General features: G+C 73.9%; 165 protein-coding genes, 3 pseudogenes and 1 riboswitch. Of the genes and pseudogenes, 87 read left to right on the top strand and 81 right to left on the bottom strand.

All coding sequences use genetic code 11. The features are described 5' to 3' along the window. Positions 1–95: 95 nt before the first annotated feature. Positions 96–1,037 carry a response regulator transcription factor gene (locus tag AB0O82_RS09730; protein WP_363581893.1) on the bottom strand — a complete coding sequence of 314 codons (942 nt, stop codon included), beginning with the start codon at positions 1,035–1,037 and terminating at the stop codon, positions 96–98. Positions 1,038–1,779: 742 nt separating this feature from the next. On the opposite strand from AB0O82_RS09730, the gene AB0O82_RS09725 reads away from it, so the two are divergent. The 7 genes from AB0O82_RS09725 to AB0O82_RS09695 all read left to right on the top strand — a co-directional run bounded on the left by AB0O82_RS09725 (position 1,780) and on the right by AB0O82_RS09695 (position 9,244). Beyond that, complete coding sequence (locus AB0O82_RS09725) at positions 1,780–2,724, top strand: ABC transporter permease (RefSeq protein ID WP_350880832.1); 945 nt, start codon at positions 1,780–1,782, stop codon at positions 2,722–2,724. A 1-nt stretch (position 2,725) separates the two neighbouring features. After that, on the top strand, positions 2,726–3,661 hold the full coding sequence (locus AB0O82_RS09720) for an ABC transporter permease (protein WP_363581890.1): 936 nt from the start codon (positions 2,726–2,728) through the stop codon (positions 3,659–3,661). Next, complete coding sequence (locus AB0O82_RS09715) at positions 3,658–4,440, top strand: ABC transporter ATP-binding protein (protein WP_363581888.1); 783 nt, start codon at positions 3,658–3,660, stop codon at positions 4,438–4,440. The genes AB0O82_RS09720 and AB0O82_RS09715 overlap by 4 nt, the downstream gene beginning before the upstream one ends. Next, entirely contained in the window at positions 4,437–5,234 is a 798-nt protein-coding gene (locus tag AB0O82_RS09710) for an ABC transporter ATP-binding protein (RefSeq protein WP_363581886.1), read from the top strand. Before AB0O82_RS09715 ends, AB0O82_RS09710 begins: the two co-directional genes overlap by 4 nt. Positions 5,235–5,342: 108 nt before the next feature. Beyond that, on the top strand, positions 5,343–6,962 hold the full coding sequence (locus AB0O82_RS09705) for an ABC transporter substrate-binding protein (protein WP_363581884.1): 1,620 nt from the start codon (positions 5,343–5,345) through the stop codon (positions 6,960–6,962). Between the two features lie 67 nt (positions 6,963–7,029). Then, a complete protein-coding gene (locus AB0O82_RS09700) occupies positions 7,030–8,091 on the top strand; it encodes an LLM class F420-dependent oxidoreductase (RefSeq protein WP_363581882.1) in 1,062 nt (353 codons plus the stop codon). A gap of 64 nt (positions 8,092–8,155) precedes the next feature. Further along, on the top strand, positions 8,156–9,244 hold the full coding sequence (locus AB0O82_RS09695; protein WP_363581880.1) for an LLM class flavin-dependent oxidoreductase: 1,089 nt from the start codon (positions 8,156–8,158) through the stop codon (positions 9,242–9,244). A gap of 82 nt (positions 9,245–9,326) precedes the next feature. Here AB0O82_RS09695 and AB0O82_RS09690 read toward each other — a convergent pair whose 3' ends face one another. Further along, positions 9,327–9,899 (bottom strand): RICIN domain-containing protein, encoded by a 573-nt coding sequence (locus AB0O82_RS09690; protein ID WP_363581878.1) that lies wholly within the window; start codon positions 9,897–9,899, stop codon positions 9,327–9,329. Positions 9,900–10,102: 203 nt separating this feature from the next. Here AB0O82_RS09690 and AB0O82_RS09685 point away from each other — a divergent pair, with 203 nt between their 5' ends. Further along, positions 10,103–10,459, top strand: a complete 357-nt coding sequence (locus AB0O82_RS09685) for a hypothetical protein (protein WP_363581876.1) — start codon at positions 10,103–10,105, stop codon at positions 10,457–10,459. 7 nt (positions 10,460–10,466) lie between these two features. On the opposite strand, the gene AB0O82_RS09680 is transcribed toward AB0O82_RS09685, so the two are convergent. Beyond that, positions 10,467–11,225, bottom strand: coding sequence for a helix-turn-helix domain-containing protein (locus AB0O82_RS09680; protein WP_363581874.1), 759 nt, complete (start codon positions 11,223–11,225; stop codon positions 10,467–10,469). Between the two features lie 281 nt (positions 11,226–11,506). Here AB0O82_RS09680 and AB0O82_RS09675 point away from each other — a divergent pair, with 281 nt between their 5' ends. Both AB0O82_RS09675 and AB0O82_RS09670 read left to right on the top strand, forming a co-directional pair. Then, the gene (locus AB0O82_RS09675; protein ID WP_363581872.1) at positions 11,507–12,310 is read left to right on the top strand and encodes an alpha/beta hydrolase; all 804 of its coding nucleotides are present in this window, start codon (positions 11,507–11,509) and stop codon (positions 12,308–12,310) included. A 305-nt stretch (positions 12,311–12,615) separates the two neighbouring features. Continuing rightward, complete coding sequence (locus AB0O82_RS09670) at positions 12,616–13,356, top strand: class I SAM-dependent methyltransferase (RefSeq protein WP_363581870.1); 741 nt, start codon at positions 12,616–12,618, stop codon at positions 13,354–13,356. A 51-nt stretch (positions 13,357–13,407) separates the two neighbouring features. Here AB0O82_RS09670 and AB0O82_RS09665 read toward each other — a convergent pair whose 3' ends face one another. Together AB0O82_RS09665 and AB0O82_RS09660 are read right to left on the bottom strand one after the other, a co-directional pair. Next, positions 13,408–14,511: a hypothetical protein gene (locus AB0O82_RS09665; protein WP_363581868.1), complete on the bottom strand. Its 1,104-nt coding sequence runs from the start codon at positions 14,509–14,511 to the stop codon at positions 13,408–13,410. A 149-nt stretch (positions 14,512–14,660) separates the two neighbouring features. Then, on the bottom strand, positions 14,661–15,602 hold the full coding sequence (locus tag AB0O82_RS09660; RefSeq protein WP_363581866.1) for a helix-turn-helix transcriptional regulator: 942 nt from the start codon (positions 15,600–15,602) through the stop codon (positions 14,661–14,663). 198 nt (positions 15,603–15,800) lie between these two features. Here AB0O82_RS09660 and AB0O82_RS09655 point away from each other — a divergent pair, with 198 nt between their 5' ends. From AB0O82_RS09655 to AB0O82_RS09645, 3 genes are all read left to right on the top strand, one after another. Then, positions 15,801–16,181, top strand: coding sequence for a nuclear transport factor 2 family protein (locus AB0O82_RS09655; protein WP_363581864.1), 381 nt, complete (start codon positions 15,801–15,803; stop codon positions 16,179–16,181). Between the two features lie 188 nt (positions 16,182–16,369). After that, the gene (locus AB0O82_RS09650) at positions 16,370–18,241 is read left to right on the top strand and encodes an ABC transporter ATP-binding protein (protein WP_363581862.1); all 1,872 of its coding nucleotides are present in this window, start codon (positions 16,370–16,372) and stop codon (positions 18,239–18,241) included. Next, positions 18,238–20,025: an ABC transporter ATP-binding protein gene (locus tag AB0O82_RS09645; protein ID WP_363581860.1), complete on the top strand. Its 1,788-nt coding sequence runs from the start codon at positions 18,238–18,240 to the stop codon at positions 20,023–20,025. The genes AB0O82_RS09650 and AB0O82_RS09645 overlap by 4 nt, the downstream gene beginning before the upstream one ends. A gap of 37 nt (positions 20,026–20,062) precedes the next feature. Here AB0O82_RS09645 and AB0O82_RS09640 read toward each other — a convergent pair whose 3' ends face one another. Beyond that, a complete protein-coding gene (locus tag AB0O82_RS09640; RefSeq protein ID WP_363581858.1) occupies positions 20,063–20,476 on the bottom strand; it encodes a cupin in 414 nt (137 codons plus the stop codon). A 92-nt stretch (positions 20,477–20,568) separates the two neighbouring features. On the opposite strand from AB0O82_RS09640, the gene AB0O82_RS09635 reads away from it, so the two are divergent. Then, a complete protein-coding gene (locus tag AB0O82_RS09635; protein WP_363581856.1) occupies positions 20,569–21,231 on the top strand; it encodes a TetR/AcrR family transcriptional regulator in 663 nt (220 codons plus the stop codon). Positions 21,232–21,259: 28 nt separating this feature from the next. Here AB0O82_RS09635 and AB0O82_RS09630 read toward each other — a convergent pair whose 3' ends face one another. The 8 genes from AB0O82_RS09630 to AB0O82_RS09595 all read right to left on the bottom strand — a co-directional run bounded on the left by AB0O82_RS09630 (position 21,260) and on the right by AB0O82_RS09595 (position 30,450). Then, entirely contained in the window at positions 21,260–22,447 is a 1,188-nt protein-coding gene (locus tag AB0O82_RS09630; protein WP_363581854.1) for an SPFH domain-containing protein, read from the bottom strand. Positions 22,448–22,484: 37 nt separating this feature from the next. Continuing rightward, the gene (locus AB0O82_RS09625; protein WP_350880803.1) at positions 22,485–22,721 is read right to left on the bottom strand and encodes a hypothetical protein; all 237 of its coding nucleotides are present in this window, start codon (positions 22,719–22,721) and stop codon (positions 22,485–22,487) included. 249 nt (positions 22,722–22,970) lie between these two features. Continuing rightward, complete coding sequence (locus tag AB0O82_RS09620) at positions 22,971–23,651, bottom strand: hypothetical protein (RefSeq protein ID WP_208869047.1); 681 nt, start codon at positions 23,649–23,651, stop codon at positions 22,971–22,973. A gap of 179 nt (positions 23,652–23,830) precedes the next feature. Beyond that, positions 23,831–24,463 (bottom strand): LysE family transporter, encoded by a 633-nt coding sequence (locus AB0O82_RS09615; protein WP_363581852.1) that lies wholly within the window; start codon positions 24,461–24,463, stop codon positions 23,831–23,833. A gap of 180 nt (positions 24,464–24,643) precedes the next feature. Continuing rightward, a complete protein-coding gene (locus tag AB0O82_RS09610) occupies positions 24,644–25,942 on the bottom strand; it encodes a coproporphyrinogen-III oxidase family protein (RefSeq protein WP_363581850.1) in 1,299 nt (432 codons plus the stop codon). A gap of 65 nt (positions 25,943–26,007) precedes the next feature. Next, a complete protein-coding gene (locus tag AB0O82_RS09605) occupies positions 26,008–27,513 on the bottom strand; it encodes a radical SAM protein (protein ID WP_363581848.1) in 1,506 nt (501 codons plus the stop codon). 35 nt (positions 27,514–27,548) lie between these two features. Continuing rightward, positions 27,549–28,985 carry an AmmeMemoRadiSam system radical SAM enzyme gene (gene amrS, locus AB0O82_RS09600; protein WP_363581846.1) on the bottom strand — a complete coding sequence of 479 codons (1,437 nt, stop codon included), beginning with the start codon at positions 28,983–28,985 and terminating at the stop codon, positions 27,549–27,551. A gap of 826 nt (positions 28,986–29,811) precedes the next feature. Then, on the bottom strand, positions 29,812–30,450 hold the full coding sequence (locus AB0O82_RS09595; RefSeq protein ID WP_363581844.1) for a TetR/AcrR family transcriptional regulator C-terminal domain-containing protein: 639 nt from the start codon (positions 30,448–30,450) through the stop codon (positions 29,812–29,814). Between the two features lie 55 nt (positions 30,451–30,505). Between AB0O82_RS09595 and AB0O82_RS09590 the strand changes: the two genes are divergently transcribed. The 6 genes from AB0O82_RS09590 (at position 30,506) to AB0O82_RS09565 (ending at position 39,612) form a co-directional block, all read left to right on the top strand. Beyond that, positions 30,506–32,020 carry an FAD-dependent monooxygenase gene (locus AB0O82_RS09590; protein ID WP_363581842.1) on the top strand — a complete coding sequence of 505 codons (1,515 nt, stop codon included), beginning with the start codon at positions 30,506–30,508 and terminating at the stop codon, positions 32,018–32,020. Positions 32,021–32,167: 147 nt separating this feature from the next. Beyond that, positions 32,168–33,046 carry a BadF/BadG/BcrA/BcrD ATPase family protein gene (locus AB0O82_RS09585; protein WP_363581840.1) on the top strand — a complete coding sequence of 293 codons (879 nt, stop codon included), beginning with the start codon at positions 32,168–32,170 and terminating at the stop codon, positions 33,044–33,046. A 193-nt stretch (positions 33,047–33,239) separates the two neighbouring features. Further along, positions 33,240–35,972, top strand: coding sequence for a penicillin acylase family protein (locus AB0O82_RS09580; protein ID WP_363581919.1), 2,733 nt, complete (start codon positions 33,240–33,242; stop codon positions 35,970–35,972). A gap of 201 nt (positions 35,973–36,173) precedes the next feature. Beyond that, positions 36,174–36,728, top strand: coding sequence for a YceI family protein (locus AB0O82_RS09575; RefSeq protein WP_350880788.1), 555 nt, complete (start codon positions 36,174–36,176; stop codon positions 36,726–36,728). Between the two features lie 111 nt (positions 36,729–36,839). Further along, complete coding sequence (locus tag AB0O82_RS09570; protein WP_363581838.1) at positions 36,840–38,078, top strand: pyridoxal-phosphate dependent enzyme; 1,239 nt, start codon at positions 36,840–36,842, stop codon at positions 38,076–38,078. Positions 38,079–38,256: 178 nt separating this feature from the next. Next, positions 38,257–39,612 carry a hypothetical protein gene (locus AB0O82_RS09565; RefSeq protein ID WP_363581917.1) on the top strand — a complete coding sequence of 452 codons (1,356 nt, stop codon included), beginning with the start codon at positions 38,257–38,259 and terminating at the stop codon, positions 39,610–39,612. Between the two features lie 65 nt (positions 39,613–39,677). Here AB0O82_RS09565 and AB0O82_RS09560 read toward each other — a convergent pair whose 3' ends face one another. From AB0O82_RS09560 to AB0O82_RS09535, 6 genes are all read right to left on the bottom strand, one after another. Next, a complete protein-coding gene (locus AB0O82_RS09560) occupies positions 39,678–40,733 on the bottom strand; it encodes an NADP-dependent oxidoreductase (protein WP_363581836.1) in 1,056 nt (351 codons plus the stop codon). Further along, a complete protein-coding gene (locus AB0O82_RS09555; RefSeq protein WP_363581915.1) occupies positions 40,730–42,394 on the bottom strand; it encodes an NAD(P)/FAD-dependent oxidoreductase in 1,665 nt (554 codons plus the stop codon). The genes AB0O82_RS09560 and AB0O82_RS09555 overlap by 4 nt, the downstream gene beginning before the upstream one ends. A 26-nt stretch (positions 42,395–42,420) precedes the next feature. Then, positions 42,421–44,100, bottom strand: coding sequence for an NAD(P)/FAD-dependent oxidoreductase (locus AB0O82_RS09550; protein ID WP_363581834.1), 1,680 nt, complete (start codon positions 44,098–44,100; stop codon positions 42,421–42,423). Continuing rightward, on the bottom strand, positions 44,087–53,329 hold the full coding sequence (locus tag AB0O82_RS09545; RefSeq protein WP_363581832.1) for an amino acid adenylation domain-containing protein: 9,243 nt from the start codon (positions 53,327–53,329) through the stop codon (positions 44,087–44,089). The genes AB0O82_RS09550 and AB0O82_RS09545 overlap by 14 nt, the downstream gene beginning before the upstream one ends. Before the next feature lie 69 nt (positions 53,330–53,398). Further along, positions 53,399–54,217, bottom strand: a complete 819-nt coding sequence (locus tag AB0O82_RS09540; protein ID WP_363581913.1) for a sterol desaturase family protein — start codon at positions 54,215–54,217, stop codon at positions 53,399–53,401. A 391-nt stretch (positions 54,218–54,608) separates the two neighbouring features. Beyond that, positions 54,609–56,057 (bottom strand): helix-turn-helix transcriptional regulator, encoded by a 1,449-nt coding sequence (locus AB0O82_RS09535; RefSeq protein WP_363581830.1) that lies wholly within the window; start codon positions 56,055–56,057, stop codon positions 54,609–54,611. Positions 56,058–56,425: 368 nt separating this feature from the next. On the opposite strand from AB0O82_RS09535, the gene AB0O82_RS09530 reads away from it, so the two are divergent. Both AB0O82_RS09530 and AB0O82_RS09525 read left to right on the top strand, forming a co-directional pair. After that, positions 56,426–59,566 carry a M28 family peptidase gene (locus AB0O82_RS09530; RefSeq protein ID WP_363581911.1) on the top strand — a complete coding sequence of 1,047 codons (3,141 nt, stop codon included), beginning with the start codon at positions 56,426–56,428 and terminating at the stop codon, positions 59,564–59,566. Positions 59,567–59,758: 192 nt separating this feature from the next. Next, positions 59,759–60,997, top strand: a complete 1,239-nt coding sequence (locus AB0O82_RS09525) for a cytochrome P450 (RefSeq protein WP_363581828.1) — start codon at positions 59,759–59,761, stop codon at positions 60,995–60,997. Here the strand turns inward: AB0O82_RS09525 and AB0O82_RS09520 are convergent. Continuing rightward, positions 60,946–61,458 carry a MerR family transcriptional regulator gene (locus tag AB0O82_RS09520; protein ID WP_363581826.1) on the bottom strand — a complete coding sequence of 171 codons (513 nt, stop codon included), beginning with the start codon at positions 61,456–61,458 and terminating at the stop codon, positions 60,946–60,948. The two genes, AB0O82_RS09525 and AB0O82_RS09520, sit on opposite strands and share 52 nt — an antisense overlap. 100 nt (positions 61,459–61,558) lie before the next feature. Between AB0O82_RS09520 and AB0O82_RS09515 the strand changes: the two genes are divergently transcribed. The 4 genes from AB0O82_RS09515 (at position 61,559) to AB0O82_RS09500 (ending at position 64,936) form a co-directional block, all read left to right on the top strand. Continuing rightward, on the top strand, positions 61,559–62,752 hold the full coding sequence (locus AB0O82_RS09515; RefSeq protein WP_363581824.1) for an MFS transporter: 1,194 nt from the start codon (positions 61,559–61,561) through the stop codon (positions 62,750–62,752). 71 nt (positions 62,753–62,823) lie between these two features. Next, entirely contained in the window at positions 62,824–63,126 is a 303-nt protein-coding gene (locus tag AB0O82_RS09510) for a muconolactone Delta-isomerase family protein (protein ID WP_363581822.1), read from the top strand. Next, positions 63,123–63,482 (top strand): nuclear transport factor 2 family protein, encoded by a 360-nt coding sequence (locus AB0O82_RS09505; protein ID WP_363581820.1) that lies wholly within the window; start codon positions 63,123–63,125, stop codon positions 63,480–63,482. The genes AB0O82_RS09510 and AB0O82_RS09505 overlap by 4 nt, the downstream gene beginning before the upstream one ends. Positions 63,483–63,748: 266 nt before the next feature. Then, complete coding sequence (locus tag AB0O82_RS09500; RefSeq protein ID WP_363581818.1) at positions 63,749–64,936, top strand: DUF4157 domain-containing protein; 1,188 nt, start codon at positions 63,749–63,751, stop codon at positions 64,934–64,936. A 59-nt stretch (positions 64,937–64,995) separates the two neighbouring features. Here AB0O82_RS09500 and AB0O82_RS09495 read toward each other — a convergent pair whose 3' ends face one another. The 4 genes from AB0O82_RS09495 to AB0O82_RS09480 form a co-directional block, all read right to left on the bottom strand. Further along, a complete protein-coding gene (locus AB0O82_RS09495) occupies positions 64,996–65,691 on the bottom strand; it encodes a hypothetical protein (protein ID WP_363581816.1) in 696 nt (231 codons plus the stop codon). Beyond that, positions 65,688–69,908, bottom strand: coding sequence for an NEW3 domain-containing protein (locus AB0O82_RS09490; RefSeq protein WP_363581814.1), 4,221 nt, complete (start codon positions 69,906–69,908; stop codon positions 65,688–65,690). Before AB0O82_RS09490 ends, AB0O82_RS09495 begins: the two co-directional genes overlap by 4 nt. A gap of 82 nt (positions 69,909–69,990) precedes the next feature. Continuing rightward, positions 69,991–72,435 carry a discoidin domain-containing protein gene (locus tag AB0O82_RS09485; protein WP_363581812.1) on the bottom strand — a complete coding sequence of 815 codons (2,445 nt, stop codon included), beginning with the start codon at positions 72,433–72,435 and terminating at the stop codon, positions 69,991–69,993. 215 nt (positions 72,436–72,650) lie between these two features. Then, positions 72,651–73,727, bottom strand: a complete 1,077-nt coding sequence (locus tag AB0O82_RS09480) for a LacI family DNA-binding transcriptional regulator (RefSeq protein WP_363581810.1) — start codon at positions 73,725–73,727, stop codon at positions 72,651–72,653. 170 nt (positions 73,728–73,897) lie between these two features. Here AB0O82_RS09480 and AB0O82_RS09475 point away from each other — a divergent pair, with 170 nt between their 5' ends. The 7 genes from AB0O82_RS09475 to manA all read left to right on the top strand — a co-directional run bounded on the left by AB0O82_RS09475 (position 73,898) and on the right by manA (position 83,965). Then, positions 73,898–75,187, top strand: coding sequence for a sugar ABC transporter substrate-binding protein (locus AB0O82_RS09475; RefSeq protein ID WP_363581808.1), 1,290 nt, complete (start codon positions 73,898–73,900; stop codon positions 75,185–75,187). A 97-nt stretch (positions 75,188–75,284) separates the two neighbouring features. Further along, positions 75,285–76,157, top strand: coding sequence for a sugar ABC transporter permease (locus tag AB0O82_RS09470; protein ID WP_363581806.1), 873 nt, complete (start codon positions 75,285–75,287; stop codon positions 76,155–76,157). A 5-nt stretch (positions 76,158–76,162) separates the two neighbouring features. Then, on the top strand, positions 76,163–77,071 hold the full coding sequence (locus tag AB0O82_RS09465; RefSeq protein WP_363581804.1) for a carbohydrate ABC transporter permease: 909 nt from the start codon (positions 76,163–76,165) through the stop codon (positions 77,069–77,071). 76 nt (positions 77,072–77,147) lie between these two features. Continuing rightward, entirely contained in the window at positions 77,148–78,416 is a 1,269-nt protein-coding gene (locus AB0O82_RS09460; protein ID WP_363581802.1) for a glycosyl hydrolase, read from the top strand. Between the two features lie 49 nt (positions 78,417–78,465). Beyond that, positions 78,466–81,507 (top strand): glycoside hydrolase family 38 C-terminal domain-containing protein, encoded by a 3,042-nt coding sequence (locus AB0O82_RS09455; protein ID WP_363581799.1) that lies wholly within the window; start codon positions 78,466–78,468, stop codon positions 81,505–81,507. Between the two features lie 223 nt (positions 81,508–81,730). Beyond that, a complete protein-coding gene (locus tag AB0O82_RS09450) occupies positions 81,731–82,681 on the top strand; it encodes an ROK family protein (protein WP_363581797.1) in 951 nt (316 codons plus the stop codon). A 24-nt stretch (positions 82,682–82,705) separates the two neighbouring features. After that, positions 82,706–83,965, top strand: coding sequence for a mannose-6-phosphate isomerase, class I (gene manA / locus AB0O82_RS09445; RefSeq protein ID WP_363581796.1), 1,260 nt, complete (start codon positions 82,706–82,708; stop codon positions 83,963–83,965). Here the strand turns inward: manA and AB0O82_RS09440 are convergent. The 6 genes and pseudogenes from AB0O82_RS09440 to AB0O82_RS09415 all read right to left on the bottom strand — a co-directional run. Further along, positions 83,848–84,324, bottom strand: a complete 477-nt coding sequence (locus tag AB0O82_RS09440; protein WP_079135401.1) for a DUF2267 domain-containing protein — start codon at positions 84,322–84,324, stop codon at positions 83,848–83,850. The genes manA and AB0O82_RS09440 overlap by 118 nt on opposite strands. A 350-nt stretch (positions 84,325–84,674) precedes the next feature. After that, complete coding sequence (locus AB0O82_RS09435) at positions 84,675–85,340, bottom strand: thioesterase family protein (protein ID WP_363581795.1); 666 nt, start codon at positions 85,338–85,340, stop codon at positions 84,675–84,677. Beyond that, complete coding sequence (locus tag AB0O82_RS09430; RefSeq protein WP_363581794.1) at positions 85,337–85,672, bottom strand: hypothetical protein; 336 nt, start codon at positions 85,670–85,672, stop codon at positions 85,337–85,339. The genes AB0O82_RS09435 and AB0O82_RS09430 overlap by 4 nt, the downstream gene beginning before the upstream one ends. Before the next feature lie 252 nt (positions 85,673–85,924). Continuing rightward, positions 85,925–86,893 carry a DUF6528 family protein gene (locus tag AB0O82_RS09425; RefSeq protein ID WP_363581792.1) on the bottom strand — a complete coding sequence of 323 codons (969 nt, stop codon included), beginning with the start codon at positions 86,891–86,893 and terminating at the stop codon, positions 85,925–85,927. 193 nt (positions 86,894–87,086) lie between these two features. Then, positions 87,087–88,475, bottom strand: a complete 1,389-nt coding sequence (locus AB0O82_RS09420; RefSeq protein WP_363581909.1) for an FAD-binding oxidoreductase — start codon at positions 88,473–88,475, stop codon at positions 87,087–87,089. Between the two features lie 163 nt (positions 88,476–88,638). Next, a pseudogene (locus tag AB0O82_RS09415) lies at positions 88,639–89,055 on the bottom strand (flavoprotein); the annotation flags it as partial. A 354-nt stretch (positions 89,056–89,409) separates the two neighbouring features. On the opposite strand from AB0O82_RS09415, the gene AB0O82_RS09410 reads away from it, so the two are divergent. Both AB0O82_RS09410 and AB0O82_RS09405 read left to right on the top strand, forming a co-directional pair. Then, positions 89,410–89,766, top strand: coding sequence for a hypothetical protein (locus tag AB0O82_RS09410; RefSeq protein WP_363581790.1), 357 nt, complete (start codon positions 89,410–89,412; stop codon positions 89,764–89,766). Between the two features lie 207 nt (positions 89,767–89,973). Continuing rightward, a complete protein-coding gene (locus AB0O82_RS09405; RefSeq protein ID WP_363581788.1) occupies positions 89,974–91,131 on the top strand; it encodes a serine hydrolase domain-containing protein in 1,158 nt (385 codons plus the stop codon). A gap of 101 nt (positions 91,132–91,232) precedes the next feature. Here AB0O82_RS09405 and AB0O82_RS09400 read toward each other — a convergent pair whose 3' ends face one another. After that, positions 91,233–91,718, bottom strand: coding sequence for a cysteine/serine endopeptidase inhibitor (locus tag AB0O82_RS09400; protein ID WP_363581786.1), 486 nt, complete (start codon positions 91,716–91,718; stop codon positions 91,233–91,235). 261 nt (positions 91,719–91,979) lie between these two features. Between AB0O82_RS09400 and AB0O82_RS09395 the strand changes: the two genes are divergently transcribed. After that, positions 91,980–92,189, top strand: a complete 210-nt coding sequence (locus tag AB0O82_RS09395; RefSeq protein ID WP_363581784.1) for a hypothetical protein — start codon at positions 91,980–91,982, stop codon at positions 92,187–92,189. A gap of 57 nt (positions 92,190–92,246) precedes the next feature. Here AB0O82_RS09395 and AB0O82_RS09390 read toward each other — a convergent pair whose 3' ends face one another. Both AB0O82_RS09390 and AB0O82_RS09385 read right to left on the bottom strand, forming a co-directional pair. Next, positions 92,247–93,056 carry an SMP-30/gluconolactonase/LRE family protein gene (locus AB0O82_RS09390; protein ID WP_363581782.1) on the bottom strand — a complete coding sequence of 270 codons (810 nt, stop codon included), beginning with the start codon at positions 93,054–93,056 and terminating at the stop codon, positions 92,247–92,249. 25 nt (positions 93,057–93,081) lie between these two features. Further along, complete coding sequence (locus AB0O82_RS09385) at positions 93,082–93,405, bottom strand: SDR family oxidoreductase (RefSeq protein ID WP_363581780.1); 324 nt, start codon at positions 93,403–93,405, stop codon at positions 93,082–93,084. Between the two features lie 582 nt (positions 93,406–93,987). On the opposite strand from AB0O82_RS09385, the gene AB0O82_RS09380 reads away from it, so the two are divergent. The 5 genes and pseudogenes from AB0O82_RS09380 (at position 93,988) to AB0O82_RS09360 (ending at position 98,018) form a co-directional block, all read left to right on the top strand. Beyond that, complete coding sequence (locus AB0O82_RS09380; protein ID WP_363581778.1) at positions 93,988–94,938, top strand: TauD/TfdA family dioxygenase; 951 nt, start codon at positions 93,988–93,990, stop codon at positions 94,936–94,938. A 115-nt stretch (positions 94,939–95,053) separates the two neighbouring features. Next, on the top strand, positions 95,054–96,325 hold the full coding sequence (locus tag AB0O82_RS09375; RefSeq protein WP_363581776.1) for an ROK family transcriptional regulator: 1,272 nt from the start codon (positions 95,054–95,056) through the stop codon (positions 96,323–96,325). Positions 96,326–96,435: 110 nt separating this feature from the next. Next, a pseudogene (locus AB0O82_RS09370) lies at positions 96,436–96,755 on the top strand (hypothetical protein); the annotation flags it as partial. A gap of 184 nt (positions 96,756–96,939) precedes the next feature. Beyond that, a complete protein-coding gene (locus AB0O82_RS09365; protein WP_363581774.1) occupies positions 96,940–97,593 on the top strand; it encodes a 4'-phosphopantetheinyl transferase superfamily protein in 654 nt (217 codons plus the stop codon). Positions 97,594–97,634: 41 nt separating this feature from the next. Further along, positions 97,635–98,018 carry a barstar family protein gene (locus AB0O82_RS09360; protein WP_063346419.1) on the top strand — a complete coding sequence of 128 codons (384 nt, stop codon included), beginning with the start codon at positions 97,635–97,637 and terminating at the stop codon, positions 98,016–98,018. 49 nt (positions 98,019–98,067) lie between these two features. On the opposite strand, the gene AB0O82_RS09355 is transcribed toward AB0O82_RS09360, so the two are convergent. After that, a complete protein-coding gene (locus AB0O82_RS09355; protein ID WP_363581772.1) occupies positions 98,068–99,009 on the bottom strand; it encodes a polysaccharide deacetylase family protein in 942 nt (313 codons plus the stop codon). 200 nt (positions 99,010–99,209) lie between these two features. On the opposite strand from AB0O82_RS09355, the gene AB0O82_RS09350 reads away from it, so the two are divergent. Then, positions 99,210–100,796 (top strand): CehA/McbA family metallohydrolase, encoded by a 1,587-nt coding sequence (locus AB0O82_RS09350; protein ID WP_363581770.1) that lies wholly within the window; start codon positions 99,210–99,212, stop codon positions 100,794–100,796. Positions 100,797–100,979: 183 nt separating this feature from the next. Continuing rightward, complete coding sequence (locus tag AB0O82_RS09345) at positions 100,980–101,474, top strand: hypothetical protein (protein WP_350883659.1); 495 nt, start codon at positions 100,980–100,982, stop codon at positions 101,472–101,474. 44 nt (positions 101,475–101,518) lie between these two features. On the opposite strand, the gene AB0O82_RS09340 is transcribed toward AB0O82_RS09345, so the two are convergent. Then, positions 101,519–103,570, bottom strand: a complete 2,052-nt coding sequence (locus tag AB0O82_RS09340) for a hypothetical protein (protein WP_363581768.1) — start codon at positions 103,568–103,570, stop codon at positions 101,519–101,521. 406 nt (positions 103,571–103,976) lie between these two features. On the opposite strand from AB0O82_RS09340, the gene AB0O82_RS09335 reads away from it, so the two are divergent. Then, positions 103,977–104,819, top strand: a complete 843-nt coding sequence (locus tag AB0O82_RS09335) for a methyltransferase domain-containing protein (RefSeq protein ID WP_363581766.1) — start codon at positions 103,977–103,979, stop codon at positions 104,817–104,819. A 132-nt stretch (positions 104,820–104,951) separates the two neighbouring features. On the opposite strand, the gene AB0O82_RS09330 is transcribed toward AB0O82_RS09335, so the two are convergent. Then, the gene (locus AB0O82_RS09330) at positions 104,952–106,226 is read right to left on the bottom strand and encodes an MFS transporter (RefSeq protein WP_363581764.1); all 1,275 of its coding nucleotides are present in this window, start codon (positions 106,224–106,226) and stop codon (positions 104,952–104,954) included. 238 nt (positions 106,227–106,464) lie between these two features. Here AB0O82_RS09330 and AB0O82_RS09325 point away from each other — a divergent pair, with 238 nt between their 5' ends. The 3 genes from AB0O82_RS09325 to AB0O82_RS09315 all read left to right on the top strand — a co-directional run bounded on the left by AB0O82_RS09325 (position 106,465) and on the right by AB0O82_RS09315 (position 109,888). Then, complete coding sequence (locus AB0O82_RS09325; protein ID WP_363581762.1) at positions 106,465–107,817, top strand: condensation domain-containing protein; 1,353 nt, start codon at positions 106,465–106,467, stop codon at positions 107,815–107,817. Between the two features lie 93 nt (positions 107,818–107,910). Continuing rightward, on the top strand, positions 107,911–108,885 hold the full coding sequence (locus tag AB0O82_RS09320) for an NAD-dependent epimerase/dehydratase family protein (protein WP_363581760.1): 975 nt from the start codon (positions 107,911–107,913) through the stop codon (positions 108,883–108,885). Positions 108,886–109,027: 142 nt separating this feature from the next. Continuing rightward, the gene (locus AB0O82_RS09315) at positions 109,028–109,888 is read left to right on the top strand and encodes an AAC(3) family N-acetyltransferase (RefSeq protein ID WP_363581758.1); all 861 of its coding nucleotides are present in this window, start codon (positions 109,028–109,030) and stop codon (positions 109,886–109,888) included. A gap of 109 nt (positions 109,889–109,997) precedes the next feature. Here AB0O82_RS09315 and AB0O82_RS09310 read toward each other — a convergent pair whose 3' ends face one another. The 4 genes from AB0O82_RS09310 to AB0O82_RS09295 form a co-directional block, all read right to left on the bottom strand. Beyond that, entirely contained in the window at positions 109,998–111,524 is a 1,527-nt protein-coding gene (locus AB0O82_RS09310) for a M1 family metallopeptidase (protein ID WP_363581756.1), read from the bottom strand. Between the two features lie 256 nt (positions 111,525–111,780). Further along, entirely contained in the window at positions 111,781–112,653 is an 873-nt protein-coding gene (locus AB0O82_RS09305; RefSeq protein ID WP_363581754.1) for a sulfurtransferase, read from the bottom strand. Positions 112,654–112,792: 139 nt separating this feature from the next. Then, positions 112,793–113,119, bottom strand: a complete 327-nt coding sequence (locus AB0O82_RS09300) for a hypothetical protein (RefSeq protein ID WP_363581752.1) — start codon at positions 113,117–113,119, stop codon at positions 112,793–112,795. 178 nt (positions 113,120–113,297) lie between these two features. Then, complete coding sequence (locus AB0O82_RS09295; RefSeq protein WP_363581750.1) at positions 113,298–114,158, bottom strand: polysaccharide deacetylase family protein; 861 nt, start codon at positions 114,156–114,158, stop codon at positions 113,298–113,300. A 228-nt stretch (positions 114,159–114,386) separates the two neighbouring features. Between AB0O82_RS09295 and AB0O82_RS09290 the strand changes: the two genes are divergently transcribed. Next, positions 114,387–115,247 carry an SAM-dependent methyltransferase gene (locus AB0O82_RS09290; protein ID WP_079135406.1) on the top strand — a complete coding sequence of 287 codons (861 nt, stop codon included), beginning with the start codon at positions 114,387–114,389 and terminating at the stop codon, positions 115,245–115,247. Between the two features lie 87 nt (positions 115,248–115,334). Here AB0O82_RS09290 and AB0O82_RS09285 read toward each other — a convergent pair whose 3' ends face one another. Beyond that, positions 115,335–116,204 carry a DNA-formamidopyrimidine glycosylase family protein gene (locus tag AB0O82_RS09285; RefSeq protein WP_363581748.1) on the bottom strand — a complete coding sequence of 290 codons (870 nt, stop codon included), beginning with the start codon at positions 116,202–116,204 and terminating at the stop codon, positions 115,335–115,337. A gap of 135 nt (positions 116,205–116,339) precedes the next feature. Between AB0O82_RS09285 and AB0O82_RS09280 the strand changes: the two genes are divergently transcribed. The 4 genes from AB0O82_RS09280 to AB0O82_RS09265 all read left to right on the top strand — a co-directional run bounded on the left by AB0O82_RS09280 (position 116,340) and on the right by AB0O82_RS09265 (position 119,128). Continuing rightward, on the top strand, positions 116,340–116,792 hold the full coding sequence (locus AB0O82_RS09280; protein ID WP_363581746.1) for an SRPBCC family protein: 453 nt from the start codon (positions 116,340–116,342) through the stop codon (positions 116,790–116,792). Between the two features lie 166 nt (positions 116,793–116,958). Further along, entirely contained in the window at positions 116,959–117,618 is a 660-nt protein-coding gene (locus AB0O82_RS09275; protein WP_363581744.1) for a hypothetical protein, read from the top strand. Between the two features lie 98 nt (positions 117,619–117,716). Then, the gene (locus tag AB0O82_RS09270) at positions 117,717–118,514 is read left to right on the top strand and encodes a thioredoxin domain-containing protein (protein WP_363581742.1); all 798 of its coding nucleotides are present in this window, start codon (positions 117,717–117,719) and stop codon (positions 118,512–118,514) included. Further along, positions 118,511–119,128 (top strand): vitamin K epoxide reductase family protein, encoded by a 618-nt coding sequence (locus tag AB0O82_RS09265; RefSeq protein WP_363581740.1) that lies wholly within the window; start codon positions 118,511–118,513, stop codon positions 119,126–119,128. The genes AB0O82_RS09270 and AB0O82_RS09265 overlap by 4 nt, the downstream gene beginning before the upstream one ends. Positions 119,129–119,203: 75 nt before the next feature. On the opposite strand, the gene AB0O82_RS09260 is transcribed toward AB0O82_RS09265, so the two are convergent. Next, positions 119,204–120,187 carry an adenosine deaminase gene (locus AB0O82_RS09260; RefSeq protein ID WP_363581738.1) on the bottom strand — a complete coding sequence of 328 codons (984 nt, stop codon included), beginning with the start codon at positions 120,185–120,187 and terminating at the stop codon, positions 119,204–119,206. 173 nt (positions 120,188–120,360) lie between these two features. On the opposite strand from AB0O82_RS09260, the gene AB0O82_RS09255 reads away from it, so the two are divergent. Both AB0O82_RS09255 and AB0O82_RS09250 read left to right on the top strand, forming a co-directional pair. After that, positions 120,361–120,642 carry a DUF6158 family protein gene (locus tag AB0O82_RS09255; protein WP_350883625.1) on the top strand — a complete coding sequence of 94 codons (282 nt, stop codon included), beginning with the start codon at positions 120,361–120,363 and terminating at the stop codon, positions 120,640–120,642. A gap of 123 nt (positions 120,643–120,765) precedes the next feature. Continuing rightward, on the top strand, positions 120,766–122,154 hold the full coding sequence (locus AB0O82_RS09250; RefSeq protein ID WP_363581736.1) for an NADP-dependent succinic semialdehyde dehydrogenase: 1,389 nt from the start codon (positions 120,766–120,768) through the stop codon (positions 122,152–122,154). A 57-nt stretch (positions 122,155–122,211) separates the two neighbouring features. Here the strand turns inward: AB0O82_RS09250 and AB0O82_RS09245 are convergent, their stop codons facing one another. Beyond that, entirely contained in the window at positions 122,212–122,502 is a 291-nt protein-coding gene (locus AB0O82_RS09245; RefSeq protein WP_363581734.1) for a hypothetical protein, read from the bottom strand. 44 nt (positions 122,503–122,546) lie between these two features. Further along, the gene (locus AB0O82_RS09240; protein ID WP_363581732.1) at positions 122,547–123,587 is read right to left on the bottom strand and encodes a Ku protein; all 1,041 of its coding nucleotides are present in this window, start codon (positions 123,585–123,587) and stop codon (positions 122,547–122,549) included. A 162-nt stretch (positions 123,588–123,749) separates the two neighbouring features. Here AB0O82_RS09240 and AB0O82_RS09235 point away from each other — a divergent pair, with 162 nt between their 5' ends. The 3 genes from AB0O82_RS09235 to AB0O82_RS09225 all read left to right on the top strand — a co-directional run bounded on the left by AB0O82_RS09235 (position 123,750) and on the right by AB0O82_RS09225 (position 127,018). Then, positions 123,750–123,977 carry a hypothetical protein gene (locus tag AB0O82_RS09235; protein ID WP_363581730.1) on the top strand — a complete coding sequence of 76 codons (228 nt, stop codon included), beginning with the start codon at positions 123,750–123,752 and terminating at the stop codon, positions 123,975–123,977. A gap of 245 nt (positions 123,978–124,222) precedes the next feature. Beyond that, positions 124,223–125,662, top strand: a complete 1,440-nt coding sequence (locus tag AB0O82_RS09230; RefSeq protein WP_350883615.1) for an amino acid permease — start codon at positions 124,223–124,225, stop codon at positions 125,660–125,662. A 165-nt stretch (positions 125,663–125,827) separates the two neighbouring features. Next, entirely contained in the window at positions 125,828–127,018 is a 1,191-nt protein-coding gene (locus tag AB0O82_RS09225; RefSeq protein ID WP_363581728.1) for a helix-turn-helix transcriptional regulator, read from the top strand. Positions 127,019–127,163: 145 nt separating this feature from the next. Here AB0O82_RS09225 and AB0O82_RS09220 read toward each other — a convergent pair whose 3' ends face one another. Next, entirely contained in the window at positions 127,164–127,961 is a 798-nt protein-coding gene (locus AB0O82_RS09220) for a serine protease (RefSeq protein WP_363581726.1), read from the bottom strand. A 143-nt stretch (positions 127,962–128,104) separates the two neighbouring features. Between AB0O82_RS09220 and AB0O82_RS09215 the strand changes: the two genes are divergently transcribed. The 4 genes from AB0O82_RS09215 to AB0O82_RS09200 all read left to right on the top strand — a co-directional run bounded on the left by AB0O82_RS09215 (position 128,105) and on the right by AB0O82_RS09200 (position 134,457). Further along, the gene (locus AB0O82_RS09215) at positions 128,105–128,926 is read left to right on the top strand and encodes an EI24 domain-containing protein (RefSeq protein WP_363581724.1); all 822 of its coding nucleotides are present in this window, start codon (positions 128,105–128,107) and stop codon (positions 128,924–128,926) included. Between the two features lie 539 nt (positions 128,927–129,465). Then, the gene (locus AB0O82_RS09210) at positions 129,466–130,155 is read left to right on the top strand and encodes a lytic transglycosylase domain-containing protein (RefSeq protein WP_363581722.1); all 690 of its coding nucleotides are present in this window, start codon (positions 129,466–129,468) and stop codon (positions 130,153–130,155) included. 201 nt (positions 130,156–130,356) lie between these two features. Then, positions 130,357–131,361: a glycosyltransferase family 2 protein gene (locus AB0O82_RS09205; RefSeq protein WP_363581720.1), complete on the top strand. Its 1,005-nt coding sequence runs from the start codon at positions 130,357–130,359 to the stop codon at positions 131,359–131,361. 174 nt (positions 131,362–131,535) lie between these two features. Next, a complete protein-coding gene (locus AB0O82_RS09200; protein ID WP_363581718.1) occupies positions 131,536–134,457 on the top strand; it encodes an FAD-binding and (Fe-S)-binding domain-containing protein in 2,922 nt (973 codons plus the stop codon). Here the strand turns inward: AB0O82_RS09200 and AB0O82_RS09195 are convergent. Continuing rightward, entirely contained in the window at positions 134,454–134,804 is a 351-nt protein-coding gene (locus tag AB0O82_RS09195) for a hypothetical protein (protein ID WP_363581907.1), read from the bottom strand. The two genes, AB0O82_RS09200 and AB0O82_RS09195, sit on opposite strands and share 4 nt — an antisense overlap. On the opposite strand from AB0O82_RS09195, the gene AB0O82_RS09190 reads away from it, so the two are divergent. Continuing rightward, entirely contained in the window at positions 134,733–134,897 is a 165-nt protein-coding gene (locus tag AB0O82_RS09190; protein ID WP_363581905.1) for a TetR family transcriptional regulator C-terminal domain-containing protein, read from the top strand. The genes AB0O82_RS09195 and AB0O82_RS09190 overlap by 72 nt on opposite strands. 105 nt (positions 134,898–135,002) lie before the next feature. On the opposite strand, the gene AB0O82_RS09185 is transcribed toward AB0O82_RS09190, so the two are convergent. Beyond that, positions 135,003–135,476, bottom strand: coding sequence for a CBS domain-containing protein (locus tag AB0O82_RS09185; RefSeq protein ID WP_363581716.1), 474 nt, complete (start codon positions 135,474–135,476; stop codon positions 135,003–135,005). 77 nt (positions 135,477–135,553) lie between these two features. Further along, positions 135,554–136,525, bottom strand: a complete 972-nt coding sequence (locus AB0O82_RS09180) for an SPFH domain-containing protein (RefSeq protein WP_363581714.1) — start codon at positions 136,523–136,525, stop codon at positions 135,554–135,556. A 171-nt stretch (positions 136,526–136,696) separates the two neighbouring features. On the opposite strand from AB0O82_RS09180, the gene AB0O82_RS09175 reads away from it, so the two are divergent. Next, positions 136,697–137,476: a uracil-DNA glycosylase gene (locus tag AB0O82_RS09175; protein WP_363581712.1), complete on the top strand. Its 780-nt coding sequence runs from the start codon at positions 136,697–136,699 to the stop codon at positions 137,474–137,476. A 78-nt stretch (positions 137,477–137,554) separates the two neighbouring features. Here the strand turns inward: AB0O82_RS09175 and AB0O82_RS09170 are convergent, their stop codons facing one another. Then, positions 137,555–138,328 carry an SDR family oxidoreductase gene (locus tag AB0O82_RS09170; protein WP_363581710.1) on the bottom strand — a complete coding sequence of 258 codons (774 nt, stop codon included), beginning with the start codon at positions 138,326–138,328 and terminating at the stop codon, positions 137,555–137,557. A gap of 147 nt (positions 138,329–138,475) precedes the next feature. Between AB0O82_RS09170 and AB0O82_RS09165 the strand changes: the two genes are divergently transcribed. After that, positions 138,476–139,327: a helix-turn-helix transcriptional regulator gene (locus AB0O82_RS09165; protein WP_363581708.1), complete on the top strand. Its 852-nt coding sequence runs from the start codon at positions 138,476–138,478 to the stop codon at positions 139,325–139,327. Positions 139,328–139,334: 7 nt separating this feature from the next. Here the strand turns inward: AB0O82_RS09165 and AB0O82_RS09160 are convergent, their stop codons facing one another. Continuing rightward, positions 139,335–140,222 (bottom strand): CHAD domain-containing protein, encoded by an 888-nt coding sequence (locus AB0O82_RS09160; RefSeq protein WP_363581706.1) that lies wholly within the window; start codon positions 140,220–140,222, stop codon positions 139,335–139,337. Positions 140,223–140,526: 304 nt separating this feature from the next. Here AB0O82_RS09160 and AB0O82_RS09155 point away from each other — a divergent pair, with 304 nt between their 5' ends. The 3 genes from AB0O82_RS09155 (at position 140,527) to AB0O82_RS09145 (ending at position 142,891) form a co-directional block, all read left to right on the top strand. Continuing rightward, entirely contained in the window at positions 140,527–141,201 is a 675-nt protein-coding gene (locus tag AB0O82_RS09155) for a hypothetical protein (protein WP_350883589.1), read from the top strand. Between the two features lie 149 nt (positions 141,202–141,350). Then, positions 141,351–142,172 (top strand): thioredoxin domain-containing protein, encoded by an 822-nt coding sequence (locus AB0O82_RS09150; RefSeq protein WP_363581704.1) that lies wholly within the window; start codon positions 141,351–141,353, stop codon positions 142,170–142,172. A 68-nt stretch (positions 142,173–142,240) separates the two neighbouring features. Beyond that, entirely contained in the window at positions 142,241–142,891 is a 651-nt protein-coding gene (locus tag AB0O82_RS09145; RefSeq protein WP_363581702.1) for a vitamin K epoxide reductase family protein, read from the top strand. A gap of 33 nt (positions 142,892–142,924) precedes the next feature. On the opposite strand, the gene AB0O82_RS09140 is transcribed toward AB0O82_RS09145, so the two are convergent. The 4 genes from AB0O82_RS09140 to AB0O82_RS09125 form a co-directional block, all read right to left on the bottom strand. Further along, entirely contained in the window at positions 142,925–143,422 is a 498-nt protein-coding gene (locus tag AB0O82_RS09140; protein ID WP_363581700.1) for an NUDIX hydrolase, read from the bottom strand. 170 nt (positions 143,423–143,592) lie between these two features. Next, on the bottom strand, positions 143,593–144,666 hold the full coding sequence (locus AB0O82_RS09135) for a serine hydrolase domain-containing protein (protein WP_363581698.1): 1,074 nt from the start codon (positions 144,664–144,666) through the stop codon (positions 143,593–143,595). Between the two features lie 124 nt (positions 144,667–144,790). Continuing rightward, the gene (locus AB0O82_RS09130; RefSeq protein ID WP_363581696.1) at positions 144,791–145,303 is read right to left on the bottom strand and encodes a GNAT family N-acetyltransferase; all 513 of its coding nucleotides are present in this window, start codon (positions 145,301–145,303) and stop codon (positions 144,791–144,793) included. A 23-nt stretch (positions 145,304–145,326) separates the two neighbouring features. Beyond that, positions 145,327–145,752: an ankyrin repeat domain-containing protein gene (locus AB0O82_RS09125; RefSeq protein WP_363581694.1), complete on the bottom strand. Its 426-nt coding sequence runs from the start codon at positions 145,750–145,752 to the stop codon at positions 145,327–145,329. Positions 145,753–146,201: 449 nt separating this feature from the next. On the opposite strand from AB0O82_RS09125, the gene AB0O82_RS09120 reads away from it, so the two are divergent. From AB0O82_RS09120 to AB0O82_RS09110, 3 genes are all read left to right on the top strand, one after another. Continuing rightward, on the top strand, positions 146,202–146,396 hold the full coding sequence (locus AB0O82_RS09120) for a hypothetical protein (protein ID WP_063346460.1): 195 nt from the start codon (positions 146,202–146,204) through the stop codon (positions 146,394–146,396). Between the two features lie 127 nt (positions 146,397–146,523). Further along, positions 146,524–148,140, top strand: a complete 1,617-nt coding sequence (locus AB0O82_RS09115) for a hypothetical protein (protein ID WP_363581692.1) — start codon at positions 146,524–146,526, stop codon at positions 148,138–148,140. A gap of 274 nt (positions 148,141–148,414) precedes the next feature. Then, positions 148,415–148,789 (top strand): RNA polymerase-binding protein RbpA, encoded by a 375-nt coding sequence (locus AB0O82_RS09110; RefSeq protein WP_030306127.1) that lies wholly within the window; start codon positions 148,415–148,417, stop codon positions 148,787–148,789. Positions 148,790–148,925: 136 nt separating this feature from the next. Here AB0O82_RS09110 and fxsA read toward each other — a convergent pair whose 3' ends face one another. From fxsA to AB0O82_RS09090, 4 genes are all read right to left on the bottom strand, one after another. Continuing rightward, positions 148,926–149,501: an FxsA family membrane protein gene (gene fxsA, locus AB0O82_RS09105; protein ID WP_363581690.1), complete on the bottom strand. Its 576-nt coding sequence runs from the start codon at positions 149,499–149,501 to the stop codon at positions 148,926–148,928. 55 nt (positions 149,502–149,556) lie between these two features. Then, positions 149,557–151,197 carry an apolipoprotein N-acyltransferase gene (gene lnt / locus AB0O82_RS09100; protein WP_363581688.1) on the bottom strand — a complete coding sequence of 547 codons (1,641 nt, stop codon included), beginning with the start codon at positions 151,195–151,197 and terminating at the stop codon, positions 149,557–149,559. A 323-nt stretch (positions 151,198–151,520) separates the two neighbouring features. Next, on the bottom strand, positions 151,521–153,134 hold the full coding sequence (locus tag AB0O82_RS09095; RefSeq protein WP_363581686.1) for an amidohydrolase: 1,614 nt from the start codon (positions 153,132–153,134) through the stop codon (positions 151,521–151,523). 31 nt (positions 153,135–153,165) lie between these two features. After that, positions 153,166–153,606, bottom strand: a complete 441-nt coding sequence (locus AB0O82_RS09090; RefSeq protein WP_350883567.1) for an Lrp/AsnC family transcriptional regulator — start codon at positions 153,604–153,606, stop codon at positions 153,166–153,168. 229 nt (positions 153,607–153,835) lie between these two features. Here AB0O82_RS09090 and AB0O82_RS09085 point away from each other — a divergent pair, with 229 nt between their 5' ends. Next, a complete protein-coding gene (locus AB0O82_RS09085) occupies positions 153,836–154,306 on the top strand; it encodes a hypothetical protein (RefSeq protein WP_363581684.1) in 471 nt (156 codons plus the stop codon). A 127-nt stretch (positions 154,307–154,433) separates the two neighbouring features. Here the strand turns inward: AB0O82_RS09085 and AB0O82_RS09080 are convergent, their stop codons facing one another. Next, on the bottom strand, positions 154,434–155,597 hold the full coding sequence (locus tag AB0O82_RS09080) for an acyl-CoA dehydrogenase family protein (RefSeq protein ID WP_363581682.1): 1,164 nt from the start codon (positions 155,595–155,597) through the stop codon (positions 154,434–154,436). A 263-nt stretch (positions 155,598–155,860) separates the two neighbouring features. On the opposite strand from AB0O82_RS09080, the gene AB0O82_RS09075 reads away from it, so the two are divergent. After that, on the top strand, positions 155,861–156,439 hold the full coding sequence (locus AB0O82_RS09075; protein ID WP_363581903.1) for a hypothetical protein: 579 nt from the start codon (positions 155,861–155,863) through the stop codon (positions 156,437–156,439). 407 nt (positions 156,440–156,846) lie between these two features. Further along, entirely contained in the window at positions 156,847–158,805 is a 1,959-nt protein-coding gene (locus AB0O82_RS09070; protein WP_363581901.1) for an AAA family ATPase, read from the top strand. A gap of 27 nt (positions 158,806–158,832) precedes the next feature. On the opposite strand, the gene AB0O82_RS09065 is transcribed toward AB0O82_RS09070, so the two are convergent. The 11 genes from AB0O82_RS09065 to AB0O82_RS09015 all read right to left on the bottom strand — a co-directional run bounded on the left by AB0O82_RS09065 (position 158,833) and on the right by AB0O82_RS09015 (position 168,415). Continuing rightward, positions 158,833–159,819: an NAD-dependent epimerase/dehydratase family protein gene (locus tag AB0O82_RS09065; RefSeq protein ID WP_363581680.1), complete on the bottom strand. Its 987-nt coding sequence runs from the start codon at positions 159,817–159,819 to the stop codon at positions 158,833–158,835. 98 nt (positions 159,820–159,917) lie between these two features. Then, a complete protein-coding gene (locus AB0O82_RS09060; protein WP_363581678.1) occupies positions 159,918–160,964 on the bottom strand; it encodes a hemolysin family protein in 1,047 nt (348 codons plus the stop codon). Next, positions 160,961–162,304: a hemolysin family protein gene (locus AB0O82_RS09055; RefSeq protein WP_363581676.1), complete on the bottom strand. Its 1,344-nt coding sequence runs from the start codon at positions 162,302–162,304 to the stop codon at positions 160,961–160,963. The genes AB0O82_RS09060 and AB0O82_RS09055 overlap by 4 nt, the downstream gene beginning before the upstream one ends. Before the next feature lie 281 nt (positions 162,305–162,585). After that, positions 162,586–163,026 carry a PH domain-containing protein gene (locus AB0O82_RS09050; protein WP_350883553.1) on the bottom strand — a complete coding sequence of 147 codons (441 nt, stop codon included), beginning with the start codon at positions 163,024–163,026 and terminating at the stop codon, positions 162,586–162,588. Between the two features lie 164 nt (positions 163,027–163,190). Further along, positions 163,191–164,039 carry an ATP phosphoribosyltransferase gene (gene hisG / locus AB0O82_RS09045; RefSeq protein ID WP_350883551.1) on the bottom strand — a complete coding sequence of 283 codons (849 nt, stop codon included), beginning with the start codon at positions 164,037–164,039 and terminating at the stop codon, positions 163,191–163,193. 45 nt (positions 164,040–164,084) lie between these two features. Continuing rightward, a complete protein-coding gene (locus AB0O82_RS09040) occupies positions 164,085–164,357 on the bottom strand; it encodes a phosphoribosyl-ATP diphosphatase (RefSeq protein WP_363581674.1) in 273 nt (90 codons plus the stop codon). A 100-nt stretch (positions 164,358–164,457) separates the two neighbouring features. Beyond that, positions 164,458–164,931 carry a 6,7-dimethyl-8-ribityllumazine synthase gene (ribH, locus tag AB0O82_RS09035; protein WP_363581672.1) on the bottom strand — a complete coding sequence of 158 codons (474 nt, stop codon included), beginning with the start codon at positions 164,929–164,931 and terminating at the stop codon, positions 164,458–164,460. A gap of 76 nt (positions 164,932–165,007) precedes the next feature. After that, positions 165,008–166,285, bottom strand: a complete 1,278-nt coding sequence (locus AB0O82_RS09030) for a bifunctional 3,4-dihydroxy-2-butanone-4-phosphate synthase/GTP cyclohydrolase II (protein ID WP_363581670.1) — start codon at positions 166,283–166,285, stop codon at positions 165,008–165,010. Then, on the bottom strand, positions 166,282–166,869 hold the full coding sequence (locus tag AB0O82_RS09025; RefSeq protein WP_363581899.1) for a nicotinamide mononucleotide transporter family protein: 588 nt from the start codon (positions 166,867–166,869) through the stop codon (positions 166,282–166,284). The genes AB0O82_RS09030 and AB0O82_RS09025 overlap by 4 nt, the downstream gene beginning before the upstream one ends. Before the next feature lie 56 nt (positions 166,870–166,925). Beyond that, positions 166,926–167,588: a riboflavin synthase gene (locus AB0O82_RS09020; protein WP_063346476.1), complete on the bottom strand. Its 663-nt coding sequence runs from the start codon at positions 167,586–167,588 to the stop codon at positions 166,926–166,928. 208 nt (positions 167,589–167,796) lie between these two features. Beyond that, positions 167,797–167,924, bottom strand: a riboswitch (FMN riboswitch). Positions 167,925–168,100: 176 nt separating this feature from the next. Further along, a complete protein-coding gene (locus tag AB0O82_RS09015) occupies positions 168,101–168,415 on the bottom strand; it encodes an antibiotic biosynthesis monooxygenase family protein (RefSeq protein ID WP_159398348.1) in 315 nt (104 codons plus the stop codon). A 165-nt stretch (positions 168,416–168,580) separates the two neighbouring features. On the opposite strand from AB0O82_RS09015, the gene AB0O82_RS09010 reads away from it, so the two are divergent. Further along, a complete protein-coding gene (locus AB0O82_RS09010; RefSeq protein WP_363581668.1) occupies positions 168,581–169,252 on the top strand; it encodes an MSMEG_1061 family FMN-dependent PPOX-type flavoprotein in 672 nt (223 codons plus the stop codon). Between the two features lie 138 nt (positions 169,253–169,390). On the opposite strand, the gene AB0O82_RS09005 is transcribed toward AB0O82_RS09010, so the two are convergent. Beyond that, positions 169,391–169,579, bottom strand: coding sequence for a DUF1508 domain-containing protein (locus tag AB0O82_RS09005; RefSeq protein WP_063346479.1), 189 nt, complete (start codon positions 169,577–169,579; stop codon positions 169,391–169,393). A gap of 166 nt (positions 169,580–169,745) precedes the next feature. Here AB0O82_RS09005 and AB0O82_RS09000 point away from each other — a divergent pair, with 166 nt between their 5' ends. The 5 genes from AB0O82_RS09000 to AB0O82_RS08980 all read left to right on the top strand — a co-directional run bounded on the left by AB0O82_RS09000 (position 169,746) and on the right by AB0O82_RS08980 (position 175,181). Continuing rightward, positions 169,746–170,159, top strand: a complete 414-nt coding sequence (locus tag AB0O82_RS09000; RefSeq protein WP_363581666.1) for an HIT family protein — start codon at positions 169,746–169,748, stop codon at positions 170,157–170,159. 277 nt (positions 170,160–170,436) lie between these two features. After that, complete coding sequence (locus AB0O82_RS08995; RefSeq protein WP_363581897.1) at positions 170,437–171,504, top strand: glycoside hydrolase family 19 protein; 1,068 nt, start codon at positions 170,437–170,439, stop codon at positions 171,502–171,504. Between the two features lie 190 nt (positions 171,505–171,694). Further along, complete coding sequence (locus tag AB0O82_RS08990) at positions 171,695–172,783, top strand: serine hydrolase domain-containing protein (RefSeq protein WP_363581664.1); 1,089 nt, start codon at positions 171,695–171,697, stop codon at positions 172,781–172,783. Positions 172,784–172,960: 177 nt separating this feature from the next. After that, positions 172,961–173,755, top strand: a complete 795-nt coding sequence (locus AB0O82_RS08985; protein WP_363581662.1) for a hypothetical protein — start codon at positions 172,961–172,963, stop codon at positions 173,753–173,755. Between the two features lie 250 nt (positions 173,756–174,005). Continuing rightward, positions 174,006–175,181, top strand: a complete 1,176-nt coding sequence (locus tag AB0O82_RS08980; protein ID WP_363581660.1) for an alpha/beta hydrolase — start codon at positions 174,006–174,008, stop codon at positions 175,179–175,181. A 70-nt stretch (positions 175,182–175,251) separates the two neighbouring features. Here the strand turns inward: AB0O82_RS08980 and AB0O82_RS08975 are convergent, their stop codons facing one another. Further along, a complete protein-coding gene (locus AB0O82_RS08975) occupies positions 175,252–175,794 on the bottom strand; it encodes a helix-turn-helix domain-containing protein (RefSeq protein ID WP_363581658.1) in 543 nt (180 codons plus the stop codon). A 120-nt stretch (positions 175,795–175,914) separates the two neighbouring features. On the opposite strand from AB0O82_RS08975, the gene AB0O82_RS08970 reads away from it, so the two are divergent. Continuing rightward, entirely contained in the window at positions 175,915–177,381 is a 1,467-nt protein-coding gene (locus tag AB0O82_RS08970; RefSeq protein WP_363581656.1) for an MFS transporter, read from the top strand. A 194-nt stretch (positions 177,382–177,575) separates the two neighbouring features. Further along, the gene (locus AB0O82_RS08965) at positions 177,576–181,256 is read left to right on the top strand and encodes a SpoIIE family protein phosphatase (RefSeq protein WP_363581654.1); all 3,681 of its coding nucleotides are present in this window, start codon (positions 177,576–177,578) and stop codon (positions 181,254–181,256) included. Positions 181,257–181,310: 54 nt separating this feature from the next. Here AB0O82_RS08965 and AB0O82_RS08960 read toward each other — a convergent pair whose 3' ends face one another. The 3 genes from AB0O82_RS08960 to AB0O82_RS08950 all read right to left on the bottom strand — a co-directional run bounded on the left by AB0O82_RS08960 (position 181,311) and on the right by AB0O82_RS08950 (position 184,165). Next, a complete protein-coding gene (locus tag AB0O82_RS08960; protein WP_363581652.1) occupies positions 181,311–182,378 on the bottom strand; it encodes an S-adenosylmethionine:tRNA ribosyltransferase-isomerase in 1,068 nt (355 codons plus the stop codon). Next, complete coding sequence (locus AB0O82_RS08955; RefSeq protein WP_363581650.1) at positions 182,375–183,124, bottom strand: SDR family NAD(P)-dependent oxidoreductase; 750 nt, start codon at positions 183,122–183,124, stop codon at positions 182,375–182,377. The genes AB0O82_RS08960 and AB0O82_RS08955 overlap by 4 nt, the downstream gene beginning before the upstream one ends. A gap of 72 nt (positions 183,125–183,196) precedes the next feature. Next, positions 183,197–184,165 carry a pseudouridine synthase gene (locus AB0O82_RS08950; protein ID WP_363581648.1) on the bottom strand — a complete coding sequence of 323 codons (969 nt, stop codon included), beginning with the start codon at positions 184,163–184,165 and terminating at the stop codon, positions 183,197–183,199. A 145-nt stretch (positions 184,166–184,310) separates the two neighbouring features. On the opposite strand from AB0O82_RS08950, the gene AB0O82_RS08945 reads away from it, so the two are divergent. The 3 genes from AB0O82_RS08945 (at position 184,311) to AB0O82_RS08935 (ending at position 187,086) form a co-directional block, all read left to right on the top strand. Then, positions 184,311–185,399, top strand: a complete 1,089-nt coding sequence (locus AB0O82_RS08945) for a PP2C family protein-serine/threonine phosphatase (protein ID WP_363581646.1) — start codon at positions 184,311–184,313, stop codon at positions 185,397–185,399. A gap of 165 nt (positions 185,400–185,564) precedes the next feature. Continuing rightward, a complete protein-coding gene (locus AB0O82_RS08940) occupies positions 185,565–185,954 on the top strand; it encodes a DUF3224 domain-containing protein (protein ID WP_363581644.1) in 390 nt (129 codons plus the stop codon). Between the two features lie 103 nt (positions 185,955–186,057). After that, the gene (locus AB0O82_RS08935; protein ID WP_363581642.1) at positions 186,058–187,086 is read left to right on the top strand and encodes a DUF5995 family protein; all 1,029 of its coding nucleotides are present in this window, start codon (positions 186,058–186,060) and stop codon (positions 187,084–187,086) included. On the opposite strand, the gene AB0O82_RS08930 is transcribed toward AB0O82_RS08935, so the two are convergent. Continuing rightward, entirely contained in the window at positions 187,047–188,486 is a 1,440-nt protein-coding gene (locus AB0O82_RS08930) for a GuaB1 family IMP dehydrogenase-related protein (protein ID WP_363581640.1), read from the bottom strand. The two genes, AB0O82_RS08935 and AB0O82_RS08930, sit on opposite strands and share 40 nt — an antisense overlap. Before the next feature lie 297 nt (positions 188,487–188,783). Here AB0O82_RS08930 and AB0O82_RS08925 point away from each other — a divergent pair, with 297 nt between their 5' ends. Beyond that, positions 188,784–190,274: an SDR family NAD(P)-dependent oxidoreductase gene (locus tag AB0O82_RS08925; protein ID WP_363581895.1), complete on the top strand. Its 1,491-nt coding sequence runs from the start codon at positions 188,784–188,786 to the stop codon at positions 190,272–190,274. A gap of 41 nt (positions 190,275–190,315) precedes the next feature. Next, positions 190,316–190,768, top strand: a complete 453-nt coding sequence (locus AB0O82_RS08920) for an NUDIX domain-containing protein (protein WP_363581638.1) — start codon at positions 190,316–190,318, stop codon at positions 190,766–190,768. A 123-nt stretch (positions 190,769–190,891) separates the two neighbouring features. Here the strand turns inward: AB0O82_RS08920 and AB0O82_RS08915 are convergent. Further along, positions 190,892–191,014: pseudogene (locus tag AB0O82_RS08915) on the bottom strand (ATP-binding cassette domain-containing protein); the annotation flags it as partial. 796 nt (positions 191,015–191,810) lie between these two features. Here AB0O82_RS08915 and AB0O82_RS08910 point away from each other — a divergent pair. Then, the gene (locus tag AB0O82_RS08910) at positions 191,811–192,479 is read left to right on the top strand and encodes a hypothetical protein (protein ID WP_363581636.1); all 669 of its coding nucleotides are present in this window, start codon (positions 191,811–191,813) and stop codon (positions 192,477–192,479) included. A 48-nt stretch (positions 192,480–192,527) separates the two neighbouring features. Here AB0O82_RS08910 and AB0O82_RS08905 read toward each other — a convergent pair whose 3' ends face one another. The 3 genes from AB0O82_RS08905 to AB0O82_RS08895 form a co-directional block, all read right to left on the bottom strand. Next, positions 192,528–193,205, bottom strand: a complete 678-nt coding sequence (locus AB0O82_RS08905) for a YoaK family protein (RefSeq protein ID WP_363581634.1) — start codon at positions 193,203–193,205, stop codon at positions 192,528–192,530. Positions 193,206–193,264: 59 nt separating this feature from the next. After that, entirely contained in the window at positions 193,265–193,999 is a 735-nt protein-coding gene (locus tag AB0O82_RS08900; RefSeq protein ID WP_063346501.1) for an MgtC/SapB family protein, read from the bottom strand. A gap of 129 nt (positions 194,000–194,128) precedes the next feature. Further along, on the bottom strand, positions 194,129–195,044 hold a 916-nt coding region (locus AB0O82_RS08895; RefSeq protein WP_363581632.1), incomplete at its 5' end, for a divalent metal cation transporter.

The raw sequence follows: 195,044 nt of genomic DNA, 5'->3' as shown, positions 1-195,044 counted from the left end.
AGTCTCCACACCTACGCTCGATTACCGCCCAAATCACCCGTCTGCGGCACCTGGCGTGAGGAAACTCACCCGCCCCCGAGCGGGCGGGCCGTACGCTACCCGGCGAGGCCGTGCCGGTGGGCGTAGAGCGCGGCGCGCAGCCGGTCGGGCTGCCCGATCTTGCGCATGGCCTGGGTGAGGTGCTTCTTCACGGTGGCCTCGGCCAGGGCGAGTTCACGCCCGATCTCGGCGTTGCTCAGCCCTAGCCCGAGCTGGACCAGCACCTCGCGCTCACGCTCCGTCAGCCCGGCGTGCTGCGGCGGCAGTTCGCCGACGTGCTGCGGGGGCACCGCCGTGTGGGTCCGGGCCGGCGGCGGCGCCGGCAGGAACACCGACCCGCCCGCCGCGGCGAGTTGGACGGCGCTGATGATCCGGTCCTCGGCCAGGTCGAGCGGGAAGCAGCCGCTGGCCCCGGCCAGCAGCATCCGGCTCGCCTCCGCGGTCGACTCGGCCCGGCGCAGCAGCAGCACCCGGGCGTCGGGCGCCGCGTCCGGGCCGCGCAGCGCCACCACGACGGCGAGGTCGGCCTCCAGGCTCGCGCCGCGGCCGAGCAGGATGACGTCCGGGGCGACCCGGCGCACGGCGGCCACCGCGCGCAGCGGGTCGCCGGTGGACCCGACCACGGCCAGTCCGGGCACGGTCGTCAGCACGCTGCGCAGCCCGGCGCTGGCCACCGAGTGCCGCTCGACCAGGAACACCCGGGCATCGGCCGTGCGGTCGCGGTCCTCCTCCACGCACATCGGATGGCCGCACCCGCAACCGGTGGCGGTCGGCCCCGCCGGGGGTGGCGGCGTCACCGTCTCCGCCAGCAGCTGGTGACCGGCGATCAGATCGAGCGGGTTGTCGATCTCGGCCTGCGCCGGTGGTGCGGCGTGCACCGGCGGCGCGCCCGCGGCGGGGGCGTCCACCAGGGTGGCGCCGCCGCAGGCGCCGCGTCGGGCGGGAAGCCGGCGGCCGCGCGGGCCGGCCGGAACGGCGATCTTGCTCACTGCTGCCATCGCGCACCCCCGGGGGCGGAGGCAGGGCGTCTGAGGTACGGCATGGCGATACGGTCCCCTTGCTGGTGGCGGGCCGGCCCGGTGGGCACGGGTGCTGCGGCGAGGATCCGTCGAGGACGCGCACGGGCGTCGGCTGCGGAATCCGGGACTGGGGAGGGGCGCCGACCGCAGCGACTGGGAACGGGGCGGTCAGCGCGCAGCGCGCGGGCGACAGAGCTCGTCGAAACACCGTCGGTGCCACGAGCCGCCGATCCCGACCAGGGTGATGTCGGTCCGCCGAATAGCCATGCGGGGAACCCTAGGTCCGGTTCCTTGTGCAGGTCAAGGACGGAACCGGGGCTCAGCGCCCTGGGCAGTGGCGGTCCTGACACTCCGGATGCTGTGACCAGGAGTAACAGCATCAAGTGCTGACTGGCTGTCCGGGCCACCGGTCCGCAACGCTCCTTCAAGCGGCCGCAGCTGCCGGAGCGGCACCGACGTCCCACGTCCCACGGACCGCCCGACCCGTGCTCCGGCACCCGATCCCGCCCGGACGCGGCATCCGCCCCCGGCGAACGGCCCGTCCCACGGCCCCGGTCCGGCGCTCCAGCCCCCCGGACGCCGCCGGTGACTGCCGGTTACCGCTGGTGACCGTCCCGACCCGCTCCCGAACCGCCCCTCCCGGAAGGACCACCAGCCCCATGCCCGCCCCGCCCAACCGGCCCGCCGCCGGCCAGTCCGGCGCCACGCCACGGAGGGCCGGGTGACCCGCTTCCTGCTGCGCCGCCTCCTGCTGGCCGTACCGACCCTGCTCGGCGTCACCGCCGTCGTCTTCGCGACCGTCACGCTCGTCCCCGGCGATCCGGTGGCCCTCTTCCTCGGGCCGGGCGCACCGCCCGAGGCCCGCCGCGAGCTCTCCGAACGGCTCGGCCTGGACCAGCCGTTGCCCGTCCGCTACGCCTCCTGGCTCTGGCACGCGCTGACCGGCGACCTCGGCACCTCCGTCTCCGGTCAGCGCCCGGTCGCCGACCTGCTGCTCCCGGCGCTCGGCCAGACGCTGACCCTGACCGCGGCCGCCTTCCTGCTGGTGCTGGTCGGCGGGGTGGCGCTCGGCGCCGTCGGCGCGCTGCGCCCGCGCGGCCCCGGCGGGCGGATCTCCGGCGCGCTGTCCGCCCTCGCGGTCTCCGCCCCGCAGTACTCGGTGGCCCTGCTGCTGATCGCCGTCTTCGCCGTGGGCCTGCGTTGGCTGCCGGCCGGGGGCACGCACGACGTGTTCGGCTCCGGCGGCCTGCCCGACCTGGCCCGCCACCTGGTCCTGCCGGCCGTGGCCGCCGCGCTCGTCCCGCTCGGGCTCACCGCCCGGGTGTTCCGGGCCGCGCTGGGGGGCGTGCTGGCCGGCGAGCTGGCCGACTCGCTGCGCGCCCGCGGCCTGCGCCCGGCCACCGTGCTGCGGCACTGCGTGCACAACGCCTCACCGGCACTGCTCACCATCGGCGGCCTGCAACTCGCCTACCTCCTGGAAGGGGTGATCTTCGTGGAGACCCTGTTCGCTTGGCCCGGCGTCGGCCGGCTGCTGTACGACGCGCTCACCTCCCGCGACCTGCCCCTCGTGCAGGGCGGGGTGCTGGTGGTGGCGGTCGCGTTCGTCGGCGTCAACATCCTCGTGGACGCGGCGCACGCGGCGATCGACCCGCGAGTAAGGAACTGATGTGACGTCACGTGTCCTCGCCCGAGCGAACCTCGGCCTGACCGTCCCCGCCGCCCTGGCCGCGCTGCTGGTCCTGCTCGCGCTCGCCGCGCCGCTGGTCGCCCCGTACGACCCGGCCGCCGGGCGGCTGGCGGACCGGCTGCTCGACCCGGGCAGCCCCGGCCACCCGCTCGGCACCGACGGCCAGGGCCGCGACCTGCTCAGCCGGCTGATCTGGGCCGGGCGCGCCTCGCTCACCGGCGGGCTCGTCCCCGTCGCGGTGGCCGCCGTCGTCGGCACCCTGCTCGGCGTCGTGGCCGGGCTCGGCGGCCGGATCACCGAACAGGCCCTGCTGCGCCTGCTGGACGTGCTCTACGCCTTCCCCGGGGTGCTGCTGGCGATCGCCATCGCCTCGCTGCTCACACCCGGCCTGGGCGCGACCGTGCTCGCGCTGTCGGTGGTGCTCACCCCCGCGGTGGCACGGGTCGCGTTCACCGAGACCCGACGCGTCCGGGCCGCCGAATACCTGGTGGCCGCCCGGGTCAGCGGCGCCGGCTGGGGGTCGCTGGTCCTGCGCCAGGTCGCCCCGGTGGTGGCGCCGGTGGTCCTGGTGTACGCGTCCTCGCTGGTCGGGCTGGCCATCATGTACGCCGCAGGGCTGTCCTTCCTCGGGCTCGGGGTCGCCCCGCCCACCGCCGAGTGGGGCGCGATGCTGGAGGAGCTGCGGCCCTCGCTGCTCACCCACCCCTGGGTGGCGGTCCTGCCGGCCCTGGTCATCCTCGCCGTCTCGGTCGTCTTCAACACCCTCGGCGAGACGCTGCGCACCCGCGTCGGCGACACCGCCGCCCTGCTGGCGCACGCCGCCCCCGCCGCCGCGAGCCGGTCCGCCGACCGCTCCACCGACCGCTCGGCCGACGGCTCGGCCCGGCCGCGGGCCGCGAAGCGGGTGGGCGCATGAGCGCGCTGCTGGAGATCGACGGCCTGACCGTCGAGTACCCCGGCGGGGTCCGGGCCGTCGACGACGTCTCCCTCGCCCTGCCCGCCGGCCGCTCCCTGGTACTGCTCGGCGAATCCGGCAGCGGCAAGACCACCGTCGCCCGCACCGTGCTCGGGCTGCCGGGGCACGGCGCCGCCGTCACCGGAGGCGTCCGGCTCGCCGGGACCGACCTGCGGGCGCTCGGCGAACGCGAACTGGCCGACGTCCGCGGCCGGCGCATCGGCTACGTGCCGCAGGACCCGACCGCCTCGCTCGACCCGCTGCGCCGGATCGGCCCGCAGCTCGCCGAGGTGCTGCGGCGGCACGGGATCGCCGCCGACCGCCGGGCCGCCCGCGCGGCCGTCCCGAAGCTGCTCGCCACCGCCGGCATCCCGGACCCGGAACGCGTCGCCCGGGCCTACCCGCACGAGCTCTCCGGCGGCCTGCGCCAGCGCGCCGCCATCGCCGTCGCGATCTGCTGCGGCCCGGAACTGCTGATCGCCGACGAGCCGACCACCGCGCTCGACGCGCTGATCCGCGGGCGGATCCTCGACCTGTTCGCCACCCTGCGCGCCGACTGCGGCATCGCCCTGCTGCTGGTCACCCACGACCTCGCGGCGGCCCGCCGGATCGGCGGCACCGTGGCGGTCATGCGGGCCGGCCGGATCGTCGAGCTCGGGCCCGCCGAACGGGTGCTGGGCGACCCGGAACACGCCTTCACCGCCGCCCTGGTGGCCGCCGAACCGGGAGCCCGCCGATGAACACCGTCGACCACGCCCGGCCTGACGCCGTCCACGCCCCGCCGGGCCCGGTCCTGGTCGTCGACGCCGTCACCAAGCGCTACGGCGACCGGACCGCCCTGGACGCCGTCAGCCTCACCGTCGCGCCGGGCGAGACCGTCGGTCTGGTCGGCGAGTCCGGCTCGGGGAAGTCCACCCTGGCCCGGCTCGCCCTCGGGGTGCTGGCCCCCGACGCCGGCAGCGTCCGCTTCGCCGGCCGCGATCCGTACCGGCTGCGCGGCCGCGCCGACCGGGCGCTGCGGGGCCGGCTCCAGTTCGTCCCGCAGGACCCGCGCGGATCGCTCAACCCCAGCCTGCGCGCCGGGGAGGCGGTCGCCTTCGCGCTGCGCCTGCACGGCACGCCGCGCGCCGAACGCGCCGCGGCCGTCGCCCGGCTCTTCACCCAGGTCGGCCTGGAGCCCGCGCTCGCCGACCGCTACCCCCGGGAGCTGTCCGGCGGGCAGCTCCAACGGGTGGCCGTCGCCCGGGCCCTGGCCACCGGGCCGGACCTGGTCGTCTGCGACGAACCGACCTCCGCCCTCGACCGCAGCGTGCAGGCCCGCCTGCTCGACCTGCTGACCGACCTCCAGGAACGCACCGGCCTGGCCTACCTGTTCATCTCCCACGACCTCGCCGTCGTCCGGCACCTCGCCCACCGGGTCCTGGTGCTGCGGCACGGCCGGGTGGTCGAGGAGGGCCCCGCCGGCCTGCTCTGGGACTCCCCCGCGCACCCGTACACCCGGGCGCTGCTGGAGGCCGCCACCGGCGTCGCGTGACCCGCCGCCGAAGCCCCGTGCCGACACACCGCTGAACCTCCGTACCCCCGCACCACCGAACCCCCGCACCACCGAACCTCCGCACCACCGAACCGACGAGGACTCACCATGACGCGCACCAGCCGTATCCGCTCCAGAGCCGTCGCCCTGCCGGCCGCCGCCGTTCTGCTCGCGGCGGCGGCCGGCTGCGCCGGCTCCGACGGCGGCGGCTCCGCGGGGGCGGGCGGCGGTGACGGCCGCGGCGGCACCCTGGTCATCGGCGCCACCGGCAGACTCCCCAACCCCGACACCGTGATCGGCGGCGCCGGCTTCGAGGGCAAGCGGCTGGTCTCCTTCCAGCTCTACGAGGGCCTCACCCGGTACGAACTGCTCAAGGACACCGACAAGCCGCCGGCCGTCACCGGCGCCCTGGCCACCGACTGGCAGGTCGCCGCCGACGCCAGGACGTGGACCTTCACCCTCCGCAAGGGCGTCACCTTCCAGGACGGCACCCCGTTCGACGCCGACGCCGTGCTCTTCAACCTGGCCCGCTACCTCGACAAGAAGAGCCCCGAGTACACCGACGCCCTCGGCGCCGCCGCCGCCGAGTACGCGGGCGACATCGTCTCGTACCGCAAGACCGACGCCGACCACGTCGAGCTGGTCACCAAGGACCCCAACGGCCACTTCCCCGAGGACCTCGCGCACGTCCTGATCGCGAGCCCCACCGCCGTCCGCAAGTCCGGCTCGGCCGACTTCGCCCAGCACCCGGTCGGCACCGGCCCCTTCTCGTTCGTCTCGCAGACCGAGGGCCAGCAGATCGAGCTGGCCGCCAACAGGAGCTACTGGCGCGGCGCCCCCAAGCTCGACCGGCTCGTGATCAAGGCGCTGCCGGACGCCGCGGCCCGCACCGCCGCCCTGCGCTCCGGCGGCGTGAACTGGATCGAGTACCCGAACCCGGACGACATCGACAGCCTCAAGGCCGACGGCGTCCAGATCGCCACGAACAGCTACGACCACCTCTGGTACTGGATCCTGGACACCTCGAAGGCACCCTGGGACAACCCGCTGGTCCGCAGGGCCGCCAACTTCGCGATCGACCGCAAGGCCATCGCCGAGAAGCTGCTGCACGGCACCGCCGACCCCGCCTACCAGACCGCACCGCGCGCCACCGCCGCCTACGACCCCGCCGGCGACGTCTACTCCTACGACCCCGCCAAGGCCCGGCAGTTGCTCGCCGAGGCCGGCGTCCCGAACGGCTTCAGCACCTCCGTCACCGTGCCCACCGGCGGCAGCGGCAACCTGCTGCCGGTGCCGATCGCCGAGGCCCTCCAGCGGGATCTCGCCGCCGTCGGCATCAAGGTCGAGCTGCGCACCACCGACTGGACCACGCTGATCGGCGCCGAGGCCAAGGGCCAGGTGGCGCTCGGCTCGGACGCCGTCGCCCAGTCCACCACGCTGTTCCAGTCCGAGGCGCTGCTCCCGCTGTTCATCGGCTCCAAGAGCCCGTTCTGGACCGGCCACTACACCAACCCGCAGGTCGACGAGCTGCTCGCCTCCTCGGCCGCCGATGCCGACCAGACCGCCCGGCAGGCCGGGTACCGCAAGGCGCTCGCCCTGGTCACCCAGGACGCGCCCTGGCTGTTCGTGGTCAACGACCGCAATCCGCGGGCCCTTTCGCCGAAGGTCCAGGGGCTCGTGCAGCCGCAGTCCTGGTTCCTCGACCTGACCACCGTATGGGTCCGCTGACCCGCGGACACCGCCTCTCCCCCGGCTCCGAAGAGCACCGCGCACCACAGGAAGGACGGCCATCCCGATGACCGACCCGCACCGACCGCACCACCACAGCGGGACCGTCCCGCCCGGCTCCGCGCACGGCCCCGTGCCCGCCGCACCGCCCAAGTGGGGCATCACCCTCCCGCTGCCCGGCCTGACCATCGACCGGCACCGGTTCCTGGTCGAGCGGCTGCCCGACCTCGGCTACACCGACGTGTGGAGCGCCGAGGGCGGCGGCACCGACGCCTTCACCCCGCTGGCCGCCACGGCGGCCTGGTCCCCCTCGCTGCGGATCGGCACCGGCATCGTCCCGGTGCACACCCGCGGCCCGGCCGTGCTCGCCCAGACCGCCGCGACGCTCGCCCAACTCGCGCCGGGCCGACTGCTGCTGGGCATCGGCGCCTCGGTGCCCGCCCACGTCACCGACATCAACGGCATCCCGTTCGACGAGCCGTTCAAGCGGACCAGGGACGTCCTGCGCTTCGTCACCCGGGCGCTGCGCGGCGAGTACGTCACCGGCGGGTTCGACACCTTCGACATCACCGGCTACCGGCTGCCGCACCCGCCGACCGAGCCGGTCAAGGTCATCCTGGGCGCGCTGCGGCCCAACATGCTCCGGCTCGGCTTCAACGAGGGCGACGGCGCCATCACCAACCTGCTGTTCCCGCACGACGTGCCGAAGATCCTGGACGCCGTCGGCCCGCAGCCGCCCGGGAAGGAACTGGTCGTCAAGGTCTTCGTCTGCCCCACCGAGGACACCGACTACGCCCACCGCGCCAGCCGGCCGTTCCTCGCCTGGATCCTCAACCGCGAGCCGTACCGCAAGTTCCACGAGTGGCTGGGCCACGGCGAACTCCTCGCCGAGACCCACCGCCTCTGGGCGGCCGGCGACCCGGAGGGCGCCCAGAAGGCGCTGCCCGACGAGGTCGTCGACGGGCTGTTCATCAGCGGCTCGCCGGAGGAGTGCCGGGAGCGCATCCTCGCCTACCACCGCCCCGGCGTCACCACCATCCAGCTGTACGTGTCGCTGCCGCCCGAGGTGTTCGTCAGCCGCGCCAAGCTGCTCGACACCCTGGCCCGGCTCGGGCCGGCCGCCCTCTGACCGTCGCGCCCCACCCGTCCCCATCCCCTGCCACCCTCACGACGCTCACGACCGGAGGAGAGCCGTGCCACTCGAAATCCGCGGCGGGGTCCGCGCCGCACCCGTTCCCGGCCACACCGCGCAGGAACGCCAGGCCCTGCGCTGGGCCCCCGACGGCCGCGACCGCACCGCCGACCCCGCGTACGTCGCCCGCACCGCGCGGGAGAACGAGGAGGACGGGCTGGACAGCGCCCTGGTGGTGCAGTCCAGTTCGTGGCCCGACCCGTGGCTGGTGGCCTCCTGGGCCCTGGCCGCCACCACACGGCTCCGCATCGCGGTCGCCCACCGGGTCGGCACCACCGCGCCGACCGTCGCCGCCCGCTCCCTCGCGACCCTGGACCGCCTCTCCGGCGGGCGGGCGGCGGCCCACGTCATCATCGGCTCCAGCGACCACGACACGGCCCGCGACGGCGACCTCCTGGACAAGCAGGAGCGCTACCGCAGGGCCGACGAGTACCTCGACCTGTTCACCCGCTACCTCGCCGCCGACCAGGACATCGACCACAAGGGCGAGTTCTACACCGTGTCCGCCGCCCGGCCCGGCCTGCACCCCAGACCCGGCGGCGAGCTGCTCTCCTTCGGCGGCTCGTCACCGCAGGGCCTCGACCTGGCGGCCCGCTACGCAGAGGTCTACGCCGTCAGCCCGCTGCCGCTGCCGGACACCCGTCGGCGGATAGCCCAGGTCCGCACCGCCGCCGCCGCGCACGGCCGGACCCTGCGGATCTGGCGGCACGTCACCGTCGTCCTCGCCGACACCGACGAGGCGGCCCGCGACCGCGTCCGCCGGCTGCGCCGCGACGCCCTCCGCCTCACCTCCGGCGGCGGGCCCTGGACGGAAGCGGTCCAGCTCGACCGCGACCGCGAGCGCGGCCGCTCCGACCCGTCCCGGGGAGACGAGCAGGTCGCCGCCTACATCCGCCGCTCGCTCACCGCCGCCTACGCCGGCTCCCCCGCCACCGTCGCCGCCCGCATCGGCCTGCTCCGCTCGGCCGGCGTGGACATCGTCCAGCTCGACCTCCCCGTCGAGACCGACCAGGACCGCGAGCTGCGGCGCAGCCTCGTCCGCCACCTCCGCACCGGCCTGGGCACCCCCGCCGACCGCCGCGTCTGGTGACCGGCGCCCCCCGTTCGGCCGGGGCCGAGGCGATCACCGCCTCGGCCCCGGCCACGCCGGTCCCCTGACAGGGCCCAGATGTCTAGATGTTGGGGTTGATCGGACGGTCGCTGTCGGAGTGGTGCCAGTCGAACTCCTGGGTCTGCCCCATGCTCGCGTTCCGCCCCAGCGTCCAGAGTCCGTAGGAGTTCCGCGGGCCCTGGTTGCCGACGTAGGTCAGGCAGGCACCGACGGCGTTGCACACGCCGCGGTCGGTGCCGAACGTCCAACGCTGCTTCGGGTCACCCCCGTTGCACCCCACCGCCGTGGCGCCCGGGCTGTCGGACGGGCCGCTCGGGACGTGGCCCGACAGACAGCGGCCGTCGTTGGTGCTGTGGATGAGGCCGTCCTCCGAGACGAACCAGAACTGGTTCCAGGAGCCGTCACACGGGCGCAGGACGACCGGCCGGCCGTCGCCGTTGGTCTGCCGGTACTCGTCCATGCAGTAGTAGGTGCCGTTGGGGCCGCCGCTGGCCGGGCGGGCGAGCGCGGCGAGGTAACCGTAGGCGTAGGGCTGCGGATTGGCGGGGTCGGCCTGCGCGGCGGCGACGGGCAACGAGACGCTCAGGCCGATCGCGAGTGCCAGGGCTGAGACGATCTTTCGGGCGGACTTCATGAGGTCCGACACCTCCCTCTCTGACGTCGTGTCACTGCGGAATGCGGCCATCCTGGCAGCGGAGTTGAGGGCCTGGGCAGCTTTCCGAACGATCCCGAACAAACGGGAGTGTATGGATTTCGCCATTTGATTCACCTCAGTTGACAGGAACCCCCGGCGCGAAGAGGCTGTTCACGCAGGCCCGGCGGGGGGAGGACAGAGCGTTGACCTGGTCACCTATGCGCACCACGGCGGCCCCGTGCTCCTGCCGGGCCGCCGAGGTCAACTCCGCTGCGACGCTAGCCCGTTCGCACTCCTTGGACGCGCTCGCCGAGTCCCTCACCCTGCTCAGGCAGGAGGCCGGCAGCCCCTCCTACTCGACCATCGTCCGGCGGATCAGCTCCGTCCGGGCAGCCCGCGGCGTCCCGGCCGGGGAACGCACACCCGGGCGGATCACCGTCTACGACTGCTTCCGCAGCGGACGCCAACGCCTGGACGTCGAACTGCTCTCCGACATCGTCCAGGCCCTCGGCGCGGACCCGGGCCCCTGGCGCCGCGCCTACCGCGCCGCCTCCCGGTGACCGCCGGCTATCCGTGGTCCGGACGCGGAGCGGCCGGTCCGGACGGGGTCGCCTCGGGCTTCGCGTGGAGGATCTCGCGGGCCTGCTCCGCCGCGCGGACGATGCTCTCGGAGACGAAGTCGACGAAACGGGCGATGTTCTCCAGGCGGGTGGCGGCCGGGGTCTGCGGGCCGAGGACGCCGACGCCCTGCCGCGCGACCTCGACGAGGTGGGCGGTGGCGCGGGCGCTGGCCATCATCGACTGGTACCAGACGTCGTCGTCGACGACGTAGCGCTCGCGGCGGCGCTCGTCGCGCTCCCGGCGGACGAGGCCCTGGCCGTCGAGGAACGCGATCGCCTTGGAGATCGACGGCGGGCTGACCTGGAGGTGCCGGGCGAGTTCGGACGCGGTGAGGCTGCCGCTGTCGGTGAGGGTGAGGCAGGCCAGCACCCGGGCCGTCATCTTGGGCATGCCGGAGGCCATCAGGACGGTGGTGTACGTCTCCTGGTACTCGCGCACGGCCTCGGCATCGCGCCCGTGGGCCTGCGGGGGCGCCTCCGGCCCCCGGGGCGCGGCCGGCCTGCGCCGCTGGGCGCGGCGGCGTTCGGTGGCCCGGTGGGCCAGGTCGGCACGGTAGGCGGTGGGGCCGCCGTTGCGCATCACCTCGCGCGTGACCGTCGAGGTGGGGCGGTCGAGACGCCTGGCGATCTCCGCGTAGGCGAGGCCGTCGGCCATCCCCAGCGCGATCTGCTGGCGTTCCTGCTGAGTGAGCCTGCCTCCCGGCACCGCGATTCTCCCTTCACGCTTCCCCGAATGCCCTCACCATAGCGTTCACTCCCATTCCAGTGCAACGAACACGGTGGCTGACGTTGCGTTAAATTCAAGGCCACTGCAACGATAATCGCGCCTTCACCTGCATATATACAGATTGCGAGCAACGAACTTGTTGCTACTGACCGTGAAGGCAACGTAGCGTTTCCATCATCAGAAACAACGAGCCGCAGCAGAGCGGCCCGCGGCAGCCCGCCACCCCAGCACCCGCACCCGCACCCGGAAGAAGGCACACCATGACCATCGAGCAGCCCGCCTGGACCGGCATGGTCTCCGTCGACGACACCGCCCTGGCCGTGACCGACACCGGCGGGCCCGGCCGTCCCGTGGTCTACCTCAACGGCTCCTACGCCGACCAGTCGCACTGGCGGCGCGTCATCGCCGACCTCGGCGACGACTACCGGCACATCACCTTCGACGAGCGCGCCCGTGGCAAGTCGAAGCGCTCGGCGGACTACTCGTTCGAAGCGTGCCTGCGCGACGTCGACGCCGTCCTCGCCGCGAGGGGCGTGGACCGGCCGATCCTGGTGGGCTGGTCCTACGGCGCGATGCTCGCGGTGCACTGGGCCGCCCGGCACCCGGACCGCGTCCTCGGGGCGGTGTCCGTGGACGGCGCGTTCCCGCACGAGTGGCTCGACGACGCCACCCGGGAGCAGGTCCGCAAGCTGTTCCGCCGGCTGAGCCCGCTGTTCCCGATCGCCCGCCGACTCGGCATGGCCGCGCGGATGAGCGCCGAGCAGCACGCCGAGATCAACCTCGAAATCAACGAGCTCTGCGCGCCCGCCGCCCTCGACCCGGTCTTCGACCGGGTGACCGCACCGGTCCGGTACGTGGTCGCCTCGGGCGGCAACCTGGGCGGCGAGGCGAAGCTGATGGAACAGATCCGCACCAACCTCGACCCGGTGCTCGCCCGCAACCCGAACATCCGGGTCAGCACGAAGGTCGCGAGCAACCACTCCAAGATCCTGCGCAAGGACTTCCACGCCATCGCCGACACGGTCCGCGACCTCGCCGCCACCCCCGCGAGCGTGACCGGCTGAGCCTCGCACCGACCCTGCGGGGTCACCGCCCCTGCGGGGTCACCGCGACGCGCTCGCACGGCGGGGCGGCCGTTCGGGCGAACTTCCCTCGGAACTACCGCATTCGGGTGACTCGCGGCCGGCCTCGCCCGCCGGGGTCGTTAGCGTGACTGACCGTCATCGGCCGTCCGGTCGGGCGGAGCTGCGCGCAGCTCGGGGGTCAGGGAGAGCCGGGGGTCGAAGGCCTCCGTGGGACTTCCCACGCGCCGCCCACCGTCCGGGGCCGATCCCGACACCGTGCTCCACCAGCTGGGAGGTTCTCCGCCATGCCCGTGTCGAGTCGGTACCTGAACGCCTGGGAGGGCTTCTGGCGCGACGCACCGGCGGAGGCCGGCGCGGTGATCTGGGACGCGGAGCCGGCGCTCACCGCGAGCGTGCACCTCGCGCTGTTCGACCCCTACCTCGCCGACCCGGCGCTGCCCGTCGTCGACGTCGGCTGCGGCAACGGCACCCAGACCCGCTTCCTCGCCGAGCGCTTCGGCCGCGTCCTCGGGGTCGACCTGTCCACCGCCGCCGTGGAGCTCGCCCGCACCCAGCATCCGGACGGGCGGGCCGAGTTCACCCAGCTCGATGCCACCGACGGGCCGGGCGTCCGGGAGCTGCACGCCCGGCTCGGCGATGCCAACGTGTATGTGCGCGGCCTGATCCACCAGTCCGAGCCGGCCGACCGCCAGCCGGTCGCCGACGCCATCGCCACCCTGGTCGGGGGTCGCGGCCGGGCGTTCGTCGTCGAGCTGTCCTCGTCGGCGAAGGCCGTCCTGGCCGGCCTCGCCCAGAGCCCGCAGGGCCCTCCCCCGAAGCTGCGCCCCGTCTTCGAGCACGGCCTCGCCCCCGCCGAGGTCGTCGACTCGGATTTCGGCGAGCTGTTCCGCACCGCCGGGCTCACCGTCCTCGCCTCCGGCGAACTGCCCTTGTTCCTCACCGAGTTCGCGCCCGACGGCAGCCGGATCGACCTTCCGTCCCACTGGCTGGTGGTGGGCGCGGACGGCGCCGCGCCCCAAAGGTGACCTGGTGGGGGCGGTCGGTGGAGTTCCACCGACCGCCCCCACCAGGCGGTGTCAGCCGGCGATCCGGGCGCTTTCGGCCGCCTTGTACAGCGGCTTCGTGATCGCGGAGGTGAACTGCGGGCCGACCAGGTGCCGGGTGCAGGAGGTGTCGCCGAAGTCGCAGACCCGGCCCGAGGAGTCGAAGGACGGGCCCTGGGTGTTGTCGCCCACCACGGTGCCGATCCCCGAGGACGGGTCGAAGTCGGCGATCCGGGGGCCGCCGCTGGAACCGCCGCCCATCACGCAGGGGGCGCCCCACTCACCCGGGGGCACCGGGTGGCCAGGGAAACCGGGGTGCTCGCGGGTCTGCCCCGCGCAGTAGGCGAGCCGGGCCCCGGTGTACTCGGGCAGGCCCTGGCGCGCCGGATCGCCCGACGCCGCACGCGGGTAGCCGAACTCGTGGACCTTCGCGCTGCCCGGCCGGTCGAAGCCGATGCGCTGCGCGGCGCCGACGGCGTCCTGGACCCGCTTGCCCTCGGCGTTGCCGTTCAGGACCAGGAACGCCTGGTCGTAGGCGGAGTACTTGCCGTCCTGCTGGTCGTTGAGGAGCCAGGTGGCGTGGACGACCCCGGTGCGGGCGACGAACGTGCCGTACGGGGCGGTGCCGTCGCGGTAGCCGGGGACGAACATCGAGTTCGTCAGCCACTCGTTGTTCTCACCGAGCAGGTCGGTGTTGTTGACGCAGTGCGCCGCCGTGACGACGGTGCTGCGGTTGGCGCTGCCAACGACGGTCGCGGTGCAGCTCCCGTCCTCGCCGTGGTCGGTGAAGAAGAGCCGGCCCACCGTCTTGCTCAGGGTGGCGGAGCCGGTCCACGGAGCGCCGTCGGGGCCGCTCTTGGGCGGGTTGCCGGAGGACGGCTGGGTCAGGGCGGCCATCCGCTCCGGGGTCCAGTAGTCCAGGACGGCCTGCTGCTGCGCGGGCGTGACCGCCTCCGGGTGGACGGCCACCTGGCTGGTGGCGGCCCCGTCCTGCGGCGCGGCCCCTGCGGGTGCCGCCAGCGCGAGGCCGGCGGCCACCACGAGGGCGGTCAGGAGGACTCGGCCGCGCGCTCGGCCGCGGGCCCGGTCGTGGTTCCGGTTGTGCTGACTGCTGGTCTGGCCATAGGTAGGTGGCATGCGTCGCACGGTAGGAGCGGGATGTCAGGTTCCTGTCGAGGAGGCGTTTCATCCGTCCATCGGTCACGTCAGGTTCCCGTGTGGAGCGCGTCTCATCCGTGTATCGGTCATGAGGATCGCAGGCCCCGTCACCGCTGGGCGGGGTGGAATCATCGCTGGGCCCGGCGGAAGTCGCCCGGGGTGCGGCCGGTCTCTCGGGCGAAGAACTTGCCGAAGTTGGTGGCCTCGGTGAAACCGAGCGCGCGACCGATCGCGGCCACGGGCAGGTCGGTATGGGCGAGCAGCCGCTGTGCCTGTAGGGCGACGCGGGCGTCGGCGAGTTGCTTGGCGCTGCGGCCGGTGGCGGCCAGGCAGGCGCGGGTCAGGGTGCGCGGGGAGTAGCCGAGCCGCGCGGCGTAGTCCTCGACGGAGCGGGTGGCGGCGAAGGAGCGTTCCAGTTCGCGGCGGAACGCGGGGTAGACCCCGGCACCGGGTGGGGAGAGGGCGGGGCGTCCGGCCGGGTCCGGGAGGCGCGCCATGCGGATGAGCAGCGCGCCGAGGAGCTGGCGCAGCAGCACTCCGGTCAGCTCGGCATCGACATCAGCATCGGCATCGGCATCGACGGGCGCTGTCGGGCCGGGGGCCTGCCCGTCCCGCAGCCTCCGGTACTCCGTGTCCAGCTCCGTCACGGCGCGGTCGAAGGCGTCGAGCTCGGCCGGCGGCAGGAGCCGTGCGACGGGGCCGAACCCGTCGAGCATCTGCTGCGTCGCGGGCAGCGGCGGCGGGAAGTCGGCGGTGAACAGCAGCAGGACGGCGTCAAGGTCCGCGGGGTGGCCGTTCGCGTCCGAGGGCAGGCGCTGCACCTGGCCGGGCCGCAGGTGCAGCAGTGTGCCGCGGGTGCACGGGTAGGTGACGAAATCGACCATGGCGGTGCCCTCGCCGCCGCGCACCAGGATGAGCTGGTGGAAGTCCAGGCGGCTCGGCCGGCGGGCGACCGCGCTCTTCAGGCGCGGTTTCAGCGCGTCGAAGGTCAGCACCTCAATGCCGGTCCGCAAGCGGTCGGGGTTGTCGTAGGCGATGTCGACGACGTCGCGCTGTCCACTTTCGACCATGTCGAGTCCCGACTCTACCTCGCCCGAGGGGTGGCTGCGGCGGCATCGTGGAGTCACGGGCGAACGGCGGGCACCGCAGCGAACACCGCAGCGGGCGCCGCACCGGGCGCCACGCCCGGCAGCACAGCGAGCACCGCACCGGGCGCCGCACCGAAGGGCCGTCACCACCACCCGTTCCCGACCTGAGGACCTCTCACCATGCTCCCTGTCATCACCGACCCCACGCAGCTGCCGACCGTGTTCCAGGACGCGCTGAACGCCGGAGACGTCGACGACGTGCTGGCCCTGTTCGCCGAAGGTGCCGCCATGCGCACGGTGGCCGGCGAGCTCCTCACCGGCGTCGAAGCACTGCGTGCGGAGATCGGCGGAACCGTCGCCGCCCGCGGCAGGCTGACGAACGTCCCGCGGCACAAGGTCATCGGCGCGGACACGGCCCTCCTGGTCACCGACTGGACCCTGGAGATCGACGGCCCCGACGGCGAGCGGATCGCCCCCACCGGCACCACCGCCAACATCGCCCGCCGCGACGCCGACGGCGGCTGGCGCTTCACCGTCCTCAACCCGCGCGGCATCGCCTGAGCCCTGCCGCCCCGCAACCTGGCGGCCCCCGGCGCCGGCTGAGCACTTCGGGGGGCGGCAGGCCCGCCGCCCCCCGACCTGTGGGTGCGTCAGTTCCGTGGTGGGGCGGTCTGCCAGACTCCGGGAATGAGACATCAGCGAATCCTGGACCAGTTCGCGGCCCGGGGCCCCGTCCGAGGGCAGGCGGGATGACCGGCGCCGGACCGGACCTGCCCGCGGGTGCGCGCCGGGTCCCCTACCGCGATCCCGGGGTGCCGGACCACCGGAGTCCGCTGCGCTTCCTCTGGTGGCTGGTGCGCAGGCAGCGCGGCCGCGTACTGCTCGGCGCGACCTGGGGCAGCCTGTGGATGTGCGCCCTGATGCTGCCGCCCTACCTGATGTCCAGGACGATCGACGAGGGCCTCCGGGCCCGCGACAGCGGCGCGCTGGTCTTCTGGGTGTCGGCCGTCCTCGCGGTCGGCGCGCTCATCGCCGTCCTCGGGATCCTGCGGCACCGCACCATGACCTTCATCCGGGTGGACGCCGCGTACCGCACCGTCCAGGTCATCGCCCGGCACGTCAACCGGCTGGGGACGACGCTGCCGCGCCAGGTGTCGGCCGGCGAGCTGACCCACCTCCAGGCCGGCGACATCGGCCGGATCGCGCAGACACTGACCATCACCGGGCCCGGCGTCGGCGCGGTCATCGCCTACCTCGCCACCGCCGTCCTGCTGGTCCGGATCTCCGTCCTGCTCGCGGCGGTGATCCTCCTCGGGGTGCCGCTGCTGGCCCTCACCGTCGGCCCGTTGCTGGGGAAGCTGCACGGCGCCGAGGGAAGCTACCGCGAGCAGCAGGGGGCGCTGACGGCCCTGGCCGGCGACCTGGTCGCCGGGCTGGGCGTGCTGAACGGCATCGGCGGCAAGCCGATGTTCGCCCGGCGCTACCGGGAGCGCTCGCAGGCCCTCGTGCCGCTCGGCTACCGGGTGGCCTCGTTCACCAGTTGGGTGCAGGCGCTCGGCGCCTGCCTGCCGGTGGTCTTCCTGGCCGTGGTGACCTGGCTCAGCGCCCGGATGGCGGCCGCCGGTTCGATCACGGTCGGTGAACTCGTCTCCGTCTACGGCTACGTGGCGGCCCTGCTGGTGCCCGTCTCCGCCTTCATCGAGGGCGCGGACGACCTGCCGCGCGGGCTGGTCTCCGCCCGCCGGGTCACCGACATCCTGGCGCTGCGGCCGGATTCGACGCGCAGCCGGACACTGACGGACCCGCCGGAAGCGCCGGCGGTGCTGAGCGACCCCGACTCCGGCCTGCTGCTGCGGCCCGGGCGGCTCACCGCGCTGGCCGCCGCCCGGCCCGAGGAGGCCCGGGCCGTCGTCGAACGGCTGGCCGGCTACACCGACTCGGACGCCACCTGGGGCGACACCAGGCTGTCCGACTGGGTGCCCGCCGAGCTGCGGCGCCACGTCCTGGTGTCGGACGACGACGCGTACCTGTTCGGCGGCACGCTCCGTTCCGCGGTGTCGATCCGCGGCGACCGCATCGAGGAGGAACTGCGGCGAGCCCTGCACGCCGCCGCGGCCGAGGACATCGTCGACGCCCTGCCGGGCGGCCTGGACGCGCCGCTCGACGACCGCGCCGGCAACGTCTCGGGCGGGCAGCGCCAACGGCTGCGGCTGGCCCGCGCGCTGCTGGCCGATCCCAAGGTGCTGCTGCTGGTCGAGCCCACCTCGGCGCTGGACGCGCTCACCGAGGCGGCTGTGGCGGCCCGGATCGGCGCCGTACGCGGCGGCCGGACCACCCTGGTCGTCAGCACCTCCCCCCTGGTACTCGGCCGCGCCGACGAGGTGGTCCACCTGGTGGACGGCAAGGTCCGGGCCACCGGCACCCACGGCGAGCTGCTGGCCCGCGACCCCGGCTACGCGGCGCTGGTGTTCCGCGGCAGCACCGACGCCCGCCCGGCGGGCGCCGCGACCGACGACCGCCCACGGACCATCCCGGCAGGCGCCGACCGCCCCGCGGGCGCCGCGACCGACGACCACCCGCGGAGCGTCGCCGCGGGCACCGAGGAAGGACTGGCCCGATGAGCGACCCCGACGGCCCCGACGGCCCCGACGACCGCCACGCCCCCCACCGCCTCCCGGTCGCCGACACCGCGACGGTGCGCCGGGCCAGTTGGCGCCTGCTGGCGGACGACGGCCGGGCGATGGGCGCGATCGTCGCCCTCACCTGCCTCGCCGCCCTCGCGGGCGTCGCCGGGCCGTGGCTGCTGGGCCGCATCGTCACCCGGGTCGAGAACGGCGAGCTGACGGTCGGCCAGGTGGACGGCTTCGCCGCGGCGGTCCTGGGGTTCGCCCTCGCCCAGCTGGTGCTCACCCGCTACGCCCGCCACCTCTCCCACCGGTTCGGCGAACGCGCCCTGGCCCGGCTCCGCGAGGAGGTCGTCGAGCGGACGCTCGCGCTGCCCGGGCGGTACGCGGAACGGGTCGGCGCCGGCGACCTGGTGACCCGCTCCTCGCTGGACGTGGGCACCGTGGCCGCCACCCTGCGCAACGCGGCCCCGGACGTCTTCATCGCCGTCGTCCAGGTGCTGGTCATCCTCACCGCGACGTTCCTGCTCGACCCGCTGATCGGGCTCTGCGCCCTGGTGGGCCTGCCGATCGTCTGGGCGGTGAGCCGCTGGTACCTGTCCCGGGCCCGGGAGGCCTACCTCGCCGAGGGGGCCGCGGCGGGCGGGGTCACCGAGGTCCTCGACTCCACCGCCCACGGCGCCCGGACCATCGAGGCGTACGGGGTCGGGGCGCGCCAGGACGGCGTGGTCGACCGGGCCGTCGACACCGCCTACCGGGCCCGGGTGCGCACCCTGTTCCTGCGGACCGTGCTGTTCCCGGTCACCGAGTTCGCGCACGCGCTGCCGACGGCCCTCATCCTGCTGGTGGGCGGCCTCGGCTACCTCCACGGCTCGGTGACGCTGGGCGCGGTGGTGGCGGGCGGCCTCTACATGTGGCAGCTCGTCGACCCGCTGGACCGGGCGCTCAACTGGGTCGAGCAACTGCAGAGCAGCGGTGCGTCGTTCGCCCGCATCAAGGGCGTCGGCCTGGTGTCGCAGGAGCCGCCGGCCACCGGCCCGCGCCCCGCCGACGACCGGATCGAGGCCATCGGCGTGCGGTACTCCTACACCGGCTCGCACGACGTGCTGACGGACGTCGACCTGGTGGTCCGGCCGGGCGAGCGGCTGGCCGTGGTCGGCCCGTCCGGCGCCGGCAAGTCGACCCTCGGCAAGCTGCTCGCCGGCGTCGACGCCCCGGACGCGGGGCGGATCCTGGTCGGCGGCGTGCCGGTCGCGGACCTCGCCGCGGCGGGCGAGCTGGGCAACCGCGTCGTCCTCATCACCCAGCAGCACCACGTCTTCATGGGAACGCTCCGGGAGAACATGACGCTGGCCGCCCCGGACGCCGAGGACGCGGCGGTCCTGGCCGCGCTCGCCCTGGTGGAGGCGGACTGGGTGCGCGACCTCCCGGACGGGCTGGACTCGCTCCTGGGCACCGGCGGGACCGAACTCGGCGCCGCGCAGGCCCAGCAGCTCACCCTGGCCCGGGTCCAGCTGGCCGATCCGCACACCCTGATCCTGGACGAGGCGACCTCCCTGCTCGACCCGACCACGGCCCGGCAGGCGGAGCGGGCGATGGCGGCCGTGCGCTCCGACCGCACGGTCATCTCCATCGCCCACCGGCTCCAGACCGCGCACGACGCGGACCGGGTCGCCGTCATGGAGGCGGGCCGCATCGTCGAGCTGGGCACCCACGACGAGCTGGTCGCCGCCGGCGGGCGGTACGCGGCGCTCTGGCGGTCGTGGAGCGGGGAGTCCTGACCGGCCCGGCGGCGGTGCCACCGGGCCGCGCCCGCGGTCAGGGGGTATCGGTGCGCTTTTCGAGCCGGGTGCCGTGGCGCAGGGTGAGCGACATCAGGTCGCTGGGGCCGTCGAGTTCGAGGCGGTGCCAGCGGCCCCGGGGGACGACCACGGCGCTGCCGGCGGGCAGCGGCACCATCTCGTCGGCACCTCCCCCCGCGCCGCGCCCGTCCCCGTCCGCGGGGCGGAGGTGGAGCCGCGCGCCGCCGGTGAGGCAGCACACCGCCTCGTCGGCCTCCGGGTGCATCTCCCAGTGGTCGGCGTGGACGTCGGCGTCGGTCTCCACGTGGAAGGCGCCGAGGTGCCAGGTGCCCGGCGCGCCGCCGGCCATCTGCCGCCCGGCGGCTCGGACTTCGCCGTCGGGGTGGAAGTGCAGGGCCGAGGCGAACAGGTCGACGACGGTGGGCGTCATGGCGGTGTTCCTTCCGGTCAGCAATTTCTATACGCGTAAGAAAACTAACCCCGCACGACCGCCGCTGTCGACCCCTGGGGAATGATGGACCCATGCCGACCGCACCGCGCAGGACCTCGGGCCGACCGCCCCGCATCTCCCGTGAGCAGGTCGTCGAGGCGGCCCGCCGGATCGTGGCCGAGGAGGGCGTGGACCGGCTGACCATGCGCCGCCTCGCCTCCGAGGTCGGCAGTACGCCGATGGCGCTCTACCACCACGTGCGCGACAAGGAGGAACTGCTCGTCCTGCTGCTGGACGACTACGCGGCGCGGACACTGCGCCGGCCCGAGCTGCCCGCCGACCCGCGCGACCGCGTCGTCGGGTCCGCCGCCGCGATCCACGAGGCGCTGGCCGGCTGCCCCTGGATCGTCGAGGTGCTGACCGCCGACGACCTGATGTCCGCGTCCGCGCTGTGGTTCGTCGAGCAGATCGTCGACGGCCTCACCGCGTGCGGCCTCACACCGGAACGCGCCGTACAGGGGTACCGCACGATCTGGTACTACACCGCCGGCGAGCTGGTGGTCCGGGCGGCGGCGGCCCGGCGGCGCGCGGACGACGAGCGCGCCACCTACCGGGAGCAGGTGTTCGGCGGCCTCGACCCGGACGAACTCCCCCGCCTCGCACAGGTCGCGGACCGCTGGGCCGCGCTGACCACCGACGACACCTACCTGGACGGCCTGCGGGCCCTGGTGGACGGCCTCGTCGCCGCCCGTTGACGCCCCGGCCCGCAGGCCCCGGCGCGCCTCAGGTCCGTTCCGGGAAGCGGGGCTTGGACTTGCCGTCGCCGAACGGGCCGGTCGAGTGCTGGAGCGAGTGCAGGATGGCGAGGCCCTGGCTGACGATGCCCGCCGCCATCTGGTTGACCCCGTCGCTGCCGTTGAGGACGGTGAGCTCCGCTCCCGACATGCCACGGGCCGCCGCGTCGGCGAGGGCCGGCAGGTTCTCCACGATCCGGTTGGCCGCGATGAGCTCCTGGTTGCCGCCGCGCAGGGAGTCGGCCCGGGCGGTGTTGGCGTCCGCCTGCGCCTGGGCGAGCGCCCGCTCGCTGTAGGCGCTGCCGTCCGCCTCGAACTTCACCCGGTCGCGCGCTGCCTCGGCCAGCGTCCGCTGCCGGTAGGCCTCGGCGTCCGCCGGGCGCCGCACCTCGGCCTCCAGTTGCTGGGCGGCCAGCGCGGCCCGGCGCTGGGCGAGCGAGGTCTGCTCCTCGATGACGTCCTGGGAGGCCCGGGCCTCGGCGAGCGGCCCGGCCTGGGCGGCCCGGGCCCTGGACTGCTCGGTCTCGGCGAGGAACCCGGCCCGTTTGATCGCGGTGTTCCGCTCGTACTCGGCCTTCAGCGCGGCCGCCTGCTGCTCCCGCTCGGTGGCCTCCTGGTCCGCCTTGGCCTGGGCGATCCGGGCCTGGCTGGCGACCGCCGCCGCATGCGGCGCGGCCAGGTTGTCGATGTACCCGGTCGAGTCCTCGATCTCCTGGATCTGCAGCGCGTCGACCACGATGCCGAGCTTCTCCATCTCGCCGTGGCTGCCCGCCATCACCTCCTGGGCGACCCGGCTGCGCTCCCGGATGATCTGCTCGACGGTCAGCCCGCCGATGATCGAGCGCAGGTGGCCGGCGAAGATCCGGCCGACGAGCTCCTCCATCTGGTCCTGTTCCGAGAGGAAGCGGCGGGCCGCGTTGGCGATCGACACGGCGTCGTCGCCGACCTTGAACACGCAGACCGCGCGCACGGTGAGCCGGATCCCCTGCTGGGTCACGCAGTCCTCGGCGATCTCCGCCTCCCGCAGGGCCAGGGAGAGCATGCGGACCTTCTGCTTGACCGGCAGGACGAGGCTGCCGTGCCCGGTGACGATGCGAAACTGGGTGTCCTGCGCCTGGTGCTTGGACCCGGAGATGAGCATCGCCTCGTTGGGTGCGGGAACGTGCCAGAAGAACATGACCGACCACCTGACCAGCTGGGATCCGAAACCGCGGTTAGGGCGGCAGCAGCTCGACGATCACCGAGCGGGCCGAGATCGCGTCCACCACGACCACCCGGACGTCCCGGCCGACCGGCTCCGAGCACCAGGCCGCGAACACCTCCGAACCACCCCGGAGGGCGACCAGGACCTCGCCCGGGCCGCCCGCCGGAATGGGCACCGTCACCTTGCCGACGGCTCCGACCGGGCTCTGCCGGGAGTCGTCGACCGCGGGCATGCTCTCTCGCGCCACCGGCGCCTCCGGTCCCCGCGTCGCACCACGTCGCACCACGTCCGCCGCACCTGCACCGTGGACGGTCACCGGCCACCACCGCCTCCGAAAGGCCCGGGCCGCCGGGCTCGCCACGGGTCGAGGACACCTGCGGCAACCGCCGACGGCGGCGGTGCCTCGACCCCTTCCACGGTACTCCGGCAGCCGGTCCGCCACCGGCCGACGCCGGAGCGGGCCGGACCGCCGCCGGAGCGGACGGACCGGCGCCGGTCAGGGCACGGCCAGGGCGACCGCGAAGCCGTGGTCCGGAATGTCGAGGAAGCGCCGGTTGAACCGGACGAAGGGCTCGATGAGCAGGTCCACGAAGACCAGGAAGGCCACCGTGCCGATGCCCACCGGGCCTCCCAGCAGCCAGCCGCAGAGCAGCAGCACCCCTTCGATCAGCCCCTTCGCGCACCAGAACGGCCAGGTCCAGCGGTGCCGGATGGTGATCGCCAGCAAGTCGATGGCCCGGATGCCGAAGCCGCTCATGATGATCAGCGCCGAGGCGTAGGCGCACAGCAGCGCGCCGAGCAGCATCAGCGGGTAGCTGCTCAGCCCCAACCAGGCGGCAGGCCGCAGCCATTGGAAGAGGTCGATCAGGCTGCCGCATAGGAAGAAGGTCACGAAGGGCGAGACCACCGGGCGCTTGCGGTTCCACGCCGCCCACGCGCCGATGCACACCACCGCGACGGCCGCCTGGCACAGGCCGATGGTGAGCGGCAGGTGCTTGAGCACGCCCAGCGAGAAGACGTCGAGCGGGTCGGTGCCCAGATCGGACTGGATGAAGAAGTGGGCGCCCGTCGAGAAGACCACGCAGCCGGCCAGGTACACCAGCGCCCTGGGAAGTAACTCCCCCAGCCGCCAAGGTTTTCCGTTCGGATCGACGCCAGGGGGACGGTGGGACGCCATCGGTTCCTCCAGGGGGACGGGCGTCCGGCCCGCTGCCGTCCCCGAGGCGCGGAGGCGGGCGGCGGCGCGGACACCGGGCTGTTCGGAAGCCGGGGCCGCCGCCGAACTCCCGCCACACAGCTGGGAGTTCGGCGAAGGGCCTCGGTCAGCCGCCGCCCGACGCCGTCACCGCGGCCGGTTCAGGCGAGCGACTGGTAGGCCAGGAAGCCGCCGAAGAGGATGACCCCGATCCCGGCGACCAGGTCGACGCCCTTCAGCAGCCGGGCGCTGAAGCGCCGGCGGAACACCACCACGCCCGTGCTCAGCAGGGTGAACCACAGGAGCGTGCCGCAGCCGACGCCGACCAGCATGGACACCGAGGCGGGCAGCGTCCCGGTGACGTTCGCCGCCGTGGCCGCGGCGAAGGCGGCGGCCCAGTAGCCGATCGTCGCCGGGTTGGAGGCGGTGGCCGCCAGCGCCGTGCGGAACGCCGCCAGCGGGCGGACCACTTCGGGGTTCCGCTCGTCCTCGGTGGCCGCCTGGACCCGGAAGGCGGAGCGCAGCGAGCGCGCGCCGATGTACACCAGCACGGCGGCCCCGGCCAGCCCCAGGGCCGTGCGCAGCGCGGGGACGTCCAGCAGCCTGCCGACCCCGGCGAGGCCCAGGCCGGCGTAGGCGATGTCCACCAGGGCCGCGCCCAGGCCGATCGCCCAGCCGGTCGGGAAGCCGTCGCGCAGGACGCTGCGCACGCACAGCAGGCCGATGGGGCCGAGGGGCAGGGCGACCAGGAAGCCGAGGCTGAGCCCGGCGAACCATGCGGGGAGGATGTTCACCGCGGTCCCCCGCAGGTCACCGCGATCATTCCGGTCCGGTGGAAGTCCGGGCGGAAGTCCCCACGGGAGTCCCCACGAAAGCCCCGGTGGAAGTCCCGGCTCAAGGCCCGGCGGAAGGCCTGGTGCGAGCACGTGCGCGACAATTCGCTCTGCCCCTCGTCACAACACCCGCCGATCAGGTCACTCGACGAGCTCCGATATGCCGAACCGTACCTCATCCCCTTCGGCGGGACTGAGATCTTCCGGCGCGTAGAACAGCTCGTACACATTGGTCGACAACAACTGACCGAGCCTGGTCAGCGCATACACGTCCGTGCCCCGTTCCTCCAGCCATCCCTTGTCGACGAGCTGCTCGATCTCCGCCCCGAAGACGGCCTCCATGGTGACGCCGAACCGGTCGTGGAAGTCCGGCCGGTTGACCTCGCACATCTTGAGGCCGCGGATCATGACGCGGCGCATTTCCTGTTCCTTGGTGAGGTACGTGGCGAAATCCAGCGGGATTTGACCACTTCCAACCATCTCGTAGTACTTCTTGAGCGGCTTGACGTTGACGAACAGCCGGTCGTGGATCACGCTCTTCGACGAGACGCCGAATCCGATCATCGGCCAGGTCCGCCAGTAGTACTCCAGGAAGCGCGAGTAGTCGGCGCAGCGGTCGGGGTGGTAGTACCCGGTCGAGCTGCGTCGGGCGAAGCCCGCCGCCTCCAGCGCGTCGATGGCGTACTCGTACATCCGGCGCTCGTCCTGCGCCGAGGGGAGCGCCATCTTCCCGGACGTGATGAGCGAGTGGAACGCCGTCTTGGGCCAGATCTCCAGGCCGTAGGCCGTGATGCAGGCCGGTTCGAGTTCGATGGCCCGGTCGACGCTGCGCTTCCAGTCGTCCACGGACTGGCCGGGCAGCGGGAAGATCAGGTCGATGTTGGTGTGCGTGAAGCCGCCGTCGACGACGGTGCGGAAGGCGCGCTCGGCGGTGGCGAGCTCGTGCGAGCGGTTGCAGATCTCCAGCAGCCGGTCGTCGAAGGCCTGGACCCCGACGCTGAGCCGGGTGAATCCGGCCTCCCGCATGCGCGCGATCTTGGCCTCGTCGACCGTCGAGGGGTCGAATTCCAGGCCGATCTCCGCGCCCTCGTTGAATTCGAACGATTCCCGGCAGGCGTCCAGCAGCCGGGCCGTCTGGTCGCCGGTGAGGATGCCCGGCGTACCGCCGCCGAAATACACCGCGTCGACCCGGAACGCGGGGAAGGCCCGATTGGCGGCGAAGGCGCGGATCTCGCGTTCGAGCACGTCGACGTACTGGGCGAAGTGCTGCTCGTTCCGGTTGATGTAGACGGTGTAGTCGCAGAATCCGCACTTGGTGATGCAGAACGGGACGTGCAGGTAGAGCACCGCGTTCTCGGGGCGGAAGTACTCGTCGTACTCGTGGTGCCGGTATTTGAACGGGTACGTGTGGATGTTCCGTCGGATGATCTTCTCGGCCATCTGCTGTCGCTCCTTCGTCGGGGCCGGCCTGGCGTGGTGGTGGACGGGTCCGGGGGCGGAGGCCGTCAGCAGAGGACCTGGAACGGACGGACGTCGGCGGACGCGTCGAGGTCCGGCCGGTCGTTGGGGACCACCGGGCGCCCGCACGAGACGAAGAGGTCGTCGTAGCGCGCCCGCGACCGCTCGCGGTAGTCGGCGGCGGAGCGGGCCAGCATCTTGACGACCTCCTCCGCGAGCATCAACTGGTACTGGCAGGACTCGGTGTTGAGGACGTTCACGTCGCCCGAGGCCACGTGGTTCTCCTGCCGGCAGCCCCCGCCGCACAGGTAGCGGGCCCAGCAGGACCCGCACACCCGGTGCTCGTCGACGGTGCGCCGCCACTCGGGGTGGTCCCGGGTGAGGCCCTCGGCCCCGGTGCCCACGTCGAAGCCCTGGTCGCCGACCAGGCGGTGGCAGGGGCTGACGCTGCCGTCCGGGGAGTGCGTGTAGTACGTCCGGCCGCCCGAGCAGAACGCCAGCGCCGCCGCGCCCTCGGTGACCATCTGCACGGCCCGCTCGTACTCCAGCACGCCCTTGAATCGGTTGTCGGGGGCGAACAGCTGCGGGTAGTGGACCAGGAAGTCCTTGAACTGCTCCACGATGCCGGGCTGGAGGAAGTGGTTGATGTACTGGATGCCCTTCGGTTCGGACAGCTTCCGGTCCCCCAGCGTGAGGGCGATCGGCACCGTCGTGCCCTGCTCCACCGGGTAGACGCCCGGATAGATCTGGAAGTAGTCGAAGAGGTCGAGCCCCCACAGGTCGAGCACGCTCTCGGTGAGGCTGGGCTGCGCCGTCGCGATGGTCATCCGGGCCACCAGGGTGACGTCGTCGCCGCACGCCTCGCGCAGCCGGAACAGGTTGCGGATGATCCGGTCGTAGGAGCCCTTCCCGTTCTTGGACGGGCGGTTGGCGTCCTGGACCTCGCGGCCGCCGTCGATCGAGACCGAGACGATGAACCGGTGGTCGCGGAACAGTTCCTCGACGCCCTGGGGCATCAGGGTGAGGTTGGTCGAGATCCGGTGGACGAACTCGGTGCCCGAGCGCCCGGCGAGGTCGCGGGCGCGTTCGCAGATCTTGCGGATCACCGTGAAGTTCGCCAGCGGCTCCCCGCCGAAGAACTCGAAGCGGACCCGCTGCCCGGGCGCGGCGTAACGGTGGATGAAGTCGAAGATCCAGGCGATCGAGTGCTCGCCCATCGCCTCGGTGATCCGGCCGTAGTCCCCGCCCTCGGCGAAGCAGTACGTGCAGGCGAGGTTGCACACGTTCGTCAGGTTGACGTTGACCGCGAAGTCGGCGCCGTCGGACAGCGCGCTCTCCCGGAGCCGGATGCGGTTGGCCTCCCGGCCGGTGGCGGCGCCGGCCTGCAACCGCTCCCACGCCCGCCGCTCGTCCAGCCGCAGGTGGTCGACGCCGGAGGCCAGCCGCTCGGCGGTGTCCGCCGGGGCGAGCAGCAGCCGGTGGCTCCCGGTGATGAGGACGGCCGACAGGTCGTCGCTGAACGGCAGGACGCGGTAGTCGGTCCCGTGCCGCATCGGACCCGCCTGCTCCGTCGCGCTCGCGGGCCCGGTCATGACCTGGCGCGGGGCTGGAAGAGCGGCAGCGGCGAGACGTCCTCGTTCAGCGTTCCGGCGGAGGCCTCCACGGTCGGGAAGTGCGCGCGGTCGAAGACCTGGTGGAGGCTGGAGGTGCACTGCGGAGGTACGGCCACCTGGACGCCGACCTCGCCCGCCGTGCTCTTGGCCGCGATGTACCGGAAGCTCTCCTGCGGGGCCAGGTCGATGACCTGCCAGCCCTGCTCCGCGGCCGGGTCGCCGTAGCGGCGGTGGTAGGCCCGAACCGGCGCGGCGGAGGTGTTGCGCACCTGGACGTGCAGGGCGCGGACGTCGCCGTGCCAGTCGAAGCGGGCCAGGTCCAGGCCCTCGGCGGCGGGGAGTTCCGGCACCCGGGCGCGCGGGCGGGCGTCGGGCAGCAGGACGATCGGCGAGCGGGCGCCGCAGCCGATGCAGGCGCCGGCCGCGTCCAGGCCGACCAGGTCGGCGTTCAGGCCGTAGCGGGTGATCTGGAGCTGCCCGCACCGGTGGCACCAGGTGTTGGTCGACTCCGTGTCGTACACGTTCCCCAGGTAGACGTGGTTGAGCCCCATGTCCATGGCGACCTTGCGGGCCCGTTCCAGCCGGTCGACGGGGGTGCGGATGGTGTTGGTCATCTTGTAGTCCGGGTGGAAGCGCACGAAGTGCGTGGGCACGTCGGGGCTGAGCCGCTCGCCGACGAACCTCGCCATGTCCCGGGCGGTCGCCTCGTCGTCGCTGAGGTCGGTGACCATCAGCGTGGAGACCTCGACGTGCTTCCCGGCCCGGAACACCTGCTCGGTGCCCTCCAGGACCGGTTCCAGCCAGCCCTTGGTGATCTTCCGGTAGTACTTCGGGTCCAGGGACTTGATCGACACCGAGAAGATGTCGATCACCGGGATCAGTTCCTCGATCGCCTCGCCGCTGATGAAGAACGCGGACTTGTAGAGGTTGACGATTCCCGCCGCCTTGGCGAGGGCGGCCGTCTCCACCACGAACTCGTGCCACACCACCGGGTCGTTGTAGGTCCAGGAGATCACCTTCACGCCGTGCCGGACGGCGATGTCCACGACCTCCTCGGGCGTGTAGTGGTAGACGTCCTTGTCCTCCACGTGGCGCGCCTGCGACGTCTTCCAGTTGTGGCAGTAGTCGCAGTTGAGCATGCAGCCGACGTTCCCCATCGAGAGGATCCGGGCGCCGGGCGCGTAGTGGAACACCGCCTCGGTCTCGATGGTCTCCTCGGTTGCGTGGACCGAGCGCCCGTAGTTCAGGGTCACCAGGCGGCCGTCCCGGTTGGCCCGGACCATGCAGAATCCGTGCTGGCCGGGGCGGATCCGGCAGTTCCGGGGGCTGAGATGACATCGGACCACGCCGTCGTCCAGGCGTTCCTCCAGCCTGGCGGGGCGCGGTTCCTTGTCCCAGGTGTTCTGCGACATGGCTGTTCCTTCCGTGCGGTGGTACGGACACGGTGGTACGGAGGCGGTGGTGGTACGGCGGCGACGGGTCGGGGCCGGACGGGCAGGGGCGGGCGGCCCGGTGCGGTCGTCCGCGCCGGGCGGGGCCCTCCGGATCAGGCCGTCGCCGGAGGAGGTGCGGTCACGTGCGCGGGGCACGCCGGGACGGGGCGCGCCGGGGCGGCGCGGTCGGGAAACCCGAATTCCCGCACTGTGGTGTGGAATTCGACATCGGCCCGCCCGTACATCCGCCCGTGGTCCGGAACGCCGCTGTCCCGGTGTCTCGCTTTCACCGGGCGGGCCGGTTCCGCGCGGGTTTCCGCGGTCACGAACGTCAAGCGGATCTCACTTTCCCTCATGACGAAGCCACTGCTGAGAAAAACGCCTCGTGAAGAGGCCGAAGCGGAGCGGGAGTTCGGTGAGAAATTCGCCAACTGCGATGAGCTTCGGCGTATGGGCTCCCGCCTGTCAAGAAGTCCGCGTGCCGCCCGATCCGGCCAACACCGGGAAGCGGACAGCGCCCTCCGGTCACGGCGGGGAGCAGGTTAGGCAAGCCTCACAAACGGTGATCTCGCGCCTGCCCAGCGGGTTCCCGGGCCGGGGAACGGCGGGGGCCGATCCGGCGGGGCGGCGCGGCCGGGATCGCCCGGTGCGGGAGGAGGGCCGAAAATCGCCGCCGATCGGTGGAATACCTGCCGCCACAGGGCCGATCGGCCGTCCCACCCGCCGCTCGCCGAGCACCGGTAAAGGCGGTCCCGAGGGGGGGCGTGTGGAGCGGCCGGGGCAACGAGGGGCGGCTGCTGGGAATTCAGGGGGCGGTGGGGCCGGACGGGGAGAGGATCCGGGAGAGGCCGAACTCGAAGCGCTCGGTGAAGGCGGCGTCCTCCAGGTGCGGGGCGACCCGGGCGAGCGCCGGGTAGTCGCCGCCGGCGAGGGCCGGGCCGAGGGTGTGCACGCCGTCCTGGGCGGCCAGGGCCTGCTCCTCCTGGGCCAGGCCGAGGGTCAGGTACTGGATGGTCCAGAACACCCAGGACGCGTGGCGCTCGTCCAGTCCGCCGTCGAGGAGCGCGGCGATCATGGCGTCGGTGAAGCGCAGGGTGCCGGGCTCGGCGGCGTAGGTGCCGGCGACGATGACCGCGCCGTCACGGTGGGCCAGCAGGCACCGCCGGTAGCGGTGGGCGAGCTCGCGGGCCCGTTCGCGCCAGGGCGCGGGCAGGTCGTCGAGCGGGATCTCACCGACGATCGCGTCCGCCATGAGTTCCAGCAGGCGGCCCTTGGTCTTGGCGTGCCAGAGCACGGTGTTCATCCGGACGCCGAGCCGTTCGGCGACGCCGCGCACGGAGACGGCGGCGGCGCCCTTGTCGTCCAGCAGGTCGAGGGCGGCGCGGACCACCGTGTCGGAGTCGAGTCGGGTCCGGGGGGCGTCCGGGGCTTGCTTCTTGGTCACTGACCTAGTCTACTGGAGCCAAGTCATTGGTCACTGACCAAGAGAGGGATGAGTCATGGAACAGGTCGTCATCGCCGGCGGGGGCCCGGTCGGGCTCTGGCTCGCCGCCGAACTCCGGCTGCAGGGCATCGAGGTCACCGTGCTGGAGAGCCGCACCGAACCCGACCCGCACTCGCGGGCCACCACCGTGCACCCGCGCACCCTGGAACTGCTGGCCTGCCGCGGCCTGGTGGAGCCCTTCCTCGCCGAGGGCGTCCGAATCCCCGGCGGGCACTTCGCCGCACTGCCGCCCCGGTTGGACTTCAGTCGGCTGGACACGCCGTACCCGTTCACGCTCGCACTCCCCCAGGTGCGCACCGAGGCACTGCTGGCCGAACACCTCCGCTCGACCGGCGCCCGGCTGCTCCGCGGACACCGCGTCACCGGGCTGGACCAAGGCGACGACGCGGTCACCGTCCACGTCCACGGCCCGGACGGCCCCCACCGGCTGCGCACCGCCTACCTGGTCGGCTGCGACGGCACCCGCAGCACCGTGCGCGAGGCGGCGGGCATCGGCTTCCCCGGCACCCCGGCCACCGCCTGGGCCTGGATGGCGGACGCCGTGCTCGACGCGCCACCGCGCTGGCGCTCCGTCTCCAACGAGCAGGGCACCGTGATGGTCTTCCCGCTGCCCGGCGGGGTGCACCGGGTGGTCGGCAACGACACGGCGACCGTCCACACCAAGCCCGGCCCGCTGACCTTCGAGCAGTTGCGCGCCAAGGTCCGCGGGATCACCGGGACGGACTTCGGGATGCGCGAGGCCGGCTGGATCTCGACCTTCGGCAACGCCTCCCGCCAGGCCGACCGGTACCGGCACGGGCGGGTCCTGGTGGCGGGCGACGCCGCGCACTCGCACTTCCCGGCCGGCGGGCCCGGACTCAACGTCGGCATGCAGGACGCCGCCAACCTCGGCTGGAAGCTCGCCCGCACCATCACCGGCGCCGCCCCCGACGGCCTGCTCGACAGCTACCACGCCGAGCGCCACCCGGTCGGCGTGGAGCTGCTGCGCTCCACCCACGCCCAGTCCGGGCTGATGACCGACCACTCGCGGACGACGCTGGCCCTGCGCGGCCTGCTCGCCGAACTCATCACCGGCGTCGACGAGTTCTCGGACGAACTGGCCGGTCGCGCGGCCGGCCTCACGACCGCCTACCCGGCCGACCCCGCCGGCGGGGCGCACCCGCTGACCGGCTCCCGGGCGCCCGACCTGAGGCCCGCCGGGCCCGCGGACGGCACCGGCCTGTTCACGCTGCTGCGCCCGGGCCGCCACGTCCTGCTCGACCTCACCGGCCGGGCCGGCGCCGAGTTCGCCGCCCTCGCCCACGCCACCAGCCCGGGCGTGACGGTGCACAGCGCGCCGCTCGCCGCGTCGCGGCCCGCCTGGCTCGGCGTCACCGCCGCCCTGGTCCGGCCCGACGGGCACCTGGCCTGGCTCACCGAGGAGCAGCACCTCCCCGCACTGGTCACGGCCGCGCACGCGGCCGTCACGGCGACGACCGCCCACCCTTCCGCCGCGATCCCTCTACGCTGAGGAGCGATCGGCCCACGGGCGCCCTCTCCGGAGCCCCGAGGGCCGGCGGCAGCCGCTCGCGCAGGTCCGCGGCGCCCTGCCGGCCGCCGACCTGATGCCGCTCACCACCACCCCGGCCACCCGCCGAGCCCGCACCGGAGCCGCCCGATGACCACCCTCCACCTCGGCGTCGACGCCGGCGGCAGCCACACCCGCGCCGTCCTCCTGGACGCCGCGGGCGCCGTCCGGGGCCGCGGCGAGAGCCCCGGCGCCAACCCCGCCGGAGAGGGCCCGGAGCCGGCGCTCGACCGGCTGGCGGCGGCGGTCACGGCCGCCCTCGACACCCGCGGCCCGGACCGCATCGCCGCCTGCCTGATCGGCCTCGCCGGGTACCGCTCCCTACCGGACCCGGACGCGTTCGCCGAGCGCTGCCGGGCCGCCCTCGGCCTGCGCCACCCGGTACGACTCGTCCCCGACACCGTCCCGGCCCTGGCCTCCGGCGGCGTCACCGACGGCCACGGCACCGTCCTGATCGCGGGCACGGGCGCGATCTGCGTCCGGCTCGCCGGTGCCCGCACGCTCGCGCACACCGGCGGGCTCGGCTGGCTGCTCGGCGACGAGGGCGGCGGCTTCTGGCTCGGCCGCGAGGCCCTGCGCCACGCCCACGCCGACCCGGCCGGCCCGCTCGGCACCGCCGTCCGCGCCCGCTGCGCCGCCGACTCCCCCGACGCCCTGCTCCGCTGGGCCTACGCCGGCCCGCCCCGCCGGCTCGCCACCCTCGCCCCGCTGGTCTCCCGGCTCGCCGCGCAGGGCGACCCGGCCGCCCGCGCCATCGCCGACACCGCCGCCGACCACCTGGCCGCCCTCGCCCGCGCCACCGCCGCCCCCACCGAACCCCTGGTCCTCACCGGCTCGGTGGCCACCGCCCCCGGCCCGATCCGCGAGCGCCTCCACCACCTCCTCGCCGACCTCCACCCCCGCCTCCCCCGCACCGACCCCGCCACCGCTGCCGCCCACCTCGCCACCCGCCTCGCCACCGGGCGGTAGACGGCCCGGACGGATCACCAACCCGGCCGCGCCCCACCGGAAATGGCATGCACGCCACTAGCCAACCGGTCAGTAACGCCCCTACCGTCGAGCTCCCGTGGCTTCGACGGAGGAGCTCCCCTTGCGCCTACGCCCCCACCCCCTGCGCTTCCCGGCCGCCGCCGTCGCGTCGGCCCTGCTCGTCACCGCCGCCCTGACCACCACCCCCACCGCCGCCGCCCCCGCCGCCCCGACCGCCACCGCGGCCGACTACTGCGGCGGCCACTGCCGGGACATCCTGCCGCCCGGCGAGAACGGCAACGCCACGCTCGCCGAGATCCTGCTCAACCGGATGTTCGGCAGCCGCCCCGCCCACACCGACGACCAGCTCGGCCCGTACGCCGCCCTCGCCTCCGGCTACCCGGGCCTGACCGAGGCCAAGCTGCGCGACTTCTTCAACGACGCCTCCTTCGGCGTCCCCGCCGACCAGGTGGCCAGCACCATCAGCCCGCGCGCCGACGTCACCATCGTCCGCGACAAGGCCACCGGCGTCCCGCACATCACCGGCACCACCCGCTACGGCACCGAGTACGGCGCGGGCTACGCCGCCGCCCAGGACCGGCTGTGGGTGATGGACCTGTTCCGACACGTGGGCCGCGGCCAGCTGTCCGGCTTCGCCGGCGGCGCCGCCGCCAACCGCCAGCTGGAGCAGAGCTTCTGGCAGGCCGCGCCGTACACCGAGGCGGAACTGCAACAGCAGATCGACGCCCTGGCGGCCCGCGGCGGCCGGGCCGCCCAGGCCCTCACCGACGCGAACGCCTACCTCGACGGCATCAACCAGTACGCCAAGGAGTCCTACAACGCCCGCACCTTCCCCGGCGAGTACGACCTGACCGGGCACATCGACCCGATCACCAACGCCGGGTCGATCGAACCGTTCAAGCTGACCGACCTGGTCGCCCTGGCCTCCGTGGTCGGCGCCCTGTTCGGCTCCGGCGGCGGCGGTGAACTCGCCTCCGCCCAGGTCAAGTCGGCCGCCGAGGCCCGCTACGGCAAGGACGCCGGGGACGCGGTCTGGAAGTCGCTGCGCGAGGCCGACGACCCGGAGGCCGTCCAGACCCTGCACGACGGCCAGCGCTTCCCCTACGCCCCGGTCCCCGACGCCCCGCAGGGCGAGGCACTGCCCGACCCCGGCTCGGTGGTGCCCGAGCGGATGATCTACGACGCCACCGGCACGGGCGCCGGCGCCGCGAGGACGGCCGCCCCTGGCGTGCTGCCCGGCAGCCTGCTCACCGCCAAGCACGGCATGTCCAACGCCCTGCTGGTCTCCGGCGCCCACACCGACGACGGCCACCCGGTCGCCGTGTTCGGCCCGCAGACCGGCTACTTCGCCCCGCAGCTGCTGATGCTGGAGGAGATCCAGGGCCCCGGCATCAGCGCGCGCGGCGCGGCCTTCGCCGGCCTGAGCTTCTACGTGCAGCTAGGCCGCGGCCAGGACTACGCCTGGAGCGCCACCTCCGCCGGGCAGGACATCACCGACACCTACGCCGTCCCGCTCTGCACCACCGACGGCTCCCCGGCCACCACCGCCGCCGACTCCTACCTCTGGCACGGCCAGTGCGTCCCCTTCGACCGGCTGGAACGCAAGAACACCTGGAACCCGACCACCGCCGACTCCACCGCCGCCGGCTCCTACACCCTGGTCATGTACCGCAGCAGGTACGGCCTGGTGACCGCCCGCGGCACGGTCGGCGGCGCCCCCGTGGCCTTCACCTCGCTGCGCTCCACCTACCGGCACGAGGCGGACTCCATCATCGGCTTCCAGGAGCTCAACGACCCGGGCGCGGTGCACGACGCCGCGAGCTTCCAGCAGGCGGCGCAGGACATCAACTACACCTTCAACTGGTTCTACGCCGACTCCCGCGACATCGCGTACTACAACTCCGGCAGCAACCCGGTGCGCGCCCCCGGGGTCGACGCCGGCCTGCCGCTGCGCGCCGAACCGGCCTACGAGTGGGCCGACTTCGACCCCGCGACCAACACCGCCCGGTACACCCCGGCGGCCGAGCACCCGCAGTCCGTCAACCAGGACTACTACATCTCCTGGAACAACAAGCAGGCCGACGGCTTCACCTCGGCCGGGTTCGGCAACGGCTCGGTGCACCGCGGCAACCTGCTCGACGACCGGGTCAAGGCGCTGCTGCGCAACGGCGGCAAGGCGAGCCGGGTCTCGCTCACCCAGGCCATGGCGAGCGCCGCCCTGGCCGACCTGCGCGCCGAGGACGTCCTGCCGGACCTGATCCGGGTGCTGCGCAGCGCCCCCGTCACCGATCCGGCCGCCGCCACCGCGCTCCAGCAGTTGGAGGCCTGGCTGGCGGACGGCGCCCAGCGGAAGGAGACGTCGCCCGGCAGCCACGGCTACGCGGACGCCGCCGCGATCCGCATCCTGGACGCCTGGTGGCCGCTGGTCGCGGAGGGCGTCATGCGGCCCGGCCTCGGGGACCAGCTGTTCACGGCCCTGACCGGCGCCCTGCAGATCAACGAGTCACCCTCCGGCGGCCAGACCGGTCCCGGCAGCGGCGGCCCGGTGAGCGCCAACGAGGCGATCCCGCACAAGGGTTCGGCCTTCCAGTACGGCTGGTGGAGCTACCTGGACAAGGACCTGCGGTCCGTCCTGGGAGACCAGGTGGCCGGCCCGCTGGCCCGCCCGTACTGCGGCGGGGGCGATCTGGCGGCCTGCCGGGGCGTGCTGCTGGACACCCTGAAGCGGGCGGCCGCCCAGACCCCGGCCCAGGTCTACCCGGGCGACGCGGACTGCTCCGTCGGCGACCAGTGGTGCGCCGACACGATCATCCAGCGCCCGCTCGGCGGTGTCACGGACGACAAGACCACCTGGCAGAACCGTCCGACCTACCAGCAGGTGGTGCAGTTCCCGAGCCACCGCTGAGCCCGTGCCCTGTAACGGCCGCGGGTGCCCCCGTCCACCCGGGCGGGGGCACCCGCGTGGAAGACAGCGGCCCGGGCCCGACGGGCGGGGACGGGGCGCAGCACCTAGCGTGGTCCGGGGCCGACCCAGGCGTCAGCGGCCCCCTAGGACCCCCGCGATTCCCCGGAGAGGCCCCACACCCGCCCAGGAGGTAAGCCGACCATGACCGTCTCCCTGTCCGAGCTCACCGGGGACTACGTCCTCGACCCCGCCCACACCCGGATCGGCTTCGTGGCGCGCCACGCCATGGTGACCAAGGTCCGCGGCTCCTTCACCGCCTTCGAAGGCAGCGCCCACCTGGACGGCGCCGACCCGGGCCGTTCCACCGCCCGGGTGACGATCCGGACGGAGAGCATCGACACCGGCGTCGAGCAGCGCGACCAGCACCTGCGCACCAACGACTTCCTGGACGTGCCGAACTTCCCGACCATCGCCTTCGCCACGACGGCGGTCGAGCCGCGCGGGGACGGCGAGTTCCGGGTGACGGGCGACCTCACCGTCAAGGACGTCACCCGCCCGGTCACCATCGACGTCGAGTACACGGGCAACGCCGTCGACCCCTACGGCAACCTGCGGGTGGGCCTGGAGGGCTCGGTGACGATCAGCCGTAAGGACTTCGGGGTGACCTGGAACGCGGCCCTGGAGGGCGGCGGCGTCCTGGTCGGCGACAAGGTCGTCCTGGAGTTCGACGTCTCGGCCGTCCGACAGGCCCAGTAGCGGCCGCAGGAGCCAGGAGCGGCCCGCCGGAGCCCCTGGGGCGCGGCAGCCCCAGCCACGGGCCCCGGAATCCGCCGGACCGGGCGGCGCAGGCCCGGTTAGGCTCCTGACATGGCGACAGACGGCTCCCTCGCAACCGGCCAGCGCTCCCTCGGCGATCCCACCCTCGACTACCCGTTGTGGCCCCCGCTCACCGCGGGCTGTCCCCGCACCGGCACCGAGGACGTCTCCTACCCCGTCGAGGTCGACTACGCCTACCGCGAGGCCGACGCGGCAGCCCTGTTCGCCCCGGGCGCGGACGCCGGGGCGCCGCGCGGCGGGCTGGAGCGGTGGGCCCCGCTGCTGCCGCCGCTGCTCGCGCCGGGCCTGGGCGAGGGCGGCACGCCGCTGGTCGAGCTCGAACCCGGGGTGTACGTCAAGGACGAGGCCCGCAACCCGACCTGGAGCCACAAGGACCGGCTGAACCGCTGCACCACCAGCGCCGCCGTGGGGGTCGGCGCGCCCGGGATCGCGGTGGCCTCCTCCGGCAACCACGGCGCGTCCGCCGCCGCCTACGCCGCCCGGGCCGGGCTGCGCTGCGTGGTGATCACCGGGCCCGACCTGCCGCCGGCCGTCGACGCGTTCCTCAACGCCTACGGCGCCGTCGTGCTGCCGGTGCCGTGGGAGGCCCGCTGGCCACTGCTGCGGCAGGTCGTGGACCGGCTGGGCCTGCACCCGGTCAGCAACCTCACCACCACCCACACCGGCCACGCGTACGGCCCCGAGGGCTACAAGACCGTCGCGTACGAGATCTTCCGGGACATCGGCGTGCCCGCCGCGGTGTTCGTGCCCACCGGCTACGGGGAGCTGCTCTTCGGCGTCTGGAAGGGCTTCAGCGAACTGCACCGGCTCGGCCTGGCCGACCGGGTGCCGCGCATCGTCGCCTGCGAGTCCGCGTCCGGTGCGCCGCTCGCCCTGGCCGTCCGCCAGGGCCTGCCGGCGGCCCGGGTGACGGTGGGGCCGAGCGAGGCGTACTCGATCGCCTCCCCGGTCGGCGGTTACCGGGGCGTGGTCGCGGTCCGCGAGAGCGGCGGCCGGGTGCTGGCCCTGGACGACGGCCAACTCGCGGCCGCCCAGGCCGAACTGGCCCGCTCCGGGCTCTGGACGGAGCTGTCCGCGGCGGCCGGGCTCGCCGGGCTGCGCAGCCTCGGCGGCGTCGAGGGCCTCGGGGAGGCCGAGGGGCCGGTGGTGTGCGTGTCGACGTCCAGCGGTTTCAAGGACCGGGGCGTCGGCGCGCGGTCGACCGCGCCGGCCACCCCGGAGTGGGAGGAGGTCCGCCGCCGGCTGCACGCGGCCGGAATCCGCGGCTAACGGGGCTCCCCCGACTCACGCCCGGCGTTGGAGGCCTGCTGTTCGCCGTCCGGTTCTCCGGCGTAGGGTTGGCGTTCGCCGCGGCCGCCCAGGCTGGTCCGGATCCGCACCGCCCCCGCTCCTCTCCGTGCGTCGAAGGGCTGTCACCGTGTCCCGTTCCCCCCGCCGTCTGCTCCCGCTGGCCGTCGCCGTCGCGGCGGTGCCCGTACTCGCCCTGCCGGTGGTCCCGGCCACCGCGGCCTCGTACGGCACTCCGACGATCACCTTCTCGGCCGGCTACCTGTCCGGCGCGGTCGGCGCCACCGGCGATCCGACGGTGTCCGTTGCGGTGGCGCAGAGCGGGGCCGCGGCCTCGGCGCTGACCGTCGCCGCCTCGGCGAGCACCCGCAGTGCCGTCGCGCGGACCGGCGACGTGGCGGTGACGGGCACCGGCGGCACCCGCACCCTGGCGGTCGCCGCGCAGGGCGTCGGCTACACCGACCTCACCATCAAGGTGACCGGCCTGGGCGGCAAGACCGCGACCCGCACCCTGCACTACGCGGCCTCCCCCGCCGTCCGGTTCCCGGCCGCCAGCCGCTACCTGACCGGTTCCAGCGACGCCTCCGCCGCGGTGGACGCGGGCGGCGGCTACATCCTGGTCGGCGACGACGAGTCCAACGTGCTGCGGCTGTACGACCGCAACGCCTCCGGCGCGCCGGTCCGCACCTGGGACTTCAGCTCCGCGCTCGGCGTCTCCAAGGAGATCGACATCGAGGCCGCGGCCCGGGTCGGCGACACGATCTACTGGACGGGCTCGCTCGGCAACAACAAGGACGGCAAGGTCAAGCCGGACCGGCACACCGTGTTCACCACGAAGGTCACCGGCTCGGGCGCCGACACCCAGCTCTCGCTGGCCGGTTCGTACCACGGCCTGCGCGACGACCTGATCGCCTGGGACGGCGCCCACGGCGACCGCTACGGCTTCGCGGCGGGCGCGGCGGACGGGCAGGCGCCCAAGCAGATCGACGGATTCAACGTCGAGGGGCTGGAGTTCGCCCCGGGCAGCACCACCACCGCGTACATCGGCTTCCGCGCGCCGCTGACCCCGGCGGTCACCGGCGGCCGCGCGCTGCTCGTCCCGGTCACCAACCTCCCGTCGCTGCTGTCCGGTTCGGCCTCGCACGCGACCTTCGGCGAGCCGGTCGAGCTGGACCTCGGCGGGCTCTCCATCCGCGACCTGCGCCGCAACGACCTCGGCCAGTACCTGATCGTGGCCGGCTCCTGGTCCGCCGAGGACAACTCCGCCCCGTACGCCCTCTACCGCTGGAACGGGCAGCCGGGCTCCCAGCCGGTCAAGCTGGTCGACCTGCCGACCAGCGACGCCGGCGCCTGGGAGGCCGTCCCGGACGTGCCGAACCTGGACGCCCCCGGCGCCCGGGCCCAGCTGATCACCGACGACGGCTCCGCCGACCTGTACGGCGACGGCACCGCCGCCAAGGACCTCGCCCAGCCGGAGTGGAAGAAGTCCCGCTCCACCTGGTTCACCCTGAACTGACCTGTGCCCGGCCGGGGCGGGCACACGAACCGCCCGCCCCGGCCGGGCCCCGCCGACCGCCCGGCTCAGAGTTCGACGAGCACCTTGCCCCGGCTCGCGGAGCGGTCCACGTACAGGCTGCGGTAGGCGGCCGGGATGTTGTCGAAGCCCCGGTGGACGGTCTGCTGGTAGCCGAGGTCCCCCCTGCGGACCAGGGCGCCCAGCTCCTGCCGCAGCGCCGACCAGTTCTCCTCGGTGAACCACTCCAGCGAGAAGATGCCGCGGATGGTGGTGCGCGGGAACATGATCATCGGCAGCAGCCGCGGGCCCGCCCAGTCGCCGCCGACCTGGCTGCCCCACTGCCAGCAGACCGCGACCCGGCTGTCCACGGCGAGCAGGGAGAAGACCGCGTCGGTGAGCGCCCCGCCGAGGCTGTCGAAGTAGCGGTCGATGCCGGCCGGGGCGAGCTTGGCGAGTTCCTCCCGCAGCCGCTCGGGGTCGTCGCCGTCGCGGTAGAGCAGGACCGCGTCGAAGCCCAGCTCACGCAGCCGGGCGGCCTTGGCCGGGGTGGCCGTGGTGCCGATGACCCGGGCCCCCCGGTGCCGGGCCAGCTGTCCGACCACCGAGCCGACCGCCCCGGACGCCCCGCTGACCAGCACGGTGTCCCCCGGCCGGACCTCCAGGAACTTCTCGACCGTGCCCCAGGCGGTCATCCCCGGGCCACCGAGGACACCGAGGGCGGTGGAGATCGGCAGGGCGTCGTCGTAGTCGCTCCGGTCCAGCCGCCGGTAGGCGGGGAAGACCATCGGGAAGGTGCCGGTCTGCCAGAATGCCGGGGCGCCGTTGCTGATCACGTGGGTGCGCCAGCCGCCGAAGCCCTGCACGAGGTCGCCGACGGCGAAGGCGGCGTCCGGCCCGGCCTCCACCACCTCCATGATGGAGTCCGCGCCCATGTGGTCGCCGATCGGGGTGTCCAGGGCGATCCCCTGGAGGTACGGGTCGACCGAGACGTACCTGGTCCGCAGCAGCATCTCGTCCGCGGCGAGGCGGACGTCCACCTCCTCGACCACCTTCCGGTACATCCGCTCGACGTCCGGCACGCCGTCCACGTGCTCGCGGACGACCCACTTCTCGACCCTCATGAGGTGACTCCAAACCGCCGGTCGGCGGGCCCGACCGGTTCGATGACCAGGGTGGGCGGCGGCGCGCTGTCGTCCACGGCGGCGGTGAACGGCCGACCGTCGTCGCGGCAGATGAACTGGACGACGTGCCGGCCGGCGGCGGCCGCCCGGATCAGTCCCCCCGTGGTCGCCCACACGCCGGAGAGGTAGAAGTTCGCCAGGCCGGGCAGCCCGGGCCCGTTGCGCTTGATCTCGTCCTCCAGGGTCTCGCCGCTCTCCACGAACGGCTGCCAGCCGAGCACCGTGCCGTCGTAGTTGCCGGTGTAGCGGACCTGGGTGAGCGGGGTGGACACGTCCTTGACGGCGACGGCGTCCCTCAGACCGGGGTGGTGCCCGTCCAGGAACTCCACGATGGCGTCCCGCACCCGGCGCTTCTCGCGCTGGTACTCGCGCCCGCGCCCCACCGGCAGGGTGTGCAGTTCCTCGCCCCGCCGCAACCGTGGCGCCTGCTCCGGGCCGGTGCTCAACTCCCGCCAGGGGGCGATGTCGCAGAAGTAGCTGGCGTAGACGACGGTCGTCGCGGCGGGCGACAGCTCGGGGTAGTGGCGGCTGCGGAACTGGACGTTGATGCTGGGGTGGCGGATGCCGGTGAGCCGGTCGGCGACCTCGTCCTCCAGCAGGTAGGTGGTGCACGGGTCCCCGGCCGGGAAGGGGCGGCGCAGGCCGAGGAAGACGGTGAGGTAGCCGGGGAAGACCATGCCGGGCTCGGTGATGGTCCGGGTGTACAACCGGCGGTAGGTGTCGTTCAGGTAGCGGCCCTTGAGCAGGTCCAGCATGGTGGTGCGTCCGTCGCAGGCGGCGACCACGATGTCCGCCCGGATCTCCCGGCCGTCGCTCAGCCGCACCCCGACGGCCCGGTCCTGCTCGACCAGGATCTCGGCCACCTTGGTGTTGTAGCTGATCTCACCGCCGAGCCGCCGGTAGCGCTGCTCGATCGAGCGGGCCAGCCCGAGCGAACCGCCCTCCGGCACCCCGGCCGACTGCCCTGCGTGCGAGGCGAGTTGGAAGTAGGTGGGCAGCACCGGGAAGTTGGGGTGCTTCTCGTAGAGCACGAAGTTGAACGCCTCGCGCAGCAGCGGGCTCCGGAAGCGCGCCGAGTAGTCGCTCATCAGCACCGTGATCGAGCGCCGGATGACGTTGAAGTACGGCAGGAACGAGGCGAGCATCCGCCAGCGCTCGGCCCGGCCCATCAGTCCGACCGGCTTGAGGAAGGGGTAACGGACCAGGGCGCGGCGGAACTTGCGCAGCCCTTCGCAGAACTGCCGGATCCGCCGGGCGTCCTCCGGGGCGAGGTCGAGCAGGTGCGCTTCCAGGCGGTCGGGGTCGGAGTAGAAGTAGACGGCGCGCCCGTCCCGGGTGCGCACCACGTTGAAGACGTCGAAGTTGCGCATCACCTTGCCCTGCAACGCGCCGAGTTCGAGCCAGATCTGGTGCATCTCGTTGCCGGGGCCGCTGCCGAGCAGCCAGCTCACGCAGCAGTCGAAGGTGAACTCGCCGCGGTCCCAGGCCGTGCAGCAGCCGCCGGGGAGTTCGTGCATCTCCAGGACGGTGGTGCGGTAGCCGTTCATCTGTGCGTAGCAGCCGGTCGACAGGCCGCCCAGCCCGCCCCCGACGATCACCATGGTCTGCCTGCTGGTGCTCATTCCGGTCATTCCGGCACTCCCACGGTGGCCCGGTCGAGTTGCGGCAGTTTGCCCAACTTGCCCGCATGCCAAGGTTCCTGGTTGTCACTGGGCCAGGCCCGGAACGGCCGGCCGAGCTCCCGGCAGAGGTACTGCGCGGCGTACCGGCCGCTGGTGGCGGCGCGGATCAGACCGCCGAGGCCGGCCCACTGCCCGGCCATCGAGAAGCCGCGCAGACCGGGCAGCCGCATCCGGTCCCGGTTGACCAGCCGGTTGGCGGCGTCCTCGGCCTCGGAGAAGGCCTGCCAGGCGAGGATGCTGCCGTAGGTGTTGCCGGTGAACCGCTCGGTGGTCACCGGGGAGGCGACGTCCACGACTTCGATCCGGCGGCCCAGCCCCGGGTACGTCCGCTCCAGGAACTCCCGGACGAACGCGGCGACTTCCTGCTTGCGCGCCCGGTAGGCGCGGCGGTCGCGGACCCGCAGGTCCTTCCAGGAGCGGTAGTCGCTGAAGTAGGTGCAGTGCAGCACCGACTTGCCGGGCGGCGCGAAGCCCTCCGCGTAGTCCGAGCGCAGTTGGACGACCAGGCTGTGCTGGAGCGAGCCGGGCAGCCGGGCGCCCTGCTCGGGCGACAGCAGGTAGGTGGTGCTGTGCGGTTCGCCCTCGGGCAGCGGGCCGTCCACGCCGACGAAGGCCGAGACCACGGCCGGGTACAGGTTGCCGGGCTTGTCCAGCAGCTCGCCGTACAGCCGGTCGGTGGCGGGGCTGGACCAGCGGCCTTCGAGCAGCCGGTCGAGCACCGTCGGCCCGTCGCAGGCGGCCACCACGTGGTCGGCGAAGTGCCGGGAGCCGTCCCGGAGTTGGACGCCAACGGCGCGGTCCCCCTCGACCAGGATCCGCTCCACCCGGCAGCGGTAGCCGACCACCCCGCCGAGCGAGGTGTAGCGCTCCTCCACCGACCGGGCCAGCCCGAGCGAACCGCCCTGCGGGAAGCCAGTGTTGCCGTTGTGCGCGGCGGCCAGGGTGTACAGGTACGGCAGCAGCGGGAAGCCGGCCGGCTCCTGGAGGAACATGTTGGGCAGCGCCCGCCGCAGCAGAGGGTCCTGGAAGCGCTCGGCGAAGCCGCTCATCGGGGTCGTCGCGGTCCGCCAGAAGAGCCGGAACGCGGGCAGCACGGTGCGCAGGGTGCGCAGCCGCTCGGCCGGGCCGCGCAGCGGCGGCGGGGTGAGGTCCCAGGGCAGGTCGATGGCGGCGAAGCGGCGCAGGTCCCGGCAGAAGGCGCGGATCGGCTTGGCGTCGCCGGGGGCGGTGGCCAGCAGGTGCTGTTCCAGCCGGTCCGGGTCCCCGTAGAAGGTGACGGCGCGGCCGTGTTCGTCGACGACGCGGTTGAAGACGTCGAAGCGGGTGATCGACTTGCCGTCGAGGGCGCCGAGTTCGCGCCACACCTGGTTCGCCCCGGTGCCCTCGGCGGTGCCGATCAGCCAGTCGATGCAGTAGTCGAACAGGTAGCCGTGCCGGGACCACGCGGTGCAGCAGCCGCCCGGCAGCACGTGCTTCTCGAAGATCCGGGTCTCCAGCCCGCTCATCTGCGCGTAGCAGCCGGTGGAGAGCCCGCCGATGCCCGCGCCGATCACGATGACCCGGGGCGGGCCGCCGGGGGCCCGCTCCCGGCTCGACCAGTCCGGCCCGCGCTCAGACCCGGCCATCGGCGGTGCCTCCGGCCAGGATGGCGCCCGCCAGTTCGGCGTTGCGGGCGGCGAACTCGGCGTCCAGCATCTCGGCGTGGCTGCCGTGCCCGGCGTGGACGGCCGTTCCGGCGCTGGAGGCGCCGTGCCAGGAGCCGTGCTCGCCGCCCGCGTGCAGCGCCAGCCGGTCCCGTTCGCACACCACGTTGAGCGGGGCCTTCAGGACTCCCAGGTTGGGGGTCCTGCTGCAGAACGCCAGGTAGTCCCGGGCCTGTTCGAGGGTCTCCTGGGCGACGATCCGGGAGCCGGTGTGCCGGTGCAGGTGCTCGTGGAGTTCGCGTTCGAAGACGGCCAGGTGCTCCTCGCCGAGCTCGAAGGGCTCGGGGATCCGGTAGGAGTCCACCACCAGGACGGAACTGACCGTACGGCCTCGGCGTTCGAGCTCCCGGGCCACCTCGAAGGCGAGGTTGCCGCCGAGCGAGTAGCCGAGCAGGACGTACGGCCCCGCCTCCTCCAGGTCCTCGACCAGGTCGGCGTAGCGGGCGGTCTTGTCGTCGCCGGTGAGGTAGTTGAAGGCGGCGAGCCGGTGGTCGGGCAGGTGGGCGGCGAGCTGGCGGTAGACCAGGCCGTGGCCGCCGGCCGGCGGGAAGCAGAACACCGTCCGCCCCTCGGGCGCCCCGGGGTTGAACCAGAGGTACGGCTGGCCGCCGGCGACCTCGCCGGTGATGATCTGCTCCAGCGTGCGGGCCATCCCGTGCAGGGTGGTCACCTTGAACAGCAGGCCGACCGGGATGCTGATGTTGAACTCGGTCTGCAGGTGGTGGATCAGCTCGATCAGCCGGATGGAGCTGCCGCCGAGCTCGAAGAAGTCGTGCTGGAGGCCGACCTCCGCCACGCCGAGCAGGTTGCTCCAGTGCTCGGCGGTGCGGATCTCGTAGAGGGTGACGGGCGGTTCGTGCTGCGCGCCGCCGGTGTCGATCCGGGGCTCGGGCAGGGCTGCCAGGTCGACCTTGCCGTTGGGGGTGAGCGGCAGGGCGGGCAGTTCGGTGAGGTGGGAGGGGATCATCACGGTGGGCAGGTGCTCGGCCAGGTGGCGGCGCAGTTCCCGGCGGTCCAGGGTGGTCCCCTCGGCGGGGACCAGGTAGGCGGCCAGCACGGCTTCGCCGGTGGAATCCTCACGGACCGTCACACAGGCCTGGGCGAGTTCGGGGCGGGCGGTGAGGTGGGCCTCGATCTCGCCGATCTCGATCCGGTGGCCGCGCACCTTGACCTGGTTGTCGATCCGCCCGAGCAGGTGGGCGGTGCCGTGGGCGTCCCAGTGGCCGAGGTCGCCGGTGCGGTAGAGCCGGACGGGCGGGCCGTCGAGCTCCAGGGTGGTGAAGCGCCGGGTGGTCTGCTCCGGGTCGTTCGGGTAGCCGGCGGCGACACCGGCGCCGCCGATCCACAGCTCGCCGGGCACGCCGGGCGGTACCGGCTCGCCGTAGTGGTCGAGGATGTACAGCGCGCTGTTGGGGAAGGGTCGGCCGATCGGCACCATCCGGCCGGGCTCCAGGGCGTCCGCGCCGCCCTCGTAGTAGCTGGTGTCGATGGTGGCCTCGGTCAGGCCGTAGGAGTTGACCAGCCGGGTGTCCGGCCCGCACAGGGCGCGCAGCCGCCGGTGCTCGGCGGCCTTCCAGGAGTCGGAGCCGACGACCAGCAGCCGCAGGAAGTCCAGCCGCAGGCCCTCGCGTTCGCAGTGGGCCAGCAGGCCGCGGGCGACGGCGGGCACGAACTCGCCGCAGTCGACGGCTTCCTCGCGCATGGTGCGGTACAGCCGGGCGGTGTCGAACAGCAGGTCGCGGTCGACCAGGACGAGGGTGCCGCCGGTGCTCAGCGCCCGGGCGAGGTCGCCGGAGAACACGTCGAAGGCGGTCCCGGCCATCTGGAGGTGCACCCGGGCCTCGGTGTCGAGGCGGTACTCGGCGCGCCAGCCCGCGGTGACGGCGGCGAGGTTGCGGTGGTCGACCCGCACGGCCTTCGGGCGGCCGGTGGAGCCGGAGGTGTGGATGACGTAGGCGGGGCGGTCCGGGTCGGCGGCGGGCAGCGGGCCGCTCTCGGCGGCGGGCCGGTCGAGCTCGTCCAGGGTGACGGGGCGGACGGGCGGTTCGGTGCCGAACGGGTTCCGCTCCGCGACCACGACGAGGGCCGCTCCGGCGTCGGTCACCTGGTAGGCGAGCCGGTCGGCCGGGTGTCCGGGGTCGAGCGGCAGGTAGGCGGCGCCGGCCCGCCAGATCGCCAGCAGGACGACGATCAGCTCGGGTGACTTGTCCAGGCAGACCGCGACCACCGAGCCTTCGCCGACACCCAGTTCGCGCAGCCGCAGGGCCGTCCGCTGGGCCCGCCGGTCGAGTTCGCCGTAGGTGAGGCGGCGGGCGCCGTCCGGGCGGGGGGCCGTGACGGCGACGGCCTCGGGGTGTTCGGCGGCGGCCTTGGCGACGAGTTCGGGCACCGGGGTGTCGTGGTCCGCCCGCCGGTCGGCGCCGCTGAAGCCGGTGAGGATGCGGCGGCGTTCGGCCTCGTCGAGCATCCGCAGCCGGCCGACCGGGCGGTCGGCGCCGGCGCTGGTCATGGCGTCCAGCAGGTTGCGGTAGTGCGCGGCCAGCCGCTCGACGGTGGCGGCGTCGAAGAGGTCGGAGTTGTACTTGAACACGCAGTGGAAGCAGCCGTCCGCGCGGTCCTCGTAGGCGGACAGCGTCAGGTCGAACTGCCCTTCCTCCTCGGGGAGTTCGATGTACTCCAGGCGGTAGCCGAAGCGTTCCACGGCGACCTTGTGGGTGAGCAGGATGAACATCGCCTGGAACACCGCCGAGCGGCTGGGGTCGTGCTGGAGCCCCAACTGCTCGACCAGCAGCGGGAACGGGTACTCCTGGTTGTCCAGGCCGCCGAGCACGCTCTCCCGCACCCGGGCCAGCAGCTCGGACACGGTCGGCTCCCCGGCCAGGCTGACGTGCAGCGGCAGCGGGTTGACGAAGTAGCCGTAGACGGAGGCGAACTCCTCCTGGGTGCGGCCGGTGACGGGGCTGCCGACCACGATGTCCTGCTGGCCCGACCAGCGGTGCAGCAGCAGGTAGTAGGCGCTGAGCAGCACCATGAACGGGGTGGCGTGGTGCGCGCGGGCCAGCTCGTGGACGCGGGCGGTCAGGTCGGCGTCGAGCCGGAAGAACGCCGAGGCGCCGTTGTGGGTCTGCACGGCCGGCCGGGGCCGGTCGGTGGGCAGGGCGAGGACGGGCATCTCGGCCGGCAGGTGGCCGCGCCAGTAGTCGAGCATCCGCCGGGCGTCGGGGCCGGCCAGGAAGCGGTTCTGGTGGTTGAGGAAGTCGAGGTAGCGGGCGGCCACGGCGGGGAGTTCGGGGGTGCGGCCGTGGCGCAGCGCCTCGTAGACCTCGAACAGCTCCTCGATGAAGGTGAAGGTGGAGATCGCGTCCGAGACGATGTGGTGGACGGCCTTCATCAGGACCCAGCGGTCCGGTCCGCGCCGGAACAGTCGCAGCCTGACCAGCGGGTCGTTCGCGAGGTCGTACGGCCGCCGGTACTCGGCGACGATCAGCGCGTGGATCTCCTCCCAGGGGCGGCCCTCGACGTCGAACAGTCCGGTGTCGGCCACCGCCTCCGGGCGGATCCGCTGGACCGGTCGGCCCTCCTCGGCGGTGAAGGCGGCCCGCAGCCCGGGGTGCCGGGCGACCAGCGCGCGGAAGGCGGCGAAGACCAGCTCGGGGTCGAGCTCGGCGCGCACCTCCACCGCGCCGCCGATGTTGTAGGCGAAGCCGTCCGGGTGCAGCTGGCGCAGGAACCACAGCGCCTGCTGGTTGTGGGTGAGCGGGTAGCGGGCCTCGTCGGTGTGCAGCTCGACCTCGGCCTGCTCGGGGCCGCCCTCGGCGTCGAGCCGCTCGGCCAGGCCGGCGACGAGCAGGTCGACCAGGTCGCCGACGGTGCCGTTGCTGAGCAGCGCCACCACCGGCAGGGCGACGCCCAGTTCGCCGTGCACCCGGGCGCGCAGCTCCATCGCGAGCAGCGAGTCCAGGCCGTGCGCGCCGAGCCTGGTGTCCGGGGCGATCCGCTCGGCGCCGATCCGCAGCACGGCCGCGGCGGCGGCGGTGAACCGCTCGGTGACCAGCCGGTGCCGGGTCGGCGGATCCGCCGTGCGGTAGGCGTCCAGGAAGCCGCCGGTCTCGGCCGGGGCCTGCTCGGCGGCGCCGGCGGCCAGGTCGGCGACCAGCGGCGGCGGCGCGGGGTACCAGGCAAGGAAGGTCGGCCAGTCGACCACGGTGGCGACCAGCAGCTGGGCGCGGTCCTGGCCGAGGACGCGTTCCAGCACGGCCGTGCCGGCGTCCGGCGGGAGCGAGCTCATGCCGCGGGCGTCGCGGTAGTGGGCGACCAGGCCCAGTTCCTCGATCATGCCGGTGGCCCAGGGGCCCCAGTCGAGGCTGAGCGCGGGCAGGCCGGCGGCCCGGCGGTGGTGGGCGAGGGCGTCCAGGAAGGCGTTGCCGGCCGCGTAGTTGGTCTGCCCGGCGGTGGTGAGCAGCGAGGCGACGGAGGCGAACAGCACGAAGTGGTCGAGCGGTTCGTCGCGCAGCAGCCGGTGCAGCAGGTGGCCGCCGACCACCTTGGGGGCGTATCCGGCGTCGAAGGCGGCTCGGTCCATCTGCGGCACCAGCACGTCCTTGACCTGCCCGGCGAGGTGGAACACCCCGCGGATGGGCGGGCGTTGGCGTTGCCGGTAGTCGGCGAGCCAGGCGGCGAGGGCGGTCTCGTCGGTGACGTCGACGGGGGCGAGCAGCGGTTCGGCGCCGAGCGCCTGGAGTTCGCGCAGGAAGGCGATCCGCTCCCCGGCCGGGCTGGCGGGGTCGGTCCGGTACCACTGGTCGCGCTCGGGCAGCACGGTACGGCCGACCAGGATCAGCCGCCGGGCGCCGCGCCGGACCAGGGTGCGGCAGAGCAGCCGGCCGAGCGCGCCGAACGCGCCGGTGACCAGGTAGCTGCCGTCGGGGCGCAGGACCGGCGGCAGCGGGCGGGTGAGGCCCTCGGCCCGGCGGAGCCGGCTGGTGCGGCGGTGGCCGGCCCGCAGGGCGATCTCCTGCTCGTCCCGGGAGGTGAGTTCGGCGAGCAGCGCCTCGGCCTGGTCGAGCGGCTCGGCGGCGGGGTCGAGGTCGATCAGGGTGCCGCGCTGGGCGACGAGTTCCTGCTGCCAGAGCACCCGTCCGATGCCCCAGGCGGGTGCGCCGAGCGGTTCGACCCGGTCGTCGGGGGCGGCGGCCTGGGTGCCCCGGGTGACGATGTGCAGCCGGGCGTCCGGGAGGGCGACGGGCAGGGCCTGCGCGAGGGCGATCAGCGCGTAGCCGCCGAGGGTGGCGAGCTGGTCGAGCCGGTCGGCCGTGGTGGTGTCGAGGGCGGGCTGGTCGAGGTTCCACAGCTGGACGACGGTGCGGTAGCCGGGGCCGAGGTCGGTGAGGAGCCGGGTGAGGTCCTCGGTGGAGTCCGGGCGGACGGTCGAGCGCCCGTCGCCGGGCCGGTAGTCGGTGCCGGGCCGGACCAGGTGGCAGCGGGCGCCGCGTTCGGCGGCCAGCGCGGCGAGGCGTTCGGCGAGGCCGCCGGCGTCGGCGAACAGCAGCAGGTCGCCGAGGTCCTGGTCGGCGGGCGCGGCCGGGGCGTCCGTCCAGGCGAGTTCGGTGAGCCAGCTGTCGATGGTGGCGAGGCCGACCGAGGCGGGGGCCTGCGCGACGTCGGCGACCCGGAAGCCGGTGATCCGGCCGACCGGGGTGCCGTCCTCGGTGTACAGGGCGAGGTCGCCGACGAGTTCGCCGCCGCCCTCGCGGGTGACGGTGGCGTGCGCCCACAGCGGCCGGTCGCCGGCCTGGTCGAGCCGGACCTCCTCGATGGACACCGGCAGCCGGACGCCGCCGTCCTCGGGTGTGAGCAGCCGGGTGGCCAGCAGGGTCTGGAAGCAGGCGTCGAGCAGCACCGGGTGCAGCTGGTGGTCGGCCGCCTCGGGGCCGAGCCGGTCGGTCGGGCTGATCCGGGCCAGTGCCTCGCCAGGGCTCGTCCACACCTCCTGGACGGCCTGGAAGGCGGGCCCGTAGTCGTAGCCGCGGGCGGCCAGGAGCCGGTAGCAGTCGGGGCCGTCGAAGCGCTGTCCGCGGGAGCGGATCGCCTCGGCGTCCAGCGCCGGCCCGTGGGCGCGGCGCTGGCCGGTGCGGACCCGGCCGCCGGCGTGCACCACCGGTTCGCCGCCGACCGGGGTGGAGGCGATGGTGAAGCGGGCGTCCTCCGGGGCGTAGCCGAGTTGGACGGGGGTGGGCTCGGTGTCGGAGAGGAACAGGGCCCGGTTCAGCTCGATCTCGGCGAGCACCACCTCGGTGCCGCCGGTGAGGGCGCGGACGGCCTGGGCGGCCATCTCCAGGTACCCGGCCGCCGGGAAGACCATCTGGCCCTCGATCCGGTGGTCGGCCAGGTAGGGCAGCCGCTCGGGGTCGAGTGCGGTGGTCCAGGCGGGTTGGGCACTCGCGGTGCGGCGGCCGAGCAACGGGTGGTCGACCTCGCCGAGCCGGACCTGCCGGACGGCGCTCGGCTCGACCCAGTACCGGTCGCGCCGCCACGGGTAGCCGGGCAGCGGCACCGGGCGGCCGGCCGGGTGCAGTGCGCGCCAGTCCAGTTCGACGCCCAGGGTGTGCAGTTCGGCGAGCGACCGGGTGAAGCAGGCGGGCTCGTCGGCGTGCCGGCGGATGGACGGCAGGGCGTGCGCGCCGTCGACGCACTCGCGGATCGCGTGGCCGAGCACCGGGTGCGGGCCGATCTCCAGGAACAGGCCGTGCCCGTCCTGGGCCATCCGTTCGACGGCGGCACGGAAACGCACCGGGTTGCGGACGTTGTGCCACCAGTACCCGGCGTCGAGTTCGGGGCCGCGGGCGAGGCCCTCGCGGGCGGTGAGGTAGAGCGGCAGCCGGGCCTCGTTGGGCTTGAGCGCGGCGAGCGCTGCGGTCAGCTCGTCCCGGATCGGGTCCATCCGCACGCTGTGGTACGGGACTTCGACCTCCAGGAAGCGGGTGAACACCTCCTGTCCGCGCAGTTCCTCGGCGAGTTCGCGCAGCGCGTCGGTGTCGCCGGCCAGGGTCACGGTGGAGGGGCTGTTGACGGCCGCCAGCGAGACCCGGGCGCGGTACGGGCGGATCCGGCGCTCCGCCTCGGCCTCCGGGAGGCCGACGGCGAGCATGGTGCCGGTGCCGGCCAGCCGCTGCTGGAGGCGGCTGCGGGCCAGCACCACCCGGACGGCGTCGGCCAGGTCGTACACTCCGGCCTCGTAGAACGCGGCGACTTCGCCGGTGCTGTGCCCGACCACCGCGTCGGGGCGCAGGCCGTGGCTGCGCCAGAGCGCGGACAGGCCCAGCTGGACGGCGAAGTTGGCGGGCTGGGCGAGCCAGGTCTCGGCCATCCGGGAGTCGGCCTCGTCGCGGTGCAGTTCGTCGAGCAGGGACCAGCCGGCCTGCTCGCGGATCTCCCGGTCGCAGGCCTGGACGGCCGCCCGGTAGACCGGTTCGTTCTCGTACAGGCCCCGGCCCATGCCCCACCACTGCGGGCCCATGCCGGTGAACACCCAGGCGAGGCGGCGCTGTTGGCGCTCCCGGGCGCGGCCCTGGAGCACCCGGGGGTGCGCCTCGCCGCGCTCGTGGGCGGCCAGCGCCTCGTCCAGGTCGTCCCGGGTGGAGTAGGCCACCGCGAGCCGCTCGGGCAGGTGCTGGCGCCGGTGCGCCAGGGTGTGGCCGAGGTCGTCGAGCGGCACCCCGGCGGCGAGCTCCCGACGGATTCCGGCGGCGAGTTCGGGCAGCCCGGCGGCGTCCTTGGCGCTCAGCGGCAGCACGGTGCAGGCCGGCTGCGGGGCCTGGGCGGCGGGCCCGGTGCTCGGCGGCTCCTCCAGCAGGACGTGCGCGTTGGTGCCGCCGAAGCCGAAGGAGTTGACGCCGGCCCGGGCCGGTCCTTCATGCTCGGGCCAGTCGATCGGGACGGTCGGGATGTCGAAGGGCAGCGCGGCCAGGTCGATGCCGGGGTTGGGCCGTTCCAGGTTGAGGTGCGGCGGGATCCGCCGGTGCTTGAGGGCCAGGGCGGTCTTGATCAGCCCGGCGACGCCGGCGGCGGCCTCGGTGTGCCCGATGTTGGTCTTGACCGAGCCGACGTAGCAGCGGTCGCCCGGGCGGCGGCCGTTGCCCAGCACCCGGCCGAGCGCGGCCGCCTCGATCGGGTCGCCGACCGGGGTGGAGGTTCCGTGCGCCTCGACGTACTGGAGGCTGCCGGGCAGCACCCCGGCCTCGGCGCAGACCCGTTCGATCAGGGTGACCTGGGCGTCCGCGCTGGGGACGGTGATGCCGTTGGTGCGCCCGTCCTGGTTGACGCCGCTGCCGAGGATGACGGCGTGCACCGGGTCGCCGTCGCGCAGCGCGTCCGACAGCCGCTTGAGGACGACCACGCCGACCCCCTCGGCCCGGACGTAGCCGTCGGCGGAGGCGTCGAAGGCGCGTGAGCGGCCGTCGGCGGACAGGAAGCCGCCCTTGGTCTCGGCGATCGTGTACTGCGGCGCCATGTGCAGCAACGCGCCGCCCGCCAGGGCGAGTTCGGTCTCGCCGCGGAGCAGGCTCTGGCAGGCGAGGTGCACCGCGACCAGGGAGGAGCTGCAAGCGGTGTCGATCGAGACGCTGGGGCCGCGGAAGTCGAAGCAGTGCGAGATCCGGTTGGACACCATCGTCATCATGGTGCCGGTGGCGGTGTGCGCGGCGAGCGTGCGGAAGTCCAGGTCGGCGAACTGGAGGATCTTGTAGTCGAGGGTGAAGGCCCCCATGTAGACGCCGACGTCGCGGCCGGCCAGCTCGCCGGGGCGCAGGCCGCCGTCCTCCAGGGCCTCCCAGCTGACCTCCAGGAGCTTGCGCTGCTGCGGGTCCATGTGCTCGGCCTCGCGCGGGCTGATGCCGAAGAAGTCCGGGTCGAAGGTGTCGAAGCCGTCGATGTAGCCGCCCCGGCCGCCGACCAGGCGGCCCGGTTTGGACCGGTCCCGACTGCCGAGCGTGCCGGTGTCGTAGCGGTCGGCGGGTGTCGCGGTGAGGCAGTCCCGACCCTCGACGAGGTTGCGCCAGTAGGTCCGGTGGTCGTTGGCGTGTCCCGGCAGGCGGCAGCCGATGCCGGTGATCGCGATCCGGTCGCAGGGCACGGCGAAGGGCGAGGTGTTCATGATCCAATCCGAGGGTGATGGCGTGGCGGCGCGGACACGGGCGGAGGAAGAGCGGCCTCGCGGGCAGGGTCAGACGGACGGCTCGGTGGTCTTCACCTGGCGCCAGGGGTGCAGCAGGGTGGCACCCACTTCGCCGGTGGCCGGGAAGGCGGCCGGATCGGCGAGGCCGACGGCGGTGGGCACCCGGCCGGGGCGCCAGGTGAAGCTGCCGAACACGTGGTCCCACAGCGAGAGGTCGGAGGCGTAGTGCCCGGCCTCAGCGAGGTCGGTGCTGTGGTGCAGTCGGTGGAGCTCGGGACCGGCCAGCAGGTGGCCGAGGAACCCGAGGCGGACGTCGATGTTCGCGTGAACGAAATACCCCTGCGCAAGAATGAATATTCCGACCACGAACACGGATTCCGCCGAGAAGCCGATCAGCGACAGCAGGAGTTGCACCACGGACTGCGCGACGAACACGTCGAGAATATGGTTCACACCGTTGTTCGCGACATTCACCTTGTCCGGCACATGGTGGACGCCGTGCAGGCGCCAGAGCCACCGGTTGTGGTGGGACCAGCGGTGGACGAGGTAGTCGCCGAGCGATCCGATCAGCAGCGCGAGCGGGATCTCCAGGGCGAACGGGAGCACCGGATGGGCCGCCCCGAGCACCTGCACCAGCGCCGTCACCAGCCCCTGGGCGAGCGCACCACCGGCCATACTCAGCACGAAGTACACGGTGTACCAGCGCAGTTCACGCCCACTCGGATGCCAGTCGGTCCGGTACGGGATCACCCGCTCCAGTACGGCCAGGTACCCGAGGACGCCGACCAGCACGAGGGGGGAGACCCGGTCGGGCTCCCAGTGGAAGTGCAGTGTGGCGACGGCCGTGCACAGCACCCCCAGGAGCAGAAGCGGATGAGCGAGCCGGCGTGCAATGGCGGACAGCACGCGCCCCCTTGGTTATTCGCGAACTAATGACTGGAAACGTCAGAGACTCTAGCTGGAGAGGTCAGCTACGGCAGTCATTCGACGTGTTAACGCCATAAATAACCCGATCGGAGGAAGATCTGCGCACGAAGTTGACACCAGACCGGCGCGAAAGGGGCGCGTTTGTTCGCAGGCGCTGGAGAAACCGGAGCGCAGCGGGGTCGAGCCCACGCCGGGCGAGGTCGCACGCCCCCTGACACAGGGGGCGGTCCGGACCCGGATCCGGCCCCCGGTCCGGCGAGGGCGGCGCGGGTGGCACCGGGCAAGCGCGAGCCGGGCGCGAGGGCGCGGGCCGTGCGGGTGGCGCCGCCCGTCAGGACCCCGCCAGCTCCGCCAGCCGCCACGCCGCCTCCGGCCGGTACGCCGCGAGGCGGTCGCGCAGGCCGCGCAGCTCGTACCCGACCAGGGCCGGCAGGGCCGCCGCCGGGGCGGTCTCCAGGGCGGGCCCGAGCAGTTGGACGGCCGTCTGCGGGTCGTGCGCGCAGGCGTGGCAGTCCGCCACCCGGACGGTGAAGAGGAGACGGCTGGAGGGGAGCTGGGCCGGGCCGAGCAGGCCGAGCGCGGTCTCGGCCGCGGTCAGCGCCCGGCGGGCCAGCCGGGGGTCGCCGACGACCGCGGCGAGGTCGCGCAGCGCGGCGGCCGCGCCGGACTCCACCCGCAGCCGCATCGAGGCGATGGAGAGCCAGGGCGCGTCGTCCTCGTCCCGGGCGCCGATGTGGTCCAGGTGCAGCCGGGCGCGGCCGAGGTGGCGAATGGTGGCCCGGACGTCGCCGGTGAGGGCGTGCGCACGGGCCTGGCCGATCTGGCCCATCGCGCCGGCCCAGTGCCGGCCGGGGGCGGCGCGGCCGGTCTCCCGGGCGTAGCCGAGGGCGGCGGCCGGGTCGCCGTCCATCCGGGCGAGGGTGCTCATGTCGCTCAGCGCGGCGACCTGGGTGGCCTGGTCCCCGGCGAGCTCCGCCCAGGCGAGCGCGCGGTCGAAGCAGGCCATCGCGGTGGCGTTGCGGCCGTCCTGCATCCGCAGCGCGCCCGCGGCGTGCGCGTGCTCGGCGGCCAGTCGGGCGAGCGGGCGGCGCTGCGCGGCGGGGGCGGCGGCGAGCCGGGCGAGCACGGCCTGCAAGGTGCGTTCGACGGCGGCGGCCAGGCCGGGCAGGCCGCCGGCCTCGCCGGAGCGCAGGTGGGCGGCGAGCAGCCCGGTGAGGGCGTGTGCGGTGGCGGCGTCCAGGGGCGGCGCGCCGGCCGGGTTCGCGGCGCAGAACTCGGCGTGCAGCGCGGCGAGTTCGACCGGGTCGGGGACGTCGCAGCCGTCGGCGCCGTGCAGCGGGCAGAGCAGGCCGTAGTCGGGCAGCCGGGGCGGCGGCTGGGCGGGGGCGCTCCAGCGGGCCGGGCCGCCGGGCCCGTTCGCGGCCGCGGTGGGCAGCGGGGGCCGCAGCAGGGCGGGCGCGAGGGGCGCCAGGGAGGGCAGTTCGGCGGTCTCGGCCCGCTGGCAGGCGGCCCGCAACTCACCGCCCGCGCCGAGGAGTTCGTCGATCCTGTCAGCGATCCGAGGGGTGACCCGGCGGGCGCCGTGCTCGATCTTGCTCACCGCGGTGTGGTCGTAGCCGATTCCGGCGCCGAGTTGGGCCTGGGTGAGGCCGGCCCGGCGCCGCCAGTGGCGCAGCCGGGCGCCGAAGTCCCGCCAGGCGCCCAACTCCTGGGCGGGCGGGGCGGCGGGTGGGGACGGAGGTGCGGACGCCGGTTCCACGGCCACGCGGTTCCGGTGCACGGCTGCCTCCTCCGGTCGCTTCCCCCGGGCCCCTCGCCAACCTTCCGACCATCAGGACGGTACTCGATGACACCCGGTCCGTACATGAGGTGGTCTCAACCACTCGGGCAAAAGCCCAGCTTGACGGAATTTGCCAACCCTATGCATCGCGTGCACCAGCCATTGACCAGAGCATGACGCCGTGTGAGGGTTCCGGCACCCGAGCGCGGACGGCCCGCACGGCCGTCCCCCAGACACGGCCCTGCGGTGGGCCACCAGCCCTGCCGTCCGCGGTCGAGGACCCCCACATGCGAGGAGCCTCGATGCAACGCAGAGTTTCCACAGGACGGTTGCTGACCACGGCGACCACCCTGACCGTGCTGGCCGGCATGATCGCCGCCACGGCCGGGCCGGCCACCGCCGCGCCCACCCCCTCTCCCGCACCACCCAGCGCCCTCGCGGCAGCCGTCAACGCCGCCGACGCGGCCGCGGCCGCCGGCCTGGACGCACTGGCCAAGGGCCCCGGCGAGACCTACGAGCGCCGGGCCGTCACCCCCTGGCTCGGCGGCCTCTACTCCGTCGCGTACGACCGCAGCTACCGCGGCCTGCCGGTGGTCGGTGGCGACGCCGTGGTGCTCGCCGACGGCCAGGGCAAGGTCCGCGGCCTCCAGTCGGCCGCCACCGGGCCGGTCGGCGGCTCGATAACCCCGCAGGTCAGCGCGGCGAACGCGGAGAAGACCGCGCGCACCAAGCTGGCCGCGGTGGACTCGGTGGCCGAGCGCCGCCTGGTCGTCCGGGTCAAGGACGGTGCGAGCCGGCTCGCCTGGGAGACCGTCCTCAAGGGCCGTACCGAGAGCGCGCCGAGCACGTTGCACGTCTTCGTGGACGCCGCCAGCGGCGAGGTGATCGACAGCTACGACGATGTCCGCGCCGGCACCATCAACAGCAAGTGGAACGGCCCCGGCCCGCTGACCATCAGCACCACCAACTCCGGCGGCTCGTACTCACTGCGCGACCCGAACCGGCCCGGCCTGACCTGTTCCGACTACAGCAGCGGCCAGGTGTTCAGCAAGTCCTCCGACTCCTGGGGCACCGGCAACCCCTCCAGCAAGGAGACCGGTTGCGCCGACGCCATGTGGGCGGCCCAGAAGGAATGGGACATGCTCCGCGACTGGCTCGGTCGCAACGGCCACAACGGCAACGGCGGCAGCTGGCCGGTCAAGGTCGGCCTCAACGACGTCAACGCCTACTGGGACGGCAGCTCCGTCTCCATCGGCCACAACCAGAACAACGAGTGGATCGCCGCCCAGGACGTTGTCGGCCACGAGTTCGGCCACGGCATCGACCAGTACACCCCCGGCGGCGCCAACAACGAGAACGGCCTGGGCGAGGGCACCGGCGACATCTTCGGCGCGCTCACCAAGGAGTACGCCAACCAGCCCGCGCCCTACGACTACCCCGACTACCAGGTCGGCCGGCAGGTCAACCTGGTCGGCCAGGGGCCGATCCGCAACCTCTACCAGCCCTCACTGGTCAACAACGACCCGAACTGCTACTCCTCCTCCATCCCCAGCACCGAGGTGCACGCGGCGGCCGGCCCGCTGAACCACTGGTTCTACCTCCTGTCGATGGGCTCCAACCCGGGCGGCGGCAAGCCGTCCAGCCCCACCTGCAACAACTCCTCGGTCACCGGCATCGGCGTCAAGCAGGCCGGCCAGGTCTTCTACGGCGGCATGCTGCTCAAGACCAGCGGCATGACCTACAAGCGGTACCGCACCACCACCCTGACCGCCGCCAAGAACCTCGACCCGACCTGCAACTACTTCAACCGGACCAAGGCCGCCTGGGACGCGATCAGCGTGCCCGCGCAGAGCGGCGACCCGACCTGCACCCCGTCCGGCAACAACGACTTCTCGCTCGCGCTCGGCCCGGCCTCCGGCTCGGTCCAGCCCGGCGCCTCGACCACGGCTACGGTCTCCACCGCCGTCACCTCGGGCACCGCGCAGACCGTCAACCTGACCGCCTCGGGCGCCCCGACCGGGGTCACCGCGACGCTCAGCCCCTCCTCCGTGCAGACGGGTTCGTCCGCGACGCTGACCCTGTCGGCCTCCTCGGGCGCCCCGGCCGGGACGTACGTGATCACCGTCACCGGCACCGCCGGCGCGGCCACCCACACCGCCCAGTACACCCTGACCGTCGGCGGCGGGGGCACCCCCGGCGGGCCCGCGCCCGACATCGACGTCGCCAAGGTCCAGGCCCACCTGACCCAGCTGAACACCATCGCCAGCCAGAACGGCGGCAACCGCCGGGCCGGCAGCGCCGGGCACAGCCAGTCCGTGGCGTACATCAAGGGCAAGCTGCAGGCCGCCGGCTACACCGTGACCGAGCAGACCTGCACCTCCTGCACCTACCAGTCCAACAACCTGATCGCCGACTGGCCCGGCGGCCCCGCCGACCAGGTCACCATGTTCGGCGCCCACCTGGACAGCGTCTCGGCCGGCCCCGGCATCAACGACAACGGCTCCGGCTCGGCCACCCTGCTGGAGAACGCCCTCGTCCTCGCCCAGCAGAACCCCACCCTGACCCGGCACGTCCGGTTCGCCTGGTGGACCGGTGAGGAGCAGGGCCTCCAGGGCTCGCAGTCCTACGTCGGCCAGCTCAGCTCCACCCAGCGCTCCGCGATCAAGTCCTACTACAACTTCGACATGGTCGGATCGCCCAACGCCGGCTACTTCATCAACAACATCACCTCCGCCGCCGCCGCGCCGATGAAGGCCTACTGGGACTCCCTCAACCTCCAGCCGGAGGAGAACGTCGAGGGCCAGGGCCGCTCGGACGACTACTCCTTCCAGCAGGCCGGCATCCCCACCTCCGGCTACGCGGCCGGCGCCGACGCCGTCAAGACCTCCGGCCAGGCGACCAAGTGGGGCGGCAGCGCGGGCCGTTCGTACGACTCCTGCTACCACCAGTCCTGCGACACCACCAGCAACATCGACCCGACCGCGCTGAACCGCAGCGCCGACGGCGTGGCCTACACCATCTGGAAGACCTCCGTCGGCGGCACCACCCCCGCCAACGACTTCTCCCTCGCGGTGAACCCGGCCACCGCCACCGTCAACCCCGGCGACTCGGCCACCGCGACGGTCTCCACCGCCACCACCTCCGGCTCCGCCCAGACGGTCAACCTGACCGCCTCCGGCGCCCCGGCGGGCGTCACGGTCTCCTTCAGCCCGTCCTCGGTGCAGTCCGGCGCCTCGGCCTCGCTGACCATCGCGACCGCCGCGAACACGGCGGCCGGCACCTACAGCATCACGCTCACCGGCACCGGCTCCGCCACCCACAGCACCAGCTTCTCGCTGGTCGTGGGCAACGGCCCGACCAACCCCGGCGGCACCTGGACGCCCGGCACCACCTACCAGGCGGGCGACGTCGTGACCTACAACGGGGTCAGCTACCGCTGCCTCCAGGGTCACACCGCCCAGGTCGGCTGGGAGCCGCCGATCGTCCCCGCCCTGTGGCAGGCCGTGTGACCCGCAGGTCACCTGCCTGACACCCCGTAAGCCGCTGCGCCGCGGTCCGTCGAGGGGGACGGATCGCGGCGCAGCCGTGTGCCGGGCACACCCCCGGGTCACCCGGCGTAACCGGGCCGCCACTCGACTGACGTACAGTCGGCTGCGGGGCGGGCCGCCCGCCCACGACGGCCGACCCCGAGGAGACTCCTGGTGACCACCGACACCCGCCCCGTACCGGAGCTGGCCGCCGAGGCCGTCGAGCAGTGGCGCAGCGAGGAGGCCGACCTCGTCGACCTGCTCGCCCGGGCGCAGCGGGGCATCGGCGGCATCGCCGCCTTCCGGCTCGGCCCCACGCCCACCGTGCTGGTCACCGACCCGGCCGCCGTGCAGCACGTGCTCGGCCGCCACCCCGACCGCTACGTCAAGCGCTCGCACCGCGCGCGGATGCTGGTCGGCGACGGCGTGCTCTCCGCCACCGGGGACGCCTGGAAGCGCCAACGGCGGCTGCTGCAATCACAGTTCACCGGCACCGGGATGCGCCGCTACGAACAGCGGATCGCCGCCGCCGCCCACCGGACGGCCGACCGCTGGGAGGGGTACGCGCGCAGCGGCGAGACCTTCGACCTCGGCGAGGAGATGCGCGGATTCGCCCTCGACACCGTCTGGCGGGCCCTCACCGGGCTGCCGCTGGACGACCGCACCGACCATGAACTCCGTTCTGTGGAACGGGTGGTGGCGGCCATGCCGACCCTGCCCACGGACGCCGGGGACGCCCGGGACGCCGTCGCCGCCGACCTCGCCCGGATCGACGCCGTCGCGCTGGCCGCCATCGACGCGGCGCGCTCGGCGACCGACGCCGAGGAGCCCGGCGTGCTGCGGGTCCTGCTCGACGCCTCGGCCCAACACCCCGAGTACACCGACCGGTTGATCCGCGACGAACTCGTCACCCTGCTCGTCGCCGGGCACGAGACCACCGCCACCACCCTGACCTGGCTCTTCCTCCTCCTCGACCGCCACCCCGAGGCGCGCGGCGCGGACCCGCAGGCCCTGGTCAGCGAGGCCCTGCGGCTCTACCCCCCGGCCTGGCTGCTCCCCCGGCACGCCGTCGAGGACGACGTGATCGACGGCCACCGCATCGCCGCCGGCACCGACGTCCTGGTCTGCCCCTACCTCACCCACCGCGACCCGGCCCTGTGGCCCGACCCCGAACGCTTCGACCCCTCCCGCTTCACCGCCACCGGCGCCCGCCCCGCCCAGCTCGGCGCGTACCTCCCCTTCGGCCTCGGCGCCCGCGCCTGCCTCGGCACCCAGTTCGCCGTCCGCGAGACCACCGCGCTGCTCGAACTCCTGCTGCCCGCCCACACCGTGCGGTTCCGATCCGTCCCGACCGGCTCCGCCTACAGCATCACCGTCCGCCCCGACGGGCCGACGCCGGCGGTGCTGGGCTGACCGATCCCGGTCGCGGTCCCGGTCGCCGGCGGGAGGAAGGCGTCGGCCAGTTCCTCGCCGGCGAGGGCGGCGTCGACGCGGGCGTGGATGTGCGCGTGGGTGACCGGGCAGTCCAGCGGGCGGTCGCGGTGGCAGTCGAGCATGTGGGTCAGAACGGCCGCGGCGCGCTCCAGACGGCGGGCGCGGGCCGTCATCTCGTCCCGCTGCGCCGCCAGCAGCGCCTTCCGCTCCGCCGCCTGCTCGCTCGCCATCACGGCGGCCGTCCCGGCGAGCGGGATCATGCCGTCCACGTGCCAGAGCTGGACCAGGGCGAGGCGTTCCAGGGCCGCCCGGTCGTACTGGCGCACCCGGCCGCGGCGGGCGGCGGGGGTGATCAGGCCGCAGTCCTCGTAGTAGCGCAGGGCGGGGACGGAGAGGTCGAAGGCCTTCGCGACCTCGGTGATCGAGTAGAGCTGCTCCACGCGTCGTCTCCTTCACGGCCGGCGGGTTGCACTCAAGCGCACTTGAGCGTGAAAGCTCAGGCAAGCCTAACTTCCTGCCGCAGCGAAGGGTTCGCCGCTCATGCCGCTCAGCACCGCCTCCGCCCCCAGCCGGACCTCACCCGGCCGTGCCGCCCCCGCCTCCGGCGCGCTGCTCGTCGTCGGCTTCGTCCTCCTCAGCCTCAACACCCGGGTCGCGTTCGGACAGGTCGGACCGCTCGCGCCGGTCGCCGGCTGGGGCCAGGGCACCGTCACCGTGCTCGGGCTGCTGCCCCCGCTGTGCATGGGCCTGTTCGCGCCGCTCGGCGCCGTCGCCCGGCGGCGGATCGGCGAGGAGCGCGGGCTGTTCTGGGCGAGCGTGCTGCTCGTCGCCGGGGCGCTGCTGCGCACCGCGGGCCTGCCCGGGCTCTACGCGGGGACGGTGCTGGTGGGCATCGCGGTGGCGGTCGTCAACGTGCTGATCCCGGTATTCGTCCGGGCCCGCTTCGCGCCCCGGCGGATCGGCACCATGATGGGCGTCTACGCCCTCGCGATGGGCACCGGGTCGGCCGTGGTCGCCGCCCTGGTCGCGCCGGTCGCCGACGCGTGGTCCTGGCGGGCCGCGATCGGCCTCGCCGTCCTCCCGGCCGTCCTCGCGGCGGCGGGCATGGCGCCGCAGCTGCGGGTGGAACGGCGGATACCGGCCGCTGCCGCGCCGGTGCACCGCCGGCCCGTCGGCCGCACCGCGCTCGCCTGGAGCCTGACCGCCTTCTTCGGCATCCAGACCCTGGTCTTCTACGCCACCCTCGCCTGGCTGCCCTCGATCCTGGTCGACGCGGGCCTCAGCCGCACCGCCGCCGGCACCGACCTGGCCGTCCTCATCCTCGGCCTCGCCGTCGGCGGCTTCCTCGCGCCCGTCCTCGCCGCCGCCCGCGCCGACCAGCGGCCGCACCTGCTCGCCGTGGTGGCCGTCTGCGTCCTCGGCCTGCTCGGCGTCGTGCTCGCCCCCGCCACCGGCGCTCCGCTCTGGGCCGGCATCATCGGCATCGGCATGGGCGGCGGCCAGGCCCTGGCCGCCGTGCTCTTCGCCCGCCGGGGCACCGACCACGACCACGTCGCCGCGCTCTCCACCATGGCCCAGACCTGCGGCTACCTCCTCGCCGCCACCGGCCCCGCCCTCACCGCCGCCCTCCACACCGCCACCGGCTCCTGGACGGCCCCGCTGCTGACCCTGGTCGGCCTGCTCCTGGCCGGCTCCGTCCTCAGCCTGCGCGCCGGCCACGACGCCCGGCCGTGACCGGCGTGGCTCCGCACCGGCGACCGCGCCGCCCCTCGATACTCCGGTAAGCCCCGAACGAGAGGACACCGATGGAATTCCTGGTCGACATGGTGACCACCGTCCCGGACGGAACCACCGAGGACGCGGTCGCCGACATCCGGGCCCGCGAGGCCCAGCGGTCGCGCGAACTCGCCGCCCAGGGTGCCCTGTTGCGGCTCTGGCGCCCGCCGCTCGCCCCCGGCGAATGGCGCACCTGGGGCCTCTTCAGCGCCCCCGACGAGACGCGGCTGGAACAGGCGCTCGCCTCCATGCCCCTGCGGGTATGGCGCCAGGACACCGTCACCCCGCTCGCCCCGCACCCCAACGACCCCGGCACGGGAGGCGCCCGATGAGCGACGAAGCCGTGCTGCGCGGCGTCCTCAACCGCTGGAAGGCCGCCGTCGACGCCCACGAACCCGAGCAGGCAGCCGACTGCTTCAGCGAGGACGCGATCTTCCAGGGCCTCCACCCGTACACCGTCGGGCGGGCCGGCATCAGTGCCTACTACGCCTCCCAGCCCCCCGATATGACGGCCGACTACCGCATCCTGGAGTCCCGGCGGCTCACCCCGACCCTCCTCCTCGGCTACCACAGCGTCGACTTCGCCTTCCCCGACCGCCCCACCCTCACCGTCAACCTCGGCATCCTGCTGCGGCGCTCCGACGACGGCTGGTCCATCGCCCACTACCAGGTCTCGCTGCTGCCCTGAACTGCGCCGACACATCCCATCGCCGCGATCCGTCGCACATCACGTCGTGAACCCGGCCCGCCGAGCACCCAGCTCGGCGGGCTGACGGGGGAGATGGCCCCGGGGGACATCGGACGTTGCCCTGACGTACCTTCCGCTGGAGGTGCGGGGTCGAACAAACTGGGAGGGACTGTCGCCGATCCCTCGAAGGGGCCTTTCCTGTGCGTGCCCATGACTCCGGTAGTGCGTTTGCCGCCGACCGACGACCGGGCCGTAGCAGTCGGCCGATGACTCCTGTGCGGCGCCCGTCCGGTGCCGGGGTCGTGACGCCGGCGGCGCTCACCGCCATGCAGCGGGCCGTGGGTAACGCCACGGTGAGCCGGATGCTGGAGCAGCACGACGAAGTCGTGGCCGACGTGCAGCGCTCGGCCGTCAACGAGGTGCTGAGGAGCCCCGGCACGCCCATGGCGGACGGGATCCGGGCCGAGATGGAGACCCGGCTCGGCGCGGACTTCTCCGATGTCCGGCTGCACACGGGTGCGACCGCCCGGGAGTCGGCGGCGGGGATCGGCGCCCGCGCGTACACCTCGGGCAGCCACATCGTGCTCGGCGCCGGAGGGGGCGACAAGCACACGCTCGCGCACGAGTTGACCCACGTCATCCAGCAGCGCAGCGGCCCCGTCGCGGGCACCGACAACGGGAGCGGGCTGCGGGTCAGCGACCCCTCGGACCGCTTCGAGCGCGAGGCCGAGGCGAACGCCTCCCGGGTGCTGTCCCGGCCGCTCGCCCGGTGGTCCGAAGCGGAGCACGCGGCCCACGCGCACGGCACGCAGGCCGGCGAGCCCTCGGTGCAGCGGCGCCCCACGGCGAAGCCCGCCGAGGAGGAGGGCGACCACACCCACGTCGACGCCGACTATCCGGGCATGCGGCTCATCCTGGACCAGAAGCTGACCGACGAGCACTACGAGAAGATCTACCAGCTCGCGGGCTCCGAGGAACGCGTGATCTTCGACGAGGACGGCAGCTACGGGTACATCAAGGTCGACGACGGCCTGGAGACCTACTACAAGCTCGTCAACATGGAGGTCGGCCCCGAGCAGGCGCAGGCGGACCTGAGCGGCCACGTCAACCGGCAGCGGGACTCCAGCTACCACGTCCGGGCCGGTGCCGGGACCTTCGAGGGCGCACAGATCGACCAGTTGCAGGACTTCGCCGCGCAGGGCGTGCGTCCCGGCCAACTGGTCGAGGTGAGCGTCGCGTTGCTGCGGCAGGCCAGCGGTCGTGCGCAGACGGTGGCGGGCGGGCTCGACGAGAAGCGACTCAGCGCCGCCGTCACCGGCATGAAGAACAGCGCCGCACTCGAACCGATCAAGATCCGGGTCGACGGGGGCGGCATCAGCCTCCAGGACGGGAACCACCGCCTGGGCGCGGCCGTTCAGCTGGGCGCCGCGTACGCGCCCTGCAAGATCGTCTGACCGCCCGTTCCGCTGCCGACCTCGCTGGTGATCCCGGCGAGGTCGGCAGCGGTGGCGTCTCAGTGGCGGTGGTGGTTGTCGGGTTGGGCCGGGTCGCCGGGGTGTTCCAATCCCTCGACGAGGGTGAGGCGTCGGGCGCGCTCGTGGTCGAGCCAGCGGACGAAGGCGGCGCGGCGGGCGGCCTCGGTGAGGTCGGCGGTGGGGTCGTGCTCCTCTGTGACGGTGTGCACGGAGCGGAGCGCGGCCCTCCAGGGGCCGGCGGTGACCCAGGTGCCGGGCGGAGCCTCGCGGAGGGCTTCGGCGAGGGCGGTCGGGAGGGTGTCGGGGTCGGCGTCGAGTTCGCCGTCGGGCAGGGCGAGGTGCCAGACGGCCGACGGCGGACGGGTGGTCAGGGTGCGGTAGTGGGCGACGTCGGCGGCGGAGGGTTCGACGTCGGCGGTGACCGCCGCGTAGACGGCTCGGACGGCTGGGCTGCCCTCGTAGGCGGCGGCGGTGATGGAGCCGAGTTCGACGGCGGCCTGCTGGTCCAGGCGGGCCGGGCCGGTGGACCGTACGGGCAGGTCGCGCTCGGTGGCGACCGCCTCGCACAACGCCTCGGTCAGCAGCACCTGGGCGACCCAGCGGCTGAGCTGGCGGTCCTCCGAACTGCCGGGCTGGGGCAGGGCGGTGGAGCGCGGGCCGGTGCGGAGGGCGGCGAGGCGGTGGTCGAGGGCGGCGCGCGGGAGGGGCTTTCCGTCGAGCAGACCGAGGGTCATGCCTCCACCTCCAGGGCGACGGTCGGGGAGTACTGGCAGCGGCCGAACCACATGACCTTGGCCAGCGCCCAGTACGCGCCGGGGTCGGTGGATTCGGGGGCGGCGATCTCGAAGGCCACGGTCGAGGACGATCCGGCCGGGACGGTGAAGCCGCGGACCGGGTCGGCGATGGCGTCCCAGGTGCCCCAGGGGGAGACGAGTTGAAGTTCGCCGCGGATCTCGCCGCGGGTGCGGTTGGTGAGGGTGAGGCCGAGGGTGGTGCGGCCGCCCGCGGTGACGCGCAGGGTCTCCTCGGAGACGGCGACGTCCAGGCCGGTGTCGCGGCCGGTGGTGGCCTTGGTGCCCTGGGCGATCGTCCAGTCCTCGGGGGCGTCGCCGGGGACGGGCAGCAGGTTGGGGAGGTCGCCGACGGCGATGGTCACGACGTCCTCGATCTCCTGGCCGTCGTGCACGATCCGGACGGCGGCGAAGTGCAGGCCGGGCAGGACTTCGGCGGGCGGGGTGAGGGTGACCGGGAAGCGCAGGTGGCCGCCGGGCTCCAGCCGGTAGGGGCGGCTGCCGAGGCTGGTCTGCCAGCCCTCGGGCGGCAGGACGACGGCCGCGCCCTCGACCGCCGCGTCGCGCAGTTGTGAGGACAGGGCGACGGAGAGTTCGACCGCCTCGCCGTCCGTCCGCAGCAGGCCGGGCGAGGCGCCGACGGAGACCGGCAGGTAGCCGAGCGGCGCCGGACCCCGGTTGTGCAGCCAGTAGCGGGCGTGGACGGGTTGCGCGGGTTCGGCGACCGGGCCGAGGACCGGGCCGCCGGGCTCGGCGGCGACGCCCGGGGCGGCGAGCAGGGTGGCGATCTGCGAGCCGGCGAGGTCGACGCGTTCGACGGCCTCGCCGAGGGGGCGTTCCAGCAGGTCGGCGGGCCGCAGGTGGCTCAGCCCGAGTGCGCCGCCGAATTCCGCCGTGCGTCCGAGTCCGGTCGACTCGACCAGCCGGACGGCGAGTTCGCGCCCGACGGCCGCCGCCGAGCCGTGCGCGATGGGGTTGCCGGCGGGCTTGAGCGCGCCGAGCAGGACTTCGCGCTGCGGTTCGACCCGCAGCCAGGAGAGGGTGGCCGGCAGCGGCCCGTCCTGCGGCGGCGCGATCCGGGCGTGGAACGGGTGGTTGAACTCCTGGCCCTGGGCGGGCAGGGTCTGGCTCCGCCAGTCGCCCGGGCCGCCGACCAGTGCGTAACTGAACTCGTGCGTCCAGTGCTGGAGTTGGAAGGAGGCGCCGTCGGGCAGGGTGCGCCGGGGCGGGTCGATCCAGACGCCGGAGGGCCAGCCGGTGCAGGAGCGCATCAGGGAGAGGTGCAGGGCTCCAGTGGTGTCGACCGCGAAGCCGGGCAGGCCGAAGCTGAGCAACGCGACGGTGTGGTCGGCGAGTTGGTCCACGACGTCGGACGGGCAGACGGCTCCGATCCGGGCGTCGGCGAGGTCCGCGACGAGCGCGGCGGCGTCCGTGACGACCAGTGCGGGCAGCGCCCGCAGGTCCCGCAGGTCGGCGCCGGGCTGCCAGACCTCGGCGAGCGGGGTGAGTGCGGGCACCCAGACCGCGCCGTGCGTCTTGAGGACGCTCGCGTACTCCTCGCCGGCCCGCTCGATCAACTCCCGTGCGGCGTCGTTCTCTTCCGGCCCGCCGAGGACGATCCGGAAGTCGGGCAGGTTGGAGTCGACGTCCAGCCAGCCGTACCGGGCCCAGTCGGCGCCGGAGGTGGTGGCGGTGACGCCGACCCGGGCGAGGGCGACCACCAGCGGGCGGGCGTCGGCGGCGTCGTCCAGGCTCGGCACGACCACCTCGGCGACGCCCAACGCCCGCTCCCCCAGCGGCGATCCGGCCGGATCGGACAGCACGGCGCGCGCGGTGGCGCCGAGGCCGAACCAGGTGTTGGCCGGGTTGTCCAAGGTCCACGGCGCCTCGGCGGAGTCGACGTCGGGCAGGGCGAAGCCGCGCCCGACGACGGCGCCGGCGACCTCGCTGACCGGCAGCGCGCCGGGCAGGTCGACGGGGAAGCGCAGCCGCAGCAGCCGGTCGGCGCCGGAGTAGTCGACGACCCGGGTGCGGCAGTCGACCCGGTCGAGGCCGCGCCACAGGGTGACGGTCTGCTCGTAGCGGATCCCGTCGACGGTGCCGCCGATCACCAGCCGCTCGCCGAGCGGGCCGGTCTCGCGGCGCACGTCGGCCGGGGCCGTGCCGGAGCCGCGCACCGGTCCGCTGGGCACCAGGTGCCAGGGGCCCTCGCCGAAGTCGGGATGCTGCGGGTACTCCTCGTAGACCCGCAGTTCGTTGCCGATCCGGCCGCCCTGGATCAACTCCCGGTCGTGCAGGAGGTCGTGGACGGAGGACAGGCCGCCGCCACGGACGGGGTCGGCGCTCACCCGGTAGCGGTCGTTGGTGATCACCACCCCCTCGGCCGCCGTCCAGGGCTCCGCCGCCGGGCCCTCCACCAGCCGCCAGGTGCGCCAGCCGAGCGCGGGGACGTCGGCGGCGAGGAAGCGCAGGGCCCCCCGGTCGACGGTGCTCGGCACGGGCTCGCCCCGGTCGTCGAGCACCCGTACCGCCCCGGTCTGCGGGGGAAGTTGGACGACGACCAGGTCGGTCCGGTCGAAGGAGAGCGTGTTGGTGACGACCACGGCCGAACCGGCGGCCACCGCCGACCCGCCGGCCCCCTCCGGACCGACGCCGGCGGTGGAGATCCGCGCGGTCAGCGCGTCCAGCGCCTGGTCCCGGACGGCGGCCGCGAGGTCGTGCGCCTCTCGCCAGCCGCCGAGCAGGTCGAGGTAGACCTGGTCGGACTCGGAGCCGGTGATGGCGTCGTGGTGGGCGCCGTAGGCGAGTTGGCGCCAGACCTTGTCGAGAGCGGCGGTGGGGTACTGCCCCAGGCCGTGGACGGCGGCGAGGGTGGCGAGCTTCTCGGCGTCGGCGGCCGCGACCTCGCCGGCCCGCTGGGCCTGCTTGGTGTCGATGTACGAGACGTCCTTGCCGGTGTAGACCGGGTTCATGTCGCGGGTCTGCGGGCTGGGCCGGCGGCCGGTGGCGGCGAGTTCGGCCCGGACGGCGTCGAGGAAGTCGCGCGGGGTGGCGCAGACGAAGCGCGGCCAGAGGTACTTGGCGGCCCAGGAGCGGTGGATCTCGGTGACCCACTTGTTGGGCGGGGTGTAGTCGGTGCCGACGGGCAGCAGCAGGTTCCTGGTCGCGCCGACGGGCTTGAGCTTGCGGTACAGCTCGTAGACGGCCTGTTCGGCGGTGGCGAGGTCCGGGGAGGAGTCCATCCACCAGCCGGCCGAGTAGTGGTGCGGCATGTAGTGGGTGAGCACGCCCTCGCCGGAGGGGGCGATCCACTCGAACTCGCTCGGGAACTGCATCACCCGGGCGTCGTCCTTGGCCTCGCGGAAGTTCTTCTGGATCGGGCCCCACTGGTGGAAGGGGCCGCGGGCCCAGGCGCTGCCGGTGAGGCCGGCCGCGGCGAGGTGGCCGGGGAACTGCGGGTCGTGCCCGAACACGTCGAGCTGCCAGGCGGTTTGCGGGTCGCCGCCGAGGATGTCGCGCTGGTAGCCGATGCCGTAGACGAGGTTGCGGATGGTGGTCTCGGCGCCGGTCAGGTTGGTGTTGGGCTCGTTGTAGGTGCCGCCGACGAGTTCGACCTGGCCGCGCTCGAGCAGCGTGCGCAGGGTCTCGCGGCGCTCGGGGTGCTGGTCGAAGTACGGCTTGAGGTAGTCGACTTCGGCGAGGACGAACTTGTACACCGGGTCCCGCAGCGCGAGGTCCATGTGCGCGTCGACGAGCGCGAAGCCGTTGCGCTCCCAGAGCGGCCGGGTGGTGGCGTCGGCGGAGAGCAGTTCCCAGGGGGAGGTGTAGGCGGCCTGGGTGTTCCACCAGACCGGGTCGTAGTGGAAGTGGGAGACCAGGAACATCGTCCAGCCGGGTTCGGCGACCTCCACCAGGGCGTCCACGGAGGCGCCCTCCGCCTCGACGGTGACGGGGAGTTCGGTGCCCGGCTCGGGGGCGCCGGTGAGCTCCAACGGGACTTCGACCAGCCCCGTGCCGGTCGCCTCGCCGCGCACGCCCGGGCCGCTGACGGTGATCCGGGCGGCCGGGCCGTCGAGGGTGACCCGCAGCAGTTGGCGCGGGGCCTCCTCGGGACCGGTGAAGAGGTCGGTGTTCTCGACGGCGGTGATGGTGACCGGCACGGGGAGGGTCCTTTCGGTGCAGGTGCGGGGGCCGGGCGCGGGGTTGGGTGCCGCGCCCGGCGGGAGTTGCTGACGTGCCCGGTTACTGGCCCCAGGCCTCGAACTCGTAGATGCGGGCGGCCGGGTCGGTGTTCTGGGTGGGCTTGGTGACGACCAGCCGGACGTAGCGGGCGGTGGTGGTCACCGGGTGGGTGGTGGTGCCCGCGGTGTTGCCGGTGACGTCGGCGACCGTCGTCCAGGGGTCGGTGGTGTTCGAGCGGACCTGGATCGAGAAGTCGCGGGTGTTGAAGGCCGCGCTCTCACCGCCGGCGCCCGCGTGCTTGACCACGAACTTCGACAGCTGCTTGGCCGAGCCGAGGTCCACCTCGAGCCACTTGGAGCTGTTCAGGCTGCACCACTTGTCGCCGGTGCCGCCGTTGACGCTGCCGTTGACGGCCTTGGCCGGGCCTTCGCCGGCGTTGCACTGGCCGGAGGCGGTGGCCGGGCGGTTCAGCGCCAGGTTGCCGCCGGTCGCGGGCGGCGTGCCCGTCCAGCCGACGGTGGTGGAGGCGGCGGTGGAGCGGCCGTAGGTGGTGGAGACGGCCTCGACGTCGAGGGTGGTGGCGTCCTCGGTCCCGGCCCGGTCGAGCCGCCCGACGTAGTACGCGTCGTTGGGGGTCGCGCCGAGGAAGGTCCGGCTGCCGTCGGCGTTGCGCCGGTACACCTCGTAGTGGTGGACGTCGCCGCCGGGCGCGGCCGTCCAGGAGAGCCGCAGCGACTGGCTGGAGCCCGCCGTCACGTCGCTCGCGCCGAGGACGGTGAGGCCGCTGGGCGCCGCCGGGGCGCCCACGTCGCCGTCGTGGACGGAGATCTGGCCGATCCGCACGTCGTAGGCGGGGTCGGAGCCGTCGGCCCGGAGGGCGAGCTGGGCGATGGTACGGCCCGCGTACGGGGCGAGGTCGAGGGTGTGCCGCTCCCAGCCGGTACCGGAGTTGGCGCCGACGTCGATCGTGGTGAAGCTGTTCGGCGCGTCGGTGAAGGAGACCGCGGCCTTGAGCTTGGTGGGCCCGGCGGCCGGGGTCCTGACCACCAGGTCCAGCTTGGTGTTCGCGGCGACGGGCAGTTTGGTCTCGTACAGCCGCACGGTGTTGGCGGCGTCCAGGGTGCCGGTGAGGCGCAGCGAGGAGCCGCCCTGGTAGGCGTCGGTGAAGTCGACGGACGGGGTGAGCTTGCTGCCGCTGGAGTCGACCATCCACCGGTAGGTCGGCGGGACGTCCTGGAGGGACAGGTTGTTCCAGCCGCCGGTGGCGACCCGGGTGCCGGCGGAGTTGTAGAAGTCCCCCTGCCCGGTGTTGAAGTTGGTGACGAAGGGCTTGGCGGTGATCGGCGAGGACTCGGCGACGTAGCCGGCCAGGCCGGGCCAGTTGTCGGAGGGGTTGGCCTTGGACGGGTCGTTGTCGGCGCCGACCCAGTAGCGGGCGTCCTTGGCGTAGAAGTCGGCCCGGTCGGTGGCGGACTTCCAGGTCCATTCGGGCCGGTAGAGGCCGAGCGAGGTGGTGTGCGGCTGGCCGGTCGGGAAGAGGGACTTCCAGTCGACGCCGGTGTTGTAGCCGTTGGCCTCGGTGTCGATGCCGGAGTAGAGGTCGTACTCGCTGCGGCCGAGTTGCCGGGCCAGCGCGCGGGAGGAGTTCAGGCCGCCGGAGCTCCAGTTGAAGTTCAGGAACATCGAGTCCGAGGTGCGCTTCGAACCGTCCTGGAGGAACGGGGAGTTGGCGGAGGTGAGGGCGTTCTGCCAGTTGACCGAGCCGGAGGTGGTCATGGCGTCGTACCACATGAACTCGGTGCCGCTCTTGGCCTTGCTGTACTGCATGAGGTTGCGCACTTCGGTGGCGAGGGCCGAATCGCCGCCGCCGGTCTCCTGGTTGATGAACCAGCCGTCGAAGGCGTAGTACTGGGCGGCCTGGGCGAGTTTGTCGGCGACGGGGTAGCTGTTGCCGGACTTCTGGACGAAGTCGCGGAGCCACTGGAGCTGGCCGCCGTAGGCGGCGGGCGGGAAGAAGACGGTGCCGTAGACCTTGACGCCGTTGCGGTGGGCGGCGTCGATGACGGTCGGGTTGGGGGCGAGGATCAGGCCCTCGCCGGCCGAGCCGCCCCAGAAGACCAGCTTGTCGACGTACTGCCAGTAGCCGAAGGCGTAGTAGTTGGGGTCGGCGGAGCCCTGGGAGGGGTTGTTGGAGGTGGGCCCGAAGGAGACCAGGGAGGCGATCTTCCCTTCGCCGGTGCGGGCGTTGGGGTTGGCCTTGAGGGCGGGGTCGCTGGTGCGCGGCTGGAGCGGGACGCGGGAGCGGTTGAAGCGGGCGTCCGGGTCGGTGGCCGGGTCCCAGTTGAGGATGGTGGAGGGGTACCAGTACGAGGCGTAGGGCTGGGTGCCGGGGGTGCCGGCGGCCGGGGTGGTGGGCGCCTGCGGCCCGGCCTGGGCGGCGGGGGCGGCACCCAGCACGGCGGCCGCGAGGGCGGCACTGAGCAGCAGGGGTATCCGTCGTGACATGCGGTGGCTCCGATCGAGCGGAGGTGGGTGGGGGCGGGCCGTCGGCGTGGACGGGCCGGGTGCATGTGGGCGTGGCGGTGCGCGAGGAGGCGGGGTGACCGTGTCGCGGCTGCGGCCGGCCGCAGCCGCGACGCGGCGGGCCCGCCGGGGGTGCGGGCCTGCGGAGGGTGCGGGCCTGGGTGCGCGCCGGGCGGAGGCCGCTCGGCGCAGCGAACCTAAACCGGTTCAGGAGCGCTGTCAACGACTCGCGCAGCAACCACCCCGTCGGGTGGCTCGGCCCCCGGCGGCGAGGTGGACTCGCGCACGGTCAGCCGCGGTGTGGGCATCTGCAGGTCGCGCCCCGGGCCGGCCTCGTCGAGGGCCGCCAGCAGGCTGCGGGCGACCTGCTCGCCGAGCGCGAAGGTGTCCCGGCTCAGCGCGGTCAGCGGCGGGTGGACGATCCGGGCCAGCACCGAGTCGTCGAAGGAGACGATGGACAGTTCGGCGGGCACCGCGACGCCCATCTCCCCGGCCACGCCGAGCCCGGCGACGGCCATCACGTCGCTGTCGTAGACGATCGCGGTGGGCCGCCGGGGCCGGGAGAGCAGGGTGCGGGTGGCGGCGGCGCCCTCGGCGTCGCTGAAGTCGGTGGGCACCGACACGGCCTCCTCCAGTCCGAGCCGGCGGGAGGCGTCGCGCAGCGCGCGGATCCGCCGCTGGGTGTGCTGGAAGTGCGGCAGCCCGGCCAGGTGGGCGATCCGGTGGTGCCCGATGGCGGCCAGGTAGTCGACGATGGAGAGCATCGCCTCCCGGTCGTCGGCCCAGATCCGCAGCGGGCCGCCACCCTTGCCGGGCCCGCCCAGGATGACGGCGGGCAGGCCGAGTTCGTCCAGCACCGGCAGCCGCGGGTCGCGGACCTGGAGGTCGACGACGATGAAGCCGTCGACCCGGTGCTCGGAGGCCCAGCGCCGGTAGACCTCGATCTCGGCGGCGGTGTCCTCGACCACCATCAGGTGCAGTGCGACGGAGCTGGCCGAGAGCACCGCCTGGAGGCCGGACAGCAGTTGGCTGAAGAACGGCTCGACGCCGATGGTGCGGGCCGGGCGGGCGATCACCAGCCCGACGGCGTCGGCCCTGGCTCCGCCGAGGGCCCGCGCGGCGCTGTGCGGGCGCCAGTTCATCTCCTCGGCGACCCGCAGGATCCGGGCCCTGGTCGCCTCGCTCACGCCGGGGCGGCCGTTGAGCGCGAAGGACACCGCGCCCTTGGAGACACCGGCCTGGCGCGCGATGTCGGCGATCGTCGGTCTGGCCACAGAACCCGACTCCTCTCTTGACATCCAAGTTTAGGCGGGAGCATAGTCCCTGGCATAGCTAGACCGGTTTAGTAAGACAGGTTCTGGAACTCGGCACCACCCCCGTGACCCAAAACCACCCCCCGAGCTCGGCACGATCCCCCACCCACCCCCAGGACCGGGAGACCCTCATGCGAAGAATCTGGGCGGCACTGACCACGACGGCGTTCACCGCGGCCGCACTCACCGGCTGCGGACTCGGCTCCAGCGAAAGCAAGAACAGCGACAGCGTGGCGAGTGCGGCCGCCACCGGCGAGGTCAAGGGCAAGGTCTCGATCCAGACCTGGGCGCTCAAGCCGAAGTTCACCGACTACATGCAGGGCGTCCTCGACGGCTTCAAGAAGAAGTACCCCGGCGTCGAGGTCGAGTGGCTCGACCAGCCCGGCGAGGGCTACTCCGACAAGGTGCTCAGCCAGGCCGCGTCCGGCGGCCTGCCCGACGTGGTCAACCTCCCGCCGGACTTCGCCTTCCCGCTGGCCAAGAAGGACCTCCTGCTGGACGTCCTCAAGGCCGACCCCAAGCTCGCCGACGAGTACGTCGCGGGCGGCGTCGAGGCCTACCGCTACACCGGCCTGAACGGCACCTTCGGCTACCCGTGGTACCTCAACACCGATGTGAACTACTGGAATTCGGAACTCCTGACGAAGAACGGACTGGACCCGAAGAAGCTCCCCGCCAGCCTGGACGACCTGATCGCCCAGTCCCGGGCGATGAAGGAGAAGTCCGGCGGCCAGACCTACCTGATGAGCCGCAAGCCGGGCCTCGGCGACCTCTACAACGCCGGCGTGAAGCTCATGTCCGACGACGGCAAGTCCTTCACCTTCAACACCCCCGAGGCCGCCGCGCTGCTCGACAAGTACCGCGACGCCTTCAAGGAGGGCCTGCTGCCCAAGGACGTGCTGACCAACACCTACGTCGGCAACTCCAAGCTCTTCAACGCGGGCACGGCCGCCTGGACCACCGGCGGCGGCAACTTCATCACCAGCCTCGCCACCGACAACCCGACGATCGCCCCGAAGATGGTCTCCTCCCCCACCATGGGCGTCCCGCCGCTGTACGTGCAGGGCCTGACCATCCCGAAGAACACCAAGAACCCGGCCGCCGCCGTCGCCCTCGCCCGCTGGGTCACCAGCGCCGAGAACCAGGCCGCGTTCTCCCACCTGACCAGCGTCTTCCCGTCCACCAAGGCCTCCGCGAACGACCCGTTCTTCAGCAAGAGCGACGGCACCAACGCCGGCGACGCCAAGGTGGTCGCCTTCGACTCGCTCGCCAAGGCCAAGCTGATCCAGCCCGTCCAGGTCGACGACGCCATGAGCACCATCGTCAACCAGCAGATCGCGCTGGCCATCAGCGGCGACGCGAGCTCCAAGCAGGCGCTGGACTCCGCCGTCGAACAGTGCAACAAGCTGCTCAAGGGCTGACGGCCAGGCGCCACCCCGACCGTACCGGTCAAGCGGCGGGCCACCCCCGCCCGCCGCACCCGGGAATGACCCGCACCACCCCCAGGAAGGCAACGGCATGACCCACCGGCGTTGGTTCACCCCCTGGCTGCTCGCCGGGCCCGCGATACTCTGGCTGGCCGTCTTCAACCTCTGGCCGGCCGTCAACACGGTGATCCTGTCCTTCACCAACGCCAAGCCCCTGGGCGGCGGGCAGTTCACCGGCCTGGAGAACTACGGGCGCCTGCTCGACGACGAACAACTCGCAGACGCCCTGCTCAACAGCATCGTCTTCATGCTGGTCTGCCTGCCCCTGCTGACCATCCTGCCGCTGCTGCTCGCCCTGCTCGTCCAGCGCAAGATCCCCGGCATCACCTTCTTCCGCACCGCCTTCTACACCCCGGTCATCGCCTCCGCCGTCGTGGTCGCGCTGATCTGGGGCTGGGTGCTGGACGACCGCGGCCTGGTCAACGGCCTGCTCCAGCAGTCCGGTCTGACCGACTCCCCGGTCGCCTTCCTCACCGACCGCTGGCTGCTGCTGTTCAGCGCGATCGCCCTGACCGTCTGGAAGGGCTTCGGCTACTACATGGTCATCTACCTGTCCGCCCTCGCCAACGTCCCGCGCGAACTGCACGAGGCGGCGGCCGTCGACGGCGCCAGCCCGATCCGCCGGTTCTGGCACGTCACCCTGCCCGGGGTGCGGCCGACCATGATGCTCGTCTCCGTCCTCATCTCGGTCAGCGCGCTGCGCGTCTTCTCCGAGCTGTACGTGCTCTCCCACGGCCAGGGCGGCCCGGGCGGGCGGGACATGTCGGTGGTGATGCTGATCCAGATGTACAGCCGCGGCTTCAACGGCCACCTCGGCTACGCCTCCGCGCTCAGCCTGATGCTGTTCGTCATCACCCTCGGCCCGATGCTGCTGCTGATGCGCCTGAACCGGAAGGCGGCCTGAACCCCGTGACCTCCCCCCGTTCGAAGGCCGTCCGCCGCGCTCAAGGCTCGCAGGGCTCCCGGGGCTCCCAGGGCTCCCGGGGCTTCAACACCCCCTCCACCGCCCAGACCGCCGGCCGCTACCTGCTCCTGGTGCTCGTCCTGCTGCTGGTGGTAGGGCCGTTCCTGTGGCAGCTCTCCACCTCCCTCAAGGGTCCCAACGAGGACGTCTACACCAGCACCCCGAGCTTCATCCCCGAACAGCTGACCTTCGGCAACTACGGCAAGGTCGCCGAGACCATCCCGGTCTGGACCTACGCCCTCAACTCGCTGATCGTCGCCGCCATCTGCATCACCGGCAACGTGGTCGGCTGCACCCTGGCCGGCTTCGCGCTCGCCCGGCTGCGCTTCCGCGGCGCCAAGCTCGTCCTCGGCCTCTTCCTCGCCACCCTGGTGCTCCCCGGCGAGGTCACCATCGTCTCCCAGTACGTGCTGGTGCGCGGCCTCGGTCTGGCCGACACCCTGACCGGCGTCGCCCTGCCCGGCGCGATCGCCATGCTCAACGTACTGCTGATGCGCACCGCCTTCGCCGCCGTCCCGCTCGAACTCGACCAGGCCGCCCTGGTCGACGGCGCCACCGTGTGGCAGCGGCTCTGGCACATCGGCCTGCCCAACGTGCGCGGCATGCTCAGCGTGATCGTCATCTTCACCTTCATCGGCGCCTGGGACGACTTCCTCTGGCCCCTGATCGTGCTCAACGACCCGCAGAAGTACACCCTCACCGTCGGACTCCAGTACCTCAACGGCACCTTCTCCGCGAACCCGCGGCTGATCGCGGCCGGCACCATGATCGCCTTCCTGCCGATCGTCGTGGTGTTCGGCGTCTGCCAGCGCTTCTTCTTCAAGGGCGTCGAGGAGGGAGCCGTCAAGGGTTAGGCCCCGGCCGGACGTGTCCGACGATTCCTGACCCCACCGCCCGTTCGCCCCACACCCGTTGAGGACTCACCCGCCCATGAGCAACCCCGCACCGCAGCGCCCCCGCTTCGGCGTCAACTACACGCCCAGCGCCGGCTGGTTCCACCACTGGCTCGACTTCGACCTCGACGCCGTCCGCGCCGACTTCGACTCCATCGCCGCACTCGGCCTGGACCACGTCCGGGTCTTCCCGCTCTGGCCGCTGTTCCAGCCCAACCGCACCCTGATCCGCCCGCGCGCCGTCGAGCAGCTGGCGGCCCTGGTGGACGCGGCCGGCGAACGCGGCCTGGACGTCGCGGTGGACGGCCTCCAGGGCCACCTGTCGAGCTTCGACTTCCTGCCCTCCTGGACGCAGACCTGGCACCGGCGGAACATCTTCACCGACCCCGAGGTCCTCGACGGCCAGGCCGCCTACCTGCGCACCCTCGCCGAGGCGCTGCACGAGCGGCCCAACTTCCTCGGCATGACGCTCGGCAACGAGATCAACCAGTTCTCCGGCGAACCGCACCCCGACCCCGACCGGATCACCCCCGGGCAGGCCGACGCCTGGCTGCGCCGGATGCTCGACGCCTGCGAGCAGGGCGCGCCCGGCCGGATGCACCTGCACGCCTCCTACGACGCCGCCTGGTACCTGGACGAACACCCGTTCACCCCCTGGCACTCGGCCCGGATCGGCGCCGCCACCGCCGTGCACTCCTGGGTGTTCAACGGCACCGCCCAGCGCTACGGCGCCCACTCCACCGCCACCGCGCAGCACGCCGCCTACCTGGTCGAGCTCTCCAAGGCCTGGGCGGACGACCCGGCCCGCCCGGTCTGGCTGCAGGAGGTCGGCGCCCCCGCCCCGCACATCACCGCCGAGGACGCCGCCCGGTTCACCGGCGCCACCGTCGAGGCCGTACTCGACTGCCCGGACGTGTGGGGCGTCACCTGGTGGTGCTCGCACGACGTGGACCGGTCGCTGGCCGACTTCCCCGAGCTGGAGTACAGCCTCGGCCTGCTCACCACCGACCGCGCGGTCAAACCGGCCGGCGCTCGGCTGGCCGAGGCCGCCGCCGAGGCGCGCCGCTCCTGGCAGCCGCCCCAGCCGCGCACCACCGCCGTGGTGGTGGCCACCGGGGACGAGGTGACCGCGCCCAAGCGCTCGGCCTGCGGGCCCGGCGGCGCCGTCTACGAGGCGTTCATGCGCCTCGCCGAGGCGGGCGCCCGCCCGACCACCGTCCTCGCCGAACACGCCGAGGACCAGGCCCACCTGGCCGCGCGCGGGATCACCGAGGTGGTCCACCCGGACGACGTACGTTCTCTCTGACCCTTCGCCTCAGCCGTTACCCCTCAGTCACGCAACGGAGCCCGCTGACATGCACGATGACCGCACGCTGGTCGAGTCCCGCCTCAAGCGCGTCCTGGACGAGCGCATCCGCCCGGCCGTCTACCCCGAGTCCGTCCCGCTGGAGGTCGGCATCTGGACGGCACCCGGCGAGCCCGTCCCGGTCGCCGAGGGCCTGGCCGCGCCGCGCACCCCGATCGCGGTCGGCGACGCCTGGGGCGCGCCGTGGGGCACCAGCTGGATCACCGTGACCGGCACCGTGCCGCAGGCCTGGGCCGGGCGGACGGTCGAGGCGCTGATCGACCTCGGCTTCGACGCCAACATGCCCGGCTTCCAGTGCGAGGGCCTGGTCTACCGCCCGGACGGCACCCCGGTGAAGGGCCTCAACCCGCAGAACCAGTGGGTGCGCATCGCCGCCCCCGCGGCCGGCGGCGAGCAGGTGCTGCTGCACGTCGAGGCGGCCTCCAACCCGGTCATCCTGGACTACCACCCCTTCCTGCCCACCGAGTTGGGCGACAAGGACACCGCCGGCGACCAGCCGCAGTACAAGCTGACCAGGATGGACCTCGCCGTCTTCGACGAGACGGTCTGGCAACTGGTGATCGACCTGGAGGTGCTCGGCGAGCTGATGGCCGAGCTGCCGGTGGACGGCGCCCGCCGCTGGGACGTCCTGCGCGCGGTCGAGCGGGCGCTCGACGCGATCGACCTCCAGGACGTCAACGGCACGGCGGCCGCCGCCCGTTCGGAGCTCACCGACGTGCTGGCCGCGCCCGCCGTGCCGTCCGCGCACCGGATCAGTGCGATCGGCCACGCGCACATCGACTCGGCCTGGCTCTGGCCGCTGCGCGAGACCGTCCGCAAGGTGGCGCGCACCACCGCCAACATGACCGCGCTGCTGGAGGACGAGCCGGACTTCCTCTACACCATGTCCCAGGCACAGCAGTTCGCCTGGATCAAGGAGCACCGCCCCGAGGTGTACGCCCGGGTGCAGAAGGCCGTGGCGGAGGGCCGGTTCGTCCCGGCCGGCGGCATGTGGGTCGAGTCCGACACCAACATGCCCAGCTCGGAGGCGATGGCCCGGCAGTTCGTGCACGGCAAGCGGTTCTTCCTGGACGAGTTCGGGGTGGAGAACCACGAGGCGTGGCTGCCCGACACCTTCGGCTTCACCGGCGGCCTGCCGCAGATCATCCGCAACGCGGGCTCCAAGTGGCTGCTGACGCAGAAGATCTCGTGGAGCCAGATCAACAAGTTCCCGCACCACACCTTCCTCTGGGAGGGCATCGACGGGACCAGGATCTTCACCCACTTCCCGCCCGTGGACACCTACAACTGCTCCATGAAGGGCAGCGAGATCGCCCACGCGGCACGGAACTTCAAGGACAAGGGGGTGGCCCGGCACTCGCTCGCCCCGACCGGCTGGGGCGACGGCGGCGGCGGCACCACCCGCGAGATGGTCGCCAAGGCGGGCCGGATGAAGGACCTGGAGGGCTCGGCCACCGTCCGCTGGGAGAAGCCCGCCGAGTTCTTCGCCAAGGCCGAGGCCGAGTACCCGAACCCGCCGGTCTGGGTCGGCGAGCTCTACCTGGAGCTGCACCGGGCCACCCTGACCAGCCAGGCGAAGACCAAGCAGGGCAACCGGCGCAGCGAGAACCTGCTGCGCGAGGCCGAACTCTGGTGCGCCACCGCCTCGTTGCGCACCGGCGCGGCTTACCCGTACGAGCAGCTGGACCGGATCTGGAAGACCGTCCTGCTGCACCAGTTCCACGACATCCTGCCCGGCTCCTCCATCGCCTGGGTGCACCGCGAGGCCGAGGCGACGTACGCGGCGCTGGCCGCGGAGCTGGACTCGCTGATCGACGGCGCCCAGCAGGCCCTCGCCGGGGACACCGCCGGCGGGCGCGAGCTGGTGTTCAACTCGGCGCCGCACCCGCGCTCGGCCGTCCCGGCCGGCGGGGCCGCCCCGGCCGTGCTCGGCTCGGGCGCCTGCGAGGTCATCGAGCGGCCCGAGGGCGGCTTCCTGCTGCGCAACGGGCTGCTGGACGTGGTCGTGGACGCCGACGGCCTGGTGGCGTCGGTGGTCGAGGTGGCGAGCGGCCGGGAGACCGTCGCCCCCGGCACCCGGGCCAACCTGCTCCAGCTGCACCCGGACTTCCCCAACATGTGGGACGCCTGGGACGTCGACCAGTTCTACCGCAACACCGTCACCGACCTGACCGCCGTGGACGCGCTGACGGCGCTCTCCGCCCCCGACCAGGCCGCCGTCCGGGTGGCGCGCTCCTTCGGCTCGTCCACCGTCGTCCAGACGCTCACCCTGCGGGCGGGCGAGCAGCGGCTCGACATCGACACCGAGGTCGACTGGCACGAGACCGAGAAGTTCCTCAAGGCCGCGTTCCCGCTGGACGTGCACACCGAGCGGTACGCCGCCGAGACCCAGTTCGGCCACCTCTACCGGCCCACCCACACCAACACCAGCTGGGACGCCGCCAAGTTCGAGGCCTGCAACCACCGCTTCGTCCACCTCGACGAGCCCGGCTGGGGCGTCGCCCTCGTCACCGCCTCCACCTACGGCCACGACGTCACCCGCGCCGTGCGCGACACCGACGGCGGCACCACCACCACGGTCCGCTTCTCGCTGCTGCGCGCGCCCCGCTTCCCCGACCCGAAGACCGACCAGGGCCTGCACCGCTTCCGGCACGCCCTCGTCCCGGGTGCGGCGATCGGCGACGCCGTCCGCGAGGGCTACCGGATCGGCCTGCCCGAGCGGCGCGTCACCGGCACCGCCGAGCAGGTCGCGCCGCTGGTGCAGCTGGACAACGACGCGCTGGTGGTCAGCGCGGTCAAGCTCGCCGACGACCGCAGCGGCGACCTGATCGTCCGGGTCTACGAGGCGGGTGGCGGCCGCGCCCGGGGCCTGCTCACCACCTCCTACCCGCTGGCCGGTGCCGTCCCCTGCGACCTGCTGGAGCGGCCCTGGGACGGCACCCGCGGCGAGGTGGCCGTGGAGGACGGCGCGGTGCGGCTGGCGCTGCGGCCGTTCGAGCTGGTCACGCTGCGCCTGAGCGCGGCGGGCTGAGCACCGCCGGCTGACGGGCGGGCGGGGACCCGCCGTTTCGGGGACCCGCTGTTCGGAGCCCCGCTGTTCGGAGCCCCGCTGTTCGGGGTCTCGCTGTTCGGGGCCGCCGTTCGGGGTCTCGCACCCCGCCCGCCGCGCCCCGCATGCCGCACTACGCTGATCGGCGCCCCGGCCCGCCCGCCGGGGCGCCGCCCCCGCCCGAACCCGCCTGGAGCCCGCCGCGATGACCCTCACCCCGCCGCCCGCCGCCACCCCGCTGTTCGCCGCCGTGGACATCGGCGGCACCAAGATCGCCGGGGCGCTGGTCGACGGCCACGGGCGGCTGCGGCACCGGCACCAACTGCCCACCCCGGCCCGGGAGCCGGGCGCGGCCGTGCTCGCCGTCGTGCACGAGGTGCTGGACCGGCTCGCCCGCACCGCCGACTGGTCCGCCGTGACGGCCGTCGGGATCGGCAGCGCCGGCCCGGTCGACCTCGTCGCCGGCTCCGTCAGCCCCGTCAACATCCCCGGCTGGCACGACTTCCCGCTGGTCGCCGAGGTCGCCGCGCACCCGGCGGTGGCCGCCCGGCGGCTGCCCGTCCAACTGGCCGGGGACGGCGTCGCGATGGCCGCCGCCGAGCACTGGCAGGGCGCCGCCCGGGGCGCGGCCAACGCGCTGTGCCTGGTGGTGTCGACCGGGGTCGGCGCCGGGCTGGTGCTCGACGGCGCCGTCCGCCCCGGGCCCAGCGGCAACGCCGGCCACCTCGGCCACATCACCGTCGACCTGGACGGCGAGCCCTGCCCGTGCGGCTCGCGCGGCTGCCTGGAGGGCCTCGCCAGCGGCACCGCCATCGCCCGCCGGGCCCTCGCCGAGGGCTGGCGCCCGGCCGGGGAGGACCGCTCGGCCCGGGCCGTCGCCGCCGACGCCGAGGCGGGCGACCCGGTCGCGCTCGCCTCCTTCGACCGCGCCGCCCAGGCCCTCGCCGCCGGGATCGCCGCCACCGCGGCCCTGGTCGACCTCGACCGGGTGGTGGTCGGCGGCGGCGTCGCCACCGCCGGCGACGTCCTGTTCGCACCGCTCGCCCGCCACCTCGACCGCTACGCCACGCTGTCCTACATCCGCGGCCTCGACGTCCGCCGCGCCGAACTCGGCACCGATGCCGGGCTGATCGGCGCGGCCGCGCTCTGCCGCTGACCCGAACCCCTCGGAGGCCGCGCCATGTCGCTCCCGCCCTTCGCCCTGCTCCACAACCCGGTCCGCCCGTACGCGTGGGGCTCGCCCACCGCCATCCCCGCGCTGACCGGCACCGCGCCGACCGGCGCCCCGCAGGCCGAACTGTGGATGGGCGCACACCCGTCGGCGCCCTCCGAGCTGCTGTCTCCGGACGGCACCGGCGGGCCGCAGCCGCTGGACGAACTCATCCAGCGGTACCCGAACGCCATGCTCGGGCCGGACACCGTGGGGCGGTTCGGCCCGACGCTGCCGTTCCTGTTCAAGGTGCTCGCCGCCGACCGGGCGCTCTCCCTCCAGGTCCACCCGACCCGGACCCAGGCGGCGGCCGGGTACGCGGCCGAGGAGGCTCGCGGCGTCCCGCTCGACGCACCCGAACGGGTCTTCAAGGACCCCGGGCACAAGCCCGAACTCATCTGCGCCCTCGGGGACTTCGAAGCACTGTGCGGCTTCCGCCCGGCCCCTGGAACGGCCCGGCTGCTGGACGCGCTCGCCGTCCCGCTGCTCGCCCCCTGGGCGGACGACCTGCGCGCGCACCCCGCCGCCGAGGCCCTGCCCGCGCTGCTGCGCCGGGTCCTGGCCGAGGACCGGCCGACCCGCACCCAACTCGGCGACGTCACCAGGGCGTTGCACCGGCTCGCGGCCGAGGGCGGCCCGTTCGCCGAGGCCTGCGCCGGCTACGCCCGCGCCGCCGCGCAGTACCCCGGCGACCCGGGCCTGATCGCCGCACTGCTGCTCAACCACGTCCGGCTCACGGCGGGCCAGGCCCTCTACCTGGACGCCGGGGTTCCGCACGCCTATCTCCGGGGCGTGGGCGTGGAGTTGATGGCCAACTCGGACAACGTGCTGCGCTGCGGGCTCACCCCCAAGCACGTCGACGTCGACGGCCTGCTGGCGGTCACGTCCTTCCGCACCGATGAACCGCAGGTCCTCACGGCACTCCCAGGCGACCGATTCGAGGACGAATTCCCCTCCCCCGCCGAGGAGTTCAGGCTCTCCCGGCTGCGCCCCGGCCCGGCCGCCGTCCGCGCCGAGCTGCCCACCCCGCAGATCCTGCTGTGCGTCGAGGGCCGCGCCCGACTGCACGCCCCCGGCTTCGCGGACCTCGACCTCCCCCGGGGCGCGTCCGTCTACCTGCGGCCAGGCGCCGGACCGGTCGAGCTGACCGGCCGGGGTGCGGAGCTGTTCCGGGCCACCACCGGCGCGCCGGCCCAGGCCGGCACCGGGTGGCCGAACAGCAGATCGTAGCCGTCCGGGAGCTGCTCGACCACGCGGTCGACCAGTTCCCCCGGGGCCAGGTCGGCGAGGGTGCCGAGCACGGCCCCGATGTCCCACGGCCCGGTCGCCTCGGTCGCGCCGTCGATCCAGCCGACCACGCCGCGCACGAAGCGCTCGGCGGTCAGCGGTTCGGCGGCGGGCCCGGCATCGCGCAGCAGCGGGGCGTACGCCTCGGGCAGCGCGTCGGCGAGCTCGGCCCGTTCGGCCCCGACCAGGTGCTCACCGAGCAGCGCGAGCACGACCCGGATGGCGTGCTCCGCCTCCGCCTCGCTCGGGTACTCCCCACAGTCGACGACGCGGGCGCGGAAGTCCTCCGGGGAGATGGTCATCGCGTCCTCCTTCCGGTCGGCGGGAACCGGCTGCGCTCCGCCCGGAAGCCGGAGGCCGAGAGCCGCCGGCCCTCTCGCGGACGATCCCTGGCCCGGTGGCCCGGAGGCCCGGAGGCGGCGGACGGCTGGTGTGGCGGACGGCCCGTGGCGGACGGCTGGTGGCGGCGAGGTCCGGTCGGCTGCGCCGTCACGGCCCGTGACCGCCTGGGGTTCGCCGGTACCCGTGCTGCTCAGCGTACTGCGGCACGGCGGCACGGCGGCAGGGAGACCGGCCGGACGGATCGACGCCGTTGTCGATCACGCCGCCGGCCCGCGCCCTGCCCGGCGCGGGGCCACCAGGGGACCGGGTGTCAGGCCACCGACGCCCGACACCGTCTGCGGGTGCGGTGCGGCAGAGCGGCGCCCGAGCGGGCCGCCACGCGCTGCGGCGGAGGCGCCGTGACCGGCACGGCCGGTGCGGCGGGCACAGCGGGCACGGTGGACACAGCCGGCGCGGTGGACACAGCCGGCGCGGTGGACACAGCCGGCGCGGTGGACACAGCCGGCGCGGTGGACACAGCCGGCGCGGCCGGCGGGACCGCGACGGCCTGCACGGCATCCGGCATAAACGCCTCGAGAAAACGCCGCTCGTTCGAACTGAGTTTGCGCGAGCGGCCGGATTCACGGTCCCGCGCGACCACCACGGTCCTGGCCCGCATAAAGGTGAGCAGGTCACGGCAGACATTCACCACGACATGCGTGGAACTCCGCCCGATCCGTTCAACCGTCAACTGCACCGACAAGGGCTCGGGCCGGTGGTACAACTGCTCCAGGAAATCGATCTCGTGCCGCGCGATAATGAATCCGGACGGGAACAGGGCGTCCCGGACGGCGGTCTCGTGGTGGCAGAACATGTCGTAAATCCCCTCCTGGACGTAGCCGACCAGCCGGGCGTTGTTGATGTGCCCGTTCTCGTCGACGTCGCTCCACCGGGTGGGGCAGGACAGCACGTGCACGCCCGGGTGCAGCGCGCTCACTGCTGCGTCAGCCCGGCGCCGGTCGCGGCGGGGAGCAGTGCCCGGCGCAACCTCGCGTAGTAACCGGACTGTTCCGCCGCCATCCGGGCCGCCGTCCAACCCTCCTCGGCCGCTTCCGCGGCGACCTGGACGACCAGGCTGTCGAGCACCGCGTCGACCGACCGGCAGAGTTCGGCGACCGCCGCGAGGCGCTCGGTGACATCGGCGCCGACGGCCGCGCCCCGGGCCGGGAAAGCGGCCAGCGATTCCGCCGCGAGTTGCAGGTCGTCGACGGTGTCCGGCATTTTCTCCGGCATGTTTTCCGGCATCAAATTCGACACGTTTTTCTCCATGACTCATTCCGGCCATTACGGCCCGGTAGCTAGTGTTCGAATACACCGAATCGGTGTCGGCCCCCCGACGCCTTCGACGCTATCCCAGCCGACACGGTCGACGGATGGTTTACGGACGGCGACGGGAAACTCACTCCTATTGGAGTAGTTTGGCGGGGTACACAATATGCCCCATCATCCGAATGCCGTCGGCAGAACGGGTGGCATCGCCGACCCGAACCCCGAAACCGACACCTGCACGTCGCGGATCTGCTACCAGCCTCCCCACCACCTCGCCTTGTAGAGATGCGTCCCGCGCAGCATCCGCGTCCCGTCCGGCCGGTGCAGGGTGATCACCGAGGTGCACCAGGAACACGGCCCGCTGTGGTCGGGGACCACGGTCAGCAGCCGTCCGGTGCCGGGCTCGTCCCCGACGCTCTTCACGTCCCGGACGGCTGCGGGGTCGCCCAGCCGCACGGCGGTGAAGCGGTCGGCCGCCGGGTCGTACCGCCACAGGCCGGTCAGCGTGCTCACCCAGAACCGTCCGGGCTCGGCCAGCACCGGCGCGAGGTCGTGCCCGCCGTGGTCGGGCAGCGGCGTCGAGCGGACGGCGGTCAGGGTGGGCGCCGCCGGGGTGCCGCCCACCCGCAGCGCGGTCAGCACGTCGTCGCCGAGCACCCAGAGCAGGCCCGTCCGGCCGTCCCAGTGCACGCCGTGCGCGCCCGGGAGCGGGTAGCCTGCGTGGGCGGTGGCGCGCGGCCCCTGCGAGGCCGCGTACAGCCGCACCCACCCGCCGCCGCTCGCCGCGACCGCGACGTTGCCGTCCGGCAGCAGCTCGATGCTGTGCGGATTGGCCGCCCCGCCCAGGTCCGCCGCCCAGCGGGTCGCGCCGGTGGTGGTGTCCACGACGGCGGCCAGGCCGCCGGAGGCGGTGGTCAGCAGGTAGCGCCGGCCCTGCCGCACCCGGCTCTTCGCCTCGTCCGGATTCGTCCAGCTCCGCACGGGCGTCAGGTCCGCGAGCCCGGCCGCCCGGTCGGCGCTCCAGCCCCACACGACCGGCAGCCGCCCCGGGCCCCGGTAGGCCATCAGCTCCTCGGCGCTCTGCAGCACCAGGACGCTACGGGACTCCTGGTCCACCACCACGACCGCCCACCCGGGCGACCTGGCCTGCGCGCCGGTCGCCGGCACGCAGAACAGCAGGACGCACAGAGCGCACAGGGCCACCAGCGTTCTCCTCAGCACGCCCCCACCGTGCTTGCTCCCGGGCCGCTTTGCACGGCGGAGCGTCCGAACGGCCGTGGCGAGCGCGGTGGCGGATCCGGGGTGGCGAATCCGCCACCGTGTTCGCCACCGTCCGGATCCGCCACCGTGCTCGCCACCGTCCGGATCCGCGCGGGCGCCCTCCCTCACGCCCGGACCCGCGCGGCCGCGTTCACTACCTCCCGGAGACGGCGTCCGCGACGCGGGCGATCGGCGAGGTGGTGGCCCGTCCGCCCGCCTCCTGGCGGTCTGCCGCGTGGTAGGCCGCGTACATCGCGTGCACCCCGATCCAGCGCAGCGGCTCGGGCTCCCAGCGGCGCACGGTGTGGCCCACCCAGGGCAGCCCGGTCAGCCTGGTGTCCCGCCCGAGGACCAGGTCGCGCAGGGTCCGGCCCGCCAGGTTCGTCGTGGTCACCCCGCTGCCGACGTACCCGCCCGCCCAGCCGAGGCCACTCGCACGGTCCAGCTCCACGGTGGCGCACCAGTCCCGGGGGACGCCGAGCACGCCCGCCCAGGCGTGGTCGATCCGGGCGCTCGCGGCCGCCGGGAAGAAGCGGTTCAGGATCTGCCGGAGCTGGCGCACGGTCTCCACCTGGGTGCCGCCGTCCGCATCCGTCCGCGAGCCGAACCGGTACGGCACGCCCCGGCCGCCCAGCGCGATCCGGTCGTCCGCGGTGCGCTGCGCGTACATGTAGGCGTGCGCGAAGTCGCCCAGCACCTCGCGGCCCTGCCAGCCCGCGTCCGCCCAGAAGGCGGGCGGCAGCGGCTCGGTGGCGATCATCGCCGAGTTCATCGGCAGCCAGGTCCGCCGCTCGCCGCGCAGGCCGGCCGTGAACCCCTCGGTGGCGCGCAGCACGTACTCGGCGGTCACCGTGCCCTGCGGCGTCACCGCGCGCGGCCGGGCGTACGCGGTGCCCGGCAGGATCGCCGTCACCGCCGTCCCCTCGTGCACCGCCACCCCGAGGTCCCGCACCACCCGCGCCAACCCGCGTACCAGCTCGGCCGGTTGGATCCGCGCACCGTACGGCGTCCAGGTGCCACCGAGGGCACCCGCGACGGCGATCCGGTCGGCGGCCTCCTTGGCGCCCAGCAGCTCGACGCGGCCCTCGCCGTACGCCCGCTCGGCGGCGGCGAAAGCCTTGAGCCTCTCCAACTGGGCTCTGTTCCTGGCCACTTCGAGCACCCCGCCACGCACGATGTGCGCGTCGATCCGCTCGGCGGCGGCGACGTCCACGACCTCCCCGACCGCATCGTCCATCGCCCGCTGCATCGCCGCCGCCGCACCCGGGCTGTACCGCTTCGCGAACGCGCCCCGGCCCGCGAAACCGTTGTACAGCCACCCGCCGTTGCGGCCCGAGGCGCCGTAGCCGCAGAACCGGCGTTCCAGCACCGCGATCCGCAGCGACGGCTCCGCCTTCTTCAGGTAGTACGCCGTCCACAGCCCGGTGTACCCGCCGCCGACGACGCACACGTCCACATCCGCGCTCCCGGGCAACGCCGGCCCCGACTCCGGCAACCCGCTCGCCGCGTACCAGAACGACACCTCGCCGTTGACCGCCACCAGAACCTCCCACACCCGTCGCCGACCTGCCCGGACGCTACGCCGCACCGGTCACGCCGGAACACCCCCACACTGCCAAGATCCCCCCGCCCGGCCAGCCACCCTGTCAGACCGCCAGCAGCTCCAGCACCCGCGTCCAGCTGTACGCCCCCGGTGTGAACTCCGCGATCCGCACACCCATGCTCCGCAGCCTGGCCAGGCTCTCCCCGTACGCCGGATGCGCCGCCTGCGCCGCGCTCAGACAGGGCTGCACCGCCACCGGGACGCCCCACCCGTACGACTCGCAGAGGATGCCGAGCGCCAGGGTGTCCGAGATCCCCGCCGCCCACTTGTTGATCGTGTTGAACGTCGCCGGGGCGACCACGACCGCATCCGGATCCGGCAACGGCCGCGGATCCCCCGGCTTCCGCCAGGCCGAACGGATCGGATACCCCGTCCGCGCCACCAGCTCCTCCTCGTCGATGAACCCCATCGCCCGCGGAGTCGCCACCACGCCCACCTCCCACCCCCGCCCCTGCGCGGCGGATACCAACTCCCCCACCCCACCCGCGACTCCGGCCGCACACACCACGACGTAGAGCATCAATTTCGTCTCCCCGCTGTTCCTGTCACTGGCACATCACCGTCCCCCAGAGCGCGATCAGCATCATCACCCCGGCCACGGAGACCCCACACGCTAGCCACACCCGCACCGGGTCGGCGATCCCACTCTCACCCCTCACGGCCGCCCCACTACCAGGTCCGCATGCACGACCTTCCCGCACGGCTCGACCACGGCTCCCCGACGCCCCTTCGTCAGCTTGTGCACCAACGCAGCCGCCGGTGGCACTCCTCGTCCTCCCCCGCAGCCATCAGTACCGGCAACGACAACCGGATCGCGGAGTTGCACGACCACATTACGGCGCTCCAGCGCGCCGCATGAGGAAAGGAACAGCTCATGACCGAGGACGGCAGGATCTTCCGGGAGGCGTGGATCGCCGGAGTGAAGCGGCACTTCCCCGGAGAGCCGAAGCCCGGCTGCATCGCCTCCTGGGAGGAGACCCCCGACTGGGAACGACCCTGCGCCGCAGCCGTGTTCGGGCAGGTTCGGGACTTCGTGGCCGTGAGCGGCGGGACGACCGTCAAGCTCTCCCGCGAGCAGAAGGGGCGCTTCGTCTCGCTCTGCTGGATCGCCCAGATCCACAAGCACATCGAGAGCCCCAAGCCCGGCTACGTCGCGGATTGGAACGACCTGCCCAAGTGGCAGCAGGAGACCGACGCCGACATCTTCGAGGCGATCGAGCGACTGGTTTAGGTAAGCCCCAGGTGTCCGCCCCTGCGGCGCGCAGGGGCGGACACCATCACACAGCGCCGGCCGGATCGCCGTTCATACCCCGCAGGTCGTAGACCGTCAGGACCACGGCTTCGGCCCCCGCTCCTCCTGCGCGCGGACGACCGTCGCCGGTGCCGCGTGGTGCCCTGGTGGTCCCGGGCGCGCCGGCCCGACGAGAGGAGACGCTCCGTGAACCCGTCCACCCCGTACAGGATTCGACCACTCCGGCTCAGCGCGGCGGCCGTCGCCGCGGGCGCCCTGCTGTTCGGCGTGGCCGCCGCGCCGGCAGCCCAGGCGGCGGGCCCCCGAGCCGACCTCGTCCAACAGCGGCTCGACGCGCTGGTCCGGCAGGACGGTGTGCCCGGCGCGCTGGCCACCGTGCGGGACCGGAACGGGCACACCCGCACCTACACGGCCGGGGTGGGCGATCTCGCCACTGGCACGGCGGTGCCCGTGGACGGGCAGGTCCGGGCGGGCAGCAACACCAAGTCCTTCACGGCCGTCGTCGTCCTGCAACTCGTCGCCGAGGGCAAGGTCGATCTGGAGGCCTCCCTCGACACCTACCTGCCGGGCCTCGTCCGCGGCACCGGCGCCGACGGCAGCCGCATCGACGGGCGGAAGATCACCGTCCGCCAGATCCTCCAGCACACCAGCGGCCTGCCCGACTACACCCACTTCCTGCCCGACCAGAGCCTCTCCCAGTACCACGAGCCCCGCGACCTGCTCGACCTCGCGCTCGCCCAGAAACCCGACTTCGAGCCCGGCAAGGGCTGGAAGTACTGCAACACGGGCTACCTGATCGCCGGTCTGATCATCCAGAAGGTCACCGGGCGGCCCGCCGGCGAGGAGATCACCCGGCGGGTCATCGACCGCATCGGCCTGCGCCACACGTACTTCCCCGCCCAGGGCGACATGACGGTGCACGAGCACCACCCGCACGGCTACTTCACCGAGGAGCCCGGCGACCAACCGCTGGACGTCACCGAGCAGGACATGTCCTGGGCCTGGACGGCCGGCGCCCTGGTGTCCACGAACAGCGACCTCAACCGCTTCTTCCGCGCCCTGCTCGGCGGCGAGCTGCTGGCCCCGGCCCAGCTCGCCCAGATGCAGGTCACCGTCCCCGCCGAGTACATGGGCCCCGGCGGCCGCTACGGGCTGGGCCTCGCCAGCCGCCCGCTGTCCTGCGGCGGTGTGTACTGGGGCCACGGCGGCACGCTCCCGGGCTACGTGACGCGCGGTGGTGTCACCGAGGACGGTCGCGCCGCCGACATCGCCGTCACCACCCTGCCCTCCGCCGACGTCAAGCAGCGCGTCGCCGACGCCGTGGACGCCGCGCTCTGCCGCTGAGGCGCTGAAACGCTGAAACACCCAGGCCCGGAAGCGGACCCCGGGCGACGGCCGTGCCCGCCCACGTGTCACGGGGCGGGCACGGCCGCTCATCCGCAGTCTCAGCCGATGGTGGAGCCGGTGACGGGCTCGGAGAGTTCGACGGTCCTGCCGTTCAGGCCGGCCTTGACGAACTGCCAGGTGAGGCCGTTGATGACGCCCTGGCCGAGCGGGGCCAGCTGGGCGAACGCGGGCTGGCTGAGGTCGAGGTGGCCGGCGTCACAGGAGGGGCACTTGTCCCGGACGGGGACGGTGACGGTCTTGCCCTGGTAGCTGACCTTGACCGAAATTCCTTGACACAGGGGGTCGTTGTTGGGGTTGGCGCTGGTCCACCAGGTGTGGGAGACCGCGACGAGCATCTGGTTGGAGGCGTTGATCTGGGTGCCGCAGGCGCCGTAGCCGGCGTCGTTGTAGTAGGTGGCCTTGCCGGCCATGGGCGTGTTGATCGGTATCGCCGCGCTGGCGGTGCCGGCGGTGAGGGCGATGAGGGCGGCGGCCGCGAGCGGGGCGCCCGCGAGGATCCTGAGGTTCTTGCTGATGGCGCGCATGGTTCCCTCCGGTTCTCTAGCCATGGGCATGACAGGTAGAAGTCGCCGAAGCCGCAAGGGGGTTCAGCGAGATCGCCCGATGCCCGTCCGAGTGAAGAGAACGTATGCGCCCGACGGCGGTATGGTCCAGACCGCCGCCATGTTGACATGAACACAAGGCAGGAATCTTTACCAATACGGCCGAAGGGGCGAAGATACGTGACCGCACCGCGCCGCAGGGTGTTGACAGGTCACCACGCCCACCCCCGGAGGCCCCGCCCCATGCGCACCGCACTCGCAGCCCTGCTCCTCGGCGCCGCCCTGATCCCGGCCGCCGCCGCACCCGCCAACGCCGTGTCCGCCAACGGCGCGCCCGCGCCCCGCGCGGTGAACCAGGGCTACAGCATCCCCGTCGGCGCCGTCACCGATCTCGGCGCGCTGCCGGTGCTCGGCAGCCTCGGGCTGGACTTCGCCCGCCTGCTCGGGCAGTAGGGTCGCGCCCCCTCGAACCCGGCGCCGCCAGACCCGGACCCCTCGCACCCGGACCCCTCACACCCGGACGCTGAACAGGCCGCCGGACAGCGCGTGTTGGTCGGACCGGGCGGACGTGATGTAGAGCGTCCGCCCGTCCGGCCCGCCAAAGGCGCAACTGGTGACGCGCGGCACCGGCAGCTCGACCGACGCCAGCACCTCACCCTCGGGCGAGAGGCAGTGCACCGCCCAGCCGTCCCAGAACGCCACCCACAGGTTGCCGTCGGCGTCGAGCGTCATGCCGTCCGGGTGACCCGGCAGGTGGGAGACGTCGAGCGTGCGGATCCGCTCACCGAGGGGGCCGTGCTCGGGGTAGGGGTAGAGGGCGATGCGGCGCGTGGTGGTGTCGATGTGCCAGAGCCGGTCGGGCTCCGGCCAGGCGAGGCCGTTGGGGATGTCGAGCCCGCCGAGGATCGCCCGGACACCGCCGTCGCGCTCCAGCCGGTACAGCGATCCGGGCTCGCGCGGCTCCCCCCGCCCCATCGAGCCGGCGACCGGTCGGCCGTACGGGTCGGTCTTGCCGTCATTCATCCGGCGGTCCGGGCGGTCGGCCTCGACGGCGGCGACCAGCGTGGTGCGGCCAGTGGCCGGATCGAACCGTTCGAAGCCGCGCTCGGTGGCGAGCATCAGCCCGCCGTCGCCGTACGGCATCAAGGTGCCGGGGGTGGCGTCGAGTTCGACCGAGCCGATCGCGCCCGAGGCCGGGTCCAGGGTGAGCACCCGCCGGTCGGGGATGCCGATCCAGCGCAGCAGCTGCGCGGACTGGTCCCACAGCGGGCCCTCGCCCAGCTCCAGGTACGGTGTGTCGGCGACCGGTTCGGCACGCACAGCGGGGCCCTCCTCGAACAAGGTGTCAGCGCAGCGGGGCTTCGGGCAGCATCGCGGTCGTTCCTCCGTCCACGGCGAGGCGGACACCACTGACGATCGAGGATTCCTCGCCCGCCAGGAAGCCGACCACCCGCGCGACCTCGGCCGCACTGCCGAACCGCCCCAGTGGGGACGACCGTAGCATCGCGGCGCTCGGCTGCGGATCCGTCCACACGCGCCGGTTGCGCTCCACCGGGACGAAGCCGGGAGCGACCGCCGCCCTGGCCCGCCCTGGCCCGCTCGCGCCCGGGCCGGCCTCGGAGCACTCGCCCAGTCCGTACGCTCCGTCACCACCGGACAGTCGCGCCACCCGTCACGTGGTCCGCGCCGACGCGCGGGCGTGCAGCAGTTCCAGCACGGGCGCCGACCTCCCCTTCGCCAGGGCCCGAGGGCGCGCCCTCGGCCCGCTCCGAACTTACTTCCGCTCCGCAAGTTAGTAACCGCCGCGAGCCCGTCACAAGGTCGAACTCCCGGCCGCAGCACACCCGCCACCCCCGCGACATCCGCCGCAACACACCGCAACGCGGCGGCAACACCCGTTCCCAGAAGCCAAGTTGACGATTGACAGCGAGCCCCGCCCTTCAGCACGATGAGCGCCGAGCCCACTCGCGGCGAGCCGGAAGGAGGGCCGATGCACACCGCTGTCCGCCGCGCCCCGCGCCCGGCCACCGCCTGCTGCCCGCGCCGCTGTTGTCGCGGTGCGCTCGCCCTCTGACCGTCCGTCCCGCCGGACCGGCCTCCCTCCCGCACGCCCTGCCCCGCCGCTCGGCCTTGCCCCGCCTCGCCGCTCAGCCCTGCCCTGCCCTGCCCTGCCCGGCGACCGGTACGCGGAGCGGCTCGGTGCCGCCATGCGTCACTCACCGTCACCATCTTCCCGTGAAGGGGAACCGTCATGACCACCGCCCTGACCGAACTCCGCCTCACCCCCGCCGCCGGCCGGATCGGCGCGATCGTGCACGACGTCCGCCTCGGCGGCGACCTGACGGCCGAGACCGTGGCCGCCGTCGAGGCCGCCCTCCACCAGCACAAGGTGCTGTTCTTCCGCGGCCAGCAGCACCTGGACGACGCCGGACACGAGGCGTTCGCCCGCCTGTTGGGACAGCCGGTCGGCCACCCGACCGTCCCCAGCGCGGACGGCCGCTACATCTTCGAGCTGGACGCGACCAAGGGCGTGCGGGCCAACAACTGGCACACCGACGTCACCTTCGTGCCGTCCTACCCCAAGGCCTCGATCCTGCGCTCGCTGGAGCTGCCCCCGGCCGGTGGCAGCACGGTCTGGGCCAACACCGCGGCCGCCTACCAGGACCTGCCCGCACCGCTGAAAGCCCTGGCCGAGAGCCTGCGGGCCGTCCACACCAACGACTACGACTACGCCGCCCGGCTGGCCCTGCGCCCGGAGCTGGCGGACAACGCCGAGATCGCCCGGCTGTTCCGCGACGTCTTCGTCTCCACCGCCTTCAAGACCGAACACCCCGTCGTCCGGGTGCACCCGGTCACCGGGGAGAAGTCGCTGCTCCTGGGCGCGTTCGCGCAGCGCATCCAGGGCGTGTCGGGCGCCGACAGCCGGGCGCTGATCGACCTGTTCCAGCGCTACGTCGAGCGGCTGGAGAACACCGTCCGCTGGGACTGGCAGATCGGCGACGTCGCGATCTGGGACAACCGGGCCACCCAGCACTACGCGGTCAACGACTACGGCGACGAGCCGCGCCTGGTCCGCCGGATCACCCTGGACGGCGACCTGCCGCTCGGCGTGGACGGCGCTCCGAGCCGTCTGCTGGAGCCGGCCGACCCGCCGCGGGTGGCCGGCCTGGTGCCCGCCGAGGAGCTCGAAACGGCCAACTGACCCGGCCGGGGCACGCGTTACCGCCGATCGTCCCGACCGGAGGAACGCGATACGACCGACCCGACCGGGGAGGACCCGGCCGTCAACCGATCCAGAGGACCCGGGTACCGCCACCATGACCACCGCCCTCGCCCGGCCGCCCGTCCGCACCGGGGACGACCGCCGGGACGCCAACGCCTCCGCCGTGCTGCGCACGGTGCTCGACCACGGGCCGATCGCCCGCAGCAGGGTCGCCGCTCTGACCGGGCTGAGCGCGTCGGCGGTCTCCCGGCAGGTGGTGGACCTTGTGCGGCTCGGACTGCTGTGCGAGCGCCCGGAGTTGGCGGTCGGGCGCGGCACCGGGGCGCTGGGCCGCCCGCAGCTGCCGGTGGACGTGGACACCGACCGGCTGGCCGTGGCAGGACTGCACATCGGCGTCCCGTACACCACCTTCACACTGCTCGACCTGCGCGGGCAGGTGCTGTACCGGCAGGAGATCTCCAACCGGGGCCGGACCGGATTCGCCGTGCTGAAGCCGCTGTTGGAGCGACTGCCCCGGCTGATCGCCGCCCTGCGCGGCGGCCGGACGGTGGTCGGCCTGGGCGCCGTCACCGGCGGCGCCGTCGACCCGGAGCGCGGGCTGATGCTCCGTCACGGACTGTTGGGCTGGCGGGACATGCCGCTGCGGGAGCTGCTGGAGGACGCCACCGGCCTGCCCGTCCAGGTGGACAACCACGCCCGGGCGCTCACCCAGGCGGAGATCCTGTTCGGCCACCCGGCCGCCCGGCGGAGCATGGTGCAGCTGTTCGTCGGCCATGTGGTGGACGCGGCGCTGGCGGTCGCGGGCACGGTCCATCAGGGCCCACCCTCGGCCACCGGCGACCTCGGCCACCTGCCGATCGCGGACCGGCTCGCGGACGGACAAGCGGACGAGAGAGCGGACGAAGACGCGGACGACGCCGCACTCTGTCACTGCGGCCGCCGGGGCTGTCTCTCGGTCGCAGCCTCCGACACCACCCTGTTCGAAGCGGCTGCCGCCGAGGGGATCACCGCCAAGCCGGACCGCGCCCAGCTGATCGCCGCCGTCCAGCAGGGCGACCCCCGGGCGGACCGGCTGGTCCGCGAGCGGGCCCGGACCATCGGCCGCGCCCTCGCCCTGCTCGCGGACGTGGTCAACCCCGATCTGCTGGTGCTCACCGAGACCTTCGCCGTCCTCGACCCCGCCTATCTCGACGTCGTACGGGCCGAGTTCACCCTCCGCTCACACCTGCACCGGGACGCCGACCTGCTGATCGCCCAGCAGCGGGGCCCCGACGCGCTAGCCGTCGCCGCCGGCGCCCCGGTGCTCGGCGAGCTGTACGCCCGGCCCGTCCGGGCCCTCGCCGCGACGCCTGCCCGGCACCGCTAGCCCCCTCCCCAAAAGCCCTCGAAAGCCCCCCGCAGACCACCCCGCACACCGACCGGCCCGTCGACCCGCCCACCGACCCGCCGGCCGACCCCCGCCGCCGCGCCCCCTGCGCCGCCGACGACCGCGCCAACTGACCGCTGCAGCAGGCCTTCGACCAGTACTACGGCGTCCTGGAAGGCCTGACCGGCCTCTTCCCCCTGCCCGTCACCGGGGCCGCCACGACGGCGGCTGGGACGAACTGCGCCGCAGCCGCTTCGCCCGCCAACTCGCCGCCGGCCACTTCCCCGAGGGCACCCGCAGCTACTTCAGCCGCTTCCTCCACCACCCGAACCTGCCCGACGACTGGAACCCGGACGTCGAGCGCGAGATCGCGCTCATCGGCGGCCCGCAGAGCCTGGTGCGCTACCCGCGCAGCTGGGGCCTGGCCTCGGCCGACCGCTGCGGTCGCTGGACGGCGCCGAGCAGTACCGCGAGTTGGCCTCAGTGGTCCCGGTGCTCCCGATGCTCCGGGCGGTCCCGGTGGATCTTCCCCGGAAGGCCCGCCGGGACCACCCCCACCCGGGTTAGGCTCGATCCGCGCGGCGGCCGTCCGCGCACCGACCGAGGGGGAGCGTGTGATCGGGGACCTGCTGCCGGACGCCGTCGTGACCGAGGTGTCCTACGACGACCCGCCGGAGGCCCGGCTGGAACCGGCCGAGGAGGCCGCCGTCGTCCAGGCGGTGGCCAAGCGCCGCCGAGAGTTCACCACCGTCCGCCACTGCGCCCGCACCGCCCTCACCCGCCTCGGCATCCCCTACCGCCCGCTGGTCCCCGGCCTGCGCGGCGCCCCGAGCTGGCCCGACGGCGTCGTCGGCAGCCTCACCCACTGCGAGGGCTTCCGAGCGGCGGCCGTCGCCCACTCCGGCGACCTCGCCTCGGTCGGCATCGACGCCGAGCCCGCCCTGCCGCTCCCGGACGACGTCCTGGACGTCATCGCGCTGCCCGAGGAGGGGAAGCGGATCGTCGAACTGCTCGCCGAACACCCCGGCACCCCGTGGGACCGCATCCTGTTCAGCGCCAAGGAATCCGTGTACAAGGCGTGGTTCCCGCTCACCGAGCAGTTCCTGGACTTCAGCGAGGCCGACCTGGTCCTCTCCCCCGACGGCTCCTTCACCGCCCGGCTGCTGGTCCCCGGCCCGAACGTCAACGGCCGCCGCATCGAAGGCTTCGAGGGCCGCTGGGCCGTCGGTGACGGCCTGCTCGCCACCGCCATCGCGGTCGCCCGGTAGTCCGGCGCACCGACGACCGCACTCGGCATATCCTCGACCCCGTGACCGTGACCTATGTGATAGCTGGCACCCGGATCCACACGCTGGACGACTTCTGGGACGTGGTCGGTGAGACCATCGGCAGCGACGGCTACTTCGGCCGGAACCTCGACGCCTTCGCCGACTGCCTGCGCGGCGGCTACGGCACCCCCGAGGACGGCGACTACCTGATCGAGTGGCGCGACCACGCGGTCTCCCGGCGCAACCTCGGCTACCCCGAGACGGTCCGCCAGCTGGAACTGCGGCTGGCCCACTGCCACCCCGCCAACCGCGAGCACGTCCGCGCCGACCTCGCCGCCGCCAGGGCCGGCAAGGGGCCGACGGTGTTCGACTGGCTGGTCCGGATCATCGAGGAGGAGCACCCGGGAGGCCTCCGACTGGCCTAACGCCGCAACGCGGTCCGCGCACGTCGCCGCAGCGCGGCACGCCCGCGCCTCACCGCATCACGTCCGACAGCCGGACGAAGCGCCGCCCCGCCGCCAGCAGCCCCGGCACCGCCGCCACCACCCCGGGGGCGGTACCGCCGCCCGGGTGGTTCATGTGGCAGATCACGATCGCCCCGGGCGGGGCCGCCGCGATCTCCTGCCGCACCTCGACGGCGCTGAGCGTCGCCCCGCCGTCGCCGTTCACGGTGAAGCCCGCGGCGCGTTCCCCCAGGTCGGCGACCACCCGGGCGGCGACGTCGTCGTAGTGCGCGGTGCCGGAGCGGAAGAAGCGCACCGGGCGGCCGAGCAGCCCGGCGAGCTTGTGCGCGTTGCCCGCGACCTCGTCGTACACCTCGCCGACGCCACCGGTGCCGGCGATGCCGTAGGCGGAGCGGCCGGTGACCGAGAGCGGGCGGTGGACGGTGCCGTGGTTGCCGATCTCGAAGAGCGGGTCGGCGGCGAGCTGCTCGAACACGTCCGGGTTGGCGTCGATCCAGCGGGCGTTCAGGAAGAGCGTGGCGGGGACGGAACGTTTCCGCAGGAAGTCGATCAGGTCGGCGTCGTACCCGTTCCCGCCGGGGCCGCCACAGGCGTCGAAGGTGAGCGCCATCGCGATCTCGCCGGCGGGCAGCTCGGTGATCACCCCGGTGACCTCCATCCCCCACTGCTTCGGCTCGGCGCCGCCGTACCGGGCGACCAGCTCGGCCCGGGTCGGCTCCGGGCGCCCGGGCGCAGCGGTCGGGGTGGTCGGGGTGGTCGGGGCGGGCGTCGGGGGCTCCGACGGCGTCGCCGCCGATATCGCCGAGGCCTCGGAGGCCTCGGAGGCCTCGGAAACCGAAGCGGAAGCCACCGAGGCCGCCGGGGCCGCCGCCCGGCCACCCGCCGAGGGCCCGCACCCCGCCAGCGTGCTCCCGGCCACCGCCGCCAGCAGCGCCCGCCGACTCAGTGCCACACCCGTCTCCTCCGCGATGATCCGATCCGCTCGCTATGAACATGAACGGACTATTCGTCACCGCCCGCAACTCGCCGACCCGGCCGACGGCGACCCCCTTCACCGAGCCGCCCCCCGCCCGTGGGCCCCGGCTCACCCCTGATTCACCGCCACGGGTAAGGAGCCGAACGGACCCCGCCCGCCCTGCCCCGGAGGACCCGATGCCCGCCGACCACGACACCCCACGCCCCGCCCGTCGCGACCTCCTCCGCACCGGCCTCACCACCGGAGCCGCCGCCGCCCTCGGCCTGGCCGCGACCACCCCCGCCGCCGCCTCCGCACCCGACGCACCCGGCGCACCCGGCACCCCCGGCACCGAGCGGACCCTCACCCTCACCGGCCACCTCCCCACCGGCTCCCCCGACTTCGTCCACCTCCCCGTCGAAGTCCCCGCCGGTGTCCGCGAGATCGCCGTCAGCTACGGCTACGACAAGCCCCCGGTCCCGGCCGGCACCCCCGGCAACTCCTGCGACATCGGCATCTTCGACGAACGCGGCACCGACCTCGGCGGCCCCGGGTTCCGCGGCTGGTCCGGCGGTTTCCGTACCGAGTTCAGCCTCGCCCGCGACACCGCGACCCCCGGCTACCTCCCCGGCCCGATCAACCCGGGCACCTGGCACCTCGCCCTCGGCCCCTACCAGATCGCGCCGCAGGGGCTGGACTACCACGTCCAGGTCACCCTCCGGTTCGGCGCCCCCGGGCCGGCGTTCACCCCGCACTACCCGTCCGAGCGGGCCCGCGGCCGCGGCCGCGCCTGGTACCGGGGCGACTGCCACCTGCACACCGTGCACTCCGACGGACGGCGCCTCCCGGAGGAGGTGGCCGCCGGAGCCCGCGCGGCCGGCCTCGACTTCATCGTCTCCACCGACCACAACACCAGTTCCTCGCACGCGGTCTGGGGCCCGCTGGCCGGCCCCGACCTGCTGATCATCCCGGGCGAGGAGATCACCACCCGCAACGGCCACTGGCTGGCCCTCGGCCTCGAAGCGGGCCAGTTCGTCGACTGGCGCTACCGCTCCCGCGACGAGGAGTACCCGCGCTTCGTCCGTCAGGTCCACCGCTCCGGCGGCCTGGTGGTGCCCGCGCACCCGTACTGCCCGTACGTCGCCTGCCAGTGGAAGTTCGGCTACGAGCAGGCCGACGGCGTCGAGGTGTGGAACGGGCCCTGGACGTACGACGACGAGTCCGCGGTCGACACCTGGGACGGCCGGCTCGCCGTCGCCCTGCGCGAGGGCCGTTCCTGGCTGCCCGCCCTGGGCAACAGCGACGCGCACAGCGCCCCGCAGGTCATCGGCTCCCCGCACAACGTCGTCCTGGCCGAGGACCTCACCCGGGACGCGATCCTCGACGGGCTGCGCGACGGGCGCAGCTGGCTCGCCGAATCCGCCTCCGTCCAGCTGGAGTTCACCGTCACCGGGCACGGCCGCCGGGCCGGCATCGGCGAGGAGCTGGCCGTCCCGGCGGACGCCCCGCTGGACGTCCGGCTCGCCGTCTCCGGCGTGCCCGGCGGGACGGTCCGCCTCCTCACCGACGAGGGCCAGCTGCACCAGGAGTCACTGCCCGCCGACGGCTCCGGCACGGTGGTCTGGCGCACGACGGCCTCGCTCGCCGCCTACGTCCGGGCCGAGGTCCGCCACCCGAAGCCGGACGGGTCGCCCGGCAAGGGCAACGCGATGGGCCCGGACCTCCCCTGGGGCCCGATGGCGGCCCTCACCAACCCGATCGTGCTGCGCGTCGAGGACCGCTGAGCGCCCCGGTGCAGGAGTGGGGACGACTCGGGGCACCGGCGTGGACTAGGTTGATCCCCGAAAGCACCAGTCGTAGGGACGAGGCGGTCGGCTGTCCGTATCCGGGCCGGCCGGCCCGTCCGCACTCCGACCGCCTCGCCCCGGCTACCCGTCCGTCCCCGGCCCGCGAAGGGATCAGCAGCTGTGAACCGTACGACCGTAGGTGGGCCGGAGCTCGGGGGCGGCCGGGGCGCCGGCGGCGTCCTCGTCCTCGTCGACCCGGCCGGGGCCGGCCAGAGCCCGGTCGCGAGCCGGCTCGCGGAGGAGCTGCACCCGAGCGTCCACCTGCGTGCGCACGACTTCCTGCGGGTCATCCGGCGCGGCCAGCTCCCGCCGCACCTCCCCGAGGCCGAGCGGCAGAACACCACCGCCCTCGCCGCAGCCGCGCAGGCCGCCTTCGCCTACGCGACCGGCGGCTACCAGGTCATCGTCGAGTGCCCGGCCGCCCCGCCCACCCTCGACACCTTCCGCCGCGAGAGCCGCACCACCGGCGCCGCCCTCCACCTCGTCGTCCTCCAGCCCACCCCGGGCGCCGTCCCCGGCCCGCACACCCTGGACACCAGCTCCCTCACCCCCGCCGGCGCCGCCGAGTCCATCCTCGCCGCCCTCACCCGCCGCACCCACCTGCTCGGCTGGTGACCCCGCCGGGTGCCCGAGGCCCCGGCCCCGGGCACCCGGCCCCGCTACAGGACCGGCGCGGCGCCCCGCGTCAGGTCCTCGAAGACGTCCAACAGGTACCCGCTCACCAGGGAGCCGTCCAGGGCCAGCTTCGGGTTGACGACCAGGTTCGTGCCCCGCGTCATCGCCAGCCGGACGAAGCGGTCGAACTGCTCGTCGCTCAGGATCCCGGCCACCGTGAACTCGGGCAGCTCGACGCCGCTGCGCGCCCAGTTCCGCACGTAGGAGTCCAGCTCCAGCGGATCGGTGAGCAGTGTGATCACCCCGTCCACGACCACGGGGTCCCCGGTCTCCGCGTCCACCAGGTACGCCAGTGGCGCGTAGTACCGCCGGCAGTCCGAGTAGGCCTCCCCGATGGCCCGGGTGTACCGCACCGCCTTGGCCCGGACGCACGGGATCGGCTCCTCCCCTTGGCGGAGCAGCCTTGAGTAGGGGGCGAATCCGGAGCCGTCGGGCGTGTAGCACCAAGGATCCCCCGACCTCCGCGCGGCGGCGAAGTCCGCGTTCATCCGCTCGGCGCCCTCCGCCGCCCTCCGCTCCGAGCGCCGGGCCACCCGACCGCGGTCGGTGACGTAGTTCGCGCCGCCGTCCTCCAACGAGATCCGGACACACCAGCCGCCCCGGGAGAAGTCGTCGTACTCCGACTTCCAGGCGATGCGGGCGACCGGCAGCTGCGCCCTCGCGATCCCGCCGAACATCCACTGGCCGCCCTGGAGGGCGGCGATCCAGCCCGCGTAGTCGAAGTTGCGCAACCGCGGATTCTCCCGGAGGAGTTCGCCGTCCACCCCGCCGAGCACCCGGTCCGTCGGCCGCAGGCACTCCTCGTGCACCAGGCCGATGTCCTCGGGGCGGCCCTCCTCGTCGACCTCGATCAGCGGTGCGCCCGCCTCGGACACGGCGTCGCCGCAGTGCCGGCAGCCGAAGGCGTCCTCGACGCGTTCGGCGAGATTCGCGCAGTGCTCCGCGTGCGCGCGGGCCGCCGGTGCGTCACTCGGGTCGTCCGTGAACGTGGCGGGGATCACGAGCACCCGCCGGTCCCGGTACTCCTCCGCACGGTTTTCGAGGTGCCTTTCCAGTCCCGCCCAGGTGGCCCACCGTCCGACGACCCTCCACCGCTCCCCCGGCGCCCACTCGACGTGCCCGTCCGCGAAGGTGACGCGCTTCGCCCCGGCCTCGTCGAACCTGCGGAAGTCCGCGATGACGAGTTCGTACCCCTCGAAGGAGGCCTCCGCGAGCACCACCTCCCGGCCGAACGCCAGCCCGGCCACCGTCTCCCGGTTCAGCAGCCCGCTCGCGCCGGGCCCCGGCGGCTCCGGGTGGTCCCGGACGTACTTGCCCATCCGCGCCCGCAGACCCTCGGCATCGATCGCGAGCCTGTCCCGTGCCAGCGACACCGCCAGCGCGATCAGGCCGCCCCAGAGCAGCCGCGGTCCGATCGCCGACCGGACGCTGAGCATCAGCAGCGCGGCCGACTCCAGCGAACCGCCCTCCCGCACGTCCAGCGAGCTGACCCTGATCCTGGCCAGGATCTCCCGCAGCTCCACCGCCGTGATCGCGCGCCCGGTCGCCGTCTCGTAGTGCGCCCGGACAAGCCCCTCGGTCTTCTCCAGGACGTCCCGCTCGGCCCCGTTGAGCGGGAGCTCCGCGCTGCTCGACCGGCTCAGCCGCGCGGCCTCCGTCAACTTGCGCAGTTCCCTGCGCACCCGGGCGGACGCCTCGGTCGAGGTCGCCAGCAGATAGACGTCCCCGGGCCGGCTGTCCGTCACGTACTGCCGCACGAACTGGCCCAGCACCGACCCGAAGTCCGAGGTCGGCGCGGCCGACACGCTGATCGTGTTCTTGGCCTGGACGAAGTACCGCACCCCGGGCCCGACCAGCACGAGGTCGTCGATCTCGTCCTCCGTCTCGAACCGCAACTCCTCGACCCGGCCCGCGCCGTCGAGCCCCAGCAGGCTCAGATCGGCGAGGTCGCACAGCATGTGGCACATGGCGAGCGCCGCCACGCGCTGCTGGAAGTCGATGCCGGAATGCGCCGCGGCACCTCCGCTGTTCCCCAAGGAATCCCCTCTCCTGTTCAGACGTCCCGGTAACGGGTCTCCTGTTCAGACGTCCCGGTAACGGGCCGGGCGGCCCGCACGACACGCCCTGCGCCCCGGCGCCCCGTCGGCCGCCTCCCGCAGGAAGTCCGCGCGCCCGGTAGCCGCCCAGGGTAGTGCGGCGGTGTTCTGAGCCCCCCGGGCCACCTCCGCGCCCCTTTCCCGCCCCGGACCGGGGTCCATCACGTACCGTGTTCGGATCACCACCGGTTTGGGTACGTACCTCGGCGCGCCCGACGGGCGCCGAACACCGCGGAGCCGGTCACAGCGCCGCCACACCGTCACACTGCGCGTTCAGCGCCCCCGGTCCGGGGTCGTCACTCCACCGCCGAGACCGGGTACATCACACACCGGGAGACCGACCATCATGAGCCACGACCACATCCCCGCCCCCGTACGCCGGACCTACGGTGCCGGCGATCTGTCCCGGGCCGCGAGCTTCGCCGGTGGATTCATCAACTTCGGCTACTGGCAGGACATGGACCTCACCGCCCCGACGACCGAGGACCGGGTCCACAGCCAGGAGCAGCTCTACCGCCGGGTCCTGCGGGAGTTCGCGGAGCCACGTGAGCGGCTGCGGCTGGCCGAGGTCGGCTGCGGGCGCGGACTCGGCGCGGCGCTCGCCCTGCGCGAGTTCCGGTTCGGGGGCGTGACCGGCGTCGACATCCACCCGGACCAGATCGAGCGCGCCCGCGCCGTCAACGCCAAAGCCCTGGCCACCTACCCCGATCGGCTGGCCTACACCTTCGGATCGGCCAACCAACTCCCCTTCGCCGACGCCTCCCTGGACGGCGTCTACTCCGTCGAGGCCGCCCAGCACTTCCGTGAACTCACCGGCTTCGCCCGCGAGACCGCCCGCGTCCTACGCCCGGGCGGCCGACTCGTCGTGACCACCTTCTTCGCCGCCGCCGGACCGGACATCACCGAGCGCCTGAGCATCCTCCTCGCCAGCTTCGCCGACGGCCTCGACGTCCCCCACCCCCTCGCCGCCTTCACCAGCGACCTCACCGCGGCCGGCTTCACCACCATCACCACCGAGTCCATCGGCGACGCCGTCTGGCCCGGCCTCGACCGCTATCTCACCGACGCCGTCCCTCCCGGTCACTGGAGCCGCAACTTCCTCCCCGCCTGGCGCAGCGGCCTCCTCGACTACCACGTCGTCACCGCCACCCGGCCCGGACCGGCGGAAATGGCCCGCCAGCCGATCTGACGAGCCGCCCCGCGGCAACGCGGCCGACCGTCCCCCCGCACGTCACGAGGCCCTGACGCCCCCTCCGCCGTCCGTCCCGGCCCGCCGGCGGCACCGGGCCCGGCGGGCGCCCGGCGGCCGCGACGCGCCGGATCAGCCGACCGCCGCGCCCACCCGCGGCGACGGCTCGGCCGCCGGGCCGGCCAGCGCCGCCAGCCGGCGCAGGCTGGCCCGGCGCTGGAGCGCGCCGAGGCCGACGGTCGCCGCGCCGAGGGCCAGCCAGCCGGCCGGACCGGCCGTCATCACCACGCCGGTGAGCAGCAGCGGGCCCACCGACTTCTGCACCGACTGGGCCATCCCGGCCACCCCCAGGTAGGAGGCCTGGGCCCCCGGGGGCGCCAGGACGACCGCCAGCTCCCAGGAGCTCACCGAGCGCATCAGCTCCGCCAGTGTGACCAGCATCGCCGCGGCGAGCAGCGCGAGCGAGGCCGTCCACGGCCCGCCGCCGGTGGCGAGCGCGGTCAGCAGGCAGCAGCCGAGCAGCGTCAGGCCGTACCAGCCCACCGCCGCGGCCGCCCCGCGCGGGCCCTCCGCCCGCGCGGAGACGCGCAGTTGCAGGAGCACCACGAGCACCGTGTTGAGGATCAGGAAGGCCGGGACGACGGCGTGCGGCGCGCCGGTGTGGTGGACGAGCCAGAGCGGCAGACCGACGTTGAGGATCGAGTCGTCGAGGTTCAGCGGCATGTCCAGCGCGACGAACAGCAGGTAGCCCCGGTCGCGCCAGGGGCTCGGCACGGCCGCCGGGGCGGCGGCGGGCTCCTCCCCGGAGGCCGCCGCGACCAGGCCGCGCCCGGCCGGCTCCCGGGTGCGCCAGACCAGGACGGCAGCGAGGACGAAGGAGAGCGCGTTGGCCACGATCAGCGCGCGGTAGGCGGTCGTGGTGCCCATCGCCAGGCCGATCGCCGCGATGCCCGCGCCGAGCGCGTACCCGGCGTTGGCCACGCTGCGGAACAGCGCCTGGTACGTGCCGCGCCGCTCGCCCGCGATCCGGGTGGCGAACAGCATCTCCAGGGTCTTGGCCGCCCGTTCGGCCAGGCAGGTCAGGGCGACGGCGGGGAGCAGCGTGGCGAAGTCGTCGACGACCAGCAGCAGGCCCATCGTCCCGATCCGCAGCAGGTGACACCCGATCAGCAGCCACCGCACCGGCAGCCGTTCGGCCGCCCGCCCGGCGAGCGGGGACCCGGCGATCCCCGCCGCCGCGCCCACGCCCAGCAGCACGCCGAGCTGTCGGGCGTCCATTGCGCACACGTAGGTGAAGTACAGCACCGAGGCCGCCGCCCACACCCCGCTCCCGGTCCGGTCGACGCACTGCGCCAGCAGCATGATCCGCGCGTCCCGCCCGCCCGGCGGCTTCCGCAGCTGCGCCATCAGTCCGTTCCCCCGCATGGCAGGCCCCCGTTGCATGATCGGCATCAATCTCGACATCAAGATACTTCACGTCGAGATAGATGCGGAAGCCCCGGCCGCGCGCCCGCCGGAGCCCCGGCCCCCGGGCTCCGGGCCTCGACGGCGGGCAGGCGGTGCGCCACACTCTCCCCAGCAGCATCCGCGCTCCCAACGCACCGGCACGACGTCACGATCCACCGCCACATCGGAGAGCCACACGGTGACCACTCGTCAACTGCTGCACATCGCCTTCTCGTCCGGCCGGGCCGGGTCCGGTCCCGCCACCTGGGGCCAACAGGCCATCCGGGACGCCGTGAGCCGGCTCGCCCCGGCCGACGCGCCGCGCTACAACATCGCCGCGGCTGCGCCGCTCGACCCCGGGCTGCCGCTGCCCGTCCTGCTCGCCGGCCTGGAGCGACTGCTCCATCTGCACGACTCGCTGCACACCCGCCTGGTGCCGGGCGAGGCCGGCCGCTTGCGCCAAGTAGTCGACCCCGAGGGCCGGTTGGAGGTGGAGGTACGGCACTGCGCGGAGCCGGCCGATCCGGTCGAGGCGGGCGCGCGGCTGCACGAGGAGCTGGCGGCGCTGCCGTTCGACACCGCCGCCCAGTGGCCGATCCGGGTCGGCGTCGTGGAGACGGGCGGGTCGGCCCGGTACGTGAGCCTGGTGCTCTCGCACACCGCGGTCGACGGCACGGGGATGAGCCGCCTGGTGGCCGACCTGACCGCGCTCTGCCAGGGCACCTCGCCGGACGAGCTGGCCAAGATCCGCGAGCCCGCCCAGCAACCGCTGGAGGAGGCGGAGTTCCAGGCCTCGGAGCGCGGTCGGCGGCGGGACGAGGGCGCCCGCAAGCAGTTCCTGCGCAAGCTGCGGCTGGCCCCGGCCCGGCTGTTCCCCCCGCCCGGTGAGCCGGCCACGCCGGCCACCAGGTTCCCGAACGCCGTCCTGCGCTCGCCCGCGCTGCCCCGCGCGGTGGACCGGGTGGCGGCCGCCCACCGGGTGACCTCCTCCTCGGTGCTGCTGGCGGCGACGGCGGCGATGACGGCCCGGCTGTCGGGTTCGACGGACGCGGTGCTGAACGTCGTGGTGAGCAACCGCTTCCTGCCCGAGCTGACCAACGCGGTGAGCGTGGTCGCGGGCGACGGGCTGTTCCACCTCCCGGACGCCACCGCCGAGTTCGGGGACGTCGTCCGACGCACCAACGCCGCCGCGATCGGCGCCTACCGCCACGCCTACTACGACAAGCTCCGGTTGGAGGCCGAGATCGGGCGGCTCGCCGCCGAGGGCGTCCCGCTCGCGGACCGGTCCTGCATCTTCAACGACACCCGCGAGCTGGTCACCGCATCCCCCGACACCGGGACAGGCGAGGACGTGACCACCCTGACCTGGCCGGTGGAGTTCGAGCCCCGCCCCGGCCTGACCTACGCCCTGGACGCGCTGCAGTCCCCGGGCGCACTGAGCCTGACCATGACGGCCGACCCGGCGGTGCTCCCGCGCCCGGCGATGGAACGCTTCCTTTACGGGATCGAGGAGTTGATCCTCACCGAGGCCCGCGCTCTCGAAGCAGCCTAGGCCCTTGTCCGGAGGGCACCGCGTGATGCGCGGTGCCCTCCGGCGCCCCCTCACCATCCGTTGTTCCCCCGGCCCCGCCGCTACGCTGGGCCCATGCGGATCCTCCTCCTCGGCGGCACCTCCTTCGTCGGCCGCGCGATCGCCGACGACGCCCTGCGCAGTGGCGCCGAGGTCGCCCTGTTCACCCGCGGCCGGACCAACCCCGGCCTCTTCCCCGCCGCCGCCCACCTGATCGGCGACCGCGACACCGGCGACTACACCGCCCTGCGCGGCGGCCGCTGGGACGCGGTGGTGGACGTCAGCGGCTACCGCCCCCGCCAGGTCGGCCAGGCCATGGACGCGCTCGGCGACCGGGTCGGCCGCTACCTGTTCATCTCCAGCCACGCGGTGTACGAGCGCGCCGGTCTCACCCCCGGCTCGGACGAGTCCGTCCCGCGCCGCGCACCGCTGCGCGACGCCGAGCAGCTCACCGAGGAGACGTACGGCCGGCTCAAGGTCGCCTGCGAGGACGACGTCACCGCCCGCTACGGGGACGGGGCGACGATCGTGCGCCCCGGAAAGGTGGCCGGCCCCCACGACGAGCAGCGCGGGCTCACCTACTGGGCGCGCCGGGCCGCCCGGGGCGGGCGGATCGCGCTGCCGGGGCGGCCGGAGCAGCCCGTCCAGGTGGTCGACGTGCGCGACCTGGCCCGGCTGGTGGTCCGGCTGCTCCAGGACGGCCGGGCGGGTGCCTTCCACGCCGTCGGCCCGGCCGAACCGACCACACTGGGCGGGCTGATCGCCACCTGCGCCGAGGTCGCGGGCACCGAGGTGGAGGTCGTCCCGGTGCCGCCGGAGAGCGCGCCGCCGCCGTTCTTCCCGCTGGTCCGGGCCGCGCCGCTCTGGCCCGGACAGCAGCGCAGCGCCGCCCGGGCCAGGGCGGCCGGGATGCCGGCGACCCCGCTCGCGGTCACCGCCGCCGACGTGCTCGCCTGGGACCGCGAGCGCGGCGAACCGCCCCTCGGCCACGGCTTCACGCCCGAGCAGGAGGCCCGGGTGCTGGCCGAAGCGACGGGGTCGAGGCCCTGAACGGCCTCCGACCTTGCACCGCACGACCGGTCAGGACGGACTGCCGGACCGCCACCCCGTCCTGACCGGTTGTCAGTGTCACGCGCTATGGTCGGCCCCGAACGATCCCACCAGCACCTGCACAGCACCGCCAGGGGGCACCATGACCGCGCACCGCACCACCGCGCACAGCGCCGGCCCGCGCACCACCCCGCTCGACGCACCGCTCGAGGCGCCGCTCAGCACCGCCGATCTCGTCGAGGGCTGGCGGCGGGTGGGCGTCCGCGAGGGCATGGCGATGATCGTGCACTCCTCGCTCTCCAGCCTCGGCCGGGTCGACGGCGGTGCCGCGTCCGTGGTGGCCAGCCTGCGCGAGGCGGTCGGGCCCGGCGGCACGGTCGCGGTGCCCACCTTCACCACCGCCGTCGTCCGGGACCCGGCACCGGAGCACACCGGCCTGCCGAGCCCCGAGGTCGCCGAACGGCGCGCCGCCGTCCCGCTGTTCCACCCCGGGCTCCCCTCACTGATGGGCGCCGTACCAGAGGCGCTGCGCGCGCTGCCGGAGAGCCTGCGCAGCACGCATCCGCAGGCCTCGGTCGCCGCGGTCGGGGCGCACGCCCGCGAGGTCACCGCCCGCCGCTCGCTGGGCTTCGCGGTCGGCCGCGAGTCGCCCTTCGGCGCGCTGCACGACCTCGGCGGGTACGTGCTGCTGATCGGTGTCGGGCACAACCGCAACACCTTCCTGCACTACGCAGAGACCTTCGCGCCCAACCGCCGCCTCAAGCTCCGGCGCTTCCCGATGGCGATCCAGGGCGAGCGGGTCTGGATCGAGGCACCCGACGTGGGCGACGACAACGACACCCACTTCCCGGCCGTGGGAAAGGAGTTCGAGGAGCGGGCGGGCATCCGCGAGGTGCTGGTCGGCAACGCGCCCTGTCGGCTGATCCCGGTCCGGGAGCTCATACCCTTCGCCGTCCGCCGCCTCACCGAGCTGCTGGCGGCGGACGGCCCCGGAGCGGCGTAGCCCGATCGACCGCCCGCTTCCTCAAGCGGCCGACCGGACCACGCCCGTCACCAGGTCACCAGGTCACCTGGTCACCAGGTCACATCCGGGGGCTCAACGGACTCAGGAATCAACGCTCCTCGTCGTGCAGCGAGTTGGTCTCCTGGATCTTCTTCCAGGACTTCGGCTCCGCCGGCAGCCGCCCGGCGTCCTGTCCCGCGCCGGCACCCGGCGCGAGCGAGGCCGCCGCTGCGGCCGGCGCCGGCCCGGCGGCCGGCTTCGAGGCGGTGAACAGCCAGGTGGCGAAGAGGTCCCCGAGCTTCTTCCCGGAGACCTTCTCCGCGTACGCCTGGAACTCCGGGACGGAGGCGTTGCCGTAGCGGCGCTCGGTGGGCCAGCCCTTCAGGATCCGGAAGAACTTGTCGTCCCCGACGGCGTTGCGCAGCGCCTGGATGGCCACCGCGCCCCGGTCGTAGACGGCGTTCGCGAACTGGTTGGCGGCGCCCGGGTCGCCCGGCTTGACGGTCCAGAAGGGGTCGTCGGCCGGGTGCGAGGCGTAGACGTAGTCGGCGAGTTCCTGCGCCGTGCCCTCGTCCTCGTGCTCGGACCAGAGGAACTGCGAGTACCGGGCGAAGCCCTCGTTCAGCCAGATGTCACTCCAGTGCGAGACCGAGACGCTGTCGCCGTACCACTGGTGGGCCAGCTCGTGGACAACGACGGAGGTGTTGGAGCCGCGCGCGAACTGCCGGGGGCTGTAGAAGACCCGGGTCTGGGTCTCCAGGGCGAAGCCGGTCTTGACGTTGGGCACGTAGCCGCCGACCGAGCTGAACGGGTAGTCGCCGAAGTCGCCGCTCAGCCAGTCGACGATCTCGCCGGTGCGCTCGACGCTGGCCTTGGCCGCGTCGGTGTCCTCGCCGAGGTCCTTGCTGTACGCGTTGTAGACGGGCAGCCCGCTCGGCGTGGTGTCGGTCGTGACGTCGAACTTGCCGACCGCGAGGGTGGCCAGGTAGGTCGCCTGCGGCTTGTTCTCGCGCCAGCTGTAGCGGGTCCAGCCGGCCTGGGAGACGGCACTGGTCAGGATGCCGTTGCTGATCACCTGGTTGCCGTCCGGCACCTGGACCGAGACGTCGAAGGTGGCCTTGTCGCTCGGGTGGTCGTTGCTCGGGAACCACCACCACGCCGACTCGGGCTCGCCGGCGGCCACCGCGCCGTCCGGCGTGCGCAGCCAGGCGGTGAAGCCGTACTTCTTCACGGTGGACGGGACGCCCTTGTAGCGGACCACCACGGTCGTCTGGCTGCCCTTGGCGAGCGGCCGGGCGGGCGTGACCTCCAGCTCCTGCTCGCCGCTGGTGGCGAAGGTCGCCGGACGTCCGTTGACCCGGACCTCCTGGACGTTCAGCGCGAAGTCGAGGTTGAAGCGGGAGAGGTTCTCGGTCGCCGTGGCGAGGATGGTGGTGGTGCCCTCCAGCTCGTCGGTGGCGGGCTGGTATTTCAGCCGGATGTCGTAGTGCGAGACGCGGTACCCGCCGTTCCCGTAGGTCGGGTAGTACGGGTCTCCGATGCCGGCCGCGCCGGGTTGGAAGTCGGCCGCCGAGGCGGGGACGGCCAGGAACAGGCTCAGGGCGCTGGCAGCAGAGACGATCAGCCTCTTGCGCACGTGGTCCTCCAGGGTCACTGGGACGATGGGTCGGATCGATCCATGTCCCGGTGGCTCCCGCTCCACTCCCCAATTGTGAGATGTTCATGAAAAGAAACAGGCCGACACGGCACCGCCGCGGCACCGTCACACACCCCGCCGGCCCCCCGCGCCCCACCCGTCCCTCACGCCCCGACCCCTCACCCCCCGGCCCACTCACTCCTGACCCCCTTCACCCGCCGCCCCTTCACCCGCCGCCCCCTCACCCGCCGCCCCCTCACCCGCCGAGCGTCACCGGCGCCCGCACCAGCGAGCCGTACTCCGTCCACGAGCCGTCGTAGTTCTTCACGTGCGGGTACCCCAGCAGCTCGGTGAGCGCGAACCAGGTGTGCGCCGACCGTTCGCCGATCCGGCAGTACGCGATCACCTCGCGCTCCGGTTCCACGCCCTTCCCCGCGTACAGCGCCCGCAGTTCCTCCGCCGAGCGGAACGACCCGTCGTCGTTGGCCGCCTGCGACCAGGGGACGTTCACCGCGCCGGGAATGTGCCCGGGCACCTGCGCCTGCTCCTGCGGCAGGTGCGGCGGGGCGATCAGCTCGCCCCGGTACTCGGCGGGCGAGCGGACGTCGACCAGCACCGCGTCCGAGCCGGGCTTGGCGAACAGCTCGGCCTTGCCGAGCACTTCGTCCCGCAGCGCCCGCAGCTCCGGGCGCTCGGGCCCGGTCAGCCGGTAGGCGGTGTGCTGGTAGTCCATCACCTCTTCGGTGAGCCCGCGCCCCTCCAGCTCCCACTTCTTGCGCCCGCCGTCCAGCAGCCGCACGGGCCCGAAGCCGCGCAACCGCAGCAGCCAGTAGGCGTACGCGGCGAACCAGTTGTTGTTGCCGCCGTAGAGCACCACGGTGGTGTCGTCCTCCACGCCGGCCGCCCGCAGCAGGTGCTGGACGCCCTCCCGGTCGGCGTAGTCGCGGCCGACCCGGCTGTGCAGGTCGGTGGTCCAGTTCCAGCCGATCGCGCCGGGGATGTGGTCCCGGTCGTAGGCGGTGGTGTCCTCGTCGACCTCGACGACCCGGATCGTCCCGTCGTCCAGGTGGCGGGCCAGCCACTCGGTGCGGACCAGCGCCTCGGGGTGTGCGTAGCCGTTGCCGGTCATCCCAGGCCCTCCTTCGCTCTGCCCAGGCTTGGGGCGCCCGACCACGGGCACAGCGAGCCGCGCACGGGCACGGCGGGGCGCCGGCGACCGGGCCGGACAGTTCGACGGTACGCCGACCGTCCGGCCCGGGCCACCCCACTCAGGAGAAGACCACGGAGCGCAGCTTCAGCCGGTCGCCGAGCTTCTTGCCGGGGTTCATGACGTAGAAGACGTCGCCCTTGCAGTCGAAGTCCAGGAAGACCGTGGCCGTCGAGGTGGTGAAGTTCTCCGGCGCGAAGGCCGGGTCCTTCTCGGTGGCCCCGAACAGGTTGATGCACTGGCCGCTCTCCGGGTCGGCGAGCCCGGCCGGCACGCCGGGGCCGACCTTGTAGAGGAAGTCGCCGGTGGCGGCGCCGGCGGAGGTCGGAACCGCGAGGACGAGGGCGACGGCGCTGGCGACGGCGAGTGCGGTGTTGCGGAGACGCATGATTGATGGCCTTTCAGGAGGTACCTGGTGGTACCTGATGCATTGATGCGAGATCACCCTAGAGGCCCAAAATCAGCAGAAACGGTTCTCCCAAGCCACTCTTTCGGGTGGTTTAAGCGGTAAAGCCGCGACCTTCATCGGGAAACCGCCACCCGCACCCGCCGCCCCGCGCCCCCGCTCAGTTCGACGGGGCCGAGAAGGAGTACCCCTGGTCGACCAGCACCGGCAGGTACGCCTTCAGCGCCGCCACCGTCTGCGAGCGGTCACCGCCACCGTCGTGGTTGAGCACGATCGACCCCGGCCGGACGTTCTTGAGGATCCGCTCGGTGATCACCGAGGTCCCGGGCGTGGCCCAGTCCTCCGGGTCCACCGTCCAGCCCATCGGCCGCATCCCGAGCTCGGTGGTCACCCTGAGCGCGACCGGCGACCAGTCCCCGCCGGGCGCGCGGAACCAGGACGGCTGGCGCCCGGTGGTCCGGTACAGCAGGTCGGAGGTGCGCTCCAGTTCGTCCCGCACCGCCTCGTCGGACATGTGCCGCAGGTCGGGGTGGGTCCAGGTGTGGTTGCCGATGTGGTGGCCGCGGTCCGCGATCTCCCGGACCAGCCCGGTGTTCTCGACGGCGCACTCGCCGACCAGGAAGAAGGTCGCCCGGATCCCGTACTGCTGGAGCAGCGCCAGGACGGTCGGCGTGTACCGGGGATCCGGCCCGTCGTCGATGGTGAGCCCCACCACCCGCTGGCCCGGGTCGAGTTGGTTGACCGGCTTGGCCTCCTCCTCCGTGAGCCGCCGGCGGGCGGGCATCGGCGGGGCGGCGGCGGGCGGCGGCGCAGCCGTGGGGGCGGGCGGGGGCGCCGCGGAGGGGGCGGCCTGGGCCGCCTCCGGCCCGGAGCCCGGTCCGGAGGCCTCCGGCGCGGCACCCGGCGGCCGCGCCGTGGCGCCCGCCCCGGCGTCGTCCGCGTCGCTCCAGGGGCTGCCGCAGCCGGCCGCCCCGAGCAGGGACATCCCGGCCGCGACCAGTAGCAGTCGCCGCGAGGGCATTCGTGAGTAAATCTGATGATCTGACAGCATTCTGAATGCTTCCCCCGTGTAGCGCCGCCGCTCCCCGATGGCGCCTCAGACGGGCCCGATCACCACTCCGACGGCGCAAGCGCACCCCGCCCGCCCCCGGCTTCCCCGCGACTTCCCCGACCGGACGCTCGGCCTCCCCTCCCGACCGCTACGCTGTGCCTTCCCCAGTGTGATGATCTGCCATCAGAGGACGTGGCCATGACGACAAGTCAGGACATCCCGGACCAGGGCCGGCCCGACGACGACCCCGCCGAGCTGAGCCAGTGGGAACGGTTCGGCGTCGACACCACCGCCCCGCACTCGGCGCGCGTGTACGACTACTGGCTGGGCGGCAAGACCAACTTCCCGCCGGACCGTGCCATGGGGCAGGCCATCGAGGAGGCCGTGCCGAGCGTCAAGCAGATGGCCAAGGCGAACCGCGCCTTCCAGGGCCGGGCCGTCCGCCACCTCGCCCGGGAACACGGCATCCGCCAGTTCCTCGACCTCGGCACCGGCATCCCCACCTCGCCCAACACCCACGAGATCGCCGAGGCGGTCAGCCCCGGCACCCGGGTGGTCTACGTCGACAACGACCCGATCGTGCTCGCCCACGCCCGCGCCCTGATGGTGTCCAGCCCCGCCAGCCGGACCACCTACATCCACGCCGACCTGCGCAAGCCCGAGGAACTGTTCACCGACCCGGCGCTCACCGCCACGCTGGACCTCACCCAGCCGGTCGGCCTGCTGATGATCGCCGTGCTGATGCTCATCGCCGACGAGGACGACCCGTGGGGACGGGTCGCCGCCCTGCGCGACGCCCTGCCCGCCGGCAGCTGCATCGCCCTCACCACCCCCACCCAGGACTTCGACCCGGAGGCGGTCGGCAAGGTCACCGAGGCCGCCCGGGCCGGCGGCATGACCCTCGTCCCGCGCACCCACGACGACGTCCTGCGCTTCTTCGACGGCTGGGACCTGGTCGAGCCGGGCCTCTCCCCCGTCCTCGCCTGGCGCCCGGACGGCGAGCCGCCGGCCGACCCGAAGGCCGCGTACTACTGGGGCGGCGTCGCCGTCAAGCGCTGAACCCGCGCCGGGCCCGCCCCCACCGGAGCCCCACGGAAACCCACCCCGGGTGGGGCGGGCCGCACCGGGCCCGCCCCGCCCGTGCCCTCACTTCAGCAGCCGCGACAGCCGCCGGTCCGCCAGCGGCTTCCCCCCGGTCTGGCAGGTCGGGCAGTACTGCAGCGAGGAGTCCGCGAAGGACACCTCGCGCACGGTGTCCCCGCAGACCGGGCAGGGCAGGCCGGTCCGGCCGTGCACCCGCAGCCCCAGCTTCTTCTCCGCCTTGAGCTCCCCCGCCGCCAGCCCCCGCGAGCGCTCCACCGCGTCCCGCAGCGTGGCGCCGAGCGCCTCGTAGAGCCGCGCCGCCTCCTCCTCGGTCAGGCTGGACGCCAGCTTGTACGGGGACATCCGGGCCGCGTGCAGCACCTCGTCCGAGTAGGCGTTGCCCACCCCGGCCAGCACGCCCTGGTCGCGCAGCACGCCCTTGAGCCGGCGCCGGTCGCCGCTCAGCAGGGCGGCGAAGTCCGCCAGGGTGAACGCCGGGTCCAGCGGGTCGGGGCCGAGCCGGGCCACCCCGGGCACCTCGGCCGGATCCTTCACCACGTAGACCGCGAGGCCCTTCTTCGTCCCCGCCTCGGTCAGGTCGAAGCCGTCGCCGGCTTCCCCGGCCAGGCGCAGCCGCAGCGCCAGCGGGTTCCTCGGGCTCGGGCGCGGCGGTTCGGCGGGCAGGCCGTCCTTCCAGCGCAGCCAGCCGGCCCGGGCCAGGTGGACCACCAGGTGCAGCCCGCCGGCCTCGATGTCGAGGAACTTGCCGCGCCGGGTCACCGGGCCGACCATCCGCCCCTCCAGCGCGGTGACCGGCGGGTCGTACGTCTTCAGCGCGCTGATCGCGCCCGGCTGCACCCGGGCGATGACGCGCCCGGTCAGCCGCTCGGACAGGAAGTCGCTCAGCGCCTCGACCTCGGGCAGCTCCGGCATGCGCCCAGTCTCCCGCAGCCCCGCGCCGGCCGCCCGCCCGGGGGCGTGCCTTTGCCCGACCCCCGCGCGGGGCGCAGGCTGGAACTACGCGCCGTACCCCGCGACCCCCATGCGCCCCCGCCACGGAGCACCGTGATGAGCATCCTTGAGGAACAGATCGACCTCGCCGTCCCCGTCCTCGCCGCCTGGGAGCAGCTGCACCGGGTGCACGAGTACCCGCAGTTCGTCGACGGCGTCCGCAGCGCCCACCCGCACGGGCGGAACCTGGCGCACCTCGGGGTGGAGGTCGACGGCGCCGAGCGGGCGGTGGACACCGAGATCACCGACCGCGGCCGGGGCCGGGTGATGTCCTGGCGGACGCTCGACGAACCGCGGCTGCACGGCGCGTTCGCGCTGCTGCCGCTGGACGCCCGGCACACCCGGTTGCAGATCCGGGTGGAGTACGACCCGGAGGCGATGCACGAGGCGTTCGGCGGGCCGCGCGGCTTCGCCCTGGCCGGGGCGATCGAGCGGACCGTGCGGGGCGACCTGGAGCACTTCCGGGAACTGGTCGAGGAGCGGGTCGGCGCGGCGGGCAGACGCGGCTGAGCGCAGCCGGCAGGCCCGGGCGAGCGCGGCGGGCAGCCCCGGTGAGCACGGCGGCCCAACCCGCATAAGGGCCGCATAAGCCCAGCTCAGCGCCGGTGGTGAGGCTCTTCACAGCGGACCTCCGGCCCGACTGTTTCGCTTTCAACCTGTGGCAGACTCGGATGCCATGGACATCGGCCCGGTCACCAGGACGCTCCGCGCGGCGGTCTTCGCCGCGCTGGTCGTGCTGCTCGCCGGGCTCGGCCAGGTGCTGGTCACCGGCCGCGCGCTGCCGGCCGGCCCGATGGCCCTGGCCTGCGTCGCCGTGTTCGCGGTGGCGTACGCGCTGGCCGGCCGCGAGCGCGGCTACCCGGCGGTCGCGGCGGTGTTCCTGCCGCTGGAGCTGGGCGTCAGCGCGCTGTTCGACTTCGCCCAGACCACCTGCCCGTCCTTGCCGCCCGGCTCCGCGCGCGGCTTCCAGCCGCTGCTGTGCGGCGGCGGTTCGCTGGGCGGGTTCCTGCTCGGCCACGGCGTCTCCCAGCAGACCGGCGTCCTGCTGCTCCTGCTGCTGCACGCCGCGATCGCGCTGGCCGGCGCGTTCTGGCTGCGCCGCGCGGACGCCGCGCTGGCCGGCCTCGCCCGCACCGCCCGGATGCTGGGCGACTTCCTGCACCGGCACCTGCCGGCCGCCGCCCGCTGGCTGCGGCTGCTCGCCGCGCCCGTCCCGGCCCGTCCGGTGGCGCGGGTGCCGTTCCCCCGGGCCAGCCGGACCCTGGTCCCGGCCGAGGACGTCGTCGTCCGCCCGACCGTCCGGCGCGGTCCGCCGGCGCTCGCCCTGGCCTGCTGACAGGCGCGCGCCGCTCGGCGCCGCTCCCGGCCGGTCCTCTCGCCGCGCGCCCCGCGCGCCCGCACCCCCGCACGCCCGAGAGCACAGGACGACACCTCATGAGCAACACCCGCAAGGCCGCCGCCAAGACCAGCGCCACCGACCGCATGCGCGCCGCCCGCGCCCAGGCCGAGCGCTCCGACCGGATCCGCCGCCGGGTCGTGGTCGGCGGCGCCTCCGCCGCCGTGCTCGCCCTCGTGGCGGGTGTGGCCTTCGCCGTCGGCGGCTCCTCCGGCTCCGGTTCCGCCGACGCGGCCGCGAGCGGCCCGCTGGTCGTCCCCGCCAACACGGGCGGCCAGGACGGCACCGTGATCACCTACGGCAAGGCCGACGCCCCGCACACCCTGGAGATCTACGAGGACTTCCGCTGCCCGTACTGCGAGCAGTTGGAGACCACCACCGGCAAGGCCGTCCAGCAGCTCGCCGACGACGGCACGTACAAGATCGAGTACCACCTGGCGACGTTCCTGGACAAGAACCTCGGCGGCAAGGGCTCGCGCACCGCGCTGGCCGCCGCCGGCGCCGCGCTCAACGAGGGCGTGGACAAGTTCAAGCAGTTCCACGACGTGCTCTACGCCAACCAGCCCGACGAGCGCACCGACGGCTTCGGCGACGTCAACCACCTCCTCGACCTGGCCGGCCAGGTGCCCGGGCTGAAGACCGACGGCTTCGTCAAGGCCGTCCAGGACGGTACCTACGCGCCGTGGGCGGCCAAGGTCAACGAGGAGTTCGACAAGAGCGACGTCACCGGCACCCCGACCGTCAAGCTGGACGGCAAGAAGCTGGACGTCCTCACCGGCGGCAAGGCCGCCACGCCCGAGCAGTTCACCGCGATGGTCAAGCAGGTGACCGGATGACGGCCGCCGCCCCCGCCGCGCGGACGTACGGCGCGAGCCGCCCGTTCGCCTGGCTGCTGCTGATCGGCGGCGCGGTCGGCCTGTTCGCCTCCTCGGTCCTCACCCTGGACAAGATCCGGCTGCTGAAGGACCCGTCGTACGTCCCCTCCTGCAACATCAACCCGATCATCAGCTGCGGCTCGATCATGCGCAGCGACCAGGCCGAGGCCTTCGGCTTCCCCAACTCGCTGCTCGGCCTGGTCGGCTTCGGGGTCGTCATCGCGATCGGCGCCGGGCTGCTCTCCGGGGCGACGTACCGGCGCTGGTTCTGGCTCGGCCTCCAGGCCGGGACGGTCTTCGGCGTCGGCTTCGTGACCTGGCTGATGTACCAGGCGCTCTACCGGATCAGCGCGCTCTGCCCGTACTGCATGGTGGTCTGGGCCTCGATGATCCCGCTGTTCTGGTACACCACCCTGCACAACCTGCGCTCCGGGATCATCCCCACCGGCCGCGCCCTGCGCCCGGTCGTCCGCGAGGCGGCGCGCTACCACTGGGTCGTCCCGGCGCTCTGGTACGCGGTGATCGCCCTGCTGGTCCTCAACCGGTTCTGGTACTACTGGAGCACCCTGCTCTGACCTCGTCCGCCCGGCCCCGGGCCCTACGCTCCGGGGCCGGGCGGCCGGTCCGTCAGCCGCCGTTCAGGACAGTTCCTAGAAGCGGAACTCCTCGACCTCGGCCAGCAGTTCGGCCCGGCGCTCGTCGTCGATGAAGGAGGCCCGGAAGGAGTTGGCGGCGAGCCGGCGCAGGGTCTCCTCGTCGAGCGCGAGGGCCTGCTGCACGGCCCGGAAGTTGTCGTCGACGTAGCCGCCGAAGTACGCCGGATCGTCCGAGTTGACGGTGACCAGCAGACCGGCCTCCAGCATCTCGCGCAGCGGGTGGTCGGCGAGGGTGTCGATGCACCGCAGGCGGACGTTGGAGAGCGGGCAGAGCGTCAGCGGGACCTGCTCGCGGACCAGCCGCGCGACCAGCTCGCCGTCCTCCAGGCAGCGCAGGCCGTGGTCGATCCGCTCGACGCCGAGCACGTCCAGCGCCTCGGTGATGTAGGACGCCGGGCCCTCCTCGCCCGCGTGCGCGACGCGGCGCAGCCCGGCCTCGGCGGCCCGCCGGTAGACCTCGCGGAACTTGGCCGGCGGGTGGCCGACCTCGGCCGAGTCGAGGCCGATGCCCGCGATCCGGTCGAAGTACGGGCGGGCGGCCTCGAAGGTCTCCAGCGCGGATTCGGCGGACTCGTCCCGCAGGAAGCACATGATCAGCCGGGTGCTGATCCCGTGCCGCTCCTCGCTGCGCGCCAGCGCCCGGGTCAGGCCGTCGACCACCACGCCGAGCGGCACGCCGCGCGCGGTGTGCGCCTGCGGATCGAAGAAGATCTCCGCGTGCCGGACCCCCGCCTCGGCCGCCCGGGTGAGGTAGGCGTCGGCGAGGTCGGCGAAGTCCTCCTCGGTGCGCAGCACGGCCATCAGGGCGTAGTACAGGTCCAGGAAGGACTGCAGGTCGCTGAAGGAGTACGCCTTCCGCAGCGCCTCGGTGTCGGCGTAGGGCAGCGCGACCGCGTTGCGGGCGGCGAGGGCGAAGGCGAGTTCGGGCTCCAGGGTGCCTTCGATGTGCAGGTGGAGTTCGGCCTTGGGGAGCGGCATGGGGGATCTGTCCGAGCTGTAGGGGGCGGGAGCGAAGAGTCCAGAAGCATTCATCCTACGATCCGTTCGATCACGATCGCCCTGACGGGCGCGCCCCCGGCCACCCGAACTGGTGCACCGGCCGGGGGCAGCGGGCACCCTGGAGGAGGGGGCTTCCGCCGAGGAGGTACCAGATGCGGCACGTCGAGGATCCGCACATCCGGCCTGCGGGCGTCTCCCCGCACGCCCTGGGCAACGACACGCTCCTGCACGAGCTGGAACAGCTGCACCGCACGCGCCACGAGACCTTCCTGTACGGCTCGGAGGAGGCCCTCAAGCGGCACACCCTGCGCACCGGGCAGCTGGAGGCCGAGTACCTGCACCGCTTTCCCAGCCGGCTGGTGACGGCCGGGCGGACCAGGGCCGGCGCCCGGGCCCGCGAGGCGGCGGCCCGGGTGGAGTCGCTGCCCGAGTAGACGTGCCCGCGCCACCACCGCCCGGCGGGACACGCCGGGCGGTGGTGGCGTGCCCCCGGGCGGGCCGTCGGGGAGGGTGAGAGGCGCAGACGCACCGGACCCCGACCCCCCTGGGAGCCCCGCATGCCCATCGCCAGCGTCAACCCCGCGACCGGCGAGATCCTGGAGACCTTCGAACCGCTCGACGCGGCCGGCATCGAACAGCGGCTGGCCCGCGCCGAGGCCGCGTTCCACGGCTACCGCACCACCCCCTTCGCCGCCCGCGCCGACCTGCTGCGCCGGGCCGCCGACCTGCTGGACCAGGACCGGGAGGCGATCGCCCGCACGATGACCGAGGAGATGGGCAAGCCGCTCGCCGCCTCCCGGGCCGAGGCCGCCAAGTGCGCCACGGCGATGCGCTGGTACGCCGACCGCGCCGAGGAACTGCTCGCCGACGAGCACCCGGCCCCGGCCGACGTCGCCGACTCCGGCGCCGCCCGCGCCTACGTCCGCTACCGCCCGCTCGGGGCAGTGCTGGCCGTGATGCCGTGGAACTTCCCGTTCTGGCAGGTGGTCCGGTTCGCCGCGCCGGCCCTGATGGCGGGCAACGTCGGCCTGCTCAAGCACGCCTCCAACGTGCCCCGGACGGCGCTGGCGCTGGAGGAGCTGTTCCGGCGGGCCGGCTTCCCGGAGGGCTGCTTCCAGACCCTGCTGATCGGCTCGGGCGCGGTCGAGGGCGTGATCCGGGACCGCCGGGTGGCCGCGGTGACGCTCACCGGCAGCGAGCCCGCCGGGCGGGCGGTCGCCGCCACCGCCGCCGACGAGGTGAAGAAGGCCGTCCTGGAACTGGGCGGCAGCGACCCCTTCGTGGTGCTGCCCAGCGCCGACCTGGACGCGGCGGTGCGCACCGCCGTCCGGGCCCGGGCGCAGAACAACGGGCAGTCCTGCATCGCCGCCAAGCGCTTCATCGTGCACACCGACGTGTACGACCGCTTCACCGCCGCCTTCACCGAGGCGATGCGGGCGCTGCGCGTCGGCGACCCGATGGACGAGGCGACCGACGTCGGCCCGCTGGCCAGCCGCCAGGGCCGGGACGACCTGGAGGAGCTGGTCGAGGACGCCCGCACCCACGGCGCCCGGGTCGAGTGCGGCGGCGGGCGCCCGGAGGGCTGGGACACCGGCTACTTCTACGAGCCGACGGTGCTGACCGGCATCACCCCGGCCATGCGGATCCACCAGGAGGAGACCTTCGGCCCGGTCGCCACGGTCTACCGGGTCGCCGACCTGGACGAGGCGGTGGCGCACGCCAACGACACGCCGTTCGGGCTCAGTTCCAACGTCTGGACCCGGGACGAGGGCGAGCAGGAGCGCTTCGTCCGCGACATCCAGGCCGGCGGGGTGTTCTTCAACGGGATGACCGCCTCCCACCCGGCGCTGCCGTTCGGCGGCGTCAAGCGCTCCGGGTTCGGCCGGGAGCTGTCCGGGCACGGGATCCGGGAGTTCTGCAACATCACCACGGTGTGGATCGGCTGAGCACCCCCGGACCGCCGGGCACGAGCCGGGCACGAGCCGGACGCGGACGCGGCCGGGTCAGGGCGCCACGCGGTGCCTGCCCCGGCCGGGCGTCATCCAGCGGGCGACCACGCCGACCAGGGCGAGGACGGTCGCTCCCCAGACGATGGCCATCAGCACCAGCATCGGCAGCCAGCTCACCTGGGCGCCGACCATGCCCAGGCCGAGCGAGAGCGCGACCATGAACACGACGGCGGTCGGGTTGAGGCCGAGCAGCCAGTGCCAGGCCCGCTGCGCCGGGCTCCGGTGCGGCGGCGGGGCCTCGGGGTCGGTTTCGGTGTCGAGTTCCTTGTACGTCAGCAGGTCCATCGGGATCGCCTCCGGTTCTCGGGGGGCTGCCGGATCCGCGGGGCTCAGGAGGCCTTGCGCGGAGCCGTGGACTTTCCGGTCGCGGTCTTTCCCGCCGCGACCTTCGCGGTCGTGGACTTCGCGGTCGCGGACTTCGCGGTCGCGGACTTCGCGGTCGCGGTCTTCTTCGCCGGGGCGGTCCTCTTCGCCGGGGCGGCCTTCCCGGCGGCGGCCGCCGATCCGGCGGGCTTCTTCACCGGGGCGCGCCTGCGGGGCGCGGGCTGCTCCTCCTCCGGCTGGTCCTCGTCGGGCCCGGCGGCGTGCCCCCGCCCGCCCTTGGCCCGCTTGAGGCTGCTGCGCAGCGCCTCCATCAGGTCGATCACGTTGTCGGGCGCCTCGCCCGGCTCCTCCTCGTGCGGGAGCTCGACGCCCTCCAACCGGGCCGTGATCACCTGCTGGAGCGCCCGCTGGTAGTCGTCGTGCAACTGGGCGAGGTCGAAGTCCTCGGAGAGGGTGTCCATCAGCGACCGCGCCATCTTGAGCTCCTGCGGCCGGACGGTGACGTCCTCTTCGGGCGCGATGCCGGCCGCGGGGCGGACCTCGTCGGGCCAGATGCAGGTCTGCAGCACCAGTGTGCCGTCGTGCACCCGCAGCACCGCCGGGGATTCCCGGGTGCGCAGCGCGATCTTGGTGACGGCGATCTGCCCGGACGCGGTGAGCGCGTCGCGCAGCAGGGCGTACGGCTTGGCGGCGGCCTGGTCGGCGACGCCCACGTAGTAGGCCTTGGAGAACATCAGCGGGTCGATCTCGTCGGCGTCCACGAAGGCCAGCACGTCGATGATCTTCTTGCTGGGCAGCGGCAGGTCGGCGAGGTCCTCGTCGGTGAGCGTGACGGTCCGGCCGTCGGGGGACTCGTAGCCCTTGGCGATCTCCGCGTACGGGACTTCCTTCTCCTCCCGCTCGCAGTACCGCTTCATCCGCACCCGCCCGCCGTCCTTGGCGTGCACCTGGTGCAGCGGGACGTCGTGTTCCTGGGTGGCCGAGTAGAGGTGGACGGGGATGCTGACCAGCCCGAAGCTGATCGTCCCCTTCCAGGTGGTCTGCATGGGGGTCGCTCCTTCCCGGAGTTTCCCGTTGCCGGAGGTTCCCGCCCGGCCCGGCGTCCTCGCGCCGAGGACGTGCCGAGGACGTGCCGAGAATCCCACTGTGCCCGGGTTTGCCCCGATCGGCCACACCGGGCCGACAATGGGCCGAGGAGGTCGATGCCGATGACCGTCCGGAGCCGTGCGCAGGGCGCACCGCCGCCGCCACCGGAGCGGACCGTGTACCGGGTGGTGTACGCGGTGCGGGGCGAGGCCGGCGTGCGGCGGGCGGAGGTCGAGGTGGTGCCCGGATACTCGCAGGAGGGCGACATCCCCCGGATCCTGGCGGCGCGGCTGACCGGCCGGCCCGCGGACGCGGCGCGGATCACCGTGCTGGACCTGCGCGGGTCGTGAGCCGCGACGGGGCTCCGAGCGCCTCCGACGCATTGGCGGTGCGTCAGATTTGAGCTTTTCGCACCGCATTTCCACCCGCTCTGACCTGGCTTTTTGCGTCCGGTTACCGAACATTTACGGATGCTCTGTTCCGATACGCGGCCGTAGAAGTTAGGTTGCACCGCAATGCGCGGGTCCGTCCCCCACCCTCCGGCGCAACGAGCCGAGGGTCGCGCCGCGCGCGGGAAAGGCACAGGGCTCATCTGATGAGTGCGGACACCACCAGGCCTGCGGCAGCCGCCCAGGTCCCCCAGCAGGCCGGGCCGCCCGGGCACGGCGGCGAGGGCCACCTGAAGGCGGGGCTCAAGAACCGCCACCTGTCGATGATCGCCATCGGCGGGGTGATCGGCGCCGGCCTGTTCGTCGGCTCCGGCGCGGGCATCGCCACCACCGGGCCGGGCATCCTGCTCTCCTACACGCTGGCCGGCGTGCTGGTCGTGCTGGTGATGCGGATGCTCGGCGAGATGGCGGCGGCCGACCCGCAGAGCGGCTCGTTCTCGGCGTACGCGGACCGCGCGCTCGGCCGCTGGGCCGGGTTCACCATCGGCTGGCTGTACTGGTTCTTCTGGGTCGTGGTGCTCGCGGTGGAGGCGACCGCCGGCGCGAAGATCCTCAACGCCTGGATGCCCGGCGTGCCGCAGTGGGCGTTCGCGCTGCTCGTGATGGCGGTGCTGACCGCCACCAACCTGTTCTCGGTGGCCTCCTACGGCGAGTTCGAGTTCTGGTTCGCCGGGATCAAGGTGGTGGCGATCGCCGCGTTCCTGGTGATCGCCACGCTCGCCGTCTTCGGCCTGCTGCCCGGCACCCACGCGGTCGGCACCAGCAATCTGACCGGCCACGGCGGCTTCCTGCCGCACGGCGTGGGCGCGGTGTTCACCGGCATGCTCACGGTGGTCTTCGCCTTCATGGGCAGCGAGATCGTCACCCTGGCCGCGGGCGAGTCGGAGGACCCGGAGCGCGCGGTCAGCAAGGCCACCAACAGCGTGATCTGGCGCATCGGGATCTTCTACCTGGGCTCGATCCTGCTCGTGGTCACCCTGCTGCCGTGGGACTCGGACGCCGTCAAGGGCAGCCCGTACGTGGCGGTGCTGGAGCACGTGGGCATCCCGGGCGCCGGCCAGGTGATGAACGTGATCGTGCTGACGGCCGTGCTGTCCTGCCTCAACTCCGGGATGTACACGGCCTCCCGGATGGCCTTCTCGCTCGGCCAGCGCGGGGACGCGCCGAAGGCCTTCGCGACCGTGACCAAGCGGGGCGTGCCGCGGGTGGCCATCCTGTCCTCGGTGGTCTTCGGCTTCGTCGCGGTGTTCTTCAACTACACCTCGCCGGACACGGTGTTCGCTTTCCTGCTCAACTCCTCCGGCGCGGTTGCGCTGTTCGTCTGGCTGGTGATCTGCTTCTCCCAGCTGCGGATGCGCCGGATCATCGAGCGGGAGACTCCCGAGCGGCTGACCGTCCGCATGTGGCTGTACCCCTATCTGACCTGGACGGCCATCGGCATGATCGGGTTCGTGGTGGCGTACATGTTCACCGACGCCGACGGGCGCAAGCAGATGTACCTGTCGCTGGTCGCCGCGGCGATCGTGCTCGCGGCCTCGGCCGTGGTGGGCCGACGGCGGCGGGCCGCGGTGGCGGCGGAGTCCTGACCCGTCCGCGCCGCGCGACGGTGCCGGGCCCGGGAGCCGTTGCGGAGGCTCCCGGGCCCGGTGCCGTTCGAGGGATGCGACCCACAGTTTGACAATGGCACGTCAAAGGGGATACCTGGGCATGGCGCTCCCCCACGAGCGCTCCCCCACCCCCCGGGAGACCCCTTGCCACCCCTCCCCGCCCCCGCGTCCGCGCGCCTGCGCTTCGGCCACCGGCTGCGCCACTGGCGCGAGGCCCGCGGACTCAGCCAGGCCGAACTCGGCCGCCTGCTCGGCTACCACAACTCACTGATCAGCCGAGTGGAGAACGCCCGCCGCTGGCCACCGCCGGGACTCCCCGCCCGGGCCGACGAACTCCTGCTCACCGGAGGCGAGTTGGCCACCCTCTGGCAACCCGTCCGGCAGGAGCGGGAGCACCTCGGCGAACTCGCCGCCCCCGCCCTGCCACCCCTCGGCGAGAGCGGCACAGGGCCCCCGACGGGCCGACCGGACGCCGCCACCTTCGCCGTGCTCGGCCACCTGCTCGATGTCTACCGCGCGGCCGCCACCCACACCGGCGGCGAACAGCTGGCCACCGTCCTCGAACACCACGCCCGCACCCTGGCCGCCTGGCAGCACGCCGCCCCGCGCGAAACCGCCCCCGCCGTCCGCTCGCTCGCCGCCCGCTACGCCGAACTCGCAGGCTGGGCCCACTTCGAGGGGGACCGCCGCACCCGCGCGCTCGGCTGGTACGCGGCCGGGCTGGAGTGGGCCCGCGCCGCCGACGACCAGCCGACCGCGGCCGCCCTGCTCGCCCGGCAGAGCACCCTGCACTGGTGGAGCGGCGACCCGGCCACCGCCCTCGCCCTGGCCGAGGCCGCCCACGCCACCGCCCGCGCCCTGCCCGGCCTGCGCGCCTGGGCCGCCCTCGCCCAGGCGCACGCCCACGCACTGGCCGGCGCGGCGCCCGAGACGTGGCGGGCCCTGGCGGACGCCGAACGGCTGACCGAGGCCGCCCTGCGGGCCGGCGAGCCGGCGCCCGGGGCCGCCCGGGCCGCCCTGGTGCTGGGCGTCGCCCACGGCACCTGCCACCGGGACCTCGCCGTCCGCACCGGCCACACCGCCCACGCGCACGCGGCGGTGGCCCACCTGGGCGCCGCCCTGGGGCGCCTGGACCAGGCCGCCCACCCGCACGACCACGCACTGGTCGCCGGCCGCCTCGCCGGGGCGTACGCCCGGGCCGGGCGCCACGAGGCCGCGGCCGCCGTCCTCTCCCGGCTACCGCCGGACGCCACCGGCCGGATCGCCTACGAGCGGCGCCGGGCCCGGGCCTGGCTGGGCGGTTCGACGGCGCACCGGCCCCCGGCGGACGGCTGACCACGGACCACGGACCACGGACCACGGACCACGGACGGCGGACGCGCCGGAGCGCCCGGTGGGGATCCCCCGGGCGCTCCGGTTCTTCGGCTCTTCGACTCTTCGGCTCTCCGGCTCTCCGGCGGTCGGCGGTCGGCGGTCGGCGTCAGAGCCCGGCCGCCGCCGCGGCGATGTCGGCCGCGTAGGTGCTGACCTTGGTGTAGACGCCCGGGTAGCCGGGCCGGGCGCAGCCGCTGCCCCAGCTGACGATGCCGACCTGGACCCAGCGGCCGGCCGCGTCCCGGTGGACCATCGGCCCGCCGGAGTCGCCCTGGCAGGTGTCGACGCCTCCCTGGTCGACGTAGCCCGCGCAGAGTGAGGCCGCGCTGTTCAGGCCCGGGTAGGCGTTGGCGCAGGCGGCGTCGTCGACGAACGGCACGGTGGCCTTGAGCAGGTAGCGCTGCTGCGCGCCGCCCTCGGTCGCGGCGCCCCAGCCCATGATGGTGAAGGTGCCGCTGTCGTAGGCGGTGGAGTCGGTGGTCGGCAGCGTGCTCACCTGGCTGCCGCCGACCGGCGAGGCCAGCTTGATCAGCGCCCAGTCGTCGCCGCTCTCCGCCCCGGAGAAGCCGGGCGCCTGGTACACGTACGACGAGCGGACCTTGACCGCGCTGCCGCTGCGCAGGTCGACCGCGCCGGCGGTCGCGGTGATGCTGGTGTCGGCGCCGGTGCCGTTGACGCAGTGGGCGGCGGTGAGCACGATCTGCGGGGTGTAGAGCGCGCCGCCGCAGCCCATCGAGAGCCGCACCACGAACGGGAACTCGCCCTGCGCCGCCCGCGTGCCGCCGACCACGCCCGGCGAGGGCGCCGAGGGTGCGGGCGAGGCGGCGGCGGGCAGCACGAGCGCGCCGGCGCCGAGCACCAGGGTGGCCAACAGCACGATGAATCTTCCGAATTGACGCTTCATCAGGCTCCTCCATCGACAGGTCGGGGAGCACCGAGGGTGGCCCCGCAGGCGTCACGACAGGAGGGGCCCGGCCCTGCCGGTCGAAACTGGCAGGAACACGGCAATGCGGGGTTCCGGAGGAGGAACCCCTAAGGTGATCGCCCATGCGAGATCTTGTGGCGGGGATGAAGTACCTGGTCGGGGGCCAGAAGTGGGTGGGCCGGCACGGCCGCTGGTGGGGCTTCGGCATGCTGCCCGCGCTGCTCACCCTGGCCGGCTACGCCGTCGCGCTCGTCTTCCTCGGCGGCTGGTCGAAGGACCTCGCCGACTGGGCCACCCCGTTCGCCGACCGCTGGAGCTCGCCCTGGCAGGGCCTGCTGCGCGACGCGCTCGCCGCGATCGCCTTCGGCGGCGGCCTGCTGCTCTCGCTGCTCACCTTCACCGCCGTCACCCTGCTGGTCGGCCAGCCCTTCTACGAGGCGCTGTCCGCGAAGGTCGACGAGACCGAGGGCGGTGCGCCCGCCCCGCCGGAGTCGTCACTGTGGCGCGAACTGGTGATCGCGGTACGGGACAGCGCCTATGTCCTGGTGCGGGTGGCCGCGTTCGGCGTGGTGCTGTTCGCCTGCGGCTTCATCCCGGTGATCGGGCAGACGGTGGTGCCGGCTCTGGGTTTCCTGGTGTCCGGCTTCTTCCTGACCGTCGAGCTCGCCGCCGTCGCCCTCCAGCGGCGCGGGGTGCCGCAGCGCGAGCGGATCCGGCTGCTGCGCGCCCGGCTCGGGCTGGCGCTGGGCTTCGGCACGCCGCTGATTCTGGCGTTCCTGGTTCCGCTGGTGACGGTGCTCGCCATGCCGGGGGCCGTCGCGGGCGCCACCCTGCTGGCCCGGGACCTGGCCCTCGACCCGGTCCACGACGCGGCCCCGGCGGACGAGCAGGAGCCGGAGCCGGCCCCCCGGCCCGCCGCCGGAAGCCCGCACGCGACCTCCTGAGGCGGTGACCGGCCGGTCACCCTGCGCCGATCCCGGCCGTCCGGACATGTGAGGCCGCCCACACGGGGTTCGCCGTCTACGGCCCCCGATAGTGGATGGCTGCGGCCAGGGCGTTGGCCGACCATCCGGCACGGGCTCCCGTCCCGCGTCGGGCCGCCCGGAACACCTCGAAGAACGCAGGCCACCACACCTCGCACCCGCACATTCCGCCCGCGCCACCAGCCTCCGACCTACAAGTACGCAAGTCGGACAAATTCTCCCAAAACCATCACCGCTTCTCGCCACGCCCGCCTTGCGGCTACTACCCGCCGTAGTGGCAACTGCCTTTGCGACCCGTCCCCGGCCCTGCCAAGAATGGCCCGTCGCCAGGCAGCGCAGCCGGCCCCGTCCGCCGCGCAGCCGACCCGCCCCGCCACTTCCGCCGGGGCACCACGGCCGTCCCGGACGGCCGCGCGGGCCCCGCTCACCCGGGCGCCCGTGCGATGCCCCGCACCCGGTGCCACCGGCACGGCCCCCGACGGAAAAGGATTGTCCGCTTCATGCAGCTCAGCCATGCCCGCCGCAACTCCCTGATCACCGGCATCGCCACCCTCGTCGTCGCGAGCGCCGCCACCGCCGCCCTCGCCCTCCCGCAGGCCGGGAGCACCACCGAGGCCGCCGCCCCCGCGGCCGCCGTCACGGTGGACGACAAGGCGGCCGCCGACCAGGCCCAGGCTGACACCGCTGCCGCTGCCGCCGCCGCCGACCAGGCCGCCCAGGAAGCCCAGGCGCAGGCCCAGGCGCAGGCCCAGGCCGAGGCGGAGTCCGCCGCCCAGGCCCAGGCCGAGGCCGACGCGAAGGCCCAGGCGGACGCCAAGGCCGACGCGGACGCCAAGGCCGACGCGGACGCCGCCGCCTCCCGCTCCCAGGCGCGCCAGAACCTCACCAGCGCCCCGGCCCTCACCGGCAGCCCGCAGCAGATCGCCGCGCAGCTCGTCCCGGCCGGCCAGCTCCAGTGCTTCAGCAACATCGTGTCCCGCGAGAGCAGCTGGAACCACCTCGCCGTCAACGCCTCCTCCGGCGCGTACGGCCTGGTGCAGGCGCTGCCCGGCAGCAAGATGGCCTCGGCCGGCTCCGACTGGCGCACCAACCCGGCCACCCAGATCAAGTGGGGCCTGGACTACATGAACTCCCGCTACGGCAGCCCCTGCGCCGCCTGGTCGTTCTGGCAGAACCACCACTGGTACTGAATCGAGGCCGCCAAGCCTCTGCCCCCCGGGCCCGCGACGCAGCACGCGTCGCGGGCCCCGGCGCGTTCCGGCTGTCGTGGACGCGTCCGGCAGGCCGCGTGAAGATATGGCGTACGGTCGTACGATTTGGCGGGGATTGATCGGTATTACGCACCGTCAGGGCTTTGCCACGGTCAGCGCGTCCTCTTACGCTCCGGCGTCATGCCCTCACCCCTCATCAGCGTCGTGCTCCCCGCCTACGACCAGCACGAACAGCTCGCGGACTGCCTGGACTCGCTGCTCGCGCAGTCCCTCCAGGACGTCGAGGTGATCGTGGTCGCCGACCGCTCCCCCGACGCCGCGGGCGAGCTCGTCGACGCGTACGCGGCCCGGCACCCGCGGTTGTCGGTCCTGCACCTCAACGCGGCGGTCGGGGTCGGGGTGAGCCGGAACGCGGGGGCGGCGCGGGCGGCCGGCGAGTACCTGCTCTTCCTGGACGCCGACCACCAGCTGCCCCAGGACGCGCTGCGGACCCTCGCCGACCGGCTCGGGCAGACCGGCCCGGTGGACCTGCTGCTGTTCGGCCACTCCCGCCGGCACAACGACCGGAACTGGCCGGGCGGGGCGGAGTCGCTGCTCGCCGAGGCCGGCCCCGAGGTGTTCGAGCCCTTCGACCAGCCCGCGCTGTTCGGCGCGCCGCCGCTGGTCTGGGACCGGCTGATCCGCCGCGGCCACTGGGAGGAGCTGCGGCTGGCCTTCCCCGACGGCCGGTACGAGGAGATCCCGGTGGTGCACGCGGCGCTGCTCGGCGCCCGCCGCGTCGCCGTGCTGGCGCGCGAGTGCGTGCAGCTGCGCCGCCGGGAGACCGTCCACCCCACCGGCTCCCCGGGCAGCGGCGTGTTCGACCTCTTCGACCAGTACGAGCGCAGCTTCGCGCTGCTGGAGGACCAGCCGCACCTGTACGCGGTGCGGGACGCGCTGTTCGTCCGGATGATCCGGCACTACCTGTTCGTCTTCGACCTGGCCGGGTGCGTCACCCGCGCCGAGCGGCCGCAGTTCTTCCACCGGGCCGCCGAGCACCACCGGCGCTTCCAGCCGCCCGGCCACCGGCGGCCGGGCGGCCGCGAGGGGATCAAGTTCTCGCTGCTGGCCGGCGGCGCCTACCCGGCGTTCGAGATGGCCAAGCTCTCCCACATCGCCCGCGGCACGCTCACCGGGCGGCGGTGACCGGACTCCGGACGTGTGCGGCCCCGCCTCCGCAGGCGGCGGGGCCTAGGCCCTAGCCGGGTGGCCGCCCGCCGACACCCCATCGGCGGTACCCCGGCCGTGGCCGGTACCCCTGCGGGCGCGCGGCTGCCATGATCGGCCGGAGCCGTCGCCGCACCCGCCCGGAGGTCCCTGGTGAGCCGTCCGTCCGCAGCCCCCGGGGCCGAGCTGGCCCGCGAACTGGCCGCCGTGCTGCGCGGGGAGGTCCGCTTCGGCACCGCCGAGCGGACCGTCTACAGCCACGACGCGTCCAACTACCGGCAACTGCCGCTCGGCGTGGTCAAACCCGCGGACCTCGACGACGTCCGCACCGCCCTCGCGCTCTGCCGCCGGTACGGCGTGCCGGTGGTGCCGCGCGGGGCGGGCACCAGCATCGGCGGGCAGGCGATCGGCCCGGGCGCGGTGGTGCTGGACTTCCGCCGCCACCTCGGCGCCGTCCTGGACGTCGACCCGCAGGCCCGCACCGCCCGGGTCCAGCCGGGCACCGTGCTGGACGACCTCCAGCGCGCCGCCCGGCCGTACGGGCTGCGCTTCGGCCCCGACCCGTCCACGCACAGCCGCTGCACCCTCGGCGGCATGATCGGCAACGACTCCTGCGGCTCGCACTCGCTCGCCTGGGGGCGCACCTCGGACAACGTCGAGCGGCTGGACCTGCTGCTCGCGGACGGCACCGAGCTGACCGTGGGCGGTCGGCTCACCCCGCAGGAGCGCGCCGCGCTCCGCACCCTGCCCGGGCGGCCCGGTGAACTCCACCGGCAGCTCCAGGAGTTCACCGACCGCAACCTCGCCACCATCCGCCAGGGCCTGCCCGCGCTGCCCCGCCGCACCTCCGGCTACCCGCTGGACGCCCTGCTGCCCGAGCACGGCCACGACCTGGCCCGCGCGCTCACCGGCACCGAGGGCACCTGCGCGCTGCTGCTCGGCGCGACCGTCCGGCTGGTCGAGGAGCCGCCCGCGCGCGCCCTGGTGGTGGCCGGCTACCCCGACGAAGGCGCCGCCGCCGACGCCGTCCCCGCGCTGCTGCCGCTCGGGCCGCTCACCGCCGAGGGCATGTCCGCCGACCTGATCGCCGCACTGCTCGCCGCCGGCCCCCGCCCGCCCGCACTGGACCGGCTGCCCGCGGGCGAGTGCTGGCTCTTCCTGGAGACCGGCGGCGCCACCCCGGTCGAGGCCTACCAGGCCGCCCGCCGGCTCGCCGACGCGGTGCGCCGCGAGCGCTCCGCCTCCGTCGCCCTCGTCACCGACCCGGCCGAGCAGCGCCAGCTCTGGGCCGTCCGGGAGGCGGGCGCCGGCATCGTCACCCGGCTGCCCGGCGGCGGCGAGGCCTGGCCCGGCTGGGAGGACTCCGCCGTCCCGCCCGAGCGCCTCGGCGACTACCTGCGGGACCTGCGCGCCCTGCTGCGCCGGCACAGCCTGCGCGGCGTGCCGTACGGGCACTTCGGCGACGGCTGCGTGCACCTGCGGATCGACTTCCCGCTGGACGAGCCCGCCGGGGTACTGGTCTTCCGGGAGTTCCTGGAGCAGGCCGCCGACCTGGTGGTCTCCTACGGCGGTTCGCTCTCCGGCGAGCACGGCGACGGGCAGGCCCGCGGCGAACTGCTGCCCCGGATGTACCCGCCCGACGTGATCGCCCTGTTCGGCGAGTTCAAACGGATCTGGGATCCCGAGCACCTGCTCAACCCGGGGACCATGGTCGACCCGCGCCCGCTCGACGCCGACCTGCGCTTCGTCACCGTCCCGCGCCGCCCGCTGCCGCTCGCCCTCCCGTACGAGCAGGACGGCGGCAGCCTGGCCAAGGCCGTGCACCGCTGCGTCGGCGTCGCCAAGTGCGTGGACCCGAACACCGGGGTGATGTGTCCCAGCTACATGGCCACCGGCGAGGAGCGGCACTCCACCCGGGGCCGGGCCCGGCTGCTGGCCGAGATGCTGCGCGGCATGGCAGCACCTCCCGGCCGCCAGGGCGGCGCGACGATCGCCGACGGCTGGCGCTCGACGGAGGTCCGGGAGGCCCTGGACCTCTGCCTGAGCTGCAAGGGCTGCGCGAGCGACTGCCCGGTCCATGTCGACATGGCGACCTACAAGGCCGAGTTCCTGCACCAGCACTACCGGCACCGCCCGCGCCCGCTCGCCCACTACTCGATGGGCTGGCTGCCGCTCTGGCTGCGGGCCGCCGCCCTCGCCCCCGGCGCCGCCAACACCCTCGCCCGCTCCCCGGCCGCCGGGCTGCTCAAGCGGCTCGGCGGGATCGACCGGCGCCGGGTGCTGCCGGTCCTCCCGCCGGAGACCTTCACCCGCTGGTACCGCCGCCACCGCGCCGCGCACCCGGCCCCGGCGGGGGCACGGCCGGTGCTGCTGTGGCCGGACACCTTCTCCGACCACCTCCAGCCGAACGTGCTGCGCTCCGCCGTCGAGGTGCTGGAGCACCTGGGCTTCGACGTACGGCTGCCCGCCGGCCCGGTCTGCTGCGGCCTGACCTGGTACTCCACCGGCCAACTCGGCACCGCCCGCCGGGTGTTGCGGCGCAGCCTGCGGACGCTGGCCGGCGCCGGGCTGCCCGCCGACACCCCGGTGGTCGGGATGGACCCGAGCTGCACCGCCGCCCTGCGCGAGGACCTGCCCCGGCTGCTCGGCCCGGACGGCCGCCCGCTCGCCGAACGCACCCGCACCTTCGCCGAGTTCCTCGACCAGTACGCCCCCGACACCCCGCTCCCCCAGGTCCCGCTGGACGCCGTCACCCAGACCCACTGCCACCAGCACGCCGTCCTCGGCAGCGCCGCCGACCGCCGGATCGAGGACCGACTCGGCCTGCACAACCGGGTGCTGGACTCCGGCTGCTGCGGCCTGGCCGGCAACTTCGGCTTCGAGCGGGGCCACTTCGAGGTGTCCGAGGCGATCGCCGAGCGCGTCCTGCTCCCCGAGGTCCGGGCCGCCGCCCCCGACACGGTGGTCCTGGCCGACGGCTTCAGCTGCCGCACCCAGATCGCCCAACTCGCCCAGGGCCGCCAGGCCCTGCACCTGGCGGAACTGATCGCCCGGGCGCTTCGGGAGCGCGATTAGGGCGCGGCGTGCTCCCCGAGGAAGGCCCCGGCGCGGGCCGCGGCCTCCTCCTTCGTCGGGTAGCCGCAGTCGGCCGCGCCGCGCACACCGTCGGCGCCGACGCCCACCCAGCGCCAGCCGCCGGATTCCGCATCCTGCTCCAACTCGGCGGTGCCGCCGAACAGTTCGAGCCCGCCCGGCGGCGCCGCCGGGCGGGCCTCCGGCCACTTCTTCCGGGCGCCCTGCCGGGTGAGCTGATCCACCGCGTCCTGGCGGAGGCCGAGCGCGCCGGCGCCCTGGCGCCCGGCCTCGACCTCGCCGTCGAGACCCGCCGCCTCTCCGCCCTGCTCGACGGCCTCACCCTCCAGGCCGTCCAGCACCCGGACCTGGTCGGCCCGGGCGAACTGCGCGCCGTACTGCGCCGCCACCTCGACACACTGGCCGGACGATGCCCTGACTGATCGCAACGGCCCTGATCCGCCACAGCCCTGATCCACCACGGCCGGTACCCCCCGACCCGATCCGCCGCCGTCGTCAGACCCCGGCGCCGTCAGACCCCGGCGCCGTCAGGCCCCGGCCTTGGCCTCCTCCTCCGTGGCCGCCTCCTCCATGGGCGCCTCCTCTGCGCAGACCGCCGACACGAACTCCGCGACCCGAGCCTGCGGCAGCCCGCGCGCGATGTCCGCCTCGCTGATCATCCCGACCAGCTTGTGCTCCGGGTGGTTGATCACCGGCAGCCGGCGCACCCGGTACTGCTCCATCACCCGTAGGACCTGCTCCGCGTCCTCGTCCGCCTCCACCGTCATCGGCCGGCCCAGGGCCAGCTCGCCCGCCGTCACCCCGGCCGGGTCCCGGCCCTCGGCGACACAGCGCAGCACGATGTCGCGGTCGGTCACGATGCCCAGCAGTTTGTCGTCCTCCCCGCAGATGGGCAGCGCGCCGACGTGCCGTTCCCGCATGATCCGGGCGGCGGCGGCGAGCGTCTCGTGCTCGCGGATGCACTCCGCGCCCGGGTGCATGATGTCGCTGGCTCTGGTCATGGTCCCGCCTCCTGGCCTGGCTTCCGCCCCCCTGTCCATCCTGGTCCGGGCCCGCGGAGGCCGCCACCGGGCACCGGTCAGGCCGCCTGGTCCGGCTCCGCGCGCCCGCCCGGCGCGTCCGCGCCCGGAAGCGGCGACTGGTCCAACAGTTCCTCCAGCGGCGGGAGTTCGTGCTGCGACCGGTCCTGCTCGACCTCCGCCTTCGCTGCCTCCTCCCGCTCCACGGCGGCCCGTTCGGCGGCCTTCGCCGCTGCCGCCGCGGCATTCACCGCGGCCCGCTGCTGGTTGTCCGTCGCGCTGTCCAGGAAGCGCAGCAGCTCCACCGGGAAGGGCAGCACCAGCGTCGAGTTCTTCTCCGCCGCCACCTCCACCACCGTCTGGAGCAGCCGCAGTTGGAGCGCCGCCGGGGTCGCGCTCATCACCGCCGCCGCCTCCGACAACCGGGCCGAGGCCTGGTACTCACCGTCCGCCGTGATGATCCGCGCCCGCCGCTCCCGCTCGGCCTCCGCCTGCCGCGCGATCGAGCGCTTCATCGACTCCGGCAGCGCGACGTCCTTGATCTCCACCCGGTCGATCTGGATGCCCCAGCCCAGCGCCGGGCTGTCGATCATCAACTCCAGCCCCTGGTTGATCGGTTCGCGGTTGGCCAGCAGGTCGTCCAGCTCGCTCTTGCCGATGATCGAGCGCAGCGAGGTCTGCGCCACCTGGGAGATCGCGAACTGGTAGTCCTGCACGTTGACGGTCGCCCTCACCGGGTCCTCGACCCGGAAGTACACCACCGCGTCCACCCGGACGGTCACGTTGTCCCGGGTGATGCCCTCCTGCGCCGGGATCGGCATCGTCACGATCTGCACGTTCACCTTGCGCAACTTGTCCGCGATCGGCAGCAGCGCCACCAGCCCGGGCTCGCGCACCTCCCTGCGCACCCGGCCGAAGCGGAACACCACTCCCTTCTGGAACTGCTGGACGACCCGGACACTCAGGCCCGCCCAGATCGCCCCCAGCCCGACCAGCCCCCCGATGGCACCCAGCACCGCATCGACGATCATCGCGGCCTCCTTGCGGCCTCGGCGAGGCCTCCTCGCGCACCAGCCAGCCCCGGCCGTCGCCGACCCGGCCCAGCCGGGGGCCGCCGGAGCAGCTGATTCCACGCTACGCCTGCCCGGGCAGGCCGGCGCAGGGCCGATGCGGGGCCAGAGCCGGACCGTAGGATCGTGGCCATGCCGCAGTCCGCCGCCGACGACCCCGGCCACCCCCGCCACCCCGCCGAGGCCGCCGCCCGCGCCACCTCGCTCACCGCGCTGGACCGCGTCGTCACCGACTGCCGGGCCTGCCCGCGCCTGGTCCAGTGGCGCGAGGAGACCGCCCGCACCAAGCGCCGCGCCTACCTGGACTGGGACTACTGGGCCCGCCCGATCCCCGGCTTCGGCCCGCCCGACGCCCCGCTCGTCCTGGTCGGCCTCGCCCCCGCCGCCCACGGCGCCAACCGCACCGGCCGGATCTTCACCGGCGACCCCTCCGGCGACCTGCTCTACGCGGCGCTCCACGACCTCGGACTCGCCAACCGCCCCGAGTCCGTCCGGTACGGCGACGGCCTGCGCCTGCACGGCGTCCGCATCACCGACCCGGTCCGCTGCGCCCCGCCCGACAACAAGCCCAGCACCGCCGAACGCGACACCTGCCGCCCCTGGATCACCCGCGAACTCCAGTTGCTGCGCCCCACCGTACGAACCGTCGTCGCCCTCGGCGGCTTCGCCTGGCAGGCCCTCCTGCCCGCCCTCGCGCAGGCCGGCTGGCAGGTCCCCCGGCCCCGACCCGCCTTCGGTCACGGCGCCCTGGCCGTCCTTCCCGCCACCGACGGCGGCCCCGCCCTCCAGCTGTACGGCTGCTACCACGTGAGCCCGCGCAACACCAACACCGGCCGCCTCACCACCCCCATGCTCCGCGCCCTGCTCCGCACCGCCGCCCGGTCGGCGGGGCTGGAACCGGCGCCGGAGTAGGCCCGGCGGCACCGACCCCCGTACGGTGCCGCCGGACCCGCCCCGACCGGGCCTTCCCCGAACCGGCCGGGCCCGCACTCAGTCGAACCGCCGGGTCGCGGTGATCCCGCCGTCCACCGGCAGGGTCACCCCGGCCACGTACGACGCCCGGTCGCTCAGCAGCCAGGCCGCCGCCTCCGCGATCTCGGTGTCCGAGCCCGCCCGGCCCAGCGGGGTCGAGCGGACCACCAGGGCGTCGAACTCCGGGCCGGACGCGAAGAACTGCTCCGTCGAGGGCGTCCGCACCACGCCGGGCGCGACGGCGTTGACCCGGATGCCGTGTCGGGCGTAGTCGGCGGTGGCCGCCTTCACCAGGCCGGTCAGGCCGTGCTTGGCGGCCTGCTGGACGCCGTCCCCGAAGCCGCCGACCAGCGCGCCCACCCCGGAGTTGAGCACCACCGCGCCGCCCCGACCGCCCGCCGCCATCGCCCGCAGCTGGGCCCGCAGGCAGAGCCAGCTGCCGCGCAGGTTGAGCGCGTGGGTGTCGTCCCACTCGGCCTCGGTGCGCTCGGCGAGCGGGGCCGGCGACAGGCCGGAGCCCGCGTTGTCGAAGGCCGCGTCCAGCCGGCCGTACGTCGTGAGCGCCGCCTCGACCGTCCGCTCGGCGCCCTCCGCGGTGGTCAGGTCGGCGACGACGGCCACCGCCCGGGCCCCGCCGGCCCGCAGCTCGGCGGCCAGCGCCTCCACCTCGGCGCCGGAGCGGGCGGCCAGCACCAGCAGCGCGCCCTCCCGGGCGAACAGCCGGGCGGCGGCCGCGCCGATGCCGCGCCCGGCGCCGGTGACGATCGTGACCTTGTCGTCGAGAAGTCCCATGCGGCGAGCCTCCCGGCGCCCCGCCCGGACCACCAGCGGCCAGCCCTTCCCGGGGACGGGCCGACCGGGGACCGGCCGACCGGGGACGGGCCGACCAGGGACGGCCAGGTCCTGGCTAACCCCGCCCGGCTGTGGCAGCGTGACCGCATGCCCGAAACCCCGCTGGGCGCGTTCCTGCGCGCCCGCCGCGCCCGCCTCGCGCCCGCCGAGGCGGGCCTGCCCCCGGCCGGGCGCCGCCGGACGCCCGGGCTGCGCCGCGAGGAGGTGGCGGCCCGCGCGGGCATCTCCGCCGACTACTACGCCCGGCTGGAGCAGGGCCGCCAGCGGGTGCCCACCGGCCCGGTCCTCGACGGCATCGCCGAGGCCCTGCAACTGGCCGGGGCGGAGCGCGCCTACCTGCACCGGCTGGCCGCCCGGCACCGCGCACCGGCCGGGGCACCGCCCGAGCCGCCGGCCGTCTCCGCCACCACCCTGGCGCTGCTGGACACCCTGGACGCCGCGCCCGCCTTCGTCACCGGCCCGACCTTCGAACTCCTCGCCTGGAACCGCCCGGCCGGCCTGCTGATGGCCTGGCCGGAACGGCGCCCGCCCCACGAGCGCAACCTGCTCTGGCAGGTGTTCTGCTGCCCGTACGGGGACCGCTCACAGGGCAACTTCGCGGCCACCGGCTCGATCGGCGCGGACCTCGTCGCCTCGCTGCGCGCCCACCACGCGGACCGCCCGGGGGACCGCGGGCTCACCCGCCTGGTCCGCCGGATGTCCTCGGACAGCCCGGCCTTCGCCGCGCTGTGGGATCGCCACCGGGCCGGCCCGCCCGGCCCCGGCCGGCTCCACATCCGCCACCCGGCACTGGACACCGACGTCCTGGACTACACGGTGCTCGCCCTGCCCGAGGAGGGCCGGTACGTCTTCGTCTGCCTCGCCCCACCCGGCAGCCGCGCCCGCCACGCCTTCGTCGCCGCCCACGACGCGGCCCCGGCCCACGCGGCGCCGACCTAGGTTCGCCCTAGCCGAACCGCGGCAGCTTGCGCCCCGCCGCCCGGTCCCACACCTGGGGCAGCCTGGCCCGGGCCGTCTCGGCGGCGGTGAGCTGGCGGGCGTAGAGCGCCCCGAGGCCGAAGGGCTCGCCGCTGTCGGCGGCCTGCCCGGCGAGGGTGTCGGCGGCGATCACCGCGTCCTGGTGCTCGCCCAGCAGTTCCTGGACGGCCTTCATCCGGTCCGTGTACCGCTCGGCGGCCGCGCCGACCGCCGGGGCGGCGGTCTCGCCGGCGTAGCGGGCGCGTTTGGCGGCCTTGCGGGCCTCGTGCAGGGCGCGGTCGCGCTGCTCGGCGGGCCCGGCCCCGGCGTCGAGGGCCGCCCGGACGCGCTCGCCGGTGCGGTGCTGCTCGCGCTCGGCGATCCGGGCCAGCTCGGGGACGGCGTCACGGCCGGCCCGGCGGCGCAGCGGGGGGTCGGCGAGGAGGGTGGCGAGGGCGTCGGCGAGGGCGCGGCGGCGCGGGCTGTCGAGGGCCGCGAGCACCTCGGGCCAGGCCTGCCGGTACTCGGCCCGCCCCCACCGCTCCAGCTCCGCCGCGACCCGCTCCGGCCGGCAGACGGCGGGCAGTGCCCGGGCCTGGGCGGCCAGCCGCTCGGCGAGCACCTCGCCGTCCCGGGCGCGGCCGAGGGCGGCTGCGAGCCAGCGCAGTTCGGCGACCAGGTGGTCGGTGGCCCCGGGGGCGAACAGCCGCCGGAAGGTCCGCAGGGCGCTGCGCAGCCGCCGGCAGGCGACCCGCATCCGGTGCACCGCGTCCGGTTCGTCCGCCCGGACGGCGTCGTCGAGGCCGGCCAGCACCGCCGCCTGGGCGCCGAGGCGGTCCAGCAGCACCTGCCCCACCGTGGTGGCGGGTCGCGCCATGAGCGCTCACCCCCTCATCGGGGTCACCGGGAACGCATTCCAGGCTACGGGCCCCGGTGCCCGACGACGACCAGGACCGCGACGGGGACGAGCAGGCCCGGGCGGGGACGAGCAGGCCCGGGCGGGGACGAGCAGGCCCGGGACGACCGCGCGGCGCACAGGACGCCGACCCGCACGAACAGCGAAGCGATCCCGGCTGAGCGCGCGTCAGGCGGGTGAACGAACGGCCTCCGGCGGACAACGCTTCCACTCCCCGGGTACGCGCCCTCGTGCCGGATGTAAGCGTCGTGGCATACTCCGGGACGTGACGACCTCCACCCATGCGATCAGGGCCCTGCGGGCCGCGGTGTTCACCGCGCTCGCCGTGCCGCTGTCCGCGCTGGGCCAGGTGGTCATCACGGGTCGCCCGCTGCCGCTCTCGCTGGTGGCGGCCGCGACCGCCGTCGTCTTCCTGGTCGCGGCCGCGCTGGCCGGCGGGGAGCGGCGGCTGCTGCACATCTCCGGTGTGCTGGTGCCGGTCGAGCTGCTGCTCAACACGACGTTCAACCTGGGGCAGGCCGGCTGTGGGCCGATCCTGTCCGAGCACGTGCCCGCGCGCGGCGTGAACCTCCTGGTGTGTGGCGGCGGTTCGGTGGACGGGTCGCTGCTGGCCGGTCCGCTGGGCCACGTGGGGCCGCTGGCCCCGGCGGCGACCCAGGTGCTGCTCCTGCTGGTGCACCTGGTGATCGCACTGGCCGCCGCTGCCTGGCTGCGGCTGGGCGACGCGGCCCTGTCGGGCCTGGCCCGGTCGCTGCGCGCGCTGCGCCAGTCGCTGGCCCGCCCGTTGCGCGCCCTGGTCCTGCTGCTGCTCCCGGCTCCGGTTCGGCCGGTGCTGCGGGTGCCGCTGCCGGTGTCGGACCGCGTGCGGCCGCGCCGCGAGGACGTGGTGCTGAGCCCGGCTCCCCGGCGTGGTCCGCCGGTTCTCGCGCCTGCCTGCTGACCCGCCCGAGGCCTTCCCGAGGCCTTTTGGGGCCGCCGCGCACGTTCGTCCGCAGGCAGCGCGCACAACTCCCGCGTTCACTCGATCCCGCCGCACCCGGTGCGGTTTCCCGCGCGCATCCGCGCGCCGCGTACAGGAGTTGACCTTCCATGGCTCAGACCCCCAGCAAGCAGCAGGCCAAGCGCATCAGTGCCCGTGAGCGGATCCAGGAGGCGCAGCGCATCGAGCAGGCGGCCTCGAAGCGCCGTCAGCGGATCGTCGTGGTGGTGTCCGCCGTCGCGGTGCTCGCCCTCGCGGGCGGAGCGGCGGTCGCGATCAACTCGGCGTCCGGCAAGAAGGACTCGAAGGCGGCCGCCGATGCGGCCGCGCCGACGGAGCTGGTCGTCCCGGCGAACGCCTCCGGCCCGGACGGCACGGTGATCACCTACGGCAAGGCCGACGCCCCGCACACCATGGAGGTGTACGAGGACTTCCGCTGCCCGGTCTGCAAGCACTTCGAGGCGGCGAACGGCGAGGCGGTCAAGAAGCTGACCGAGGACGGCTCGGTCAAGGTGGAGTTCCACCTGGCGGCGTTCCTGGACAACGCCCTCGGCGGCAAGGGCTCGCGCACCGCGCTGGCCGCCGCGGGGGCCGCGCTGAACGAGGGCGTGGACAAGTTCAAGCAGTTCCACGACGTGCTGTACGCCAACCAGCCCGACGAGCGGAAGGACGACTTCGGCAACGTCAACCACATCCTCGACCTGGCCGGCCAGGTGCCCGGGCTGAAGACGGACGCCTTCGTGAAGGCCGTCACCGACAAGACGTACGCGCCGTGGGCGGCGAAGGTCGCGGACGCGTTCAACGGCAGCGGGGTGACGGGCACCCCGACGGTCAAGGTGGACGGCAAGCCGATCACGCTGTTCAGCGGCCAGTCCACGGTGACGCCGGAGCAGTTCACCGCCCAGGTGAAGCAGGCCGCCGGCCTGAAGTAAGCACGGCACCACCGGCCCGGCCGAACCCCGGCCGGGCCGGCTCCTCCCAGCCACCGGAGTGTGCTGCCATGTCCGCCGCTACCTCTGTGCACCCCTCCCCTCCCGCCCCCGGCGCCCCCGGCCGTGCGCCGGTCGGCGCGGGCCGGGCGTTCTCCCTGCTGCTGTTCCTCGGCGGGCTGATCGGGCTGGCCGCCTCGGCCGTCCTGACCTTCGACAAGCTCCGCATCCTGGAGAACCCGTCCTACGTCCCCAGTTGCAACCTCAATCCGGTGATCAGCTGCGGTTCGGTGATGCGCACCGAGCAGGCGGAGGTCTTCGGGTTCCCGAACCCGCTGCTCGGGCTGGCCGCCTTCGGCTCGCTGGCGGCGGTCGGGGCGGGGCTGCTGGCCGGTGCCGCGTACCGGCGCTGGTTCTGGCTGGGCCTGCACGCGGGCACCCTGCTGGGGGTGGTGTTCGTGCACTGGCTGATCGACGAGGCGCTGTACCGGATCGGCGCACTGTGCCCGTACTGCATGGTGGTGTGGGCGACGGTGGTGGTGCTGTTCTGGTACACGACGCTGCACAACCTCCGGACGGGGGTGATCCCGGTGGGCCCGCGGCTGCGGCCGGTCGTGCGGGAGGCGGCGCGCTACCACTGGGCGGTGCCGGTGCTGTGGGCGGCGGTGATCGCGCTGCTGATCCTCAATCGGTTCTGGTACTACTGGAGCACGCTGGTCTGACGGGTCTGACGGACTGGCATATTTGACGGATCGTCAGCCTACGTATCCCGTGGAGTGCAGCAGCGCGGTGGCGCCGGTGCGCCGGGCCGCCAGGGCCCGGGCGAGTCGGCGCGCCGCGCAGGGGTGCAGCAGCGCGGCCGCCCGGGCGGGGGTGAAGTACCCGTACTCGGCGATCTCCTCGGCCTGCACCCGGATGGTCGCGCCGGCCGGGACCGTTCCGCCGTCGAACATGAACTGCACGGCGGGGTGGGCGTGTTCGCCCTGGCCGGGGATCGGATCGCGCCACTCGACGACGAGCAGCCGCAGCTCGCCGGCCACCAGCCCGGTCTCCTCGCGCAGTTCGCGGGCGGCGCATTCGGCGGGGCCCTCGCCCGGGTCCATCCCACCGCCGGGGAACTGCCACTGGGCGCGGTAACTGGCCTTCAGCAGCAGGACGTCGCCGCCTTCGCCGGTGAGCAGCACGCTGCAGCCGACGTAGGCGCGCAGCAGTCCGGCCAGCCAGTCCTGTTCCGAGAGCCAGGTGTCCGTCATCGCGCCTCCTCCGCCGGTGCCCCGTCGCGGTGGCCACTCTGCCGCAACCCCCGTGCCGGATCCGGCGGTTCGTGCCCTAATCCACCCGATCGGGTACTCGACGCAGGAACGGACCCAGGGGCTCTCTTTCGGATCATGCCGCGCGTCCGGCGCGATCCGAAAGAGAGCCCCTATCCGAAGACCGCCCGCCGGTAGGCGTTGCGCAGGTCGGTGAGCGGCTGGATGCCGCGGTCGTAGTGGACCTTGTTGGTGAGCAGCAGCGCCCAGCGGCCGAGCCGCCGGGAGATCCAGATGCCGGTGCCGGTGAAGCCGTAGTGGACGAAGACGCCCTCGGCGGGGTCGGTGCCGGGGGCGTACAGCCAGGACAGGCCGCGGGCGGGGGCGAGGCCGCCGGTCTGCTCGCGCAGCGACTCGGCGATCCAGGCCTCGCCCCAAGGCAGTTGGGGCGGCGGGGCGAGCAGCGCGGTGAGGAAGCGGGCGAGGTCGCGGGCGGTGGAGAAGGCCCCGGCGTTGCCGGAGACGCCGCCGAGCAGCCGGGCCGAGGGGTCGTGGACGACGCCGCACAGGTGGCTCCCGGCCCGCGGGTCGTACTCGGTGGGCGCGGTGCGGGCGGTGTCGGCGGGGCCGAGCGGCCCGTACCGGGTGTCGGCCATGGCGAGCGGCCGCCAGATCCAGCGGGTGGCGAGCTCGTCCAGCGGCGCGCCGCCGAGGTCCTCGACGAGGTAGCCGAGCAGGACGGCGGCGCGGTCGGTGTACTCGACGGCCGCACCGGGGGCGCGGTGCAGCGGGGCGGCGATCACCCCGGCCCGGATCGCCGCGAGGTCGCGCCCGTAGAGCTGCTCGAATCCGGTGCGAGGGAGCATTCCGGCGGTGTGCGCGAGGAGTTGACGGACCGTCACCGCACCGGCGGGGTGCCCGGAGGCGGGCGGCCACCAGTGGCCGAGCGGTTCGTCGAGCGGGAGTCGCCCGGCCTGCCGGAGCACTCCGGCGCAGGGCCAGAGGGCGATGATCTTGGTGAGGCTGGCGAGGTCGTACCGGGTGTCCGGCCCGGGGGCGAGCCGGGCGTACGGGCCCTGCCCGAGCATGCCGTGCGCGCCGCCGCCGAGCGTCCCCCCGGCCTCGCCGACGGCCCAGACGGCGCCGGCCCCGACGGTGCGCACGCCGCCCCGGACCAGCCGGTCCAGCTCCCCACCGGGCGCGGCCAGGGCGGGGAGCCGGTCGGCTCCTGGCGGTTGCTGGCTCATCGTCCCCCCTCAGAGGTGTCGTGAGCCTACCCGCCTCAGAGGTGTCGTGAGCCTACCCGCCTCAGAGGTGTCGTGAGCCTACCCGCCTCAGAGGTGTCGTGAGCCTACCCGGCGGGCGGGCCGGTCAGGCCGCCGCGGGAAGTTCCTTGCCGAGGCAGATGCTCTGCGGGTGGTCGCGGTAGATGCCGAACTTCCGGATCGCCGCGTACCCCTCGGACCCGTACAGCGCCACGGCCTCGGGCTGCTCGGTGCCGGTCTCCAGGATGACGCGGGTGCGTCCGGCCTCGGCGGCGGTCTGCTCCAGGCGGCGCAGCACCGCCCGGGCCAGGCCACGGCCGCGGGCGGCGGGGACCACGAACATCCGCTTCAGCTCGACGTCGCCGTCACGCAGCCCGTCCGGCCCGGCCTGCTTGGCCCGCCAGCCCCCGCAGGCGACCGGTCGGCCGTCGAGGTAGGCGACCAGGAACAGACCGGCCGGCGAGTCGAAGTCATCGAGGTGCAGCACGGTCTCGTCGGGGTCGCCGTAGCGGCGGACGTACTCCTGCTGCACCTCCGCCGACAGGGCCTGGGCGTCGGGGTGGGCGTAGCCGGTGACGCGGAACTCGACGGTTCCGGCCTCCATGGTGGTGCTCTTCATGAGGGAAGAGCCTACGACCTGGATCAGCGGGCCTCGAAACGGGCGACCAGCTCGTTCTTGCCGAACATCCGTGCGGTGTCGACGGCGTTCGGGGTGCCGGCGGCGGGGTCGGCGCCGCCGTCCAGCAGGACGGTCAGCACGTCCTCGGCGCCCTTGAAGACGGCGCCGGCGAGCGGGGTCTGGCCGCGGTCGTTGGCGCGGTTCGGGTCGGCGCCTCGCGCCAGCAGGGCTTCGACGGTGGCGGCGTGGCCGTGGTAGGCGGCGAGCATGAGCAGGGTGTCGCCGCGGTCGTTGGTGAGGTCGGCGGGCGCGCCGGCGTCCACGTAGGCGGCCAGGGTGTCGGTCTCGCCGGCCCGGGCGGCGTCGAAGAGCTTTCCGGCCAGGGCGATCACCTCGGCGTCGGGGGCGCCGGGGGCGTCGGCGGGCTGCTGGCTGGCGGCGTCGGTCATGGCGGGCGGCCTTTCCGGTCTGCGGGCTCTGCGGGTCCTACGGGTTCTGCGGGTTCTACGGGTTCCGCGGGCGGCAGAGCCACGGTGGAGGAGTGTCGCTGGCGGAGTGCGGCTGGAGGAGCCGCGCGTACCGCACCGTAGCGGCCGGGTGCCGGGCCGGGCCAGCGCGCGTCCGGATGGCGGATGGCAGCCCTCGAACGGCGGCCATCCGGGCGAACTTCCCCGACCCCCCGGAAACCTCCCGCCCACCCGGCGGGAATGCCTCGCCGCACTGGAACTGCGCGGGACACGGCCCCACCCCGGCCGGTCCGCCCGCCTTCGCCCGAACTCCAGGGCGACGTTGAACGGGAAACCACCCATTTGCACCGTTCCATCATCTATTACTTTTTGTCACGATTAGCGCACTTTCCGTAACACGGTCCCCGTCCCCCCTCCCCGAGGAGCAGAACGTGATCCTCTCGATTTCCGGCATCGTCCTGTTCGGCACCATCGCCTTTCTGTTCTTCCGCAGGGACGGGCTGAAGGTCTCCCACGCCGTCGTCTGCGCCCTCTTCGGCTTCTACGTCGCCGGTTCCTCGATCGCCCCGAGCATCACCGCCGGCGGCGCCAGCCTGGCGAGCCTGCTCGGCGGCCTCAAGTTCTAGCGGTCCACGTTCCAGGCGCTGCCACTCCCCCGCACGGGCCCGGGCGCGGATCCCACCGCCCCGGGTCCCGTCGTACCGGCTCCGCCCCCGCCACCCGACCCGTCCCACTCGCCCGGGGAGTCAAGGAATGCCGCTCCAACGCCATCTCAGCAAGGGCCGCGAGATCGCCCGAACCGCCGGGGACCACGCCTCCGACATGTTCGCCCCGCTCTCCGTGATCGGCCGCGGACTGCGCCACCACGCGGGCTGGGCCAAGGACCGCTGGAACGCCACCCCGAAGGAGCGCCGCGGCCCGACGCTGTTCCTCTCCGCCGCGATGCTGGTCGGCGTCTACCTGCTGCCGCACGGCCTGCTGTTCGCCCTGATCGCCCTGATGGCCAGCTCCGCCTGGGCCGGCCGGGCCCCCAAGCCCGCACCCGCCCCGCCCGCCCCGGACGTCGCCGACATCAAGCTCGGCGCGCTCTACGCGGCGCTCACGCCGTACCTGTGCGGCCCCGAGGACGCCAACCCGCTGTACCACTACGAGGGCCACTACAAGAACGCCTTCGGCTCCTGGGAGTTCGACGACGAGGGCCGGCTCTCCCGGCTGGAACTCGGCTACCCGGCGTACTTCACCGACACCGAGCCGATCGCGCGGGCCCGGATCGAGCAGGTCGTCCAGGGCAAGGCCGGCCGGGCCCGGGAGTACCGCTTCGACTGGGACGAGGAGTCCAACCGGCTGCGGATCGCCGCGCTCACCCCGCTGCCCACCGACATCGTCGCCCAGCGCTTCGTGGCCGCCCCCGGCGAGATCGTGCTCGGCTTCACCGACGAGGACGGCACCGCCCGGACCATCCCGGTCACCCAGGGCGGCGCGATCGCCCAGCAGCCGCCGGTCGTCTGGCGCACCGGCCCCCGCTCGGCCGAGCCGCACCTGCTGGCGCTCGGCGTCACCGGCTACGGCACCTCCAGCCTGATCCGCTCGATCGCGCTCCAGGCGCTCCCGTACGGGGACCTGGTGGTGGTCGACGGCGCGGGCACCGGGGAGCACGCCTGCCTGGTCAACCGGCCCGGCGTGCACACCGTGGAGACCAGCCTGCACGGCGCGCTGGCCGCGCTGGAGTGGGCCGCGCAGGAGACCGAGCGCCGGCTCGCCGCGCTGAACGCCGCCCGGCACGCCGGCACCGCGCCCCCCGAGGACGCCACCCGCCCGCTCTGGCTGCTCCTGGACCACCCGACCGAGCTGAGCGAGCTCGCCCACGCCGAGGGCCGCCCGGACCCGCAGGACCTGCTGGAGCTGCCGCTGCGGCACGGCCGCGCCGCCCGCGTCACCGTGGTGATCGCCGACGACGTCGAGGCCAGGGGCCGGATCACCTCGACCGTGCGCTCCACCACCCGGGCCCGGGTCGTACTCGGCCCCGCCGGCCCCGAGGAGGGCCACGCCGTGCTCGGCGCGCCGCTGGACATCGTGCCCGCCGCGCACGCCCCCGCCGGCCGCGGCTACGCCCGGATCGGCAACGGCACCCCCGTCCGGCTCCAGGTGCCCGCCACCGTCGACCCGCTGGACGAGGAGGCCCCGGCCCAGCTGCGGGACGCGGTGATCGCCCTGCTGCCGCACCGCGACACCCGCACCGAGGCCGCCGCCGACCTGCCGCCCCGGCCGGAGCGCCCGCCGGTGGTCCTGCCCGCCGATCCGGCCCCCCGGGCCCACCCGGTCGACCTCGCCAAGGGCGAGCCGATGATCCGTTCCCGCCCGATCTCCTGACCACGTCGGGCGGGGGCGGCGGCGGTCGTCGAATCCCGCCCCGGTAGGCTCGTCCCGGAAAGGCCGACCGATCACCAGATGTGAAATAGGTGACACCTAGGGTGATATCCACGGCCAGATGTGACAAATCGGGCGCCGATGGGTAAAACAGGGGCGGCACGACAGACGACGCATGTCCCCGGACGGGAATCTTCGTCGGAAGCCGAGCGTTGACCGAACGACGAAGAACAGCGACCACTAGTCCTGTGGGCCATAAGCCCGGGAGGCACGATTCATGAGCGAGCGAGCTCTCCGCGGCACGCGACTCGGGGCCACTAGCTACGAGACCGACCGCGGTATCGATCTGGCTCCCCGCCAGACCGTCGAGTATGCATGTCAGAACGGACACCGATTCGAGGTTCCTTTCTCGGTCGAGGCGGAGATCCCCCAGGCCTGGGAATGCCGCTTCTGTGGCCAGGAGGCGGTACTTCTCGACGGCGACGAGCCGGAAGAGAAGAAGGTCAAGCCGACGCGTACCCATTGGGACATGCTGATGGAGCGCCGGACCCGTGAGGAACTGGAGGAGGTACTGGCCGAGCGACTGGCCGTGCTCCGCTCCGGCGGAATGAACCTCGCGGTACACCCGCGGGACACCCGCAAGAGCGCCTGACCTCGCTCCCGCCACGGCGGGAGGACGCGAAAAGGGACCCTGGTCACCAGGGTCCCTTTCGCGTTCCCGCCTCGCGTTCCCGCGCGCTCCCGGGAAGGCGAGGCGAGGCCGGCTCTCGCGTTCCCGGGAGGGGCGGTCAGCCCGAGATCGGCGGGCGGTAGGTGGTGTCCGGGCCCTGCGGACCGCGCGGGCCATCACCGGGCTCCACCACCTCGCCCTGGATCACCTTGCCGTCCGGGCGGTGGATGCGCAGCTGTTCCTGCAGCCGCATCGCGTCCGCGAACGGATCAGCCCCGGCGACGGTGCTGCGCAGCGCCTTGTCGGCCACCCGGCGGCCACCGGCCCGCCAGAGCGCCCGGGTGGGCGGGAACAGCAGGGTGAGCGCCACCAGGTCCGACAGGAAGCCCGGGACGATCAGCAGCAGGCCCGCCAGCACCGTCAGGCTGGTGCCGGTCTCGGGCTGCTCGGACTTCGGGTCCTTGCTCTGCTCGATCGCCGCGGACAGCGCCTTCAGCCCGGCCCGCTTGATCAGCGAACCGCCGATCAGCGCGCCCGCGATGAGCAGCAGCACGACGACGAATCCACCCAGCCACGAGCCCACTTGGACCAGCAGCCAGATCTCCAGCACCAGCCAGGCGGTGATCAGCAGCGGCAGCACCCGGCGGAGCTTGCCGCGCGGGGCCGGACGGGCGGGGGTAGCTTGCTGGGTCACGGTACGAATCCACTCCAAGCAGTGCTCTGCGCGCCGCACGGGAGGTCCGGGCCGGCTACGGCACCACCTGGTCCAACGATTCCCCCGCGGCCGGTGTTCCGGCGCCGGTCTTCCGTCGGCGGCCGACCAGCACGCCCGCGCCGCAGGCCAGCAGGCCCGCGAGGGCCAGCGTCCACTCCGGCGCGGCGCCGACCCGGTCGGCGACCGTGGTGCCGTCGCGCAGCGGGACGACCGCCGACAGCTCGGCCGCGGTCAGCTCCTCGGTACGCTGCTGGACCGTGCCGTCCGGGGCGATCACCGCGCTGATGCCGCTGGTGGCGGCGATCAGCACGGCCCGGCCGTGCTCGACCGCGCGCAGCCGGCTCATCGCGAGCTGCTGCTCGGGCTGGCCGGTCTTGGCATAGGTCGCGTTGTTGGTCTGGACCACCAGGACGCGGGCGCCGCTGTCCACGGTGTCGCGGACGATCTCGTCGTAGGCGACCTCGAAGCAGATCACGTCGCCGATCCGGGCCGGGCCGAGCTGCATGACGCCGTTGTGGTCGCCGGGGTAGAAGTCCCGGGCGACCCGCTGGAGCCGGGTGATCACCTTCATCAGCTGGGCGCGGAACGGCACGTACTCCCCGAACGGGACGGGGTGCTGCTTGGTGTAGGAGGCGCCGGGGCCGGTCTTCGGGTCCCAGACGATGCCCTCGTTCTGGACGTGCTGCGCGTCCGGGCCGTCCACCAGGGTGCCGACCAGGGTGGGCACGCCCACCGTCTTCACGGCCTGGTCGATGCGCTGGTAGGCGAGCGGGTCGCTGAACGGGTCCAGGTCGGAGGAGTTCTCCGGCCAGATCACGATGTCGGGGCGCTCGACCTTGCCGGCGGCGATGTCCGCGGCCAGCCGCTCGGTCGCCACCGCGTGGTTGTTGAGGACCATCATCGGGCGGCCCAGGAAGTCCATGCCCGGGTTGGGCACGTTGCCCTGGACGATGGCGACCTTCACGGTGTCGGCCGGCGCGGTCGGCACCGGCACCAGGTACCCGGCCAGCAGCGCGGCCACCGCGCCCAGCCCCGCCAGCGCGGCGGCCCGGGGCGTCTTGCGCGGCCCGCGCAGGCGCAGCGCGGCGCCGGCGAGCAGGGCTCCCGAGAGGGCGACCGCGAAGGTCACCAGCGGTGCGCCGCCGAGCGCGGCCAGCGGCGTGAACGGGGTCGCGGTGTTGGCGAAGGCCAGCCGCCCCCACGGGAAGCCGCCGAACGGCAGCCGGTCGCGCGCCCACTCCTGGGTGATCCACAGGCAGGCCGCCCAGAGCGGCCAGGCCGGCAGCCGGGAGGTGAGGGCCAGACCGCCGCCGAGGACGGCCAGGAACAGCGCCTCCACGACCGACAGGCCGACCGTCGCGTCCCAGCCGACCACCCGCAGCCAGCTGAGCAGCAGCAGGAAGAACGGCAGGCCGAAGGCGAAGCCCGTCCAGACCGCCTGGCGGACGGTGCGGCCCCGGGTGAGCAGGGACAGCGCGGCGACGCCGGCCAGCGACAACGGCCACAGGTCGAAGGGCGGGAAGGCGAGTGCGAGCAGCAGACCCGCCAGGGCCGCGAGGCCGGTGCGGGGAAGGCCCGCCCGGACCTTGGCGACGGCGCGGGCGGCCCGGCCGGGCCTGGGCGCCGACTCCGCCGGCTCGGGTGCGGCCCCCGGCCGCTCCTGGGTGACGGGCATGGCCACCGGCGCACCATCTTCCTGGATCTTGCTGTTCGGACGCTGTCCGAAGAAGGTACCCCGGAAGGTCAGGGAAGCGTGAGGTCAGGGTGGTAGCAGGGTCAGCGCCTCACGGCCCGGCGGGCCTTGCCGCACACGCCCCCGACCGGGCGGCGGGGTCGGCGGCGTGGTGCTGCCCGCCCAGGGGCTCCGGGCGGAAGTCCGGGCGGGCAGCTCGCGGGGGACGGTGAAGCCGGCGGGGACCAGCGGGGCGGTCGTCCCGGGGGTCGACCCACGGCCGCCGGGCCGCCGCTTCCGCCGGGTTCACGCGGGTCTGCTCGGCTCTACTCGGCGGCCCGGTGGACGGTGCGGCCGCGGACGACGGTGCGCAGGCAGGCCGGCAGCGGGTGGCCGGGGGTGAGGTCGGGCAGGCCCGGGGTGCCGGAGCGCGGGTCGGTGGACCAGCCCGCCACCCGGGAGTCCGGGGCCTGGACGACCAGTTCGTCGGCGGCCCAGATCGCGTAGCTGGCGACGGCGCCGGGCACGAGCACGCCGTCCTGGTCGCGGCCGATCGCGCGCCAGCCGCCGCGGGTGTGCGCGGTGAAGGCCGCGCGGACGGAGATCCGGTGGTCCAGGGTCTGGTGGAAGGCGGCCGCGCGGACGGTGCCCCAGGGGTCGAGCGGGGTGACCGGGGCGTCCGAGCCGAAGGCCAGCGGCACACCGGCCCGCAGCAGGGCGGCGAAGGGGTTGAGCGCGGCGGCCCGCTCGGCGCCGAGGCGCTGGACGTACATGCCGTCCGGGCCGCCCCAGGCGGCGTCGAAGGCGGGCTGGACGGAGGCGGTGAGGCCGAGCTCGGCGAAGACGGCGACGGACTCGTCGTCCAGCGCCTCGGCGTGCTCGACGCGGTGGCGCAGCGCCTTGACCCGCCCGGCGCCGACCCGCTCCCCGGCCGCCCGGACGCCGTCCAGGACGGCGGCCACTGCCGCGTCGCCGATGGCGTGGAAGCCGGCCTGGAGCCCGGCCTCGGTGCAGGCGGCGACGTGGTCGGCGACCTGCTCGGCGGTCAGGTAGGCGGTGCCGGTGTGCTCGGCGTCGGCGTAGGGGGTGTGCAGGCAGGCGGTGTGCGAGCCCAGCGCGCCATCCGCGAAGAGGTCGCCGCCGGCGCCCACCGCGCCGAGTCGGCGGGCCGTCTCGACGCCGCCCAACTCACCCCAGTAGCCGAAGACCTCGGGGCCTTCACCCTCGGCCGCGAGGGCCAGCAGGGCGGCCAGGTCGGCCTCGGAGGAGATCTCCGGGCCGGCGCACTCGTGCAGCGCGCCGATGCCGAGTTCGGCGGCGCGGGCGAGGGTGGCGCGCTGGGCGCGGCCGCGCTGCTCGGGGGTGAGGTGGGCGAGCGCGGTCCGCCGGACGGCGTGGTGGGCGTCCTTGGTGAGCGGGCCGTCCGCGGTGTGGCCGGGGCTCTCGGCCAGGCCGGGGGCGAGGGTGCGCAGCGCGGTGGTGGCGAGCGCGGAGTGCACGTCGGTGCGGGAGAGGTAGAGCGCGGCGCCGCGGGCGGCGGCGTCGAGTTCGGCGAGCGTGGGCGGGCGGCCCTCGGGCCAGCCGGTCTCGTCCCAGCCGTGGCCGATGAGCACCCCGCCGGGCTCGGGCCGGGCGTCGACGAAGGCGGTGACGGCGGCGAGGGCGTCGGCCAGCGAGGGGCTGCCGGTGAGGTCGAGGCCGGTGAGCGCCAGGCCGGTGGCGGTGGCGTGCACGTGGGCGTCGACGAAGGCGGGGGTGACCAGGGCGCCGTCCAGGTCGACGATCTCGTCGGCGGTGGCGGCGTACGCCTCGGCGGCGCCGTCGCTGCCGACCCAGGCGATGTGCTCGCCCTCGACGAGCATCGCGGTGGCGAAGGGGTCGGCGGGGCTGTAGACGGCGCCGCCGCGCAGCAGGACGGTCCGGGAAGTGCGTTCGGTCATGCCGCTAAGTCTGCACCTGCGGGGTTCGTCCTCAGAGCCTCGGGGGTCGCGCCTCGTAGGGGGTGGAGAGGACGACGGTGGTGCGGGTGGAGACGCCGGCGGCGCTGCGGATGCGGGCGAGCAGGTCCTCCAGGTCGCCGGGGGCGCCGACGCGCACCTTGAGGATGTAGTTCTCGTCGCCGGCGACGCTGTGACAGGCCTCGATCTCGGGCAGGCCGGCCAGCCGTTCGGGGGTGTCGTCCGGGGCGCTGGGGTCGAAGGGCTTGACCGAGATGAACGCGGTCAGTGCCAGGTCGACGGCGTCGGGGTCGATGATCGCGGTGTAGCCGCGGATCACCCCGCGCTGTTCGAGGCGGCGCACCCGCTGGTGCACCGCCGAGGTGGACAGGCCGGTGGCCTTGCCCAGGTCCGTGTAGCTCATCCGGCCGTCCTCTAGGAGCAGCTGGACGATGCGTTGGTCGAGATCCTCCACAGTGCGCAAACCTACCCGGTCGGGGGCACGGGGGGCGCACGCGGTGTCACATCGGGTGCCCGCAGGTGTCACGCGGGCAAATGCCAGGCGAATGTGGCAGTGGATGTGGCCAAGGACACACCCGGTGCATCACGGTGCACCGGACCGCAGGGTTATGAGCCCGAATCGAAGGGAAGTGCTGGTTGTGGCCCCGGGCGACCACGCCGGGCCCGATCCGAGGGGGATCCTCATGCCGACTGACCAGCGTGCCCTGGGCGCCGACGAGACCGACGATACGACCGGCCGCGACGACCTCGCGGTCGATCACGGCCACGTCCCGGGCATCGACCCGGGCGAGGCCGAGACCTGGGACATCTTCCGGGTGCACTGCCCCGAGTGCCGCCGCCCGATCGCCCTGGTGGCCGACGAGGAGCGGCTGCCGCAGCACGCGCTGCTGCCGACCGCCTGGAACCCCTTCACCCCCGCGCTGTGCCCGGGTTCGGGCACGCCGACCGACGACCTCGCCGAGGTGGAGACCCCGGAGGACGCCCAACCCGCCGGACTCGACGCGCTGTTCAGGCTCCCCACCGAACTCGACTGGCGCACCCAGCCGTTCTCGCACGCGGTGGCGCACCGGCCGACGCGGACCGCCGTCGTCGCCCCGGCCGTCCCGGTCATCTCGGCCATCCCCGAGCAGCGCCGCCGCCTGGTCCGGCGCTGATCCGTCGGCCCGCGCGGGCGGGTTGCTGATCCGCCCGCCCGCGCAGGCGGGTTGACGCAGGATCGAAGACGCCTCCGGCCGTCACTCCGCACCCTGGAGTGACGGCCGGAGGCCGTTTGTGGGGGGCTCAGCCCTTGGTGAGGTGACGGCCGATCACCAGGCGCTGGATCTGGTTGGTGCCCTCGACGATCTGCAGCACCTTCGCCTCGCGCATGTAGCGCTCGGCCGGGAAGTCCTGCGTGTAGCCGTAGCCGCCGAGCACCTGGACCGCGTCGGTGGTCACCCGCATCACGGCGTCGGTGCAGAACAGCTTGGCCATCGCCGCCTCCTTGGAGAACGGCAGGCCCGCGTCCCGCAGCCGGGCGGCGGACAGGTAGAGCGCCCGCCCGGCCTCGATCTGGGTGGCCATGTCGGCGAGCATGAAGGACAGGCCCTGGAACTCGGCGATCGGGCGGCCGAACTGACGGCGGGTGCGCGCGTAGTCGACCGCGAGGTCGAGCGCGGCCTGGGCGACGCCGACCGCGCAGGCGGCGATGCCGAGGCGGCCGGAGTCCAGTGCGGCGAGCGCGATCTGGAAGCCCTGGCCCTCCTCGCCGATCAGCCGGTCGCGGGAGACCCGGGCGCCGTCGAAGTGCAGTTGTGCGGTCGGCGAGGAGCGCATGCCCATCTTGTGCTCCGGCGGGGCGGCCGACAGGCCCTGTGCGTCGCCCGGGACGAGCAGGCAGCTGATGCCCTTGGAGCCCTCGTCGCCGGTGCGCACCAGGGCGCTGTAGAAGTCCGCCCGGCCGCCGTGGGTGATCCACGCCTTGGTGCCGTTCACCACGTACGCGTCGCCGTCGAGGTCGGCGCGGGTGCGCAGCGCGGCCGCGTCCGAACCGGACTGCGGTTCGGAGAGGCAGTAGGCGCCGAGCTGCTCGCCGGAGAGCATTCCGGGCAGCCACCGGCCGCGCTGCTCCTCGGTGCCGAAGCCGGCCAGCGCGTGGCAGGAGAGGGTGTGCACGCTCACCCCGAGGCCGACGGCCAGCCAGCCGGACGCCAGCTCCTCCAGCACCTGCAGGTACACCTCGTAGGGCTGCCCGCCGCCGCCGTACTTCTCGTCGTAGGGGAGGGAGAGCAGGCCGGCCTCGCCGAGGGTGCGGAAGACCTCCCGCGGGAAGCGGCCGGCGGCCTCGTCCTCGGCCGCGCGGGGCTGCAGCTCGCGCTGGACCAGGTCCCGGGTGAGGCTCAGCAGCTCGTGGGCCTCCTCGCTGGGCAGCTGGCGCTCCACGGCTTTCACTGGGGACGGGGTCATGGCGGCGGTCGCCTCCTCGATCGGGCACCGGAGCGTGGTGTGGCTGGTCCGGCGCGGGTGTGGCAGGTCGGCCCGACCGGCACCGGATTACGGTGAACGGCCGTTCACAGGCATGGCGATGCGAGTATGCCGGAAACCCGCGCCGCCGTCACGATCACCCAGGAGTAACTGGACGGACTGGTGGGCTACGGCACCGTAGGGTTGCCGTTGTGGCTGCTTCCCGACCCCTCTTCCCCGCCCTTCCACCCGTTCCCGGCGACGCGGTGGCCTCGCTCGCGGCGGAGCTGCGCGCACTGCCGCCCTCCTGCGGGCCGGTGCAGCTGGTCGCAGTGGACGGGCACGCGGGCTCGGGCAAGACGACCTTCGCCGGGCGGCTGGCGGCGGCGCTCGGCGGGGCGCCGGTGGTCCACCTCGACGACCTGGCCACCCACGCCGAGCCCTTCGGCTGGACCGGGCGGCTGCGCGAACAGGTGCTGGAGCCGCTGGCGGCCGGCCGGGACGGCGCGTACCGGGTGTACGACTGGACGCTGCGCCGCTTCGCGGGCACGGCCGCGGTGCCGGTCGCCCCGGTGGTGCTGGTGGAGGGCGTCGGCGCCGGACGGCGGGCGGTGCGGCCGTGGCTGGCCCGGGTGATCTGGCTGGAGTTGGACGCCGCCTCGGCCCGGCGGCGCGGCGAGCAGCGGGACGGGCCGGATCTGGCCGAGTTCTGGGCCGGCTGGGCCCGGGCCGAATCGGCGCATTTCGCCGCGGATCCGAGCCGTCCGTTCGCCGGGACGCGGGTCGACGGGGTGACCGGACGAATCACGCCGGGCACCGTGGGTGAACCTTCAACAAGCCCTTGACCTGCGCTGTCGCCAGGATTTAGGTTCTCCTCAGCCGCCGGAACGGGATGTTCCGGCCGCCTCGGACCCGGCGTCCCCGGCTTGTTCCCCCGTGAGCCGGGGGCGCCGTCCGGTCCTTTCCGAATCGCGCTCCCCCACCCCCGGTCCAGGCCCCCACCCGCTCAACGACCGCTCACACGATCGCATTTGACTCCGTGGGCGCCCTTCCGGATCAGCGCCACGCCGGTACGATTCCTCGCAGGCGCAGATGCGCCCGGGGGCTTTCGACCACCGGCCCGGCTGCACGCAGGCGACCTGCCACCGAGCCCCGGGCCAAGCCGCGGGGGGCGTGAGTGACGACGGTGGACAGTTCGGACAGCAACGCGGGCGGCCCGGACCGGCTCGCCGAACGCGCGTGGCTGCGTGCCATGGACGCGTACACGGCGGGCGCGTACGCCCGTGCCGAGGAGGAGTTCCGCGCGGCCGTCCGGCTGGACCCGGGCATGGCCGACGCCTGGCTCGGCCTGCACGCGCTGCGCAGCGACACCTCGGCGGCGCTGCTGGCCATGTACCGCAACCAGAAGCGGTTCGGCGAGCAGCGGCGGCGCCACCGCCGCCCGCTCAGTTCCTGGTACTGGCTGGGCTGGTGGGTGCAGCCCGTCCTGGAGGACGCCCGCGACCTGGCTCTGGCGCACGCCTCGCACTGGCTGGACGGCCGCCACCTGGCCGAGCTGGACCGGGCGCTGGAACAGTGCCCGGCGCCCAGCGAGGACCCGTCCGCCCAGTTCCTGTACGCCTGCCGGTCCTATCTGCTCAAGGACTGGGAGCAGTTGATCCGGGACACCGACCGGCTGCTGGACGACCCACTGCTCGGCATCGAGGCCGGGCTGTTCGCCGGCATGGCACGGGTCCGGCTGGACATGTGCGCCCAGGCGCAGGCGCCGCTGGCCGCCTCGCTGGCCCGCTGCCGCTCCGAGCAGCCCCAGCGCAAGGAGCTGCGGTACTGGCTGGCCCGGGCGTACGAGGGGGCCGGGCGCAGTGCGGCCGCGCTGCCGCTCTACCGGGCGGTGCACCGGGCCGATCCGGTGTTCATGGACACCGCCGCGCGGCTGGCCGCGATCGCGGCGGAGGACGGGTTGGCGGACGACCTGCCGGACGCCTTGCTGGACGGCGGCCTACCGGCGGGCGGTCGGTCGGCCGGGTACGAGGACACCGCGCCGGACGAGGCGGACGAGACGGACGAGGCGGACTTCCAGGACGGGGCCGGGTACGCCACGGCGGGGGGCTTCGGCGACGCGGCCCCCGGGTTCACCGAGGGCGCCGGGTACACCGGCGGGGTCGGATTCGTCGAGGGCGTCGGGTTTCTCACGGGGCCCGGCCCGGGCGACGCCTCCACGGCGGACCCCGCGCCGCAGGCGGCCGGCGAGCGGTCGGGTTCGCCGGGCGGCTCCGCCACCCCGCTGCCGGCTCCGGTCCGCGCCGAGGCCCAGCCCCGCACCGCTCCACTGCCCGCCACCCAACCGGTCGACGACGAGCGCGAGTTGGACGCGGCGCTGGCGGAACTCTCGCTGATGGTGGGCCTGGAGCCGGTCAAGCGCCAGGTGCGGGCGCTGTCGGCGCAGCTGCGGATGTCCAGACTCCGGGCCGCGCAGGGCCTGCCGGTCCAGCCGCCCAAGCGCCACTTCGTCTTCTCCGGCCCCTCCGGCACCGGCAAGACCACCGTGGCCCGGATCCTCGGCCGGGTCTTCCACGCCCTCGGGCTGCTCTCCGGCGACCACCTGGTGGAGGCCCAACGGGCCGACCTGGTCGGCGAGTTCCTCGGCCAGACCGCGGTCAAGGCGAACGAGCTGATCGATTCGGCGCTGGACGGCGTGCTGTTCATCGACGAGGCGTACAGCCTCTCCAACTCCGGCTACACCAAGGGCGACGCCTACGGCGACGAGGCCCTACAGGTGCTGCTGAAACGCGCCGAGGACAACCGCGACCGTCTGGTGGTGATCCTGGCCGGCTACCCCGAGGGCATGAACCGGCTGCTCGCCACCAACCCCGGCCTCAACTCCCGCTTCACCACCCGGGTCGACTTCCCCAGCTACCGCCCGAACGAGCTGACCGCGATCGGCGCCGCGCTGGCCGGCCGGGACGGCGACGGCTGGGACGAGGACGCGGCCGAGGAACTGGCCAGCATCTGCGCCCACGTGGTCCGCGAGGGCTGGATCGACGAACTCGGGAACGGCCGGTTCATCCGCACCCTCTACGAGAAGTCCTGCGCCTACCGGGACCTGCGGCTCTCACTGCTGCGCGAGCCGCCGGGCCGGGAGGACCTGGCGACCCTGCGCCTGCCCGACCTCGTCCAGGCCTACGGGGAGCTGATCGACGGCCGCGGCTGAGACCAGCTCCCCGGGATCGCGCCGGGATCAGCCCCGGAGCAGCTCGGCCTCGCGCTCGGGGTCGAGTCCGACCTTCGGCCGGTCGGCGCGCTGCGGGGCGACGCCGCCGATCGACCGCAGCCAGGCCCAGGTGTCCTCGACCGTCTCGCCCACCGGCCGGCAGCGCAGCCCGGCGGCGACCGCCCGGTCCACGGACGCGCCGTGCAGGAAGTCGTTCAGCTCGCCGGGCGCCAGCCAGATCGGCAGCTCCGTCCAGGGCTCGACGCCGGCCGCCAGGATGCGCTCGGGGTCGGTCCAGCGCAGGTCCGCGTCCGAGCCGGTGACCCGCACGCAGGCCTCCAGCAGCTCGCCCGTCGTGGTGTGGCCCGCCGGGCTGACCACGTTGCACGCGCCGCCGAGCCGGGCCACCGATGCCTCCAGGAGCCAGCCCGCGAGGTCGCGGACGTCGATGTACTGCAGCGGCAGGTCGTACGGGCCGGGGGCGAGCACCGGGCCGCCCCGGGCGATCCGGTTCAGCCACCAGGGCAGCCGGCCGATGTTCTCGTGCGGGCCGAGGATCAGCCCGGCCCGGGCGAGCAGGGCGCGCCCGCCGAACTCCGCCTCCAGGGCCAGTTCGGCCCCGCGCTTGGCCTCGGCGTAGGGCACCTCGCCCTCCGCGTCCGGGGACGACTCGACCACCTTCGCCGACTCGTCCGCCCCGCGCGCCAGCGGGTAGTCGTACACCGACCGGCTGGAGACGTACGCGTAGTGGCCGACCCGGCCGGCCAGCAGCCGGGCGCTGTCGCGCACCGCCGTCGGGGCTCCGGACCAGGTGTCCACCACCGCGTCCCACTCCCCCGTGGCCAGCGCCGCGAGCCCGCCCTCGGCGGTGCGGTCGCCCAGCAGTGCGGTCACGCCCGCGGGCGCGGGCCGCGTACCCCGGTTGAGGGCCGCCACCTCCCATCCCCTGACCAGCGCCTCCTCGGCGACGACCCGTCCGACGAAATTCGTTCCACCCAGCAGGAGAAGCCTCATGCCGACCACCCTGCGCCCAGGGTGGTCGGCATGGGAACGGCTGAACGCCGAGAGCAGAATCGCCCGCGGCGGACACGCCGTCAGCGAAAGGGGGAACCTCAGGCGGCGGAGCGGTGGTCCGGGTCGTGCATCTCGCCGACCAGCTCCTCCAGCACGTCCTCCAGCATGACCACACCGAGCGTGCGGCCGTCCTGGTCCAGCACGGCGGCCAGGTGGCAGGTCGCCCGGCGCATCGCGCCGAGCGCGTCGTCCAGCGGGAGGCTGCCGCGCAGCACCGTGATCGGACGCCACAGCCGGGCCGGGACGGGCGCGGACGGGTCCTCCACGTCGAGGATGTCCTTGAGGTGCAGGTAGCCCAGGTAGCCGTGGCCGGCCGGGTCGCCGTCGGTGACCGGGAAGCGCGAGAAGCCGGTGCGCAGGGCGAGTTCCTCGACCTCCGCGGCGGTCACCTTGGTGTCCACGGTGACGAGTTGCTCGGGCTTGAGCAGCACCTCGGTGACCGGGCGGTGGCCCAGCTCCAGGGCGTCCTCCAGACGCTCCTGACGGCCCTCGTCGAGCAGGCCGGCGTCCCGGGAGTCGACCAGCAGGTACATCAGCTGCTCGGTGGTGAACACCGACTCGACCTCGTCCTTGGGCTCGACCCGGAACAGCCGCAGCACACCGTTGGCGATGGCGTTCAGCAGGCTGATCACCGGGGCCAGCCAGCGGGCCAGCCGGTCCAGCGGCGGGCCGAGCCAGAGCGCGGCCTTCTCCGGGCCCGCCATGGCCATGTTCTTGGGGACCATCTCGCCCATCACCATGTGCAGGAAGACCACGACGGCCAACGAGATGCCGTACGAGAGCGGGTGCATCAGACCGGACGGGACGCCGATCACGTGGAACGGGCCCTCCAGCAGACTGGCGATGGTCGGCTCGGCCAGGGCGCCGAGGCCCAGCGAGCAGACGGTGATGCCGAGCTGGGCGGCGGCCAGCATCGCGGACACGTTGGACAGCGCGTGCAGCACGGTGCGGGCTCGCTTGTGGCCGGCCTCGGCGAGCGGTTCGATCTGGCTGCGGCGCACCGAGACGACGGCGAACTCGGCGCCGACGAAGAAGGCGTTCCCGAGCAGGAGCAGGACGGCGACGGCCAGTTGGAGCGCGGTCATCGGGCGTTCTCCTGGTCGTCTCCGAACGAGGCCGGCGCGCTGGTGCGCTCGACCCGGACCTGGCTGGTGCGGTGCCGGTCGACACCCGTCACGGTGAAGCGCCAGCCCGGCAGCTCCGCCTGCTCGCCGACCTCGGGCAGCTTGCCGAGCAGGTCGGCGACCAGGCCGGCCAGCGTCTCGTACGGGCCGTCCGGGGCGATCAGGCCGATCGCCTCCAGCTGGTCGATCCGGGCGCGGCCCTCGGCCTCCCAGGCCGGCAGGCCGTCCACCGGGGGCAGCGGGAGCAGCTCGGGGCGGTCGGCGGGGTCGTGCTCGTCCTGCACCTCGCCGACGATCTCCTCGACGATGTCCTCGACGGTGACGACACCGGCGGTGCCGCCGTACTCGTCGACCACGATGGCCATCGGCTGGAGGCGGCGCAGCTGGTCGAGCAGCCGCTCGGCGGGCAGGGTCTCGGGCACCAGCAGCGGCGGCGAGGTGAGCTCGCTCACCCGGACCAGGCCGCGCCGGGCGGCCGGGACGGCGAGGGCGTCCTTGAGGGTCACGATGCCGGTGACCTCGTCCAGGCTGTGGGTGTACACCGGGAAGCGGGACAGGCCGGTGGCCCGGGTCAGGTTGATCACGTCGGAGGCGGTGGCGTCGCCCTGGAGGGAGGCGACGTCGATCCGCGGGGTCATCACGGACTCGGCGGTCAGCTCGCCCAGGCCCAGGGTGCGGACGAACAGGGTCGCCGACTCCTCGTCTATCGCGCCGGCCTTGGCCGAGTGGCGGGCCAGCGAGACCAGTTCGGCCGGGGTCCGGGCGTGGTCCAGCTCCTCCTGCGGCTCGACGCCGAAGGCGCGGACCGTCCGGTCGGCCGCCCCGTTGAGGAAGCTGATCAGCGGGCGGCAGGCGAAGGAGAAGGCCATGTGCGGGGCGGCGACCGCGCGGGCCACCTGGAGCGGGCGGGAGATCGCCCAGTTCTTCGGGACCAGCTCGCCGATCACCATCTGCACCACGGTGGCGAGCACCATGCCGACGACCACGGCGACGCCGCGGGCGGCCGACTCGGGCACGCCGATCCCGGTCATGACGGGGCTGAGCAGGGTGGACAACGCCGGCTCGGCGAGCATGCCGACCACCAGCGAGGTGACGGTGATGCCGAGCTGGGCGCCGGAGAGTTCGAACGAGAGGTGCCGCAGGGCCCGGGAGACGCGGACGGACTTGGCGTCTCCGGCCTCGGCGGAGCGTTCGACAGCCCCGCGCTCGACGGTCACGAAGGCGAACTCGGCGGCCACGAACAGGCCGTTGGCGAGGATCAGCAGGAGGGCTGCGAGCAACAGCAGCCAGGCGGTGATCACAGTGCCGCCTGCCTTCCGCTGACAGGAAGGTGGGCGGCGCAGGTACTACCGGACGGATCGTCCATCGAGGGGGGAAGTCACTCCTCAAGTCGTCTTTCGGGCAGGACGGAAGTTTTGCCCTGCTTTTACCAGCGTAGACCATACCCGGACGATGGTAGGAAGAGTGTTCGGACCCGCCGGGCCGAGGATTCGCAGGCCCGGCGGGGACCGGAGGGGTGTCGGCGGGCCGGCGGTGCCGGTGTGGAACGGGCGGGCGCCGACCGGCGGCGGCGCTGCGGGGCTCAGGCCCCGGCGTGGTGCTCGACCAGGTCGCGCAGGGCGCGGGCGTGCGCGATCGCCTGGTCCTTGCCGACGCCGGACTGGATGCCGACCGCGGCGAGCGAGGTGCCGTCGGCCAGGTCGAGGGTGGCCCACGGGTCGCCCTGGCGGAAGTTGACCCGGACGATCTCGGCCCAGGTGAGCCGGCGGCTGCGGACGAAGTTGACCACCGTCACGCCCTGCGCGTCGGCGCTCACCCGGGGGCGGGCCAGCATCAGGCCCACGCACGCGAACAGCACGCCGCTGCCCGCCATCATGATCCGGTCGTTGAGCTGCCAGTTCTCCGGGAGCGCCACGGCCATCACGGCGAACAGCACCACCAGCAGCGCGCAGACCGGCAGCAGCACCGCGCGGGTGCGGCGCGGCGCCCAGGTGACGGGGAACTCGACGGGCGGCGTGGACACGTGGGGTCTCCGGTGGGGTGGTTCGGGGGAACGGTCGTTCCCGGGAACGACGGTTCCGGGCAGCGGGCGGATCCGGACGAAGGGCGGGGACGCCGGTCAGCGTCCCCGCCCCATTCAACCGTTCCTTACCCGCACCACGGCGGGCGAGGTCGCCGCCGCACCGGTCAGAGGCGGCAGGCGTGGATGTTGGTGACCAGGATGGCCCGGGCGCCGATGCCCCACAGGTCGTCCATGATCTGCTGGGCCTCCTTGCGGAGCACCATCGAGCGCACCGCCACCCAGCCCTCGGTGTGCAGCGGGGAGACGGTCGGCGACTCCAGGCCGGGGGTGAGCGCCACGGCGGCACCGACCTTCTCGGCGCGGATGTCGTAGTCCATCAGCACGTAGCGGCGGGCCACCAGCACGCCCTGGAGGCGGCGCAGGAACTGGTCCACCCGGGTGTCCTCGCCCGCGCCCTTGGGGCGGATCACCACGGCGTCCGAGATCAGGATCGGCTCGCCGAACACCTCCAGGCCGGCGTTGCGCAGGCTGGTGCCGGTCTCCACCACGTCGGCGATCACGTCGGCGACGCCCAGCTGCACCGCGGTCTCCACCGCGCCGTCCAGCTTGGTGACGGTCGCCTTCACGCCGTGGTCGGCGAGGTGCTGCTCGACCAGGCCGGTGTAGGAGGTCGCGATCCGAAGGCCCTCCAGGCCCTTGACGTCCTCGACGGCCACGCCTTCGGGGCGGGCGAAGCGGAAGGTCGACGCGGCGAAGCCGAGCGCGAGCACCTCTTCGGCGTTGGAGTGCGAGTCCAGCAGCAGGTCGCGGCCGGTGATGCCGATGTCCAGGCGGCCGGAGCCGACGTAGACGGCGATGTCGCGCGGGCGCAGGAAGAAGAACTCGACCTCGTTGTTCGGGTCGACGAGGACGAGCTCCTTGGGGTCCTTCCGCTGGCGGTAGCCGGCCTCATGGAGCATCTCCGCCGCGGGACCCGAGAGAGAACCCTTGTTGGGGACGGCGATGCGCAGCATGGGAGGTTGGTTCCTTACCTGTGGGGAGGGGCGTGCGGTTCGGGTTTAGAGGTACTTGTAGACGTCGTCGAGCGTCAGCCCGCGGGCGATCATCATCACCTGAACGTGGTACAGGAGCTGTGAGATCTCCTCGGCGGTCTGCTCGTCCGACTGGAACTCGGCGGCCATCCAGACTTCGGCGGCCTCCTCGACGACCTTCTTGCCGATCGCATGGACGCCCTGCTGGGCGAGCTGCGCGGTACGGGAGGACGAGGGGTCGCCGGTGGCGGCCTTCTGCTGGAGCTCGGCGAAGAGCTCCTCGAATGTCTTCGAAGCCATGATGGGACTCACCTTACGGCGTGCGGGCTGACCGGCGGTAAACGGTCCCGGACCGTGGACAGTCCGTTGGACGTCCACGGTCCGGGTCTGGGCGGTGCGCTCAGAGCGCGGCGCGCAGCACCGCGGCGGTCGCGACGGCCGCGGTGACGGCCTCGTGGCCCTTGTCCTCCGCGGAGCCGGGCAGGCCGGCGCGGTCGAGTGCCTGCTCCTCGTTGTCGCAGGTCAGCACGCCGAAGCCGACCGGGACGCCGGTGTCGACGGTCACCTGGGTGAGGCCGGCGGTGGCCGCCTGGCAGACGTAGTCGAAGTGCGGGGTGCCGCCGCGGATCACCACGCCGAGGGCGACGACCGCGTCGTAGCCGTGGTCGGCGAGGCGCTTCGCGGCGACCGGCAGCTCGAAGGTGCCGGGGACGCGCAGCACGGTCGGCTCGGTGACGCCCAGTTCCTTGAGCGCCCGGTGGGCGCCGTCCAGCAGGCCGTTCATCACGACGTCGTGCCACTGGGCGGCGACGACGGCGACCTTGAGGTCGGCGGCGCCGTCGATGGTCAGCTCGGGGGCTCCGTGGCCGCTCATGTTCGTTCTTCCTGTCCGTCGTGGTGGTGCGTGGGGCGTGGGGCGTGAAGCGTGAGGCGTGAGGCGTGGGGAGGGTTCAGGAGTCGAGGCCGGGCAGGTCATGGCCCATCCGGTCGCGCTTGGTGCGCAGGTAGCGCAGGTTGTGCTCACCCGGCGCGATCTCGACCGCTTCGCGCCCCTTGACCTTGAGACCGTGCTCGGTGAGCGCGGTGAGCTTCTCCGGGTTGTTGGTGAGCAGGGTGAGCGAGCGGACGCCGAGGTCCACCAGCATCTGCGCCGCGATGCTGTAGTCGCGGGCGTCGGCCGGCAGGCCGAGGTCGAGGTTGGCGTCGACGGTGTCGCGCCCCTGCTCCTGGAGTTCGTAGGCGCGCAGCTTGTGGGCCAGGCCGATCCCCCGGCCCTCGTGGCCGCGCAGGTAGAGCACCACGCCGCGGCCGGACTCGGCGACCTTGTGCAGCGAGGCCTCCAGCTGGGGGCCGCAGTCGCAGCGCAGCGAGCCGAACACGTCGCCGGTCAGGCACTCGGAGTGGACCCGGACCACGACGTCCTCGCCCTCGGGCAGCCGGCCGTCCGCGCCGAGGCCGCCGGCCACCAGCGCGATGTGCTCGACGCCGTCGATGGTGCCCTGGTAGCCGACGGCCGTGAACTCGCCGTGGACGGTGGGCAGGGCGGTCACGGCGGCCCGGTCGACGTGCAGTTCGGTGCGGCGACGGTAGGCGATCAGGTCCTCGATGGAGATGATCGCGAGGCCGTGCTCGCGGGCGAAGGCGACCAGCTCGGGCAGCCGGGCCATGGTGCCGTCGTCGTTGACCACCTCGGCGATCGCACCGGCCGGCGGCAGTCCGGCGAGCCGGGCCAGGTCGACGGCGGCCTCGGTGTGGCCGGGGCGCACCAGCACGCCGCCCTCGACCGCGCGCAGCGGGAACACGTGCCCGGGGCGGGTGAGGTCGCCGGGCTCGGTGCCGGGCGAGGACAGCAGCCGGACGGTGCGGGCGCGGTCGGCGGCGGAGATGCCGGTGTCGACCCCCTCCCGGGCGTCCACCGAGACGGTGTACGCGGTGCCCTTGCGGTCCTCGTTGACCTGGGTCATCGGCGGCAGCTTGAGCCGGTCCAGTTCCTCGCCGGTCAGCGGGGCGCAGATCACGCCGGAGCTGTAGCGGATGGTGAAGGCCATCAGCTCGGGGGTGGCGGCGGAGGCGGCGAAGACGATGTCGCCCTCGTTCTCGCGGTCCTCGTCGTCGACCACGATCACGGCGCGGCCGAGGGCGATGTCGGCGATCGCGCGCTCGACCGGGTCGAGGACGAGTTCGGGTGCCGCCTCGCGGTCGCGGTCGGCGGTGTGGTTCTCGGTCATACCGTGACTCCCTGCGGGACGGTGGCGGAGTTGACGCGCGGCTCACGACTGCTCAGCCACCAGGAGCGCAGGCCGAGCAGCACCAGGACGAAGTAGATCGAGTAGGTGAGGCCGGAGAAGGGGTAGCCGTTGTTGAAGGCGAGCGGGACGCCGACCACGTCGACGGCGATCCAGGCGAACCAGAACTCCAGCCAGCCACGGGCCTGGGCGACCATCGCGGCCAGCGTGCCGACGAAGATGTAGGCGTCCGACCAGGGGCTCCAGGACAGGCTGGGGTGGGCCGTGAACAGCCAGGCCAGCGCGACGGTGCCGGCCGCGGTGCCGACCACCAGGGCAGCCCGCTCGGGCCAGGTGGCGAAGCGGACGGCGATCGTGCCGGTGTCCCGGCGGCCCCGCCGCCACTGGGCCCAGCCCCAGCCGGCGGTGACGAGCACGATCAGCTGCTTGCCGATCAGGCCGGGGACGTGGCCCCCGAGGTAGGCGGCGATCAGCACGGCGCCGGACAGGAGTTGGAGCGGCCAGCTCCAGACCGAGCGGCGCCAGCCGAAGGCCAGCCCGGCCAGGCCGAGCAGGTTGCCGAACATGTCGGCCCACTTCACGTGCTCGCCGAAGACGGTGAACGCTTCTCCGCTGAGCCAGTTCACTTGGACTCTCCGGCGATCGTCGGGGGAAGGGTGCGGGAGTCGAGCAGTCGCTCGACGTACTTGGCGAGCACGTCCACTTCGAGGTTGACGCTCTCGCCGACGGCCTTGGCGCCGAGCGAGGTCAGCGCGAGGGTCGTGGGGATGAGGCTGACGGTGAAGCTGTCCCGGGCGGCCTCCACCACGGTGAGGCTGACGCCGTCGACCGTGATCGAGCCCTTCTCCACCAGGTAGCGGGAGATGGTGCCGGGCAGCGAGAAGCGCAGCACCTCCCAGCGCAGGTCGCCGGCCGCGTCGCGCTCGCCGGGCTCGCGGCCCAACAGCGTGCCGGTGGCGTCGACATGGCCCTGGACGAGGTGGCCGCCGAGCCGGTCGCCGAGCGCCATGGCGCGCTCCAGGTTGACCCGGGAGCCGGGCTTCAACTCGCCGAGGCTGGAGCGGTGCAGCGTCTCGGCCATCACGTCGGCGCTGAACTCGCCCGTATCGGCCGCCAGTTGGTCCGGGCTGTCGACGACGGTCAGGCAGACGCCGTTGACCGCGATGGAGTCGCCGTGCCGCGCACCCGTACAGACCACCGGGCCGCGCAGGCGGATTCGCGAGGAGTCGCCGATCTCCTCGATCGACACGACCTCGCCGAGCTCTTCGATGATGCCGGTGAACACCCGGGTTCTCCTCGCGCTTGGGGGCGCGGACTCCGGGGCGGCATGGGAGATGACACGGACGGGCAACGGCGCGCGAGCCGACGGCACGACCCGTCGCCGGGATGCCGAGGCTGCCGGGAGATCGCTCGCCCGGCACGGGAGACACCTCTCCCGCCGTTCACCTGGCCGTGGTCCACCGGGGGACCACGGATACTGCTCTTCGTCCGCCCGCGCACGCCTCCCATCCGGACTTTAACCGTCGGTCCAGGAATTTCACCTGGTCAACCGGCCGCTGGCTGCGGACGGGTCGCGGACTGTAACCGCCGGTTCGGATTTTCACCGACCCCGGAGTGCGCTGAACGTCACTGCTGTTGGGGTCATTCTGCCATGGCGTGCGCAAGCCCAGGGAGAGCCTTCCGCTGTGGCCTGTTTCACGCGGATGCGGGGAATGTGCGGCCGGGTGGTAGGTGACGCCCACAACGTGGCGGGCGCACACGGAAAGTGGCGGGCGCGTACGGAAGTGGCGGGCGCGGTCAGAGCGTGGCGGGTGCGGCGATCGACGTGAAGTGGGTGACCACCGGCGGGTGCGCGAGGTAGCACAGCTCGCCCTCCGACCAGACCGGCCGGATCCGCCACATCGGCCCCGCGTACCCGCGCAGGGCCGCCTCGTCGCGCCAGCGGCTCACCACGAGCACCCGGTGTCCGTCCTCGGTCACCGAGCGCAGCAGTTCACCGCCCAGGCAACCGTCGGTCCGCCCGAGCTGCGGGATCACCTGGGTTGTCAGCAGCACACAGAATTCCTCGATGCGACCGGCCAGGACCTGCCCGGCCCAGATCCTCACGATCACGACCACCACCTCCGAGCGGAGCGCCTGGCCCCATTATCACGGTAAAACCGCTGGTGGGGAGGGGTGGCGGGGAAGCTTTACCGAGGACTGCACCGGCTGGCGGCCGGGGGCTCCGGGAAGGGGCTCGGCTAGATTTCCGGTATGACCAGCACACCGGAATCTGTCATGTCGTCAACCGCAGCTCCGAATGCGCCGGGCAGCCTGTTCGCCGCATTCGGCGCAGGGGCGCTGACCGACCCGGCGCAGCTGCGCGAGATCTACGAGCAGCCCGGCGACCACGCGCGCCGCAAACAGGTCGACCACCTGCACGAGGTCGCGCGGCGGCTGATCGCCTGCTCCTCGCTGGTGTTCGTGGCGAGCTCGGACGCCGCCGGGCGCTGCGACGTCTCCCCGCGCGGCGGGCCGGCCGGGGTGGTCTCCGTCCTCGACGAGCACACCCTGGCCATCCCGGACGCCACCGGCAACAAGCGGTTGGACACCCTGCACAACATCCTGGAGAACGGCCGGGTCGGGCTGCTCTTCGTCGTTCCGGGCCGGGACACCACGCTCCGGGTCAACGGGCGGGCCTGCGTCTCCACCGACCCGGAGCTGCTGCGGCAGCTGACCGCCGTCGGGAAGCCCCCGCGCAGCGCGATCGTGGTGGCCGTCGAGGAGGTGTACGCGCACTGCCCGAAGTCCTTCCTGCGCGGCTCGGCGTGGAAGCCGGAGAACTGGCTGGCCAAGGACGCGCAGCCGACCTCGGCCGAGATCACCCTCTCGCACCTGCGGGACGACTCGCTGACCATCGAGATGATCGAGCAGACCGAGCGGGAGGCGCTGCTCCACCGCTACGAGTGACGACCGCGGCGCGGGCGGCGCCATCCGCCACACGGCGTGCTGCCGCGTGGCGGGCGGCGCTCGATGCTCGGTGCTCGACGCTCGGTGCTCGGCACTCGGTGTCGGCACTCGGCGCTCGGTGCTCGGTGCTCGGCGTGCTCAGGCGGCCTTGGGCACGTCCACCACCGGCGCGTCGCTGGCCGCCCGCTGGACGGCCTCGACGCCCTTGTGGGCGGCCTCCTTGCTGGAGTAGCCCTGGCCGGTGGCGACGATCTCGCCGTTGCCCGCCTTGAGCCGGAACCGGTACTTGCCGCCGGCGTCCTCGTAGACCTCGAACTTGCCCGCCATCGGGCCACCTCCTCGTGCGGCGCACGGCGCGCCTCTGGTCGACCCCCTCCAGCACCGTGCGCCACCCGCCCCGGCGGCCGCACCCGCTCGAGGCCGGACGGGTGACGCCCCGCAACCGCGCGATCGCGGAGGTGCCGGGGCGGGCGCCGGTGGTTTGAATGGGCGGATGGACTGCGTCTTCTGTGCGGTGGTGGCGGGCGAGGAGCCCGCGCACCGGGTGCTGGACGACGAGGCGGCGGTGGCCTTCCTGGACCGGCGGCCGCTGTTCCCCGGCCACGTACTGGTCGTCCCGCGCACCCACCACCGCACCCTGGCGGACCTGCCGGCCGCCGACGTAGGGCCGTTCTTCCTCCAGGTGCAGCGGGTGGCCGCCGCGGTGGAGCGCGGATTGGGCGCGGCGGGCAGCTTCGTGGCGGCGAACAACCGGATCAGCCAGTCGGTGCCGCATCTGCACGTCCACGTGGTGCCGCGCAATCCGAAGGACGGGCTGCGCGGCTTCTTCTGGCCGCGGGGGAAGTACCCGGACGAGGCGGGGGCGGCGGAGGTCGCGGCCCGACTGCGCGCGGCGCTCGGCGACTGAGGGGGCTCGCGGGGGCTGAGGGCGACGCTCGGAGGCCGGGAGGGCTCGCGGGGGCGCCGGGGGGCGTGCGCACCGCATTTGCGAGCCGGTTTCACCCACTCTCTTGACAGGTATAGAACACTCCGCTTGAGTCGCCTTCACGGCCCCGCACCGGCCCACACCCCGGTCGGCCGCCTTCCCCTGGCGCACCCCCGCACGGGACCCGGATCCCCTGCCCGCTCAAGTCCCTGTCACGACGACGTGCGGCCCCCACCGCACAAGGGGTGATGACGTGTCAATGAAACGCCTGCTCGCGCTGCTCTCCGCCGTGGTCACGGCACTGGCGGTCGCGGTCCTCCTCCCCGCCTCCGCCAGCGCCGCCGCCTGCGGCACGCCGTGGAGCGCGGCCACCGCCTACACCGGCGGCGCGGCCGTCTCGTACAACGGGCACAACTGGGCCGCCAAGTGGTGGACCCAGAACGAGCCCCCGAGCACCAGCGGCACCGGGGTCTGGGCCGACCAGGGCTCCTGCGGCGGGTCCACCGACCCGACGCCGACCCCGACGTCCGGCACCTGCGACTACCCCGCCTGGGTCGCCGGCCGCGCCTACGTCGCCGGCGACATCGTCCGGTACACCAACGGCGGCTACTACCGCGCCACCCACGACAACCCGGGCTACGACCCGGTCATCAGCACCTGGTACTGGGAGCCGCACGGCTGCGGCTCGACCCAGCCGCCCAACCCGGGCGGATTCCCGGTCAGCCAGGCCCAGTTCGACCAGATGTTCCCGGGCCGGAACTCCTTCTACACCTACCAGGGCCTGCTCGACGCGCTCGGCGCCTACCCCGGCTTCGCGGCCACCGGCAGCGACACCGTGCGCCGGCAGGAGGCCGCCGCGTTCCTCGCCAACGTCAGCCACGAGACCGGCGGACTGGTGTACGTGGTCGAGCAGAACACCGCCAACTACCCGCACTACTGCGACGCCTCGCAACCGTACGGGTGCCCGGCCGGGCAGGCCGCGTACTACGGGCGCGGGCCGATCCAGCTGAGCTGGAACTTCAACTACAAGGCCGCCGGCGACGCGCTCGGCATCGACCTGCTGCACAATCCGAACCTGGTGCAGACCGACCCGGCGGTGGCCTGGAAGACCGGCCTCTGGTACTGGAACACCCAGAACGGGCCGGGCACCATGACCGCGCACAACGCCATGGTCAACGGGTACGGCTTCGGTGAGACGATCCGCAGCATCAACGGCTCGCTGGAGTGCAACGGCAACAACACCGCCCAGATGCAGCACCGGATCAGCCTGTACCAGAGCTTCGTCCAGATCCTCGGCACCGTCCCCGGGGGCAACCTGAGCTGCTGACGGCTCGCCCCCGCCCCACCACGCGCCCCGCTACGCCCGGACCGGTCATCACACCGTGGTGTCCGTACGCTGCCGAGCGTAGCGGGGCGTACTCATGTGGGGGGCGTACTCCCGCGGGAGCAGCGGAGGGCGGTTGAAATCGTCGTTCCGGCGGACGACTTCGCAGGTCGCGGCCCCCTACGCTCAAGGCATGAACGAACTCGCCCGCCTCGTGCAACAGACCGCCGACCGGCTCGCGGGCCAGCACGTCGGCGCGGTGGTCGCCGGGCTGGCCGGCGGCGCCGTGGAGATCCGCGGCGCCGGGCGGACCGGTCCGGGCGGCGCCGCGCCCGGGCCGCACACCCTGTTCGAAGTCGGTTCCGTCACCAAGGTGTTCACCTCGCTCGCCCTCGCGCGGCTGGCGCTCGCCGACTCCGGCGGGACCGCCACCGGGCTCGACGACCCGCTCGCCGAACCGCTCGCCGACGTGCTCGCCGACATACGGCCCGACGGTGCCGCCGTCCCGGCCAGGGGCGGGCAGCCGATCACCCTGCGGCACCTCGCCACCCACACCTCCGGGCTCCCCCGGCTGCCCCGGGGCATGCTGGCGACGGCGCTGCTCAATCCCAACAAGCCCGATCCGTACGCGCATTGCAGCACCGAGTACGTCCTCGCCGGGCTGGCCCGGACGAGACTGCGGGCCACCCCCGGGCGCGGCTTCCGCTACTCCAACCTCGGCGCCGGGCTGCTCGGCCTGGCCCTCGCCCACCGGGCCGGCACCGGCTACGAGGAGCTGGTGGCGCGCGAGATATGCGAGCCGCTGGGGCTGGTGGACACCCACGTGCGCTCGGGCCGGGAGCAGTCCGAGCGGCTGGCGCACGGGCACACCTCCGGCGGGCGACCCGTGCCGTACTGGGACTTCGCGGACATTTCCGGCATGGGCGGGCTCCGGTCGACCGCCTCCGACCTGGCGATACTCCTGCGGGCCCAGCTGGCCGCCGACCGCGAACCGGACGCACCGCTGGCGCCCGCGATCACGCTCACCCGGGAGACCCGGCACCGGGTCAACCCGTTCGCCTGGACGCACCTGGGGTGGCTCGGCCACCGCCTGCACAGCCAGCAGGGCGGCCACCTGCAGATCTGGCACAACGGCGGCACGGGCGGGTTCCGCTCCTTCGTGGCCTTCGATCCGGAGAAGCAGGTGGGGGTGGTGGTCCTGGTGAACACCCGCCGCTCCGCCGATCCGACCGGGACGGCCCTGCTGCGCACGCTGCAGAACGAGTACGCGACGACGAGCTGACGAGCCGAGGCCGGGGCGTGGCGGTGAGCGGGCCCGGCGGAGGACCGGGTGCGGCCGTCGGCGGAGTGAGGTGGAGGATGGGGTGAGGTCGTTTCAGGGCCAAGAGGTACGAATTGGCCCTGTTCGAGGGCGCGGCGGTCGGTCGATGCTGAGGATCTGACAGTCGCGGTTCCGGTTGTGGTGTTCGCTCAGCGGGAGGTGGCCGAGGTGGCGGTGGTGTGGCCCTTGTCGCGGGCTCGGTCGGTCGCGGACGGCGACGGGCGGCTCGGCCGCGCGGTGCGGGCGTACCGGCGGTTCCGGCCGCTGCCATGGCCGACGCGGGCCTGGCTGGACGCGGCGGCGGCCGTTGTCGCCGGGGCGGCCTGGCTGGCGAGCGGGGAGTGGTGGCCAGCACCCGTGGTGGCCGCGGCGGCGATCACGGCCGCGAGCGGGTACGGGCGGCTGCGGCCGGCGCCGGGCCTGCGGGCCGTCCGGGTGCACGAGCGCGGGCTGGTGCTGGTCGGGGCGGACGGCGCGGAGCAGCCCCTGCCGTGGAGTGCGGTGGAGGCCACCGAGTACTCCCCCGGCGGGCGGCACGGAGTGGGCGAGCAGGGCCGGATCTGGCTGGTCGGCGCGGACGAGCCGCTGGCACTGGCGCAGCTGCGACGGCTGGACGAGCTGTTCCGGGAGCTCGACGAGCGACTCCGCCCGACCCTCCGGGCCGCACTGCACGAGGCGCTGCGCACGGAGGGCGGCGTCCGGTTCGCCCGGGGGCAGCTGACGCTGACGGCCGGCGGGCTGGTGCACCGGCCGCCGCACCCGCTCGGCGCGACGGAGTCGTTCCGGTGGACGGAGGTGCAGTCCGCGCGGGCCTCGGAGCTCGGGGAACTGGAGATCCGGACGCACTCGGCCGGCCTGCCGCTCACCCTCCCGGTGCCGAACGCCGGTGCGGCGGCGGCCTTCGTCGAGGAGGTCCGGACCCGGAACCTCTGACCGGCGGACGATCCGAGGGGTGGACTCCCGAACTCACTGCTCCGCGGTGAGTTCGAGTTCGATTCCTCAACGACTCCGGCCCGGTTCGGTCCGGTTCAGTCCAATCCGGTTCAGTTCGGCCCGGTTCGGTCCGGTCCGGCCGGCGTCCATTCGGCCGACCCCTAAGGGTCCCCTCCCGCACGTCCCGGAAGGGATCTCTACGCCGCTGAGTGGACGTCAACTTCCGCTCCCCCGGCCTACCGTCCCTCACATGAACCGACTTCGCACCACCACGGCCGCGGCAGCCCTGCTGCTCACCCTGCCGCTGTCCGTCGCCGCCGCCGCGCCGGCCCTGGCCGCTCCCGCCGCCCTGACGAACGCCTCCGCCCCCGCCGCCGTCCACGTCGACCTGCCGCGCCCGACCGGCCCGTACGAGGTCGGCCAGGAGATCCTGCACCTGGTGGACCGGGACCGCCCGGATCCGTGGGTCCCCTCCGCCGGTCCGCGCCAGCTGATGGTGTCGATGTACTACCCCGCGAAGGCCGGGACGGGCAGCGCGGCCCCGTACATGACCCCTGCGGCCGCCCGGATGCTGCTGGACGGGAAGCTCCCGGGCAACACCATCCCGACCGAGACGGTCACCGGCACCCGGACCTGGGCGAAGTCCGACGCGCGCCCGCAGGGCGGCCACTTCCCGCTGGTGGTGCTGTCGCCAGGCTTCACCATGCCGCGGGCCTCGCTGAGCGGCCTCGCCGAGGACCTGACCAGCCGCGGGTACGTCGTCGCGCTGGTCGACCACACCTACGAGAACACCGGGACGACGTTCCCCGACGGGCAGACCCTCCCGTGCCTGCTGTGCGACAAGCTGACGACCCCGGAGTCCTGGGCGGCCGTGGACAACAGCCGGGCGAAGGACGTCTCCTTCGTCCTCGACCAGCTGACCGCCCGCCCCCACCCGGCGTGGCGCTACGCCCGCATGATCGACCGCGACCGGATCGGGATGGCCGGGCACTCGGCCGGCGGCGCCTCGACCGTCCCGTCCCTGCTCGCCGACGACCGGATCCGGGCCGGGGTGGACCTGGACGGCACCATGGACGTCACGGTCCCCGCCTCCGGGATCGGCGGCAAGCCCTTCCTGATGATCGGCCACCCGCTGCCCGACGGCGCCGAGGACAGCAGTTGGACGGAGAGCTGGCCACACCTCGACGGCTGGAAGCGCTGGTTGACCTTCGCCGGCTCCAACCACGGCACCTTCACCGACTTCCCGCTGTTCTTCGAGAAGCTCAACCTGCCCCAGCCTCCCGGCACCACGATGTCGGGCGAGCGGGGCGCGGAGCTCACCCGCTCGTACGTGGCGGCCTTCCTCGACCTCCAGCTGAAGGGCGTGCGGCAGCCGCTCCTCGACGGGCCGACCGCCGCCAATCCGGAGGTGACGTTCCACCCGTGACCGGGGCGTGGTGGGCGCGGCCGTCGGCAGCCTGCCGACGGCCGCGCCGCCGTCCGTCGCCCGCCGTTCGCTACGCGGCCGGCGCCGCCGAGGCGATCGGTTCGAGCAGCCGGTGCGGGCGGACCAGGGAGCGGGAGACCGGGTCGTCCCGGTGCGCGCCGCCGCGGGCGGGGTTGGGGCGCATCGCGATCTCGGCCGGCGGGACGGGTGCGCCGCCGCACCGCGGGCAGGCGCCGACGACGTCCAGGTCGGCGCCGCAGACGGCGTGCGCGAACAGGTGGTGCGGACCGCCCGCGGTCGCGTGGCGACCGCCCCAGCGACTCAACTGGTAGAGCGGTCCCCACAGTTCGAGGCCGGTCTCGGTGAGCAGGTAGCCGTGGCGCAGCGGCGCCTGCTGGTACGGCTCCTTGCGCAGCACCCCCGCCGCGACCAGGGCGTTGAGGCGGGCGGTGAGGACGGCGCGGGGGATGCCGAGGTGGGCGAGGAAGTCGTTGAAACGCTGCACTCCGTAGAAAGCGTCGCGGAGGATCAGCAGGCTCCAGCGTTCGCCGACCACCTCCAGGGCGCGGGCCAGTGCGCAGTCCTGCTGTTCGTAGTCGGTTCCCAGCGCCATGCGGGTCAGCGTAGTCCACCCGGACAGCGGGTTCAATGAACAGACCAATGGTGGTAGCGTGCCGATCGAGACGAAGGTTCATTCACCAGACCTAAGGTTCGCGCTCCGGAGGAACACCCCATGTCCCCCGCACCACCCGGCCCCTCCCCCGTCACCGCGCGCGTCCGGCCCCGCGCCACCCTGGCCGCCACCGCAGCCGCGACCGCGCTGGTCACCGTCGCCTACACCGCCCCCACCGCCTCGCTCGCCGCCACCGCCCAGGCCGCGCACCTCGGGGCCACCGGCCGGACCTGGATCCTCACCGGCACCCTGGTCGGCATCTCCGCCCTGCTGCTCACCGCCGGAAGCGCCGCCGACGACCACGGCCGCAAGCGGGTCTTCACCTTCGGCGTGCTGCTGTTCGCGGCCGCCGAGACGCTGGCCGCGCTGGCCCCCGGCGGCGCCGTCTACCTGGCCGCCCGGGTGCTGCTCGGCGTCGCCTCGGCCGCCGTCCTGGCACCCGCGCTCGGCCTGATCAGCCACGCCCACCCGCCCGGCCCGGGCCGGATCCGGGCACTCGGGGTCTGGGGCGCCGCCGTCGGCCTCGGCATCGCCGTCGGCCCGGTGTACGGCGCGCTGGTCGGGCAGTGGGCCGGCTGGCGCGCGGTCAGCGGCGGGATCGCGGTCGTCTCCGCCGCCGTGGCGGCGTACGCGGCCGCCGTCCTCACCGAGTCGCGGGCCGAACGGCCACGCGCCCTCGATCCGTACGGGGTGCTGACGCTGGCCGCCGGGACGTCCTGCCTGATCGCCGGGCTGGCCGAGGGGCGCGGCGGCTGGGGGCGGCCGGTGGTCGTCGTGCTGCTGGCGCTCGGGGTGCTGCTGCTGGCGCTGTTCGGGCTGGTCGAGGCGAAGGTCCGGGAGCCGATGCTGGACCTCGCGCTGTTCCGCAGCCCCGGCTTCGTCGCCGCCACCGGCGGGGCCCTGTTCACCGGGCTCTCGCTGGTCGGCTTCATGAGCTACCTGCCGACCCTGCTCCAGGGCGTCCTGGGCCTGCCCGGCCTGGCCGCGGGCGGGGTGCTGGCGCTCTGGTCGGGCCTGTCGGTGCTGTCCGCGCTCCAGGCGCGGCGGCTGGCGGCGCACCTGTCGGCCACCGCGCAGGTCGCCGTCGGGCTCGCGGTCTGCGGCCTCGGCGAGGCGGGCCTGTACGGGCTGGCGCCCGGCTCCGGCTGGCTGCGGCTGGCGCCGGGTCTGGCGGTGGCGGGCGTCGGCAGCGGGGTGCTCAATGCGGCGCTGGCCCGGCTGGCCGTCAGCAGCGTCCCGGCGCACCGGGCGGCCATGGGCTCGGGTGCCAACAACACCTCCCGGTACCTGGGCTCGGCGCTCGGCGTCGCGGTCACCGTGGCCGTCGCGGGCTCGGCCCGACCGGGCGGCCCCGGTCGGGAGGCCGCCGCCCGCGCCCTGGCGGCGGGCACCGACCGGGCCGTTCTGGTCGCCGCCGCCCTGTGCCTCGTCGGCGCGCTGCTCGCCCTGGCCGCCCGCACCGCCGAAGCCCGGGGCGGCGGAGCCCCGGAGGCCGCCCCGGCCCGCGAGCGGGCCGCGACCCGGTGAGGAGCGTGGGAAGTCGGCCCGGCCGACTTCGCACGCTCGACCGCCGCCAGCGCCGCGGTGCCGCCGGGAGCTCGACGACTTCTTCCCGGAGCGCCCGCTGCCGCTCCGGTGAGCCGCTACGGTGAGCGGCCCGCCGGGGCCGCGTGCGAAGATGGCAGGGCTGGTGGGGACGATCTCCGGACGGTTCTCTGGCCATGGTGAACGACAACGAACACCACCTGGGCGAGCCGCAACAGGACGCCCTGCTGATGGTGCCGATCGCGACGGCGCTGATCGAGGCCGACGGCCGGATCCTGCACTGGAGCGGCGACGCGGAGGCACTGCTCGGCTACTCCCCGGGGCAGGCGATCGGGGCCAGGGCCGCCAAGTTGCTGACCTCCGAGGAGCAGCGGCCCGAGGTGCTGGAGCTGTTCCAGCAGATCCTGCACGGCCGGGCCTGGTCCGGTGTGTTCCCGGTCCGGCACCGGGACGGGCACCTGGTGAACCTGGAGTTCCGCACCCATCCGATCACCGGGCCAGACGGCCGCACGCTGGTGCTGGCCGTCGCCTCCGACGTGACCACGCTGCGCCGGATCCAGGCGGACCTGGCGGTGCTCGACGGCTTCTTCACCCAGTCCCCCGTCGGCATGGGCGTCTTCGACCCCGAGCTGCGCTTCGTCCGGCTGAACGAGGCGCTGGCCCGGGCCAACGGCCTGCCCGTCGAGGAGCAGCTCGGCCACCGGCTCACCGAGGTGCTGCCCGGGATCAACGGCGCCGAGGCGGAGGCGGTGATGCGGCGGGTCCTGGAGAGCGGCGAACCGGTGGTGGACACCCGCTCGCACGGCCGCACCCCGGGCGACCCGCAGCACGACCACGCGTGGTCCGCCTCGTACTTCCGGCTGGAGGAACCCGGCGGCCGGGTGCTCGGCGTCAGTTCCACCGTCATCGACGTCACCGAGCGGTTCCGCGCCGAGGCCCGGGCTGCGCGGGCCCAGGAGCGGCTGGCCCTGCTGGTCGACGCGACTGCCTCCATCGGCACCACGCTCGACCTCCGGCAGACCGCCCGGGAGCTGGCCGACACGATGGTGCCCAGGGTCGCCGACATCAGTGGGGTGTTCGCGCTGGAGGTGCTGGTGACCGGGCGGAACGTCGAACCGCCCGACCCGGACGCGCCGCAGCTGGTCCGCCGGCTGGCCCTGGCCACCACCGACCCGCTGTACCCGGCCGAGTCACTGCCGGTGGAATCGCTGTACGAGCTGACGCCGGACTCGCCGTACGCCCGGGCGCTGGCCACCGGGCGGACGGTGGTGGTGCCGTCCTGGGAGCTGCCGCTGCTGAGCGAGGCCATCACCGAGAGCCACCGCCGGGCCTACCTCGGCGACCGGCCGCGCTCGGTGCGGATCACCCCGCTGGTGGCGCGCGGCACCACGCTCGGCATGGTGGTGTACTCGCGGCGCGGCGACCGGGAGTCGTTCGCCGAGGCCGACATCACCCTCGGCGACGAGCTGGCCTCGCGGGCCGCCGTCGCGATCGACAACGCCCGGCTGTACCTGCGCCAGCACCAGACCGTCCTGGCCCGGCAGCAGGCGCTGCGCGAGGCGAAGGCCGCCCAGGAGCGGCTGGCGCTGGTCAACGTGGCCTCCACCCGGATCGGCACCACGCTCGATCTCGCCCAGACCGCACAGGAGTTGGCCGAGGTGGCGACGCCCAGGCTGGCCGACTCCGTGGTGGTGGAGGTGCTGGAGGACCTGGTCCGCGGCGAGCGCGAGGCCCGCGCCCCGGCGGACGGTTCGGCGCTGCTGCGGCGGATGGCCTTCCACTCGGTACCCGGCTCGACGCTGCGGCCGGTCGCCCGACTCGGCGGGGTGCACCGCTTCGCACCCGGCACGCCGTACGCGTGGAGCCTGGCACACCGCAAGCCGGTCCTGGTGCCGCGGATGGACGCGGAGGGGATGGCCTGGTTCGCCGACGACCCGGTGCGCGCCGCGGCGGTGCGGGAGCAGAACGTCCACTCCTTCATGGTCGTCCCGCTGATCGCGCGCGGCACCGCGGTCGGCGTCGCGGGCTTCTACCGCACCCTGGTGGAGCGCCCCTACGAGGAGGACGACCTGGCGCTGGCCGGCGAGTTGGCGGTGCGGGCCGCCGTGTCCATCGACAACGCGCTGCTGTTCACCCGCGAACGCGACGCGGCCGCCGCCCGGCAGCGGGCTTTGGACGAGGCCCGGGCCGCGCAGCAGCGGCTGTCGCTGCTCAACGAGGCCAGCACCCGGATCGGCACCACCCTCGATCTGCACCGCACCGCCCAGGAGTTGGTGGAGGTGGTGATCCCGCGCTTCGCCGACTTCGTCACCGTGGACCTGCGCGACGCGGTGCTCGGCGGCGAGGAGCCCGGCCCCGTCCCGGAGAACGATTCGATACTGATGCGGGCGGTGGCGGTCGGCGAAGCGACCCGGGGCGGCGGCATGACGGCGGCCTCCGACCAGGTCGGCGAGACCTCGCAGTCCGCCCAGCTGTACGCCCAGAGCCTGCGCACCCGGCGCTCGATCCTGGTCTCCGAGGTGACCGAGGAGGAGATGCGCCGGATCGCCGCCTCACCCGACCGGGTCCAGCCGGGGCTGGCCGCCGGGGTGCACTCGTACCTGATGGTGCCGCTGGTGGCGCGCGGACTCGTGCTGGGCGGCGCGGAGTTCGTCCGCACCCGCAACCCGGAGCCGTTCGGCCCGGAGGACCGCTCGCTGGCCGAGGAACTCGCCGCGCGCACCGCCCTCGCGATCGACAACGCCCGGCTCTACCGGCGCGAGCGGGACACCGCGCTCACCCTCCAGCGCAGCCTGCTGCCGCAGGAGATCCACCGCACGCTCGGCCTGGACCTCGCCTACCGCTACCTGCCCAGCAGCGTGGTCAGCGAGGTCGGCGGCGACTGGTTCGACGTCGTGCCGCTCTCCTCGGGGCGGGTCGCGCTGATCGTCGGCGACGTGATGGGCCACGGCATCCGGGCCGCCGCCACCATGGGCCAACTGCGCACTGTCGCCCGGACGTTGATCACCCTGGACTTGGCCCCTGAGCGCGTCCTGCACCGGCTGGACGAGGCCTCCAGCGCACTCGGCGAGGGCCAGTTCGCCACCTGCGTCTGCGTGGTGTACGACCCGGTGGACCGCCACTGCACCGCCGCCTGCGCCGGCCACCTGCCGCCCGTCGTCGCCGATCCGCAGGGGAGGGCGCACCTGGTCGAACTGCCGCCCGGCGCACCGCTCGGCGTTGGCGGGGTCCCGTTCGAGAGCGTGGAGTTCACCCTCCCCGAGGAGGCCATCCTGACGCTCTACACCGACGGGCTGGTCGAGCGCCGGGGCCACGACATCGACGAGGGACTGCAGTTGCTCTGCCGGACGGTCGCCGACCGGCGCCGCTCGCTGGAGCAGACCTGCGACGCCGTCCTGGCCGAACTCACCGGCCCCACCAGCGAGGACGACATCGCCGTCATCATGGCGCAGGTCCGGCCGGTCGGCGCGGACCGGATCGCCAGCCTGCCGCTCACCGGCGACCGCGCGATGGTCGCCCACTCGCGCCGCTTCACCCGCGAGACGCTGGCCGCCTGGGGCCTCGAACCGCTCGCCGACTGGGCCGAACTGCTCACCAGCGAACTGATCACCAACGCCCTGGTGCACGCCGGATCCCCCACCCAGCTGCGGCTGTTCTGCAACCGGGCGCTCACCGTCGAGGTCGCCGACCAGGAGAGCGAGACGCCCCGGATCCGGCGCGCCCGCGCCGAGGACGAGGGCGGGCGCGGCATCCACCTGGTCAACGAGCTCGCGCACCGCTGGGGCAGCCGCCGCACCGGGGACGGCAAGGTGGTCTGGTTCGAGCTGGAACTGCCCCCGGGCAGCCCGTCCGAGTAATTCGGCCCGCGACCGAGTGATCCGGCCCACGACCGGGCGGCGCGGCGCGCGGGCTCAGTCCGGCAGGAGCAGGTTCACGTCGCCGAACTCGTGCCAGAGGTAGCGGTGCTGGACGGCGGCCCGGTAGCACTCGGCGAGCAGGGGCCGCCCGGCGACGGCGGCCAGCATCAGCAGGTGCGAGGCGCGGGGCTCGTGCCAGCCGGTGAGCAGGCCGTCGACCGCGCGCACCCCGCGCTCCGGAGTGATCACCAACTCCGTCCAGCCGTCCGCCTCCTGGACGGTGCCGTCCGACGCGGCGGCCGACTCCAGGGCGCGCACCACCGTGGTGCCGACGGCGATCACCCGCCCACCGCCGGCCCGCACATGGCCGACCAGACGGGCGGTGGCCGCCGGGACGTGGAACCGCTCGGCGTACGGCGCCTCGTGCGCCTCCGGCGAGGCCACCCCGGTGTGCAGCGTGACCGGCGCGACCAGCACCCCGCGACCCGCCAGGCGGGCCACCACCTCCGCGCTGAACGGCCTTGCGGCGCTCGGCATCTCACTGCTGCCGGGGACGGCCGCGAAGACCGTCTGGTAGGCCTCGATCGGCCAGTCGCGGTCCACGTAGCCGTAACGGATCGCCTTGCCGTGCACCTCCAGGTACGGCAACATCCTTGCTGGCAGCGCCAGTTCGGCGCACCAGAGCCGGGCGGTGAACGGTGCGACCAGCTCGGCCGCGCCGCCGGCGGGCAGCGCCACCCGCAGACCGGGGCGGGCCGGGGAGTCGGCCGGCGGGTAGTAGGCGGCCGCCGACCCCGGCACCACCCGCCGCAACTCCACCAGGTGGGAGCCGCGTTGGTCGGGCTGGGCGGAGGACAGGTGCAGCGCGACCGCCGTACCGTCGGGCAGCCGGCCGGGCAGCGCGGCCGGCAGGGTGGCCGAGTTGTTGACCACCAGCAGGTCACCCGCGCGCAGCACCTCGGGCAGCTCGGTGAAGCGGTGGTGCTCGACGCTCCCCCGGTCGCGCCGGCCGACCAGCATCCGCACGCCGTCCCGCGCCCCGCCGCGTGCCTCCGCCGGTGCCCGGGCGGAGAGTTCGGGCGGCACGGCGACGTCGAGGCCGAGGTCCACGAGTCCGGTCATCGCCCACCCCGGGCCGCGGCCCTCAGGTCCTCGGCGCGGTAGCGGCCGGAGGCGGCCCGGTCGTGCAGCAGTCCGAGCAGGACCGGCACCACCTCCTCGGGCAGCGGCTCGCCGGAGATGTCCTCACCGGGGCTGGCCTCCTGCAACATCCCGGTGCGCATGCTTCCCGGGTCCACCGCCCACACCCGCAACTCCGGTTCCTCGCGGGCGAGTACGGCGGTGGCATGGTCGAGCGCCGCCTTGCTGGCGCCGTAGCCGCCCCAGCCGAGGTAGGGCACGACGGCGGCGTCCGAACTGATGTTGAGCACGCTCCCGGCGCGGGCACGCAGCTGAGGCAGGAGGAGCTGGGTGAGGGCGATCGGGGCGAGCGCGTTGACCTCGAAGGTCTCCAGCAGGTCCGGCAGCGGGAAGTCGGCCAGCCGGGGCAGCGGCTCGGCGCCGGGCGCGGTGGCACCGTTGAGCGTACCGGCATTGTTGACCAGCAGGCTCGCGCCGCCGAGCCCGTCGGCGGCCGCGGTCAGGTGGGCACGGTGGTCGTCGTCGACGATGGAACCGGAGAGGGCGACGACCTTGGTGACGGCGGCCAGGGCCGCCTCGGCGGCGGCGAGTCCGGCCGCGCCACGGGCGCTGATCACCAGCTGCCAGCCGTCGGCGGCGAGGGCCCGGGCGAGCGCCAGGCCGAGCCCCCGGGAGGCGCCGGTGACCACGGCGACGGGGGCGGGGGCGGTGTGCTGTGCTGCGTTCATGTCCCCACCCTCGCCCCGCAGGGGGCGGCGGCGGATCGGGCGCCGGAACCGGGACCCGGTCGTCCGTTGGGCCTAGGGTGTCCGGGTCGCCGGACCTGGGCCGCCGGCCCAGGCTTGCGGGTCCGTCCAGGCGGCGAGGGTGCGGCGGGTGTCGAAGCGGCGCTCCCGGCCGGTCAGCGGGTCGGTGAACTCGACCACCGAGGCGAGGAGTTGGAGCGGGCGACGGAAGTCGTCCGGGGCCGGTTCGGGCAGCACCACCGGATACACCGGGTCACCGAGGATCGGCACGCCGAGGCCGCACATGTGCAGCCGCAGCTGGTGGGTGCGCCCGCTCAGCGGCCGCAGCCGGTAGCGGGCCAGGCCGTCGCGGCGTTCCAGGAGGTCGATCCGGCTCTCGCTGTTCGGCGGCGCGTCGAGCTCCCGGGCCGCGATCACCCCGCGCTCCTTGAGGATGTGGCTGCGCACGGTGCGCGGCAGGTCCAGCGCCGGGTCGTACCGGGCGATCGCCTGGTACTCCTTGCGCACCAGCCGGTCGCTGAACAGGGTCTGGTAGGCACCGCGCTCCTCGGGCCGCACCACGAACATGGCCAGGCCCGCGGTGAGCCGGTCGAGCCGGTGCGCGGGGCTGAGGGCGGGCAGGTCGAGACTGTGCCGCAACCGGGACAGCGCCGTCTCGACGACGTGCCGGCCGCGCGGGGTGGTCGCCAGGAAGTGCGGCTTGTCGACGACGACCAGGTGCTCGTCGCGGTGCAGCACCTCCAGTTCGAACGGGACGCGGACCTCCTCGGGGAGGTCCCGGTAGAACCACAGGTGCGCGCCGGGCCGGAACGGCTCGTCCGGGGCGACCGGGCCGTGCTCGCCGACGATCTCGCGGCCGCTCAGCGCCGCATCGATCCGCGCGGCGGCCACGGCCGGCAGCCGCTCGACCAGGTAGGCACGGACGGACGGCCAGGGGCCCTCGGGCGGCAGCCGCAGGTGCACCGGGTCCACACCGTGGCGCTGCGGGAGGGGGGAGGCCGGGCGGCGGCTCTTGCGTCTCATCTCCCGGCCAGCGTAGTCCGCCCGCTCGGGGCGGCCTCGGCCGAGGTCCCCGAGCCGCCCCGGTCCCCCGAGGTGCCGCTCACGGGGAGTGCGGAGCACAGTGGACGGTAGGTCGCCAATCCGCCGGGAGCAGCCGGGAGGACGTGTGAGCGCAGACGGCCCGGACGGTGTGCCACCGCTGCACCTGCCGCGGCGCACCCGGATGCTGCTGGTCGGCGCCTTCGGGCTGCTGGTCGCCGCCGTGGTGGCCGACCTGGTGACGGGGCCGGGGACGACCCTCTCCCCCGTACTGGCCGTCGCGCCGGTCCTGGCCGGGGCGACCACCCGCAGCGCCCGGGTGCCGCTGGCCGCCGGGGGCATCGCCGTCGTGGCGGTCGGGCTGCTGGAGACCACCAACACCGAACTGCCGGCCGAGGTGCACATCACCGCGCTGATCACGGTGCTCGCGGCGACCCTGGCCAGCGCCGCCAACGTCGTCCTGGTGTCGGCCCGGGAGCGGGAGCTGTTCCACGTCCGGACGGTCGCCGAGGCGGCACAGCGGGCCCTGCTGCGCCCGCCGCCGGAGCGGATCGGGCGGCTGCGCACCGCGGTGCGCTACGTCGCGGCGGCGGCCGAGGCACGCATCGGCGGGGACCTGTACGCGGTGGTCGACACCCGCTACGGCACCCGGATCCTGCTCGGGGACGTGCAGGGGCACGGGCTGCCGGCGGTGGAGACGGCGGCGGACGTGCTGGGGGTGTTCCGCGAGGCGGCCCGGACGGAGCCAGATCTCGCGCGGCTGGCCGAGCGGCTGGACGCGGCGCTCGCCGCCCGACCGGACGAGGGGCGCTTCGCCACCGCGCTGCTGCTGACCGTGCCCGCGGAGCGGGGGCCGGCCGGCGTGGTCAACTGCGGGCACCCGCCCCCGCTGCTGCGCCGCGCGGGCCGGGTGCGCGCGCTGACGCCGCCGTACGCCGCGCCGCCGCTCGGGCTGCGGGGGCTGACCGGTGACGGGTATCCGACGGTCCACTTCGAGCCGCTGCCGGGGGACCTGCTGCTCCTGTACACCGACGGCATCACCGAGGCCCGCAACGCCGAGGGGCGGTTCTACCCGCTGGAGGAGCGGCTGCCGGGGCTGCCCGCGGGGAACCCGGCGGACCTGCTGGAGGACCTGCTCGCGGACGTCGACGGCTGGGTCGGCGACGCCGGGCTGACGGACGACGCGGCGCTGCTGGCGCTCCGCTGGGAGCACTGACGGGCGGAGGGCGGACGGCGGACGGGCAGGCAGCCAGGGGGGCAGGCGGGATGGGCGGGCCGGCGGGAGCAGTGACGGCCCGGCCGATTGTCAGAGCCGTGTGCAAGGCTTCGCACACGGTCGGTGAGGAGCCGGCCGGGTAGCGATCGTCGAAGGGAGAGCGCCATGGGGGACAAGGCCAGCGGGTCGTTCGAGCTGACCGGCTTCGAACCGGTGGAGACGGAGGAGCGCGAGGGTGCGGCCTTCGGGCGGGTCCGGATCTCCAAAAACTTCACGGGTGGGCTGAGCGGCACCAGCGAGGTGCGGATGCTCTCCGTCGCGGGCCCCTCGGGCGGCCCGGCGTCCTACGTCGCGGTGGAGCACGTGACGGGCGAACTGGACGGGCGTAAGGGCTCGTTCGTGCTCCAGCACGCGGCGTGGGACACCGGCGGGACGACCATACGCGTGGTGCCGGGCACCGGGTCGGGCGAGCTGGCCGGGCTCACCGGCGAGTTCCGCCTGACCGTCGACGAGGCCGGCACCCACACCTACGTCCTGGAGTACGAGCTGGGCTGAATCACCTGGTCTCAGCCGCGCGCCGCGCGCCGCACGCACCGGGCTGCCGTCCGCGCTGCCACGATGATGCGATCAGTGCACGATCGACATCGGAGGGTGGCGCATGCCCGGTACGACGATGGCGGCGGACGGCACGCCGGTCGCGGTGCTGGCCGCGAACACGGTCACGGCGCCTGTCGCGACACCCGTCACGACTCGGGTCACGGCGCCAGTCACGGTCGAGGAGGTGGTCGGTCGGCTGCGGGAGATCGGGGCGGTCCTGCCCCCGGCGGACGGGGTGGCGGTCTTCAACCGGCTCTACCTCACCGTCACGGAGGCCGTCCGCGACCGGCTCGGCGGCTCGTACTTCGCCGATCCGGCGGCGATGGCCGAGCTCGACACGGTGTTCGCCGGGCGCTACCTGCTGGCCGTGGCCGCCGACGCGGCCGGGCAGGAGCCGCCCGCCTGCTGGCGTCCACTGTTCGCACTGCGCGCCCACCCGGGGGTGCACCCGCTGCAGTTCGCGTTGGCCGGGATGAACGCCCACATCCAGCACGACCTGCCGCTCGCCGTCGTGGACACCTGCCTGCGTCGGGGCTGCGAGCCGGCCGGGCTCGCGGCGGACTACCACCGGATCAACGGCCTGCTGGCAGAGGTGGAGACGGCCGTCCGGGAGCAGCTGATGCCCGGCCCGGACGTGCTGGAGCGCGCCGAACCGCTCACCCACCTGCTCGGCGTCTGGTCGGTGGAGGCCGCCCGCGAGGGGGCGTGGTCCGCCGTCCAGGCGCTCTGGGAGCTGCGCGCGGTGCCGACCGCCGCGCGGGCCTTCGCCGCCGCCCTGGACTGCTCGGCCGGCCTGCTCGGCCACGCCCTGCTGCTCCCGCTCGGCCCGCACCCCGCACCGGACGCGGCCGACGGCTCACCACGCACGGCGGACGCCCCGGGCACGACGGCGGGCACGCCGGACGCACCGGGCAAGGCACCGCATGCACCGGGCACGGCGCCGGACGCACCCCACAAGGCACCGGACGCCCCCCGCACGGCGGCCGGCCGGCTCCCCGAGGCGAGGAACCGGCCGGCCGGTGAAGGAGCGGGCGCTCAGGCCCGACCCGATCAGGCCCAGCTGGAGTGCAGCGGCTTGCCCTCGGCGTAGCCGGCCGCGCTCTGGATGCCGACGATCGCCTTCTCCTGGAACTCCTCCAGGGTGTTGGCGCCCGCGTAGGTGCAGGAGCTGCGCACACCGGCCACGATCGAGTCAATCAGGTCCTCGACGCCCGGGCGGGCCGGGTCGACGAACATCCGGGAGTGCGAGATGCCCTCCTCGAACAGCGCCTTGCGGGCCCGGTCGTACGAGGAGTCCTGGGCGGTGCGGTTGCTGACCGCACGGGCCGAGGCCATGCCGAAGCTCTCCTTGTACTGGCGGCCGTCAGCGGCGGTCTGCAGGTCACCCGGGGACTCGTAGGTGCCGGCGAACCAGGAGCCGATCATCACGTTGGAGGCGCCGGCGGCCAGTGCCATCGCGACGTCGCGCGGGTGGCGGACGCCGCCGTCGGCCCACACGTGCTTGCCGAGCCGGCGCGCCTCGGCGGCGCACTCCAGCACGGCGGAGAACTGCGGGCGGCCGACGCCGGTCATCATCCGGGTGGTGCACATGGCGCCGGGGCCGACGCCGACCTTGAGGATGTCGGCGCCCGCCTCGACCAGGTCGCGGACACCGGCGGCGGAGACCACGTTGCCGGCCACGATCGGGATCCGCGGGTCGAGGCCGCGCACCGCGCGCAGCGCGCTGATCATCGATTCCTGGTGGCCGTGCGCGGTGTCCACGACCAGCACGTCGGCGCCGGCGTCGATCAGGGCCTTGGCCTTGCCGGCCACATCGCCGTTGATGCCGACGGTGGCGGCGATCCGCAGCTTGCCGGCGGCGTCCACGGCCGGGGTGTACAGGGTGGCGCGCAGCGCGCCCTTGCGGGTGAGGATGCCGACGAGCCGGCCCTCGGCGTCGACGACCGGGGCGAGCTTGCGGTGCGCCTCGGTGAGCTTGTCGAAGGCGGTGCGCGGGTCGATGTCCTCGTCCAGGAGCAGCAGGTCGCGGGACATCACGTCGGCGAGGCTGGTGAAGCGGTCCACGCCCTGGCAGTCGGAGTCGGTGACGACGCCGACCGGCTTGCCGTCCTCGACGACCACGAGGGCGCCGTGCGCGCGCTTGGGCAGCAGCGACAGCGCCTCTGCGACGGTGGCGCCCGGGGCGAGGGTGATCGGGGTGTCGTGCACCAGGTGGCGCTGCTTGACCCAGGAGACGACCTCGGCGATGACCTCGGTGGGGATGTCCTGCGGGATGGCGACCAGGCCGCCGCGGCGGGCGACGGTCTCGGCCATCCGGCGGCCCGCGATGGCGGTCATGTTGGCGACGACCAGCGGGATCGTGGTGCCGGTGCCGTCGTTCGAGGAGAGGTCGACCGCCTGCCGGGAGCCCACGGCGGAACGGCTGGGGACCATGAAGACGTCGTCGTACGTCAAGTCGTACGAGGGCTTGAGGTCGTTCAGGAAGCGCATGAAGGGGGCTCTCTGGCTGGGAGAAATTACACCTCGGGTGCGGTTGCGGCACTGCCGCCGGGCGCACTCGGGCGCCCGGCACCCAGCATTCGATTCTCCGGGACGGTGGGATCAAAAGCCAGTTCGAGGCCCATTGCTGGCACTGTGTACAAACCATGATCAATGCTCCGCGCGTAGACTTGGACGATCATCCAAGGTCGGCGGTTTTCGCCCCGGCCAGGGCCGCTCCCGTAGCATTCACGCGGTAACGGCGAGGCGAGCGGGAAGCGGCGACAGGCAATGACGGCGGGCGTGGACATCAAGCAGGACCAGAGCGGCACGGACACCGGGGAGGAGATCGACTACGGTCCCGGCCTCGACCCCGAGCGGCTGCGGCTCTGCCTGGACGTGCTCGCCGAGCTCGACCAGCTGCACGTCGACCACCCGGACGCGATCACCGTCCGCCAGGCCGTCGGCGGCATATTCCGGACGCTCAAGCAGCGCCGCCGCCAGGAGACCCGGGCCCGCAAGACCGCCAACGACCGCGAGGTCACCGCGCGCACCGCCACCGGCGCACCCACCCGGATCGACGACGAGACCGCCGGCGCCTTCGGCCTGACCACCGTCACCAGCACCGAGATCGCCGGCATCCTGGAGCGGCCCCGCTCCTGCTACACGTGCAAGCAGCGGTACGTCGAGGTCGACGCGTTCTACCACAACCTCTGCCAGGACTGCGCCGTCAAGAACCGGGCCCACCGGGACGCCCGCGCCGACCTCACCGGCAAGCGCGCGCTGCTCACCGGCGGCCGGGCCAAGATCGGCATGTACATCGCACTGATGCTGCTGCGCGACGGCGCCCACACCACCATCACCACGCGCTTCCCCAACGACGCCATCCGCCGCTTCACCGCGATGCCGGACAGCGCCGAGTGGATCCACCGCCTCAAGGTCGTCGGCATCGACCTGCGCGACCCGGCCCAGGTCATGGCGCTCGCCGACGAGGTCGCCGCCGACGGCCCGCTGGACATCCTGATCAACAACGCCGCGCAGACCGTGCGCCGCCCGCCGGAGTCCTACCGCGAGCTGATCGCCGCCGAGTCCGCGCCGCTGCCGGCCGGCGAGCTGCCGCAGGCCACCACCATCGGCCGCTTCGGCAGCGGCAGCGTCGACCTTCCCGCCCTCCCCCACCAGGCGAGCGGCGACGCGCAGCGGATGGCCGCCGAGGACGTCACCTCGCTCGCGCTCGTCACCGGCTCCGCCACGCCCGCCCGGATCGAGGCCGGCACCGCGATCGACGCCGGCGGGCTGGTGCCCGACCTCGCGCCCACCAACAGCTGGGTGCAGACCGTCCAGGAGGTCGGCCCGGTCGAGCTGCTGGAGGTCCAACTCTGCAACTCGACCGCGCCGTTCATCCTGATCAGCCAGCTGCGCCCGGCGATGGCCGCCTCCGCCTCCCGCCGCAAGTACGTCGTCAACGTCTCCGCGATGGAGGGCGTGTTCCAGCGCGGCTACAAGGGCGCCGGCCACCCGCACACCAACATGGCCAAGGCCGCGCTCAACATGCTCACCCGCACCAGCGCGCACGAGATGTTCGAGACCGACGGCATCCTGATGACCGCCGTCGACACCGGCTGGATCACCGACGAGCGGCCGCACCCGGACAAGATGCGGCTGGCCGACGAGGGCTTCCACGCCCCGCTCGACCTGGTCGACGGCGCGGCCCGGGTGTACGACCCGATCGTCCGCGGTGAGCTCGGCGAGGACCTGTACGGCTGCTTCCTGAAGGACTACGAGCGCTCCAACTGGTAATCCCCGATCCTGGCGAGGACCCCTGCGAAGGAGATGGCGAATTGACCACTGCACCGCTGCTCGGCGCAGGAATCATCGTGCCCACCGGGGACGGCCGGGTGCTGATCGGCCGGCGCACCACCGCCGGCGAGCCGCCGACCTGGAGCCTGCCCGGCGGAAAGGTCGATCCCGGCGAGTCCTTCGAGCAGACCGCGGCCCGCGAACTCGCCGAGGAGACCGGCATCGTGATGCCCGCCGAGCAGATGCGGGTGCTCGCGCTCCTGCTCGACCACGAGCTCGGCCGGCCCCGGCTGACCGCCGCCGTGCTGGCGCCGCCGAGCCTGGCCGAGGCGGTCGTCACCGAGCCGCACTCCTGCGGCGGCTGGGAGCGGGTCGCGCTGGACGCGCTGCCGGAGCCGATGTTCTACCCGTCCTCGCTGGTCCTCGGCAGCTGGCTGCCGCAACGGCCGTCGGTGGTCCGGGCCGGAACGACCGGGTACCCCGTCACCCGCTGAGGGCGCCGGGGTACCCGGCGGCACTCGGACGCCGAGAGCCCACCGCCCGGGCGGCCCATGCCGAACGGCGACGGGCCGTCAGCCGTTGCGGGCGCCCTCAGGACCGGTGATCCGCTTCAGCGAGTCGAGCGCGCCGGTCGGCTCGTCGGCGAACAGCACCTGCGGCCGGGCCGCCAGACCCCGGGCCGGCGCCACGCGCCGCGCCTGACCACCCGACAGTTCGCCGGAGCGGCGCCGCTCCATGCCGCTCCATGCCGCCCAGGCCGAACCAGGCCGAGCCGGGCCGGCGCGTCCAGGCGGGCGGCGGTGAGGTCGATCCAGCGCAGGTCGGCGTCCAGGTGGAACAGGCCGTGGTCGGCGAGCAGGGCGTCCACCAGGGCGCCGGTGCGGCGCAGTTCGGTGCGTTCGCGCATCCGGCGCAGGTGGGCGGCGCGCTGGGTGTCCAGGTACTCCTCGGCGTCGCGGCCCAGCGTCAGGACCAGCACCACCTTGGTGAACAGCACGCTCCGTAGGTTGGGTTCGGGCGCGACCGGATCCCGGAGCCAGGTCTCGAACTCCGTCGCCCCCGCGCCGGTGATCACGTAGCGCTCGCATTCGGGTCCCTCGCCGGGAACCCGGTCAGAACCCGGTCAGAACGTGGTCAGAACGTGGTCAGAACCCGGGCGGAGACACCGTCACCCGGGTGCGGGCGGGCAGGAGGCAGCCCCACGCTCACCCCCTGCACCGCACCACGGCCCGGCACCCCCACGGTCAACCGGGCCAAGCCGTCCCCTGGCACGAAGGATGCGGCCGGACCCCAGCCTGCCCGCCCGCCCGGCCGCTGCCGAGGGTCGAACGTCCCGGGTGCGCGAAGGGGCGCCGGGCGGCCGCACGCCCGGGCGTGACCCGGAACGCGACCGGCGCGCGGCGGCGCCGTCCGCAGGTCCCGGTGGTACGAGCCCGCACGACTCTTGTGCGCGGGCGGCCACCGGGTGGAAATTGGGTGACGAAGCCCCACGCCCCCACCAGCGCGCCGCCCCAACCCCCCTGAGGAGCCGTCGACGTGTCCAGCACACCCCGCCCCGCCCGGCCCTCGTCGCGCCCGCCGCGAACCGGCCGCCGGCTGCGGCGGGCCTTCGGTGCCCGGCACGAACCGCTGGTCCGGCCCGTCGACCGGGCCCGCGCCCGCGCCTGGCTGCTGAGCACCCTCGGGGCCCTGCTCGCCCTCGCCTTCGCCACCGGCAGCGCCCTGCTCGCCTACCACGCCACCGCACCCCAGGCCGACAGCGACCGCCTGCGCCTCCACAAGGTCGACGCCGTGGTGCTCACCCTCCCCGACCACGGCTCCGGCACCGGCACCGGCACCGGCGGACGCTTCGGCGCCGGCTACAGCACCCGCGTCGACGCCGAGGCCGCCTGGACCTACCCCGACGGGCAGCCGCACACCGGCACCGTCCAGGCCCCCCGCACGGCCGTCACCGGCACCGTCGTCCCCGTCTGGGTCGACCCCGCCGGCGCGCTCTCCTCGCCCCCGACCAACCGCGCCTCCGTCGCCGTCTCCGCCGTCTGCACCGGCGCCGGCGCCCTTCTCGCCCTCCTGGCCCTGCTCACCCTCGCCCTGCGCCTTCGCCTGCACGTCCTCGACCGCCGCGCCGACGAAGCCTGGACCCAGGGCTGGGCCCGCCTCGAACCCCTCTGGAGCGGCCGCGCCGGCCACCGCCAGGACGACTGATCCCTGAGGACGAGCGGGAGCCGGCGAGCGGAGGGGCGCGGCGCCGGGTCAGAGCGGGTGGGTCCAGGCCGGGGCGGGGTGGGCTCCGGCGGCCCGGTGGGTGAGGGCCGCGACGGCGACGAGGAGGGTCAGGGCGAGGGTCAGGGCGACGGGGACGTCGGCCTGGCGGATGAGGAGGGCGCCGACGAGGGCGCCGACGAACATCCAGACGGCGGAGGCCAGACGGCGGGGGCCGGTGCGGTCGGCGGCGAGGGCCGTGATGGTCATGGTGAGCACCGTGGTGGTCAGGTCGGGGACCTTGAGGGAGCGGACCACCGCGTTCTGGCCGCCCATCGCGAAGGCCAGCAACCCGATGAGGCCGTAGCGGGCCGGGTCGGAGGTGTAGCCGGCCACGGCGGCCAGGGCGATGCTCGCGGCGACGAGCACCACCTGGCCGACCACCGCCGTGGTCAGCAGCCGCCCGCGGTGGTCGGGCAGCCGCCGGGCGAGGTGGCCCCCGACCAGGGCGCCGAGCACGAACGCGGCGAGGGCGCTCAGTGAGGCGGTGGCGGAGAGTCCGGCGGCACCGGCCAGGGCGAAGCCGAGGAAGACCACGTTGCCGGTCATGTTGGCGACGAAGACGTGGCCGAGCCGGAGGTAGCTGACCGCGTCCACCAGTCCGGTGACGACGGTGAGCACCAGCAGCATCGGCACCAGCGGCCCGTGCCTGGGGTCGGGGGTGAACATCGGGACCTCCTGGTCGGCCTCGTGACGGTGCCTCCGTTCTACCTCCCCCGGGCCGCCTACTAGGCGAGCGCGGGGCGGCTCGGGTCGTCGGGTTCGTCGTCGAGGTGCCAGTGCAGGTCGCGGACGCCGGGTTCGAGGGAGAGCCGGCTGACGACCTGTTCGAGGGCCGGGGCGACCTGCCCGGTGATGGCCACGGTGGCGCGCAGGCTGGTGGCGTCGCCGCTGTCGGTACGGCGGGCGCGCAGGCCGGTAGGGGCGAGGCCGGAGGCGGACAGGGCCTGGAGCAGCAGGGCCCGGATGTGGGTCTCGGCCTTGCGCTCGCATTCCAGGTGGACGGTGGCGCGGACGGTGGAGTCGGGGTCGCTGCCGGACTGCGGGGCGCGGTCGAGCATCCGGCCGGCCGGGCGCAGGATCAGGTGGACGGCGAGGACGCCGAGCGTACCGAGGACGGCGAATTCGAGCTTCCCGGCGGCGGCGAGCACCCCGACGGCGGCCGAACACCACAGCGTGGCGGCGGTGTTGAGGCCGCGGACGCCGGCGCCGTCGCGCAGGATGACGCCACCGCCGAGGAAGCCGATGCCGGAGACGACGTAGGAGGCGACCCGGGTGGGGCTGGCGGCGTCGCCGACGGCCTCGCTGTACAACACGAACAGGGTGGCGCCGGCGGCGACCAGGGCATTGGTGCGCAGGCCGGCCATCCTGGCCCGCCACTGGCGTTCGACGCCGATGAGCGCGCCGCAGGCGACCCCGGTGGCGAGCCGGACGAGGAAGTCGGCGGTGGTCAGGGTGTGCACGACGGCACCTCCTTCACTGGGAGAGCTGGCAGAGCTGGGAGAGCGGGAAGGGCTGCGAGACCTGGGAGACGAACGGACGGGTGGCGGGCCGCTGCCCACCACCCGTCAGTCCGGGCTGCGGTCTGCGGCTCAGTGGTTGAGCGCGGTCTGGACGATCTTGATGATGACCATCACCATCGCGACCAGGAGGTAGGCGCGCAGGGCGCCCATGCCGACCTTGCGGGCGGTGGACATGACCGGCTTGCCGAGGGTCTCCAGCGGGGGCATCCGCCACTCCTCGCGGCCGGTGCGGTCGATCGGGTCCTCCTTGGTGGCGGTGCGGCCGAAGGTGAAGAAGTACCCGGCGACCAGCACACCGGCCACGCCGCAGCCGGCCATGATCCACAGGATCGCCTGCGAGCTGATGTCGGGCCAGACCACGGCGGCGGTCAGGATCAGCGACAGCATCACCAGGACCCCGACCACGGCGGAGGTGAAGGCGTTGGTCTTGGGCCCGTTGACCCACGGCCCCAGCACGGCCTTGTCGTTGCAGAGCAGCAGCAGGAACACCGTCGCCGAGGGCAGCAGCACACCCGCCAGCACCTGGACGAACTGCGTCATCAGGCCCTGGGTGTAGCCGGTGGACAGCAGCGTGATCACGGCCGCCGCGACCACCAGACCCGCGTAGATCGCGTAGAAGCCCTTGGCGCCCTTGACGCCCCGGTGCAGCGAGTGCCTGATGCCGAACACGTCGCCGATCGCGTAGGCGGTCGACAGCGACACGGCGAAGGCGCCGATGATCGAGGCGTCCAGCAGCGCGATGGCGAACAGCACGCCCACCACGTGCCCGGCCTTGTCCTCAAGGCCCTTGGCGACGGCGGCCGCGTCGGAGAACTGGCCGAAGCCGTCGGTGCCGGCGAAGGCCGCGGCGGTGAAGCCCATCATCGCGGCGGCGCCGATGATGACGATGACGATCCCGATCCACAGGTCGACCTTCTCGTACTTCATGAACCGCGGCGTGATCCGCTTGTCGATGACGTACGACTGCTGGAAGAACAGCTGCCAC

Source organism: Kitasatospora sp. NPDC088264, from assembly GCF_040685715.1.
Classification (GTDB): Bacteria; Actinomycetota; Actinomycetes; order Streptomycetales; family Streptomycetaceae; genus Kitasatospora.
The sequence above is the reverse complement of the archived record's forward strand: the minus strand, read 5'-3'. Positions and strand labels throughout refer to the sequence as shown.

Bases quoted from the DNA above. Each gene is read 5' to 3' on its own strand.
- AB0O82_RS09235 (WP_363581730.1), top strand. From the start codon at position 123,750: ATGACCGTCCGGAGCCGTGCGCAGGGCGCACCGCCGCCGCCACCGGAG.
- AB0O82_RS09060 (WP_363581678.1), bottom strand. From the start codon at position 160,964: ATGACCGCGCTCCAACTGGCCGTCGCCGTCCTGCTCCTGCTCGGGAAC.
- AB0O82_RS09500 (WP_363581818.1), top strand. From the start codon at position 63,749: ATGACTCCTGTGCGGCGCCCGTCCGGTGCCGGGGTCGTGACGCCGGCG.
- AB0O82_RS08960 (WP_363581652.1), bottom strand. From the start codon at position 182,378: ATGACCGGACTCGTGGACCTCGGCCTCGACGTCGCCGTGCCGCCCGAA.
- AB0O82_RS09080 (WP_363581682.1), bottom strand. From the start codon at position 155,597: ATGACCCCGTCCCCAGTGAAAGCCGTGGAGCGCCAGCTGCCCAGCGAG.
- AB0O82_RS09515 (WP_363581824.1), top strand. From the start codon at position 61,559: ATGCCGCTCAGCACCGCCTCCGCCCCCAGCCGGACCTCACCCGGCCGT.
- AB0O82_RS09645 (WP_363581860.1), top strand. From the start codon at position 18,238: ATGAGCGACCCCGACGGCCCCGACGGCCCCGACGACCGCCACGCCCCC.
- AB0O82_RS09240 (WP_363581732.1), bottom strand. From the start codon at position 123,587: ATGCAGACCACCTGGAAGGGGACGATCAGCTTCGGGCTGGTCAGCATC.
- AB0O82_RS08995 (WP_363581897.1), top strand. From the start codon at position 170,437: ATGAAACGCCTGCTCGCGCTGCTCTCCGCCGTGGTCACGGCACTGGCG.
- AB0O82_RS09450 (WP_363581797.1), top strand. From the start codon at position 81,731: ATGACCCTCACCCCGCCGCCCGCCGCCACCCCGCTGTTCGCCGCCGTG.
- AB0O82_RS09320 (WP_363581760.1), top strand. From the start codon at position 107,911: ATGCGGATCCTCCTCCTCGGCGGCACCTCCTTCGTCGGCCGCGCGATC.
- AB0O82_RS09350 (WP_363581770.1), top strand. From the start codon at position 99,210: ATGCCCGCCGACCACGACACCCCACGCCCCGCCCGTCGCGACCTCCTC.
- AB0O82_RS09620 (WP_208869047.1), bottom strand. From the start codon at position 23,651: ATGGCGTCCCACCGTCCCCCTGGCGTCGATCCGAACGGAAAACCTTGG.
- AB0O82_RS09715 (WP_363581888.1), top strand. From the start codon at position 3,658: ATGAGCGCGCTGCTGGAGATCGACGGCCTGACCGTCGAGTACCCCGGC.
- AB0O82_RS09300 (WP_363581752.1), bottom strand. From the start codon at position 113,119: ATGCGTCTCCGCAACACCGCACTCGCCGTCGCCAGCGCCGTCGCCCTC.
- AB0O82_RS09255 (WP_350883625.1), top strand. From the start codon at position 120,361: ATGCGGCACGTCGAGGATCCGCACATCCGGCCTGCGGGCGTCTCCCCG.
- AB0O82_RS09065 (WP_363581680.1), bottom strand. From the start codon at position 159,819: ATGAGGCTTCTCCTGCTGGGTGGAACGAATTTCGTCGGACGGGTCGTC.
- AB0O82_RS09165 (WP_363581708.1), top strand. From the start codon at position 138,476: ATGCCCGAAACCCCGCTGGGCGCGTTCCTGCGCGCCCGCCGCGCCCGC.
- AB0O82_RS09550 (WP_363581834.1), bottom strand. From the start codon at position 44,100: ATGGCCGGGTCTGAGCGCGGGCCGGACTGGTCGAGCCGGGAGCGGGCC.
- AB0O82_RS09470 (WP_363581806.1), top strand. From the start codon at position 75,285: ATGACCCACCGGCGTTGGTTCACCCCCTGGCTGCTCGCCGGGCCCGCG.
- AB0O82_RS09315 (WP_363581758.1), top strand. From the start codon at position 109,028: ATGACCGCGCACCGCACCACCGCGCACAGCGCCGGCCCGCGCACCACC.
- AB0O82_RS09700 (WP_363581882.1), top strand. From the start codon at position 7,030: ATGACCGACCCGCACCGACCGCACCACCACAGCGGGACCGTCCCGCCC.
- AB0O82_RS09160 (WP_363581706.1), bottom strand. From the start codon at position 140,222: ATGGCGCGACCCGCCACCACGGTGGGGCAGGTGCTGCTGGACCGCCTC.
- AB0O82_RS09460 (WP_363581802.1), top strand. From the start codon at position 77,148: ATGAGCAACCCCGCACCGCAGCGCCCCCGCTTCGGCGTCAACTACACG.
- AB0O82_RS09670 (WP_363581870.1), top strand. From the start codon at position 12,616: ATGCCCGTGTCGAGTCGGTACCTGAACGCCTGGGAGGGCTTCTGGCGC.
- AB0O82_RS09220 (WP_363581726.1), bottom strand. From the start codon at position 127,961: ATGAAGCGTCAATTCGGAAGATTCATCGTGCTGTTGGCCACCCTGGTG.
- AB0O82_RS09650 (WP_363581862.1), top strand. From the start codon at position 16,370: ATGACCGGCGCCGGACCGGACCTGCCCGCGGGTGCGCGCCGGGTCCCC.
- AB0O82_RS09330 (WP_363581764.1), bottom strand. From the start codon at position 106,226: ATGGCGCAGCTGCGGAAGCCGCCGGGCGGGCGGGACGCGCGGATCATG.
- AB0O82_RS09110 (WP_030306127.1), top strand. From the start codon at position 148,415: ATGAGCGAGCGAGCTCTCCGCGGCACGCGACTCGGGGCCACTAGCTAC.
- AB0O82_RS09140 (WP_363581700.1), bottom strand. From the start codon at position 143,422: ATGACGGACACCTGGCTCTCGGAACAGGACTGGCTGGCCGGACTGCTG.
- hisG (WP_350883551.1), bottom strand. From the start codon at position 164,039: ATGCTGCGCATCGCCGTCCCCAACAAGGGTTCTCTCTCGGGTCCCGCG.
- AB0O82_RS09545 (WP_363581832.1), bottom strand. From the start codon at position 53,329: ATGAACACCTCGCCCTTCGCCGTGCCCTGCGACCGGATCGCGATCACC.
- AB0O82_RS09115 (WP_363581692.1), top strand. From the start codon at position 146,524: ATGCCGCTCCAACGCCATCTCAGCAAGGGCCGCGAGATCGCCCGAACC.
- AB0O82_RS09630 (WP_363581854.1), bottom strand. From the start codon at position 22,447: ATGTTCTTCTGGCACGTTCCCGCACCCAACGAGGCGATGCTCATCTCC.
- AB0O82_RS09210 (WP_363581722.1), top strand. From the start codon at position 129,466: ATGCAGCTCAGCCATGCCCGCCGCAACTCCCTGATCACCGGCATCGCC.
- AB0O82_RS09270 (WP_363581742.1), top strand. From the start codon at position 117,717: ATGAGCAACACCCGCAAGGCCGCCGCCAAGACCAGCGCCACCGACCGC.
- AB0O82_RS09485 (WP_363581812.1), bottom strand. From the start codon at position 72,435: ATGTCACGACGGATACCCCTGCTGCTCAGTGCCGCCCTCGCGGCCGCC.
- ribH (WP_363581672.1), bottom strand. From the start codon at position 164,931: ATGAGCGGCCACGGAGCCCCCGAGCTGACCATCGACGGCGCCGCCGAC.
- AB0O82_RS08965 (WP_363581654.1), top strand. From the start codon at position 177,576: ATGGTGAACGACAACGAACACCACCTGGGCGAGCCGCAACAGGACGCC.
- AB0O82_RS09380 (WP_363581778.1), top strand. From the start codon at position 93,988: ATGACCACCGCCCTGACCGAACTCCGCCTCACCCCCGCCGCCGGCCGG.
- AB0O82_RS09665 (WP_363581868.1), bottom strand. From the start codon at position 14,511: ATGCCACCTACCTATGGCCAGACCAGCAGTCAGCACAACCGGAACCAC.
- AB0O82_RS09335 (WP_363581766.1), top strand. From the start codon at position 103,977: ATGAGCCACGACCACATCCCCGCCCCCGTACGCCGGACCTACGGTGCC.
- AB0O82_RS09710 (WP_363581886.1), top strand. From the start codon at position 4,437: ATGAACACCGTCGACCACGCCCGGCCTGACGCCGTCCACGCCCCGCCG.
- AB0O82_RS09215 (WP_363581724.1), top strand. From the start codon at position 128,105: ATGCGAGATCTTGTGGCGGGGATGAAGTACCTGGTCGGGGGCCAGAAG.
- AB0O82_RS09175 (WP_363581712.1), top strand. From the start codon at position 136,697: ATGCCGCAGTCCGCCGCCGACGACCCCGGCCACCCCCGCCACCCCGCC.
- AB0O82_RS09675 (WP_363581872.1), top strand. From the start codon at position 11,507: ATGACCATCGAGCAGCCCGCCTGGACCGGCATGGTCTCCGTCGACGAC.
- AB0O82_RS09400 (WP_363581786.1), bottom strand. From the start codon at position 91,718: ATGCGCGCCATCAGCAAGAACCTCAGGATCCTCGCGGGCGCCCCGCTC.
- AB0O82_RS08990 (WP_363581664.1), top strand. From the start codon at position 171,695: ATGAACGAACTCGCCCGCCTCGTGCAACAGACCGCCGACCGGCTCGCG.
- AB0O82_RS09605 (WP_363581848.1), bottom strand. From the start codon at position 27,513: ATGCGGCACGGGACCGACTACCGCGTCCTGCCGTTCAGCGACGACCTG.
- AB0O82_RS09040 (WP_363581674.1), bottom strand. From the start codon at position 164,357: ATGGCTTCGAAGACATTCGAGGAGCTCTTCGCCGAGCTCCAGCAGAAG.
- AB0O82_RS09440 (WP_079135401.1), bottom strand. From the start codon at position 84,324: ATGACCATCTCCCCGGAGGACTTCCGCGCCCGCGTCGTCGACTGTGGG.
- manA (WP_363581796.1), top strand. From the start codon at position 82,706: ATGTCGCTCCCGCCCTTCGCCCTGCTCCACAACCCGGTCCGCCCGTAC.
- AB0O82_RS09410 (WP_363581790.1), top strand. From the start codon at position 89,410: ATGACCGAGGACGGCAGGATCTTCCGGGAGGCGTGGATCGCCGGAGTG.
- AB0O82_RS09285 (WP_363581748.1), bottom strand. From the start codon at position 116,204: ATGCCGGAGCTGCCCGAGGTCGAGGCGCTGAGCGACTTCCTGTCCGAG.
- AB0O82_RS09170 (WP_363581710.1), bottom strand. From the start codon at position 138,328: ATGGGACTTCTCGACGACAAGGTCACGATCGTCACCGGCGCCGGGCGC.
- AB0O82_RS09145 (WP_363581702.1), top strand. From the start codon at position 142,241: ATGTCCGCCGCTACCTCTGTGCACCCCTCCCCTCCCGCCCCCGGCGCC.
- AB0O82_RS09635 (WP_363581856.1), top strand. From the start codon at position 20,569: ATGCCGACCGCACCGCGCAGGACCTCGGGCCGACCGCCCCGCATCTCC.
- AB0O82_RS09705 (WP_363581884.1), top strand. From the start codon at position 5,343: ATGACGCGCACCAGCCGTATCCGCTCCAGAGCCGTCGCCCTGCCGGCC.
- AB0O82_RS09395 (WP_363581784.1), top strand. From the start codon at position 91,980: ATGCGCACCGCACTCGCAGCCCTGCTCCTCGGCGCCGCCCTGATCCCG.
- AB0O82_RS09290 (WP_079135406.1), top strand. From the start codon at position 114,387: ATGACGACAAGTCAGGACATCCCGGACCAGGGCCGGCCCGACGACGAC.
- AB0O82_RS09570 (WP_363581838.1), top strand. From the start codon at position 36,840: ATGGCGACAGACGGCTCCCTCGCAACCGGCCAGCGCTCCCTCGGCGAT.
- AB0O82_RS09130 (WP_363581696.1), bottom strand. From the start codon at position 145,303: ATGAAGAGCACCACCATGGAGGCCGGAACCGTCGAGTTCCGCGTCACC.
- AB0O82_RS09265 (WP_363581740.1), top strand. From the start codon at position 118,511: ATGACGGCCGCCGCCCCCGCCGCGCGGACGTACGGCGCGAGCCGCCCG.
- AB0O82_RS09085 (WP_363581684.1), top strand. From the start codon at position 153,836: ATGCCGACTGACCAGCGTGCCCTGGGCGCCGACGAGACCGACGATACG.
- AB0O82_RS09660 (WP_363581866.1), bottom strand. From the start codon at position 15,602: ATGGTCGAAAGTGGACAGCGCGACGTCGTCGACATCGCCTACGACAAC.
- AB0O82_RS09555 (WP_363581915.1), bottom strand. From the start codon at position 42,394: ATGGTGATCGTCGGGGGCGGGCTGGGCGGCCTGTCGACCGGCTGCTAC.
- AB0O82_RS09250 (WP_363581736.1), top strand. From the start codon at position 120,766: ATGCCCATCGCCAGCGTCAACCCCGCGACCGGCGAGATCCTGGAGACC.
- AB0O82_RS09590 (WP_363581842.1), top strand. From the start codon at position 30,506: ATGGAACAGGTCGTCATCGCCGGCGGGGGCCCGGTCGGGCTCTGGCTC.
- AB0O82_RS09125 (WP_363581694.1), bottom strand. From the start codon at position 145,752: ATGACCGACGCCGCCAGCCAGCAGCCCGCCGACGCCCCCGGCGCCCCC.
- AB0O82_RS09295 (WP_363581750.1), bottom strand. From the start codon at position 114,158: ATGCCCTCGCGGCGACTGCTACTGGTCGCGGCCGGGATGTCCCTGCTC.
- AB0O82_RS09375 (WP_363581776.1), top strand. From the start codon at position 95,054: ATGACCACCGCCCTCGCCCGGCCGCCCGTCCGCACCGGGGACGACCGC.
- AB0O82_RS09730 (WP_363581893.1), bottom strand. From the start codon at position 1,037: ATGGCAGCAGTGAGCAAGATCGCCGTTCCGGCCGGCCCGCGCGGCCGC.
- AB0O82_RS08980 (WP_363581660.1), top strand. From the start codon at position 174,006: ATGAACCGACTTCGCACCACCACGGCCGCGGCAGCCCTGCTGCTCACC.
- AB0O82_RS09150 (WP_363581704.1), top strand. From the start codon at position 141,351: ATGGCTCAGACCCCCAGCAAGCAGCAGGCCAAGCGCATCAGTGCCCGT.
- AB0O82_RS08940 (WP_363581644.1), top strand. From the start codon at position 185,565: ATGGGGGACAAGGCCAGCGGGTCGTTCGAGCTGACCGGCTTCGAACCG.
- AB0O82_RS09305 (WP_363581754.1), bottom strand. From the start codon at position 112,653: ATGACCGGCAACGGCTACGCACACCCCGAGGCGCTGGTCCGCACCGAG.
- AB0O82_RS09655 (WP_363581864.1), top strand. From the start codon at position 15,801: ATGCTCCCTGTCATCACCGACCCCACGCAGCTGCCGACCGTGTTCCAG.
- AB0O82_RS09070 (WP_363581901.1), top strand. From the start codon at position 156,847: ATGGACGCGTACACGGCGGGCGCGTACGCCCGTGCCGAGGAGGAGTTC.
- AB0O82_RS09095 (WP_363581686.1), bottom strand. From the start codon at position 153,134: ATGACCGAACGCACTTCCCGGACCGTCCTGCTGCGCGGCGGCGCCGTC.
- AB0O82_RS09260 (WP_363581738.1), bottom strand. From the start codon at position 120,187: ATGCCGCTCCCCAAGGCCGAACTCCACCTGCACATCGAAGGCACCCTG.
- AB0O82_RS09030 (WP_363581670.1), bottom strand. From the start codon at position 166,285: ATGACCGAGAACCACACCGCCGACCGCGACCGCGAGGCGGCACCCGAA.
- AB0O82_RS09690 (WP_363581878.1), bottom strand. From the start codon at position 9,899: ATGAAGTCCGCCCGAAAGATCGTCTCAGCCCTGGCACTCGCGATCGGC.
- AB0O82_RS09005 (WP_063346479.1), bottom strand. From the start codon at position 169,579: ATGGCGGGCAAGTTCGAGGTCTACGAGGACGCCGGCGGCAAGTACCGG.
- AB0O82_RS08970 (WP_363581656.1), top strand. From the start codon at position 175,915: ATGTCCCCCGCACCACCCGGCCCCTCCCCCGTCACCGCGCGCGTCCGG.
- AB0O82_RS09495 (WP_363581816.1), bottom strand. From the start codon at position 65,691: ATGACCCTCGGTCTGCTCGACGGAAAGCCCCTCCCGCGCGCCGCCCTC.
- AB0O82_RS08955 (WP_363581650.1), bottom strand. From the start codon at position 183,124: ATGAACGCAGCACAGCACACCGCCCCCGCCCCCGTCGCCGTGGTCACC.
- amrS (WP_363581846.1), bottom strand. From the start codon at position 28,985: ATGTCGCAGAACACCTGGGACAAGGAACCGCGCCCCGCCAGGCTGGAG.
- AB0O82_RS09025 (WP_363581899.1), bottom strand. From the start codon at position 166,869: ATGTTCGGCAACCTGCTCGGCCTGGCCGGGCTGGCCTTCGGCTGGCGC.
- AB0O82_RS09000 (WP_363581666.1), top strand. From the start codon at position 169,746: ATGGACTGCGTCTTCTGTGCGGTGGTGGCGGGCGAGGAGCCCGCGCAC.
- AB0O82_RS08975 (WP_363581658.1), bottom strand. From the start codon at position 175,794: ATGGCGCTGGGAACCGACTACGAACAGCAGGACTGCGCACTGGCCCGC.
- AB0O82_RS09205 (WP_363581720.1), top strand. From the start codon at position 130,357: ATGCCCTCACCCCTCATCAGCGTCGTGCTCCCCGCCTACGACCAGCAC.
- AB0O82_RS09575 (WP_350880788.1), top strand. From the start codon at position 36,174: ATGACCGTCTCCCTGTCCGAGCTCACCGGGGACTACGTCCTCGACCCC.
- AB0O82_RS09505 (WP_363581820.1), top strand. From the start codon at position 63,123: ATGAGCGACGAAGCCGTGCTGCGCGGCGTCCTCAACCGCTGGAAGGCC.
- AB0O82_RS09245 (WP_363581734.1), bottom strand. From the start codon at position 122,502: ATGGACCTGCTGACGTACAAGGAACTCGACACCGAAACCGACCCCGAG.
- AB0O82_RS09610 (WP_363581850.1), bottom strand. From the start codon at position 25,942: ATGGCCGAGAAGATCATCCGACGGAACATCCACACGTACCCGTTCAAA.
- AB0O82_RS09185 (WP_363581716.1), bottom strand. From the start codon at position 135,476: ATGACCAGAGCCAGCGACATCATGCACCCGGGCGCGGAGTGCATCCGC.
- AB0O82_RS09585 (WP_363581840.1), top strand. From the start codon at position 32,168: ATGACCACCCTCCACCTCGGCGTCGACGCCGGCGGCAGCCACACCCGC.
- AB0O82_RS09560 (WP_363581836.1), bottom strand. From the start codon at position 40,733: ATGAGGGTCGAGAAGTGGGTCGTCCGCGAGCACGTGGACGGCGTGCCG.
- AB0O82_RS09640 (WP_363581858.1), bottom strand. From the start codon at position 20,476: ATGACGCCCACCGTCGTCGACCTGTTCGCCTCGGCCCTGCACTTCCAC.
- AB0O82_RS09275 (WP_363581744.1), top strand. From the start codon at position 116,959: ATGGACATCGGCCCGGTCACCAGGACGCTCCGCGCGGCGGTCTTCGCC.
- AB0O82_RS09510 (WP_363581822.1), top strand. From the start codon at position 62,824: ATGGAATTCCTGGTCGACATGGTGACCACCGTCCCGGACGGAACCACC.
- AB0O82_RS09180 (WP_363581714.1), bottom strand. From the start codon at position 136,525: ATGATCGTCGATGCGGTGCTGGGTGCCATCGGGGGGCTGGTCGGGCTG.
- AB0O82_RS09475 (WP_363581808.1), top strand. From the start codon at position 73,898: ATGCGAAGAATCTGGGCGGCACTGACCACGACGGCGTTCACCGCGGCC.
- AB0O82_RS09010 (WP_363581668.1), top strand. From the start codon at position 168,581: ATGTCGTCAACCGCAGCTCCGAATGCGCCGGGCAGCCTGTTCGCCGCA.
- AB0O82_RS08905 (WP_363581634.1), bottom strand. From the start codon at position 193,205: ATGTTCACCCCCGACCCCAGGCACGGGCCGCTGGTGCCGATGCTGCTG.
- AB0O82_RS08935 (WP_363581642.1), top strand. From the start codon at position 186,058: ATGCCCGGTACGACGATGGCGGCGGACGGCACGCCGGTCGCGGTGCTG.
- AB0O82_RS09280 (WP_363581746.1), top strand. From the start codon at position 116,340: ATGAGCATCCTTGAGGAACAGATCGACCTCGCCGTCCCCGTCCTCGCC.
- lnt (WP_363581688.1), bottom strand. From the start codon at position 151,197: ATGCCCGTCACCCAGGAGCGGCCGGGGGCCGCACCCGAGCCGGCGGAG.
- AB0O82_RS09135 (WP_363581698.1), bottom strand. From the start codon at position 144,666: ATGAGCCAGCAACCGCCAGGAGCCGACCGGCTCCCCGCCCTGGCCGCG.
- AB0O82_RS09430 (WP_363581794.1), bottom strand. From the start codon at position 85,672: ATGGAGAAAAACGTGTCGAATTTGATGCCGGAAAACATGCCGGAGAAA.
- AB0O82_RS09455 (WP_363581799.1), top strand. From the start codon at position 78,466: ATGCACGATGACCGCACGCTGGTCGAGTCCCGCCTCAAGCGCGTCCTG.
- AB0O82_RS09530 (WP_363581911.1), top strand. From the start codon at position 56,426: ATGATCGCCGCCACGGCCGGGCCGGCCACCGCCGCGCCCACCCCCTCT.
- AB0O82_RS08950 (WP_363581648.1), bottom strand. From the start codon at position 184,165: ATGAGACGCAAGAGCCGCCGCCCGGCCTCCCCCCTCCCGCAGCGCCAC.
- AB0O82_RS08930 (WP_363581640.1), bottom strand. From the start codon at position 188,486: ATGCGCTTCCTGAACGACCTCAAGCCCTCGTACGACTTGACGTACGAC.
- AB0O82_RS09230 (WP_350883615.1), top strand. From the start codon at position 124,223: ATGAGTGCGGACACCACCAGGCCTGCGGCAGCCGCCCAGGTCCCCCAG.